The organism is Pirellulaceae bacterium, from assembly GCA_029243025.1.
Lineage (GTDB): Bacteria > Planctomycetota > Planctomycetia > Pirellulales > Pirellulaceae.
Window position 1 is genome coordinate 173,014 of sequence record JAQWSU010000006.1, and the last position, 230,686, is coordinate 403,699.

164 protein-coding genes and 1 tRNA gene (1 of these 165 cut by a window edge) are annotated in these 230,686 nt (G+C 52.9%); 89 read left to right on the forward strand and 76 right to left on the reverse strand.

The features are described from left to right. From rplN to P8N76_02840, 19 genes are all read left to right on the forward strand, one after another. Window positions 1-300, forward strand: partial view of a 50S ribosomal protein L14 gene (gene rplN / locus P8N76_02750; protein MDG2380566.1) — the 3' portion only. Its footprint begins 69 nt before the window's first position; the window shows 300 of its 369 coding nt (coding positions 70-369); the start codon falls outside the window, past its left edge; it ends in the stop codon at window positions 298-300. Continuing rightward, a complete protein-coding gene (rplX, locus tag P8N76_02755; GenBank protein MDG2380567.1) occupies window positions 300-644 on the forward strand; it encodes a 50S ribosomal protein L24 in 345 nt (114 codons plus the stop codon). The genes rplN and rplX overlap by 1 nt, the downstream gene beginning before the upstream one ends. Before the next feature lie 119 nt (window positions 645-763). Further along, window positions 764-1,336, forward strand: coding sequence for a 50S ribosomal protein L5 (gene rplE, locus P8N76_02760; protein ID MDG2380568.1), 573 nt, complete (start codon window positions 764-766; stop codon window positions 1,334-1,336). A gap of 49 nt (window positions 1,337-1,385) precedes the next feature. Then, a complete protein-coding gene (locus P8N76_02765; protein ID MDG2380569.1) occupies window positions 1,386-1,571 on the forward strand; it encodes a type Z 30S ribosomal protein S14 in 186 nt (61 codons plus the stop codon). A gap of 16 nt (window positions 1,572-1,587) precedes the next feature. Continuing rightward, the gene (gene rpsH, locus P8N76_02770) at window positions 1,588-1,983 is read left to right on the forward strand and encodes a 30S ribosomal protein S8 (GenBank protein MDG2380570.1); all 396 of its coding nucleotides are present in this window, start codon (window positions 1,588-1,590) and stop codon (window positions 1,981-1,983) included. Between the two features lie 73 nt (window positions 1,984-2,056). After that, window positions 2,057-2,599 (forward strand): 50S ribosomal protein L6, encoded by a 543-nt coding sequence (gene rplF, locus P8N76_02775; GenBank protein ID MDG2380571.1) that lies wholly within the window; start codon window positions 2,057-2,059, stop codon window positions 2,597-2,599. 28 nt (window positions 2,600-2,627) lie between these two features. Then, window positions 2,628-2,996 carry a 50S ribosomal protein L18 gene (rplR, locus tag P8N76_02780; GenBank protein ID MDG2380572.1) on the forward strand — a complete coding sequence of 123 codons (369 nt, stop codon included), beginning with the start codon at window positions 2,628-2,630 and terminating at the stop codon, window positions 2,994-2,996. 64 nt (window positions 2,997-3,060) lie between these two features. Continuing rightward, window positions 3,061-3,579 carry a 30S ribosomal protein S5 gene (gene rpsE, locus P8N76_02785; GenBank protein ID MDG2380573.1) on the forward strand — a complete coding sequence of 173 codons (519 nt, stop codon included), beginning with the start codon at window positions 3,061-3,063 and terminating at the stop codon, window positions 3,577-3,579. Continuing rightward, the gene (gene rplO / locus P8N76_02790; GenBank protein MDG2380574.1) at window positions 3,576-4,076 is read left to right on the forward strand and encodes a 50S ribosomal protein L15; all 501 of its coding nucleotides are present in this window, start codon (window positions 3,576-3,578) and stop codon (window positions 4,074-4,076) included. The genes rpsE and rplO overlap by 4 nt, the downstream gene beginning before the upstream one ends. A gap of 27 nt (window positions 4,077-4,103) precedes the next feature. Next, the gene (gene secY, locus P8N76_02795; GenBank protein MDG2380575.1) at window positions 4,104-5,474 is read left to right on the forward strand and encodes a preprotein translocase subunit SecY; all 1,371 of its coding nucleotides are present in this window, start codon (window positions 4,104-4,106) and stop codon (window positions 5,472-5,474) included. A 41-nt stretch (window positions 5,475-5,515) separates the two neighbouring features. Next, on the forward strand, window positions 5,516-6,082 hold the full coding sequence (locus tag P8N76_02800) for an adenylate kinase (protein MDG2380576.1): 567 nt from the start codon (window positions 5,516-5,518) through the stop codon (window positions 6,080-6,082). Between the two features lie 54 nt (window positions 6,083-6,136). Further along, complete coding sequence (gene map, locus P8N76_02805; protein MDG2380577.1) at window positions 6,137-6,931, forward strand: type I methionyl aminopeptidase; 795 nt, start codon at window positions 6,137-6,139, stop codon at window positions 6,929-6,931. A gap of 211 nt (window positions 6,932-7,142) precedes the next feature. Next, window positions 7,143-7,256 (forward strand): 50S ribosomal protein L36, encoded by a 114-nt coding sequence (rpmJ, locus tag P8N76_02810; protein ID MDG2380578.1) that lies wholly within the window; start codon window positions 7,143-7,145, stop codon window positions 7,254-7,256. 110 nt (window positions 7,257-7,366) lie between these two features. After that, on the forward strand, window positions 7,367-7,750 hold the full coding sequence (gene rpsM, locus P8N76_02815; protein ID MDG2380579.1) for a 30S ribosomal protein S13: 384 nt from the start codon (window positions 7,367-7,369) through the stop codon (window positions 7,748-7,750). A gap of 73 nt (window positions 7,751-7,823) precedes the next feature. Continuing rightward, window positions 7,824-8,204, forward strand: a complete 381-nt coding sequence (gene rpsK, locus P8N76_02820; protein ID MDG2380580.1) for a 30S ribosomal protein S11 — start codon at window positions 7,824-7,826, stop codon at window positions 8,202-8,204. A gap of 112 nt (window positions 8,205-8,316) precedes the next feature. Beyond that, on the forward strand, window positions 8,317-9,297 hold the full coding sequence (locus P8N76_02825; protein ID MDG2380581.1) for a DNA-directed RNA polymerase subunit alpha: 981 nt from the start codon (window positions 8,317-8,319) through the stop codon (window positions 9,295-9,297). Window positions 9,298-9,332: 35 nt separating this feature from the next. Then, window positions 9,333-9,983 carry a L17 family ribosomal protein gene (locus P8N76_02830; GenBank protein MDG2380582.1) on the forward strand — a complete coding sequence of 217 codons (651 nt, stop codon included), beginning with the start codon at window positions 9,333-9,335 and terminating at the stop codon, window positions 9,981-9,983. 68 nt (window positions 9,984-10,051) lie between these two features. Next, window positions 10,052-10,630 carry a putative metallopeptidase gene (locus P8N76_02835; protein ID MDG2380583.1) on the forward strand — a complete coding sequence of 193 codons (579 nt, stop codon included), beginning with the start codon at window positions 10,052-10,054 and terminating at the stop codon, window positions 10,628-10,630. Window positions 10,631-10,956: 326 nt separating this feature from the next. Continuing rightward, the gene (locus P8N76_02840; GenBank protein ID MDG2380584.1) at window positions 10,957-12,153 is read left to right on the forward strand and encodes a dockerin type I domain-containing protein; all 1,197 of its coding nucleotides are present in this window, start codon (window positions 10,957-10,959) and stop codon (window positions 12,151-12,153) included. Between the two features lie 49 nt (window positions 12,154-12,202). On the opposite strand, the gene P8N76_02845 is transcribed toward P8N76_02840, so the two are convergent. Together P8N76_02845 and P8N76_02850 are read right to left on the reverse strand one after the other, a co-directional pair. After that, a complete protein-coding gene (locus P8N76_02845; protein ID MDG2380585.1) occupies window positions 12,203-13,210 on the reverse strand; it encodes an aldose 1-epimerase in 1,008 nt (335 codons plus the stop codon). A gap of 4 nt (window positions 13,211-13,214) precedes the next feature. Next, window positions 13,215-14,648, reverse strand: coding sequence for a sulfatase-like hydrolase/transferase (locus P8N76_02850; GenBank protein MDG2380586.1), 1,434 nt, complete (start codon window positions 14,646-14,648; stop codon window positions 13,215-13,217). Between the two features lie 169 nt (window positions 14,649-14,817). Here P8N76_02850 and P8N76_02855 point away from each other — a divergent pair, with 169 nt between their 5' ends. After that, window positions 14,818-15,636 (forward strand): NAD(P)-dependent oxidoreductase, encoded by an 819-nt coding sequence (locus tag P8N76_02855; GenBank protein MDG2380587.1) that lies wholly within the window; start codon window positions 14,818-14,820, stop codon window positions 15,634-15,636. A gap of 175 nt (window positions 15,637-15,811) precedes the next feature. Further along, window positions 15,812-16,804, forward strand: a complete 993-nt coding sequence (locus P8N76_02860; GenBank protein ID MDG2380588.1) for an NADPH:quinone reductase — start codon at window positions 15,812-15,814, stop codon at window positions 16,802-16,804. Here the strand turns inward: P8N76_02860 and P8N76_02865 are convergent. Continuing rightward, on the reverse strand, window positions 16,801-17,598 hold the full coding sequence (locus P8N76_02865; protein MDG2380589.1) for a methyltransferase domain-containing protein: 798 nt from the start codon (window positions 17,596-17,598) through the stop codon (window positions 16,801-16,803). The two genes, P8N76_02860 and P8N76_02865, sit on opposite strands and share 4 nt — an antisense overlap. A gap of 228 nt (window positions 17,599-17,826) precedes the next feature. On the opposite strand from P8N76_02865, the gene gap reads away from it, so the two are divergent. Continuing rightward, window positions 17,827-18,846 carry a type I glyceraldehyde-3-phosphate dehydrogenase gene (gap, locus tag P8N76_02870; protein ID MDG2380590.1) on the forward strand — a complete coding sequence of 340 codons (1,020 nt, stop codon included), beginning with the start codon at window positions 17,827-17,829 and terminating at the stop codon, window positions 18,844-18,846. A gap of 202 nt (window positions 18,847-19,048) precedes the next feature. On the opposite strand, the gene uvrA is transcribed toward gap, so the two are convergent. Continuing rightward, window positions 19,049-21,901 (reverse strand): excinuclease ABC subunit UvrA, encoded by a 2,853-nt coding sequence (gene uvrA / locus P8N76_02875; protein MDG2380591.1) that lies wholly within the window; start codon window positions 21,899-21,901, stop codon window positions 19,049-19,051. A gap of 95 nt (window positions 21,902-21,996) precedes the next feature. Between uvrA and dgt the strand changes: the two genes are divergently transcribed. Both dgt and P8N76_02885 read left to right on the forward strand, forming a co-directional pair. Beyond that, the gene (gene dgt, locus P8N76_02880) at window positions 21,997-23,121 is read left to right on the forward strand and encodes a dNTP triphosphohydrolase (protein MDG2380592.1); all 1,125 of its coding nucleotides are present in this window, start codon (window positions 21,997-21,999) and stop codon (window positions 23,119-23,121) included. A 418-nt stretch (window positions 23,122-23,539) separates the two neighbouring features. Beyond that, window positions 23,540-24,589 carry a PIN domain-containing protein gene (locus tag P8N76_02885; GenBank protein ID MDG2380593.1) on the forward strand — a complete coding sequence of 350 codons (1,050 nt, stop codon included), beginning with the start codon at window positions 23,540-23,542 and terminating at the stop codon, window positions 24,587-24,589. Window positions 24,590-24,598: 9 nt separating this feature from the next. Here the strand turns inward: P8N76_02885 and P8N76_02890 are convergent, their stop codons facing one another. From P8N76_02890 to P8N76_02900, 3 genes are all read right to left on the reverse strand, one after another. Beyond that, a complete protein-coding gene (locus P8N76_02890; GenBank protein ID MDG2380594.1) occupies window positions 24,599-27,202 on the reverse strand; it encodes a TlpA disulfide reductase family protein in 2,604 nt (867 codons plus the stop codon). Between the two features lie 192 nt (window positions 27,203-27,394). Further along, a complete protein-coding gene (locus tag P8N76_02895; protein ID MDG2380595.1) occupies window positions 27,395-28,195 on the reverse strand; it encodes an SDR family oxidoreductase in 801 nt (266 codons plus the stop codon). 15 nt (window positions 28,196-28,210) lie between these two features. Further along, complete coding sequence (locus P8N76_02900) at window positions 28,211-29,143, reverse strand: prepilin peptidase (GenBank protein MDG2380596.1); 933 nt, start codon at window positions 29,141-29,143, stop codon at window positions 28,211-28,213. Window positions 29,144-29,304: 161 nt separating this feature from the next. Between P8N76_02900 and P8N76_02905 the strand changes: the two genes are divergently transcribed. Beyond that, window positions 29,305-30,756 (forward strand): leucyl aminopeptidase, encoded by a 1,452-nt coding sequence (locus P8N76_02905; protein ID MDG2380597.1) that lies wholly within the window; start codon window positions 29,305-29,307, stop codon window positions 30,754-30,756. Window positions 30,757-30,901: 145 nt separating this feature from the next. Here the strand turns inward: P8N76_02905 and P8N76_02910 are convergent, their stop codons facing one another. Genes P8N76_02910 through P8N76_02920 form a run of 3 tightly spaced genes read right to left on the reverse strand, consistent with a single transcriptional unit; the run spans window position 30,902 to window position 33,526 of the window. Beyond that, complete coding sequence (locus tag P8N76_02910; protein ID MDG2380598.1) at window positions 30,902-31,048, reverse strand: hypothetical protein; 147 nt, start codon at window positions 31,046-31,048, stop codon at window positions 30,902-30,904. A 28-nt stretch (window positions 31,049-31,076) separates the two neighbouring features. Further along, on the reverse strand, window positions 31,077-31,775 hold the full coding sequence (locus P8N76_02915) for a glycosyltransferase family 2 protein (GenBank protein MDG2380599.1): 699 nt from the start codon (window positions 31,773-31,775) through the stop codon (window positions 31,077-31,079). Next, a complete protein-coding gene (locus tag P8N76_02920) occupies window positions 31,772-33,526 on the reverse strand; it encodes a glycosyltransferase (protein ID MDG2380600.1) in 1,755 nt (584 codons plus the stop codon). Before P8N76_02920 ends, P8N76_02915 begins: the two co-directional genes overlap by 4 nt. Window positions 33,527-33,831: 305 nt before the next feature. Between P8N76_02920 and P8N76_02925 the strand changes: the two genes are divergently transcribed. Next, window positions 33,832-34,428, forward strand: coding sequence for a hypothetical protein (locus tag P8N76_02925; protein ID MDG2380601.1), 597 nt, complete (start codon window positions 33,832-33,834; stop codon window positions 34,426-34,428). 68 nt (window positions 34,429-34,496) lie between these two features. Next, window positions 34,497-36,146 carry an SPFH domain-containing protein gene (locus P8N76_02930; GenBank protein ID MDG2380602.1) on the forward strand — a complete coding sequence of 550 codons (1,650 nt, stop codon included), beginning with the start codon at window positions 34,497-34,499 and terminating at the stop codon, window positions 36,144-36,146. A 466-nt stretch (window positions 36,147-36,612) separates the two neighbouring features. On the opposite strand, the gene P8N76_02935 is transcribed toward P8N76_02930, so the two are convergent. The 17 genes from P8N76_02935 to ilvN form a co-directional block, all read right to left on the reverse strand. Then, window positions 36,613-37,599, reverse strand: a complete 987-nt coding sequence (locus tag P8N76_02935; protein ID MDG2380603.1) for a hypothetical protein — start codon at window positions 37,597-37,599, stop codon at window positions 36,613-36,615. An 8-nt stretch (window positions 37,600-37,607) separates the two neighbouring features. Beyond that, window positions 37,608-41,384: a secretin N-terminal domain-containing protein gene (locus tag P8N76_02940; protein MDG2380604.1), complete on the reverse strand. Its 3,777-nt coding sequence runs from the start codon at window positions 41,382-41,384 to the stop codon at window positions 37,608-37,610. Between the two features lie 263 nt (window positions 41,385-41,647). Then, complete coding sequence (locus P8N76_02945) at window positions 41,648-42,499, reverse strand: hypothetical protein (GenBank protein ID MDG2380605.1); 852 nt, start codon at window positions 42,497-42,499, stop codon at window positions 41,648-41,650. Window positions 42,500-42,588: 89 nt separating this feature from the next. Beyond that, window positions 42,589-44,040, reverse strand: a complete 1,452-nt coding sequence (locus tag P8N76_02950) for a hypothetical protein (protein MDG2380606.1) — start codon at window positions 44,038-44,040, stop codon at window positions 42,589-42,591. Beyond that, complete coding sequence (locus tag P8N76_02955; GenBank protein MDG2380607.1) at window positions 44,037-45,770, reverse strand: type II secretion system protein GspK; 1,734 nt, start codon at window positions 45,768-45,770, stop codon at window positions 44,037-44,039. Before P8N76_02955 ends, P8N76_02950 begins: the two co-directional genes overlap by 4 nt. Continuing rightward, window positions 45,767-46,966 carry a prepilin-type N-terminal cleavage/methylation domain-containing protein gene (locus P8N76_02960; GenBank protein MDG2380608.1) on the reverse strand — a complete coding sequence of 400 codons (1,200 nt, stop codon included), beginning with the start codon at window positions 46,964-46,966 and terminating at the stop codon, window positions 45,767-45,769. The genes P8N76_02955 and P8N76_02960 overlap by 4 nt, the downstream gene beginning before the upstream one ends. Next, window positions 46,950-47,423, reverse strand: coding sequence for a prepilin-type N-terminal cleavage/methylation domain-containing protein (locus P8N76_02965; protein MDG2380609.1), 474 nt, complete (start codon window positions 47,421-47,423; stop codon window positions 46,950-46,952). Before P8N76_02965 ends, P8N76_02960 begins: the two co-directional genes overlap by 17 nt. Beyond that, complete coding sequence (locus P8N76_02970; GenBank protein ID MDG2380610.1) at window positions 47,420-48,286, reverse strand: type II secretion system protein; 867 nt, start codon at window positions 48,284-48,286, stop codon at window positions 47,420-47,422. The genes P8N76_02965 and P8N76_02970 overlap by 4 nt, the downstream gene beginning before the upstream one ends. A 197-nt stretch (window positions 48,287-48,483) precedes the next feature. Then, window positions 48,484-48,969, reverse strand: coding sequence for a type II secretion system major pseudopilin GspG (gene gspG / locus P8N76_02975; GenBank protein MDG2380611.1), 486 nt, complete (start codon window positions 48,967-48,969; stop codon window positions 48,484-48,486). 35 nt (window positions 48,970-49,004) lie between these two features. Beyond that, on the reverse strand, window positions 49,005-50,228 hold the full coding sequence (locus P8N76_02980; GenBank protein MDG2380612.1) for a type II secretion system F family protein: 1,224 nt from the start codon (window positions 50,226-50,228) through the stop codon (window positions 49,005-49,007). 16 nt (window positions 50,229-50,244) lie between these two features. Next, window positions 50,245-51,942 (reverse strand): ATPase, T2SS/T4P/T4SS family, encoded by a 1,698-nt coding sequence (locus tag P8N76_02985; GenBank protein MDG2380613.1) that lies wholly within the window; start codon window positions 51,940-51,942, stop codon window positions 50,245-50,247. Window positions 51,943-52,320: 378 nt separating this feature from the next. Continuing rightward, entirely contained in the window at window positions 52,321-58,533 is a 6,213-nt protein-coding gene (locus tag P8N76_02990) for a secretin N-terminal domain-containing protein (protein ID MDG2380614.1), read from the reverse strand. Window positions 58,534-58,799: 266 nt separating this feature from the next. Beyond that, entirely contained in the window at window positions 58,800-60,467 is a 1,668-nt protein-coding gene (locus P8N76_02995) for a thiamine pyrophosphate-binding protein (protein MDG2380615.1), read from the reverse strand. A gap of 500 nt (window positions 60,468-60,967) precedes the next feature. After that, a complete protein-coding gene (locus P8N76_03000) occupies window positions 60,968-61,501 on the reverse strand; it encodes a hypothetical protein (GenBank protein ID MDG2380616.1) in 534 nt (177 codons plus the stop codon). Between the two features lie 54 nt (window positions 61,502-61,555). After that, the gene (locus P8N76_03005) at window positions 61,556-61,870 is read right to left on the reverse strand and encodes a hypothetical protein (protein MDG2380617.1); all 315 of its coding nucleotides are present in this window, start codon (window positions 61,868-61,870) and stop codon (window positions 61,556-61,558) included. Between the two features lie 21 nt (window positions 61,871-61,891). Beyond that, window positions 61,892-62,899 (reverse strand): ketol-acid reductoisomerase, encoded by a 1,008-nt coding sequence (ilvC, locus tag P8N76_03010; protein ID MDG2380618.1) that lies wholly within the window; start codon window positions 62,897-62,899, stop codon window positions 61,892-61,894. A 55-nt stretch (window positions 62,900-62,954) separates the two neighbouring features. Further along, a complete protein-coding gene (gene ilvN / locus P8N76_03015) occupies window positions 62,955-63,509 on the reverse strand; it encodes an acetolactate synthase small subunit (protein ID MDG2380619.1) in 555 nt (184 codons plus the stop codon). Window positions 63,510-63,867: 358 nt separating this feature from the next. On the opposite strand from ilvN, the gene P8N76_03020 reads away from it, so the two are divergent. Further along, window positions 63,868-64,713 carry a segregation/condensation protein A gene (locus tag P8N76_03020; protein MDG2380620.1) on the forward strand — a complete coding sequence of 282 codons (846 nt, stop codon included), beginning with the start codon at window positions 63,868-63,870 and terminating at the stop codon, window positions 64,711-64,713. Between the two features lie 61 nt (window positions 64,714-64,774). On the opposite strand, the gene P8N76_03025 is transcribed toward P8N76_03020, so the two are convergent. Then, window positions 64,775-66,271, reverse strand: coding sequence for a rhamnulokinase (locus P8N76_03025; protein ID MDG2380621.1), 1,497 nt, complete (start codon window positions 66,269-66,271; stop codon window positions 64,775-64,777). On the opposite strand from P8N76_03025, the gene P8N76_03030 reads away from it, so the two are divergent. The 4 genes from P8N76_03030 to P8N76_03045 all read left to right on the forward strand — a co-directional run bounded on the left by P8N76_03030 (window position 66,270) and on the right by P8N76_03045 (window position 69,290). Beyond that, complete coding sequence (locus P8N76_03030; protein ID MDG2380622.1) at window positions 66,270-66,635, forward strand: hypothetical protein; 366 nt, start codon at window positions 66,270-66,272, stop codon at window positions 66,633-66,635. The genes P8N76_03025 and P8N76_03030 overlap by 2 nt on opposite strands. A gap of 63 nt (window positions 66,636-66,698) precedes the next feature. Further along, complete coding sequence (locus tag P8N76_03035) at window positions 66,699-67,439, forward strand: phosphoadenylyl-sulfate reductase (protein MDG2380623.1); 741 nt, start codon at window positions 66,699-66,701, stop codon at window positions 67,437-67,439. A gap of 16 nt (window positions 67,440-67,455) precedes the next feature. Beyond that, the gene (locus P8N76_03040) at window positions 67,456-67,884 is read left to right on the forward strand and encodes an Rrf2 family transcriptional regulator (protein ID MDG2380624.1); all 429 of its coding nucleotides are present in this window, start codon (window positions 67,456-67,458) and stop codon (window positions 67,882-67,884) included. Window positions 67,885-68,057: 173 nt separating this feature from the next. Further along, window positions 68,058-69,290 (forward strand): hypothetical protein, encoded by a 1,233-nt coding sequence (locus P8N76_03045; protein ID MDG2380625.1) that lies wholly within the window; start codon window positions 68,058-68,060, stop codon window positions 69,288-69,290. 142 nt (window positions 69,291-69,432) lie between these two features. Here P8N76_03045 and ilvB read toward each other — a convergent pair whose 3' ends face one another. The 4 genes from ilvB to P8N76_03065 form a co-directional block, all read right to left on the reverse strand. Beyond that, complete coding sequence (gene ilvB, locus P8N76_03050; GenBank protein MDG2380626.1) at window positions 69,433-71,199, reverse strand: biosynthetic-type acetolactate synthase large subunit; 1,767 nt, start codon at window positions 71,197-71,199, stop codon at window positions 69,433-69,435. Window positions 71,200-72,525: 1,326 nt separating this feature from the next. Further along, entirely contained in the window at window positions 72,526-73,797 is a 1,272-nt protein-coding gene (locus P8N76_03055) for a PEP-CTERM sorting domain-containing protein (protein ID MDG2380627.1), read from the reverse strand. A 762-nt stretch (window positions 73,798-74,559) separates the two neighbouring features. Beyond that, window positions 74,560-75,123, reverse strand: a complete 564-nt coding sequence (locus tag P8N76_03060; GenBank protein ID MDG2380628.1) for a hypothetical protein — start codon at window positions 75,121-75,123, stop codon at window positions 74,560-74,562. 588 nt (window positions 75,124-75,711) lie between these two features. Beyond that, a complete protein-coding gene (locus tag P8N76_03065) occupies window positions 75,712-76,833 on the reverse strand; it encodes an L-threonylcarbamoyladenylate synthase (GenBank protein ID MDG2380629.1) in 1,122 nt (373 codons plus the stop codon). Between the two features lie 326 nt (window positions 76,834-77,159). Here P8N76_03065 and P8N76_03070 point away from each other — a divergent pair, with 326 nt between their 5' ends. The 5 genes from P8N76_03070 (at window position 77,160) to P8N76_03090 (ending at window position 85,344) form a co-directional block, all read left to right on the forward strand. Beyond that, entirely contained in the window at window positions 77,160-78,110 is a 951-nt protein-coding gene (locus P8N76_03070) for an NHL repeat-containing protein (GenBank protein MDG2380630.1), read from the forward strand. A gap of 15 nt (window positions 78,111-78,125) precedes the next feature. Then, complete coding sequence (locus P8N76_03075; protein ID MDG2380631.1) at window positions 78,126-81,191, forward strand: VWA domain-containing protein; 3,066 nt, start codon at window positions 78,126-78,128, stop codon at window positions 81,189-81,191. A gap of 170 nt (window positions 81,192-81,361) precedes the next feature. After that, window positions 81,362-82,393, forward strand: coding sequence for a MoxR family ATPase (locus P8N76_03080; GenBank protein MDG2380632.1), 1,032 nt, complete (start codon window positions 81,362-81,364; stop codon window positions 82,391-82,393). Window positions 82,394-82,441: 48 nt separating this feature from the next. Continuing rightward, window positions 82,442-83,338, forward strand: a complete 897-nt coding sequence (locus P8N76_03085; GenBank protein ID MDG2380633.1) for a DUF58 domain-containing protein — start codon at window positions 82,442-82,444, stop codon at window positions 83,336-83,338. Then, window positions 83,335-85,344 carry a BatA and WFA domain-containing protein gene (locus P8N76_03090; GenBank protein ID MDG2380634.1) on the forward strand — a complete coding sequence of 670 codons (2,010 nt, stop codon included), beginning with the start codon at window positions 83,335-83,337 and terminating at the stop codon, window positions 85,342-85,344. Before P8N76_03085 ends, P8N76_03090 begins: the two co-directional genes overlap by 4 nt. 51 nt (window positions 85,345-85,395) lie before the next feature. Here the strand turns inward: P8N76_03090 and P8N76_03095 are convergent. The 6 genes from P8N76_03095 to P8N76_03120 all read right to left on the reverse strand — a co-directional run bounded on the left by P8N76_03095 (window position 85,396) and on the right by P8N76_03120 (window position 91,634). Next, a tRNA-Leu gene (locus P8N76_03095) sits at window positions 85,396-85,479 on the reverse strand. Window positions 85,480-85,593: 114 nt separating this feature from the next. Beyond that, entirely contained in the window at window positions 85,594-87,129 is a 1,536-nt protein-coding gene (locus P8N76_03100) for a SpoIIE family protein phosphatase (protein MDG2380635.1), read from the reverse strand. Between the two features lie 449 nt (window positions 87,130-87,578). Then, window positions 87,579-88,778: a DegT/DnrJ/EryC1/StrS family aminotransferase gene (locus tag P8N76_03105; GenBank protein ID MDG2380636.1), complete on the reverse strand. Its 1,200-nt coding sequence runs from the start codon at window positions 88,776-88,778 to the stop codon at window positions 87,579-87,581. A gap of 220 nt (window positions 88,779-88,998) precedes the next feature. Further along, window positions 88,999-90,180: an HlyD family efflux transporter periplasmic adaptor subunit gene (locus P8N76_03110; protein MDG2380637.1), complete on the reverse strand. Its 1,182-nt coding sequence runs from the start codon at window positions 90,178-90,180 to the stop codon at window positions 88,999-89,001. Between the two features lie 3 nt (window positions 90,181-90,183). Next, a complete protein-coding gene (locus P8N76_03115; GenBank protein ID MDG2380638.1) occupies window positions 90,184-90,858 on the reverse strand; it encodes a DUF4956 domain-containing protein in 675 nt (224 codons plus the stop codon). After that, complete coding sequence (locus P8N76_03120) at window positions 90,855-91,634, reverse strand: polyphosphate polymerase domain-containing protein (GenBank protein ID MDG2380639.1); 780 nt, start codon at window positions 91,632-91,634, stop codon at window positions 90,855-90,857. Before P8N76_03120 ends, P8N76_03115 begins: the two co-directional genes overlap by 4 nt. Window positions 91,635-92,063: 429 nt before the next feature. Between P8N76_03120 and P8N76_03125 the strand changes: the two genes are divergently transcribed. After that, entirely contained in the window at window positions 92,064-92,852 is a 789-nt protein-coding gene (locus P8N76_03125; GenBank protein ID MDG2380640.1) for a hypothetical protein, read from the forward strand. A gap of 530 nt (window positions 92,853-93,382) precedes the next feature. Here P8N76_03125 and P8N76_03130 read toward each other — a convergent pair. Next, window positions 93,383-97,588 carry an SdrD B-like domain-containing protein gene (locus tag P8N76_03130; protein MDG2380641.1) on the reverse strand — a complete coding sequence of 1,402 codons (4,206 nt, stop codon included), beginning with the start codon at window positions 97,586-97,588 and terminating at the stop codon, window positions 93,383-93,385. Window positions 97,589-97,951: 363 nt separating this feature from the next. Between P8N76_03130 and P8N76_03135 the strand changes: the two genes are divergently transcribed. Then, on the forward strand, window positions 97,952-103,291 hold the full coding sequence (locus P8N76_03135) for a tetratricopeptide repeat protein (GenBank protein ID MDG2380642.1): 5,340 nt from the start codon (window positions 97,952-97,954) through the stop codon (window positions 103,289-103,291). 101 nt (window positions 103,292-103,392) lie between these two features. Here P8N76_03135 and P8N76_03140 read toward each other — a convergent pair whose 3' ends face one another. The 4 genes from P8N76_03140 to P8N76_03155 form a co-directional block, all read right to left on the reverse strand. Then, a complete protein-coding gene (locus tag P8N76_03140; protein ID MDG2380643.1) occupies window positions 103,393-104,271 on the reverse strand; it encodes a DMT family transporter in 879 nt (292 codons plus the stop codon). 80 nt (window positions 104,272-104,351) lie between these two features. Continuing rightward, entirely contained in the window at window positions 104,352-105,812 is a 1,461-nt protein-coding gene (locus P8N76_03145) for a DUF1501 domain-containing protein (protein ID MDG2380644.1), read from the reverse strand. Between the two features lie 15 nt (window positions 105,813-105,827). Continuing rightward, window positions 105,828-108,914 carry a PSD1 and planctomycete cytochrome C domain-containing protein gene (locus tag P8N76_03150; GenBank protein ID MDG2380645.1) on the reverse strand — a complete coding sequence of 1,029 codons (3,087 nt, stop codon included), beginning with the start codon at window positions 108,912-108,914 and terminating at the stop codon, window positions 105,828-105,830. Between the two features lie 252 nt (window positions 108,915-109,166). Beyond that, complete coding sequence (locus tag P8N76_03155) at window positions 109,167-110,792, reverse strand: NAD(P)/FAD-dependent oxidoreductase (protein MDG2380646.1); 1,626 nt, start codon at window positions 110,790-110,792, stop codon at window positions 109,167-109,169. 571 nt (window positions 110,793-111,363) lie between these two features. On the opposite strand from P8N76_03155, the gene P8N76_03160 reads away from it, so the two are divergent. The 5 genes from P8N76_03160 (at window position 111,364) to P8N76_03180 (ending at window position 118,236) form a co-directional block, all read left to right on the forward strand. Next, window positions 111,364-111,936 (forward strand): EF-hand domain-containing protein, encoded by a 573-nt coding sequence (locus P8N76_03160; GenBank protein MDG2380647.1) that lies wholly within the window; start codon window positions 111,364-111,366, stop codon window positions 111,934-111,936. A gap of 56 nt (window positions 111,937-111,992) precedes the next feature. Continuing rightward, on the forward strand, window positions 111,993-112,526 hold the full coding sequence (locus P8N76_03165) for a sigma-70 family RNA polymerase sigma factor (protein ID MDG2380648.1): 534 nt from the start codon (window positions 111,993-111,995) through the stop codon (window positions 112,524-112,526). After that, the gene (locus P8N76_03170; GenBank protein MDG2380649.1) at window positions 112,523-114,169 is read left to right on the forward strand and encodes a FecR domain-containing protein; all 1,647 of its coding nucleotides are present in this window, start codon (window positions 112,523-112,525) and stop codon (window positions 114,167-114,169) included. Before P8N76_03165 ends, P8N76_03170 begins: the two co-directional genes overlap by 4 nt. A 76-nt stretch (window positions 114,170-114,245) precedes the next feature. Beyond that, the gene (locus P8N76_03175) at window positions 114,246-116,777 is read left to right on the forward strand and encodes a DUF1553 domain-containing protein (GenBank protein MDG2380650.1); all 2,532 of its coding nucleotides are present in this window, start codon (window positions 114,246-114,248) and stop codon (window positions 116,775-116,777) included. A gap of 82 nt (window positions 116,778-116,859) precedes the next feature. After that, complete coding sequence (locus tag P8N76_03180; protein ID MDG2380651.1) at window positions 116,860-118,236, forward strand: DUF1501 domain-containing protein; 1,377 nt, start codon at window positions 116,860-116,862, stop codon at window positions 118,234-118,236. 55 nt (window positions 118,237-118,291) lie between these two features. Here the strand turns inward: P8N76_03180 and P8N76_03185 are convergent, their stop codons facing one another. Further along, on the reverse strand, window positions 118,292-118,720 hold the full coding sequence (locus P8N76_03185) for a hypothetical protein (GenBank protein MDG2380652.1): 429 nt from the start codon (window positions 118,718-118,720) through the stop codon (window positions 118,292-118,294). A 314-nt stretch (window positions 118,721-119,034) separates the two neighbouring features. Here P8N76_03185 and P8N76_03190 point away from each other — a divergent pair, with 314 nt between their 5' ends. The 4 genes from P8N76_03190 to P8N76_03205 all read left to right on the forward strand — a co-directional run bounded on the left by P8N76_03190 (window position 119,035) and on the right by P8N76_03205 (window position 127,035). Next, window positions 119,035-120,384, forward strand: coding sequence for a sugar-binding protein (locus tag P8N76_03190; GenBank protein ID MDG2380653.1), 1,350 nt, complete (start codon window positions 119,035-119,037; stop codon window positions 120,382-120,384). 274 nt (window positions 120,385-120,658) lie between these two features. Next, window positions 120,659-124,909, forward strand: coding sequence for a CotH kinase family protein (locus P8N76_03195; GenBank protein ID MDG2380654.1), 4,251 nt, complete (start codon window positions 120,659-120,661; stop codon window positions 124,907-124,909). Window positions 124,910-125,108: 199 nt separating this feature from the next. Further along, window positions 125,109-125,843, forward strand: a complete 735-nt coding sequence (locus P8N76_03200; GenBank protein MDG2380655.1) for an ABC transporter ATP-binding protein — start codon at window positions 125,109-125,111, stop codon at window positions 125,841-125,843. A 241-nt stretch (window positions 125,844-126,084) separates the two neighbouring features. Continuing rightward, a complete protein-coding gene (locus tag P8N76_03205; GenBank protein ID MDG2380656.1) occupies window positions 126,085-127,035 on the forward strand; it encodes a DUF3179 domain-containing (seleno)protein in 951 nt (316 codons plus the stop codon). 3 nt (window positions 127,036-127,038) lie between these two features. On the opposite strand, the gene P8N76_03210 is transcribed toward P8N76_03205, so the two are convergent. The 3 genes from P8N76_03210 to P8N76_03220 all read right to left on the reverse strand — a co-directional run bounded on the left by P8N76_03210 (window position 127,039) and on the right by P8N76_03220 (window position 129,303). Further along, the gene (locus P8N76_03210) at window positions 127,039-127,275 is read right to left on the reverse strand and encodes a hypothetical protein (protein ID MDG2380657.1); all 237 of its coding nucleotides are present in this window, start codon (window positions 127,273-127,275) and stop codon (window positions 127,039-127,041) included. Window positions 127,276-127,475: 200 nt separating this feature from the next. Then, a complete protein-coding gene (gene hisS / locus P8N76_03215) occupies window positions 127,476-128,798 on the reverse strand; it encodes a histidine--tRNA ligase (protein ID MDG2380658.1) in 1,323 nt (440 codons plus the stop codon). Window positions 128,799-128,865: 67 nt separating this feature from the next. Beyond that, window positions 128,866-129,303 (reverse strand): YkgJ family cysteine cluster protein, encoded by a 438-nt coding sequence (locus tag P8N76_03220; GenBank protein MDG2380659.1) that lies wholly within the window; start codon window positions 129,301-129,303, stop codon window positions 128,866-128,868. Window positions 129,304-129,656: 353 nt separating this feature from the next. On the opposite strand from P8N76_03220, the gene phoU reads away from it, so the two are divergent. Further along, window positions 129,657-130,325, forward strand: a complete 669-nt coding sequence (gene phoU / locus P8N76_03225; protein ID MDG2380660.1) for a phosphate signaling complex protein PhoU — start codon at window positions 129,657-129,659, stop codon at window positions 130,323-130,325. 104 nt (window positions 130,326-130,429) lie between these two features. On the opposite strand, the gene P8N76_03230 is transcribed toward phoU, so the two are convergent. Beyond that, window positions 130,430-130,708: a hypothetical protein gene (locus P8N76_03230; protein ID MDG2380661.1), complete on the reverse strand. Its 279-nt coding sequence runs from the start codon at window positions 130,706-130,708 to the stop codon at window positions 130,430-130,432. Between the two features lie 128 nt (window positions 130,709-130,836). On the opposite strand from P8N76_03230, the gene P8N76_03235 reads away from it, so the two are divergent. The 3 genes from P8N76_03235 (at window position 130,837) to P8N76_03245 (ending at window position 135,629) form a co-directional block, all read left to right on the forward strand. After that, complete coding sequence (locus P8N76_03235) at window positions 130,837-131,760, forward strand: response regulator (GenBank protein MDG2380662.1); 924 nt, start codon at window positions 130,837-130,839, stop codon at window positions 131,758-131,760. Between the two features lie 384 nt (window positions 131,761-132,144). Continuing rightward, on the forward strand, window positions 132,145-134,175 hold the full coding sequence (locus P8N76_03240; protein MDG2380663.1) for an ATP-binding protein: 2,031 nt from the start codon (window positions 132,145-132,147) through the stop codon (window positions 134,173-134,175). 248 nt (window positions 134,176-134,423) lie between these two features. Continuing rightward, window positions 134,424-135,629, forward strand: coding sequence for a Tm-1-like ATP-binding domain-containing protein (locus P8N76_03245; GenBank protein MDG2380664.1), 1,206 nt, complete (start codon window positions 134,424-134,426; stop codon window positions 135,627-135,629). Between the two features lie 24 nt (window positions 135,630-135,653). Here the strand turns inward: P8N76_03245 and P8N76_03250 are convergent, their stop codons facing one another. Then, a complete protein-coding gene (locus tag P8N76_03250; protein ID MDG2380665.1) occupies window positions 135,654-136,295 on the reverse strand; it encodes a VTT domain-containing protein in 642 nt (213 codons plus the stop codon). A gap of 212 nt (window positions 136,296-136,507) precedes the next feature. On the opposite strand from P8N76_03250, the gene P8N76_03255 reads away from it, so the two are divergent. The 3 genes from P8N76_03255 to P8N76_03265 all read left to right on the forward strand — a co-directional run bounded on the left by P8N76_03255 (window position 136,508) and on the right by P8N76_03265 (window position 139,470). Further along, window positions 136,508-137,476, forward strand: a complete 969-nt coding sequence (locus P8N76_03255) for a transglutaminase-like domain-containing protein (protein ID MDG2380666.1) — start codon at window positions 136,508-136,510, stop codon at window positions 137,474-137,476. A gap of 64 nt (window positions 137,477-137,540) precedes the next feature. After that, window positions 137,541-138,659: a site-2 protease family protein gene (locus tag P8N76_03260; protein ID MDG2380667.1), complete on the forward strand. Its 1,119-nt coding sequence runs from the start codon at window positions 137,541-137,543 to the stop codon at window positions 138,657-138,659. A 67-nt stretch (window positions 138,660-138,726) separates the two neighbouring features. Continuing rightward, a complete protein-coding gene (locus P8N76_03265) occupies window positions 138,727-139,470 on the forward strand; it encodes a glycerophosphodiester phosphodiesterase family protein (protein ID MDG2380668.1) in 744 nt (247 codons plus the stop codon). Window positions 139,471-139,549: 79 nt separating this feature from the next. Here the strand turns inward: P8N76_03265 and P8N76_03270 are convergent, their stop codons facing one another. Together P8N76_03270 and P8N76_03275 are read right to left on the reverse strand one after the other, a co-directional pair. Next, the gene (locus P8N76_03270; protein MDG2380669.1) at window positions 139,550-142,993 is read right to left on the reverse strand and encodes an MMPL family transporter; all 3,444 of its coding nucleotides are present in this window, start codon (window positions 142,991-142,993) and stop codon (window positions 139,550-139,552) included. Window positions 142,994-143,367: 374 nt separating this feature from the next. Beyond that, window positions 143,368-144,855 (reverse strand): hypothetical protein, encoded by a 1,488-nt coding sequence (locus tag P8N76_03275; GenBank protein ID MDG2380670.1) that lies wholly within the window; start codon window positions 144,853-144,855, stop codon window positions 143,368-143,370. Window positions 144,856-145,152: 297 nt separating this feature from the next. Here P8N76_03275 and P8N76_03280 point away from each other — a divergent pair, with 297 nt between their 5' ends. From P8N76_03280 to ribD, 3 genes are all read left to right on the forward strand, one after another. Then, entirely contained in the window at window positions 145,153-146,205 is a 1,053-nt protein-coding gene (locus P8N76_03280; GenBank protein MDG2380671.1) for a transaldolase family protein, read from the forward strand. 376 nt (window positions 146,206-146,581) lie between these two features. After that, entirely contained in the window at window positions 146,582-148,753 is a 2,172-nt protein-coding gene (locus P8N76_03285) for a hypothetical protein (GenBank protein MDG2380672.1), read from the forward strand. A 43-nt stretch (window positions 148,754-148,796) separates the two neighbouring features. Next, window positions 148,797-149,924, forward strand: coding sequence for a bifunctional diaminohydroxyphosphoribosylaminopyrimidine deaminase/5-amino-6-(5-phosphoribosylamino)uracil reductase RibD (gene ribD, locus P8N76_03290; protein ID MDG2380673.1), 1,128 nt, complete (start codon window positions 148,797-148,799; stop codon window positions 149,922-149,924). A gap of 84 nt (window positions 149,925-150,008) precedes the next feature. Here the strand turns inward: ribD and P8N76_03295 are convergent, their stop codons facing one another. Together P8N76_03295 and P8N76_03300 are read right to left on the reverse strand one after the other, a co-directional pair. Continuing rightward, window positions 150,009-151,463: a DUF1501 domain-containing protein gene (locus P8N76_03295; protein MDG2380674.1), complete on the reverse strand. Its 1,455-nt coding sequence runs from the start codon at window positions 151,461-151,463 to the stop codon at window positions 150,009-150,011. A 31-nt stretch (window positions 151,464-151,494) separates the two neighbouring features. Continuing rightward, complete coding sequence (locus tag P8N76_03300) at window positions 151,495-154,638, reverse strand: DUF1553 domain-containing protein (protein ID MDG2380675.1); 3,144 nt, start codon at window positions 154,636-154,638, stop codon at window positions 151,495-151,497. On the opposite strand from P8N76_03300, the gene P8N76_03305 reads away from it, so the two are divergent. The 4 genes from P8N76_03305 to P8N76_03320 all read left to right on the forward strand — a co-directional run bounded on the left by P8N76_03305 (window position 154,637) and on the right by P8N76_03320 (window position 158,721). Continuing rightward, window positions 154,637-154,765, forward strand: a complete 129-nt coding sequence (locus P8N76_03305; GenBank protein MDG2380676.1) for a hypothetical protein — start codon at window positions 154,637-154,639, stop codon at window positions 154,763-154,765. The genes P8N76_03300 and P8N76_03305 overlap by 2 nt on opposite strands. A gap of 216 nt (window positions 154,766-154,981) precedes the next feature. Further along, window positions 154,982-155,137 (forward strand): hypothetical protein, encoded by a 156-nt coding sequence (locus tag P8N76_03310; protein MDG2380677.1) that lies wholly within the window; start codon window positions 154,982-154,984, stop codon window positions 155,135-155,137. A gap of 119 nt (window positions 155,138-155,256) precedes the next feature. Further along, a complete protein-coding gene (locus tag P8N76_03315; GenBank protein ID MDG2380678.1) occupies window positions 155,257-157,737 on the forward strand; it encodes a DEAD/DEAH box helicase in 2,481 nt (826 codons plus the stop codon). 54 nt (window positions 157,738-157,791) lie between these two features. Next, window positions 157,792-158,721 (forward strand): ribonuclease H-like domain-containing protein, encoded by a 930-nt coding sequence (locus P8N76_03320; GenBank protein MDG2380679.1) that lies wholly within the window; start codon window positions 157,792-157,794, stop codon window positions 158,719-158,721. A gap of 24 nt (window positions 158,722-158,745) precedes the next feature. Here the strand turns inward: P8N76_03320 and P8N76_03325 are convergent, their stop codons facing one another. Further along, window positions 158,746-159,369: a 5-formyltetrahydrofolate cyclo-ligase gene (locus P8N76_03325; GenBank protein ID MDG2380680.1), complete on the reverse strand. Its 624-nt coding sequence runs from the start codon at window positions 159,367-159,369 to the stop codon at window positions 158,746-158,748. 193 nt (window positions 159,370-159,562) lie between these two features. On the opposite strand from P8N76_03325, the gene P8N76_03330 reads away from it, so the two are divergent. After that, complete coding sequence (locus P8N76_03330; protein ID MDG2380681.1) at window positions 159,563-160,603, forward strand: glycosyltransferase family 9 protein; 1,041 nt, start codon at window positions 159,563-159,565, stop codon at window positions 160,601-160,603. Window positions 160,604-160,646: 43 nt separating this feature from the next. Here P8N76_03330 and P8N76_03335 read toward each other — a convergent pair whose 3' ends face one another. Continuing rightward, window positions 160,647-161,240 carry a DUF4254 domain-containing protein gene (locus tag P8N76_03335; GenBank protein MDG2380682.1) on the reverse strand — a complete coding sequence of 198 codons (594 nt, stop codon included), beginning with the start codon at window positions 161,238-161,240 and terminating at the stop codon, window positions 160,647-160,649. A 653-nt stretch (window positions 161,241-161,893) separates the two neighbouring features. Here P8N76_03335 and P8N76_03340 point away from each other — a divergent pair. The 5 genes from P8N76_03340 (at window position 161,894) to P8N76_03360 (ending at window position 176,885) form a co-directional block, all read left to right on the forward strand. Continuing rightward, on the forward strand, window positions 161,894-163,888 hold the full coding sequence (locus P8N76_03340) for a VCBS repeat-containing protein (GenBank protein MDG2380683.1): 1,995 nt from the start codon (window positions 161,894-161,896) through the stop codon (window positions 163,886-163,888). 60 nt (window positions 163,889-163,948) lie between these two features. Continuing rightward, window positions 163,949-165,958, forward strand: a complete 2,010-nt coding sequence (locus tag P8N76_03345) for a tetratricopeptide repeat protein (GenBank protein ID MDG2380684.1) — start codon at window positions 163,949-163,951, stop codon at window positions 165,956-165,958. A gap of 306 nt (window positions 165,959-166,264) precedes the next feature. Then, window positions 166,265-168,445, forward strand: a complete 2,181-nt coding sequence (locus P8N76_03350) for a PEP-CTERM sorting domain-containing protein (protein MDG2380685.1) — start codon at window positions 166,265-166,267, stop codon at window positions 168,443-168,445. Between the two features lie 346 nt (window positions 168,446-168,791). Beyond that, window positions 168,792-174,893, forward strand: coding sequence for a lamin tail domain-containing protein (locus P8N76_03355; protein MDG2380686.1), 6,102 nt, complete (start codon window positions 168,792-168,794; stop codon window positions 174,891-174,893). 675 nt (window positions 174,894-175,568) lie between these two features. Then, entirely contained in the window at window positions 175,569-176,885 is a 1,317-nt protein-coding gene (locus tag P8N76_03360) for a PEP-CTERM sorting domain-containing protein (protein ID MDG2380687.1), read from the forward strand. A 234-nt stretch (window positions 176,886-177,119) separates the two neighbouring features. On the opposite strand, the gene P8N76_03365 is transcribed toward P8N76_03360, so the two are convergent. Next, window positions 177,120-178,298, reverse strand: a complete 1,179-nt coding sequence (locus P8N76_03365) for a hypothetical protein (protein ID MDG2380688.1) — start codon at window positions 178,296-178,298, stop codon at window positions 177,120-177,122. Between the two features lie 135 nt (window positions 178,299-178,433). Here P8N76_03365 and P8N76_03370 point away from each other — a divergent pair, with 135 nt between their 5' ends. Then, window positions 178,434-179,108, forward strand: coding sequence for an SOS response-associated peptidase (locus tag P8N76_03370; protein ID MDG2380689.1), 675 nt, complete (start codon window positions 178,434-178,436; stop codon window positions 179,106-179,108). Window positions 179,109-179,130: 22 nt separating this feature from the next. On the opposite strand, the gene P8N76_03375 is transcribed toward P8N76_03370, so the two are convergent. Beyond that, complete coding sequence (locus P8N76_03375) at window positions 179,131-180,909, reverse strand: Hsp70 family protein (GenBank protein MDG2380690.1); 1,779 nt, start codon at window positions 180,907-180,909, stop codon at window positions 179,131-179,133. Window positions 180,910-180,965: 56 nt separating this feature from the next. Continuing rightward, window positions 180,966-181,502, reverse strand: coding sequence for a DUF2760 domain-containing protein (locus P8N76_03380; protein MDG2380691.1), 537 nt, complete (start codon window positions 181,500-181,502; stop codon window positions 180,966-180,968). Between the two features lie 314 nt (window positions 181,503-181,816). On the opposite strand from P8N76_03380, the gene P8N76_03385 reads away from it, so the two are divergent. Further along, window positions 181,817-183,622, forward strand: a complete 1,806-nt coding sequence (locus P8N76_03385; protein ID MDG2380692.1) for an Lpg1974 family pore-forming outer membrane protein — start codon at window positions 181,817-181,819, stop codon at window positions 183,620-183,622. Between the two features lie 30 nt (window positions 183,623-183,652). Here P8N76_03385 and P8N76_03390 read toward each other — a convergent pair whose 3' ends face one another. From P8N76_03390 to P8N76_03405, 4 genes are all read right to left on the reverse strand, one after another. Beyond that, complete coding sequence (locus tag P8N76_03390) at window positions 183,653-184,813, reverse strand: metallophosphoesterase (protein MDG2380693.1); 1,161 nt, start codon at window positions 184,811-184,813, stop codon at window positions 183,653-183,655. Between the two features lie 51 nt (window positions 184,814-184,864). Then, window positions 184,865-186,580: a response regulator gene (locus P8N76_03395; GenBank protein ID MDG2380694.1), complete on the reverse strand. Its 1,716-nt coding sequence runs from the start codon at window positions 186,578-186,580 to the stop codon at window positions 184,865-184,867. A gap of 353 nt (window positions 186,581-186,933) precedes the next feature. After that, window positions 186,934-187,263, reverse strand: a complete 330-nt coding sequence (locus tag P8N76_03400) for a hypothetical protein (GenBank protein ID MDG2380695.1) — start codon at window positions 187,261-187,263, stop codon at window positions 186,934-186,936. 105 nt (window positions 187,264-187,368) lie between these two features. Further along, a complete protein-coding gene (locus tag P8N76_03405) occupies window positions 187,369-188,925 on the reverse strand; it encodes a S1 RNA-binding domain-containing protein (protein MDG2380696.1) in 1,557 nt (518 codons plus the stop codon). A gap of 270 nt (window positions 188,926-189,195) precedes the next feature. Here P8N76_03405 and P8N76_03410 point away from each other — a divergent pair, with 270 nt between their 5' ends. Continuing rightward, complete coding sequence (locus tag P8N76_03410) at window positions 189,196-189,756, forward strand: hypothetical protein (GenBank protein ID MDG2380697.1); 561 nt, start codon at window positions 189,196-189,198, stop codon at window positions 189,754-189,756. Here the strand turns inward: P8N76_03410 and P8N76_03415 are convergent. Continuing rightward, window positions 189,753-191,885 carry a thioredoxin domain-containing protein gene (locus tag P8N76_03415; protein ID MDG2380698.1) on the reverse strand — a complete coding sequence of 711 codons (2,133 nt, stop codon included), beginning with the start codon at window positions 191,883-191,885 and terminating at the stop codon, window positions 189,753-189,755. The genes P8N76_03410 and P8N76_03415 overlap by 4 nt on opposite strands. A gap of 50 nt (window positions 191,886-191,935) precedes the next feature. Beyond that, on the reverse strand, window positions 191,936-192,751 hold the full coding sequence (panB, locus tag P8N76_03420; GenBank protein MDG2380699.1) for a 3-methyl-2-oxobutanoate hydroxymethyltransferase: 816 nt from the start codon (window positions 192,749-192,751) through the stop codon (window positions 191,936-191,938). 201 nt (window positions 192,752-192,952) lie between these two features. On the opposite strand from panB, the gene fhcD reads away from it, so the two are divergent. Together fhcD and P8N76_03430 are read left to right on the forward strand one after the other, a co-directional pair. After that, the gene (gene fhcD / locus P8N76_03425) at window positions 192,953-193,882 is read left to right on the forward strand and encodes a formylmethanofuran--tetrahydromethanopterin N-formyltransferase (GenBank protein ID MDG2380700.1); all 930 of its coding nucleotides are present in this window, start codon (window positions 192,953-192,955) and stop codon (window positions 193,880-193,882) included. A 462-nt stretch (window positions 193,883-194,344) separates the two neighbouring features. After that, window positions 194,345-196,537 (forward strand): PQQ-dependent sugar dehydrogenase, encoded by a 2,193-nt coding sequence (locus P8N76_03430; GenBank protein ID MDG2380701.1) that lies wholly within the window; start codon window positions 194,345-194,347, stop codon window positions 196,535-196,537. A gap of 10 nt (window positions 196,538-196,547) precedes the next feature. Here the strand turns inward: P8N76_03430 and P8N76_03435 are convergent, their stop codons facing one another. The 5 genes from P8N76_03435 to folK all read right to left on the reverse strand — a co-directional run bounded on the left by P8N76_03435 (window position 196,548) and on the right by folK (window position 202,156). Beyond that, the gene (locus tag P8N76_03435) at window positions 196,548-197,963 is read right to left on the reverse strand and encodes a zf-HC2 domain-containing protein (GenBank protein MDG2380702.1); all 1,416 of its coding nucleotides are present in this window, start codon (window positions 197,961-197,963) and stop codon (window positions 196,548-196,550) included. A 66-nt stretch (window positions 197,964-198,029) separates the two neighbouring features. Next, window positions 198,030-198,596, reverse strand: a complete 567-nt coding sequence (locus P8N76_03440; protein ID MDG2380703.1) for a sigma-70 family RNA polymerase sigma factor — start codon at window positions 198,594-198,596, stop codon at window positions 198,030-198,032. 362 nt (window positions 198,597-198,958) lie between these two features. Beyond that, complete coding sequence (locus P8N76_03445) at window positions 198,959-200,254, reverse strand: prolipoprotein diacylglyceryl transferase (GenBank protein MDG2380704.1); 1,296 nt, start codon at window positions 200,252-200,254, stop codon at window positions 198,959-198,961. A 31-nt stretch (window positions 200,255-200,285) separates the two neighbouring features. Further along, a complete protein-coding gene (gene panC / locus P8N76_03450; GenBank protein ID MDG2380705.1) occupies window positions 200,286-201,182 on the reverse strand; it encodes a pantoate--beta-alanine ligase in 897 nt (298 codons plus the stop codon). 17 nt (window positions 201,183-201,199) lie between these two features. After that, entirely contained in the window at window positions 201,200-202,156 is a 957-nt protein-coding gene (gene folK / locus P8N76_03455) for a 2-amino-4-hydroxy-6-hydroxymethyldihydropteridine diphosphokinase (protein ID MDG2380706.1), read from the reverse strand. A gap of 677 nt (window positions 202,157-202,833) precedes the next feature. Between folK and P8N76_03460 the strand changes: the two genes are divergently transcribed. Together P8N76_03460 and P8N76_03465 are read left to right on the forward strand one after the other, a co-directional pair. Continuing rightward, on the forward strand, window positions 202,834-203,706 hold the full coding sequence (locus tag P8N76_03460) for a glycosyltransferase family 2 protein (protein ID MDG2380707.1): 873 nt from the start codon (window positions 202,834-202,836) through the stop codon (window positions 203,704-203,706). A 356-nt stretch (window positions 203,707-204,062) separates the two neighbouring features. Beyond that, complete coding sequence (locus tag P8N76_03465) at window positions 204,063-204,482, forward strand: helix-turn-helix domain-containing protein (protein MDG2380708.1); 420 nt, start codon at window positions 204,063-204,065, stop codon at window positions 204,480-204,482. Between the two features lie 150 nt (window positions 204,483-204,632). Here P8N76_03465 and P8N76_03470 read toward each other — a convergent pair whose 3' ends face one another. Together P8N76_03470 and ptsP are read right to left on the reverse strand one after the other, a co-directional pair. Next, entirely contained in the window at window positions 204,633-205,487 is an 855-nt protein-coding gene (locus P8N76_03470) for a formyltransferase family protein (protein ID MDG2380709.1), read from the reverse strand. Window positions 205,488-205,589: 102 nt separating this feature from the next. Continuing rightward, complete coding sequence (ptsP, locus tag P8N76_03475; GenBank protein MDG2380710.1) at window positions 205,590-207,353, reverse strand: phosphoenolpyruvate--protein phosphotransferase; 1,764 nt, start codon at window positions 207,351-207,353, stop codon at window positions 205,590-205,592. 228 nt (window positions 207,354-207,581) lie between these two features. On the opposite strand from ptsP, the gene P8N76_03480 reads away from it, so the two are divergent. The 4 genes from P8N76_03480 (at window position 207,582) to P8N76_03495 (ending at window position 210,525) form a co-directional block, all read left to right on the forward strand. Then, entirely contained in the window at window positions 207,582-208,073 is a 492-nt protein-coding gene (locus P8N76_03480; protein MDG2380711.1) for a beta-hydroxyacyl-ACP dehydratase, read from the forward strand. 91 nt (window positions 208,074-208,164) lie between these two features. Beyond that, window positions 208,165-208,551 (forward strand): acyl carrier protein, encoded by a 387-nt coding sequence (locus tag P8N76_03485; protein ID MDG2380712.1) that lies wholly within the window; start codon window positions 208,165-208,167, stop codon window positions 208,549-208,551. Between the two features lie 77 nt (window positions 208,552-208,628). After that, complete coding sequence (locus tag P8N76_03490) at window positions 208,629-209,168, forward strand: beta-hydroxyacyl-ACP dehydratase (protein ID MDG2380713.1); 540 nt, start codon at window positions 208,629-208,631, stop codon at window positions 209,166-209,168. A gap of 76 nt (window positions 209,169-209,244) precedes the next feature. Continuing rightward, window positions 209,245-210,525, forward strand: a complete 1,281-nt coding sequence (locus P8N76_03495) for a beta-ketoacyl-[acyl-carrier-protein] synthase family protein (GenBank protein ID MDG2380714.1) — start codon at window positions 209,245-209,247, stop codon at window positions 210,523-210,525. A gap of 187 nt (window positions 210,526-210,712) precedes the next feature. On the opposite strand, the gene P8N76_03500 is transcribed toward P8N76_03495, so the two are convergent. Next, window positions 210,713-211,066 carry a hypothetical protein gene (locus tag P8N76_03500; GenBank protein ID MDG2380715.1) on the reverse strand — a complete coding sequence of 118 codons (354 nt, stop codon included), beginning with the start codon at window positions 211,064-211,066 and terminating at the stop codon, window positions 210,713-210,715. A gap of 180 nt (window positions 211,067-211,246) precedes the next feature. Between P8N76_03500 and P8N76_03505 the strand changes: the two genes are divergently transcribed. The 5 genes from P8N76_03505 to P8N76_03525 all read left to right on the forward strand — a co-directional run bounded on the left by P8N76_03505 (window position 211,247) and on the right by P8N76_03525 (window position 218,242). After that, on the forward strand, window positions 211,247-211,585 hold the full coding sequence (locus P8N76_03505; GenBank protein MDG2380716.1) for a hypothetical protein: 339 nt from the start codon (window positions 211,247-211,249) through the stop codon (window positions 211,583-211,585). Window positions 211,586-212,235: 650 nt separating this feature from the next. Next, window positions 212,236-213,972, forward strand: coding sequence for a DUF1549 domain-containing protein (locus P8N76_03510; GenBank protein ID MDG2380717.1), 1,737 nt, complete (start codon window positions 212,236-212,238; stop codon window positions 213,970-213,972). Window positions 213,973-214,026: 54 nt separating this feature from the next. Beyond that, window positions 214,027-215,271, forward strand: a complete 1,245-nt coding sequence (locus P8N76_03515; GenBank protein ID MDG2380718.1) for a DUF1501 domain-containing protein — start codon at window positions 214,027-214,029, stop codon at window positions 215,269-215,271. 386 nt (window positions 215,272-215,657) lie between these two features. Continuing rightward, window positions 215,658-216,182 (forward strand): sigma-70 family RNA polymerase sigma factor, encoded by a 525-nt coding sequence (locus P8N76_03520; protein ID MDG2380719.1) that lies wholly within the window; start codon window positions 215,658-215,660, stop codon window positions 216,180-216,182. Continuing rightward, entirely contained in the window at window positions 216,179-218,242 is a 2,064-nt protein-coding gene (locus P8N76_03525) for a DUF1549 domain-containing protein (protein ID MDG2380720.1), read from the forward strand. Before P8N76_03520 ends, P8N76_03525 begins: the two co-directional genes overlap by 4 nt. Window positions 218,243-218,293: 51 nt before the next feature. Here the strand turns inward: P8N76_03525 and der are convergent, their stop codons facing one another. Continuing rightward, the gene (gene der, locus P8N76_03530) at window positions 218,294-219,676 is read right to left on the reverse strand and encodes a ribosome biogenesis GTPase Der (GenBank protein ID MDG2380721.1); all 1,383 of its coding nucleotides are present in this window, start codon (window positions 219,674-219,676) and stop codon (window positions 218,294-218,296) included. Between the two features lie 331 nt (window positions 219,677-220,007). Here der and P8N76_03535 point away from each other — a divergent pair, with 331 nt between their 5' ends. Beyond that, window positions 220,008-220,805 carry a uracil-DNA glycosylase gene (locus P8N76_03535; protein MDG2380722.1) on the forward strand — a complete coding sequence of 266 codons (798 nt, stop codon included), beginning with the start codon at window positions 220,008-220,010 and terminating at the stop codon, window positions 220,803-220,805. Between the two features lie 6 nt (window positions 220,806-220,811). On the opposite strand, the gene P8N76_03540 is transcribed toward P8N76_03535, so the two are convergent. Both P8N76_03540 and P8N76_03545 read right to left on the reverse strand, forming a co-directional pair. Next, window positions 220,812-222,245: a protein kinase gene (locus tag P8N76_03540; protein ID MDG2380723.1), complete on the reverse strand. Its 1,434-nt coding sequence runs from the start codon at window positions 222,243-222,245 to the stop codon at window positions 220,812-220,814. A 145-nt stretch (window positions 222,246-222,390) separates the two neighbouring features. Continuing rightward, window positions 222,391-222,678 carry a transcriptional regulator gene (locus tag P8N76_03545; protein MDG2380724.1) on the reverse strand — a complete coding sequence of 96 codons (288 nt, stop codon included), beginning with the start codon at window positions 222,676-222,678 and terminating at the stop codon, window positions 222,391-222,393. Between the two features lie 379 nt (window positions 222,679-223,057). Between P8N76_03545 and P8N76_03550 the strand changes: the two genes are divergently transcribed. Genes P8N76_03550 through P8N76_03560 form a run of 3 tightly spaced genes read left to right on the forward strand, consistent with a single transcriptional unit; the run spans window position 223,058 to window position 227,693 of the window. Then, window positions 223,058-225,655: a hypothetical protein gene (locus P8N76_03550; GenBank protein ID MDG2380725.1), complete on the forward strand. Its 2,598-nt coding sequence runs from the start codon at window positions 223,058-223,060 to the stop codon at window positions 225,653-225,655. 59 nt (window positions 225,656-225,714) lie between these two features. Further along, complete coding sequence (locus P8N76_03555) at window positions 225,715-226,290, forward strand: hypothetical protein (protein ID MDG2380726.1); 576 nt, start codon at window positions 225,715-225,717, stop codon at window positions 226,288-226,290. A gap of 23 nt (window positions 226,291-226,313) precedes the next feature. Continuing rightward, window positions 226,314-227,693 carry a DUF4147 domain-containing protein gene (locus P8N76_03560; protein MDG2380727.1) on the forward strand — a complete coding sequence of 460 codons (1,380 nt, stop codon included), beginning with the start codon at window positions 226,314-226,316 and terminating at the stop codon, window positions 227,691-227,693. 24 nt (window positions 227,694-227,717) lie between these two features. Here P8N76_03560 and P8N76_03565 read toward each other — a convergent pair whose 3' ends face one another. Next, complete coding sequence (locus P8N76_03565; protein MDG2380728.1) at window positions 227,718-229,058, reverse strand: beta-ketoacyl-[acyl-carrier-protein] synthase family protein; 1,341 nt, start codon at window positions 229,056-229,058, stop codon at window positions 227,718-227,720. A gap of 417 nt (window positions 229,059-229,475) precedes the next feature. Here P8N76_03565 and P8N76_03570 point away from each other — a divergent pair, with 417 nt between their 5' ends. Continuing rightward, on the forward strand, window positions 229,476-230,615 hold the full coding sequence (locus P8N76_03570) for a fatty acid desaturase (GenBank protein ID MDG2380729.1): 1,140 nt from the start codon (window positions 229,476-229,478) through the stop codon (window positions 230,613-230,615). Window positions 230,616-230,686: the final 71 nt, after the last annotated feature.

Sequence of the window (230,686 nt, forward strand, 5' to 3'; positions counted from 1 at the left end):
GTGCTTGGCGGATCTCGTCGACGCTTCGCACATATCGGCGATATTATCGTCTGCAGTGTGAGAAGTGTGATTCCTGGTAGCGAAGTTAAAAAGAAGTCAGTCGTGCGTGCCGTCATCGTGCGGTGTAAGCAACCAACGCGACGTGCCGATGGTAGCTACATCCGATTCGATAGTAACGCAGTCGTACTGATCGATGGCGACAACAACCCACGCGGTACTCGCATCTTCGGTGCGGTTGCTCGTGAACTGCGAGAGCGAAATTTCATGAAGATTGTTAGCCTCGCCAATGAGGTGGTTTAATGCATATTCGAGTTAACGACACGGTCGAAATTTCTGTCGGTGATGATCGGGGAACACGAGGCAAGGTTCTCAGCGTTAATCATCAAAATGGCAAACTGATCGTTGAAGGTGTCAATCGCGTCTATAAGCACGTGAAACGCAGTCAACGCAATCCCCAAGGGGGCCGTTTGTCAAAAGAAATGCCCGTCCAGATGTCGAACGTCAAATTGGTCTGTGAGGCTTGCGGTAACGCCAGTCGCACCGGTGCTCGCTACTTGGACGATGGGAGTAAAGAACGCTTCTGCAAGAAATGCGGTAAAAGTCAGGGACAAATAGCCCCAGCGAAAGCCCATTATGCCAAGTAGGCCGTTTGAGATCCGACCAGCGACGAAGAGCCAATCGTAGAGATCAAAAGTACGAAAAATAGAAACTAGTAACCTCAACCTGAGTCGCTTTTGAAACGGCGGCTTCCCGTGAGTGAATCATGGCCCCACGATTGCAGGAAAAATTTGAATCGGAAGTGCTGACAAGCCTCAAGCAGGATCTGGGTCGCGACAACCGTTTGTCGCTGCCACAGTTGCAAAAGATCGTTGTGAATATGGGCGTTGGCAGTGCAATTACCGAAAAGAAACACATGGAGGATTCCGTAGCAGCCCTCACACAGATTACCGGTCAAAAGCCGGTGGTGACGATTGCTCGGAAAGCGATCGCCGGTTTCCGGCTCAGAGAAGGAATGCCCATTGGCTGTAAGGTCACGCTCCGTCGTAAACGAATGTGGGAGTTCCTCGACCGACTCGTGTCGTTGGCGATTCCTCGTGTTCGTGACTTTCGCGGACTGAATCCTGCAGCGTTTGACGGAAATGGCAACTACAGTTTGGGACTGGTCGAACAGCTCGTCTTTCCCGAACTCAATCCAGATAAATTCACCCGAGTGCAAGGGATGAACATCACTTTTGTGACCTCAACCTCGAGCAATGACGAGGCGTTTCTTTTACTGAAACACCTCGGCATGCCCTTCCAACGGGACGAATCCGAGACAGCGGCGGGCGCGGCCTGACGCACGACTAATCATCACCTGTCATTTCAATTTAAGAAGTGGGCTACCGGTGGCAAGTAAATCAAAAATAGCGAAAGCCAATCGCGAACCGAAGTTCTCGAGCCGTCAAGAACGACGGTGTGGGATGTGTGGACGGCCCCGAGCTGTCTACCGGAAGTTTGGGATCTGTCGGATCTGTTTCCGCAAACTAGCAGATCAAGGTGTCATTCCCGGTGTTCGCAAGGCGAGTTGGTAGAGGGAACCAGACTGATATGATGACTGACCCGATCGCCGATATGTTGACTCGTATCCGCAATGCGGTACGTGTCGAACGGCCAAATGTCATGATTCCGATGTCGAAAGTCAAACGCGGTTTGGCCGAAGTGCTAAAACGTGAGGGCTACATTTGGGATTGGAAAGAAGTTGAGAGCGAGCCGTTTGCACATTTGCAAATCGACTTGAAGTACGGCCCCAACGGTGAACGAGTAATTAGCACCGTGCGTCGCGTCAGTAAACCTGGCCGCCGAATTTACAGTCGTGCCAAAGACCTGCGACCGGTTCTCAATGGGCTCGGTATTTCAGTGCTGAGCACCAGTCGCGGAGTGGTCAGTGACCGCGAAGCACGCCAACGAAACCTGGGTGGAGAGGTCTTATGCGAAATTTGGTAGGATCCAAATTCGCCGACTCGTCAGCACCGAGACGTCAGACCAAGACTCAAGTTGAAGAAAGAATTTAGCCGACATGTCCCGAATCGGTAAAAAACCCGTCGTCATACCGAGCAACGTGAAAGTTGCCGTGAATGGTCAAAATGTTGCCGTTGAGGGCCCGAAGGGCAAGCTTGAACGTGACTTTCGACCTGAGGTAAACATTAAACTCGACGATGACAGCAAGCAAATAGTCGTCAGCGTTGACTCCTCCGAACGTGAAGTTCGTGCCTTCCACGGACTGACGCGATCCCTGTTGCAAAACATGGTGGTCGGCGTACTCGAGGGCTACGAAAAGAAACTCGAAGTCGTCGGCGTTGGCTACTTGGCGGCAATCGAGGGAGACGTGCTCACCCTCCGGGTTGGTTACGCGAATGAAATCAAAAAGAAGATCCCCGGCAGCCTGAATGTCACCTGCCCCGATCAAAATCACATCGTCGTCCAGGGTTGTGATAAGCAATTGGTTGGACAATTTGCTGCCGAAGTACGTGCCGCACGTAAACCAGAACCTTACAAAGGCAAGGGCGTGCGTTACGACGGTGAACAAGTCAAGATTAAACCGGGTAAAGCGGCGACCTAATCCCGCTCCGATAACAAGGATCCGAACCGTGAACCATCGAAAGTCCGTTGGACAACAGCGAGTTCGCCGACGCTTTCGCGTCCGTAAAAAGCTGCGTGGCAATCAAGAACGGCCGCGCTTAACGGTGAGCCGAACGCTGAAGCACATTTATTGTCAAGTTATCAACGACTTTGACGGAAAAACCATCGCCTCAGCCAGTACGCTGGATAAGGATTTGCGGGGCGAAATCAAGAATGGTGGAAACCAAGAAGCGGCCAAACTGATCGGCAAGGCAATTGCCGAGCGAGCACTCGCAGCAGGTGTGAAAGCTGTTTGCCTCGATCGAGGCAGTTGCAAGTACTTGGGTCGTGTTGCCGCATTGACCGACGCCGTGCGTGAAGCAGGCGTTTCGGTATAAAACCGTACGGCCGGATTCGGCCGGGAAGCATACAAAACGATTACTAGTATTCGGAGTTAATGCCGTGGCATCCAGCGGTGGCCGAAAGCCGAAAAGACAAGACGAAGATAAGACACGGGGCGCCTACGAAGAGCGCGTCGTGAAGATCAAAAGATGTGCGGCGGTTGTCAAAGGTGGTCGACGCTTTAGCTTCGCAGCCATGGTCGTCGTCGGCGATAAGGAAGGCCGAGTTGGCTGGGGCTACGGAAAAGCTAACGAAGTTCCGCCTAGCGTGGAAAAAGCCGTGAAACAGGCAACCCGCAATATGACCAAAGTCCCGATCGAAGAGGGAACAATTCCCCATAAGATCCAAGGACGTTGTGGGGCTGCAAAAGTACTACTAGTTCCCGCCGGTCCAGGTACGGGAGTTATTGCTGGCGATGCTGTGCGAGCCGTTTGCGAAGCAGCTGGTATCCATGACATTTTGACGAAGAGCATGGGGTCCAACAACTCAGTCTTGTTGGTGAAAGCCACCCTGAATGCCTTGCAAGAACTCAGGACGAAACAAGAAGTCGAAGTCCTGCGCGGAGTTTCGTTGACATGAGACTAGATGAAGTCCATCAGGGCGTTACAAAAAACAAAAAACGTCGACGCGTTGGTCGTGGACCGGGATCCGGTCACGGTAAAACCAGCGGTCGAGGTCACAAGGGGCAAGGATCTCGTGCCGGTTGGTCGCAACATCCGACCTTTCAGGGCGGAGCCATGCCACTGGTTCGACGAGTCCCCAAACGGGGCTTTAACAACAAGTGGGGCAAACGGGTCGTGATCGTCAACGTCGGAGATCTCGAAAATACCTTCCAGGCTGGCGATGAGGTGTCACCAGAGATTCTGGAAAACACTCCGCTGCTCGGACATACGTTCGATGAACTCAAGGTTCTGGGCAATGGCGAACTGACCAAGAAGCTCACTGTTTCCGCCCATCGCTTTAGCCAATCAGCGGCTGAAAAGATCGAAAAGGCGGGCGGTAAAGTTGTTCGATTGCTCGGGCCGACTCCTGTCGAAGAAAAGAAAAAACAGGCCAAGGCCAAGGCCAAGGATTAGGCTGCCTTCTCGTAAGGAAAAACAGGTATGTTTGAAAAGCTGAGAATCGTTTTCTCGATCCCCGAGTTGCGACAAAAGATTCTGCTGACCCTGTTCCTGCTCGCCATCTATCGTATTGGCTGGCAGATCACATTGCCGATGATTAATCAAGCCGCCATTAATCCAACTGGTGGCGAAGGCAGTGGCGGCGGTCTTGAGAGTATGATCGAGTATGCGGCTGTGTTCAGCGCTAGTAATCTCCAACAGGCCACCATCTTTGGCCTAGGCATCATGCCTTATATTTCCGCCTCGATTATCTTCCAATTGCTCGGCAGCGTTTGGAAACCGATCGAAGAGCTGCAAAAAGAAGGTGAATCCGGACGCAAGAAGATCAACGAGTACACGCGCTATGTGACCGTGATCCTTTGCCTGATTCAAAGTTGGTTTTACGTCAAGCTCTATGTCATGGGCGTGAACAGCGATGGCGTCGCCTCCTTAGTTCACCCTGACTTTATGAATGCTGCGGGAACCAATCTCTACTTCGGCTGGCAAATTTGCGCCGTGCTGACGATGACCTGCGGAACAATCTTCTTAATGTGGCTTGGCGAGCAAATCGACGAATATGGTATCGGTAACGGTATCAGCCTGCTCATCATGGCCGGTATTCTGGCTCAAATGCCAGGTGCTGCTTGGAGTCTCTACAGTGAATCGACGAAAGAATTGACCGGATTCGGTACCGGCCAACACGGCATCGAGACGCTCGTAGTCCTCGCCTTCCTGTTCGTCGCTGTCGTGTGTGGCGTCGTATTCATCACACTTGGACAACGTCGAATTCCCACGCAGAGCGCGAAGCACGTTCGCGGTCGTCGCGTCTACGGAGGCACTCGACAGTACCTGCCGCTTCGCATCAATCAGGCCGGTGTGATGCCGATCATCTTCGCCAGCAGTCTCTTGATGTTTCCACAAATCATCTTCGGCATGCTGTCGCGATTCGGCAGTGTGTTCGGTGACTTAGAGACGGCCTTTTCCAGCGGGCAGTTCCTCTACAGCTTGCTGTATGTGGCGATGATTTATTTCTTCTGCTACTTCTGGACGGCAATTACCTTCAACCCCAAGGATATGGCAGATAACCTGAAGAATTACGGCACGTTCATCCCAGGTTATCGACCGGGCAAACGAACGGCAGATTATTTGGAACGGGTCATGGTGCGAATCACCTACGTGGGAGCCGGCTTCCTTGCCTTGGTCGCCATCATTCCAACCATGATTTCCAGCTCCTTAAATGTTTCCTTCATGGTTGCTAGTTTCTACGGAGGCACCGGGTTGCTAATTGCCGTGAGCGTCGCATTTGACTTAGTCCAAAAAATCGACAGTCATTTGGTCATGCGAAACTATCCTGGCTTGCTCGAATCGTCCTAGAGGCAAGACTAGACGTTTCACCGCAGCAGACAAGCCTCGCCATGTTGGTCATCTTTGTGGGTCCGCCGGGAGCTGGAAAAGGGACTCAGTCGAAACGGCTCGTTCGACACCTGAACGCCGTGCATCTGTCTACCGGCGACCTGTTGCGAACGGCCATTGAGGAAGAGTCGGACCTGGGCCAAATAGCAAAAGAATTTATCCATCACGGCCAATTCGTACCGTGCGAAACAATGATCGGATTGATCGCCGATCAGCTTCAACAAACAGCTCGAGATCGAGACTTGTTGCTCGATGGCTTCCCCCGCACCCTGCATCAGGCGGAAGAATTAGATCGGTTGTTGGTCAAACTGGGTCACACCATCGGGCACGTTTTGGCGTTGGACACTGACCGAGAGGAATTACGACGACGATTACTCGAACGCTCCTTCATCGAGGGACGGTTCGATGACAATCCTGCCACGATTCGGAAACGACTTGAAATCTACGACGCAAGGACGGCACCGCTAATTGATTACTATCGAAAAAAATCGCTCCTGAGAGCCGTGAACGGTACGGGAAGTACCGACGAAGTCTTCTGCCGTATCCAACACGCCTTGCTGGAAAGGTGAACCCGCGGAAAAGAAATCTCTCCCATCCATCCGCTTCTTCCCCTGGCAAAAACCATGCTGAACCTCAGATCCAACCGTGAAATCAAGCAGATGCGGCAAGCCGGTTTAGTTGTCTGGCAAGCACATCAAGCCGTCGCAGAGCGAGTCGTCAACGGCGCGACCACCGCTGAATTGGACGCCGCCGTCGAAGCAGTCTTCGCACGGGTGAACGCCATTCCATTATTCAAGGGCGTTCCCGGAACAACGCCCTTTCCAGCGGCCACCTGCACCTCGGTCAACGAAGAAATCGTGCACGGAATCCCCGGAGATCGCATCCTCGTGTCGGGCGATATCGTGAGCGTTGACACGGGCTGCAAGGTCAATGGATGGTGTGGTGATTCGGCTCAGACTTACCCGGTCGGTCAAATCGACCCGACCAGCCAGCAGTTGCTGGAAGTCACCTCGGGCGTGCTGGACTTGGCCATCGAACTGTTGACCAAGGAACCCACCTGGAGCCGGATTGCCCGACAAATGCAAGACTATGTGGAATCAGCCGGCCTTTCAGTGGTCAAAGAGTTCGTGGGCCATGGAATCGGTCGAGAGCTGCACGAACCGCCTCAAGTGCCCAACTTTTGGAACAAAGACACCTCAAAAAGCGAGGACTTTCGGCTGACCACCGGCTTAGTCTTAGCTATTGAACCGATGGTCAATCTGGGCAGTGGAAAGAGCCACTGCTTGGCCGACCACTGGACGCAAGCGACCCTGGACGGCCAGCGGAGCGCCCACTTTGAGCACACAGTGGCGCTGACCTCGGATGGCCCCTTGCGACTCACCGGACCCCCCGTAGCCGGAGAAGAGCTTCCAGCCTAATTGGTGAACTGGCCGGGAAGTTCTCCTAATCGTCAAGAACCCGGCAACAACAGGCAAACCGGGTAACGAATCGCGATTTTTCGGGTTGCGAATTCGAGTTGTAAAAATGGTAAGGGCAATCGGGCCAAAGGGGGTTTTCGCTGATTCGAGAATTCTCTATACTGACGTGCTTCTAATCGACGGAAATCGAGATTCATAGCAGGACCTCGCCATGAAAGTTCGTGCCAGCGTAAAACGGATCTGCGAAAACTGCAAAGTCGTGCGGCGTCGCGGACGCGTGTACGTGATTTGCAACAATCCGCGCCATAAGCAGCGTCAAGGCTAGTGTTGCCCGATCGCTGGACGGCTGTTGTCCTGCGCGAAGGTTCACTTAGTAAACTTGATTACATAGATTCCTAAGATACCGAAACCCGACTGTATGGAGTCGTAAGACAGATGCCTCGTATCCTTGGTGTTGACATTCCTAACGACCGCGCTATCTCGGTATCGCTGACCTATTTGTACGGGGTTGGGCCGAAGACAGCTCGAGAACTTTGCCACAAGGCAGGGATCGGACCCAATAAGCCGGCTCGCGAAATCGCGGAAGATGAGCTGGGGCGGCTTGCTGCATTGCTGGAACGAGACTACGTAGTAGAAGGCCCACTGCGTCGTCAGTTAGCTCAAAACGTTTCGCGTCTGCGTGACATCGGTTGCTACCGAGGCATACGCCACCGACGCGGACTCCCCGTTCGTGGACAGCGAACTCGCACAAATGCTCGGACGCGCAAGGGCCCGAAAAAGACAGTCGCCGGCAAGAAGGGCGTGAAGGATCTTCGATAGTTCCCCGTCGGTTCCCCAATTAAACAAACAAGACACCCGTTACCTCGGCTAGGTCCTTGGAGGTCATTTCGCAGTGGCAAAGAGCAAGAAGCGTCGAGCGCGTCGCAACGTTACGGTCGCAGTCGCATTTATCAAATCAACGTTCAACAACACAACAGTGACGATCACCGATACCAAGGGCGATACACTGTGTTGGGCAAGTGCCGGTACATGTGGTTTCAAGGGAAGCCGCAAGAGCACTCCGTTTGCCGGACAGTGTGCTGCACAGCAAGCAGCGGAAAAAGCAATTAAGTTTGGCGTGAAGGACATTGATGTTCGAGTAAAGGGGCCCGGCTCTGGACGTGAAAGTGCCATTACCGCTCTCCAATCGGCTGGCCTCAACGTCAAGTCGATGGAAGATTGTACTCCCATCCCTCACAATGGCTGCCGCCCACCCAAGAAGCGTCGAGTCTAATTCGATCTGCCTTGGAGACGTGGTAGTCACAGGCAGACAAATTTAGCGACGTTTCTCAGCGTATTTAACAAAATTCAATCGCCCAGCTGATGCGATTTAAACGGAGGCTACAATGCATATTCGGTGGCGTGGTCTGGAATTGCCCAGTGTCGTAAATTGCGACAAAGAAACACTCACTCGCACCTACGGAAAATTTTGTGCCGAGCCATTCGAACGTGGCTTTGGTTCCACGATCGGAAACAGCCTGCGACGCATCTTGCTTTCCAGCTTGGAAGGCAGTGCCGTCACGCAAATCAAGATTCGTGGTGCTCAGCACGAATTCACCAATATTCCGGGCGTCCTCGAAGATGTCACGGATATCGTTCTCAACGTCAAATCGTTAGTGGTGAAAAAGTTCACGCCGGAAACACGTGTCATCACAATCGACAAATCAACAGCCGGTCCCATTACGGGCGCTGATGTGCAAGTAGATGCAGACATCGACGTGATCAGCCAAGATCTCGTGATCGCTACCCTCACCGACAACGTGCCATTCTTCATGGAAATGGTCGTGGAAAATGGTCGCGGCTATGTTCCCGCAAGCGAACACAGCACAACTGAGCATGAAATTGGCGTGATCCCAATCGATGCCGTCTACAGTCCGATCACTCGCGTGCGATATGAAGTCGAAGAAACACGTGTTGGACAGAAGACAAACTACGACCGGCTCACCATCGAGATCTGGAGCAACGGTTCGGTGACTCCCGACATGGCGATTGTCGAGGCATCTAAGATTCTCCGTAAGCACCTGAATCCCTTCATCCAATACTCGCAACTCGGCGACCGCGTTCACTCGCCTAATCGAGGCACGGGTGGGACGGATGTCGTGCTGGAATCGAAGCTGAATATGAGCTTGGCTGAATTAAAACTCTCCGTTCGAGCCAGTAATTGCTTGGAATCTGAGGGAATTAATTCGGTTCGTGACCTCGTACAACTGACTGAAGACCAGTTGCTGGAAGTTCGCAATTTTGGCGATACAACTCTCAACGAAGTGCGTGAACGACTGACCGAGATGGGTTTACATCTTGGCATGCGAGTTCCGGCTAATAGCTAACAACCAATCACCACGTTTTAGTAGCGGATAGATCGATGCGTCACCGAAGAAAAGGTCGTCGACTGGGAAGATCCTCGAGCCATCGGAAGGCGATGATGAAGAATCTGGCCAGCAGCCTGTTCCTAACAGAGCGAGATGCTGAGTTAGATGACAATGCCCCGAAGGTAAAAGGGCGAGTGATCACCACGGTCGAAAAGGCCAAGGAAGTTCGACCGCTGGTCGAACGGTGCATTACGATTGCTCGTCGCTCCTTGCAGCACACCGAAGCTGCCCAGGCGTTCGCGACCGATGCGGATCGCGGCACAGAACAGTGGAGAGCTTGGCGAGGCAGTGAACAGTGGCGCAAATGGAACGAGGCAATTGCCCCTGTGGTTGCCGCACGCCGACGTGCCATCCAATTGCTGGGAGACAAACAGGCAGTGGGCATCCTGTTCGATGACATTGCACCTCGTTTTTCCGACCGCGATGGCGGATACACTCGCATTCTTAAGATCGCTCAACCACGTCTGGGTGACGCAGGAAAGCAAGCTATTCTCGAATTTGTCGGCGTGAATGACCGCGTCGCACAAGTTAGCCAAAAGCCAGCCTTCGAAGATGGTAGTAACGACGAAGCTGCAAGCGAATCGACGGAATCAGCTCAAGCGACCAGCGAAGAAGCGGCTGATGAGAAGGCCAAAGACGAGTAATCTCGCTCAATCGGGGGACGCTCCGCTCGCTGGATCGCGTCCCCTTCCCTGAGCCAAGGTTCTCCAGCATGGATGCTCGCGGAATCAACTTCACGTCACAAATTCGTGTCGTTATCGACGACATGATTGCTCGCTTACCTGAACTTCAACACATCGATCTCAATCGAGTCGCAATCGCGTTCGCACAGGCGAGGAATCGCTCCCGCTATGGAACTCATGCGACCCTAACTCCCATGCGATTTCTCGATGGATCGCTCACCATGCAACAAGGCCGTCGCACCTATACCGTGCAACGAATCTACGATGATCGTGGTGCCGAACTGCTTTACATTCTGACGTTGTACCTGCCTCGCTTCATGGACGTTGACTTTCATGAAAAACTGGTAACTCTGCTACACGAACTCTGGCACATTAACCCCGAATTCAATGGCGATATTCGCCGCCATGCGGGTCGCTGTTATGCCCACACGCACTCCCAAAAAGAGTACGACGCTCGCATGGAAATACTCGCCAATCGCTGGCTCGCGACACAACCGCGCGACGAATTGCTGAACTTTTTAAAACTTAACTTTTCCGAGCTCAGCAAGGCTTACGGAAGCGTGTTCGGCACGCGCCTTCCAACCCCAAAATTGATTGCCGTCGCCTAGGCTGAGTTACTTGACCAAGCTTCAATTCGCAAGCAATTACCGCCAAACGACTTTTCCTCTTCGAAACTCGCGGTTAAATGTCACGAAAACCTGCGTCATCTGGCAGCGTATCGACTGCGTTTTGCTGAGCCACAACCAAGTCATTAAGAAAAATGAACACGAAAACCGATCGCCGACCGTGTTCTCCAGACATGATTAAAATAATATTTGTAGCACTTTCACTTAATCGCACAAAATCACCGGGTGCGCTGTGAATGACTTCCCTTTAAAATGCTAGCAATTGATATTTCAGCAAACCCATCAATGGCCAAAAGAAGACCTGTTCAATGATCGGCAACTCAGTTAAGCCATCGCTTTGGATCGCGGCAATTTGCGTTTACTTTCTTCTTAATCAAGTTTCCCACGCTGATACACTCGTCTATGGATTCGACGATGGAACCTTGGGAGATTGGCAATTGATAGGCGTGGATGGCGAAGCACTTCCGCAAGAGAGCGTGACCTGGATTCCGTCAAACGAGACAATCGAATTTAAGTTTCCGTTCAACGGATTCAATCTCTTGCCAGCAACTTCGGCTGATTACCGAATCATTCCTACCCCTTGGGAGAAGCGTGAATGTCTGATGGGCGTCGTCTGCCACACACACATTTTACGATCTCCTGAATTCTTGCTAGACAGCTCGGGCGATCTTTCGATTGACATGATGGGCGGTTGTGGGAACAGCAAAGATTCTTGCGTTTTCGACGTCGACGATCCACCCGGATCACCGGATGAATTGCCGATCCTCCAAACCTACTCAAATACCGATTTACAGGGCTATGCCCTGCTCGATGTCGAGACGAACCAATACGTTCTTCACGCATTTCCAAGTTTTTATAACGATGGCATACATCGCCCAGGAAATCCGTTCGACGCCGAAACGCGTGACGAATGGGAAACGGTTTCAATTTCGCAAGCAGACCTTGCATCGTACGCAAACAACGACAAGGCATATCGCATCGACATCTATGATTCGTACCGTGGTCCTAATAGCTGGATTGGCTTTGACACGGTCACAATCCCTGGTCATCCAGTGGAGGGTGGCGGCAGTATCCCGGGCGACGTGAACAGTGACGGCGCCGTCAATGACGTGGACATGGACGAGCTCAGCGCGGCATTCAAAGCAGGCGACTCGGAAACCCGCTTCGACGTCAACAACGACGGAGCAGTCAACAGTAATGATCGCGTTTTTTGGATCGAATCGATCAACAATAGCTACTTTGGCGATGCCAATCTTGACGGCGAGTTCAACAGCAGCGACCTCGTTACAGTATTCAGTGCCGGCAAATATGAGAGCGGTGAAATGGCTGGTTGGGCAGAAGGCGACTGGGATGGCGACATGACGTTCGGCAGCGGCGATCTGGTCATCGCATTCCGATCGGGCGGATACGAACAAGGCCCTCGTGCTGCTGTAGCTGCCGTTCCAGAACCCTCGAGCGTTGTCCTGCTCTTGATCGGCTTAGTCGCACTCCTGCGACGACGCTAATCCATCAGGGCGATGAAAGTCGTCAAACATAGTCAGAGGTGATGTCGCTTCAATTCGTCTCGACCACAAAGCGAACCCAACCCTTTCTCACTTGGCCGGGCGGACAAATCTGCAAGTGAGCCTCCCGGTTTTTTCCTGCACTAGCAAGATTGTGGGCGTCCGTAGAACAAGTTTGATTTTCAACACAAAAGAAGGGTTGATTCGGCGTGTAGACGACGAGGTGAGTAAATGCCTCATCACTTTCCAACACCAATCGACGTTTCATATCGCGGAACTCAACAACCACAGGCTTATCAGGTTGCATCCCAAAGAACACGTCATCCAGTTTCAGTTGGCCAAACGAAATCGGCTTTCGCAGATCGAACGGAGTTTGTCCGAGTGGAACCAACTCACCTAAAGGCAGTCGCTTTTCGGATTTCATCCAATGAGTCGCTGGCACCGTCAAAAATGTTTTAGCACGATCACCCTGATAGAGAAAATATGGATGCAGGGCAAAACCAAACGGCACGGGCGTCGTTCCTTCAGAATTGTCAACCGAATACACCCAACGAACCGAACCTGAGGCAACCGTGATCGACAAACCGATGCGATGGCGAAGTGGAAATTTGTCGAATCCTTTCATTTTTGCATCGAACACCAATTCAGCATTCAGTGTCGCCTGCTCGTCATTAACCGACGAGCCTGTGACGCGCCAAGGAACGCTGTGCACCAATCCATGAATGAAGTTTCCCGCCGAGTTGGGCGGAAAACGAAATCTTCGTCCCTGAAAACTGAATTGAGCACCGCGCACTCGGTTCGGAGTCGGATAAAGAATCGGAGTTCCAAATCCAACGCCTGGAACCCGACTCAATTCATCAGGTACACGCAAATATTCCACATCCTCCACGCAAAATGAAAACAGATTGCAGCCAGCTTCGGGAATCACTTTCGCGGTCGTCTTTGCCTGAGTCAGCGTATAAACCTGCCAATTGGTTTTCGGGTCTCGCTCAACTTCAACTGTCCCAGCACGAGCAACCGTAGCAGTCAGCAAACAAAAAAGAATCACATGAAGCTTCATCAGGTCACTCCCCAGCCGGATTCTGAACGGGTTCTGAGAACGAAGACGGTTCGAACTTCTGCCACGGAACGGCTCCACCACGTTGGATATGGGCTCGCAACACAGCAGACATCTTGCGAAAGACGGCTGATTCATCCACGGCTCGATCGCTGGCTTCAAGGGGATCCGTTTCTAAATCGTAGAGCTCCAGCGGAGAAAACGGACTATTTTGTAACAGCTTCCACTTGCCCTGTCGCAAGGCCTGAATCGTGAGACCGCCATATCGATCTCCCCCTTCTCGGCGATGAAAGAACAGATCTCGATTCCCAGTCACTTGCGGCTTACCCATCAGCGTAGGAACGAGCGATATCCCATCGATGGAATGCTTCAATTCCACACCCGCGATTTCGCAAAGAGTCGGCAACAGATCCATGGTGAGGCCAATGTTATCGGTGCGTGTTCCTGCTTGAATCTGCCCCGGCCAGACGACACAGGTTGGCACTTTCAGTCCACCCTCATACATACTCTGTTTGCCATCCCGATGATTACCATTTTGGGCACCAACATTCAGTTGCCCGCCATTGTCAGAAGTGAATACGATCAGCGTGTCATTAGACAACCCGCATTCTTCCAAACACCCTAATACCTTCCCGATTGATTGATCCATGTGTTCAATTAAGGCGACAAGCTTGGCTCGCTTGGGATCAATCCCTGCTTCTCGTGATTTCACACGTTGTAACCAATCAGCAGGAGGCTGGATCGGTGTATGCGGGGCGTTATAGGCGAGATAAAGACAGAAGGGTCGATCTTCACCCTCACGAGATCGCAAATAATCACAAGACCACTGCGTGAACAAATCCGTGGCGTGTCCCGAAGGATCGATCTCTTCTTCATTACATCGCATGTAATTAATTCCGTGTCGACGGTGCGTGTAATAATCGTCCATCATGTCCCCCAGGTATCCGTGGAACAGATCAAATCCACGATCCCGAGGACGATTGGGCGCTTCTAAACCCAAATGCCATTTGCCGATAATCGCCGTGTCGTAGCCAACCGACTTCAATAACTCTGGCAACAGTATCGCATTGGGGCTCATATATCCCCAGCTATTTGCGGCGCGCGTTCGAATGACACCCGGCACCCCTACAAGCTCCGGATAACATCCCGTCAACAGCGAGGCACGGGTCGGAGAGCAAACCGGACAGTTCGCATAAAAATTGTCAAATCTCAATCCACGCTTCATCAATCGGTCGATCTGGGGTGATTGAAGATCCTTGGCCCCGTAGGAACTCAAATCTCCATATCCCAAATCATCGACCAAAATCACGAGCATGTTTGGCCGTTCGGGTGCTGCCCCCACCGAAGATGCACAAGAGATGACGGTCAGCAACAGCGCAACCCGAGAAGACCATCGAAATAAGGGACGCTCGCATGCAACGCGATATGATTTTTTAATCATGGTTGACTTCAGATTCTTGATACTTAGCAGATGAAGCAAGTCGGCAAGCCAGGTTTTCCCCGAATGCCACGGCAGGCCGATTGTACTGCCTGGCGAATACCGAGACAATTAATTGCAATTCACAGACCGATTCCATTCAAATACGAATTCGAACCGACGAGGCCGATGAATGTCATTAGCGGGAAAAACATTGTTTATTACCGGAGCAAGCCGGGGCATTGGTAAGGCCATCGCATTACGAGCTGCCAGAGATGGTGCAAACGTCATCGTTGCCGCCAAGACAGATAAGCCACACCCTCGGCTACCTGGGACGGTCCATTCAGCCGTCGACGAAATCGACGCTGCAGGTGGAACGGGTATGGCCTGTGTTGTCGACATTCGTTTTGAAGAACAAGTCGAAGAGGCCGTCGGACGTACTGCGGAAAAATTTGGAGGCATCGACATCCTGGTTAATAATGCGAGTGCAATCTTCTTGGCCGGAACGCTCGATACGCCCATGAAACGCTTCGACCTCATGCATCAGGTCAATGTTCGCGGCACCTACCTTTGCTCTCAAAAGTGTTTGCCGCATCTCTTGTCGGCAAGCAATGCACATATCCTGAACATTTCGCCACCACTCACCATGGAACAACAATGGTTCGCTCCGCACGTTGCCTACACCATGGCAAAATACGGAATGAGTCAATGTGTGCTGGGCATGTCAGCCGAATTTAAATCGAAGCAAATCGCCGTGAATGCGCTCTGGCCTCGCACAGCAATCGCAACCGCAGCTGTACAAAATCTACTGGGAGGTGCTGAAGCGATGCGATGTTGCCGCAAACCAGAAATCATGGCCGACGCGGCTCATTGGATTCTGACGCAAGACAGCTCTTCATGTACGGGCAACTTCTTCGTCGATGATGACGTATTACAAACGGCCGGAATCACGAATTTGGATCAATATGCCATCGACCCAACTGCCGAGCTAATGCCAGATTTCTTTCTTTGATCGCGGTTGTGGGCTGGATGTCAGTGCATGACGAGAAATACTCAACCAAACGAAAACTCCAACAAGCCCGTTGGAGTTCAGTGCAAAAACCAACAAAGACCATCGCACCATGGTTGCTCGCAACGGTGCATTCTATAACAGCCGAAAACCACGACGATATCAAGGAGTACCCCTCGTGAAGGCCGCATATATTGAACAAACAGGTGCCCCCGATCAAATCAAATTTGGGGATCTACCCGACCCAGAACTTTCAGGAAACCAAGTTCTTATTGAAACTAAAGCAGTTGCGGTTAATCCGATCGACACCTACTTACGTAACGGCGCTGGTTACTGGGAAATGCCAATGCCATTTATTCTGGGCTGCGACGTTGCTGGCGAAGTGGTGAGTTGCGGTCCTGAAGCAACTCGCTTTCGAGAAGGCGATCGAGTGTGGGGTAGCAACCAGGGACTGTTAGGCAGACAAGGAACGTTCGCTGAATACTCCGCTATCGATGAGTGCTGGCTCTATCCTACCCAGGACGATGTCAGCGATGAAGATGCGGCTGCCTGTGCCTTAGTCGGTATTACGGCCCATCTAGGATTGTTTCGCGATGCAAAACTCCAATCCGCGGAAAAAATATTTGTGCAAGGCGGCTCTGGCGGAGTGGGATCGATGGTCGTGCAAATGGCCAAAGCAATCGGTGCTCGTGTGATCACAACTGCTGGAAGTGCTGAAAAAGTTGCCATCTGCCGAGAACTCGGAGCGGATGTGGTTATCAACTATCGGGAGCAGGACGTCGTTGCAGAAACGCTCGAATTTGCACCACAAGGAGTCAATGTTGTTTGGGAAACAAAACGAGAACCGGATTTTGATCAACTCACATCGCTATTGGCCGAGCGAGGCCGGCTGATTTTAATGGCCGGACGGGATGCGCGACCCGAGTTTCCGGTCGGACCCTTCTATGTTAAAGGCTGCTCCTTACATGGCTTCGTCATGTTCAAAGCCACTCCAGAAGAACAACAGCATTGTGCCAAAGATATCAACCACTGGCTTGATCAGGGAGCGATTCGATCCCGCATCGGACATCGATTTCAATTGTCAGAAACAGCAGCAGCTCACACTCTCCAAGAAGCAAATACACTTCATCAGGCTGAAACGCTGGCAGGAAAAATCGTCTTGCGTCCCTAATCTGCGTTTGGCTTGCGGCCCACGACAATCCAACCTCGGGCCCGCAAACTCGGCAACAGCCATGGCCGTCGTAGTCGGCCATGACTCGCCGCCCCTATCATGTTCCATTGTTCAACTTCAAAACCTGCTTTGTGCAAGAGCGTATTCAATTCGAATCGCGTGAAAACATGAAGAAAGAAATTACGGATACTCCGATAATCGTACTGGCGATCACCTCGGCCTCGCTGCACCTGACCTCGTGAGCGAATCAGATTTTGCAGCAGCCAACCCGGTCCTCGGGGATCAAAAAGATTGAACCACAGATTGTGGACATGAAGAATGAAGACTCCGCCGGGTCGCAAGATGCGATTCACATGATTGAGGCAAGCCTGTCGACAGCTATCATTGTCGATCATTCCAAGTGTGCTGAACAGACAGATTGCATCATCAACCGACTCATCGCAAAAGCAAGATAGATCAACCACATTAGCTCGGACACAATCGATCTTCAAATTGTCTTCCACTGCCTTTTGCTGCAAGACACGCAACATCTGTTCCGAAAGGTCAACCGCGATACCCGTTCGACCTTCACCAACCAGCGGCAGGAGGGCTCGACCCGTTCCACATCCTAGGTCGATCACGTGCCGATTCAAGCCGATGAATTGTCGCGCAATTTGCAGATCGAGCTGCATCAATTGGTGATCGGCAAAATAGCGATCATAATCAGTTGCGATGTGATCGGCTTGCGTATAGTCCCAAACGCCCCGAGAAACGCCGGGCGGGATCTGCCAGTCGGAACATTCAGATTGATTCATCTCGGTCACTCGTTTGAGTTTAGGTACCGGTTGCGGAGTCAACCGTACTCATCACCCTGGCCGCCTCAACCGGCAATGAAACGGACTAGGGCTCAGACTAGGGATCGGATCGAGCCAACTGAACGAATCCGGCGACTTCGGGCCATTGCTGGTCTGCAAGCCCACCAGTATAATTCGGGATTCGTTGGCGATCATATTGATGATTTGAGAGTGACAGGAGTAACAAAAGTGGCAGTTCGCGTAGCAATTAACGGTTTCGGACGCATCGGTCGACTCACATTTCGCAACATGATCGCTCGCGGAGACGAGTTTGAGATTGTTGGCATCAACGACCTTACCAACAACAAGACCCTTGCCACGCTCTTGAAGTACGACAGTACTCATGGCCGGTTTAGCGGCACTGTCGATTATGACGACGAAAACCTGATTGTCGACGGCAAGAAGATTCGAGTCTTCGAGGTCCGAAATCCGGCTGAACTCCCCTGGGGTGACTTGGGAGTCGACGTTGTTGTCGAAAGTACGGGTGTGTTCACGGCTCGTAAATCGGATAGCAAGCCTGGCTATGACTCGCATCTGGACGCCGGTGCCAAACGGGTTGTAATCAGTGCACCCGCCAAGGACGAACCTGACTTGACCGTCGTGTTGGGCGTCAACGACGACAAGCTGACCGCCGATATGAAATGTATTTCGAATGCAAGTTGCACAACCAACTGCTTGGCTCCAGTTGCGAAAGTGCTGCAGGATTCATTCGGCATTGAGCGGGGTCTGATGACGACCGTGCATGCTTATACGAATGACCAGCGCGTTCAAGACATGCCACACAGCGATCTCTATCGTGCTCGAGCAGCTGCCCAAAACATCATCCCCACGACCACCGGTGCTGCGAAAGCTGTCGGATTGGTCATTCCGGAGCTGCAAGGCAAACTAACCGGTATCGCCATGCGAGTTCCCGTTGTGACGGGCAGCGTCGTCGATCTCACTGCAGACCTGACGAAAAAAGCTTCGGCGGACGACATCAATGCGGCCGTCAAGGCAGCTGCTGAGGGCCCCTTGAAAGGCATTCTCTACTACACCGAGGATCCGATCGTCTCCAGCGACATCATTGGCGATCCGCACAGCTCCATTTTTGCCGCACCATTCACGCAAGCCCTGCACGATCAAATGATTAAGATCGTGAGCTGGTATGACAACGAATGGGGCTACAGCAGCCGAACGACCGACTTGGTCGCTCGATTTGGCAAAATGTAGTCCACTTCGCTTCTAACGAACAATACCATTCGCCCTTGGTTTTGCCCGCCGGCAACCAAGGGCGTTTTGCTGCCATCGCTCTCTGGCACAAAACAACTCCGAAATACCCTCTCGAATTCCCGGGGGCGACCCGGCTGAAATCGCATTTCAGTGATCTGATTTCACAGGAAGTCGGTCGGCAATCAAACTGCATTCCGGCAACTCAAACTGCGAACAACTCGCGAAGGGCCTTACCCGTCCAACTGGCTTCTACGTTCGCCAGCTGTTCGGGAGTCCCGGAGGCGACCACGGCGCCCCCCGCATCTCCCCCTTCAGGCCCCATGTCGATCACCCAGTCAGCCGCCTTAATCACATCCAAATTGTGCTCAATCACAACAACCGTATTCCCTTTTTCGACGAGGCGGTTCAGCACGCCCAACAATCTCTGGATATCGACAAAATGGAGTCCGGTGGTCGGTTCATCCAATAGATAGAGCGTTTTTCCCGTGTCGACACGCGCTAATTCGGTAGCCAGCTTGATTCGCTGAGCCTCGCCGCCAGATAGCGTTGTCGAAGGCTGTCCTAACGGCAGATAGCCGAGTCCAACGTCCAGCAGTGTTTGCAGCAACCGCGCTGTCGTGGAAAAATTCTCGAAGAACTCAACCGCATCGGCGATCCTCATATCAAGCACATCGGCGATCGAACGCCCTCGATAATGGACTCGAAGCGTTTGACGATTGAACCTTGCTCCCTGACATTCGTCGCAGGTAACGTACAAGTCAGGCAAAAAGTTCATTTCAATTTTCTGCACGCCCTGCCCTTGGCATGCCTCGCAGCGCCCGCCTTTGACGTTAAAACTAAATCGACCCACACCAAACCCACGCTGCTTGGCTTCGCGTGTGCCGGCGAAGATTTTGCGAATCTCGTCGAAGACGCCTGTGTAAGTGGCCGGATTACTGCGGGGTGTACGACCGATCGGAGATTGGTCGATGGGCACGACCTTGTCAATCTGACTTGCACCTCGCAAACTTTTGTGAGGTCCGGGCTTAGGAGCCATCCCCCCCAAGCGCCGAATCAGCGCGGGGGCGAATGTCTCGTTGATCAATGAACTCTTTCCGGAACCGCTTACCCCGCTGATACAGACGAGAGCTCCCAGGGGGATTCTCACACTGACTTCTTTAAGATTGTTGATCCGAGCCCCTTCGATCGTCAGCGATCGAGTCTTCGCCGTGCGTCGCCGTTTTTTTGGCACGGGTATCTCCTTCACACCGGACAAGTAGACACCCGTGGTTGAGTTGGGATCAGCACTCACATCGGCCGGCGTCCCTTGCGAAACAAGAAAACCACCTCGGTCTCCTGCGCCTGGCCCCATATCAATCAATTGATCGGCTTGCCGCATCATGGCCTCATCATGCTCAACCACTAATACGGTATTGCCGAGTGACTGCAATTCTCGCAGCGCTTCAATCAACCGCTGATTGTCACGATGATGCAGTCCGATCGACGGCTCATCCAAAATGTAACAGACACCGACAAGCCCCGATCCAATGCTTGTCGCTAGCCGCACCCGTTGCAGCTCACCTCCACTTAATGTTTCCGTGGGTCGATCGAGCGTTAGATAACCAACACCCACCTTGTCCAAAAACTTGAGCCGGTTGTTGATCTCGTTCAAAAGCGGCCGTGCAATATCCCATTCCTCATCTAAAAACGACAAACCCCCGAAAAAATCTCGACTTTTCTGAATCGACAAGGCAACAATTTCATTGATACCCTTTCCATTTAGAAGAACGCTGGTGGCCTCAGGACGCAAACGTGACCCGTTACAAGCTTGGCAACTAACAATGCCACGAAACGTTTCCAAATGCGTCAAACGTTTCTTGTTGGTTGCCGTGGAATACTCCTTTTCCAACAAGATCAATAAACCAACAAACTTCTTCTGATCGCCCGTCAAAAACTTTTCGAACAGCTTGGAGCTCCATTCCGAGACTGGCTGCGCGACGTCGACCCGATTGGCTTTAAAGAACGCTTCACATTGTTTGAGTTGTTTGGCCAGTGCGGAACGGCTCAAACTTCGCCAAGGTTCGATGGCGCCCGAATCGATCGATCGATCTGCATCGGGTATTACGAGTTCTGGATCAAACTCATCAATGACCCCCAACCCCTCACAAACCGGGCAGGCTCCATAGGGACTGTTAAAACTAAAAGTGCGTGGCTCCAACTCCTCGTAACTCAAATTACAGTCAGCGCACGCATAATCGGTACTGAACAATTCGTTTGTCCAGGGCATCGGATTCTTTCCCGAGGCTTCTTCCTCGGGAGTCAAGTAGCAGGCAACAACCAAACCTTCGCCATGATGAATCGCCAATCGTATTGACTCACCCACCCGCGCCGTGACACCTGGCCGAATGATCACACGATCAACGACCGCATCAATATGATGAACTTTACGAGGAGCCAATTCAGGAACATTCTCGAGATCCACCACCGCACTGTCGACGCGCGCTCGCACAAATCCAGCTTTTCGAATCCGAGCAAAAATATCTTTGTGAGCGCCTTTGCGACCGCGGACCATCGGAGCCATGATCATGACCTTCGTGCCCTCAGGCATTTGCATGAGGCGATCCTGAATCTGCTCAGCAGCCTGTTGCTTGATCTCTCGACCACAGCGGTAGCAGTGCGGACTCCCCAACCGGGCCATCAGCAGTCGCAGATAATCATAAATCTCGGTGACCGTCGCCACCGTACTGCGCCGATTCATTTGGCCGGAACGCTGATCGATACAAATTGTCGGCTGCAGCCCTTCGATCAAATCAACATCTGGCCGCTGCATTTGATCGAGAAACTGTCTTGCATAAACCGAGAGGCTTTCGACATATTGTCGCTGCCCTTCCGCATACAACGTGTCAAAGGCCAACGAACTCTTGCCTGACCCACTCGGCCCTGTGATCACGACAAAGCGATTTCGCGGAACAGTGAGGCTCAGATTCTTCAAATTATGAACGCGAGCCCCACGAATCTGCACATGCCCGTTCGTTGTGACCGAATCGCTGTTGGCTGGCACGACTTTCGACGCCATAGTTGCTCTGCCAATGTTGTTGCCGGAACGCTAAACTTGCTACCGTAACAAAGGCCAATCGGCGGGGCAAGTCTTAGCTAGCAATCAGGACGAACATGAAAAAAACCTTGCACACGCAGCCCGACTATGCGGCCCGCGAATCGGCCTACCTGGCCGACTATGCGATGCACAGCATTGACACTGGTGGTCGTGAGCAAGCCGAAACAGAACACCCCTATCGAGGCCCTTTTCAACGAGACCGAGACCGTATCCTGCATTCGGCCGCCTTTCGACGATTAAGCGGCAAGACACAGGTGTTTACCGGCAACATGGGCGATTACCATCGAACGCGACTCACCCACACGATGGAGGTCGCATCGATCGCCCGCACCATCGGACGCACCTTGCAACTGAATGAGGATTTGATCGAAGCGATGGCATTGCTTCACGATATTGGCCATCCCCCTTTCGGTCACGCAGGGGAGGACACATTGAACGATTGTCTTGAATCCGAAGGCGGATTTTCACACAATCGTTTTGCACTCACCTTAGTCACAGAACTCGAACGCCCCTACCCAACATTTCCTGGGTTAAATCTAACTCGCGAGGTCCTTAATGGCCAAGTGGGGCGCGCCATGAAGCAAGAAGTAAAACAATACCCTCTGCTGGAAGCTCAGGTCGTCGACATCGCAGACAGCATCACTTACGACGCCCACGATGTGGATGATGCCGTAAAGCTCAACCTGCTTTCTATTCAACAACTCGAGGACGTTCCATTAATTAGCAGTTGTCTGCAACGCATACGGGATCGATTCGGAGTGCTCAAAGGCAAGGCATTGCGACGAACGCTTGTCCATGAATTAATTGATTGCCAGGTGAGCAACGTGCTGGCTTTCAGTCGATCAGCGATTGCCCGTCATCAGTTCACCAGCGCGGTGGCTGCTCAGCAGGTGGAGCGGACGGTGACGACGGGCACGAAGATGACAGAAGAAAAACGGGCCTTGGAAACATTTCTTTATCATCGTGTCTATCGCCATGAACAAGTGGTGGCAGGCCGACATCAGGCACAACAACAATTGCTTGAAGCGTTTGATATTTTAACCACGTCTCCCGAGCGGTTGCCCATCAAGTTTCAAGATCGGATGCAAACAACAGGAATTCGACGTGCCGCGGCCGACTATCTCGCAGGCATGACCGATCAATTCTTCTCGCGACAGCACCAGGTGCTGAGCCAATCGTGAGTGACCTCTCGGACAGCCCTGCCTCAACACAACTCACGAATCACACGCCCCAACAGCTTCAATTCTCCTCGCCGGTAATATCGGCCTAAACCAGCCGATCACCCGTTGGACAGCAGCGAATAAAACGGATCTGTGTTGGGACCACAACAATCCTACAGCTCAAAAAAACCTGCGGGACTAGTCGCGAACAGGGTGCAGATGATAACTTGGAAGGATAAGATGATGTTTTTGCATGCCCCAAAAGCACTCTGAACTACCGAGAGACAGGGCACTCCACACCCCCACTCGTATCCGCGAAGCAGCACGATTGATACGATCGGAGTCATGACTTCGTATCGTACCGTTTCGCATCGGTTGGTTAAGTTTACTTGCCAAGTTAATTGGCTACCCCAGAGAACCAACAGGCGGTAAAATCGAAATGGCACTGTTCATCCTCCGCTGCGCATTCCTGCTGGTCGCGATTGGCCTTTCAGTCACATTCATTAATTCTGATTCACTCGTGCCGGCAGATCCCGAATGGTCGCCGTTCGCCGTCGTGTTAATCGTGGTGGGTCTGGCCTGTGCCGTCATCATTCTGGATCTCTTCATTCCACGCAAGCGAATTGAGACGATTACGGCGATCTATTTCGGCCTGCTGGTCGGACTCTTCATGACCTTCATTGCCAACATCGCGATGACGCCAATCGTTCCGGAAGATTATCGCACCGCCATTCAATTGCTACTTGCAATGATGCTCTGCTACACGTGCGTCAGCATTTTAATTCAGACCAAAGATGACTTTCGATTCATCATTCCCTACGTCGAATTCGCCAAGGAAGTAAAAGGAATCAAGCCGTACATTCTCGATACAAGCGTCGTGATCGATGGTCGCATCGCGGATGTGGTCGACGCGGGGGTCCTGGACAACCAATTGATTATGCCCAGGTTTGTCTTGGCCGAATTGCAAAACATTGCCGACAGCAACGACAAACTCCGACGGAGTCGTGGGCGTCGCGGCTTGGATATTTTGAATCGACTAAGGACGACCCCTGAGATCGACCTGAAGATCTACGATCGCGAACATCCCGAGATGGCTTCGCAACCGGTTGATATGAAACTTGTCTTGCTCGCACGCCGCCTCGAAGGCAAGTTGGTGACCGGTGATTACAACCTCAACAAGGTGGCGAGAATTCACAACGTGGAAGTGCTGAATCTCAACGATTTAGCCAATGCGTTGAAACCCATTTTCCTCCCCGGCGAGCATTTAGTCGTACGAGTCGTCAAAGAGGGCGAGGAGAGTGGTCAGGGAGTCGGCTACTTGGACGACGGTACGATGATCGTGATCGAGGGTGGTCGCCCTTACGTGAAAGAGACCGTCAAAGTTGACGTCACCAGTGTTTTGCAAACGAGTGCAGGACGGATGATCTTTGGCCGGTTCGAAGCCGCGATAGAGGAACCCCAGAAAAACAAAAACGCTCAAGAGAGTTAGGCTCAAACGCTACGTACCCACCTCGGCCTCGATACGCTGAGCGATTTCTGCCACTTTGTGAGATACAAAGCGGATTCGCCCCTTCCGATCGACGAGCATCAGTTTCGGAATAGATCGAACATCGTACTTCTTGGCAGTCTCTGTTGCCTCTTTACCGATCAGATTCGCCCACGGTAACTCTTCCTGGGAAAGAAACTCGGCCACCACCTTCAAGTCTTCATCCAGATTGACTCCTACGATCTGTAGCCCTTGCGTTTGATACTGTTTCGCCAGGGTTCGCAGTTCTGGCATGGCTTTCCGGCAAGGGCCGCACCACGTCGCCCAAAAATCGACAACGACCCAATTCCCACGATAGGTATCCCAATCAAAGCGACCTCCATCGGCCGTGACCCCAGTCAACACAAGAGGCTTGTTCAAGTAATCTTTCTGAGAGCCGGCAGACTGGGCAATTCGCTTCCCATAGGCCGCTAATTGCTTGTCGTCGCTTTTTACGAATTCCGTCCCCAAGCGTTGAAAATAAGTCTCTCGATCCGGCGCATCGAGTCGATTGACCACATGCACCGATTGGGAAGCTAAGCGAAGATGTCGCCCATTCAACGACTGTTGTTCGCAAAATTCGATCAAAGCGTTCAACAAACCGGGGAGTTCATCCTTCGCCGTATCGTCGGACGCCAATGCCTGTTGTTCCAGTTGGAGAAATCGCATTTCGTTGACAACCGCCGGCCGTGGATCATCCTTCCATTGATCAATGGTTCGGTTTAACGCCTCTTCCGATTTTGCACTGCCCCAGGACGCATCTCGGTGAAGGTATTTTGTCTTCGCCAGCAAAGCGATCGTCTTCCACCGTTCCTTCGCGTCCGAAGCAAGCAATCGGTCCGAAGCTTCGACAACGCCGAGCGAAAATCCTTTTCGACGCTGAATGCTGCGAGGCTTATCCTGCATTTCCAGAATGAAGTCGATCAAACCGATGGCGGTGGCATCGGCCGGAGGAGCGTAAGGATTTGTCTCCTGCAACTCTTTTGACAACCCGGTCACTGCCGAAGCCTCTTGGCTTTTCGCCGCTTCAACATCCGACTCAGGTGAAAGAACGGCGACGTAACGCAAGCCATTCCTGTCGCGCGCGATTTCGGCCGTATCAGAACTTCCGAGTCGCTCTTTTAAGAGGGATTGCAAGCGGTCCCCTTTCGAATGGATGTCAAGCACGACTCCCTGCGGACCAATGAGCAACGTGTAAGGCACTGACTCGACCCCAGCACGTAAGGCGTTTGGATTCTGATAGCCCGCCGCACTGGCATCCGGATTAACAATGATCGGCAACGAGAGTGGATTTTCCTGCAAATATCTTTCCAGACCATTTCGATCGTCATCCAAATTAATCGTGACGATTTTCACCCCTTGATCGCGATACGGCGCGATTGTTCGTCTTAAGCTGCGAACTTCCTGCACCCAGCCACTGTGCCAGCTTTGCCAAAAACAAACCACCACGTGGTGCCCTCGATAAGCTTCCCAATCAAACGGTTCGCCATCCAATAGGACTCCGTCTATCTGCATGGGCTTACCAATCGAATCCATCCGTTGCTCGGCCAACTGCACCGAACGATTCAGACTTGCCATCAGCTCTTCATCAGTGCTTTCGTAATGATCCTGCACGATTTGATACACTTGCCGTGCCGACTCAAAGCTGCCGCGTGATTCAAAGGTGAGGGCTGCTTGAAGCGCGTAGCCCAACACGTCATCTCGCGTGCGGCTATCCTTCAAGGCCTCGCTTACCGTTTCGCCGAGCGATGCCAGTCCAGTTGCGTCTCCCGTTAACGCTTCACTGACACGTTGGGTAATTCTGACTTGTGTCGCTTCGCCGATCAGCGCCCTGGCGCTGGCTGCCACTTCCGTATCGGCATCTTTCTGAAAACGCTCACCGACAGATTCGAGTATATCGGCCGATAAGGCAACGTGCCCCTGTTGAAAAACTAAACCGGCCGTACGACTCGCCGTGTTGAACGCCGTCGAATCAAGGTTGGGATGTTGCAGAAAACTCTCCAACTGGCTTCGCAGTGCCGAATCATCTTGCTCTTGCGAATTCAAGAACGTATTTACTTGGCCTTCAAATTCCGCGATTAAAACGAATCGCTCGAGATCCGCATTACCACTCGATTTTAGTTCGACAACAAACTTGTCATACGCAACTCGACCCTCTTCAGAGTTCAAAAGCGCAAGCGTCTGTAACGCTTGCAACTTCAATCGGCTTGCCAACAATCGAGTTCTGGCATCATTTTCTTGAGCCAGAATCTTGTTACATGCTTCGGCTCGAGCTTCCATCACACGGTTCAGAACGACAAGATGCTCGCTCTTCATTTGTCGCGACGAGAGATCCATGCCATTCAACTCACTGGCTTGAATTTCATCGATGAATTCAAGCAACTCTTCGGTCGTGCCATTTGGCACGTCAATGGGTTCGACAGACGCGCTAAGCGGATTCGCTCCCACCGCCTCCAACAAACTAACCTCCGATGATGATTCCTCGATCGAGGGGCGACAGCCGATCGACAGGAGAAGGGTTGAGGCGACCAACCAACAGAACATCCAACGACAACGAATGGATCTCAAATCGTTCATGAAAGCTCACTTAGCTTTTGATTGCAGAATAAAAGTGGGACACAGTAGGAATTCGGCTACTCCCAATTTAAAAAAGCTCTGCGAATCGAAGAAGCTCGATTCGACCTCATCGGCTAGAATTCTGCACAAATCGCTGCGTGCTAGCACCCCCAGCAGGCTCTCAAGCCGTTCCCCCCTCGTTCACGACGCGGCTTAACGCCAATGATCCGTGGGTGCATAAATCGAGCGGCCCCCATCGACTGGTAAGCAAACGCCCGTCAGGTACTCGTGCTCGAGCAAAAACAGGGTCGCGTCCACCACATGCTCGGGCTTACCCTCTCGTTTAAGTAAGGAGGAATCGATTGCAGCTTGGCGCGCGGCTGAAGGCAGGTCGTCGGGCAAGGTCACAGGACCCGGCAGAACCGCATTGACCCGAATGCGAGGATTTCGCCGAGCTAACTCGATCGCAAAGTCACGGGTAATCGTAGGGATCGCCCCCTTCGAGGCGAAATAGGCCGCATAGGCTTCGTACGGTCGTCGCGTCGCCCAATCTCCAAAGTTGACAATCACCCCGCCGGACGGTTGATCAACCATGATTTGTCCACCGATCTGGCAGCAGAGAAACGTGCCGAGTGTGTTCACCTCAAAATGGCGCCGGACGTCGTTGTCCGAAATTTCTGACAGTTCACGTCGCTCCCAAATTGATGCACAATTGGCGAGCGCATCTAAGCGTCCAAAAGCCCGTTGGCATTCCTCAAATATTTTTTCGACTTCGGTTTGCTTACTAAGATCGGCAACCTGCCAAATGGCGTCGGTCCCCTGAGAGCGCAGCTCCTCGACAAACTGCTCGGCCTCGGTAGCCGATCGATTCGCGTGGATCACAAGTCGATAACCATTTCGAGCCAGATCGCGAGCGATCGATTGACCAAGACGGTGCTTCGCCCCACTCCCAGTCACCAAGGCAACCGGTTGTTCCGTTCCGAATAGTGCGTGATGTTTGGTTTCATTTATCATCGTGGACTCTCACCTTCATCTCAGTAACCTTCGTCGAGCGTAGTCGATGCCGTAGCCGCACGCGTAGATCGCGAGTACTCCACCGAGGCATGTTAGCTGCGTGACACGTTCTGGCAGAACGTATTGAACAATATCCGACAGTTTTGCGACCCAGACAACCATTGCCACTGCAAAGGCAAGTAGCCAAATTGAACGGGCCTTGCTGGCAACAAGTGGGAACAGAACATTGCTGAGACTGGCAACCAAAGCGATCACTGCAACAGCCGTCGCCGACATCGTGATGCCCACCAAAGCAGCAACGCAAAGTCGATTTGTTCGTTGGAAACGGGTTGTCAGTTGGGGTTCGACCAACAAGCCAACCAAGCCGCCAAATGCTCCACCTAGTAGTGGATTGACCCACATTTGATCATCTTGAAGCAACCGCGTGGTGATCGGACTTGCCCAATTGCTGCAGACAAATCCGATCAGACAAGGAAGAAACAGTGCAGCGGTGACCGGATGCCCATCCAGATCCATCAAGGCAACACAAAAGATCGTAGAAAACAGCAAAGCATGAATCGCAAACAAGCTTAAACGCACGTCCACTGACGCAATACGATTTTGCAGCTGCCAAACATCGGCCCACCAAAATATCAGAAACGCCGCCGCCACAATACCCTCAACGATCGGATAGCGCCTCGAGATCGGCACCTGGCAATCTCGACAGCGGCCTTTCAGCAATAGCCAGCCAAGCACTGGGAGGTTATCGCGCGCGCGGATCGCATGCTGACAATTTGGGCAACAAGATCCAGGATGCATCAAACTCATACCGGCCGGTATTCGATAAACAACCACATTCATAAAACTGCCGATACATCCACCCAAGAAGCAAAACCAGATTGCTGCCAGCCAGGGTAATTGATCAATGGCAATCGTGAGTGATTCGAGGCTTGTTTGGGCGATGTTCACCGAGTTTCCTAACTGCTTGAGCAGCCTTTCTGGCTTCGGCGCGACGACGATGCCTTGCCTTGGTGTGAAGATTCTGCTGGAAGCACTAGAATGTGGCAAGTCACCTATCGGTGACATCCGCAACCCGAGTCCAAAACCATCTTGAATCTGGAATCATTCGCATGCAGTTTACCACCCGACAGGAATCTATCGAACAGGTCGAAGCTGATGCCGTTGTCGTCGGCGTCTATCAGGACCGTCTCAGTTCGGCCGCTCAGATCATTGATGAAGTGAGCAACGGATTGATCCAACGGCTGCTGGAATCAGAGGAATTTAAAGCCGAAATTGGCTCAATCAAGACCTTATATTATCTTAGCGGTGTCAAAAGTCCGATCGTGGTGTTGATCGGACTGGGCGATTCGAATGAGCTTCAACCAGGCAACGCCTATCGGGCGACTGCGACAGCAGCTCGAAGTTTGTCGAGCGGTCATCGCGATCGGCTAGCCTTTGCCGCAGATGAATCATGGTCGTCGGCCTGCATCGAAGCCGCCGTTGCTGGATCTCTGATTGGATTTCAGGGCCCCGGCCTCTATCAGACTGAGCAGAAGCGAACGCCACCGGCCGGATTAATCTGGCTGACCAAGGACGACGAAGCAGGTCAAAAAGGCATACTCATCGGGGAAAGTGTAAATCTGACGCGTCGCCTGGTCGACGAACCACCTCATGCGATGTATCCCGAATCATTTGCCAACGTCGCCCAAGAGGTTGCTACAGAAGCGGGGATGAATTGTGAGATTTGGGACGAACAGAAGCTCGAATCGGAAAACTGCGGCGCGTTGCTCGCTGTCGCTCGAGGCTCTTCCCGACCACCACGAATGGTGATCCTGAGACATCAAGGCGGCAACGCAGCAGATGATTGGCTGGCATTGGTAGGCAAAGGTGTTACGTTCGATTCAGGTGGCCTGTCACTGAAGCCCAGTGAATCGATGAAGACAATGAAGTGTGATATGGCAGGAGCCGCCACCGTATTAGGAGCAATGCGAGCAATTGCCAGATTAAAACTGCCGATCAACGTGATGGGACTGATGGGGCTAGTGGAAAACATGCCTGGCGCCGACGCGTACAAGCTGGGTGACGTCCTGACTGCAAAAAATGGTACGACTATCGAAGTCCACAATACGGACGCCGAAGGGCGACTCGTCTTGGCAGACGCTTTATCCGTGGCCGTCGAGAACAACGCAAAACATATCGTCGACTTGGCGACGCTTACTGGTGCTTGTGTCGTCGCACTCGGCTTGGATGTCGCAGGACTGATGACAAACGATCAAGCCTGGTGTGACGCGATCGCATCGGCCGCTGACAGCGCTGGCGAGCAAGTCTGGCAGTTGCCCATGTTCCCGGAATATGGGAAGCAAATTCTAGGGAGCGTAGCTGACATCAAAAACGTCGGCGAGGGCCGCTGGGGCGGTGCGATCACTGCGGCAAAGTTACTCGAAAGATTTGTCGATGAGACTCCTTGGACACACATCGACATCGCAGGACCTGCTTTTCTTGAAAAACCGAAGCCCTGGCTTGAGACTGGAGCCAGCGGCGCCCTTGTACGCACACTCATCGAGCTGGCTCGCCAATCCTGATGCTCTCGCATGAAGAGCACGCTTACACCCCGCGGCAGGCCGAAAACAGTGCGTGCCGCGCCGAGATCCCGCGCGGATCAAGGCGAACGATGTTTGTTCCGCGACGCTTCACGAAACCCCGTGTTTTCGCACCTAACCTTCGCACCTAACCGGTGAGACGCATCTGTCGCAAGTGGCCGACCGTGCCCATCTGTGTATCATCGGCAACAACACCGAATCGCTCCGCAAGCATCGAAGCATATCGACTTCGATTCGCAAGCTTTAGTTGATACGCATCACAACAAGAAATCACAGCCCCCTACCTTTTCCCGAGGAGCGGATCACACGGCACTATAAACATGACTGACGTAAATCATGCGCAAACGCAATCCCTGCACAAAAGATATCCACAACAGCATTTGATTGATAATGAATCGGATAAAACAGAATCTTAGGCGACGCATTAACGAGAGGTCTTTCCTGCGAAAATCGGGGACGAGGTAAATCGTGGCACTAACGGCCGTACTTAGCAACCCGATGTAAAAGATGGGCACCCAACCCATCAGGCTTGCACCAATCATCAAAAGAATACCTATATTCATCGAAAGCAATGACGAGAGAAAGATGATGATCGTCACCGGACATGGCCTTGCCACCCAGCACTGATGGTCGGTCGCTTCTGGATCACGAGCGCCCGTACTAGAAAAGATCTCAATACCCCCCTTCGAAATTTTTCGCATCAGTATCACCTGGTAACATGCAGTCAACCACCACTGTTGGATAATTTTTTTGAATGTGAAATTTGCAGTGTGTCGAACTTGCGCACTCGGGTAGGAGAACAGGCTACCCCGCTCGCTGAATCGAATGCCCATGTCAACATCTTCACATGCACGCATCTTGATATCGAAATCGCCAACTTCGGAAAAAACACTTCGGCGATAACCGACGTTGCCACCTTGGAAGAAGAGGCTGACGGCTTTCTGCTGTTCCATTGGCAGATAGCGAAAGGTGAAGTATTTCTGATTCCAACGAATAATCATCGGGCCACCTCAGCAGTTGCCACCTTATATTTTTGGCGATAGAAATCACCCCACGCCGTGCAGTCGTCATCACGAAATGAAATACCACCCCCGCAGGAAACTACCTGGGAGTCGTATTCGAACGGTAACATCATGTTTTGAACCCAATCTTTTGGTGCCAGACAATCATCGTCGATAAAAAGCACGACGTCCGAGGATGAATTTGCATTTTGAATCGCACAATTCCGCGCGGCAACAACCCCGGGCGTCCTTTCACAAACCCAGCGAAATTTCGAAAAGGAGGACACGTATTCCTCGAGCAAGGCTACTGTTTCATCGGATGAGCCATTGTCAATAACAAGAATTTCCTCAGGCTGCCGCGACTGGATCAACAACGAATCGATGGTTTGCCGCAGTGAAGCGGCACGATTAAATGTAGGAATCAGTACCGACACGCGAAGTTGCTTTCGCTCTGAACCGCGCAACAGTGATTGTGCTGCAAAACAAGCCTCCGCATTGTTACCATTCGCCTGTAGATCGGCAATTTGCTCGAGCCGCTCAGAATCCCTGGCCTGATCACGTTCAAGCCAATAAAGAATTTCACCGAGGGCAAAGAGCAGCGTTGTTGGACCGTTGAGAAACAAAAACGCAGTACCGTCCGCAAGCCTCTTTGCCTCGCGACGGTTCACCGTTGCCAAAGGAGTATTTCCATTTCCAGGAACTTCGTCATCGCAGATCGCTGCAAAAGTCAATGGATTTTGTTCCACCGTCAGAATGGAATAGTTATCCCCTGAAAGTAAGGGAAGAAGTACGCCTCCGACGTAGGCATAATGCGTGTTTTTTTTTCGCCGAAGCTCGTCGATCTCTGCCAATGAGGGAAAGTCCAACTGTCTGATCTCAAAAGATTGCGGGATCTCACTGAAGGCACGAATAATCGAGATGGGTACAGTTTCGCGAAACAAGCGGTTCGGAATCACCGCGTGCATATTTTGCATCGAACCACGAGTCTCGATAGTGGACAATAGCTCATTTCGAAAACAGGAAAACATCAACTCGGCATTGCCGCGCACATTCGTGGGAAGCGGAACCACCTCGTCGAGCCGCTCAGTAATCCGTTGTAAAACATAGCGAGCAAGTGTTTCATCAAAAGAAAGGTGCTCTAAATAAAGCAGAAACTTTCGCCACACGTCCGACATGATCGCAAGTCGGATCGCACCCGGTGACAACGAAGACGATAGGGTTGACAGGGTTTTTGAAATTAAAGGCAAATCTCCTCGTACAAATATCGGGCGGAGTTGATTTGCGATCGCCAATAGGTAGGGCTTGGTGATTTGAAGAGTGCTCTCGAATTCCTCGATCGTCAGGATCCCCACTTCATCTGAATTGGCCAGTGGCAGAAACAAACGGCGCAAGAATACGAGGGTGACCTCAATGTCATCACGAATCCTTTCAGACTCTTCAACGGATTTGATCAGAACAAAAAAATCAATATCACTGATTCCGTAACGCATCGTTCCCCGAGCAGCACTCCCCGAGAGCACCACCGCAATCACATGCGGATTGCGTCGCAAGAGAAACACCAGCGCTCGAACACTCAACCAATAATACAATCGGAAAAGAATGCGAACCGGTGTGTTCGATAATGCAAGACCGATTCTACGGCAACGTATCTGGCGAAGCGTTGGAATGAAAGTCATTATCTTGATGCAAAAAAGATCCTTCGTAACCGCATCAGCCAACAATAAACAACTTCGATAAAGATGCGGGAGCATGATTCTAATTCAGAAAGAAATGACGGTGCAAAGCAGATTCACCGCTAATCGAGTTTTTTCTCAAAAACCCGTTACCTTGGCAAAATTCGGGCCGCGAAAAACACCCCTCGGCGTCTTTCGAGCGATCCGTGGCCTACAAAAGGTCCAAATCGAGGCCGATTGCGCGAGATTTTGCCGGTTGCCAGCCAGCAACCAGGCCCAAAAGCTGAAAACAACAGGTATAATTCCGGCAATATTCCGAAATGGGAAACGAATTTATGGGCGAGTACTAAGTTCGAATTCCTGATCCAGCTGGGGTCTGCACGATGTTTAACGTCTTTCTTTTTGCCGCAGTTATCGGTGGAACCATCTTTGTGTTTCAATTCGTGCTGGCCCTTGTCGGCATGGGGACCGAAGACGTCGATTTTGGTGATGGGATTCCTGAAGATTTAGACCTGGCAGATGGCACAATCCCACTCGACCATGGGTCAACGTCACTGTTCGGCGTTATTTCCCTTCGAACAGTCGTAGCAGCCGTAACATTTTTTGGACTGGCCGGTATGGCAGCTCTAGAAGGCGGACTGCACGATGGCTTGGCTGCGTTGATCGCAATTGCCAGTGGTCTCGCTGCCATGTATGCCGTGCACTGGTTGATGAAGCAGCTCTACAACCTGCGACAGGATGGATCAGTCCGCATTCAACGTTCACTCGGAAAAACCGCCACGGTCTATATTCCCATTCCAGCCGGACGCAGCGGTAGCGGGAAAATCCAAATCCGCATGCAAGGGCGAATTATGGAGTACGCAGCCATCACCGGCGGACCTGAAAAACTTAGTACGGGTGCTAAAGTTGTCGTGATCGACGTGGTGACTCCTACCACTCTAGAGGTGGAGCCAATTCGAGAAACGGTCGCTTCGGCATAACAGTCAAAACGGTCACGATCGTCACTTGAACCGATTCCGTACATCCGTGAAGGAATGAAGCTACCATCATGCCTGACAACTCAAATGCCTGGGTGTTTTTAGCGATCATCACGATAGCGATCGTGATGCTGCTACTCTCGATGTTGATTTTGGTTGCTAGACAGTACAAACGCTGCCCTAGCAACCGCGTGTTAGTGATCTACGGCAAGGCAGGACGCAAGGGAGATGCAGCGAAGACGATTCATGGTGGAGCGGCTTTCGTTTGGCCACTCATTCAGGATTTCGCCTTTCTGACTCTCGACCCGATTCAAATCGAAATTCCACTCCGAGGAGCTTTGTCTTCCGAAAACATCCGCGTGAATGTGCCGAGTGTTTTCACGGTCGCAATCGGCACTGAACCGGAGGTCATGCAACAGGGTGCGATTCGCTTACTGGGACTTTCGACCGGTGAGATTCGCCAACAGGCTGAGGAGATCATCTTCGGTCAATTGCGTCAGGTGATTGCTTCGATGGGGATCGAAGAGATCAATCGTGATCGCGACACGTTTCTGGACCATGTGCAACAATCACTGGAACCTGAACTGAACAAGATCGGCCTCCAACTGATCAACGTCAACATCACAGACATCACGGACGAGGCAGGCTACATCGACGCGATAGGTCAAAAAGCCGCCTCCCAGGCAATTCAACAAGCTCGAGCCGATGTGGCCGAGGAAGAGCGCAAGGGTGAAACTCGAGTCGCTGAAGCCGAGCGAGATAAAGCTGTCCAGGTGGCCAGCGCTCGGCGCGATCAGTCGATTGGAACCCGCGAAGCCGAACGCGACAAATCAATCCGTGTCGCAGAGTTGCAAAAAGAACAGAATGTGGGAGAGGAAACAGCCGCCTTTCAAAAACAAGCACAGGTCAAGTCTGCCGAACGTGACATGCGTGTCAAAGTTGCCACCGCGGATGCGGCGGCAATCGATGGCGAAAACGATGCTCAAGCGACGGTCGCAGCATCGGAGGCTGAACTTGCGGTGAAACGAGCCGAGGCTTACGAAGTCGGTGAAAGTCGTAAACGAGAAGCCGAAGCCAAGGTACTCGAAGTTCAAAACCGAGCCATGGCTGACGCCGCCATTGCGGACGCTGCTCGTGTTGAAGCCGAACAACGAGCCGCATTGGAGGCTCCCGCTCGAGCTCAAAAAGCTCAGACGATCGTCGAAGCCGAAGCCGAAGCCGAAAAACGACGGATCGAAGCGCTTGCCGATGCCGATGCAATCTTCGCAAAACTCGACGCAGAGGCTCGTGGTCAGTTCGAAATCCTGGCCAAAAAAGGACAAGGTCTTCAACAGATTGTGGACGCCTGCGGCGGAGCCAAGGAAGCCTTTCAAATGCTGCTGTTAGAGCACCTTGATAACTTGGCCGAAGCATCCTCCAAAGCAATCTCGAACATCAAGTTTGATAAGGTGGTCGTTTGGGAAAATGGTGGCAACAATGAACGAAGTAACACCGCCAACTTCCTCAGCGGAATGGCCAATACCCTCCCGCCGATGATGCAAGTGATGAAAGATATCGGAGGCGTCGAATTACCCGAAGCGTTCGTTAAGTTGACAGGCGATGAGGAACAGGCCGATGGGGAACAGGCCGATGATTGCTCACCAAGCAAAGTTGATTCGCCCGTAGAACCCCATCTTGCCGAGGTAGACGATCTTGCCGATGAGGACGATGATCAAGGATAGATAACGAACGCGACCGCTGACAAAAAGCGAGAATGAATCATGCCGTTCAAAACAACATGGCTCGTACTAACATTGACCTGGGTGAGTCTGATCATCGTCGCCAAGCCGGCGAATGGTCAAATGTTCGGCAATCGATCCCTAGGCTCGCCCTTGAATCGGCAATCCAACCCCGGCATCGGCGCTGGGACGGGAACCCTTCGCAACCAACGATTCATTCGCGGCAATCGGCGGAAGCAAGATTTCGTCGGTATCGACCGAATCGACACCGTCGACTTTACAGGTCTGCAGCAATCTGGCCAGGGACAAGCCGTTCGATCTGCGGTGACAACCGCTCCTATTCAACCAAGCTTAGCCGCATCAATCAATCAACCTCTGCCACTACCAAGTCGAACCCAAATGTATTCGCCAAAGATTGAGGTCGACTTCAACTATGCCCCATCAAAAAACTCAATCCAAGCTCGTGAGCTTACGGAGCATCTGATTTCGATTGCGCCGACGATCGAGGCGTCGGTGGCAGGCCGGAAAGCCATCTTGCGCGGTACGGTTGCTTCCGAGGCAGACGCGAAACTGGCGACGATCCTGGCGAGTTTTCAACCGGGTATCTCCGTGGTTGAAAATGACCTGACAATCGTTGATGGTAGGGAAGTACCCCCGCCTCCACGACCGATTCCGGCAACTCCATCGCCTCCGGTGAATCTGGACGCACCATAGTGGCTTCAGTCTCGAAAGTCGCTGGCTTCGACCGATTTGCATCGAGCGGAGACTGCCGTTGTAATTCAGATGGGGAGGACCCATGAAACTTTTCGGCAAAACGTGGAGGAACTTGTATCGTAATCGCCTGCGGCGTCTCCATTTCGTAAGCAGCTTGTTGAACTGTTGCCTCTTGTGCCGACTGCGATCCGTCCGCGTCCGAAATCTCAGGCTCGCCGACCTCCGATGATAAACCGGGCAGCACCACCTTGGAAGGATCCGAAACAACCACTCCGCCCAACCGATGCTCAAAGCGGGTGATCAAACTGATATGGCGTGTTGTGCCGCCAAGCTCATCCCAAGGCAACCAAATGCTGTACGAGTGACCTACCTTGGTCTGGCTGTGATGACTCTTAAACTGATCAGCAGTAAAAATGAACTTCTTTTCTGGTGATGGCATACCGCGTGTCTTTTGTTCGGCATTGAACGCATACACGGTCAACGATCCATCGACTTCAATCGGCTTCTCATCGTCTTCCGGACCATAAAAGTAGACGCGAGCGCCAAAACCACGCACACCTGGCTTGCCGTCCTGATAGAGCACCGTATCCGTCCACATCGCCACAATACGACTGGGAACTTTCGGTGACTCTTCGACTTCGCCAAAAATGCTGCCCTTCAGATTAAATGGAGCACAGCCAGTCACCATCCATGACACACAGAGAAGGCTCGTTGCAAACCAGTATTTTCTGATCGTCGGCATTGATTTCATTACTTCTTGTCCGGGCGCAGACGGGCTGGAAACTTTTTAATTGCGTTCAAGAAACGGGCTGATTTTTTCTCGCGCTGCTGTTCGCCAGCGTCATTTTTCGCCGGTTGCGCCCGAGAAATATCAGTGACCAAAACGGGCTGGACAGACGAGTCCTTGACATTCCCGTTTGTCATTCCGTCCACGTGTGGTTCAGTGAGTAACGTAGGTTCCGGACTTTCAATCGCCTCTCCACGAGGATTAAGGTCGGGATAAATGACTTCGGTATCCCCATCAAGAATCAAATTGCTATCCAAGGGTGCACCAATGTCTCCTTGAATCTCATAAACATCAGCCGCACACCATGACATCCGTGACATCTCGATCTGCTTCAGTCGCTCGGCGTCCTGTTCATTTCGAATCACATGAGGAGTGAGGATGATCAAGAGTTCCGCTCGACGTTTATCGAGACCATCATAACGAAACACATCACCCAGCAAAGGCACTCGTGACAGATAAGGCACTCGTCGAGAAACCATCTCTTTACGCGTGGTAATCAGGCCACCCAAAATGATCGTTTCTCCGCTGCTCGCACTCACGGTTGCTTGTGCCGTTTGGACATCAATGCTCGGAGATCGAATGATCGTGCCATCCAACGAAACACTCACCGGAATACCATCCGCCACAGGTCCAACCTGCGATTTCTCTGCATCGACTTCCATCACCACCATTCCGTCAGGACTAATGCGTGGAGTCACGCCAAGAATCAGACCCACGTTCTCCAATTGGATCGTATTCGTCTGCAAACCGCCTTCAGTCAAATTCGAGGCAACAATACGCGGGACTCGTTGGCCTACCTGAATGAAAGCGGATTGATTGTCCAAGGTGCGAATTTGTGGACGGCCCAACATATCGAGTCGCCGTGTTTCCTGCAGTGCACGAATCAAAATACTTACGCTGTCACTGCTCGCGGAGAGTACAAGCCCTCCAAAACCCCTTTCTTTATTGGTCCGATCAACACCAAAATGAGTCAGCCCTTGCGTGCCGAGTTGGCCCTTCGTATCTAATGACTGCTTGCTACCGCTATTACCGAGTGGAAGGTTATTGAAATCGTAACCTGGCTCATTATCCGCCGCCTGAATAATTTCCTCCGTCACCGTTGTAATCCCCTGCACCGTCGATGTTTGCGTCGTCACGATGGTGGTCAACAGCTCGCTTAACAGGCTACGGTCAAACAATACAGAATCCTGAATCCCCAACTCGACACCTAATTCATCGGTATCGTTTAAGACAACTTCGGCAATGACAACTTGAATGAGAACCTGGGGAGGCTGCTCATCGAGTGAGAGGACCAGCTCCCGTATTTGATCAAAATAACGTGGCGTCGCACTGATAATCAACGCATTCCGTACAGGCTCAGGCACGACCACGACTTCTCGCTCAACTTGCTCGAAAAAATCGCCGGCTTGAGCAGCCTGTTGCACCAAGCGTTCACTGCGGAGAAATTCATTAATCGCGGCAGCCACATCCAATGCGGGCGCATTTCGCAACCGATAGACCTCATTCTTACGCTCGGCAAAATCTCGCTCGTCCAGACGCAACAATAACGCCTCGATAATCTGCAAGTCTCCCTCGGAGCCCGCAGCAATAATACTGTTCGTACGTGAATCCACTGCGAATCGTAATGGTGCGAGCGATGTGTCTCCGGCAGCACTTGCCAGTTGTGGGGCCATCGCATCGCCCGTCTGCGATGGCAGCAAAGAACGCAGCATCTGCACCAGGCTGGCTGCATCACCATTATTTACTCGAAAAACTTTAATTTGCGATACGGCACCGGCAGTGTCCATTTCACGAATCAATGCTTCGAGCAAAGGAAGCGTTTCGCTCGGCCCCGAAATAATGAGCGTATTATTGCGAACATTCGCTGTGATCCGGACCGCTGTTAGCATCCCCGATCGCACCATCTGCCGACCCCGCTGGTCCACCGTCAACAACTCGAGAATCGCTGACGGACCTCCATCTGAGTTATCCGCTTGGATCGCGGTGCGTAATGTTTCCGCCAAATCGCCGGCAAGCGCGTTTTTGATCTGAATCACTTTTGCCTGATTTACCGCTTCGCTACGATCCGTGTCCAATGATTCCACTAATCGTTTCACCTCGAGCATGTCGCGAGGAGCAGCATAGGCGATCACCGAATTGGATCGCAGATCGGCCAACGCAAACACTTTCGCACCGAGACCGTCTCGATTCGCAAAAAATTCATTGACTCCCGCCACCACCGTAACCGCTGGGGCATGTTGTAAACGAAACACCTCAAATTGTGTTTCTGGAGCCACAGCTTGATCGAGCTTACCAATCAATTCAACCATCGATTTGATGGCGTCGCCCCAACCGATCAATAACAGAGCATTAGGTTTAACCAAGGGTGTAACACTGACCTCCCCTTGGCGTCGACCTGTTAAATCTTCGTTCACCATTTCGATTACCCGCGCAATCGCTTCGCTTTGTGCATGCCGCAACATATACACTTCCACGTCAGGTTGTGTTTCTTTACTCAGCCTCTCCAATTCTCGAATGACTTGAGTCAAACGTCGCACATCCCGATCACGGCCACGCAAGATGATCACATCCAGGTCGGGCAAAGTCTGGACTTCTACATCCACGTCCAGGCCCGTGGGGAGCGGTTGCGACTCTTCCGGTTGGTCATCCGCTGGTTCCTTCTCGTCTTCTACCTGCATTATGAAGTTGACGAGCGCGAGACTTCCTTCGTGCTGCGTTCCTCTCAGGGAGGACGTCGGAGACCTAGCTGCGCCTTTGTAGGCGTCAATCGCGCGCCTGACCTTTCTCGAATCTGATCGCTCAATCGACATAATTGCCGTACGCCGCACACCGTTCACCTCTGCCGCTTCCAGCGCCGCCAAGAGTATTTCGCATTGAGCAATAATCTTTGGGTCAGCTGTCAACAATACTCCCCCGCGACGCGAATTGAATTCAAAATCCGCCACCTGCTTCCCAGCAGACATCAGCGTAAATAGCTGGCTAGAAGAGTTCTTATCCCGTTTCAGCCGCGGCCCAAGAATTGCCATGAATTGGGATTGGAGTTTCGTAACATCACCACGCAGAGCAATGAACCTCGTTTCCGCTGGCTTCGACGACTGATCCCCATTTTGAATCGGTGATGCGGGTGCTGGCCGCTCGCTTGCAATGCTTTGGGATGCTTGAAAACGCAACGCGGGTAACGGTTGGACGACCGACTCGTCTTCTGCCGCCTGCAAAACCTGAGGATCCACAGAATTATTGATCACGGAAAACTGATTCTGTATCAGTCGGTGTACCGACGGTGAGGCGATGACAAAAATTCTGTTCCGCTCCGGATCACCAGATATTCGAAACTCCGGTTGGCTGCCAAAACGTTGACGAAATTGATCAATTTGTTGCGACTGTTGAGCGCCGTCGCAACGATAGGTCATTAGAGTACCGCCCGACGAAGCTTTGTCCTCGACTCGTTGGTCTACCGCAGCCAGAAACTCAGCAGCGTAATTCAATAACTCCGGTGAAGCACCAGTTACCAGCAACTCATTCGCCTCAGAACGTAACGTTACCCGCACCTCTTCAGGCAGGATCTGTTGCAACATCGGTGCGACGGCACTCGCCCGTTTGTGTTGCAATTGAAATCGTTTTGGCACCGGTTTCTGTTGTGCCGACACAACGGATAACACCGTTAGACCAAAGAAGAGCATTCCCACGCAGAGCCTTGTATTGGCTAACAACGTGCCTCGGATTTTTGCGTATTGTTTCATCCGACGGATCATCGCGTGATTATAAGTCTTAAAAAGATAGAAAAGCCTTCCAGAGATTTCCGCGCGGATGCTAAGGAAAAGATCCGGCTCCGTCAATGCGTTTTGTCCATCGCGAAAGAATCGCCCTTTATTCTGCTAGCGGAAGCGCGCCACAACGGTCCCGTGACATCTGATTCCGCAGCTTAACGGGCAAACGGCTTACGACTTATCAAGCTTCAGATACCGCAGTCCGTGCTTGCTTTTCGTGAGATAGCAAACCAACGTCAGTTGGTAATTTTGACGGCGTCCGCCAAACTCTGCCCAATTTTGATGCGGGTTCGTTGCCCATCACTGATCACTTCGATGAACTGAAGTTCGACTCGATCCACGGTCAAACCGAAGCTTTCATGCTGCATGGACTCGCCCACAGCAAGAAACTGGATTTTCCCTGTGGGATCGGTTACCCAAGCCTGGCGCCTACCCGCCGAGTCAGAAGTGATTGCGGAAACGACAATTTTGTTTGCGACGGGATCCCCCGTGGCAAACAGATTCCTGCGGGCAATCAGCCCATATTGACCTGGGTCAAGCTGCGGCGCCGAATCGAGTTTGAATTCAGCCGCCGTGGCGGAGGGAATTGCCAAGGATTCAATCGTCATCGTAAGGCGAATTCGGCCATCACTTGCAGGATTGAGCGTCATGTTTTGTATTCGATGCAAGTATTCGGTTTGGTAAAAGGATTGCAACAACTTCGCAATTTGTTCGAGCGTTCCGTCACCACGAACCAGAAAAGCAATTCTCACGATCGCTGCTCGATTGGCGGTTGGCGTCGTTGAGTTTACGCTTGCACCCTCAATACCCACATTTTTAACGAGCTTCAACAACCAGCCGCGATACTGAGTCACAGCAATTTCAAGGTCACTTGGTAAGCTCTGCTGCTCAAGTGTCGGCAATTCTCGCAACTTGTTTTGTTCTCGACGAACATCGAGCTTTGCAGCCTGCAGTTGTTCCTTCATGGCCGCCGCGTCGTCGGTCACCTCCCGCAGTGGATCGGAATAGAATCGACGATAGGCAAGGTCCGCAACGTAAGCGGCCAGCATCAATGAGACGAGTATCAGCAGGAGTTTCTGTCGCGGCATGGTTAATTGTTGCTGTGAGTCAATGCAGATAATTGTGGATGTTTGCGATAATCCTTCGAGTGAGATCTTTGCTCACTAAACGTTTGCAACTATTCATTCGTGTTCGGACGAACGCTAATACTCGTTTCAAATTGACAAGGAAATGCTCGTTTGTCAGAGGCCTGTGAAATACGACGACTTGTAACTTGGTGAGCTTGATCTCGAAGAGTGGACTCCATCTGACCAATGATTGCCGGATCTTTCACGCGAACGCTCATTGAGACCACACCCAGCCCATTGTTGCTGGCGGTCATCGACATATTTTGCACCACCGCCTGATCTGCCGGAGGAAATTCGGCTGATAATTCCTGAAGTTCATTCAGCCAGTGAATTTCTTGAGTCCGCCAGCGAGCCACAGCGTCGACGGCAAATGTTCGCGAGCGCAGCTTCTCCAGTAATTTCGTTTGCTGCTCGAAATCCGCCGATACCTGATTGAAATCGGCGTTTGCAGCATCCAATTCCGTTTTGAATTGCCAACCCACAATGGCCAACACCACGGCCGCAACCGTGACATAAAAAGCGATTTTCCGACCATAGCGAGGAGGCTTCGGAGGGCGCTTTGGATTAGCGAAGTCGATGGGGGGCTGACCTTCGGCAAAATCGCGAACGATCCCAATTAACGCCGTGAAGCGGTAGACTTGCGGGGAATCGACGTTTGATCGCAATTGAATGCCAACCAAAGGGTCGAGTACCGACACTGGCATTTCCAGCAGATCGGCCATCCGCTCGATACGCGATCCGCCTTGATTGAAATCCCCAAACATGTAGATGTGCTGAACATTCGAATCGTCTCGTGATTCGATCGGGGCAACCGCAATCGTGCGACGAATTTCATCGACCACTTTTGCCAGTCGCTCGTCCTCCGAGGTTTCGGCCGCCAACCGCACGCTTCGACTGAACTGCACACGGCCGCGTTTCAGTATGGACATATCCGCACTATCGTCGACCAAATTCAACAAGAGTGAGGTGACGTGTTCCTCGCCTGTCAATCGATCGAACAACGAAGCCACCGCCAGTGGTCTCAGCACTATCTGGGCAGCGGCCCTTCCCACACCCACCCCGATTTCATTGAGAAACAGACTGGTCTCGGGTCGCAGCACCAAGGCCTCGATGCGTACCAGATCTGGCTCGATTTCAGGTAGTTCAACAAAGTCAATGACTGTGTCATCGGGGAGATCGGACAAACGGCGCATGACTTCGTTGCGCACCAGATCCGGCAACTCAGCTTTCGTTGCCATCGGCAATGACAATTGCACCTGCTCAACCTGGGAACGAGGAAGCCCCACCAACAGTTGGAATGACGAGACCCGAAGTTCTTTCAGTTTTGCAGCGAGCCGTTTACCGGTTTCTTCCGGAGTTTCATCGCGATCAAATTCGATCGTGATCACGTCAATTAGATCGATCGCGTTCCCGCGAATCGCAGCAACTAACGCTTGGAGTTGCCCCTGATCCCAGGACAAGGCCACCACATTGCGACGTGAACTTTTTGAAAATCGAATCATGGTCGTTGTTGACTGGGTGAGGATTGTGGGAGAGCAGAAGCACGGGAATCTGTCGCTTTGGCAGGCGGGCCACCCAAGGGTTGATCGGGATCATCGACGAGCGCCAGTTCATCGTACCGGTATCCGCGACCAGATCGACGTAAATCTCGATAAAACAAGGTGGTAATTTCCTCTGGGGTCCCATCCAGGACAAACTCATGCCGAGACCAGGGTGAATCGGCGTCGTAGTAGGCCACCACTTCCCCTTGAATTACATCGCCACCGACCGTGAGAAAGGGAAGCAACAGCCGCATGGTTTCAAGCTCGACAATTCCTTCAGCAAGTAGCCAACTGGCATGACGGCGTTCCGGTGTGAGTGACGTAGCGTCGTCGCGCGTCGCCACGACTTGCTCGACTGCCTCCGGGGGAAACTCTGGAATCGCTGCTAACACCTCTGCCGTCGCTCGATTTAAATCAACACGACCGACGATAATCGGATCCTCGCGCGTGGTCGTCGCATCACAGAATTCAATGACGGAGATTTCCGAGTTACCGTCCGTCGAAATAGGACTTTTGAACACCGGCTCGTCGTCTTGACTCTCGTCACTCTCTCCCTCGCCGACGATCACAAACGCATCCACAACATCCAGCGGCGAGAGGAACTCATATCCGGCCGACTCGGTCAGTGAGATGGTCGGCAACTGGTCAGCCGACCGTGCATCAGTGCGTTCTTCCGCAGGTCCCGACTGCCTCATCAACAGCACAAAATTCGCCAACTCTTCACTGAATCGACTGGACAACTGCTCGTGAAGAGAGACTAAATTCTCTTGATTCAAGTGGATGCGTGGGAAACCATCATAAGCTTCATTCCGCTCAGCGCTGTAAACCGTTAAGAAGTGCGACCAAGGTCTTGCGTCCAGCGTTGAATCATTCGTGACCGACAACCGTTGCGACGATGAAGCCGAACGATCGTTTGGATTTGACGTATCGATCGGCAAATCGTTCGACGGCAGTCCGTTCGAGTTCAAGCTGCCAGACCCCTCATCAGTGGCGTTGGTTTTACGGTCTGGGCCCAAGGTCGGCTGCGATCCATCAAGCAAACGCATACGGCTAACACCACGCACAGCTAACAACATCTCAAGATGGGCTGGAACTTGGTTGATCGGGGCACGCGGAGGATTCAATCCTGAGTAGAACTCCAACTCGGCTCCAAATTCACGGGGCTGATCATCCGGGTCGATCCAATCAAGGATTGAATCCGCCACCGTTTCCGTCATACCAGGCAATCGCATCAAGGCGAGTCGACCGCTGCCTGGCTCGATCTCGTCCCACTGCAATAAGGTGGGCAGCGATATTTTCGCCGAGGTGCATTCGACACCAAAAAAGAAATATTCGTCTGGATTCTCTTCGTCGTACTTTGAAGCAAGCACGCAAAATCGCCCATGTCGTTGACCAAAGTAATCGCGATCGACGACAACATCCTGAAACTGATTCGGATTGTCAAACCAACCACCGACTAAATCGCGATCGATTCGCGGCATGGCTAATAGGGTTTTGAGATACTCCCCGGCCGAGTCGCCGACCGCCTGAACTTGCATACGATCCGCGGACATATGAGCGGCGCGATTTTCCGCTTGCATCAGAATGACGAAACTGTAGGCCGTCAGGCTGACAAGAACAATCACAATGGTCACGACGAACAGAGCTGCGCCACGTCGTGGGCGAAGTCGATCCGGAAATGATGATCTCATGGGACGGCTCCATTGGTTCTTCCTGCCGCGGAACCGGACGAAAAGCTCGATGTAGCCGAAGAGAATTCTCCACTCGCCTCGGTCTGGTCAAAATCACGCAGGCCGGTCGGTGATCGCAAATAGATCAGTCGACGAAAGCCTTGGGGGGGCTCTAATTGTGAAGACCGTAAGCGTTCGTCGTCGATTTCCTCCTCCGGTGGCTCCTCTTCGGCCAACAACCTGGTCGCTTGTTCAGTTGGATCGTTGGTCTCCACTGGAGCCGGTTGCAACCAAAATGGATCTAGCAGCTCCATTTTAAGCTCGACGGCCACCGGCAAAGCCTTTTGTTGTTCGGCACTCCACGAATGGGTCCAACTCCGCCCGTCAAAATAACGTAAGCGAAACAATTTCAACTCCGGCACATAATCGACTCGCTGCTGAAAATCTGCAGCAATGGCCTGCTCGAGCGATTCATCAGGAACATCGGTTGGCATTTCTCGATCATCGTCAGCACGCATTTGCTGGAACGCGTTTTCGTCGAAAGGGATACCGGGCACCCGCAGCTTACGCAACATGTCGTACAAATTGGATTCAGCCAGCGACCTCATCGAGAGGGCCAACAGTTCTTCCGCCTTCCACTCACACCGCACGAGTCCTGGTGGATATCCTGCCCGCAGCGCGCTTCCTGGTGACTGAAATTGATAGACCACCCGCCGCACAAAATCCGACATCGGTGGTCGATTGAGATCCACACCGCGAAACGGACGATTTGACGCAGCGGGGACGGTTAAATCGAGTACCAGAGATGTCGCGGTACCCTCGAGTCCAACGACAGCACGCGACCAATCCGTTGAGACTTCCCCCAACTCGCCGAGCGAAGAAATCTCTTCTGATTGCCAATTGACGGCTTGACTAAAAGCCAATGCATCTTCACCCCCAAATTCGTCACCGCTACCCTCTTTGATCTCTGCGGCTGCTCGAGAATCAGATCGTACGTTACAAGATCGCAGATCGCGTGACAGTTGATCTGTCAGGGATCTGAGGAGTTGCCAGCGTTCGACGCGTACCTGATTACGCTCAAACTGATTGCGGTAAATGTCCAACAGGTTCCAAGTCACCACCATCAGGACCGACATCAACACGGTCGCGATGATCAGTTCCAACAGAGTGAAACCGCGGTGTCTCCAAGATTTGCGATCATCAACGTGGGAGATCATTTTGCCAATCACCTGTGTCGAAGGGAAATCCAGCCGCATCCTTGGATCGTTCTTCGCCAAGCGGACGTCGCACCCAACGCACAAGCCGATACTCCCGTGAATTCACCGAGGTCGGCGAACCGGTTTGCGGCGGCAACTGAAACAAATCTTGTTGCTCGGTCACAGTCACGGTCACTGCCACCAGATCCCCAATCTCTAACGGTTCGATCTGGACAGAGAAATCCCAGGGCACAAACGGATCCACAGCTTGCGGACGCGACTCCTCCCAGACACGGGTTCCGGCCAGTATTTCCACCATTAGATTTTGGCAAATTGCTTGAGCCTCTGAGATTTCAACCGCACGAGTCGCATGCCGCTGGCCCACATCAATCAATTGCGATAAGACAGCCGCGCTTCCAACGAGAATCGTCATTGCGATCATCACTTCGATTAACGAGAGCCCGTTCCTGTTGCTCATCGCGTCACCCGGCCTTGGCGGTCCGTCGATTCGCGACGAACTGGCGCCCCGTTAATTCCATCGGTCGGTTGCGAAACGGCAGAGGAGGAAGGCGCAAGAGACGACCCGTCACCTTCTGGGAGCAACCATTCAGCTTGACGCACACTACTAACTTGCACCGTCCCCGTCAGACCTCGCAACATGACATCGGCCAAGTACGCATCGGGGGAGCGCAAGGTCCAAGTCATCGTCGACGTGCGACCATCGGGAAAAAATGATATCGACTTAGACCAAGGCAAATGGTGATGGCCTGGCAGCGAGCGACCATGGGCTGCAACAGTTGCTGGCTGCAGTGAATCGCGGCGTTGGGCTGAATCCACCATCAGCCTCGACCTTTTTCCCCGATCTAAATCGACCACCCCTCTGGAAGCCGCGCTCGGATCGCGCCGGACGGAATCTTTCATCCCAGGAATTACATCCAAGGCAAAAACAACGTTATTCGCTAGTCGTTGGGCAACACGATAAGGACGACGCATCGGTGGGTCACGATCTTTGGGACGAAGACCCTTCTCTTGCGTCGATGCGGGCAGAGGCTTTTGAGTAGCCGAACGATATGGAGAAAGATTACTATTTTTCGACGCTTCGGTGCGACGACTCGCCCGGTCAACAACCTCTGTCAGTTCGTATTCACTCGTGCCAGGACGCCAACGCAAACGATGCTCGGTGCCGGTTTCCATGGACCGAATCCGTGCATTGAGCACCAAACGAGTTAGATCTTGGGCAGCTTGCTGGACGTCACTCTTTGCCAGCGGTCGCATCAACACGGGAAATGACAAGGTCGCCAGGGTTCCAATGATGGCCAGCACAATGACCAATTCGAGCATCGTGTAAGCCGCCCGCCCGCAACGGACCGAACAAGCCGGTTTCACCCCCGAGCAGGAACAGTAGTTGTGGCTCAGCATTGGGGGAACATTTATCATACGAAAGGCCGCGTTCGAAGTCGCTCTATAATGCAAATGACGGCACGAATGTCAAAACATCCATGCCGTCGCCATGATCACTTCGTGTGATAGGGTTCGCGTTACTTGCTGGCTGCAGGATCTTGATTATTCTTTTTTTCATCTCCGTTCGCCGACTTCGTCCAGCTCACAATGTCATCGGCCGTGTTATCTTTGGCGTCCGGTCCGATCGACCAAATATTCGGCTCACCGTCTCCACTGCGGCTACCAGGAAATTCATAGCGGTAGGCGTTACCCCAAGGATCTAAGGGGACTGATCTATCTTCCAGGTACGGCCCGGCCCAATTGCGGGATCGATTCTCATCAGCTGGCTTGCTGATCAACGCGGTTAGTCCCTCTTCTGTTGTCGGGTGGAAGCGGTGATCGACCTTGTAGAAATCGAGTGCCTGTCCCAACCCGTCGATCTGCGTTTGCGTAATTTTCGCATCGGCCTTTTCCTGGGTCTTCAAGAGACGAGGCCCAACCATCGCAACCAACAACACGAGGATTGCCAATACGATCATGATTTCCACAAGAGTAAAACCTACTCGATTTCTTCGACGATTCATTCCTTCTTCCTTTCAAACGAGTCACGCACGGCGCATCAAATCGACGTGCTCATATCGAATACAGGCAAGAGCAGAGCGACCAACACAAACAAGATCGCGCCCCCAATTATCACAAGCATGACCGGTTCGATGAAACGCACCATCATCGTTAACTGACGGGCGATGCGTTTATCGATGCCGTCTGCGACATTGATTAATACGGTATCAAGAGTGTTTGATTCCTCGGCAACTCGAATCATCGCCATCGTTTGGGCCGGTATCAAGCCACACTCGGAAAGCGGAGCCGACAAGGTTTGCCCCGACGAGATATTTTCAGCCGAATCACGTATGGCGTCGGCGAGCAATTGATTTCCCACCGATCCGCTGCTGATCTGCAACGACCTGAGGATCGGTACACCATTTCCCAGCAACGTACCGAGCACGCGACAAAATCGCGAAATAGCGCTATCGTGAAAAATCTTTCCAGCAATCGGCAACCGCAGCTTCCAGCGGTCAACCAGGTAACTACCTCGCTCGGTTTTGAGTAACCGTTGCAAACCCAAGACGGCAGCAACCAAAGGGATCAGCAACAGTAAACCGTAGGACATCAAAAATTCACTAAGGAACAACAAAACAATGGTCGGTGCCGGCAACCCTGAACCCTGTTGCTCAAGACGTTCAAACAATCCTTCAAATTTGGGTACAAAAAATACAATCAACACCAAGGTAACGACAATTCCACCGATCATCAAAAAGACCGGGTAAGCCATCGCGCCTTTCACTTGGCCCTTGAGTTCCTCTTGAAGCTCTAAGAAGCTCGCCACGCGATTCAGGGCTTCCTCAAGAAACGCTCCTTCGGATCCGGCACGAATCATGCTAATGGTCAGATCCGAAAAGATCTGAGGGTGTTGCGAGACGGCTTCTTCGAGCGATGTGCCGTCGGCGACTTGATCACGCACCTGAGTCATCACATCCTGCATGACAGGATGTGGCGATTGTTCGGCCAGCAAACTGAGTGCGGTCAACAACGGCACTCCGTTGTGTAACAGGTCCGACAACTGCGTCAGGCAGTTAGCCACTTGCTCCGCACTGACACGTCGGTGACGTTTCAGATCAAACCGTTTGGCAACAGAGGAACTAGCTTCCTGATCCTCGACGGTGAGCGGAAACAAAGAACGCTCGGACAGCAGGTTGAGCGCATCACGACGATTAGCTGCTTGCAGCAGTCCCGTTACGTCACTTCCATCTAGTCCACGAGCTGTATAGGCAAATTCGGGCATGACTGAATCACAAAAGTCAATCGGCCTTGGTAACGCGAATTACTTCATCAATCGAGGTAACGCCCGCAAGCATCTTCTGCCAACCGTCTCCACGCAACGAACGCATTCCGGCCGAAATAGCGGCGCGTTTGATCAGTGTCGATGGTTGACGATCACTGGCAAGTTGCCGAACCTCTTCGTTCGCTGTCAGCAACTCGTAGATTCCAAGACGCCCCGAATAGCCCGTACCCCGACATTGTCGGCAACCTACCGGCTGAAAGATGTCCTGACCCGACTCTTCGACCAGTTTCCAGGGAAAGTCGGTGGGTACTTCGTCACGAGTCGGAATCAACACCGACTTGCATTCACGGCAAAGAGTTCTTACCAGTCGCTGCGCTAGAACTCCTTCGACTGTGCTACTGACGAGAAATGGCTCCACGCCCATATCGCAAAGTCGCATAAAAGCGCCCGCTGAATCGTTGGTATGCAACGTGCTGAAAACCAAGTGCCCCGTCAACGATGCTTGGGTCGCGCTCTCACCGGTCTCAAGATCGCGGATTTCTCCGACGAGCACGACATCAGGATCGTGCCTCAAAATGCTGCGTAGGCTAGCTGCAAAAGTTAACCCAACCTTCGCATGAACCTGAATTTGATTGATCCCCTCAAGCTGATACTCAATCGGATCTTCGGTGGTGATAATCTTCGTGTCTTCACTCTTAATTTCATTTAATGCGCTGTAGAGCGTCGTCGTTTTACCGGAACCCGTGGGTCCTGTGACAAGCACGATACCGTGTGGCAATCGGATCAAGTCGCGAAATGATTGGTAGACATCTTGTGGCATGCCGATGTCTCGCAAAGAAAATTGCATGCGATCTTTATCTAAGACCCGCATTACAATACCTTCGCCGTGCAACATCGGAATGATCGACACCCGAATGTCCACCTCACGACCAGCGACACGTAGTTTTATCCGACCGTCTTGCGGTACCCGCTTCTCCGCAATATTCATTTGAGACATGATCTTCAACCGACTGACAATCGCCGAATGAAAACGATTCATCTCTGACGGCGTCGACTGTCGCTGCAACACACCATCGATGCGATAGCGAATCTTTATCCCAGACTCTTGGGCCTCAATATGAATGTCGCTCGCCTGAGTCAGCACCGCCTCCGACAAGATCTCATTCACCAGACGCACAACCGACGCCTGCTGAGCCATCTCCGAAGCTTCGCTGTCATCAAACTGAACTTCGTCGAGAACTTCGACCGAGTCGTCCGACTGGGACAACAGGTCGTCCACCGTTTCCGCACCCACACCCAAATGGGACTTGATCAGTTTTTCTAACTCATCAGGCAGAGCCAACACGGGTACGATGTGTTGGTCCAGGTGAGCACTGACCGCATCAATTGAATGCAGATCAAACGGATTACCCGTGGCCACCTTCAGAGAATCACCATCTTGGCAAATCGGAAATACGCCATGCCGATGAACCAACTTGGCCGGAAAACCTTGAACCACATCCGGGTCAATCGTGGTCTTCGTCAAGTCGATGACCGATAGCCCCAATGTCTCGGCGATAGCTGACAAAACGGTGTCGGCACTGTCTAAGCTAAGCTGATCGGCAATTTCGCCAAGCGACACGCCCTCTTCCAGCTGTTGGCGAATCCGTTGCAAATCGCGCAACGAAATTACGATTGAGACAGGCTGGCTCGGGGTCGCTAGCGCGGTACTCACGGACGATACAGTAGGCGATTCGGGGCTATGCACGGCTAAAATCAGTCCTGTCAAAGCACGATTTGAATCAAATGCTTGTGACGACCGGTGGGGCGGGCTCTTGCTCTGGGGGAGGGAAACGCAGGGAGTTCAGGCGGGTCAAGTCAGGAGGGATACTTATAACGATGAGTTCAATTGCTATGCAAGATAGAGTAGTGGTGTCGGATAATCAAGTCAAGGTAAAACAACACCGAATACAAAGGATAGATAAAGACGTTTAACAGCGGAAACAGACAACAAACAGCGGAAACAGATAACAAAAGCCCACTCACCATACCACTGGGGGGGGTAGAACAATCACTCGCAGATACACCGTCCATCCGCCCCAGATGGGAGCGATCAATCGGCGATCAGTTTTTCCAGCGTCTCTTCAAGCTGCTCCGCATTAATTTGCTCAAGCGAGATCACACCCACTTCGCGGCGGTCGTTTTCCATCGATTCTCGGTCCAGCTGATTGATCAACGTTTTGACTTCACCACTCAACTGCCGCGGCGCGAGAATCACGATCGAATTGGTGACTCGATCAACTTGCAATGTCAGCAGGGGTCCGGCGGTCGAGGCGTTGATTTGTTGCAGCACTGACGCGACCTCGGAGGAAATGCCTTCGGGAATCGCAATTTCGGGCCGACTCCCACCGGACTTGAGTTGGGTCTCGTAGACGCCCTCCAGGATTTCAATAACACGCTCTGCGTCAGAGTATTCGAGGGGGACAATCGACGGCCGGGCGTTGGCCAGCGCATCGGGAACACTTGAAGAATCAAGCACCTTTAGCAATTCGGTAACGACCACACGATCTGCAGGGCGACCGTGGATGACGAGCGCATTGAGTCGATCGTCAGCAACCATACTGACGCGTCCCAAAGTCGTTCGGGTCGTAATCGGCATTTTTTCAAAAAGGTCATCGAGGATTTTGGCAACCGTACGTGCTCCGGCATTTCGCAGGGTAACCACGGCAAAATTACCAGCAGCAGTGTCGATTCTGTTGCGCCGCGCCAGTGTACTGAAGAGCGCTGCAGCTTGATTGAGCGCTTCTTCATCGGAAGACATAATCGTCACACTCCCCTGCCCTGGCACGACAAGAATGGCAGGCAAATCGGACCCCGACTCTGTCTTGGTCGGAACGCCGGCTTGATCTTTCTCAGTGGCGACGGCACGTGTTTCAAATTCATACTGAGATTGGGTTTGATCGAGTTCAATCTGATCGATTCGTGGTTCATCTTGGGGAGCCTCATCAGCTGAGGGAGCCGTTTCAATCTGTTCAGCCCGTTGCCGCTCCATTACCTGAATTTTGTTCGGTCGCAGTTTGGGCCAGATGTCTTCGATTTGCCGGATCGCTTGTTCCAGGTTACCGCGAAAAGGAACGACGCGTAGACCATTTTGGCTCGTTAACTCGGTCGGCAGTTCCCCCATCTTGGTAAGCAACTTGCGAATTTCTTCGATTTGTTCCGCTGTCCCACGAACAAACAGTTGCTGTGTCTCCGTGTCACCGTTGGCGACCGGCCGATTCACTTCATCTTCGAACAGACGGTCAATCGCCAATTCGACCGAGAAAGGATCAACGGTCTGCAGGGGGAAGACTTCGACGACGGCCTCGGCACCTTTGAGCTGCTCCAAGGTCGTCTTAATCATTCCATGTTGACGTTCATTAGCTAGGGCAACGAGCCGTCGAGACCGATCATCCAAAATTAAATCCGTCGGTTCCGACGGTCGATCGACAAGCGTTTTCAAGGTCGCCAACAGGGAAGGATTTACCAGATTCAAAGGGTAAACGACTAGTTGTCGATTGCCATCGTTTTTGGCAACATTACCCATTTGAGAAACAATCTTGGCAATCGTCAGATGTTCTTGGACGGGTGCTTTGACGAATAAAGTTCGATTTGCTGCATCAAAAGACAGTGCCACGAGCGGATTACCGTCGTACATTTGCCTCAATGACTGAAAAACGGACTCCGAATTTGCCGGCCCTAATGAATAACTTTGCAAAGTCGGCTTGCGATCATTATCGACATCCATTTCCTTAACGGTAGCGGCGATCTTTGCATGTTCTTTCGCGGTTGCCGTTGCAACGAGGATTCGATTTGGCACATCGGCCGCAATCACGGCGTTAGGTAACAACGACTTGAGAACCTGCAATGCGGCAGCCACATCGGCGACTCGAAAAGGATAAGCACGTGCTTCCGTGGGATCATCCCGCTGTACGTCTAGCTGCTGTACTGTAGCCGCCATGCGAGTGTGGTCAGCCGTCGAAGCGGTAGCGACCAAGGCTCGGCTCGCCGCATCAGCGACAATAATGGCATCGGGCAGCAAAGACTGCAAAGCGATTTGAGCCGCAGCCACATCAGCGAATTGAAATGTGTAAACGCGTGTAATCCGATCATCGACCGGCGCCCGATCCAATTGCTTAACCACCTGCTCGACACGTTGATGCTCCGTTTCATCGCCCGTCACCAATAGGCTGCGATTAGCATCATCGATCGCCATCACCGCTCGTGGCAAAAGAGCTTGCAACACGTCACGAGCACTTTCCACATTACCATGTTCGAAGGGATAGACGCGAGTTTGTCGGGAATCAGTATCGCGCCCCATCTGGGCAACCGTCTGTTGAATTTGCGTGTGTTGTTCGGGGGTTGCAGTCACCACAAGCGTCTGATCAGATCCATCCACTGCCATCGTGGCCTCCGGTAGTAATGCCTTGAGCACATCTCGCGTCTGCGAGGCATTTCCCAAAGGAAAACGATAGACCTTGGCCTCCACGCCACTCACGTTTTCTCGGTCAAGCTGCTTGACCGCCTGTTCGATCAATTGATGTTCTGTCGGCAACGCTGTCGCGATGAGGCTTTGCGTTGCAGGATCCACGGCAAACGTGACTTGTGGCAACATGGCAGTCAATGACGTTTGCAACCCGGCGGGATCCGCATGCTGAAGCCGGTAGACGCGTGAACTCTTTTTCTCGACTTCCGGGAGCTTGTTCAAAATTTCATCCAGAGCAGCGGCAAGCAGTGCATGCTGGTCTGCTGACGTGCGAACGACCAGTGCCTTCCGATCCGCATCGGCAATGATCGAAGATCTTTGTTTCAGTTTTGGGTCAAGCAATTCAAGCAGTGTCGCAGGGTCATTATCACCAACCGGGTAGACCTTCAATTCCAACTCTCGCGATCGTCCCTTCGCCTTTTGCAAATCTTCAAGTGCTAATTTAATTTTTTCGTGATCCGCCTTTCGCGCACGAATTAACAGACGTTGTTCATCCTCACTGGGAAAATAAGTTGCTTGGGTTGCAATGGATGCAATCAACTCTCGAGCCTCGCTGTCAGAAATGGTCCCCAATGGGTAGCCCACCACTGACAACGGCTGCTGGCTGATTTGTTGTTCTAATTCGTCAATGACCTGCTGCAACCGCTGATGTCCGGCTGGCGTTGTCCAAACAGCCAGTTGAGCATCACCGGCTGCTGAAATCATCTGGAAGTCGGGACCCAACGTCGGAATCAGCTGCCTGACTTGCTGCAGCACGGCCGATTCGGAGTCGTAGATCTGCAAGGAGCCATTTTCTTGCAACGGTGTTTCAGATTCAATCTGTTCAACCACCGTGGCGACCCGGGCCAGATCTTTCTCATCGGCCCAGACAAGCAGTTGTCGATTATCGGTGGAAGCAGTCACTTGCGCGGCGGGCACAGTCGATCGCAGCAATGAAAGCAAGACGTCGGCATCGATCTTTTCGACGCGATAGACCCGTAAGCTTCCTTCCCGACCATCACGACCTTGTGTCATTTCGGTCATTGCCGTCTGCACCGCCTGATGCTCCTCTGGCGTCGCCCAGACAATAAGGCTTCGATTATTTCCATCCGCAACCAGGCGGGCACGAGGCACCAAATCCTCGATCAGCCTTCGCACGTCGTCCACATCACGAACTCCACAGGGATAACTCACTACTTTCTTTTGCTGACCCTCCGATTGTTGACGAAATTCCTCCACGGTTTTTGCGAGCAATTCGTGGTCGCGTTCATTACCCCAAGCAATGATCGAGTTAGAATCGCGATCGGCGGTCAGCGTCATCTTGGGTAACAATTCCCGAAACATTTCGATCACATCTCGGGCATCCACTTCGCCAATTTTGTAATAAGCCATCTTGCTCGTGCCGGCAGTTGAGGGCTTATCCAATTGTTCAACGGCTCGACCTATCTGCGGATGTTGATCGGCAGTCGTCCAGACCATGACACGGCGACTCTCTTCATCCACCACAATTTTGGTATCGGGATAGAGCTCTATCAGAATCGACTGAACGCTGGCAGGATCACCGGACGCGAGTGGGTAGCTGACTAATTCCATCGCAGCCGCCGCATCGGTCGACCGCAGTGATTCCAACAACGTCTGAAGTTGTTTGAGTTGATCGGAGTTCGCCCAGACAACGATCTGAGATGGTTGAGAGTCATCAATAATGCGGAGGCCCGAAAACTGATCCTTGAGCGACGGCAGCAGTTCAATCAGACGATTCTTTAGCCTCGGCGTGACGGGAAACGCTCGCAACATTGCCTCTTTCGACGGGATGGTGTCGCGCACCTCCTGCAGGACGGCAGCAAACTGCTCGTGTTCTTTTTCACTGGCGATCACCCCGAGACCACGTCCTAGCGGATCGTCCACGATTTCAATTTTGACCAATTCCGGGGCCAACTTGGAACGGAGCGAGTTAAGCCGTTGCCGCAATTGCCCGTTCGCCGGATAGAAACGCAACTGACGCTTTACCAGTGGAAATTGAGCTTTTAGTTCCTTCAATAGTTCAGCAACCCGCTGATGGGTCGGCTGATCCGTGACGATTCGTAGATCTTCGGGAGCCCCACCCTCGATCACTTCGATCATGCTCAAATTCGGATCTAACTTCCGATAAGTACTCAGAAATTGTTTTCGTTGTTCCGCGGTTACGTCATAAAGCCGCAGTTGCTTTCGCAGTCTTTGTCGATCCCCGCTCCCGAGTTGATCGAGAATGATGGCGACTTGTTCGTGATCGTCGTCGCTGGCGATCACAAGCCAGCGGTCGGCTGCCGTATCCTCCTGGATCTCTGCATCGGGTACTAAGGAGGCTAACACCTTCAAAGTGTTTGGCAAGGAATCACGTGGGCGTACGTAACTCTTTAAGATTCGTGATTCGTTGGAAGCAACATCCAGTTCCTTCACCAAAGTGGCAACAATTGCTTGCTCAGCTCCATCGGCCACGACAATTAAACGTCGGCCGTCGACCACAACAGAAATACGTGGGTAAAGTGACTGTAGCGCCTCGGCCACCGTGCTTGGCTCCGAATTTTCCAAGGTGTAGACATTGGCTCGTTGCGCTTTTCCATCGGCGACGGCTTCAAGTTTTTGCAAGGACTGCACGAGAATTTCATGATCCTTTGCGGGCGCAAATGCGATGAGTCGTAATGGGTCGGATTCGACCCTGAATGATGCTTGAGGCAACACCATCTGAAGCTGTTCAACCAATTCACTTGGACCGGCGTGTTCAAGCGGATAAGACTCCAAAATCATTTGCCCGCCCCCCAACGCCTCGTCTGACATTTGGTCGAGCAGTTCCTTGATCACCGCTTGTTGGCTCGGCGGGGCATACGCGTTAATTTGGCCCGCAAGCTCATCAATTGTCACGTTGACTTCGGGCATCAAGCTCTTGAGCATTTCCACGGCGGCTTGAGGATCAATTTTTGAGACGGGGTAAATCTGTAGTTCCGGTTTCGGCGCTGGTGGCTTGGGTGTCGGCGGTTTTGGCGTGCTGGGAACTGGAATCGATTCGATCACGGCGCTAACCGCTCGCATTTTCCCGGCGGTGGTCCAGACCAGTAGCTGATTCGTCTGAGGAAGTGCAATCGCTTCGCCGAAATTACCAATCAACGGCGTGATTTCTTCCGACACGGCCATCGCCGGTCGCCCCGCCAAGGGAAACATGACTTGAACTAATTCGAAGTTTCCATACTGATCGAGATCGGCCATCTTCACACGCGGCAGCATGCCCGCTGGAATTCCATCGGCCAGATTCAAACATATCAACATTCGTTCGCGTCGGACCAAAGTGTACGATCGTGTGATCAAAACACCATTCAACAAATCCAAGGCCTGTACGGGTGTGTAAGATTTTGAATCACTGTAAGTAAACGTCCCTGGCGGAACCGAGTTGGCGACCAAAGAAAGTCCCGCCTGACGTGCGAACCAGTCCAGCACGTCAAGCCACTTGGTCTGTCGAAAATTAAAGGTCAGCTTGGCGTTGCCTGGCAACGCGCGAAATTGTTTTTGCTGCTCCGCGGTTAGCAGCTGTTGAATCTGTGTCGCGAGGTCAGACAATTGCTGCGTACGATCCTCAACACTCTGAATCGTCAGCGCTTGGGCTTGTGCCTGCTGGAGCTCAGCTAATTTGATCCGTTGTTCATCACTCAAATTCAGCTGGTCTAAAATCTCGGATTGAGCGAGACGTCGGAGATCAAGCGACTCGGAATCGGCTTGTGCCCGGGCCGACTCAACCCATGCGAGACTCACGAGCAAGAAAACAATCTGATACAGAACGACACGGGCAATCATTCGTAGGCGACTCCGCAGGTGGGCAACGACGCGGGATGGACAGGTAGGCAGACGCCTATTAGACGACAGATACGCCTTGTCGTAAAGGAAGATCGTCAGGGTTTCGACCCTGCAATCGACAGTTTCCCATCAAGGGAGAGAGTCTTAGCACGGTTCTCAACCAACCCGACCACAATGCCGATGTTTCAAAGTACGAACATCGACCCGAGCGGGGGGGCAGGCCGACATGGGACTGAATCCAAGGTGACCAGCGGGTCGTGGTTCGATCAAACTCGGTCAGCCAATTTTTCAGCAAGCCGATGAAGTGCCGCACTATGATCATCGGTCTGCAGATGAACCTGCAACAGACTCGGTCCGGATCGATCGTTCCAGGCCGATTTCAAAGCCGAATCAAATTCGCCTTCTGTCCGCACCACATACCCCTGGCCTCCTCCATAAACTTCCGGCAATCGGTGATAGTCCCATGGTTGAATATCGTTGAATTTCCATGGCCCTTGGTGAATCCGCCGTTCGGTGCCGTAGCCCTTGTTGTCCAACACAATGATGAGTGGATCGAACTGATGTCGAATGAGTGTCGACAATTCTTGTCCCGTCATCTGAAAAGCTCCATCGCCACAAACCACCACCACGCGGGACCGTGGACGGGCGACTTGCGCACCGAGTGCTGCCGGGACGGCAAAACCCATAGACGTGTAATAGGCGGGACTGAGAAACTCCGTACGACCACGGATCACCAATTCACTTGCCGCAAAAAGTGAATCACCGATATCAGCAATCACAATGGTTTGTTCATCAATTTGTTGGTTGAGTCGATCGAACAGACGAGAGACAGTGATTTCAGCATCCGCAATCGACACAAATGGCTCGGGCAGATGATTGACAAGCAACGTCGGAATCTCACGGCGGGTCACGGTGGGCGGAACGTCTATTAATCGGCCGAGAAAGTCTTTTAGTTGAACCTGGTGATAGTGGTGATGATGAATTCTCAACTGTTCACTCGTCGCATAAATACAATTACCAGGATTGATATTAGCCGTAAAAATGCCCAGATTGATATCAGTCATGAAGGTACCCAACAACAACAAACAATCGCTCGACTCAACAAATTCGGTGACGCCTTGCCTACCCATCGCCCCCTCGTAGAGACCTACGTACAAGGGATGCGTTTCACGGATGACGCTCTTACCAAGAATGGTGGCAGCAATCGGAATTTGAGTCGCCTCAGCAAAGGCCAACAGTTCTTCCTGCAGGCCGAACCGATGCATCTCAACGCCCGCAAGAATCATCGGACGTTTGCTGGATTCTAGCAAACGGCGAGACTCTTCTATGGCTTCACCCAATGCGTCGGAATCACTTTCGATTTCTGGCTTGGAAAACGAATGGCTGATCTGCGGTACAACATCAACCATGTCGCGTGGCAATTCCAGGTAGACGGGTCTCTTGAATCGGGCACAGGCGTCGAGCACCCGATCAATCTCACGAAAAGCGGTCACGGGATCCGATAAGTCGGCACCTGCAACACAAAGCCGCTCGAAGACGTTCATCTGAGTGTCAAAATCGCGGACCATATGATGCAGGAGCGGGTTGCTGGAGCGCTCGTGGATGCCGGGAGAACCCGTAATCACAACCACTGGCGATTTTTCGGCGAAAGCGCCCGCGATCGAGTTACAGACGCTGAAACCACCCACACAATAGGTGATACACAACGCACCCATTCCATGAACTCGCGCATACGCATCTGCGGCAAATCCAGCGCAATCTTCTCGCGTACAACCCACAACGTTCAAATCACTGGTTTCCAACTGCGAATAGAAGGCTAACACGTAGTCGCCCGGGATGCCAAACACATCGCCGATGCCGTAGTCCTGCAGTCGTTGAATCAGGTATTGTCCAATCGAAAGTCCCACGCCGGTATGATTTGAATTCTGAATCATGGTCGATCTCCATTTCCCGAGACAAAATCAGAGCACGAGAGCAACTCGAGACGCCTGCGTGGATTGCTGAGAGCACTCCAATCAGATGCAGGCAGCGCACCAAACTGAAATCGCCTGCCAACGGCCTACCACCCACCGATCGCTTGCGGTTACTCGCCATCGCCAAGAGTGCAGATGTGCCCACACAAGATTTTGGTCGCGAGCCAAAAACAAAGAGGTTTCGCGGCGGGCAACCCGGTTCAGAAGTGCCACCCGCACAAGTCGGCGACCTGTTGTCGCTCAATTCGTCTAGCTTATTCTAAATCGATTTGACAGCTCGCCAAGTTACTGCGGCAATTCACCGTCTGCACATCACCGCTTCAGAACAGCAACCAAACGCCCACCCAAGAGCTCTTTTCACGGCCAAATTGCCGAAATCAAGCACGGAACTTATTGAGAAAATCTGCACGCGAATCACGAGGGCTGCAACGATTCAGTGACTTAAGACACCAAGTGTCAACCTACCGCGCCAGATAATGATTGACCTGCCATACGAAGAGCACGACCGACAGCAGCAGTAGCAGCATGGAAGCGAGCCCCAACATTTTTCCCCGCCGCGGCTTAGGATCACTCAATCCAATCAGCGCCAGGATCGCCGAACTTCCAAAGAAAACGACGCAACTCCATCCCAACAGCTTGGTCCAACGCTCACCCTGCCCCCCTTGCCAAACCGCGTGGGCCACCGCCCACATCACATACGAGGCCAGGGTCCCGCCCAAGCTCAGAATACTGGCCCAACTCGGTCCCGGATTGGAAACGGACGCATTGCCCGATTTGGAACGGAGCACGAGAACAACCACCCAAGTGCCGAGGAACAGCGCAGAACATGCCAAGACGATCGCGCTGCGACGTGCATCAAACAGTCCAACATCGGTCCATTGACCCGTTGCGCCGATCGCGAGGTAAATACCCCAGGCAGCGAGCGCAATGATCAGTCCGACGATTATGCGTCGCGGAGACTTCTCATCAGAATTGGGCTGGCCAGTTGCCGTCATAGAGCACAGATCGCCTGCAATCGACCCGCTCTCTTACGAGGGCGGATCTAAAAATCACTCATTCGATGTGCCAAGTTGGCGGTCAGCGGTTGGGCTAGATGCAAGCTTTCTCAAGACTGAGAATTCATCCAACGTGACGGTGGTCGTTTCACCGCCCGCCAATTGCAGAACAATGATGTCGCTAAACACCTTGTCGTCATTGTTACGGCGGTGGTGCAAACCGTGCCGTCGCCGCTCGGTTGCGACGACGGTGCCCGAAGTGACCGTCTCCCATTTCCGGAAGCCGACTTTGACCTCGTGCTGCAGTTCGACTTGATCGCCGGGCTGCAACTGTTCAAAAACATTCAACGTGTTTGGGGAACCCGTCATAGTCAACAACCGCGAATGAGTTTAAGACACTTCCTTTGCATCAATCCAAGTCATCAGACGGCGTAAATCTCGACCCACGGTCTCCAACTCAAGCGTTCGATCCCGGCGACGCACGGCCTTGAACGAAGCAGCACCCGCCTTGTTTTCCAGGATCCAGTCACGTGCGAACTTGCCTGTCTGAATTTCGTTGAGGATCTTTTTCATCTCGGCCCGGGTTTCTTCCGTCACGATGCGAGGACCCCGTGTGTAGTCACCGTACTCGGCAGTATTTGAGACACTATAGCGCATGTAGCTGAGTCCGCCTTGATAAAAAAGGTCGACAATCAGTTTCAATTCATGCAAGCACTCAAAATAAGCCATTTCAGGCTGATAACCGGCTTCGACCAGGGTTTCGAATCCAGCCTTTACGAGTTCGCTCACGCCACCACAAAGGACCACTTGCTCACCGAACAGATCCGTTTCGGTTTCTTCGGCGATAGTCGTTTCGATCACGCCCGCACGGGTTCCACCGATACCTTTCGCATAGGCGAGGCCAATTTGTCGCGTTTCATCACTCGCACCATCGCCGAGTGCGATCAAACAGGGCACCCCCCCGCCTTTTTCAAACTCGGATCGAACCAGATGGCCAGGACCTTTCGGAGCGACGAGCAGGGCGTCGACCCCCTTGGGAGGCACAATCTGCTCGAAATGAATGTTGAAGCCGTGTGAACACATCAGCACATTGCCGGGCTCCAAGTTGGCCTCGATTTGATCCTTGAAAACATCTCCCTGAACTTCATCAGGCAGCAGGACGTTGATAATGTCAGCTTGCTTGGATGCTTCAGCCGCCGACATCGGTTCAAAGCCATGACTGACAGCCAAGTCATAGTTCGGACCACCCGGACGCTGACCGATGATCACGGTGCAGCCGCTGTCACGCAGGTTTTGCGCTTGTGCGTGCCCTTGGGATCCGTATCCCAGAATGGCAATCGTCTTCCCTTTAAGGCGCGCCAAATCGGCGTCTTTTTCGTAATAAATTTTGGCCGGCATACGTGTTTTCCTCGCGGAATCTGATGGGTCAGAAGAAACAAAACGCCCGAGCAGCTCACTTCTGCTTGACGAACTTACGGACCGAGCTGTCCTGTAGCTGCGGGCCGGCATTTGTGTCGGTATGTCGCGGTGAAGCACTGCGAACCATAGCGATCCGTCCCGTGCGAACGAGTTCCGTGATTCCGTACGGTCGCATCCGATCGATGAAAGCTTCGATCTTCGTCTCGCGACCCGAAATCTCGATCGTCACTTCATCCGGTCCGACATCGACAATTCGTCCGCGAAAAATCTGAGTGAGCTCGCGGATCTCGCTCCGCTTACCACCGGGCAGGGCCTTGACCTTCAACAACATCAGATCACGTTCAACGTAGTCCTGCGCACTCACATCAACCACTTTGACCACGGTGACGATTTTCTCGAGTTGCTTGCGAATCTGCTCGAGCACTCGATCATCACCCACAACCACAAAGGTCATGCGTGATAGCTGAGAATCTTCGGTCTCACCAACGGCGAGTGAATCGATGTTGTAGCCGCGCGACGCTAGCATGCCCGAGATGTGTGCTAACACACCGGGAACATTTTGGACGACAGCCGAAAGGACATGACGCATCGGATCTAAAGGCCCCTTAACAATTTACGGCAAACGAGCATGATAATCGGCCAACCCCAGCTCCACAAGCCGTCAAGCATGCAGTCTCGACAGCAGCAGCCCTGGCCGGATAGTCCTCTTCGTCGATAGAATGAAAGGGTCAGCCCTTTTAAGTTCGTGGATTTAAGTTCACCCCCGTTTTAGGTCGAACATGAACAAGGTAACTCCCTCAGTTTCGAGCTCACCAACGTCGCCCGTTGCTGCGAAGCGCTCGGCTCGCGAGGTTGCCCAGGAAAGACAAGCCCGCATTCGTTCTTCACTTCGTGACTCCTCGGCTATCCTTCCGACGCTTCGTCCCTCGGACCCGCAGGCTGAATCCATGCCGTTTCGTGTCGACCTAGACATTTTCCGCGGTCCCGTTGACCTCCTGCTCTACCTGGTGCGCAAACACGAGGTCGACATCCAGAATATCCCCGTCGCCAAAATAACTGAACAATATCTTGATCATCTAGCGGTGCTAGAACAGCTTGATATCAACGCTGTTGGCGATTTTCTAGAAATGGCCAGCTTGCTCGTCGAGATCAAATCAAAACTCGTGCTTCCCGCCAGTGACGACGACGAGGAAGAAGAATTGGCGCTGGATGACCCGCGAGAAGAATTGGTCACGCAATTGCTCCAATACAAACAGTACAAAGATGCCGCTAGCATCTTGGAAGAGCGTGGACGGAATTGGTCGAATTGTTTCACTCGACTTGCCAATGACCTGCCGCCTCGCGACATTAATCCAGCCGAGCAGCCGATTCACGAAGTTGAACTTTGGGATCTTGTCAGCGCACTGGGCCGAGTGATCAAAGCCAATGAAGTCGCACAGCCCAAAAACATCGTCTACGACGATACCCCCATCCATATCTACATGGAGACGATTCACCAAAAACTCTGTGATGATGGGCAAGTGGCCTTTACCGACATGTTCCAAGTTGGCATGCACAAGTCGGCATTGATCGGTGTGTTCCTAGCCGTCTTAGAGTTGGTGCGTCATCACCAAGTTCACGCAGAGCAAGACGGGTTGCATGGTGAGATCTACCTGTTGTCTGGCGAAGCATTTGGTGAGCGAATCGACTTGTCGAATGTCGATCAGTACGAGGGCTCCGAGGCCGATGATCCGAATCGCGAAGAGGCCGATCCGGGTAGCGAAGAGGCCGAATCGACAAGTAAACCTCGTTGATCCCGCCAACGTGGCACTAATCCCGCCAACGTGGCACGGGCTTGGTTCCAGCAAGCTCGCTTCATTCGTCCAAAAGTGTCACGAATCGTTGGTAAGCATTGTCCCATTCGGCAGCGTTTTGCGGTTCGTACTGAGCGATAGGGAAGCTCTGAGAAATGACCTGTCGTGCTTGACTGATCGATTCGATGTCACCTGCCGCGATGGCTTGCACCATCACATTGCCAATTGCCGTCGCTTCCACGGGACCGGCCAAAACCAAGCGATTGCAGGCGTTGGCAGTCATTTGGCAAAGCTGCTGATTTTGCGTCCCTCCACCCACAATGTGAATCTTTTGGATCGCCCCTTTTGTCAGCTGTTCGAGTCGACCGAGCACCGAACGGTAGCAGAGGGCCAGACTTTCCAACGCACAACGAACAATGGCCCCTTCATCTTGGGGCACCGGCTGACCCCTGCGAGCACACGCTTCTTGAATCGTGACAGGCATGTCATCGGGTGCCGAAAAAACCGCATCGTCCGGGTTAATCAGACCTTGTAACGGTTGCGCCTCTTCGGCCATCTGAGTCAGCTGATTCCAATCGAATTTCCGTCCAGCACGCGCCCAGACTCGTTGACATTCCTGAACCAACCAGAGGCCGGTGATATTCTTGAGAAGTCGAATCGTTCCACCAACGCCACCCTCATTGGTGAAATTCAGTTCACGGCAGGTTTCACTGATGACCGGATCGGCGACTTCAACACCCATCAGAGACCAAGTGCCACTGCTGATGTAGCACCAATCTGGCTGGTTGGAAACCTCTCCCTTCGCCGGCACCGCCATTACGGCACTCGCCGTGTCATGGGTGCCCGGAACAATTACCGAAGCTGATTTCAAACCCGTAGCGTTGGCAATTTCAGGACGCAAAGCTCCCAGGTTGGTTCCCGGATGAATGATCGATTGCAGCATCGAGTCGGGCAAGTCAAAACGAGACAAGAGATCTCGAGACCAATCCTGGGAACTGGGATTGAGAAACTGAGTGGTAGTGGCATCCGTGAATTCGTTCGCCTTTTCACCCGTTAATAACCAATGAAAGAAGTCCGGAATCATCAAGAGCGATTCAGCAGCATCGAGCAGGGAAGACTGAGCTCGACGCATGGCCAACAATTGAAAAAGTGTGTTGATTTCCATGAATTGCAAACCGGTCGCGGCAAAAATCTCCTCGCGACTGACCGTTCGAAAAGCGTGGTCAAGAATGCCAGCCGTTTCCGGATCACGATAGTGATAGGGATTTCCCAACAATTCGTCGTTTCGACCGAGCAACGTGAAGTCAACGCCCCAGGTATCGACACCCACACTCACGATGTCATCACCAAACCGCTGCGACGCTGCAAGCATTGCCGCTTGGACGTCGGACCAAAGTCGCAATACGTCCCAGTACAGCCGCTTGTTGGATTGGACCGGGCCATTGGAAAATCGATGGATTTCCTCGAGCGAGAGCCGCTGACCGTTGAATTGCCCCGCGACACCCCGACCGCTGGAAGCGCCCAAATCGATCGCCAAATAGGTTCTCGAACTGCTCATGAATTTCCTTTTCGATAGCTTGTCGAAAGTTGAATTCGCAACCCACACGACTGGAGAATATCGCCCAAATCGTGACGGAAATCGTGACCCGGACATCCCCGAACGTCAAGTAGCAGTCCTGTTTGAGAGCCAACGCCTTGCAGAAGCGGAGCCGCTCAGCACTGTTGCCCCGCACCCCAGACAGACACAAGCAACCTTCCTGGATGCTGCGGCCGATCCGCCAATCGATCGCGATCTGTCGATGCGTTTCTCGGCAACAGCGACCCACCTGAGCCAGATCGAGGCCGATCAACAGCTTGCCCAATCACTTCCGAATGTAGTAACTAGTCAAGTTTTTCCCCCTCAGATCCGATACTTGACTTAGTTGATCAACATTCATATGATTGGACGCGTTGCACTGGACCCGATTAATAATCGACACGATCAGATGATGACCTCCACACCGACTCGCTCGAATGGCCCTCCTACTGCTGCGCAGCTAGCTGAGTTGGAGCAACAATCCAACGAATTCGAAACGGCTTCACCCGCAGAAATCATCGCCTGGACCACCAAACGTTTCGGCGCCGAATTGACGATGGGCACCGCGTTTGGGCCGGAGGGCATGGTCATCATCCATCTATTGGCGGAAGTCGCTCCCCAGATTCACATCTTCAATTTGGACACGGGTTATCAATTTGCGGAGACACTACAGTTGCGAGATTTGGTCGCCGAACGATATGGAATCGAAGTGGAAATGCTGCAACCGGAAATGACGGTTAAAGAGTACGAACGGCACCACGGCGGCCCTCTCTACAAGACAAATCCAAATCAATGCTGTTTTGATCGCAAGATCAGTCTGCTGAATCGGGCCACCGAAGGGAAAGCTGCGTGGATCAGCGCCATCCGGAGAGATCAAAGTGCAGATCGGGCGCGGACTCCGATCGTTGGTTGGGACAAGAAATTCAACCTCATCAAAGTGAATCCACTGGCAAATACCACGAAGTCCGACATCTGGAAACTGATCACGGACAACGACATCCCCTACAATCCGCTTCATGACAAGGGCTTCACGAGCATTGGCTGCCAACCCTGCACCCGAGCCGTAATTTTTGGCGAAGACGAGCGTGCCGGGCGTTGGAGTGGAACCGCAAAGACAGAGTGCGGGTTACATTCTCTCGAAGACGACTAGCATTCGAATCCTGATTATGCACGTGTCTGCCAAGACTGAGTATGCTTGTATTGCGATGCTGGAACTGGCCGCCAGTTTTACCGCTGGCGAACCCGTCCAGGTCCGTCGCATCGCCAAGTCACACGGCATTCCCTCGCGCTTTCTTGTTCAGATTCTTTTGCAATTAAAAAATGCGGGACTCGTATCCAGTACACGAGGTGCCGCTGGCGGTTATCGTCTTGCTCGGAATCCGTCCGACATCAGCATGCTGGATGTCATGGAGGCGATCGAAGGTGGAGACACAAGCTTGACCAGCAACACGTCGACCCCCTCGGCAGCAGCCAAAACCCTGATTGAAACTTGGTCCATTGCAGCGGATCGCCAGCGAGAAGTCTTGCGGGCTACGAATTTTGCCGAACTGGCCGAACGGGCCAGTGGTGAAACACAAGACATGTACTACATCTGAAACGTCGATCGCTCCGACGAACTCTTGCGGCACCCAGTCAAATAAAATTCTCCTTTTTCCAGGCGGCAATTTCAACAAACTGGTCGCAATAATAAGGTTGACGTGGTAGGCTGCGGCGCTGCATTGGCTCTGAAACCTAGCGCGCATTACTTATTTCTGAGGGGTTCCTATTGATGGCCAGACGACTGCAAGATTTTTTCGGACTCACGAATACGCGTCGGCTAGCAAGCGTTCAGAAAGGCCGCAAAGTTGCCTTTGAGTCTCTCGAACTACGCCGGGTCCTAGCCTCCTCAGTCGGAGAAATTGCTCATCTTACGGGAGATAGCAATCTCGATGGCGCCTTCGACCAAAGTGATTTGGTTGCAGTTTTTCAAAACGGCAAATACGAAACTGGGCAAGTCGCAAGTTGGAGTGAAGGCGACTGGAATGGCGACCAGCGGTTTGATTCCGCAGACTTGGTACTCGCCATGAACTCGGGCGGCTACGGCACCGTTATGCCGACCCGTTTCGATGCCGACGATGGAGACGCGGATCAGGATGATGAACCGGGCGAGCGACTCGGATGGGCAGAACGCATCGCCCAATGGAGAGAGGATCGACTAGCTGACGATGGGGAAGATGAAGGCGATGAAGGCGAGCGGCTCGGATGGGCAGAACGCATCGCCCAATGGAGAGAGGATCGACTGGCTGACGATGGGGAAGATGAGGGCGAAGAAGGGGAGCGGCTCGGATGGGCAGAACGCATCGCCCAATGGAGAGAGGATCGACTAGCTGGCGATGGGGAAGATGAAGGCGAAGAAGGCGAGCGACTTGGATGGGCAGAACGCATCGCCCAATGGAGAGAGAATCGACTAGCTGACGATGGGGAAGATGAAGGCGAAGAAGGCGATGAGGGCGAAGAAGGCGAGCGGCTTGGATGGGCAGAACGCATCGCCCAATGGAGAGAGAATCGACTAGCTGACGATGGGGAAGATGAAGGCGAGCGACTTGGATGGGCAGAACGCATCACCCAATGGAAAGAGAATCGACTAGCTGACGATGAGGAAGAAAAAGGCGACGAAGGCGATGAGGGCGAGCGGCTCGGATGGGCCGAACGCATTGCAGAATGGAAAGAGAATCGCAAACCTGATCAGCAACAACGAATCGATTCCATCCGCGAGAAGCTTGCAGACGGTTCGATCACAGGCCTTGATGAAGCCGGCCTAGCTGCCGTCAATGCGGCCTTGGAAAGTGGCGATGCTCGTGCCGCCATGAAAATCATTCGACAGGCACACGTCGACAAAATCATGCAGGAACAGGCAAACCGCCGCGAACAGCAAGAAGAAGGTGACCTAGCACAAGGGTTCCCAATGCAAGCGGTAAATGATTTCGTGAAAGGCCTTCGCGAACGGGCTGCCCGAGGCTAGAACCTGCATCGAATCGCCGCGGCGAGTTAAGCGAAAATAACTCGCCCGGCCATCTTCTTATCTTTCGATCGCTGGCCCATATGTGGATCTGCGCTCGATAGTATCTGCGCAGAAAAGCGATTCAAACTTGGCTCTCAGCTCATCATTCTTTGATGATGTCGTTGACGGTCATTCCAGACGGGATCATCGGCAACACTTGCGACTGATAGGGCACCTGTACGTCCAAAACGAAGGGACCGTCATAGTGAATCATTTCCTCGAGAGCGGCCTGCAAATCGGATTTCTCGGCGACTGTTGCAGCTCCGCAACCGTAACCCTTGGCGATCTGAACGAAGTCGGGATATCGGTCTTCGACAAACCCACCCGATCCTTGCCCCGTCGCTTCCGGATGATGGATCGGGCCCAAATAAGTATGTGCTCGGTTACCATCCATGAATCGGTCCTCCCATTGGACGACCATCCCGAGATGCTGGTTATTGAGCAGGAGCACTTTGACAGGTAGGTTTTCACAGTAGCAGGTAGCCAATTCTTGAATGTTCATCTGGAAACTGCCATCGCCGTCGATGTCAATCACCAAGGCATCTGGATGAGCGGCCTGGACCCCCATGGCCGCGGGCAAACCAAAGCCCATGGTTCCCAACCCAGAACTGGAATGCCAACGTCGAGGACGATTGAACTTGTAGAATTGGGCCGCCCACATTTGATGCTGCCCGACCCCCACTGTGATATAGGTGTCTAGATCACCCGTCAGATCCGAAAGCATGTCGATGGCATGCTGCTGCAGGATTCCATCAGAATTCTTGTCGTAGGTGAGCGGATCCGCTTGCTTCCATTGCTGGCACTGCCGCACCCAGGCGGAAATATCTTCGGGTGGCTCAACGATCTGGTTCAATTCGGTCAACACCTGCTTCACGTCCGCGACGATTGGCAGATGAGCTTCCTTATTTTTGTTGATTTCAGAAGCGTCGACGTCGACATGAATGATTTTGGCGTGTTCGGCGAACGCTTCTAACTTACCGGTCACGCGATCATCAAACCGAACGCCGAGCGCAATCAATAGATCCGCCTCGGAAACGGCCACGTTAGAATAAACGGTACCGTGCATCCCCAGCATGCCCAAGAAACGATCGTCCGTCGCGGGCAGCGCCCCCAGTCCCATCACCGTCAACGTTGTGGGGATGCCCGTTTTCTCGACTAGTTCTCGTAACTCATTACTCGCATCGGCCGATATTACGCCTCCCCCGGCATAGATGACCGGTCGTTTCGCCAATTTGATCGCTGCCGCCATTTGCTTGATCTGCTCGGGGCGTGCGCTTCGTTGCAGCACACGATAGCCAGGCAGATTCATTTCAGCATCCCAGTCAGGATCACATTGAGTAGTCTGAACATCCTTGGGAATATCGACCAACACAGGACCTGGACGTCCAGTTGTGGCGACGTGAAAAGCTTCCTTCATCACGCGTGGTAAATCATTGACGTCGGTGACCAAATAGTGGTGTTTCGTAATGCCGCGACAGACTTCGACCAGCGGCGTTTCTTGAAAAGCATCTTTCCCGATCACATGCGTGGGAACCTGCCCAGTGATAGCGACCATTGGGATGCTGTCCAGTTTTGCGTCGGCGATCGCGGTGACAAGATTGGTTGCTCCTGGACCACTGGTTGCCATCACCACACCCACGCGTCCAGTCGAGCGAGCGAAACCTTGTGCAGCAAATGCACCACCCTGTTCATGTCGAGGCAGGATTGTTCGCAGCCGATCCGCATATCGCGTCAGTGCCTGGTGCAGGGGCATACTTGCACCTCCAGGATAGGCGAACAGGGTATCAACGCCATTGTCGACGAGCGATTTCACAAGGATGTCGGCGCCGGTCAAAACTTGAGCGTTGGTTGACTTTCCAGTGGTGGCCACAGACGATTTCTCCCCAGGATTTGCAAAAATAGATCGACCAGCGACGGTGAGGCGCTCGGCAAGGCCAATTTCACGCCCTTATCGGGCAAAAACCGACCGTGGAGACCCTAGCACCATCCATTTGGAAGCATAGCCTCTGCTACAAGGTTCTGTCAAAGCTGTCAGCCACGGAACCCGGCTCACAGCGAGGATTAGCCCATTTGCAGACGAACAGCCTACCTAGCCGTCCTGATGAGACATCGGTCGACTTGATAAGGTTCACTCGATCGACATTATTCCCTCTGACTCACCCAAGCTGGAAAGGTGACGCGCGCCTTTCGACCGGATCCATACCGACGCGCACGTTGATTTTCGGCAACCCGCGTCCACTCGCACACGCCCGATTCCACGGTCGCCTCCCGTGCCCCACCTCCCTTTCGACCGCCACGCCACTCGTTACGAGATTTTATATCGGCTACTGCTGCTGAGCGCTGAGCAGCTTGTTAAGCAATCCTAACTGTAGGACTGCCAACGCTTCCGCGTGCCTTGTTTCAAAATGAATACAACTTCTTGGTGAGCAGAACGATGGTAATCAGCGTCCGGCAACGATAATCGGATCTTTTTCGCTTCACTTAAACTTCCCACCCGATGACATTTTGCGCTACAAACCTTTGCAAGCTGCCTCGCCATCATCAAGATTCCCAGAGCATGAAACAGTTGCTTTTCTGGTCGTTCTTCGACCTTCTGAACAGTCCATGACTCCTCACGCGACCGCCAATGATGTGGTCACCGGTTGGAACCAGATCGCCTCTGAGCTATTTCTAGCGGACACAAAAACAGAATCCGGGCATGGCTCCTTATTCGATGGCGATGATCAACTTGGCCATCTACGATGCTCTCAACAACATTTCCTCGCAATATCAGCCGTGCTATGCGCATCGGGCGGTGACCCCAAACACGTCGTAGGAAGCTGCTGCGATTCAATCGACCTTTCGTGTGCTGACTTCCATTTACCCCAGTCAACAATCACTGCTTGATGTGAAACGGGTTGCTTCGTTGGATTTTATGCCCAGCGGTGAAGCAAAGACCAATGGCATCTCATACGGAGATTTGGTTGGCAAATCAATCGTCAGTTTGCGTATCTCTGACGGATTTGACGAGATGGTGGCTTATTCACCTCACGACGGAATTGGGCAGCCATGTAGCCAACCAAATCACCGCGCACCACTTTCAGCCCATTCCAGAACCGTCCACTCAATTGACGATCCTGTTAGGAATACTCGGCCTCGTCCGTAACCGGCAAACTGCCTCGGCGAATACTCGCTGGTCTCGAATTTAGTGGAGCAATCATCGACGCCAGACGGTGATGACTAGGCAAGCAAGCATCAGTAGTCCGATCGAGGAAGGCTCTGGTATTGCCGCTGCCGGCCGCTTCCCCTGCTCAAAGCCGCCGCCTTGAAAAGCCGTTACAAAGTCACTGCTATCGAATTCACCATCGCCGTTCCAGTCCCCGGTAGACCACCCAGAATTATCGGCGATTTGATCCTCATATTCGCCCGCTTGAAAGACTCCAACAAAATCGGTGCTGTTGAATTCCAGGTCCAGATTCGCATCGCCAAAATAGCTATTCTTCAAGCTCTCGATCCAGACAATCCGATCCAATTGATCAACCAATTGATCATCATTCAGATCGAAGGGGAGCTGGTTTGAATTGGCGCGTACTTCGTCGGTGAGCAGATTCATATCGGTCGCCGTCAACGCTCCATCGTTGTCAAAATCGCCCCGGATGGTCGACTGCAGGTTTTCTAACCTCACTAATTCCAATTCGTCCACATCTAGCACTCGGTCGTAGATCCGCACGTCATCTTGAAACCCAACCGCCGAGAAATCGTTGCCGGGCGCCGCATCCGTGTAACCGATAGCCACCACCGCCTCGCCCTCGGTACTCTCCACTTGGCCCGCAAACACGGATTGCTCAAAGCCCAGTTGCTCAACGATTGAATCTTCATCGCCAACATAGAAGAAAAGGTTATCTTCGTCGGCCGATCCATCGTAGCTAACGGCTAAAAAGGTCCAGGCGTTGTCCGCAGACAGATCCTCAGAGGACTGTGCAAAACCAAAACCTTCTTCACCACCAATGAATAAACCCAGTTTGAAATTGTCGATTGAGCGATCACCTTCGTTCGGGTTATTCAAATTCCAGGAAATGCCATCGTAGTTTGCGTTTGCAGCCTGCTTGGCCAACAAACGTACATTTCCACTCCCACCATTTTCAGCATTCAAATCCTCGAGATACAACCAAGTTGTCAGGGTGAATTGAGTCAGAGTATCAACTTTTTCTGGCTCACCTCCGTTCACCCAACTTTCAAAACCCTCCGCGCTCAGATCAAGTGCAAAAGCGGAGAAACTACCAGGTGTGTTGGTCGTTCGCGCGGCCGTTGATTGCAGCACGCCATCTGCAGATATTCCTGTTCCAGAATCCAAGGCCGGCCCGTTCTCTTCATCAAAATCCCAACGCAAGACCGGACCCTGAGCTTGCAAGGGCGTAAGATTAGTAATCGCCAGTAACAGCCCGACAGCCACCAAAGGAAAAACTCTTGTTGCGTGCACATTCTTCATTGCTTGATCTCCCCGCATCAGGATCGACAGGCATCCACGACGAAAACTTGCCCCATCAGACAAACTTCTTTTCGCTCAACGTCGTCAAACTACCCCTCCCCCAAAGCCACAACACCCCCAAAAATCGAGGAAGCGATCAAAAACAGCAAAAAAGGTGAACGAGGAGCAAGGGAGCAAGCCCCTTCGTCGGCTCAACCGGCTGACAGCCAAGGCTCCCCAACGCCACCCGTGATTCCGTAGATGGCACTCCCTCCGTGAGCACAAACCGATCGGCGCATCCAAACTGCCTGCAAAATCAAAGATGCGGGCCGAACCAGATCGGTTCGAAGATTCCACCTTCGACAACCTCGCTAACTGTTGTGTTGTTACTCGGGCGTCCTCACCAGGGGCTAGATTGCGATTGAAAATCTCTCAACGAATCACATCCGGCCCACTTCCCTTGGGGTGGATGAAATCGCCCTCATCAACCCGGACAAGCTGGTTTTGAGAACTTCCATCCGCAGGAGACGCAGACTCGGTCAGAAACGCAGAAACGCAGAAACGCAGTGCATTCACGTTGCCTCGATTAGCGGGCAACATTCCCTGCTGGGTTGTAGAAGCAACTTGCCCTGACGGCGCTGTGAAACAAGAAGCTTGGTCGCCGAACCATCGAAGGCAAGATTTGAACACTGCCAAGCCAGTATCGCTGTGACAAGATCGATCTCAACAGCGATGGCGGAGAAACGCAGTAAAATGCAAACGCTCACAATACGCCCGACCTAACTACAGAGGCCGGCGAGGCATTCTTCTTGGAAAGGGAGTCGGTTCGGAGGAAGGCAACGGCACCTCTGTCTCCGCATGCCATTCGGCTCGCTCTTCCGCTGTCGCATAATAACGAAGCCAAATATCAGTGTCGGTGGCCACATCAAGACACTGCCAGTGTAGGAACGTATGACTTCGCTCAATTTTCTTTTCGAGTGAAGGGAGAATATCTCGTAAAATCAGACGGAACAAATCCCGATCCGAAAGATGATCGGTGTAATCCAAAGCAATCCTCTTTTGGTAAAGCTTTTCAATCACCTGCCAAAGCACTTGGTGAAGTTGATCATCTTTCAACGACTCGGGCGACGGCAACTGAAGCTCTGGCTGAAACCACCGACAAATTGGCACAACGGGAGCAAGCTCCCATTCCAACATGGATTGGAGATATTCATTTTCCAACCTGGTAGTCATGAGCCGCGTGTTCACCACCTCGACAGATTCATCGAGAAACGGCTCGAGCTCATCCCGGAGACGGGCGTTCAACAGCAATTGATCAACTTCTTCTTGTAGATCGCGTTGGGACACGTTCCAAACCTCTCTAAGTCACCACTCAAACCGGAGTCACTACGGAAAATTTCTTTGGTTCAACACAACATTGAGCGTCTCGCTCGTTTGCCTCATGATCTCACTCTAACAAGAATCAACAGCGCATCAAGATCGTGTTAAGCATGGAACTGAAGCTGTTTTGGACTACTTGCCCCTGCGCTAGATACGACTCGCATAACCCGAACTTCAACTGTAGGAGAATGGCAAATCTTGCAGATTAAGCTGTCCATTCCGCGATATCGGGAAAACGTCAACTCGGCTTGAAACAAGAATTCATTGTCGATCGCCGACCAGGCGACAGTGCATTCTCATTAGCACCCACAATCGGCGCCCCTCGGCGGAAAAAATCGCCGCTTTGCCCGCGCAAATCCAACCGCCTCACAACAAACGACCAGTCAAACTTTAACGATTCTTTCGACAAACCGGCCAAAACACCTTGCTCAAACCGATTGCTTTCCGCCCAGATCAAACGGCTGACTGCCAGATCGATCAAAATCAACCACAAATCGGCCTTAAAACCCAATCTGGCCCAATCCGACTCGCTCACAAGCCCGATCGATCGATGGCTTAGCCGTTTGGCAAATCGATCTCTTCAAGACGGTGCTTGATCGCTGCTTCAATTTGGTCAGCACATCTTTTGTAGAGTTCCCGAGGACCGCCGATTGGATCCGCCACGTCCTCATTTTCACCACCTAAAACGGAAGTCCGGGAGGCTGAACTTGGCCAATGGCCGACAATCGCATGACGATGTGCCTGCGTCATCGTCAAAATGATGTCCGCTTGCTGCACCAAACGATCGCTGAGAGGCTGACTGACGTGGCCAGAAAGATCTAGCCCTCGGTCACCAACAACCTGAACAGCCTCGGGCGTGGGGCTTCCACCAGCCATCGCAGCGATTCCGGCCGACATGACCATCACGCCACGATCTTCGAGCTGATCAAGGCTGCAACCCAGCTTTTCAGCTATCAGCTTGCGGCAGAGGATTTCTGCCATCGGACTACGACAAGTATTTCCTGTGCAAACAAACAGTATCAACATGCTCGCTAGCCGCTCCAGAGTTGCTTCAGTGACGACTCCCGCGCGCAGCACCTTCAATTCGGTGCCATCCACACGGACCACAGACGATGGTTGTGCAAACTGGCAACGGCCGTCATCCAGGATGAGTCCGATCCGATCACCAAGAGAGGAATCCACCACATCTTTGCCAGTTACGGCATCCGGTTCCCCCGAACGATTAGCGCTGGAAAGCACCAATGGTCCTGACATCAACCTCAAGACATCAAGAATCAAGCGATGGGCCGGTACCCGTAAACCAATCGTCCCCTCAGGTGCGATGACCTGCTGCACTTCGGCCGGCAATTGGTGCAATAGGCTGTCTGGATGATCCACAGATAGAACCAGAGTCACCGGCCCGGGCCAACATCGCCGGGCCAGCCGCTGCCCCAACCTATTCATTCCAGGCACATAGTCGAAGGCGTCATCCGCACTCTTTACCGCCAAGGCCAACGGATGCCCGGTTTGTCGCCCCTTGAGGTCGATCAACCGCTGCACGGCCGTCTCATTCAAAGCGCTGGCAGCCAATCCATAGACCGTTTCCGTTGGGAAAGCGACAACTTTACCCTCTGCCAACGCCTGAACAGCTCGATGCACCACATCTCTGGCATCCTCTGCCGAGCGAATATCAATCACTGCTGGCGCCATAAAATTCGCGTCTGCCAAAGGGTCATCGAGGGACAAAAGCCTTGGGCGACGCGATGAATTGCGACGCCATCCGGTCAAGGAAAGATCGCTAAAAACATTGCGACACTCCCTAATCCAGTAATCTAACTGGGCTTGCGCACCAGGGTCAAGTAGATCCGCCCGCCGCAATCGTCGTCGTTCTGCATTGGTTCCACTTATTTCAGACCCGGGAAAGAACTAAAATAAGTGGATTGGGACTCTCGGAGCTGAATTGACACAAGTATTAGCGGGGACCTTCATTGAACCCATCGTCGTCGCCTTCCAAGCATCGTCTTGTGATCGTATCGCTGGTTATCATCCTGGGCGGCTTCGGAAGCCTGCTGCCCTTGATCGGTCTAGCGCGAAGCGGATCATTCGGTTCCAATGGAGAAGCCCAATGCGAATCAACCTGGGGCTCGCATGGGGTCACCCAGGGCCGTTTTTTGAAACCGCGGGCGATGGCGATTGACGATCGAGACCGGTTATACGTCGTCGATACGTCAGCTCGCATTCAGGTTTTTGATCGCGATGGCAACTATCTTCGACACTGGAGAACCCCCGAATTCTACAACGGCAAGCCGACAGGCCTCTCCTTCAATCGGGAAGGTCTGCTGATGGTCGCCGATACGCACTATTTCCGCGTTCTCTTCTACCGGCCGGATGGAACACTGGTCGAGGAGCGAACCCTCGGCGGCGAATTTGGAAATGCGCCGGGTACGTTCGGGCTGGTAACCGACGTTGTGGAGGATTCAAACGGGAATTTGTATGTGGCCGAGTATGGGGAATATGACCGAATTCAAAAATTCGACGCTGAGGGCAACTTTCTGTTTCAATGGGGCGGTCATGGTTCGGAAGCCGGACAATTCATTCGCCCCCAAAACATGGCCGTTGATGAAAATGACCACATTTGGGTCGTGGATGCCTGTAACGATCGGATCCAGGTCTTTGACGCAACCGGTGATTCCGCTCAACTGATCCGCATCTGGGGCACGCAGGGCAAAGAAGTCGGTCAGTTGCGATACCCTTACGATCTCGTTTTGGATGGACGAGGACACATTTACATCTGCGAGTTTGGGAACCATCGCGTTCAAAAATTCACGCTCGACGGACGACCGGTGGCCGTTTGGGGTCAGCAAGGTCGAGGCGAAGGGCAACTCTTCAATCCTTGGGCAATCGTTCAAGACGCCCGAGATCGCATTCACATCCTTGATACGTACAACCATCGGGCTCACCGCATCCGTCTTTGACGCAAAAGATTCGCCATGTTTTCGATAACCGACATGTTCGATCAGCCGGGCTACCTGCTGCTGCTTCTATTGCTGCCACTAATCTGGGTGTTCAGTTATCACAGTTTGAGCGGCCTGGGGCCCATTCGCCGATGGATCGCAATCGGATTGCGATCGTTTGTATTTTCACTGATTGTGTTGGCACTCGCCGAAATGCAATTTTTGCGAGTCAATGACGGCATGACGGTCATCTATTTATTGGACCAATCGGCCAGTATTCCCCCAACACAGCGAAATGCGATGGTGGAATATGTGAAAGAGGCAGTTCGCGAGCAACGTGACGACTCGCAAAATGATCGTGCGGCGTTGATCGTCTTTGGTCGAAATGCCAACATCGAAGTACCTCCGCTGCAGGCTGATTTGCCAATTCTTGGCCAGCTAGAAAGTATCTTTGACCTTCGAACGGATGCCACCAACTTGGCATCGGCGATGAAGTTGGCCCAAGCAACTTTCCCAGAGGACTCGTCGCGGCGCATCGTGGTCGTCACCGACGGCAACGAAAACGTAGGTGACGCACAGGCGATGGCCCAATTATTGGCCCAAGACGGCGTCGGAATCGACGTCGTTCCAATCAGCCTGGGTGATCGACCCGAAGTTTTCGTAGAACGAGTTACCTTACCGACAGACATTCGAAAGGGCCAACCCTTTCAAGCGCGGGTAGTGGTCAACAACGTTTTTCAACCGACAGAAAATGATGCGGGTGAAGTGGCAGGCACCATGAAGCTGACTCGCCGGATGGGGCAGCGTGTTGAAACTTTAAGTGAGCAGCCCGTTGTGCTGCAGCCCGGCAAGAATGTCTACCGGTTCGACAATGAGATTGCGCAACCTGACTTCTACGAATACGAAGCGATCTTCGTCCCCGACGACCCTCAAAACGACGTGATGACGGAAAACAATCGCGCGACGGCATTCACCCACGTATTGGGACAGGGCCACGTGCTTTTGATTGAAGATTGGGAGCATCCCGGAGAGTTCGATTTCCTGGTCGATCGCCTGCGTAACGCGAACATTCAGGTCACAGTGATTGGCAGCAATGAATTGTTCACCAGCTTGGCCGAATTACAACGTTACGATTCCGTCATCCTCGCCAATGTACCTCGCAGCAGCGGCAATGAAATCAATATCACGAACTTTAGTGATGACCAAATCGAAATGTTAGTTCGAAATACCCACGACATGGGCTGTGGATTGATCATGCTTGGCGGACCCAATAGCTTCGGTGCGGGTGGTTGGTCAAACACGGAAATCGAAAAAGCGATGCCCGTTGATTTCCAAATACAAAACGCCAAAGTTGTGCCCGTTGGTGCGCTGGCAATGGTGATGCACGCTTCCGAGATGGCTCAGGGCAATTACTGGCAGAAAAAAATCGGGGAAGAAGCGCTGAAATCGCTCGGACCGCAAGACTTTTGCGGCGTAGTTCACTGGAACGGAAATGAAGAATGGCTGTGGGGCCACCCGCAAGGACTCATCAAAGTAGGTCCCAATAGGCGTCGTATGATCGCTCGCCTGAGTCGCATGACCCCCGGCGACATGCCCGATTTCGATCCCTCGCTAAAAATGGCAGCAGCTGCCTTCGGCAACTGCAAACAGGCGGCCATTAAACACATGATCGTAATCAGCGACGGCGACCCTGCACCGGCCAGCCGAGCGGTTTTGAACACGTTCAAGAAACTCGAGGTGAAAGTCACAACCGTCGCCGTCGGCACGCACGGTCCGGCCGGTCACCAGGAACTAAAACGCATCGCAACGACGACGGGCGGCAAATACTACGTGGTCCGTAATCCCCAGGCACTGCCTCGTATCTATCAACGCGAAGCGCGTCGTGTGGCTCGACCGCTCGTGAAAGAAAAGGTGGTGCAACCACGCATCAAACAAGACCATGAAATCCTCCAAGGGATCGACTCGCCACCGCCGTCCATTTCAGGATTCGTGTTGACCCGGCTGAAAGACAATAACCTGGTCGAAGTATCTCTCATCTCACCTGATCCCGTTCAAGAAAAGAACGCCACAATCTTGGCCAGTTGGACCTATGGGCTGGGACGCACCGCCGTGCTCACCACCGATGCGGGGAAACGTTGGGCTAACAACTGGACCGGCTGGGAGGGCTATGACCAACTGTTTAGTCAGTTGGTTCGCTGGTCGATGCGACCAACGGGCGATGCTGGGAACTTCACGGTCGCCACCAATGCGAAGGATGGCAAAGTACGAGTCATCGTGACAGCTTTGAACAAGAAGGATGAACTGCTCAATTTTCTCAATATGTCAGCATCTGTGGTTGACCCCGACATGAATTCGAAATCCATCGTCATTCGCCAAGAGGCGCCGGGGCGCTACGTGGGTGAATTCGAAGGCAATCAAGCAGGCAGCTATTTCCTCACCGTAACGCCCGGCGCTGGCAGAACGCCGATTCGAACGGGGATCAATGTGCCATATTCCTCCGAATTTCGCGACCGCGAAACCAACATGGCCTTGCTAGAACAGTTGGCAAATATGGTGCCCAGCGGCGGCAAAAAAGGACAACTTATTGACGGCAATGCCGACGGCGCCGACGCGCTGAATCGGTCGGATGCCAACAGTTTCCGGAGGGACTTGGCCAAGCAAATCAGCAGTTCGGACATTTGGCCGCTGCTCGTCTTGTTGTCGTCCTGTGTCTTCCTGGCTGACATCTTCGTCCGGCGCGTAAACGTGGGCGTTGACTGGCTGGAACCCATTTGGTCGAAAGGGAAAGATTGGTTGCTCAGACGCGAATCGGCTCCCGTCGCTGATGAACGAATGGCAAGGTTGCGAACCACAAAACAGGCAATCGACAGTCAGATCGACGAAAAGCGGGCAGGAATACGTTTCGAAGCCGACCCCGACAACGAGATCGATCCGGCTATCCTTACCGACGACACCAAAGTGGCAACCGACGGCAAGTCCGCCGAGCGAAACCGTCAATCGTCACTGACGCCCGAAGAGGCCGAAAAAGAGAGTTACACTTCCCGCCTGTTAAAGGCGAAACGACGTGCGTTGAAAGGTCGCGGTGACGATCAGAAAAAGTAGGTAGAATGTCGAAGCATCGTTTTGCCACCAAGGTTCGGCTGGCGATCGATCGCAGCAAGCGGCTCGAGCAGTCCTCCGTCGAAAGGCGTTGATTCACAACAGCCAAATGACCAATTGATATCAGCCAGGCAGTCCCTGGGGGGTTTTCGCGTACAGGAAAGGAACACGACATGGGCGTCGGTGAGAATATGCAGCAGCAAGCGGAAGACTTCCGTCAACGATACCAGACGGTCAAGGACGAAATTGGCCGCGTCATCGTCGGACACGATGAGATTGTGCACGGTGTGTTAACCTGCCTTTTCGTGGGGGGACACTGCTTGCTCGAAGGCGTGCCGGGACTCGGAAAAACCATGCTGGTTCGGACCCTCGCCCAAACACTCAACCTGGATTTTTCACGCATTCAATTCACACCCGACTTGATGCCCGCAGATATTCTCGGCACCAACATGGTTGTCGACTCACCGGATGGAAAACGGGTTTTCGAGTTTCAAAAAGGACCGCTGTTCACTCAAATCTGTCTCGCCGACGAAATCAATCGAGCGACCCCCAAGACACAATCCGCCATGCTCGAAACGATGCAGGAAGGCACAATCACCACAAGCGGAAATCGGTACGAACTGGACAAACCGTTCTTTGTCATGGCGACGCAAAACCCAATCGAACAGGAGGGAACTTACCCCTTACCAGAAGCTCAGTTAGATCGCTTCTTCTTCAAACTGGTTGTCGGCTATTCCAATCGAGAACAATTGAACGCAATTGTAAATCGCACAACCACTGGGACCAGTATCACCCCCCAAAAGGTGATGGACGGTGCAGAAATCGTCAAATGGCAATCGCTGATTCGCGAAGTAATTCTGGCGGAACACGTGCAGGATTACATCGTCCGACTCGTCCTGTCAACGCACCCGGAAGGCCCCTTTGCTTTACCAATTACAAATCAGTATCTCCGTTGGGGAGCCAGTCCACGCGGTGCTCAGACCATCGCCTTGGCAGCCAAAGTCCGAGCGTTACTGGAAGGTCGTTTCAACGTCAGCTTTGAGGACGTGCGGCGGGTATTCCTACCCGCCATGCGTCACCGCGTGATCTTGAATTTCGAGGCCCAAGCCGAAAGTGTCGACACGGATAGCGTGCTTTTAGAAATCTTGGAAAAGCTCCCTGAAAAATCAGAGGATACTCCGGCAACGGCAACTGTCGCTAACTAATCCGTTTCGGCTACGTCCCGTTCTGCAACCTGTCGAGAGAATTCTCCTGTGATCAATTCGCGTGCATCAAAGCCGCTCCTGAGTCCCGAATTACTAGCGCAACTGGAGCGTCTGGAGCTTGTTAGCCGCAAGATCTTTCGTGGACGTGTGAAAGGCGAGCGGCGGAGTCGTCGAAAGGGACAAAGTGTCGAATTCGCCGATTACCGAAATTATGTCTCCGGCGACGACCTGCGGTTTATCGACTGGAATCTCTACGCACGACTCGACCGCCTCTTCCTGAAAATGTTCTTAGAAGAGGAAGATCTGCATTTCTTCGGTTTGCTCGATGCAAGTTCGTCGATGGAGTTTGGCGATCCGACCAAACTGGAATACGCCAAACAACTGGCAGCCGCGTTGGGCTTTGTTGGCTTGTGTCGTACCGACCGAGTCAAATTGGATGTGTTATCCACCGATCTCGGCCCCCGTTCACCCGCACTGCGAGGTCGACACAGTCTCTGGCAGATGACGCAATACCTGGAATCGATCCAGCCGAATCAAAATGTGAGCCTTGAACTGGGCATCAAGAATTTCTGCCTACAAAACAGCGGCAATGGCATCCTCGTGTTAATCACCGACCTCATGGACAAGGCAGGTTATGAAACGGCGTTGCGTTATCTGCTTTCCCAAAATCTTGATATCTACCTGATCCATGTGCTGTCTCCCGAGGAACTGAATCCGGAAATCAACGGCGATCTCAAACTGGTGGATTGCGAGGATGCTGACGTTGCCGAAATCACCGCCAGCCGCCCGCTGCTCAAACGCTATCAAAAAACACTGGCATCCTTTGTCAATGGTGCCCGCGAATTCTGCAATCGACGCGGTATTACCTACATCATGGCGAACACCGAAATGCCGGTGGATCGGCTGGTCAGTAGTTATCTTCGACAACGGGGATTGGTGCGATGATCAGTCTTCTTACCAATTTCTTCACGCGATCCTTCGGTGCGTTAAATGGTTGGCAATGGCTGACACTGCTTTCGATACCGCCGTTAATCGTGCTGCTTTACTTCTTGAAGCTGAAACGTCAGCCGCTGGAAGTCCCCAGTACTTATCTTTGGCATCGAACGCTCGAAGACCTTCATGTGAACAGTCTTTGGCAACGACTGCGAAAGAATATCCTACTTTTCTTACAGCTCTTATTGCTGTTATTGGCGATCCTCACCTGTCTCCGCCCCAGCTGGGAGGGCAGCAAGCTCAGTGCTGACCGCTACATCTTTTTGATCGACTCCTCCGCGAGTATGGCGGGAACAGACCTCAAGCCAACCCGACTCGAATCCGCCAAGACCGAACTGATCGAACTCATCGACCAGGAACTCAAAACGGGCAGCGTCGCAATGATCATCAGCTTTTCAGATCGCGCCATTGTCGAACAACCGTTTACGGACAATCGACAGCTGCTACGACGACGAATCAGAAATATCAAGCAAACAAATCGAACCACGGAGATTGACGAAGCCTTACGCGTCGCTGCCGGACTCGCCAACCCGGGACGGAGCGGAACTGATGATTCAGACGTGGCGGCAGCAGAAGCAAAGCCCGCGACCATTGTGATTTTCAGCGACGGCCGCCTGAACCGCGAACCCAACTTTTCGATGGGTAATCTGACTCCCGTCTACCGCCCCATAGGCAGCACTAAGGCCGAGAACATTGGCATCGTTGCCTTTAGCACCGGGCAATCCGAGGAAAAACCAGACGAACTTCAGATCTTCGCTCAACTGCAAAACTTCGGCGAACAAGATCGGACGGTAACCGTTAATCTCACGCTGGATGGCTCGGACACACTCTTGGACGCAGCGCGAATCGAGGTACCTGCCGGGGGAATCGGCGGTGTTGAGTTTATCATTGATGCGATCGAAACGGGCGAACTCAAATTAGTGATCGAAGAGACCGATGATCTGATGGTCGACAACGAAGCCTATGCCGCTGTCAATCCACGGCGCCGGGCTCGAGTCCTCTACATTTCGCCCCGAAACGATGCTTTGGAAACCGTGCTCGAGACGACCTTTGCTCAGAAATTGGCAGTTGTCGATCGACTCCCAAGTGACCAACTCGACACGGATAATTACCTTCAAATGGCAAACAATGGGGCATATGACTTGATCATCTACGACCAATGTCGCCCGGAAGAAATGCCGCCGTGCAACACTTATTTCATCGGCGTGTTACCTCCCGACCCACGTTGGGCAAGTGAACCAACAGAAGCCGTTCCGCAAATCATCGATATTGATCAATCGCATCCGCTGATGAGATTCGTTGAAATGGGCAACGTCAAATACATCGTGGAAGGTACTCCGCTGACGTTACCGGCAGGGGGCAGCATGCTGATTGACACCCAATTGGGCGCAATCATGGGCATCGCACCACGGGAAGGGTTTGAAGACCTTGTCCAAGGGTTCGAAATCGTTGGTCAGAACGACGCAGGTGAAACCTATGCCAACACCGACTGGCCAATTCGAACAAGCTTTCCAATCTTCATCGGCAACGTCCTGACCTATTTGGGCGGTTCCAAGGTTGAAACCGCTCAGCTCAGCAGTCGACCGGGACAACCCATTGGACTGCGCACCCGTGCACCGGTTGAAGAAATCCGCGTAATCGATCCCAGCCAAAAGTCCACGACCATTCAGCGAGGCGGACAAAACACTTTTCTCTACGGCGGCACCGATCAGCTTGGCGTCTATCGAGTGCAAGAAGGTAACAACAGCCAGATCAGTCAGAGATTTAGCATCAATCTGTTCGACGTCGTTGAGAGCGATATTCCCCCCGACTCAGAGCTGAGAACGGGGCCGGTCGACATTCAAGGCCAGAAAAGCTGGGAAACAACCCGCCGTGAAGCTTGGAAATGGTTGCTGCTCGCCGGATTGGTTGTGCTGATGATTGAGTGGTACATCTACAACCAACGAGTCTACGTTTGACAATCGTAACAGGCACACTTTGTGTGCCTGTTACGATTTGCTTATCGAAAGTGCGCGAGAGAGGACTCGAACCTCCACGCCCTTGCGGGCATATGGCCCTCAACCATACGCGTCTGCCAGTTCCGCCACTCGCGCTTCGAAGGCCCCTGTTAAAGTTGGGCCTCTTCTTATGACCTACTCTAAAACGCTTTCGTCGGGTGGTCAACCCGATGTCTCGTCGGCCGGTATTGAGGACTACCAGCTCCGCACTTATTCCTGTCGCTTGACCACAACCACGGACCGATTCCGCTCGTCACTCACCTGCTCATTCATCAGCTCGATCGCCATCTGAGAAATCTCCGTTGGCGAAAGATGGATATGGCGCAACAACGTTTCAGCAATTCGTGTGGTATTCACCCCGATTTCATTCGCATCGAACTGTTGGTCACTCATGACGACCAAGACATCACCGGGTGCAATCTGGTGCCGCTGAGTGGCAAACTGCACTTCGGGTTCAGCTCCCAGAGGTGCTCCATCCCGAACAATCGGTTCCCAACCATGAGGTCTTAGAATGTAAGCATCCATCGCTCCGGCCGTACACGATTCGATCCAGCCATTTTTGGTATCAATTCGAGCCAAGAACATTGACGCCACCCCTTCACTGGGCGAACTGGACCAGGCAACCTGATTCAGATTCTGCAGAATCGAGCCAACTTGGTCGTTGTAGCCAAGCTGCCCTTGCAAGGCACCGCGAAGCAGCGTCCCAGTCATCACGCCCGCAGCCGCGCCCGGCAACCCTGCCAGCCCCACCATCAGGTCATCGTTTTCAAGGAGCCGCCAGTGGTGAAAGTTTCCTGAAGAGGCCGGAGACTGAGTCGCAGCACTGCACGCCGCCCACCCCTCAATCATCGGTGGAATCAGTCGACTGCGTTCATCTAACCATTGGGCAACTTGATCCGATTGTGTCTGCAAGGCTCGAGTTTGGTCAAACTCATTCAATAAGACTCGTCGCTCGATCTCCGTGGCGATCCGGCCAGCCATCAATTCCACCAGCTGGGTTTCGCGGGAGGAATAATCGCGAGACCGATCGCAGAACAGCCACAATGTACCGAGGATAGCATTGGCGCCGGTGACCGGAACGCAAATGGCTGATAAAAACGATTCCGGAATATTCCAATGGGCAAACAGCCGCGTGTCTTCCATCACGACGGCATGCCCCGTTAACGCCTCCAGGTCAGCCATCGATCCACGCAGCGGGCGGGCCGGCTCAACAAATCGAAGGCTAGGCAGCCCCCAGTGCGACCGAAGCTTGAGCTCTGAAGTCGAATCATCCAACAGATACAAGGCGGCAGCCGACATTTCGAGTCCCTCAACGGCACCTCGCAAAATCGACTGCAAACGCAAACCTAACTCGGATACGTCTTCCTGATGAGAAACCACGGGGACGGCAGTCGCCAATTCGGCTTCCCGTTGCCAGAGGGCCCGCCGTGTCGTCTGCAACTCTGCCAAAATGCGACTGAGACTCTGACCCAAGTCCCGACCCTCCTGAGGAATTTCACTCGGGTCCGTCGTCGCTTGAGGCGCTAAACATAGATATTCGAGTTCCCCCGCTTGCGTCATCGCCAGGCGTCCCAACGCACGTTCCGCCGGGCGAGGCTCCTCTTTCTGACAAGCAAGGGTCCAACCGGTGAGTTTTTCAAAGGCTGAGATGAACTTATTTATACCGGGCAAATCCAAGCGAGATTCTAAGTCCGCCGAAAGGTTGTCACCGACATGTAGCTTGAGATGATTTGTTATAGGTTTCAACACTTGATCCAACCGGCAACATTTTTCTATCGAACCGCCATCCATGCATAAGATGCCACTCCAACGTGGCGGGGGCGAGTACTTTGCGCACACCCCCTAACGAATAAAACCATTCATCGTCCGTAAAGTCCACTCACCTGAATTACTTTGCCACACCACGCATCAGGACCGATCAATCGACGACCCGTATTGTGTCAGTCGTATCAGTCAACCGGCTCCTACCGATCATCGGAGATCGAAGGGGGCTTAGAATTTGCTTGAGGTTCGAGCGAGACGAGAGAAAGCCGCTCGGAAGAAAGCCGCTCGAAACAGCGACTGGCAGAGCCATCCGTCCACCCGCCGCAGCAACCTACCAGCTCGTTGCGCGGGCAAGGCATTCGGATGATAAATCGTCACCCGCTTGGACGGACGCAACGAGCTTCGGCTTAGGTAACTGGAGGAATGAGTTCCTAAGCGTTGGTCATGATGCCCGGCGAAACGCCGGTAGGCAGATTCGGTATGCGACTCTGAAAAAATCGTGCAACCTGTGCAACGACCGCTTCGATTTCCGCCGGTTTGAGTTCGGGGAAAACGGGCAGGCTCAAAACTTCTTTTGCCGCGCGCTCGGTCACAGGTAGACTTCCGTCCGAGTAGCCAAGAGATTGAAAACAAGCTTGTTGATGAAGGGGAATTGGATAGTAAACTTCCGTACCAATTCCGGCTTGGTTCAAATAATCTCTCAGCTCATCTCGCAGGTTGTTATTCACCCGAACCGTATATTGATTCCAGACATGTATAAGATCATTCTGCACCACGGGAAGCGTCAGATAGCGTTCCAGTCGCTGCGCCTTGAACAGCTCACCGTAACGCGCAGCATGCTGCTGCCTTGAAGCCGTCCATTGCTCCAGTCGCGGCAGCTTGATGTTCAACACAGCGGCTTGGATGGAATCGAGCCGGCTATTGATACCGACCTCACTATGGAAGTAGCGAGGCTTCATCCCATGACTGCGCAACAGACTGAGTCGGCCCGCGAGTTCATCGTTGGAAGTAACCAACATGCCGCCGTCGCCGAATCCGCCAAGATTCTTGGTGGGATAAAAACTGATACAACCAACGTCACCCAAACTACCAACGGGCTGACCGTCGCAGGACGCTCCAATGGCTTGGGCCGCATCTTCGATCACCACAAGTTTTTTGGCGGTGGCAATTTCATTGATCGCCTTCATATCCGCCGGTTGGCCAAAGAGATGCACGGGAATCACCCCACGCGTGGCATGAGTAATGGCAGCCTCAAACGCCACTGGATCCAGGTTGAAGGTGACCGGATCGATATCGACGAAGACGGGTTTAGCACCCAAACGCCAGACTGCGCTGGCCGTCGCAAAGAAAGTGAAACTGGGCACGATCACTTCGTCACCTGGACCAATGTCGTACGCCATGAGCGACAACAGCAAAGCATCGCTTCCCGAAGCACAACCAATTCCATGCTTCGCACCACAAACGGCAGCTATTCGTTTTTCAAGTTCTTTGCATTCTGGACCCATAACAAAGCTTCCCGAGCGGCAAACATTGGCAATCGCAGCTTGAATCTCAGCATCCAGCGGACGGTTTTCCCGTCCAATGTCCAAAAATGGCACCGGATTCGATGGAGATGTTTGGTTCTTGATCATCACTTTTGATTCCGTGAGGGAATTCGAATTCGCACAAATATCAGAGAAGACGCGGAAGCTAAGGCCTATTCGCAGACGGGTCAATATCAATGACACCACTTCGAGAGCCAGCACGCAAAGCAGCCTATTTGTCACGACCATGGAGTGCGTCAAGAAATATCCACACAAAGCAACCGAAGGGCAAAAGCGAGTGCCCCACTGACCAGATAGCAGTCACGAGCTAGCGAGCTCGGTGAGAGGGTCCTTGCCGAATAATCACGTTTAACAACTGACCAGGCCGGATCTGTTCGTCCCGCAAGGGTTGCGGAATCCTGATTTTGATCGGGGTCGCCCACTCCGACATCGATTGATCACGGAGCTGATTTGTGGGCACCGGTTCGAGTCGCGGACCGACCTCTTCGATGTCGGTCACGAAATCTGGACTTCCCGCCTGTCGTAAACGTAAGTGGACTTCCATACCTGGATGGAGCTGAGTGTGATTGGTGTCGCGAACGTAGCTCAACACGTAGTTCGAGTGGGAACCCGAAATTGCCACAATTTGGTCACCGGCAACAACCCGTTGACCAGGTCGACGGTAAATCGCGGTGATCACGCCATCAATTGGAGCTGTGATCCGCAGCTGGTCAAGCTCAATTCGGGTCTCTTCGATCAACGACTCTTGCACAGCAATACCGGCTTCGATCGGCGCCAACATGGAAGCAATTTCCGGCATCTGAACTGTTTCAGAGACAGCATCAAGACGTTGCTTGGCGAGCTGCAATTGATTTTTCAACTCGTTCCGCAGTTTGTTGGCCTCAGTGCCAACAATTCGATCCTCCAGCACCTTGGCAGTACGTTGGAGTTCTAGCAGGTTGGCTGACGCTGAATTGAGCGAGACTCGTTCCAATGCCCGCGCATCCGCTTGGAGCGCCTGGAAATTTGCCTTGTCGTTTTCATCTTGAGCCAACATCTGGACATATTCGAGCCGCTTGCTCTCATAATCCAACTTCAAACGCAACAATTCCTGGGAATGCTGCTGCTCGATGTCAAGTTCCTTTAACCGCAAATCGCTGGCAGCAGCCTGCAAATCGGCGGAAAGTTTAGCCGATTGCAGCTGGACAGTTTGAAGACGAGCGAGCGTGGGGCGACTATCGAGTTGGGCAATCAGATCACCCGCCTTTACGGTATCAAACAGTTGCCAGTACTCGGGATCCGGAAAGGTCAATTCACCGCTCACATCAGCGATAACGTCCATCTGATCACTCTGGACTTCACCGACGAAAGATCCGTTGTAGGCCTGACGCTCCCATAGCGTGAGCACCACCGCGACACACAGCAAAAAGCTGATGACCGGTAACGCTCCCAAGCGAAAGCGGTACCAATGCTGTTTGATTGGCGTCGGAATACGAGAAGATTGGGGCACCCGTTAAACCTCCGACTCGTCTTCTCGCATGAAGAGAGAGACACGTTGTACTCCCTCAGTATTTTCCAATTCCGTCTGTAACTCATGGCTTCGAGACGGATCACGTAATTGCAACCGGTAGGACATGTCGATGCCTTCGCCGACCTTGCGGGAAGCTGCTAACTGCATTCTTCGACTGTGCCTCTTTAAAACAGTGTTCAGGTTGGCATCCGCTGCACACAACAGATTTAAGACAACATCGTATCGCTGTCGGCTACCAAATTGCGTGACTCGCAGGTAGATCGAGATAAAAATGACGACAAATACACCGACGAGAGCCGTTGACTCCTGCCTCGTGCCAACGGCCATTCCCTCGACAATTGACCACAATATGTAGTAGGTGTCACGCGTATCCTTTAACACGTTACGAAATCGAACCACCGCGAAAACCGCCAACAATCCAAACGCGATGAACATACTGCCAGCCATCAGCATCATCATCAATGCAACAAGGACCGGCAACACCACCAGTGATGCGGTAAACGTTTGCGAATACGATAGGACCCGGTGAGTCCACATATAAGTCCAGCCGATCATTTGTCCGATGACAAATGCCAGTAATAGCAAGAACAAAGCTTGCTCTGGACTACCGATGGAATCGTAGTCGCTGTAAAAGAGTAAATCGACCCAGTTGCTCATATTGTCGAAGGGCGATGCCCGGGACTTTTGAGAACTCGTTTGTCCCGAAGAGCATCCACACACTTAACGTATTTTGGAACGGATGTACGCTGAAGATTAAAATCTTCAGCCAAGATCTCCATCCAATTTGGGAACCGATCCGTAAATTTCAGTTCCAACACGACACCTTCCATTTTTGGCCGTGCACTATTTCTCGGGATGGCTAAGTCCGTGCCGGGGACGTAAACTCCCCCTTCCAACTGACGATCGAATGTAACCCTGATTTGATTACTGTCCGGTGAAACATATGCTTCGCGGTGGTAGTACACATAGGTACAACCATGTGCGGTAATCCGATCGCGTAAATAACAAAACTCATCTAACGCATCTGCCGCCCGCATCGAAACCTTTGAACCGTACAGGTAATCTGGCGATGGCGTATGGCCGGTGAGAACGAGCTTGGCTCCTTCTCGAGTAATCGCCGCACGTTTCTTCTTAATCACATCGGTTTCCCGACGTTTGATCTCTAAAAAAGCGGGGTTTTGATCGTTGTCGTCATAGAACCTGATTCGTAACTTGAACCGGTTCTTCTGTCCCTGAATTGTTTGATCGTAAAGTAATAACCCTGAACTATCGAGGTATAAACTGCAAACAGGGTAACCAATGCCTCCGAATTTCACCAAGAACTCGTCTGGCTCCAAATAACTCTTAACGAATTCGGCGATCGCTCTCGCACGCCCTTCGTCGACGTAATATTTGTATTCAAAGCGACTTGCTTGCAGACCTTTACCAGCCACGGCTCCATCACCCTTCCAGCGTTCCTGTTAGTGGTCACCAAGTCATCTAGTCTAGCCATTATTCTTGGGAAATTCACGAGCCTCATTATAGTTTGCAGTTAAGACAAATAAAATGCGCAATTGATACGGATCTGATTTTTGCTGCGTATTCTTTTAACTTAGTGACGAATTAGGCCAACAATCCGTCAAACCGGATTAACCTTGACCCACAGCGACTAATTTCGAACAATCTGGCCGAAAATGGCTTCCAATTAGGGCTATCGTAGTTCCAAGGGCAGCTTTCCTCGTACTTTTGACAGTGCCAAACGTCGGCAGAAGGGCAAACGGATGTGCCTTCACAGGTCTCGTGTGTTTCGGCTTTTGACCCCACTTCTTCTCGCTGCCACTGCGAATGTCGGCCCCACGCAGGCAAATGCCAGTGAACTTATTGTGTTTAAAAAGCAGCCAGCTGCAGCGGGCGATGTGTCGCGCCAGACGATCGAATGCGACTTGGCAATGGAAATGTCGATTCGCCAGGGAGGCCAGGTTGTCCAAGCCCAGAATCAAACAATCGAGCGGAAGCAGCTGCGTGAATTGACGATCCTGAACGTGGGCCAACAAGCTCCGACGCGAGCGAGAATCAAGTTTGAAGAATCCAGTGTCGGCCTGAAAACGGCCGATAATCCACCCCAATCCTCCCCTCAACCTGTCACAGGAAAAATTTATCTCGTGACGCGCAATGAGGATCAGTTGGCAATTACTTATCCCGATGGCAGCGCGCCGCCAGAAATCGAAACGGCGATCGTGGCACAGAACATGGAAAGCTTTGGCCTTCCGAATCCCATTGCAAACTTTTTCAACGAACGAAAGATACAGATTGGCGAAACCATCCAACTGCCCAACCAAATCGCTCGGGAACTACTGGGCTTCCCTGACACGGTACAAAACATCACCCAATTCCAACTACGTTTGACGGAAACAAAGAACGTGCGAGGAAAAAGATGTGCCGTTTTTCGCATCCGTCTGATCGCAGACAACGCTGAAGCGGCTTCGCTCAAAATGGATTTGGGGGGATCGCTTGTGCTCGAAATCGGCACCTGCCGAACGGTGGCGGTTCAACTCAATGGGCCAGTGGGCGCATCGGAAATGCATGGCCCACCTCAAGGACAGTTCGAAGTTGCCAGCAAAGGGAACATCCGTGTCGCCGTTGAATCCGACTATCAAGCCAAGATCCGCTAGTAAGTCATGCTTGTGCGGCTCGTGATCAGATTATCTGGCTTCGCGATCGGCATTCGCGAGGTCAGCTTCGAAGCAAGGCACTCTGCGATACGGTCGGCGCAGCTCAAATTTCGCCCCCGCAAACGGCCCGACGCTCCCTAGGCTAAGCTCGAAGGTGCACCCGCAGCAACTTACCATGGAGCACGGGTTTGAACGCCGCCGGCCTGAGACGGTCAGACGTTTCCTTATCAGAAGTTGGAATCGCTTGTATCCAACGGCGCGAAGTCTTGTGACTTAACAGGGACAAAGAGTCAACCGGGATGAAAGCGTCGCCGATCGTGTTGGTTGACGAAAACACACGCGCATCGCGTCTGTTCGTTGTAAGACCGTTGCAGCCGTCGGATCATTTGGTCGAACTCCTCAGAACTGCAGATCACACGGGAGCAACACGGAACCCAAAAGCGACAATCCGACGGATGCATGGATAAGCTCCGCCGAACTGTCGAAAAGAAAGTGCTACCAACGAGTCGAAAGCTGACCACCATTTGACGTTATTCGGCGAAGGCGGCGTCCACCACGTCATGGTCGTTGCCATATTCGCCCTTTTGGAAGACATAGACCAGATCTGCACTGTCGAAGTCGCCGTCACCGTTCCAATCACCCTCGGCCCACGACGCGTTATCTTGCACATCGTCCTGGTACTTACCGGCACGAAAGACTTCGACAAAGTCTCGCGAGTTGAAGAAGCCATCAAGATTCGCGTCACCAAATTCCGTGTCCAGCACATCTTGAATCATGAATTCAAAATCGTTTTGATCGACCCGACCATCGTCCGTCAAATCGTACATCTCGGCATTTCGATTCGATCGAATTGCAATCCCCATTAGATCGATATCCAGGGCATTGAGTCGGCCATCAAAATTAAAATCGGCCGGCTGGAAGCGACGGATCGGCTGATTCCCAAAATTCAGCGGCTTGAGTGTTTCGCCGGCTTTCAAGGTGACGTGATGGCTGGCTGCCTTCTCGATGGCCACCTCGCCCTTCAACTGGAATCCGGGCAACCAATCACGGCCTCCGTTCTCATTCAGGTAGGCTTGGATGGCGTAGGAGCCGGGACGATTTGTATCGACGCGAATCGTTTGTCGCTCTGGCTTGAGAGCCATCGTACAGATGTCTCCGATTTGTGTGCCGTACATATCGACCTGGATTCGATTACCCTGCACCGACGCCCTGGCTCGATCCTTAAGTAAAGTGCCACAACCGTTAGGCCAAACTACCTCGAATGTCAGGGCTAGACCAAACTCGCCGTTCGCGGTCGGATCGGCCCTCGCATCAATCAGTTCGTAGGATAAGGCACGACCCGGTCGCAAATCCTCACTCGATTGGTCACCTATTACGATTTCCGACGACGGGAATGTTACTTGGAACCCCCGCGGAACCACTTCACGAATCACATGTTCGCCAGGTCGCAAGCCTTCCAGCCGGTAATGCCCCATCTCATCGGAACGCGTGTTCGGATCATCAACCTGTGTCTCCGTCGCTGGCTCACCAGAATCGTGACGTCCGTTATCATTCAGGTCAGAGAAGACCACGACACCGGATAAGCCCGGCTCGTTGCGCTCGCGGATTCCGTTGCCGTTTCGGTCAACCCATTTCACGCCTTCCACAGCACTCTTACGGATGGGTTGGTTCCCGAAATCGATTCCCGCTACGATTGAGTGCGGGCCAACCTGGACGACATGCCCCAAATTAAGCGGGAACATGATGCGGCGATTGGGATTTGGGAACGTCTGTTCGAAACCATCCGGTACAACTTCCAACACCAAGTGCTCACCGGCCGGAACCTTCAGTCGGTACATACCACTCTCGTCGCGATCTGTATCAGGATTATCACGCATCGTCTCAGCAGAAGGTTCTCCTCGATCACGACGCCCATTGCGATTCACGTCCGAGTAGATGGTGACCCCTGCCAAACCCCGCTCGCCTCGGTCGCGCTGGCCATCCCCATCACGATCAAGCCATTTGACGCCGTGAATTCCAGCCGATTGCTTAACGGGCTGATTACCAAAGTCCAGCCCGCTAATGCCTTGTCCCGCTTCAATGTTGACGATGTGGCCGCGCCCCATGCAGAAAATCGCCTTGCAAGTCATCAATTCGGGATAAGTCTGCTCAAATCCTGGAGGAACGATCTCGCGGACAATGTAGAAGCCCGGATCTGCACCCTTGATTGAATACAATCCAGATTCATCGAAATTGGTGAGCGGATTGTCGCGCATCGAGCGACTCGCCAACTCGCCATCATCAAACTGGTTATTCAGATTCGCATCGAGGTAAATCGTTACACCCGACAAACCAGGCTCACCCCGATCGCGGATTCCGTTGCCGTTCAAATCACTCCATTTGAGTCCTTGAACACCACCCGATTCCTGTTTGATAGGATGGTTGCCGAAATTGATGCCAGTCAGTGCCTCACCAGCCAACAGATCGAAGTGGTAAGGTTCGTTGGCTGGCCAAGGTTCTAAGCTAGGCAATTGCGGCGGGAAAGTGCGTTCGAAGCCAGCGGGGAGAATTTCAGTAATGAAATGCTTCCCCGGATCGAGACCCTCGAGCCAATAATGACCCGTTTCGTCAATTCGCGTCGTGGGATCATCAGCCAAAGTCACGGCACGGGGTTCATCTTCATTCAACTGGCCGTTCCTATTGAGGTCGGAATAAATGGTGATTCCGGCAACCGCTGGCTCATTTCGCCCTCGAATCCCGTCACCATTCAAGTCAAGCCACTTTTGCCCGTGAATGGACGCCGTCTCGGCTTCCGAATGGTTGCCAAAGTCGACCCCATTGATCAGTTCCCCAGCGCCAACCATGACGGTGTGTTGACCAGCACCTCCCAGGGAAACCAACCCGACCGTTGCCAAGGTTGGCAGAGCACTGTCCTCGGGCAAATCCTCACGCAAAGTCACCACCACATCATAGCGCCCCGGCTTGATCGATGTGAATTCGACTGGAATCGTTTCTGTTGAAATCACCTCAGCACAAGCATCGCCAACCTGATGGCCACTCAATTCGATCAGTAAATGTTGACCCACAACCGCTTGCATCGTTTCGTCAACCTTGATCGTCCCGCACGAGTCGGGCCAAGTGACCGACACATCAACCGTTGCGTCGATCGTATCGTCGTCATTGAGTTGAGCTTCCGCATCAGTCAAGTTGAGATCCAGCGCCACGCCCGGATTCAGTCGACTGACAACCGAGCGACGGACCTCCGCTCCAATTCCGGGAAACGTCTGTTCAAATCCATTCGGCACCACCTCACGCACTTGGTATTCCCCCGGCGTCAAACGAGAGAAGCGGTATTGACCGGTCTCATCCGCCGGCGTCCGAGGATTATCACGTGCCGTAAGCGTCGAGGGTTCGCGTGGATCCAGTCGCCCATTGCCGTTGAGATCCAAGTAGATTTTGACACCCTCCAAACCGGGCTCGTCGTCGTCGCGAATACCATTCGGTATGGCATCCAACCACTTGGTTCCCTGAATCTCATTCGATGGCTTGGGCCGATTGCCAAAATCAAGATTGTCGATGGCAGCACCGGGCTCCAGTTCAACCACATGAGCTCCCGGCACCTGATTCGAATTGAGTCGCACGGGAATTGATCCGATCGTCTCCCCCGAAGCAACATTCACAAACTGGATCCGAAACCTGCGCGGCTCACCATTTGACAAGATGCCGATTTCGAAGTTGGAAACGTCACCCCCGCAGCCATTGACTTGAGTACCCGACAAATTCCGTAATTCTACCGTGGGATCGCTGGCAACCACGTCGATCTCAATCGGGACCAAACAGAACGGATGAACGCTAATGGCAACATCGCTTATTTCCACGTCACCCGCGGGAATGTTCAAATTCAAATTTCGAGGTTTGACCGAAGCGAATTCATCAGCTTCGCCACCTCCATCAATTTCAATCGCAGTTGCCGGAAAGGTTTGCTGGTAACCGTCTGGTACAACTTCGCGTAAGACATGTTCACCCGGTCGCAAGCCACTCAGAGTGTAAAAACCTGATTCGTTGAAGTCCGTCTCCGGATTGTCGCGCGAAGTTCGGGTAAAAGGCTCACCCCGATCTTGGCGACGGTTGCGATTGAGATCCGAATAAATAATGACGCCACCCAAACCCGTTTCGTTCGGATCGCGCACGCCATCGCCATTTTGATCCTCCCACTTGAAGCCTTGGGCGCTTGCCGGCTTGGCGTCTAAGCGATAATTACCAAAATCACGCCCAGAAACAGTTTCACCAGCCGGGACAAAAACCACATGCCCACCACCGATCTCCCCATCCGCCAAGTTGTCCGTCAACAAACGCGGAAAGGTTTGCCGAAAACCGCGAGGCACAACCTCACGGATCGAATACCGGCCTGATTCCAATCCGCGAAAACGATACGTGCCCGACTCGTCGACATCAGTAAGTGGATTATCACGCCGAGTACGCGTTGTGGGTTCACCCAGGTCAAATTCACCATTGAAGTCATCATCCAGATAAATTTGCACACCTGCCAATCCGGGCTCACCTGCATCCCGCTCACCATTCCTATCAAGATCCTCCCACTTGCTGCCCATGATCGCACCGGTGAACGGAGCCACATCGTCGATGGGTTCAAGACCATCTCCGGCGAGCAGCCGACGACATTCGAGTGTTTCGATCCGCAGAGCGTTTGTTGAGACAGATCTTTTTTTTTCATTTCGATTGGTGAATCGGCGTTTCATAATCAGACCCTTGTTACCGTGGATTGCCATCGCATTACCTGCCCAAACCCAAGAGTCGATTCAGCAGCGCTCTTCCGCCAAGGTTTCTGGAAAAAATCATTTTCGCTCCGGTCAGCCCGATTCGGTACGATTGAAAATCGCCCCAAGGCCCCAAAAAGCGTGTGACGGGCGACGTTACGACCGCTCATTCTGCTAAGCCGGAATGACAGATCTGGCCACATTTTACAAATTTTCCCAAAATAAATGTGATTTTGAGCGGTTCCAATTCATTCCTTCCCCATCGGAAGGTGAAATAATGGTAGCTGCAACGGGAAACGAATTCGTCTTCCGTTCAAATGGCTACACGACAACACTGAGGCATGAATGCACTCCTTACGAGTCAAGATCTTTAACACGACCCTCATCATCGCGTTGAATTGGGTCGTTTTTTTGCCCGCATCAATTGGGCAAGAGCACATCGATGCAGCCGACTTTCGTCAGCAGGCAAATCGGCTCGAGAAAATCGTGCTCCGCCGACCGAGACGAGGCAAGGCTTTCGACCTGTGGATTCAACATTATCAGGATGCCGATCGGCTCGAGGAACTCGTTCAACAGCTGAAGCAGCGGGCCGGGCAGGATCCAGACAACCCTTCTTTGCTTATGACTTGGGGAATGCTCAACCAGCGCACGCAGCAGCGCGAGACGGCTCTTGAACTGTTTCAGCAGGTCTGCCAACTCGAACCGAAAAACTACTATCCGCGCATGTTGCTTGCCGAAGAACTGTTACGACAGCGGAGAGCGAAACAAGCAGCGGATGTACTTTCAACCGCTTTAGAGCTGCGCGTGCCACGACAAGACTACTTACCAATGGCAAAACAATTGGCTTCGGCCTACCGCAGCAGTGGTGAACCGGAGCGAGCTCGCGAGGTTTGGTCACAACTCTCAGACCGATTTTCCAACGACCTTCCCGTCCTCACGGAAATTGCCAGTTACCTTCAGAACGAGGGCGATACCGACACCGCTCTACGTCTCCTAGAATCGATCGGAGAACGTTCTCAAGACCCCTTTCAAAAGTTTTCGACGGCGTTGCAGATTGCACAGTTACTGTTGCGAACAGATCAACCTGAACTCGCCACGCGACGTCTGAAGCCGCTATTAGATCAGGTCACTCTCGACAGCTGGCGCGGCGAAAACGTCCAAAGCCTGCTAGAGAAGGCTTTACTCGCACAAGGTGGAATCGAACAACTTGTCACGTTCTGGTCAAGTCGGTTGAAAGAACATCCGGATGAACTCACCACCATGGTGCGGTTAGCGACTGCGTTATCTCGCGCCGATCGCAACCAGGAGGCGGAAGCGATTTATCAGCAAGCCATCAAGCAAGCGCCTGAACGGCGTGAACTGCATCAAGGCTTGGTGGATTTGCACCTGAGCCAAGGTGCTTTTGCTGCGGCCATTGAACAAACCAAGAATCTGACTGCAGTCGCACCGAAAGACGCAGAAACTTGGTTGCAGTTGGGAAATTTGTATTTGCAGCAAACGAACCTTAGCGACGAAACCAACCCTCTTGCTATTGAAGCTTGGCATCAAATGGCCGCCATCCGTCCAACGGATGCGACGCTCGCCCTGCAGGCTTCCGAAGCCTGTTTGCAGGCGGCAACTCGTCGATCCTCGGATCGCACAGCATCGATGCCAATCCCGGCGACCGTTCGAGCGAAAGAAGCGTTGCTGCTGAACGCGGCCGAACAGTTTCTCCGAGAAGCAATTCGACGGGATCCAAAATCAGCCCGATACCTCGAATATCTATCCGAGTTGCTCTACCGGTTGGAGCGGCGAGAAGAAGCGATTGAAACATGTCTCCAGATGGCCGCTGGTGATGCGCCAGCATCCTGGCACGAAGTCGCCCGCTTAATGGAGCGATTCGGCTATCTCGATGAAGCCGTTAAAGCCTCTCAGCAAGCCGTCCAAGCCGATGATCAAAACCTAGCATTGCGACAACACGCCATCAAATTGCTCTCCCAAACAGGCGCCCATCAACAAGCGATCGACCAGTTGGATCGGTGGACTCAAAACGATTTACGCAGCAACTGGTTGGAGACGGCAATTCAGCTTCGTGTCGAAGTTGTAACCGCAGCCGAAATCATTGAGCAAGAACTGGAACGACTCAGTCAACACGTAAAAACCCATCCCCAGGACAGTTATGCTTTGTGGACGCATGCATTACTGTTATCAGCGACGGGTCAGCCGACGGAAGCCAGCCAATCGATGAGTCGCGCTGTCGAGCACAATCCCGACAATGCCCACTTGATTCGGCAGTATGCCAGCTTGCTGGAAATTGCCAATGACCCGGAGCTTGCCGTCAGACAATATCACCACTTGTTGAAACTGGATCCGTCACGAAAACGCGATGACTACCAGCGAATCGTCGACCTCGAACTTCGCCAGAATCATCTGCCGGCGGCCCAGGAGGCCGCAGCGATGCTCGTGCGAGCCGCTCCCAACGACCCTGAATCCCATCTACTCAAAGCGGCTGTCGCAATGCGACAAGGAGATCTGAAAACCCGATTGTCTGCCTTGAATCGGGCCGTTGAAGTGGCGCCTCGCGACTTGCAAATGAGGCGTCAGTACGCGACGGCACTGCGTGAAAATCGGCAACGAGAAGCCGCCTTGAACGAAGCGTTCTCATGCCTTGAGTTAGCGGAATCGATCACGGAACGCCGTTCCATTCTTTCCTGGATTTTGGATTGGGCGAGAGATCTTAAGGAGCGTAAATGGCTGCTGGACAAAGTTCGACAGACGCAACGAGAACAAGCCAACGACTACAACTCAACTTTGTGTCTGATCCATTTGCTTGACCGCATGAATCAACCCCAAGAGGCACTTCGAGAATTAATCGTCCTACAACGTCAATATCCCCTCGACGCTACGTTGCTACGGGATCTGGTTCGGTTGGCCGACGCGGCTAATCAATCGCAAGTGGCAGTAAAATATCAGGAACAACTCGTACGAGTCGACCAATCACCGATTGCGATGGAACAACTGGCCCGACTCTATCGGCAGAACAACCAACTGGATGCTGCGATTCGTATCTGGGATGACCTGATCACCAACACCACGTCTCCAAACCAAACGATCGCGGTGATCGACCGACTACTCGAACTCAAAGATGTTTTTCAAGCACAACGTTTCGCCGAAGCAGGGTTGGCCCAATTTCCAAATAATTGGCGACTCGCTTATCGGTCGGGACTCCTTCATATCGCCATGTCACAACCGACCGCGGCGCGCAAAAGCATGGCGATCGTCCTAGGAATGCCAGCAACACCAACCGCCACTTCGCAGCAAGCTGTCCGCGAATACCACCTGCTCACCACGGCTGTAAACGCTTTCGGATTATTCCAAACGATCGCCGATCGAATTGAGCAGCATGGCGCAAGACATCCGAAAACGATGCGCAACCTTTTTGCGGCAGAGATCATAAAACCCAACCACCGAGCGTCTCTAATCGACACGCAAATTTTCGCCGCTGTTGCCATGCTGGCGCTCAGCAACGCCGACGATGGACAGACAGACTGGATATCACAAGTAATCACCAACACAAATGCGACCGACCAACAGCTTCAGGTGGCAACGCTTGCAACTTGGGCCGGTTTTCGACCGAAGGCGTGTCGCCAAGCCATGGATCGATTACGACAGACCCTACCGGACAATGCGATACCGAGTTTGATCAACGTGCTCAATCCGCCAACTTGGGATCAAGCGAATGAGATACCAGCCAATGAATTGCAGCACGCTTTTCAGTGGTTGCAAGAAAACGAACGTCGAATGGCGCGGGACATCAAACCTCTGTACGTCGCCAGGCTGTTCTACCATCCAGACGGTGATTCGGTGCAACTGATTACGCGGCAAGCACTCGAAACTGCAAAAACATTCGCCGAAGTCACTGACCTAACCCCCTTAGTTCAAAGCGCGGACAACAAGGATCTGAACCGATTATTTTTCGAAAATGTCGATCGACATTTGCCCCGTGATGCCTCTCGAGTCAAGCAACAACAGGTGTGGGCTGCCATCACGTGCTGCATGACGATTACCGACTGGAATCAGTCAAGCCACGCCAACGTCACACTCGAACTGCTTGAACTGATGCTCTCCACTTCTCGACTGTCGTCGACTCCCCGTTCCCTGAAACCTTCTCCCTCTACAGTCGGTTCTTACTTAACACTCAAACGCCAGCTTTCGCAAGGAATCGACCGTCAACTCAAACAATCCCGCGGTCTAAATCGCTCAAAGGATAGGACCGAACCGCATCAGCACTACCGCATCGCCCAGCAGAAACAACAGCAGATCCTCGAATTGGAAACCTCTGGCGCGTTCCGCATTAACAGTGAGAATTTTTCGTTGTCACCACCGGTGATTGCCACCCAAAACCAACCAAAATGGTTTCCAACACCCACACCGCAACTCGGCCTCGTTCACCTTGGTTTGATTAAGAACATCGCCTTACAAATGCATGCTGCCGAACAACTCCCCCGCCTCATTAACCACCTCAAGCAATCTACTCTTTCCAGTGATATCCAAGATCGCCAAAGCTTTGATTTCGCTCAGATATGCGCGACTTGGTACGCTCAACAGGAGGAGGAGGCCGTCGCCCAACTCACCGAACTGGCCCAGAATCGAACCGACGAAAACGTTTGGCGGTTTTTGCTCGTTCGAGCACACCTCGAGCGTAACGATTTGCCAGTGGCGTTAGCAACTCTGAATTCGATTCCGGAACATGACAAGAGCTGGCAACTTCTGCGCACAGCGATCGCAGCAAACTGGAGTAAGCAAGCACTGCATCGCAACCTGGAGGGCCACACCGGCGCCATCTCTTCAATCGCCTATCATACGGACAATCGACGACTCGCCTCGGCCAGCATCGATCACACCGTCCGAATCTGGGATACGGTTACTGGAGAACTCCAGCACACCCTAACGGATCATGATGATATTGTCCTCGCTGTGGCCTTCTCGCCATCAGGCAATCTACTCGCTTCCGCCGGTTATGACCAACAAATCCGAATTTGGAATGCGAAGACGTTACAACGGTTGGCAACCATGACCGGTCACACGTCCACCATCCGTGCACTTGCGTTCGCTCCAGATGGAGAACAGTTGGCCAGTGCCGGTGATGACAGCCAGATACGCCTTTGGGATCTCAAGACTTTTCGGCAGACCAGCGAACTCACTGGAGATCTCACTTCGATTACGACAATCGCCTATTCGCCCACGGGGCGCAACATCGCTTCCGGTGACCTTGAAGGAAAGATTGTTATTTGGGATCGCCAAACAGCAACTGCTGGCCCAACTCTCAATTCCGATCAAGGCTCCGTCCGATCAATTGTATATACGATCGACGACGAACATTTCATCAGCGGTACGGATGACCGTATGGTCCAACTTTGGACTCGAAGTGCCGACCAATGGTTGGCTCAGGCGATCCCGACTAATGCGGGAGTCCGGGACGTCTCTTTTCATCTACCGACGAAACGGTTGGCGATTGGCTTGCACAACAACTCCGTGGTTGTTTGGAATCCAGAGTCCGCCACGGAACAATTTGTTTTCAAGGGACATGACCGACGAGTGTTAACGGTCTGTTTCGCACCGGACGGCCGCCGAGCAGCTTCGGCCGGCTTTGACGGGACGATCAAGATTTGGAATACCCTTCTGCCGAGCGCAACGTCAGAGTAAGCTCTGGGAACATCGGCGACTTCGCCCAGTGGACCAACAGCTCCCTGCCCCTCGTCGAGCAACTCGAGTCGAATGTTGCGAGCAACAGCGGACGAGATCAGCTACCCGGATTCAGGTGAGGCGTCTGGTTGGGAGCGTGAACGATCAAAACCGAAACGTGAAATCAATCCCACCAAAATCATGCTGCCGCCCAGAAACGTCCACCACGATGGACGCTCGTAGGAAGCATCATGCCGCCAGGCAAGCCAGACCCAAAACGGAACCAGTAACGGCTCCAGCAGAACAATAAAAGAAGCTTGATGACTCGGCATATGCCGCACTCCGCGTGCAAATAATACGTAGGGAAGCCCCATTTGAAAGGCGCCGAAGGCGACTAACCAGGAAGTCTGTCTAACGGACGGAAGCACCCCGACGTAAAGCACGTAAGGCAGTAATATGACGGCGGTAACGAGCAGATTCAGGGAGATTAACCAGGCTGAATCAAGATCTCGCAAAGCGCGAACAGACAACACGACCATTGCATAAAAGAAACCGGACACCAGACCTAACAGTACGCCTTGGAGACCAGAATCGCTCATGGTTGATTGATGACGCACTTCAAAGAAAACGATCAATCCCACACCGAAAAGCACTGCGGCCAACATCCGCCAATCGGCTCGTTGAATCGGCTCACGAAACAATGTTGCGCCGATCAGAAATACCCAGAACGGCGCCGTGTGCTGTAACCAAATCGCATTGGCCGCAGTCGTTTTGGTAATCGCATACATGTAGGTGATACTCATCACCGCGAACAGCAGCGTCGCTGGCACCAACCACCAAGTCCAGGAGGGTCGCCGAACAAAAGGCAGTAAGCACAATCCGGCAAACAACGTGCGCCAAAAAGCCAACAAAGCACCGCGAGTTTCCAAAGGCCATGCAGAAAAAATGGGGGCCTTGGCGAACAGCCCGCTGGTGCTCCACAAGATCGCAGCAGATGCCACCAACCAGCGACTCCGCCACACCAAATCATTTAGTTTTGGTGACTCACACTGATTCGATGGTTGGTTCACAATCGGCGGACTTAGCTCAACAGGTCCATGGCGACGTGTGCTTCTTCAACGCCTGTCAAGCGATGATCAAGTCCACGAAACTTGTACGTGAAGCGGCGGTGATCAATACCCAAACAGTGGAGTATCGTCGCATTAAGGTCACGAATATGAACGGGATTCTCGACAACATTGTAGGAAAATTCATCCGTTTTCCCATACTCGAAACCTGCTTTGATTCCGCCACCGGCCATCCAAATCGTGAAACAACGACCGTGATGGTCTCTGCCAGCTCCCGGGCTACCGATGGCACCTTGGCTGAAAACTGTGCGACCGAACTCACCGCCCCAAATGACCAAAGTTTCGTCCAACAAGCCGCGCTCTTTCAGGTCTGAAACCAGCGCAGCCGAAGCTTGATCGACATCCTGACATTGTTGTGGTAGCTGTCTTTTCAGCGATACATGCTGATCCCAACCACGGTGGAATAGTTGAACAAAACGTACTCCCCGTTCAGCCATTCGTCGCGCCAACAAGCAATTCGCGGCAAAACTTCCCGGTTTCCGCGCTTCCTCCCCGTATTGCTGAAACGTTCGCTCAGATTCATCGCTCAGATCCATCAAGCCCGGCACCGAGGTCTGCATGCGATAGGCCATTTCATAGGCATCAATCCGCGCGTGGATTTCCGGATCACCAACTTCTTCAGCCCGCATCCGATTCATGGCAGCTAAATCATCGAGCAAACGACGACGACTCGCCGGCGTCACGCCATCGGGATTCGCCAAATAAAGCACTGGACTTGCCCCGGGCCTCAATTTGACTCCCTGATGGCTGCTAGGGAGAAAGCCATTTCCCCACAAACGCGAGAACAAAGGTTGGCCCGGATTCTTGCCGGTCCCTTGTGACAACAAGACCATGTAGGCTGGAAAATTCTCATTCTCGTTTCCCAACCCATAGCTCAACCATGAACCTAAACTCGCATGACCAATCTGCTGAGATCCCGTGTTGATAAAGGTAATCGCCGGATCGTGATTGATCGCTTCGGTGTTGACGGATTTCACCATTGCGATCTGATCGGCAATGCGCTGTGTGTAAGGCAACAGATCGCTGATCCAAGTCCCATGCTGCCCGCAACGTTTCATGGATCGCATCGGAGCCACAATGGGATAACTGGACTGGCCGGCCGTCATACCAGTAACTCGTTGCGAGCCTTTCACACTTGCTGGTAACTCAGTACCGTGCAACTCGCTGATCTTTGGCGAATAATCGAACAGATCAACATGCGATGGCCCCCCCGACTGAAACAGATAAATCACGCGTTTCGCCTTGGCAGCGAAGTGAGGTATCTCGTCCTGAGGCACATTGGCCGCCATCGTTGGCGACGACAAGAGCTTTGGCAACAACATCGAACCTAGTGCGATACGGCCCAGCCCGTTGGCTTGGTTTCCCAAAAAAGCACGGCGCGTCACCGCGGCAAGCTGTTGATCAAGCATAGCCATTTTTCATTCCGCCAATTATCCCTTGGTAATCGTCTCGCTTAGGTTCAACAACAGCATCGCCACCGAAGACCAGGCAGCGTGTTCGGCCACCGGCAAATCACCGAAATCCGATTCGCCGATTTGTAAGTAAGCATGGGCAGCGGACGGATTCTCTTGAAACCGATGAAATTCACGTTGAAACGCCTGCTGCACAAGCTTGGCTTCGGCGGGTAATGGCTCACGCGCTACCACGGCCGCAAACGCGAAGCGAATCTTGGCCTCGAGGTCGGAGCCTCCCTGCAAGATAATCTTTTGTCCCAAGGCACGACTGGATTCAACAAATTGAGGATCATTCAGCAGCACCAAAGCTTGCAGCGGTGTGTTGGTCGTGAGTCGCCGCACGGTACAGATTTCACGATTGGGTGCATCAAAACTGATCATCGCGGGTGGCGGGACCGTCCGCTTCCAAAAAGTATACATGCTACGACGATAGAGATCATCGCCGTGATCCTGAACAAACACCTGAGCGGTTGCGGGCGTGCTACCGTAATGGCTGACCTCTTTCCAGAGACCATACGGCTGATATGGCTTCACACTGGGCCCACCGATGCGAGGCACGAGTAGACCACTCACCGCAAGCGCATTATCGCGAACAAACTCAGCCTGGAGCCGAAAGCGGGGCCCCCGAGCCAACCAGCGATTTTCAGGATCTGCGGCAAGCAACCGTTTGGTGACATTCGACGATTGCCGATAAGTCGCGGACATGACCAGCTGTTTCAACAGCGATTTGACGTCCCAACCACTCTCCACGAACTCGACCGCCAACCAGTCGAGCAATTGCGGATGGGTAGGCGGTTCTCCCTGAGACCCGAGATCGGCCGAGGTCTTTACGAGTCCCGTTCCAAACAACATTTGCCAAAGTCGATTCACGGCGACTCGCGACGTTAAGGGATGGTCTGGCTGTGTCAGCCACCGTGCTAAGCCGAGTCGATTTGCGGGCGCGTCGGCTGGCAAAGGCGGTAAACTCGCCGGCGTTCCGGGATCAACTTTTTCAGTCGGTTGATCATACTGCCCCCGATTCAACATAAACGTTTCGCGCGGCTGATTGGCGATATCCATCACCATCACTTCGTGCTCTTCTGTCAGATGCTGCCAACGTTCTTCAAGATTTTGAATTCGGTATCGCACGTTGCGGAAATCTTCACTGACTTCAGCATGATAAGCACGAACCAATTCAGCCATTTGCGGAGATCGTTTGCTCGGGGAAACTTGCAGCGCTTCCCGCACATCCTGCGGAACTTCCGAATCTTGATCGTTTCCGGTCACGGCAAACAGCCGATATTTGCCACCCGTCAATCCGGATCCGGCACCCCAAACCAGCATCACCGTCACGTAGGGAGACTCGGACGCGTGCAGCGGTTTTTCCAGCTGATAGGTGATGTGTTGCGATTCTTGATTGTTCGGGTGGGGCGACCAACCATTCGCATCACGTTCATCTAACGAATCCTCGGCCGGATAGTCGGGATGTGAATTGCTGGCGGTTGCCCGTTTGATTGCGAGCAAGCCATAGAGGTCAACCTGGTCCGCAGCCACTTTGGTCGCGGATGCGGAAAATGCCGTCAGCACCAGGCTGCCATCCATTCCGCGGCCTTTGCCATGCCCGATCCCCTGCTGCGGAAACTTCTCATCCGGGTAAAAAACAAGGCGTAAGCCGGTGATGTTATCCACGTTGATCTTGGCAGAAATCGACGGCGATCGACCTGCCCCATTCGGAAGGAAAACAGTCCCGTCTTCCGCAACATCGTAAGCCGCCGCGCGATTCGGTGAACTCACCTTCCGGACCTCGACCGGATGCAGCTGAAAATCTTGTCCCAGGGTGGCCAATCGGCTTCTTACCGATGATTCCCACTCAGGCTGAGACGTGGACGGCTGCAAAAGTCGTGATCGTAAGTGACTCAATTCCCGTTGCAGTTCTGCGATTTCCGTTTGATTGGCCCCCAAGACTGATTTGGCTTTCAACTTTGGCGTGGCGTTGATCCCACGATCGCCATCCAAGCCTCGATCGCTGAGCGTATTAAAATAGGCGAAAAACCGATAGTAATCACGTTGCGTAATCGGATCGTATTTGTGATCGTGACATTGGGCACAGGCCATCGTCAAACCGAGAAATGCTTCCGACGTCGTCTTCACCCGGTCAGCCACATAGTTGACGAGATTTTCCGCGGGAATCGTGCCGCCTTCATGGGTAATCATGTGATTTCGATTGAAAGCAGTCGCGACACGTTGATCCAACGTTGCTTCCGCCAATAAGTCACCCGCCAGTTGCTGAATGACAAATTGATCAAAGGGCAGATTCTGGTTGTAGGCATTAATCACCCAATCACGCCACAGCCACATCTGGCGTCCACCGTCAATGGAATAGCCGTTCGTGTCCGCGAAACGAGCTTGGTCCAACCACGCCACCGCCATCCGTTCGCCAAAATGAGCTGAATCCAATAATCGATCGACCAGTCGTTCGTAGGCATCAGCGCGGTCATCCCGAAGAAAAACTTCTACGTCGACTGGCTGGGGCGGTAGACCGGTCAAATCAAAATAAAGTCGTCGAATGAGTGTTCGCCGACCGGCCTCGGGGGAAGGTTGACGCCCGAGCGATTCGAGGCGAGACAAGACGAACTGATCGATCTTATTTTTCGACCAAACAGGAGTTGTCGTCGCGGGCGGTTTCGGTCGAATTGGCGATAGGAACGACCAGTGCTCTTGCCAGACGGCGCCCTGTTGAATCCAGCGTTGAATCAGTTCGACCTGTTGTTCAGTAAGCTGCTTGCCACTATCACGCGGTGGCATCTGCTGATCGGGATCACCCGTCGTGATCCGCACGAACAATGCACTCCCATCGACATCATGGGGGTGTACAATCGGCGGATCGCCGGCCAATACACCGTCCTTGACGTCCAACCGCAGATCGGCTTCACGATGATTCTCATCGGGACCATGGCACTGAAAACAATTGTCCGAAAGAATCGGACGAATGTCCCGGTTGAAATCAACATCGGCCTGTCCGACAGCGTTCGCCGTCGCCAACCCGACACACAGAAGCGTGGCACACGCGAGAAAATGATTCATGGCGGAAGGGGTACATAGCAGGGAGCAATTGGACCGGTCACGAGCTGAGCAGGGGCGATCCTCACCGTAGTCAGGAATCGATCCACCGGCTCGCATTGTAACAAGATTGAATAGTCGATGCGAAAAGAAGCGAAGGATTTGCTAATGAAATAGAGAGCGGATCGCAAAGCTTCCGACCGCGTAAATGCAAGCAGATGGAACATGCCTCGACGGTGATTCCACGTTGACAGGCGGACTTCGTCCGATCAGAAGCTAGACATCGCGTAGGACTTGTTCGGCCGCATTCTTTCCGCAGGCACCCATGACGCCTCCCCCCGGATGACTGGCGGCACCGCACAAGTAAAGTCCGCGTATCGGTGTACAGTGGTCGGCCCACCCGGGGATCGGACGGAAACAGAAAAGCTGATTCAGATTCATCGCACCTTGCATGATATTCCCACCCGTCAGTCCAAACGTACGTTCCAGGTCTAACGGACTGAGCACTTGTCGGTGCAAGATCGAATCCGGAACATTCGGCGCGTAGCGAGCCAGCAGATCAACACAACGATCGCCGAACGACTCTTTGATGTCATCCCAACTGCCGTCAGCAAGCTCGTAGGGAGCATACTGCACAAACATAGACATCACGTGTTGCCCATTGGGTGCGAGCGTGGAATCAACACTTGATGGCAACGTAATCTCCAAGATGGGCTCTTCACTCGGCTTGCCATACTTGGCGTCATCATAAGCCCGCTCGATAAACTCCAAGGTAGGCGATATATGAATCGTACCTCGGTGATGGCGTTCGATTGACTGACTCGGTGCACAAGTGAATTGCGGAGGTTCGGAGAGCGCCAAATTCACTTTCGCAGAGGCTGACGAATAGTCGATTCGCGAGATGGCCTCCCGAAATCCTTGCGGCAAATCATCCGGCTTCAAAAAACACTCGAATGTCAGATGAGCATCGACGCTCGATGCCACCACAGGAGCTTCAATGATGCCTCCTCCCTGCAGGGCAACCCCTTGCACCTGCCCCTTGCTGGTCAAGATCGATTCAACCGGCGACTCGCGTAAAATATCCACGCGTAAATCGAGACAGGCTTTTTCGAGCGAGTCGGCCAAGCCCCCCATACCACCCTGGATGTAGCCCCAAACGCCCCGCGCCCCACCCGCTTCACCCATCACATGGTGCAGCAACACGTAAGCCGTACCGGGCGAGGAAATCGAGGCAAACGCTCCAATCACTCCGTCAGTCGCTAAGGTCGATCGCAACACTTCGGCCTCAAACCATTTCTCCAAGAAGGGCCGTGCGGCACCCGTCATCAATTCGATGGCCAAGGGAATATCTTCGCCAAGCTCAACCATCGCGTTGTAGAGTTCCAACATCTTACGCGCATCACCCAGGCGTTTGGCGACTCCAATCTTGCGATACTCAGTCGGCAAAGGTAGTGGGTCGGGCGCCGATTGGCACAAGACAGGATCCAGTTGTTTCGCAACGCGTTCCAGAAAGCTGATGTAATCCGGATACCGTTCGGCGTCACGCGCACTGAACTTGGCAATTTCGCGTTGGCTATCAGCCATGTCAGGCCCCAACGTCAACGATCGGCCATCCAACATGGGAGTGAACGAAGAAGGATCACGGGGCAAGATTTTCAGCCCATATTGCTTCAGGCGAAGATCTCGCATGATCTCTGGTAGAAACAGACTGATCACATAGGCAGCCGTCGATACACGAAATCCGGGCCACAATTCTTCCGTCACGGCACAACCACCCAACACGTGCCGACGCTCCAACACGCAAACGGATTTTCCAGCTTTGGCCAAATAGGCTGCCGTCACGAGACCGTTGTGTCCGCCGCCAATAATCACGCAGTCGTAGGATGCTCGATTTGTGCCCATAGAATTCCGCTTCGATCCGTCTGTAATTAGCAACCGCCTTCATTTCTATCGGTTAAGCAACTCAAACAACTTGCGTAAAGCTGAAGGCAACAGATCTTAGCGGTTGGAGCAATGACAGCTAAAAAGCGTTTCGCCGCGATTCCACAAAAAGCATTGCTAACCCGCCCCTCAGACGCAACAGCTGGGACAGCTTAGGCGGAGCGGAAAATCAGCCGATAGCTTCCAGAACGGTCCGTTCCCGCAGTTAAGAACCGATGGATCGATAAGTTGGAACCACGTGGCCCGATCGTCGGCGTCAAGCTGCAACAGCCGTTCGGGCGGAGACCTTGCCGAACAGATTTCAGTCGCAAAAAACAAGCAATCAGGCTAGGCTGCAGTCGGTTCCGTGGTCCCGGATCCGCTCAAAGACACATTTCGCAAACAACTCATTTCAAACGACTTACGACAACAGACGTTTTTTTTAGCCGGAATTTCAAACATGGCGCGTCTGAATTCGCTCCCCCAAGGTACTTGGAAGCGTTCCGGCAGCAAACTGACTGCCCCTGCTTCACCAACGTCACGGAGAATTCCAATGCCCACCCTGTTTCGCCTAATCACCTCCAGCTTGATCGCCACTTCGATCATGATCGCTTCCGTCCAAGCCGACGACAGCCAACCGTCCGCGGTTGATTCCGGAAAAGCGGCTCAAGAAAAGCCTGCCGAGAAAAAGAAGCGAGCTCCGAAAAATAAAGTCGACGCGAAAAAACAAGCCGAGCGACGGGCTGTCCAAACCAAAAAACGATTCGCGCGTCTCGATCTGGATCAGAGCGGATTTCTCACGATCGAAGAGTTTGTCGTGCTTCCGAAAAAGCTGACCGACGAGGCAAAGATCGAGAAGCGCAAGACAGCGATGAATCGGCAATTCACCCGCCGCGATAAGGACCAGGACGGTAAACTGACCCTCGGTGAAATGAAAGCTGACTTGCCGAAGAAATCCAACAACAAAAAAGCGAAAAACCGCAAGCAAGCCAACAAGAAAGAGCAGGCGAAAAAGAAAGAGCGAGCCAACAAGAAAGAGCGAGCCAACAAGAATGATCAGGCGAAAAAGAAAGCTAAAAAGAAGCAACAAGCCGATGAGAAGGAAAAGGCTGCAGCCGCCAATTAGCGGTCGACTGCGAAAATTTCCCCGGCCCATTTCACCACGATCGGAAGCTGTCGACGATGCCAGAGACCCCGTTGATCAAACGCTTTTTGCAGCATCAAAACGACTTCATGTCGTATTTGATGGCGATCACTCGTGATCTCAGCGCAGCCGAAGAGATTTTCCAGAACGCAGCCATCGTGGTGATGGAACGGTCAGTCGATGACGAACCAATTCGCGATTTCCGAGCTTGGTCGAAGGAAATCGTGCGACGCCAAGCGCTGCGGCATCTGCGCGATGAGAGCAAGAATCAGTGGATGCGATCGTTGGAGCCCCTGTTACTTGATCAAATTACGCGAGTTTTCCTCGAAGACGACTCGAGTGAAATGCACGCCAAACAACAATCGCTGGCTCTGAGACAATGTGTCAGTGAAAGCTCGGAGGTCCATCGAAAGATGCTCGCACTTCGCTATGAGCAACGAGCATCTTTTGCGGACATTGGCCAAGCCATTGACCGATCTGAAATGGCGGTTCAGCGATCTTTATCACGCCTGCGGAAACGTTTGTATGACTGCGTCCAAAGCAAACTTCGATTGGCGGAGCATGGCGGATGACACACCAAGAACTCGAATCGTTAATCCTGGCCTATTTCGAGAAAGACCTCGATCCGCAGGGGCAAATGCGGCTCGCCGAGTTACTCGATGGATCATCGGAGGCACGGGCCATCTTCCAGTCCTACATGCAAATTGAGGGAATCGCATTTGGACTTGGACAGGCCGGTTGTTTGACGGACAACTCAACTCCCTTTCCTTCGGCAGCCAACTCTCCCGTCCCGGCGCTCCCTCCAACCAAACCGATCGAACCCACCCACAAGATCGCACCGAGCCAAAACGGTCGCCGAATGATGGGCCTTGGATTGGGTGGTCTCATCGCCCTGTCCCTGGTGGCTTGGATCGCCATCTACTTGGTGCCGGGTCAACAGTCGCACGAACAGTTAGCGAGTGTGGGTCACATTTCTCGGATTGTGGCCGCCGAATGGATCAGTTCCGCTCCCGACGTTGGCGATGAAGTGTCAATAGGAAGCTTTGAGATCCAAAGCGGACTCGTCGAGTTTGAATTCCACAACGGGGCGATCGTGATTTTAGAAGGGCCGGCCCGTTTTGATATCCACTCTGCCGAGCAGACGTTCCTCCATCATGGTCGTGTTCGCACGATGGTACCTCCTCAGGCTTACGGATTCACGATCGACTCGGCCAACGTCCAAGTGATCGATTTGGGCACTGAATTCGGCATGGAGGTCGATGACAACGGAACGGCCGAGGTGCACGTGTTCGATGGCGAAGTCGAAGTGTTCGATCGCCAAGATATTTCGACAAACTATCGGACGTTGCTCGTGGCAGGCGAAGCGATTCGCCGAGATACTAACGGCTTACAGAGTGAAATCGACGCTGATGTAGATGCCTTTGTCGATCAACTCACATTAGCAAGTCGCGCCGAAGCACACCTCGAAGAGATGAAGGATAAATTGAGTGAAGCCTTGAGCCAACAGAGTCACGTTGCCAAGCAGTTGCGGGAGGCGGAAACAACTGCAAAACGGTCTCCCCAATTACAACGTCTCAAAAAGTCATCTCAAAAGGCCAAACAGCGTTGGAACCTGAGGCAAGACACACCCGAGCTAAAGTCACGGCTTGCTGCAAGAGACGAAGCCAAAGCAAGAGTGGAACAATTGCGACGCAAGTTGATGTTGGACGATCCGACTGGAAAACAGTTGCTAGAAAAACTGAACCAATCAACGGCATCCCTGGCTGAGTCAAAGCAACGCCTAGCCGAAGCCAACAAGAACCGGGAACCGATTCGAAAAAAATTGCATCGAGAATTGCGACACCATCAACACGAACGAAAGCAAGCCCAGTCAGAATTCCGATCGTATCACTCAAAGTTACGAAGTAAGCATCCAGAAATTCGCGAGGTGACTCAAGAATTCAACCAGGCTCGGAAGCAACTTGATAACTATTTGGCACAGCCGACCTACAACGACCTACAAAAAAAGGCCGAACGGAAAAGAAAAGCCTTTTTGGCCAAACAACGACAAGTGCTGCAAGATGATAAGTCAATCAAGCGACTACGAGAGCAACTAAACAACAGACGCCGTCAAGCACGTAGACTGCGGCGTGATATTCAGCAGCTTCAACAAGCAATCGCAACACAACTTGCCATTCAAGTCGACAACGATCTCAATTCAAGCGATATTGAATAAAGCAGGATCGCGTTTTGTCCGTTTCACCAGCAATCCGTTTCACCAGTACTTTAGGATTTGATCAACGAGGATCGCCATGTATCGATACGCCGTCTTGCTGTTCAGCGTAACAAGTCTGGTATGGACCTCGACAAACCAACCGGTCAATGCCGACGAGTTTTCGTTCTTCGAAAAGCGAATTCGTCCGGTATTGGTCGAACATTGTTACAAATGTCACTCGGCAGAATCCAAGTCCGTCAAAGGAGGACTGCGACTTGACACGCGGGCTGGCATCCGCCAAGGGGGCGACTCGGGCCATGCTGTCGTACCTCGCGATGTGGACGAAAGTCTCCTGATTAGCTCACTGCGGCACGAATCCTACGAAATGCCCCCATCGGGCCAGCTGGATGATTCGATCATCGCCGACTTTGAAAAGTGGATACGCCGCGGAGCACCCGATCCGCGAGATGGCCCTACCAGCGATTCCGAAACCTCTTTGGATGTCGAGGCCGGTCGGAAGTTTTGGTCCTTTCAACCCATCACCAATCCGAATCCGCCCACGTCAAGTGATCCGACTTGGTCCGTCAACCCCATCGATGATTTCGTCCGAGCCCAATTAGATCGGGTTCAGCTGCGACCGAATCCTGACGCCAATCGCGAAACGCTGATCCGCAGGCTGTCATTCGACCTGCTTGGACTCCCCCCCACGCCACAACAGATTGACAAGTTTGTGGCTGATAGCTCTGACGATGCGTATGAGAATTTGGTTGATCGCATGTTACAGTCAAGCCATTTTGGTGAACGCTGGGGCCGTCACTGGCTGGATGTTGTTCGCTTTGCCGAATCCATGGGAAAGACACGAAACTATCCATTCCCATTCGCCTGGAGATACCGGGACTACGTCATCAATTCACTGAATGCCGATAAGCCGTATGACCAATTCATCACTGAACAATTGGCGGGAGATCTGCTCCCCGCCGAAAGTGACAAACAACAAGACGAACAACTGATTGCAACCGGCTTCCTCGCACTCGGCTCACACGATCTGAATCAAAATAATCGAGCAGTGTTCACGATGGATGTCGTCGGCGAACAAATCGATACAACAAGTCGTTCTTTGATGGGAATGACTGTTGCCTGTGCTCGATGTCATGATCACAAATTTGATCCCATCCCCACACAAGACTACTACGCGCTGGCGGGCGTATTTCGCAGCACGTCGATGCTGAATGGCTACGGAAACAAGCGTCCGAACAAACAAACCTACAACCAAGACGGTCTCTTCCATGAGCTGAACACGACGAAAACCGTCAAAAATTCACGCCCGCAAACCAACCGCAACGCAAAGCGGCGATCCCCGAAGCTATCCGCCGCCAACGCGCGACAATTGGCCAAAGCGAAACGAACCGTCAAAGAGTTGCGGCAACAAATCAAGCAAATTGGCTCAAACCAAAGCCTCGAACCAAAACAAATTCGGGCACAAACGGCTCCACTACGACGGCAGCTTCAACAGATCCAAAAACGCGTCCGCAATTTGAGTAAACGAGCCGAAGCCGCAAAAGCTCCCAAGCGGAAAAAGGTCAAAGACAAGGAACCAGCGGTGAGCGGATCACTGGCAATGGGTGTGACGGAGGCCAAACGGCCCCAAGACTGTCAAATCAACATTCGCGGCGATGTCAAACGACTCGGCCCGAGTGTGCCGCGTGGCTTCTTGCAAGTTGTCTCATTACCAACCACCATCCCGGAAGATGTCAGCGGCCGCCTTGAACTGGCCCAATGGCTCACGCACCCAGAACATCCATTAACGTCTCGTGTAATGGCCAATCGCGTCTGGCATCATTTGTTTGGTCGAGGACTGGTAAGGACAGTCGACAACTTTGGGACGACCGGATCAGCTCCTTCCCATCCAGAACTGCTAGACTTTCTTGCTCGTCATCTGATGCAGGAAAACTGGTCAATCAAACAGCTGGTAAAATTAATTGTGCTCAGCCGCACTTACCGTCTCAGCAGCGAGTTTGACCAGCACAACTACGAAGTTGATCCGGACAATCAATGGGTCTGGAGAATGAACCGACGACGCCTCGAAGCCGAATCAATTCGAGACGCCATGCTGGCGGCAAGCGGTTCGCTCCAGCTGCAACCACCCACGGGATCGGTTGTCCAAGATTTCGCGATTTCCGAACTGGGACGACGCCAAAACACTCCAACTACCTTCCTCGATGACGTCCATCGCACCATTTACTTACCGATTGTGCGATCGAAAGTACCCGCCTTTCTCACGACCTTTGATTTTCCCGAGCCAAGCGAAGTGAATGGTCGACGCGATGTGACCACGGTCCCGACTCAGGCCTTATTTATGATGAACAACCCGTTCGTCCTCAAACAAGCTCGACTGATGGCGCAAGACGCGCTCGCCGACCAAAGCATTGACAACGATGAGGACCGCCTGCAACTCGCTTATCAAAAGCTTCTGGGACGCCGGGCGACATCCGAACAGATCGAGCGCTCATTGAATTACATTAACGGTACAGTGGAAACCGAAAACTCCACAAAAGAAGCTCAGCTTGGAATCTGGACAGACGTGATGCAAGCACTGATCGCGAGTTCGGAATTTCGTTATCGCAGTTAACTGAGATGGAAGCCGGTATCAGAAGCCGACTCGCTGAAAGAGCTTGCGGCAAGCCGCTCACATTCCCCCCAGAGGTGACCCTATGTTAAATCAACTCGAAACCTGCTCGCGACGACAATTACTCAGACGCGGCAGCTTGGGGTTTGGCTATCTCGCCTTGGCCGGATTAGCGAATTCAAGCCGGGCCGAAGACGCATTTCAAGGTCCTCTTGCCGTTAAGCAACCGCATTTCGCTCCGCGTGCAAAACGCGTGATCATGATGTTTATGCAAGGTGGGCCATCACACGTCGATACGTTCGACTACAAGCCCGAGCTTCAAGCCGGCCAGGACAAAACCTATCAGGATCCGAACGGTCGCCGCCGCGGCAAGCTTTTGCCTTCCCCCTGGAAATTCTCCCAACACGGCGAAAGCGGCTTGGAAATATCAGAACTATTTCCGCACCTGGCAAAGCATGCGGACGAATTGTGTTTGTTGAATAGCATGCACACCGATAACCCGGCTCACCCACAAGCCACGATCATGATGCACACCGGATCGATTAACTTTGTTCGCCCCTCCGTCGGTAGCTGGTCCGTCTACGGATTGGGCACCAGCAACCAAAACTTACCAGGCTTTGTCACGATCAATCCGGTGGGAAATCTTGGCGGAACTCAAAACTACGGCTCCGCTTTTTTACCCGCGGCTTATCAAGGTACCCGTATCGATGTGGGAAACAATCCGATCGCGAATATCCACAGCCAACGAAGTCGCCGCGAACAGCGAAAATATTTGGATTTGTTGCAATCCATGAACCAAGACAATTTGGATATTGCCCGGGTTGATCCAGAACTTGAAGGTGTCATCGAAAGCTATGAGTTGGCCTTTCGCATGCAATCCGAGGTTCCCAACCTGCTGGACTTATCGAACGAATCCGAGGCGTCCAAAGACAACTACGGCATGAACGACCGAAAGACGGCTGCCTTTGGTACCCAATGTTTGATGGCTCGGCGACTTGCCGAAGCAGGTGTCCGATTTATCGAAATCACTCACCGAGGCTGGGATCAACACAATTCGTTGCGCACCAAACTCCCAAACAATTGCCAGGCCGTCGATCAACCTATTGCCGCGCTCATTTCAGATCTCAAACAGCGAAACCTACTCGAAGATACCTTGCTGATTTGGACGGGTGAATTTGGAAGAACACCGACAGACCAGAATAATGGCAATGGACGGCGACACAACAATCGCGGTTTCACCACTTGGCTCGCAGGCGGAGGCGTCCAAGGTGGAATGAGATACGGAGCCACCGATCCGGTGGGAATGGCGGCCGTCGAAAACAAAGTTCACGTCCATGATCTACACGCCACGATCCTCCACCTGCTTGGCATGGACCATGAACGATTAACCTATCGGTATTCAGGTCGCGATTTCCGTCTCACCGATGTGCACGGAAATGTCGTCCATGACATTCTGACCTAAGCATCACTCACAAGTCGAAAATGCTTTAGTTGACTTGCACTCACCTATCCACGGCCTAGGACAACTCAGCAAAGCGTCGAAATTCCATTTCGGTCATGAAGATGCCTTCGCGAGGAAGCTGTATCAACAGCTGCGCATCCGGCCACCCGACCGCTTGCAGCAATTGGTTCCAGGCCTGAGTTGAAACGGTTCCTTTTATCTCAACGCTGTTCAGACCCGTCGATCCGTCATTCAATTGCCCATCGAGTTGCCAGTTTGTCTTCGACTCCACGCCGACCCAAACAAACGAGCCATCCGGCTCAATAAACATTCTTGGAAAACTCTCCAAACACGACAGGACTTCCTCAAAAGATCGTGGCAATGGAGGTACGATCTTCGTCGACGGCAGGTCGATCACCTGACGGACAACGCCCTGGAGAGAAACCACCTGATAAACCAGGTCATCTTTGGGTGCAGCTTGCAAAATGACGTGCATCGGAATCATCACCGTCTCACATCGCCTCACGAATCAATGGAAAATTAAAATTGCATTAATGCCAGCACGAGCGGGCCATGAGAGATGACAATAACTCGTATCATTTTTAGCTTTAACAGGTTGAACCGCGAAATCAAATTGGCAATCACAGCTCTGATCGAAGAGAAACATCGCAATTTGCTTTATCGAACTCTTCGCCCTAGGTATATTGAAGGTTGAAGTCGGCAACACCGTTGACACGTTCATGCCTCCACGGCGTTTTCGGATTCAAACACGGGTTTCTCAATCCGTCCTTCTTCTCAAATTCACTACGATAGATTTACATGTTCAAGAGTCTCGCATACATCACACTTGGGGGGAACCTAGTCGTGAAACACACGTCGCTAGTTTTCATATTATTGATTGCGATTTCGGGCAGCATCCAAGCACAGGAGGACCGCTCCGTCGTGAAAGCCTTTTTGACCGATACGGCCCCTGAGCTTGACGGCGAAATCAGTCCGGGTGAATGGGATGCAGCAGGTCCACCGATCCAGGTGATCCCAGAAGATCCGGGGACCGCTTTTCCAGACGACCCCTTCGGAGGTCCGGACGATTTGAGTTTTCAATTTCGCGTGATGTGGGAACAGCCATGGACCGCTTACTTTCTGTTCGAAGTCACCGACGACATCGCGATGGACCAAGTACCCAGCAATGCTTGGGAGCAGGATCAAGTCGAGTTATTTATGGATGGCGATGACTTGGAAGGCAGCTCGGACATTGCCAGCTATCAATGGTGGGACAGTGCCGAGACATATGGCAAACTCGGAGCAAGCCGTTTTGCAGGCACCTTCGAGGGCAATACGGCCATCATGTCGGAGTTTATCGACGATTTCTACGAAGATGAATTCGGCGCGTTTGGCGTCGCGACCGCATCAGAAACGGACGAGGAAGCCAACTATGTCGTAGAATACGCCGTTTCATTAGAGCCGATGTTTGACGCAGGAGTCTTCGATGGTACCGCGGCAGGTGACGTCGAGCAAATTGTCGCCGAAAACACGGTTGTTAAATGGACCGCCTGTGTCTCCGACGATGACAATTTCGGTGATGGCACGGCAGGACGCTCACACACTGCCTGCTACTATCGAGCAACGGAAGACGCAGACTGGAGAGATTCAAGTGCGTTTGCCGACCTCACCTTTGTTGGCCCCTATACTGGCGAAACACTGCTCGGCGATTACAACGAAAATGGCCAACTGGATTCCGCCGACTTGGATTTGCAAGCGAAAGCAATCCAAGATCAGGATTTAAACTTTGATGAAAACCAAGACGGTGTGGTTGATGTCGCCGATCGCTTGGTCTGGCTCGACAATTATAAGAACACTTGGATGGGTGACGCCGACTTAAATGGCGAATTTGACAGCTCCGACTTCGTAATCGTTTTCGCCGAAGCAAAATACGAAAACGGCGAGCAGGCCAACTGGACGCAGGGCGATTGGAACGGAGACACACAATTCGATTCGGGTGACTTCGTAGCGGCCTTCAACAGCGCCGGCTATGAAGCCGGATTACGTCCTGACGGCCCAAATCCCATCGTGGCCGCAGTCCCAGAACCGGCCAGTTTGGTGCTCTTCGTTCTCGGACTCGGCTTGCTGTTGCAAACACGACGGCGAGTCGGAACCCGCTGGCTGAGCTGAAAAATCGCAACTTTTTCCGACAATCCAGTCGCATCTTCTGTTAGGATTTCGCGAAGAAAGTAGAGCAGCACCGAGATCCCATTCGGGGAAAATCGGCTGTGGCTGAGTCTCGGCTGCCAGGATTGATGCCTCTCGTCCATCGCCACCGTGTTAGCAGTCAGCCCACATCATGATCAACTTTCCCCGCTCGTTCCGACCGAGTCACGGATCGACTGACCCTATTTCCCGGCCAAGAAAACGTCGCTGTTCGTTTGAGCCACTTGAGGCTCGACAAGTGCTCGATGGCACCTCTTTGGTGATCAGCGAATTCATGGCCTCCAACAGCACGACTCTCAAAGATGAATTTCGGGAGTACAGCGATTGGATCGAAATCCACAATCCGACAGAAGAAACCATCTCAGTGAATGGTTGGCGATTGACGGACGATGCAGAAGATTTGGAAAAGTGGCAACTGCCGGATGTGACCGTACCAGCAGCTGGATTCCTGGTGGTGTTTGCATCGGGTGCAAACCAGAGCGATCCCGAATCGGAATTGCATTCAAACTTCAAGCTTTCTTCGGATGGCGAATACCTAGGGCTGATCCAGCCCGACGGAACGGTATCTCACGAGTACAAACCTGACTTTCCGAATCAATCAAACGATGTGTCATACGGCCTTGTGTTTGGTGACGCAGGTGCACAGCCAGACGTACTCAGTTTCTTTCCAAATTCGACCCCTGGCGAAATCAATCAGGTTGAAGCCATCACCCAATCTGCAGCCGAAGTTCACTTTAACGTTGAACGAGGATTCTTCACAGAACCTTTCGAAGTCACTTTGTCGGTTGATAATCCTAACGCGGCAATCCGCTACACGACCGACGGAACGGCGCCAACAGCCGAACATGGTCAACTCTACAGCGATGCGATCACAATTGACACCACCACGACACTTCGCGCGGCTTCGTCCGGTGATGGCTTTTTGACCAGCCAAGTGGGTACGCAAAGCTACATCTTTTTGGACCACGTGCTGACACAAGATGGTACGGGTTTACCCGCGGAATGGGGATACTTCGATGATCAAGGACCACGTCGACCCGCCCGCGCCAGCGCTAATTACGGCATGGATCCCGACATCGTTAATCACGAAGACTACCAAGAAACCATCAAGGACGACCTACGATCTTTACCCACGATTTCGCTCGTTGTTGATCCAGATGACCTTTGGGAATTCGAAAACGGACTCTATAGCAATCCCGAACGCAAAGGTGACGATTGGGAGCGACCCATCTCAGTGGAAATGATGGACGGCAATGGTGAAACGCTGTTGGAAGAAAACGCGGGCGTACGAATCCACGGCGGATGGGCACGACGACTCTCGCAAACCAAAAAGCTCTCGTTCAAGTTAATTTTCCGCAGCCAGTATGGTGAACCAACTTTGGACTACCCTTGGTTTGGTGAAGACGACCAAACCGAATTCCAGGCCATTGTGCTACGAGCCGGATTCAACGATTCCTATCGCGACAGTGGATCCGGCAATAACACCTACACACAGGACCAATGGACACGACAAGCTCAACGAGACATGGGCGGTTATACGTCCCGCGACGAATACGCCCATCTGTATCTCAACGGCCTCTATTGGGGAGTCTACAGTCCAACCGAACGCATGAATGCCGAATGGGCTGCGTCCACAATGGGTGGTGATCCGGAAGAATGGGACGTCATCAACACGGGCGGTAGCGTCATTGACGGCAATACGCGTTCCTTTACCAACTTGATGCGTGCCGTCGATCCGCGACGTGGGGATATCGACTACGAAAACGTCAAAAGCATGCTGGATGTCGAAGATTTCATCGACTACCTGATTGTCAATCAGTTTGTCGGTAACTGGGATTGGCCGCACAACAATTGGTACGCGTCACGGCGAAATGTCGAAGGTGAAAAGTGGAGGTTCCACAGTTGGGATGCGGAGGCCGCTTTTCAACGAGGGGTCGTCGAAAATCGAGTGGCGACGAGCGGCACCGAAACTGGCCCCGCGAAGGTTTATTCGGGTCTACGCAACATTCCGGAATTTCAAGAACTGTATGCGAATCGAATCACCAAACACTTTTCGCCGGGAGGCACACTTTCGACCGAAGCCAACATTGCCAGATTAAATTCGTTGGCGAGCGAAATTGATCGAGCCATGGTCGGCGAATCCGCCAGATGGGGTGACGGCCGGAATGATACAGGGCGAGCCATCACCCAAGAAGTTTGGAGAAAACGAATTCAATCGATCAATTCGAACTATTTTGCCAAACGATCTGAACGCGTGTTGCGTCAATTCCGTGATGCCAATTTCCTTCCGACTGTTGACGCACCTATCTTCAGCCAACCGGGGGGACAAGTCGATCCAGACAAAGAGATTTCACTCACAACCGATCTAGTCGATGGTGAAATCCATTACACACTCGATGGATCTGATCCGAAAGGCTCAGACAACCAACCCAGTGAATCCGCGATCTCGCTCAATTTCCAAGATCTCGTCTCGCAGGATTCACCCGCGAGATTACTCGCGCCCTCAGGCAACGCTCAGGAAACCGATTGGACATCAACCAACTTTGACGATTCCAGTTGGATCCGTGGGCGAACCAGCATCGGCTTCGATACGGGGGAAATTGAAGACCTGATTTCGGTTTCCAAGGAATTCGATGTTCGGGAGATTCAATCGGCCACAAAACTCAATACGGTGGAACTTGCGACTCAATTGCTAGAAGGCATCAACGTCGAAAGTGAACTCGAGCACGAACCGGTCCCCTACCTGAATTTCCTCCACGGCAGCCGGGGAGGAAATTTTGACGACAATTTGAACTTTGCTGTCAACAAAGACAATTTCGCGATGGACATCAACGGAACAATCCGCGTCAAAGAGAGTGGCGTGTATACGTTTCTGTTAACGAGCAACGACGCGGTGCGTTTAATCATCGATGGTAAAGTACTTTACGTCGACGAGGAGCGTCACGGAACTCGCGATAAATTCGTCACCACAGAGCTCAGCGCAGGAGACCATGCGGTTAACCTGTTCTGGTTTGATCGTACGGGGACGGCTGTGCTTGAGTTCGCCTACGCACCCGGCGAAAAAACATTGTTTGACGACACGTTCACCATTGTGGGCGACATCAAACATCGCCCCTACACCGAATTAATCCGTACGGATCTGCAAGCCGCACTCTTGAACCAAACCTCTTCTGCCTACATGCGTATACCGTTTCAAGTCGCAAATCGAGATGAGATCGACAACCTGGTACTCAAAATGCAATACGACGATGGTTTCGTAGCCCATTTGAACGGAACCGAAATTGCGCGTCGGTCGAGCCCGGATTCGATCGCTTTTGATTCTGCTGCAACGATCAATCGATTTGACGTCGCGGCGATTTCGCCCGAACTGATTGATCTTTCAGAGTTTATGGGCTTGCTGCAAGATGGCGACAACATGCTCACCATCCAAGCCCTTAATGTGGACAAGGACGATACTGACATGTTCTTGTCGCCACGTCTGATGGCTTTCGATAATGGCAAGCCTATTGACCTTGAAAACTCATCAACGGTGAAGGCTCGTGTATTCCGTGACGGAATCTGGTCAGGCATGACGGAAGCGGATTTCAGCGTCGGCGTACCCGCTACGATCGATGATCTACGCGTAAGCGAAATACATTATCATCCCCGCGCGGCGAACAAGTTCGAAGCCGAGGCTGGATTCGAAGACGCCGACGATTTTGAATTTATCGAAATTGTGAATATTGGTCCCAATACGATCGACCTCAGCGAAACGCGTTTCGTGACAACAACGATTGCAGACTCTCAGGAAGGTGTTGATTTTTCGTTCGCTGGCTCCGCAATCACAGAACTCGGTCCTGGACAACGGGCGGTGGTCGTCGAAGATCTCCGCGCTTTCGCTTTCCGATATGGAAACAAGCTTCCGGTCGCCGGACAATGGTCAGGCCAATTGAGCAATTCTTCAGAGCAAATTACTCTTCGCATCGGAGAAGCACTCGTCCAGTCCTTTGCCTATTCCGACACTTGGTATCCTGAGAGTGATGGGCCAGGAGCTTCGCTAGAAGTGATTTCGCCGGCAGAAACTCTCGCCAGCCGTTGGAATTCGGCCTCCAGTTGGCGAGTGAGCGGATTGGATGGATCACCTGGTTTTGCTCGCGCCAGCCAGCCTGGCGACGCAAATCGAGACGGCCTATTCGACACTTCAGACTTGATCCTCATATTTAGCGCGAACGAATTCGAGGACGACATCGCCAACAATTCAACCTGGGAAGAAGGCGATTGGGACCGAGATGGAGATTTCACCACCAGCGATCTGGTGGTTGCGTTCCGCTTCGGAAATTTCATGGATTCTGCGGCAGCTTCCACCGGCGTCAGTCCACAACTGTCGCCAACGAGCGTGTCACCGCCAAAATCGGCACTCCAACCCTCAGATGCCGAATTGTTTACGGCTTTGGACACTTCCGTCGACGCTCGTGACAAGCTGTTTCGTGACTGGATCGATCAAGTTTAGCCCAGCGGAACAGCTTGAGCTAGTAATTGGGACGGTGGCCCACTACAGTAGACGAACATTCGATCAACCGCCTCGTAGTCGTTGTGCAGCTGTAGATGCAGGGACTCGATTCACGTTAGTTGAGTCAGACGAATTGTCGCCACCACCCTGCCTCGTTCATCAATAATTGGTCCACCATTCATAAGGTTTCGTCGCATTAATGATTACGGGTCTTTCGGAAAATGATCAACATCCGTTCGCACTGCAAGTCAGCGAATTGCAAAAGGATTACGTGCTCAAGGGTGAAACCGTCCGTGCTTTGCGAGGCGTTAGCTTTCAGGTCGCCGTCGGTGATTACATGGCCGTGATGGGTCCGTCCGGATCCGGAAAAAGTACCCTCTTGAATTTGCTCGGCTGCCTGGATCGACCGACGGGTGGTCAATATTACCTGGGAACACAAAATGTGGCGGATCTGGATGACGATCAACTCTCAGAGGTTCGCGCCTCAAGCATCGGATTCGTCTTTCAATCCTATAATCTGATCCCGCAATTGACAGTGATCGAAAACATCGAAGTGCCACTTCAATATCAAGGAAAGCTGGGAGCTGAGACCCGCGACTTGTGCTGTGAATTGGCCGAAATGGTGGGGCTTGGCGATCGCTTGAACCACCGTCCCACCGAACTATCCGGCGGTCAGCAACAACGCGTTGCCATCGCACGCAGCTTGGTTAACGACCCCTATTTTATTTTGGCCGACGAAGCGACCGGTAACCTAGATTCGAAAACCACGAACGAGATCCTGCAGTTGTTCGGAAAGCTAAACCGTGAAGGTAAAACAATCATCATAATCACTCACGAAGATGAAGTCGCAGCTCGGACGAAGCGCGTGCTCCGACTTCGCGACGGTTTGATCGAAAGCGATCAAAGACGTGATCAGGCAGACACGGTCTCCTGAACACGGTCTCCTGAACACGGTCTCCTTGCCGCCAGACCCACAAAAAGCGTAGACGAGTACGCAAAAGTGTGGGATGAAATGCAAATCTACTTGCTTCTGACGTATCGCTTCGTGTAGGCTGCCCAACCTTGCTTGGCTCAAAAATCTCGTCGATTCAAGCAACTCCGAAGGTCGCAGGTTTTTGACAGAGGCAAACATGGAAACTGCAAATCCGTTTAAGTGGAATCCACAATGGGTCTTGATGCTCGTGCTGCTGATTCCAACGGCGGTCGAAGCTCAGAAACCAGTGGATCGGCAGTCGACCGAGACGAACTTTCGTCCTCGACGTTTGCTTAAAGAACAGCCCGCGATCACTCAATTCGACACCAAGTCGGCAGCGGAAGCGGCGGGTGTACTCGATCCTAACGAGCTCGTCTTAGGCGTCGTCATCGGTGATGAAGCACGGGCCTATCCGATCAACATGCTTACCGGACCCCGCCGGGAAATCATTAACGACGTTATCAATCAGCGCCCCATCGCTGCCACTTGGTGACATTTGTGCCACAACGGCATCGTGTATGCCCGAAATCCCGATCAACGCATCGTTACGCTCGGTGTTTCGGGAATGCTGTGGAATCGCAGTCTCGTCATGTACGACGTTGAAACACGCAGCTATTGGAGTCATCTTTTAGGTCGTGCCATGTCCGGACCGAGACGGAATACCGACTTGGAGCAAATCCCCTCGACGATGACAGACTGGGGCGCCTGGAAACGTCGATACCCGAACACCCGTGTGTTGTGGTTACCACGAAGCAGTCGGCAATACCGACGCGGGTTCTACCAAGCGCCCGAGCAGTTCGTACTGGGATTGGCTGGAGTCAACCCACCTCGAGCATGGGAATTCACCCAGTTATCTCGACATCCCGTCGTGAACGATCAAATCGACAGCAAGCGGGTGGTCGCCGTCTTTGACCCAGATACGGTCACTGCCCGACTCTACTCAAGCGAGCTACGAGGGAAAATCCTTGAATTTGAGCGGGATGCCAAAGGATTTCTCGATGTGCAAACGCGAAGCCTGTGGGATCGAATTACGGGCGAGTGTATCGCGGGTCAATACAAAGGTGCGAAACTCGTACCCATGCCAGCGATTGTCTCTTATCGTAACACCTGGCTGACGTTTCATCCGAAAACAGATTTCGGATCGCCCCGCTAAGACCTATGATTTTTTCACTCGGTCGTCACGCTTTCCCGGTCGACAAATCACGAACAACGCACCGGCGACAACGAGCATGATGATCAAGTATGACATGACATAGCTTTTTGGCTTCTCTTCTTTTTGCAGGCCTTGCGCCACACAAACACCCGTTTGCAGCAACCAGATCAGACCCACCACAAAAAACCAATGCCAACCATTACGGAGCTTGATGAAAGTACGGGTAGCGATAGATGACATCAAAATCACTCCGAAAACCAACAGCTTGAATCCCCCGTCGGGGGAAGAACGGATTTTACTCACCCAGACATCTCAGGGTGACGGGTCCACTCGGTACTGTCAAGTAAACCTCGACATGTCAAGAAATCGACACGCAGCATCGAACGAACTTATCTCACCATTGTACTTGAGGCTGATAATGGCGAAAGGTCTGGCACGGATTAGTGGGCCAATCGTGCTTTGATTTCTTCGATCCAATCCAATCCCACCGTCGACAGATCTTGAGTCGATCCGTCTCGTAAATCCTTGACTTGGCAAGTGCTCGCATTGAGCTCACGATCACCGGCGATGACGGCCAAACGGAAGCCACGACGGTCGGCGTATTTCAACTGCGGCCCCAGTTTTTTCGGCTCCGGAAAAAGCTCAACGCCCAGCCCAGCAGCGCGAAGCTGTGTTGCCAAGGCGAGGTACTCATGCAGCCGCTCCGAATCAAAAAACGGGATGAAGATCGGCGCTGGGGTTCGCGTTTTTTCGATCAGTTGTAATTCCTCCATCGCAGCCAAGAGGCGATCTAGTCCTAGCGACGCACCAATTCCTGGCAGCCGTTGCTTGGTGTACACCGAAGCCAGATCATCGTAACGCCCACCCGAACAGACACTGCCAATCTCCGGCAATTCGGTCAGGAACGTCTCCACGACGGTGCCGGTGTAGTAATCCAAACCCCGGGCGATCGAGACGTCCACCCGCAGCTTCTCGGCTGCGACACCCGCAGCCGAAGCACCTTCCACAACTTGCCGTAACGCGGCAACGCCCGACTCACCTTCTTCGTTTCCAGCAACTAAGGGCTCCAACTGTGACAGTATCTGTTCGTTCGATCCCTCGAGTTGTGCAAGTGAAAGAATTTCATTCGCCTGCTGCTCCGTGGTGCCCGCCACCGATCTCATTTCAGCGACAACCTTGTCGTGTCCAATTTTCGGCAACTTATCTAATGCACGTAAGACGGCCGTTGATTGATCGGATAAATCAAGTTTGGCCAGCAATCCAGACAAAACTTTTCTGTTGTTGAAGCGGATCTGGAAACCATCCATGCCGATCGCTTGGATCAGGTCATGAATCACAAGGACCGTTTCGATGTCTGCCGTCAGGGACTCCGTTCCAATCGTATCGAAATCACATTGCATAAATTCGCGATAGCGTCCACGATGCGTGTTCTCACCCCGCCAGACTTTGGCAATGTGATAGCGTTTAAAAGGCACGCCTAACTGGCCCACATGCTGAGCAACAAAGCGAGCCAACGGTACCGTCAAGTCAAATCGCATACCAACGGCACGACCACCGTGATCCTCAAAGCTATACATGAGTCGGTCCGATTCGTCGCCACCTTTACCTTGAAGAATCTCCAAGTACTCTAAGACGGGCGTATCGATTGGACTGTATCCGAACGACCGATAGACACGCTGAGCGGTTGCGATTAGCTGCTCACGTGGAATCATGGCCTCCGGGAGTGAATCTCGAAAGCCTTTCAGAGTGCGCGGGTTGATCATCTTTGCGGCCTAAGTAAGTAGAGAACGTTCACGGCGAATCGTGCCGCATCGATGGAAACTTCACAAGCTAGCCGATGACCGGTAACAGTGATGGCTTGGGACTGCGAATTCCCCGGCCACGCCGCGGCGGCAAAACGGTTTCCGCATATTCGTAGACCTGCTCAGGAGTTTCGAAGTATTGGTCGTAAGTCCAATCGTCTTCGTACTCGCAGTTGTCAGTCGTGTAGTCGCGGCAAATCTGCGGTCGTGTTTCGTAAATACCGCAACGATGGTCCGCCTGCAAATGCTTACAAGTCGTATGGACCATCAAATACCAATCACCGCTCTCGACAAATACCGTCGCTCGGTCGTGGAGCAAATACCAACGGATGTATTCAAAATCTCGCCATTCGGTCGGTATGTCGATCGGCAAAGCAAAATATCTACAACATTTTGCCGTGCAGTAATCGCACAGGACTTCGCCAGACGCCAAAGCGTCTCGGCTGACTTTTTCGACAGTCGCCATCGTCACCTCAAGCCTTAGGTAAAGCCTTTTATTTACCGCCATAGGCTATCAAACGACCGACGGTCGATCCAGCGGGCACCCCCATCTGCCAGTTCAGCACTGCCTGACAATTTCCCCGCTAAATTGAAGGAGAGATGAAGAATCAGTGAAAGTGTAAAATCAATCTCTTACTCGATCTCCTTCACGTCCGTATAGTTAGCTAGGTCGCTGCCAAGTAACCGCACGGGTCCATCGACCCCCCAGAATCATCGCGATCCCCCGTGCTAGCAAATGTGGCTTTGCTCTTGTTCGGCGAGTAAAACAGCCCTTTCGCTGCTTCGCAGATGACCGATCACCTCGACCGGGAGACCCTGATGGCAACGACTTCGACGGAAACCAATTCGATGGACGCATGTATTTCAGATTTGGAAACCCAGATATTGCACCTGGGCCGGATCGTCGAGGCCTCCATTTCCCGTGTTCTGACCGCCTTAACTCAACATGACCCGTTAATGGCGCAAGCCGTCATACGTGAAGGCGAGGAGATCGATCGGCTCGAACTCGAAGTTCATGAACATTGCTTAACGATTTTGGAGAACAAACGTCCAAGCGGGCCAGATTTACGATTTGTGGTGGCCGTTCTGAAGATCAACGACAGCTTGGAGCGAATTGGGGACTTGGCGGAAAATGTTGCTCAAATCGTGGTAGCAGTCGGCAATTGGGAACGTTTCCAGGGCGTTCCGGGCATCAAGAAGATGGCCGAAGAGGCTCAAAAAATGGTCGGTATGTCGCTTGAATCATTGGTTCAACGGAATACAGCTTTGGCCCACGAAGTGATTTATCTGGATGATCGAGTCGATGAATTGTATCGACAAATTCAGCAGCGCATCGAAGCGGAACTGGATCGGACGCCAGAAAACGCCAATCCGCTCCTAAAAGTCGAACATGTGACCCGACAATTCGAGCGAATGGGAGATGTGGCCACCAATATCGCAGAAGAGGTCATCTACCTAGTGGATGGCGAGATCGTTCGCCACCGCTAAACAGCCCGATTCTTGGGGTGCGACAAATTCCACGTCCGCCATCTCGGCAGTCGATTCGACATTCAGGCAGATTCTCTTGCCAATTCTTCTTGCTTCAAAGGGTGTTAATCGTTCGAATAGATGGAGTCGTTGGCATCCCACTCTCGTTTTCTGAGGTACGTGGGTAATCCGGCCACGTCTGATTCGCTTGAACGGTAGCGGCCATGGTGGCAACAGCGGATTCGATTGAGTCGCAAGGTGGCTTCTGTGAGGCATGCCATCAGCTGTTTTTGGAGCCTCCAAATTGCCAGACTTGACTGGCATACGATCACAGTCCAATCATATTCGGGGTACAAGCGGGAATCGGTGGAGAGATAAATGGAATCGTCGCAGCACTTATTCAACCATTCTATCCAACAAGATTGGTCTTCTGACACGAATCGATGATGCCATTGCAAATCGTCCCCCCGGTACGCAGCATCGCAACGAAGGCGGATGAGATTCTGCCGCAATACAGCGAGACAACAAGCAAGTGGCATATGTACTGATCGTCGACGACTCGGAAGTTGACCGTCTAATGGCTGGCAAATTTGTCGAGACGGGCAATCACGAGACAGAAGTAGCCGTTAATGGTCGCGACGCTCTCGAAAAGATGAGCAAGCGGCTGCCTGATCTTGTTCTGACCGACTTGGTAATGGATGAAATTGACGGCTTGGAATTGGTCAAACGAGTTCGTCGGCAATACCCGGAAGTTCCCGTCATTCTAATGACGGGATTCGGCACAGACGACGCGGCCGTGCGGGCGTTGCAAGAAGGTGCCGTTTCCTACATCCCCAAAGACAATTTAAAAGATCGTCTGGCCGAGACCATTCGAACCACACTGATTGCTTCGCAAACGGCGGCTCAAGAACGTCCGCATTGGATGTTTTTGACGGGGAGTGAATCGCAATATGTGCTGGGTTATGAAACGGATGGTCGACGAACTCTGATCGACCACTTCGAAGATGAATTGACCAAGATGGATTTCTGCGACGCAGCCGATCGCATTCGAGTTGGAACCGCGTTGGCCGAAGCACTCACAAATGCGGTTGAACATGGAAATCTTGAGCTGGATTCCGACTTACGTGAATCACCCGACCAAACATACTACGAATTGGGCCAAGACCGACGTGGAAAGAGTCCGTACAAAGAGCGACGCGTTTTCATCAACAAGACAGTCACTCCCGCCAAGATCACCTACGAGATTCAGGATCAAGGCCCGGGCTTCGACCACACGAATCTACCTGATCCAACCGACCCAGAAAATCTAACGAAGCTCAGCGGGCGGGGGCTGCTCTTGATTCGCACCTTCATGGACGAAGTCACCTTCAACAGCAACGGCAATCAAATTACGTTGGTTAAATATCGCTCGCTCAACAAGACTTCGGACAGCGACGGTGATCAGCCCGAAGGCTAGCCAGATACTATTCTTCTACCGACCCTCAGCCGATCAAACTAACAAACAGCGAATTCCCTGGTCGAAATTCTTCTCAAGTCGCCTCTTCTTCGGGCCGCCAACTCGATTCCTCGCAATTCCGCGCTTCATCGAACTCTCGCAAGCTGTCAAAATCGAGCTGGCGACACGGATCGCATTCGAGTCGAACCTACCAGAGACTCCCAATTTGACAGGCCTTTCGCATCGCACCGGTACCAAACAGAATCATGATCGTGATCCCTTCTCATGGTCGCTAACCCATTCAACCGAATATAATGGAGCACCATCGCTGTTCGACACAAGCGGCCACCGATTCGCACTGCATCCGTGGAGCGTCGTCCTGTTAGAAAGTTGGTTTTCGCCAGAATGGCCACATCAACGACTACTCAAGAATCACCATACACGACCAAGGCTGTAACCACTGCCGAAGCCAAGCGGATCGGCACCCAGCGCACACGGCTGCTGATCATGCTGACGGCTGTGCTCTTAACCAGCTCGCTTTGGATTCATGAACAAAGTTACCCGGGAACAGTCCAACTTCATACAGTGATGGAACTGCTGGCGACCTCGATCGCGGCATTTGCCGCCGTCCTCGCATACTTGCGTTACTACGCGCGTCGAAATTCGTCTTTTATGTTCCTCTGTTTGGCGACGGGACTGTTGGCGACAAGTTGTCTCGATACGTACCACATCGTATTTGCCCCTTCACTGTCGCCCAACAAGCTAATCGCCACTACCACGGCATACTGGAACTGGAACGCTTCGAGATTTCTGCTTTCCGTCGTCATGATCTTTTGTTGGCTTGCGAGTCGTACAGACCTAAAAAGACGAACGCCAATTTTTCCGGAATGGATCGTTTACCTGGGATTCTTCTTTTTTACACTCTTACTCGGTATTTCATTTTCCGTCGTCAATTTCCCCTCGGCCCTCTTCCCCGATGCGGTGATCAGCCGGCCGTTTGAACTAATCTCCGGGCTAATTTTCGCAGCTGCACTTGGCGGATTCATCTACCTGAAGACTTGGCGAACGGAATCATTTTCCTTTTGGCTTGTCTGCTCGCTATTAATTGGCACCACCTGTCAGTTGCTCGTGATGCCACGATCTTCAGATTTTTTGGATGCCGATTTCGAATGGGCTCATCTACTCAAGACCCTCAGCTACCTGGCGATCTTGATCGGATTGTTGATCGACATCTACCAAATGCACCGCGCAATCGATCAAGCGGCCGCTTCCCTGGATGATGCGAACCGTCGCTTACGAGAAAGTGAAGAACGATTCGCTTTGGCCAGCGAAGGCTCAGCAAACGGTTTATGGGATTGGGATGTCCAAAGTAATCAAGTCTGGTACGCACCGCGCTTTTGGCAAATGCTTGGTTATGAGAGCCCAGCCTATCCTTCCAGTGTCCTGGAGAGTTTCAATCGACATTTACACCCAGACGATATCGAGGCGACTTGGGCCGCGGTTGAGCGACATTTGAATAACAGGGAAGAGTTCGACGTCGTCTATCGCTTAAAGCATCTGTCTGAAGGTTACCGGTGGTTTCGTGCACGAGGAGTGGCCAATCACTCGGCCGACGGAAAACCGATTCGGATGTCCGGTTCGATCCAGGATATTACGGCTGCTCGACAAGCCGAACATCAACTCCAAGAGAACTCTCTAGAATTGCAACGCAGCAACGAAGAACTTCAGCAATACGCCTACGTTGCCTCTCATGATCTGCAAGAACCGCTCCGCGCAATCGCGGGGTATTGCAGTCTTCTGCAACGATTCCACGCGGATGATCTTTCCGATGAAGGTCGCGAATTCCTCGATTTCACAATTGATGGCGCTAAACGAATGCAGGCACTGATTAACTCCCTGCTGGATATTTCGCGTGTGAGAACCCATGGAAAAACGTTCCAACCACTTGACCTTAATGAGATTGTTCATACCGCATCGGACAATCTCGCGGCGCAAATCCGAGAAACGGAGGCGGCAGTCCACATCACGAGTCTTCCTGCCTTGAAGGGCGACTCGAGTCAGATGATTCAACTATTCCAAAATCTCATCAGCAATGCGATCAAGTTTCATCAACACGGAGGGAAACCTCGCATTGTGATACAAGCCGAAGAACAATCGGATGACTGGGTGATCTCGATCAGTGACAACGGAATCGGCATTGACCCGCAGTTTCACCAGCGCATATTTACCGTCTTCCAACGTTTGCACACCCGCGAAGAATACTCGGGCACAGGCATTGGCTTGGCGATTTGCAAGAAAGTCGTCGAGCGTCACCGCGGGCGGATTTGGTTGGAGTCCGAACACGGGATCGGATCGACCTTCTATTTTTCAATTTCCAAACATCTCCAGGATCACCCGCACCCGGACAGCGATACCAAGCCAAGCGATTTCGATTAACTCGCGGGTGGTGCCACCGCTGACTTCCTGTTTCAGATTCCCTGTCGTCGCTTAAGATCGACTAAGAATGCATCATTGCTCGCGATGTTGGCAGCCGAACGTCGCCTCAGGTGCAACGTTTATCACCGGCGGCCCGAGCCAGCTTTCTCTCGGCATTTGGCCTGGGCTGTCAAACACCCACCAACGCCCCCATAATGCTTTTGATTAAATCGTTGCGCGCCCTGATAGTTTTTTGTTGGAGTTTGAAGATGACTGTCTTTCTGATAGCCACATTGGACACCAAAGGCTTGGAAGCTCAATTCGTTCGTGATTTTCTTAAGACGGCCGGTGTGAAAGTAACCCTGGTGGACACCGGCTGTCTGGGACAACCTCAAGTGTCAGCTGACATCACACGCGAAGCGGTCTTCGCAGCGGCAGGGACATCACTCGAAGCAGTCAAAGCCCAATCCGATCGGGGCTTTGCTGTCACCACTGCCGCCCGCGGCGTTACAGCCATCGTGCAGAAAGTTCACCAAACTGGCGATCTCCAGGGAGTGTTTAGCTTGGGCGGATCGGCCGGAACGACAATCGGTACCGCCGCAATGCGTTGCTTGCCGATGGGTATCCCGAAACTGATGGTCAGCACTTTGGCATCGGGTGACGTGCGAGCTTTTGTCGGTGTTCGCGACATCTTGATGATGAATTCAATCGTAGATATTGCGGGCCTCAATCACATCAGCCGTACGGTGCTCCGAGAAGCGGCTGCCGCCATGGTCGGCATGGTTAACGCATCGTCTCTCGTCCCATCGAACGATGATAGACCGATCATAGCTGCAACGATGTTCGGCGTGACGACTCCGTGTGTTGAGCAAGCCAGACAAGTGCTCGAAACGGCCGGATACGAGGTGCTGGTTTTTCACGCGACTGGAACAGGCGGACAAGCAATGGAAGAGCTAATCAACGATGGCATGATCGCCGGCGTGCTCGACATCACCACCACCGAAATTGCCGACGAGGTTGTCGGTGGAATGCTTTCAGCTGGCCCTCTTCGCTTGACGGCGGCTGGGGCTCGCGGTATCCCGCAAGTTGTTTCGGTAGGTGCCACCGATATGGTTAACTTCTGGGCGATGAGTAGCGTTCCGGTTAGATTCCAGAACCGTCAACTGTACCAACACAACGAAAACGTCACACTCATGCGGACGACACCAGCAGAATGCCGCCAAATCGGAGAGCAGATCGCTAACAAATTGAACGCGGCAGTTGGCCCTGTACGCATCTTGCTACCACTTCAAGGTGTCTCTGCGATCGACCGGGAAGGTGAACCGTTTGACGATCGGACGGCTCGATCGGAACTGTTTAACGCGATCCGCCTTGGCATTGATGGCCCCACAATTGTCGAGCTCGATCAACACATCAATGACGAAAGATTTGCAGTTACCGCTGCGGAAACTTTGATCGAACTGATGACCAAATAACCACCACTTCGTTTCGGCTACAGCTTAAGATGACTTGGATAGTCGACGCCGGAGAAACAAGCTCAGTAAAAGCGGAAGCGATATCGACACACTCGCCGCCACCACCATCCATTCGTTTTCTGCTGCGAGGTAGCCCAACAAGGAATAAGCCAAGGCGATTCCCAGATTGCTCAATAGGACCGGCGGTAAGAACTCCCGCCAACTCATACGGTTGACGCCCATCAGCAAAACAGTCGCTTCCGCCAAGATGGGTAGTGCGCGCGTCAACACCAACACGACGGCGCCATACTGCCCACTCATCCGATCGATGTAATTCAAATCAGCCACACTCGATAGCCGCACAGCCAGCGGGCGTCCGAGTCGCCGACCGATGAGAAATCCAACGACAGCGCCAAGATTTAAGCCAACCCACGACGCGACTGTGGCCAACAGCGGGCCCAGTTGGCTGCCCGCCAAGGTGCTCACCAAACTGGAGGGTACCGGCAACAAGATATCCGTGCCCAGCAGGCCAATCACCACCACCACAACGATCCACGCTGCCGGTGGATGCTCAACAAATTGATTCACCCACTGTTCGATCGTCTGATGAAAAAGGACGAAAGGCACGATTGGCACCAGCAGAACCAGTGCAATCAACAAGATTGGACGAAAGCGGAAGCTCACCATGGTTACCTTCTTGAGTCTCGAAGCAGAACGAATCACCCCTTCCCATGGGGTTTCGACAGGTTCCAACCCGTACTCGCATGACCGGAAGACCGAACGCACCCACAACGTTCTGATGACTTTTCACGTCTAACGAAGCGACCAGAAGCTAAAATAGAAGCTGGCGGTGGTCCTGAACAGACCCGAAAATTCACATCCTTGGAGCGATATCAACCGTGAGAACGTTAGGATTTGTTAGTTGCTTGCTCATCCTCGTCGCAAAACCACTCGCGGCCGAAGAAACATTACCTGACAATGGAAAAGGGATTCGTCTCGGTCGAGAACAGGTCCAACGGCTCATGGTTGGCGTGAAAGTCAAAGCCGGTGGCCCTTGTCGCGGTGTGTTTGCAACCGTTCCCATGCCGATGGATTGGCCCGAACAACAAGCGAAAATCGTTGACGAGAATTTTTCTCCAGCCGTGAAAAACGTCGACTATCGAGTTTTGGATGGAGGTGTCAAACAGCTGCTGATTACCATTCCTCAACTCCAAGCTGGTGAGACGACCGAAGCGACACTGACTGTGGAAGTTCGCCGTAAGGCAATTGTCGAACCGGAAGATCCCAGCGTGTTCACTATCCCAACTCAGCCGGATCGATCGATCCGCAAATATCTTGCCGGAAGTCCCTTTATTGAAAGTCGCAACACGAAGATCCGGACCCTGGCTAGGAAATTGGTCGCCGATCAAGAAACCGCATGGGATAAGGTCCGCGCAATTTATGATCATGTGCGGGAGGAAATTAAATTTGAAGAAAGCGAACTGAAGGGGGCTGCCGCCACTCTTCGGGACGGCCAAGGCGACTGTGAAGCCATGACGTCACTCTTCATTGCACTCTGCCGGGCCGCCAAAATACCGGCCCGCATGGTCTGGGTCACCGATCATTCCTACCCAGAATTCTACCTCCTCGATGATGAAGGACAGGGACATTGGATCCCCTGTCAAATTGCCGGAGCCGAAGCCTTTGGAAGTATGCCCGAAACACGACCCATCCTGCAAAAAGGTGACAATTTCAAAGTCCCCGAGACCAAGGCTCGCCGTCGATATGTCGCGACGCAATTGAAGGCCGGGGCAGTGCGAGGTAAGAAGCCAACGGTCACGGTAATCACCGATTTTGTACCCATTGACGTACCCTTCAACGCACCTTAGCCGAATCGACACCGCTCCTCGAAAGGATGTCTGGGCAGATAGCGTAATCGGATGTCATTGTGCTATGCTGCGTGCTATGTCCAATCCTGACCGCCCCATTGATTCATCCGACCCTGACCAATCATCCCGAGCCAGCGCATCGGAAACGTCGGATGCGAGCGCGGACGAGCCAATCGTAGCTGAATTCGCAACAAACGATACGCAAACCTTCACCAATTCGCTCCAGCAACCACAACGGCCAGGAGGCCAATCGCCCTATCTCGCAGGGAGCCCCTCCGGTCCGCTCCTGCGCGAGTCTCACCTGCACTCACGCCGTCGACGTGTTCGACTACCCGTGACGCTATTTATCGTCACGTGCTTGTCAACATTTTGGGCCGGCGTCACGGGCTGGCAGCCCTTGTCACTGGGTGGATTGGAATTTCGACAGCTCATCCTCCGCGACTGGGACCAAGGTCTGATCTACATGGCATGCGTGGTAGGGATTCTGCTGACTCATGAAATGGGCCATTTTATCGCGACGTTGATCTATCGAATTCCTGCAAGTCTGCCTTTTTTTATTCCCCTACCCGTGATCACCCCAATTGGAACCATGGGTGCAGTAATCGGCATGGAAGGACAGCGGGCAAATCGAAAACAGATTTTTGATATCGGAATCGCCGGACCTTTGGCAGGGCTGGTGGTTGCTGCCCCCATCTTGTGGATCGGCGTCGCACAACTTGAACTCTCCAAACCGGCTTATGGCGCTTTTCTTTACGACTGTCCGTTGATCGTTCGCTGGATGATTAGCTGGATACAGCCTGAATATGCAAGTGTGAAGACAATCGGCACGAGCCAGCTCAACCCCTACTTTATGGCCGGCTGGGTTGGATTGTTGATTACGGGATTAAACATGATGCCCGTCAGTCAACTGGACGGCGGACATGTCATCTATGGTTTGTTTCTCAAACGAGCACATTTTATCGCTCGGGGATTTATTTTATCCGCCATGGCATATATTGTTTTCGGCGACGCGATGATCTGGTCATTGATGGTCATCTTGGTCGTCTTGATGGGCACCGATCATCCGCCTACCGCCAACGATCGCATGCCGTTGGGACGCTTTCGCTTCATCCTGGGAGTCGCCTCCCTATCAATTCCTGTGCTCTGCTTTCCAATCAAGGGTTTGATTCCAGTCGGCTTCTAGCCGTTAAAAACCCAAATCTAATCGAACCTTTTTCTATTTGCTGGCAGCAACTCTGAGGAGCCCACCGATGACGGGACGCCCCACATTGGTCGCGCATCGCGGCTACCCAACAAACTATCCAGAAAACACGATGATCGGCTACCGTGCTGCGGTCGAGGCCGGCGCCACTTGGATTGAAACCGATATTCAAGTCACCCGCGATCAAGTTGTCGTGTTATACCATGATGCAACTCTGACGCGGATCTCAGGCGTTGACAGCTCCATCCTGGAGAAAACCTTCTCCGACTTAAAAAACATTCCGGCCTCCCATGAAAGTCGCTTTGGGCAAGAATTTTCCAACGAACCCATCGCGACACTCACCCAGTTGGTCGATTTCATCGGCCAACATCCTCAAATCCAAGCGATGATCGAGATTAAACAGGAGAGCATTGACGCTCACGGACTCGATCTGGTCCTCGATCTGACCTATCACGAACTGGCTTCTGTTCAATCTCAAGCTGTCGTGATTTCTAAGAACGTCGAAGCATTATCCAGATCGCGTGACGAACAAGAGTATCGAATTGGGTGGGTGCTGCCGGCCTGGACCCGCGAGAATCACCAACTTGCGAATCAACTGGCTCCGGAGTTCATGATCTGCAAGGCGGCCAGATTCCCCGACCAGGACGACCAGATCTGGACGGGAACCTGGCAGTGGATGATTTACAGCATTGATGAACCCGAGACGGCAGTTTTACAACCGGATCGAGGTATCCAAGTGGTCGAGACGAATCGGATCGGCGAGCTGCTCAAGGATAACCGTCTCCAATCGTAAATCCGACAACGAACCGTCAAACGCAGATCCCGCAAGATTTCCCAGCAGCGATAACGATCGATTGGTTAGACCGTCGACATCACAGACCAGAATCACGAGACGCCTTGCCTCTGGACCATTTCGATCGCTCCTGAGCTTTCGATTGGATCGGCTGTGATTGATGGATCGTTCGATGCGAGATCGCCTCGTCCACCTGTTCCTGCGGTTGGTTTTCGGAGGAATCCGTTTTGCCCCGGCGGCCTCCGAACACGCTACCCAAGCGACTGGCCAACAGAGAGGGCAGAAAGACCAAGTCACCAATCAGAGCCATACCTAACAGAGCTAACATCAGGGTGCCGAAACGCTGAGTCGGAGTGAATGTACTGAAGGCGAACACGGCCAAGCCGAAGCCGCCAATCAAGGTGGTTTGAGTCATCGCCAAACCGACTCGACGATAGGCCAACAAAATCGATTCATTGCGAGATCGACCTTCATCGAGCCCCCTTCGAAACCACGTCAGGAAGTGGATCGTATCGTCCACTGCAACACCCATTGCTACGCTGGCCGTCATCATACTGCCAATGTCGACTGCAATACCCAACCAACCCATCGCTCCAAATACGACAATCACAGGATAGACGTTGGGCATCATCGAAAGCGTTCCGGCTCGCACGCTACGCACGACAAACATCATCACAACGGCGATCATGCCGAACGCCCAACCTGTGCTTTCGATCAGGCTGACCAGCAACGTACGCTGTGCCTTGTAAACGACTGGTACAAGACCTGTGTAGACGGCTGCAATCGACTGTTCTCGTTCGTTTGCCGTGCCGATTCCCGCCTCATAAATATGACCGCTGGCGTCCACGAACGAACTAGCATGCTCTTTGAGTAGCTCGACGTCATAATTATTGTCGGCGTCAATCAGGATCACACAGTCTTTATCCGCCAACTCGGCCTCCCAGTCATCAGGAAGCTCGTAGCGTGGGTCATGCCAGCTACGGATATCAAGTCCGGCGTTGCGAAGCAGTCGCCCCAGCACCGAGGCAAATACTTTCGTCTGACTCACGCCCGCATCGGTCTGGCGAGTCGTCTTTGACGCATCGGATCCGTCTTGATGAGAAGACGACACTTGTCGCAGTTTTTTGGGATCGCCCCCAAACGGTGCGCCGACCAAGTAGACGTGCGAATTCCGAATCCCACCCAGCTTATTCTGTTCGCTCAGGGTTCGCAGAATTTGCTCTCGGTATTTGTAGGCCGACAAGACAGGTTCGATCGATTGCTTGAGATCATTAACGAAAACACCATAATCGGTGTCGTTCAATGCCCCCAATCGCAAACTGATCCGCCACAACTCCGCATCGTCGTCATTATCTAAACGCAGAAAATCCGTCGACAGAAACTCATCCCGATTGGATTCTAGCTGTTTGTTAAATCCACCACGAAATGCGATGTTGCGGAAACCGCCCCCGGACTTTGGCAACTCGGGAGCAAAGGTCGCAGCCAACATGGCTTGGCCCACTGCATTGTCCCCATGCTTACCCAGTCGTCGATCGAGCACCTCTTGGATGTAGGTCGTGATTTCCATCCGTTCCAAAAACGTCAAGGGAACGATATCGTCAATCGTGACTTCGCCGTCCTGTGGATCGGACTCTAAGGCGCTCCGCATCGCGGTGGGCTCAACCCGTACCACAACTTCCATCGGTACCAACTTACCGAGGTTTTGTTCGAGCCACTTGTAATCGCCGATAATCGTGGCGCCGCTGTCGAACATCTTGAGCAGCTGGACGTCCGTCTTGATTCTCGTCAAACCATAACCGATCACGACCATGCTGATCAGACAGCCGATCGCCACCGGAAGGTTATAGCGCACCACCAATTTACCGAACCTTAGCCAAAAGGCTTCGACGATCCGTTGAGTTGGCGTCATATGAGATTCGGAGCCTTGCAAAAACCGCCGCGGCGGCCACGTCTGCAAGGCAGCGGGAAGATATGTAAACAACAAAAACAGCGTCGCCATGACGCCGATCGCAGAAAACAAGCCAAATTTCCGAATCGGCAGGATATTACTCGCGTACAACGAAAGCAGACCCAATGACGTCGTCAAGGCAGCCAAAGTGCACGGTTTCCAACCAAGTTGAATCGCTCGATCCGCCGCTCGACGCAAGCCGACTTCACCCACCGACTCTCCGTAGTAATTGATGATGTGAACGGCTCCAGAGAGTCCCAACACATACACCAGAGAGGGCATCGACATCAGCACCGCATCAACGCTCGTTCCGCCCCAATAGACGAAGGAAAGGCTCGCCATCGCGCTGATTCCGCCCACAAAAAACACCATGGTGGTGATGTAGACACTTCGAAAGCTGAGCCAAGACAGACTGACTCCCACAAACACGGAAAGACCGATCAAACGAAACAGCGTTATCTGCCCCTCTTCGTCTATCGCTACGTTGTCGATCGGCGGACCGCCTAACTTGATAGTTGGCGGTGTGGGTGCCGGCGGTGCGGCAACCACCCAACTAATAGGTGGCGGCAACAATTGTGGATCTTGGGAAGGACTGATGCCCGACTCCTCCGCGATATCAAAGACCGCACCACGTTGCTTTCCTAAGATTCCTCGACCGAGTGCCGATCTTAGATTCTGTTTCGCGGTCTCGGTAAGCGTCGCAATCAAACACGTTTGCTGTCCATCCGGACCAAACAACGAACCCGTAAGCCGCTGAAGCGCTGCTTCTGGATCATCGCTGAGCGAACCGCCAGGTTTCGTTAAGTCGTGCAGCGCGCCAGGACCGGTCATCAATGTTTTGAATAACCGTGCGTTGAGACGTCGAGGGTCGGCGTAATACCAAGGCCCGTCTAATTCACCGAGTGACGTAATGTATTCACCCTGCAAGGGATCGCCAACCATCTTGGCGAGCGCCGTCTTAAAGGGCTGAATGACGTTCGATCTGCCATTCCATTGATAAAGATCGCCGTTGGGTAACAGGTAGTACCAATGGTCGTTCTTGCCTCGGATCCATTTTTCTTGCTTTCCACCCCAATTGAAATAGTCCTCGGGTTGGTAACGTAACCCGAGTCGATTTCCGATGAACTCAGCTTCCGGGGGCAAATCGCCGACACGCAACTGGCGAATGTACATCCCCGTGCGTTTGTCGATGAAATCTTGACGACGCAATTCGAACGGCCACGCTTCCGCATTACCCAGCTCCTCAGGCAACGACTTGTTTTCAACCGTCGCGATTTCGCGAAGCTGCTGAATCGAAGGTGGTACCTCCGGAAAAAACTTATCGACGAAGGTCTTAAAGTTTTCGTCTTTCCCGCTGCATTGCTCCCAACTGATGACGACAAACTGTTCGCCGATGAAGTGCTCGCGAAACCAATCCAGTTCTTTCGTCTCGGTAAAGTCCGATGGCAACCAATCCTTGACGTCGTTCTTCATGTTTTGCACCGCCATGCGCGCACCGCGCAACGCAAACGGGGCCAAGAAAAACACGGCCATCAAGATGATCAATGAATAGCGCGAAAAGAACGGTCTCTTCATACGGAAACTGCTCACAACTCAATCAAACCAGCGATCGGTTCACATTAAGCTGATTACAGTGTTGATCCTTCGTGGTCGTTCTCGAGATTTAGCGGCACAACCGGATACAATACAACCGGACGGCAGCATTGATGACTAGTTAAGTGTTAAGATAGTGAAGTTCCTGGCCTGCGTCTATGGCGCACGAAATCCGCTAGCAGCAATCGATGCTAAATTCGTTGACAAAGGTAGCGACTGTCAACTCAGAATAATTGTTTCGTTTTAGATACGGCCACCAAGTAAGTCGCTACGATGAGACAACAACTCACCCCAACCAACAAGAACCGCCCAGGCACCCAAGCCAGCCTGTCCCATCCATACGCTACTGCCGTCGCCTACCAAAGCGTTTCGAAGCCAACCGATAACCCGTGATACAGCACATCGCCGGTGACCTCAAAATTGGGCCATTCGGGTGCGAGACCCATATTTTCGGGAGCTGTCGCAAGACCGGTGATGTAGAGCGCGTCGTACCTGATGCGTCCGATCAGGTTCTTCCTGATCTGGTAGCTGGCAGCGAAGCCAACGTCGACCGCAACTGCCAAGTTGTTCTTGGATATTTCCTGCTCTCTGGAACTCGGCACGGATTCGTTAATCACGCTGAGGAAACTGTGACGATCCGCAAAGTTGTAGAGCCCACCAAACTTCGCTCGAAAGCCCCAACCCCAAGTTGTGTAGGCTTCCTGAATGTCAAAGCCAGCATGCATGCCGAACATTTCATTGCCCGTTCGCACGTTGAGAAAACCGGCATTCGCTGCCGTATCAAGGAATTCACTGTAGTACTTAAAATCTTCGTTCGCCGAAATGTATCGAGCACCCAGAATGAATGATTTCAAACTGCTGGCTGTAGCGTGCCGAACCCAACTGCCGTTTGGCTGCAGTGCAATGCGATCTCGCAAGGGCCGACCCATGATACGGTAGTTCGCCTCCAGCACATCCAAATCAGTCTTGTACTTTGTGGCATGTTCAAGGGCACCAGAAAAACCAGGAACGCGGTTGTTTCCAATGATTCCAAATCCATAAGTGTCAGTCTTAAAGGCACCAAGCGCGGTATCCAGATAGCCCGGTAATTCAACCGATCGAATCGCAGCAGAACTCTCGAACTCAAACAAACCCAAGAAGGTAAATTCAATGGAGTGATCTCGATTGGCAACATCTTGGCCGAGAAATCGGCCAAGCGTTAAGCGAACACCCGGTTCGTAAGTGTGATCTGTCGTCTTCGATGTGATCACCGGACGATTTGTCGAGAACGATGGTGAATCAAAGACAATATCCGATTGGTCCGAAGAGATTGGTACGTCTTCACCTTCGGTCCGCAAGAGTGCGACGAATTCCTGCTGACTGTACCAGTAACCACGCCGGTAGGTGTTATTTGTACTGTAGAACTCGACAGCATCCTGTTCCACATAAGTGGGGTCGAAGGTTGCATCGATCATTTCGTCGACGGTCGCCTTCGGTGGCCGCGTGGCCCCTGCTGATGCTCCGGGACGGATCGGTTCGGGAGCGATCACTTCGCCACCTACCTTCGGATCGGCAGCGGGCGGAGCCACCCGCGTGTTAGGCTTCACCGCATTCGGTGCGGCTGCCTCGTTGACAGCATCCGGCACTTGGGGTGGCAATTCCTGGAACTGAGCTTGCTGAATGGAACGATCAGTGCGAAAAGGATTTGGCCTTCCCGCATCACTGACGTCCGTTATTTCAGACACCCGTTCATCACCAGAAAATCGCACCTGTCCCCAAAGAGTCGGTGACATGACTGACAGCACTCCAATTGCCATCAGCCAGAACAGTAAGCGAGTGCCGTTTCGATTGACCGTACCTAGCACAGCTATATCCCCTCAATCCTTGCTTCTGCCCGCTGATCGCCGGTGGCTATCAGTCGAAACAGGTGAGTCGTTTCCTTCTTCCCTCTGCGTAATCGACTAATTGGCGGCCCAACGATAGGATTAATCGTTAAAATCCGCAAAGAAGATACGACCGTTCAACCAAGCTCATCCTTACCACCTAACGCGAACTACCCAAACTTACTAATACTGTCTCCGCACAGCCGCCAATTCAACTCGAAGTGACTCTGCGCGTCGCCTATACTGGCCCGAATGTTTTAAATAAGGATTTATGAAAATATGAGTACACCGCTCGAATCGCTAATCCAATCGGGAACCAAATTGTGGCTGGATTCCATCGACCCTGATCTCGTCCAAACCAATCGAGCATTGGGTGCGACGGGTGCAACTTCCAATCCAGTCATTGTCGCCGGACTGCTTAAGACGGGTCGCTTTGACGATGCGATAAATGGATTAATTCAGGAAGGGCTGAGCGACGAGCAGATCGCTTGGGAAATGACTGATCGGCTCGTTCGGCAAGCGCAGGAAGTTTTCCATGATGTCTGGGAGCAGAGCCAAGGCAACGACGGCTATGTCAGCTTTGAACTCGACCCACTGTTAGAAGATCCCGATTCGGGACCAGCGCATGCAGAGCGCGTCGCACGCTACATCGATTTGGCGAGTCGGTGGTCAGCCGGCCACGAAAATCGCATGATCAAGGTGCCTGCAACGCCAGCAGGAATCGAGGCCGTTGAAGAGATGGTCGCAGCCGGAGTCACCGTAAATGTCACGTTGATCTTTACGTCGCGACAATACAATCTGGCACGCGAAGCTGTCTGGCGGGGAGCTCAACGACGTTCATCGCTGGACCAGTTCAAAAGCGTCTACAGCATCTTTGTTTCCCGCGTCGACGTGTACACCCAGCAGCACGTTTCGGACCTTTCGTCGGAGACCCAGGGACTCGTCGGTATCGTGAATGCCAAACGCATCTGGGCTGAGAATCACGAATTCTGGGCGCAACACGCCACACGGTTGCAACAAGAGATGATCTTTGCCAGCACAGGGACCAAAGATCCTCAGGACGATCCGTGGAAATATGTCGCAGCATTCGCCGGCAGCGATATTGAGACCAACCCACCGGCTACGAATGATGCGGTCCAACAGAGCGACGTCAGCTTTTGTCGCCGCGTTGATCAATTGCCGCCGCAGGCCGTATTGGACGAGATTGACCAAAAGGTCGACACGCAGGAGCTTGAACGCACATTGATGGAAGAAGGTATCCAAAAATTTGCTGACCCTCAAAAAGCTCTTTTGGCGTTGATCGGCGAAAAACGCGCGGCACTGGCAAGCTGATTGAAACCAGCTCACGATCCAACTCGTCACCGGCTGTGGCGGCCGATTGGCAGGCTCGGCTGCCAATCGGGGCTCTTTCGAGACTCTCAACATCGCACCACACTGAGATCCCGACTGCCAGTGATATCTCGTCCGCCCTGATGAATTGGGCTGAGATCGGTTTGCACCAGCAGACTTCTCGTCAAAGGGGTCGGATTTTGCTAGGATCGAACTCTCGGAAGTAGATGCCTGAGCTGGAATCAACCTCGTCTTTCTTTGCGGCAATTTGCTGACAGACGGGTAAGAACGTGACAAAATAAGACCGGACGAGATCGCGGATTGGCGGCGAGCGAACCCCTGTCTCCTCATACCAACAAATCGGAAACTCGGTGCATTCATGACGCTCGATCAATATCAAATGTGTCCCTGCGGTAGTGGCAAGAAGGTCAAGTTTTGCTGCTCTCGTGACATCGTCAACGACTTGGACCGTCTGGATCAAATGATTCAGGGCGAGCAACGATTGGCGGCGATTGAAAAAATTGAGTCTTTGTTGGCCAAGCACCCGGACCGCGCTTCGCTCTTGATGGTCAGAGCTGAAGTTGAATTGGGACTGAAGGAATATGAAAAAGCTCGTGAGACCTCCAATCAGCTCCTGAAAATTGCTCCAACGAATCCGAGCGTATTGGCTTTGCCGGCAATCCTGGATATCGTCGAGGGTCGCAGCGTACTCCAAGCCGTGGAAGACTTGCAGACCGCTTTTTCGGCCGTGGAAAATGTTGTGACGGCTCGGATGTACGAAGCCGTCATGCTGGTCGCCATGACCTTGCTCAAAAGCGGTCTGCCAGTGGCGGCCAAAGGACACTTGCAGTTGGCTTTGGCATTAAGCGATGCAAAAGACGAACGATGCACGTCAGCGCTAATGCAATTGAATCATTCGCGTTCCATCCCGCTCTTATTACGCGAGCCATTGGATCTCGACACACCGCCTGAGAACGTGACGTGGCACATCGAGTTCACGTCGGCCATGCAGGACGTATTTCGAGGTCGATGGCAACAGGGAGCCGAAAAGCTAACCGAAATGTCGTTACGCATCCTCGATGCTCCGGCAATTCTCAAAAACTTGGCAGTCCTCTCAGCGTGGCTGGGACGCAACGAAGTCGCCGAAAAGGCATTTCGGTCCTACGCTCAAATTCGCGATCTGCCACTCGATGAACGCGTGCATGCGGAAGCAATCGCCCAGTTACTCGACCCCAATCTCGAACGTCAGATGGTACCGGTGGTGGGTATTGAGGTGGAAATCAACGATGCCGATCGACTGATGGAACAGTTGCTTTCGCATGAGCAACTCCGACAACTGCAAGTTGATCCTGATCGACCGGAAACGGGTGAACCCCCACCCCGTGCGATCTTTGAGCTCCTGGATCGAAAGATGCCAGAAAGCGGAAAAGATTTAGAACTTGAAGCAATCCCTCGTTCATTGGCGACGCTCGCGTTATTTGGCAAGCAGACAAATCGCGACGCGCGACTCGAATTGAATTTTGCCAAAACGGAGGAAGAAGTTAACCCGGTCGATGTAATCAAGAAAATCGGCGGCGACACGGTTGGGAATGTGATCGGAGAGGAACGGGTCATTTCCCAACTGCCACGCATCAGTGCAGCCGTATTTGGTACTTGGCGCATTCCAGAAGATGCGGAAGTCGATCGGCGTCGACAAATGGTAAATCAACTGCGCCGAGAGGCCCTGACAGATCGCTGGCCGGAAATGGAGTCTCCACTCTATGACGGGCTGACACCGAAAGCGGCGGCTCAGGACTCGAAGTACAAAGCGTCCGTATTGGGAGAAATTCTGGTCCTGGATATGGCCGCTCAGGAAGGAACCTGGGAGCTCGACCTGAACGAACTCCGCTCGAAACTCGAACTGCCTACCCGCGACCCGATCGAGTCGGGAAGTTTCGATGTGGATCGTCTACCGGTGCACGATTTTTCGAGGCTGGATCCACCCAATCTCTCTGATGATGAATTGCTAACCACCTATCGTCGCTCCTATTCGGTGATGGCCGTTCAACCATTGCGGGAAATGGCGCGTGAGGTAATTCAACGTCCAAGCTTGGATGAAAAAATCGACAAAGTGGAAGCCTACGATATTCTCTCGGACGTCGCCACCAACACCGACGAGGCACTGCAGTATCTCGAGCAGGCGCGCAAGTTAGCAACCGCTGATGGCGAATCACCCGCCCAATGGCTGATTGACGAATTGGAAATTCGTTTGCTACGAGGGGAAGTCGATCATTTCACTCAGTTGATGAAAGAAATTCAAACTCGTTACATGAAAGAGCCTGGAGTCGGCCCGGCTCTCCTCCAGGTTCTTTCGCGATACGGATTAGTCACACCCGACGGGCGGGTTTCGGTCCCTGGCAAGCGAGAAGCCGCAGCCGCAGCGGATCAAAAAGATGCCGATGCGTCCTCCGCAACCGGTGTTTGGACTCCCGCTGCCGAAGCACCCGCTGCCGAAGCTCCAGCCGGCGAACCCAAGCAAGAATCCAAGTTGTGGGTTCCAGGAATGGACTGACCCTACCACCCGCAGCGCCTGAAAATTCGATTCGACTCAGCTGATGAATGCCAATCTGGTCGATGTCAACATGATGACCCGCGCGATCGAGCTTGCCGCGCGGGGACAAGGCAGAGTCGAGCCGAACCCGATGGTTGGCTGTGTGATTGCCAGGGCAGATCAAATCATCGGAGAAGGTTGGCACAACGATTTTGGTGGCCCGCACGCTGAAGTCGCCGCCATTCAAAGTGCCAAGCAAGATCTGCAACTTAGTACTATCTATGTCACACTCGAGCCGTGTTGCCACCACGGCAAGACTCCCCCCTGCTCCGAAGCCATTCGTAAAGCTGGCATTTCCCGAGTCGTCGTGGCACAACAAGATCCCTTTCCGCAGGTCGCGGGAAAAGGCATCGCGGAGTTGCGAAATGCAGGGCTTCAGGTCGACCTGGGAGTCTGTGAGTCCGAAGCCGAACTACTGATCGCTCCGTTTCGCAAACGAATCGTCACGGGACGTCCCTGGGTGATTGCCAAATGGGCAATGACACTCGACGGAAAAATCGCCACACATACTGGCAACAGCCAGTGGATCTCTTCCGAAGCTTCGCGTCAGATCGTGCATTGTTTACGAGCAAGAGTCGATGCCATCCTGGTCGGCAGCGGAACGGCCGCCAAGGATAACCCGCAACTGACCGCTCGACCGGCCGGCGTTCGCCAAGCCGCCCGCGTGGTGGTGGATTCAAACGCCACACTGGCTTTGAGTAGCCAACTGGTCAAAACCGCGCGCGAAACACCCGTGCTGGTGGCTGTCAAAACAGGCGGCGATCCGCAGCGCCAACAAGCTCTGGAAGCTGCTGGTTGCCAACTTGTCCAATGCGATGGTGACGATCACCTGCAACGACTGGACTCGTTGTTGCGACAACTTTCCGGGCGATCGATGACCAATCTTTTGGTCGAAGGTGGCGGTGGATTGCTGGGAAATCTGTTGCAGATCCACCAGATCGACGAAGTCCACGCTTTCATCGCACCCAAGCTTGCTGGTGGCCAGACAGCCATTTCACCGATTGGAGGTGCCGGATTCGACACGATGGACCAAGCGATTGAGCTCAAGTCGCCTCAAACCCAATTCGTGGGACCCGACCTTTACATCCACGGTCATCTGGCCGCTCCCAAGCCGAATCCCCTCGAAGACTGACCGCCGCCTCTCGTTCACGCAAAGTGCAAAAGTGAGCAGTGCGTTCAAACGATAACGTGAGTCACCGAGGATGTCAGTACGGCTTTAGACAAGCACATCATCGACGACCCGCCCGTGCACATCGGTAAGGCGAAAGTCGCGACCCTGAAATCGATAGGTCAGCCGTTCATGATCGATTCCGAGTGTGTGCAAGATGGTGGCATTGAGATCGTGAATGTGTACGGGATTCTCGACGATGTTGTAGCTAAAATCGTCGGTCAGGCCGTAACTGATCCCGGGCTTCACGCCGCCACCGGCCATCAACGTGGTGAAACAGCGAGGATGATGATCCCGACCATAGTTCGCACGAGTCAGTTTCCCTTGGCAATAAATCGTTCTGCCGAATTCGCCGCCCCAAACCACAAGCGTATCTTCCAACAAGCCTTTCATTTTCAGATCCTTGATCAGGGCTGCCGTGGGTTGATCAACGTCGCGACACTGTAGCGGCAGATCGCGGGGCAAATCTCCATGCTGGTCCCAGCCTCGGATGAAAACCTGAATAAACTTCACGTTTCGTTCTGCCAACCGGCGTGCAAGCAAACAGTTGGCTGCAAATGTGCCCGGTTGTAGGACCTCTTTGCCGTACATGTCCAACACATGTTGCGGTTCATCGGACAAATCAGTCAGGTCGGGAACCGACGTCTGCATCCGATAGGCCATTTCGTACTGCGCGATCCTTGTTTCAATCTCGGGATCACCGATGCGATCGTAAGTCTGACGGTTCAATTGTCGCAAGCCATCCAACATCTCGCGGCGCGTCGATGAGTCAATTCCCGCTGGATTGGAAAGGTACAAGACCGGGTCGCCTTCCGACCGTAAGCTGACTCCAGCATGCTTTGCCGGCAGAAATCCTGCCCCCCACAGTCGTTCGTACAATGCCTGCGCATCCCGCTTGGCATTCCAACTCGAATGGAGCACCATAAAACATGGTAGCTCTTGATTCTCCGATCCAAGACCATACGACAACCAGGCACCCATACTCGGACGACCGGGTATCTGGGCGCCGGTTTGGATGTAAGTGATTGCCGGATCATGATTGATCGCTTCCGTGTGCACAGACTTGATCACTGCCAATTCGTCCACCACGGACGACATATGCGGCAGCAGCTCACTCATCCACGTGCCCGCCTGACCGTGCTGAGCGAATTTATATTTGCTGGGTGCGATCGGAAATCGCTTCTGTCGCGAGGTCATCGTGGTCAGCCGTTGGCCATCAATGATCGAATCAGGAAGATCTTGATCGAACAGGTCGACCATCTTGGGTTTATGATCGAATAGATCCAGCTGAGAAGGCGCACCGGACATGAAGAGATAAATCACACGCTTTGCTTTGGGCAGATGATGTGGTTTTCCCAAGACGCCTGGATCGGCATTCGTTGGATTGGCAAACAGTTGGGGATTGAGCAACGATCCCAGCGCCGCAACGCCAATCCCGCCCGCTGTACGCCCGAAAAAATGGCGACGTGTCATTTTCAATGCGTGTTCGTCGTATCGATTCATCAACGGAACTCTCATACGGGCACTGGACAAACTACTTGGTGATCGTCTCGTCTAAATTCAACAAGGTGCTGGCAATCAGCGTCCAGGCGGCCAGCTCGTTGACCGCGATCGCCTTGTCATAGTTGGATGCTCCCACAGAGACTAGCTGCTTGGCGGCCTCCGGATCTTGTTCATACTTTTCACGATATCTCACGAGCATCTGCTGCAACACCTGCACCTCGTCCGCCGCGGGCGGCCTCGACGCCACGAGCAGCAGTCCATAACGTATCCGTTCCACGTCGGACCCCGCCACCGTGATCATCCGACCCGCGAGTTCACGCGCAGCTTCGACGTACTGCGGATCGTTCATCAACACGAGTGCGGCAGCAGGTGTATTCGTGCGAGGACGGCGTACCGTGCACACCTCGCGCGAAGGTGCATCGAAAATCTGCATACCGGGCGGCGGAGAAGTACGCTTCCAAAACGAATAGAGGCTGCGGCGATAGAGCGAAGCTCCTTCACTCGCTTTAAATTGAGCCGTATTACTCGAGGTATAACCCACTGCCTTCCAAAGTCCGAGAGGCTGATACGGTTTGACGCTCTTTCCACCGGTCTGCTCAACTAACAAACCGCTGATTGCCAGCGCGTTGTCGCGAATCATTTCTGCATCCATCCGAAATCGTGGGCCTCGAGCCAGCAGACGATTTTCTGGATCTCGCCGATAAGCGGCTGAGGAGGCGATCGATGCTTGTCGATACGTGGCGGAATTCACGATCTGGCGGTGCATGGCCTTGACGTCCCATCCCGAATCAACCAACTCCACGGCCAACCAGTCCAACAATTCAGGATGTGACGGCCATTGTCCTTGGGAGCCAAAATCCTCCGTCGTCTTCACCAAGCCGATGCCAAAATGTTGCTGCCAAATCCGGTTCACCGTAACCCGAGCGGTGAGCGGATGGGTGGGTGACGTCAGCCAGCGAGCCAACCCAAGTCGATTCGACCGCATGGCAGCCGACATCGCCGGCAAAATGGCTGGCACCCCCGGTCCAACAGATTCCCCTGGCTGATCATACTGCCCGCGAATCAACAGATGCGCCGCACGCGGCTTGCTCATCTCTTGCATCACAAGCGTGCTGGCAAATGAACTTTCGATCCGACGTATCTGATCGGCCTGTTGTCGTTCCCCATCAGCTAATTCGCGGTAATTTGCCTCGCGTCGCTTGAGGAAACGATCCAACAATTGCTGCCGCTCCGATGAACTCCAGTCGCTCTCGGTTTCAGCAAGAAGCTCCACCAGCGGATTTGCTCCGACTAAAGCCTCTATCTCCGAGTCCGTAAGCACTCGCGGATAAATCCGAACCTCGTCGACGATACCTTGAAAGGGAGCCGAGGGTGTTCGACGACCAATCTTCAAGGTCGCATCCGTCGAAATCGAACCTCGCAAGCGATCGTGGGTCACCTGCAATTCCTCTTCCTGACCATCCACATAAACGTGGACTCCGGCAGCCGTTCCCGAACCGTCGTAGGTCACGAACACATGCTGCCAGGACGAGAGCGTGAGTTTGCGCTTGGTGTTAACGCGAATCGCATCTTTTTCCCAATGATGGATCAAATGAACAAAGACTTGGTTGTTGCCAAGATAAATGTCGTAGCCTTGAAACGCCTTGTCATCCGCCATTCGAGAAAGTAGCGTCAACGCGCCCTTGCCAGTCGGATAGATCCATGCTCCGCCGGAAAACGCATCTCCCTTGTCAAAGGCGGCCACATCGCCCAGGTCAACATGTGTGTTGCCGTCAAATCGCAACCCCGAATTCTGCTTGCCAGCATCCCAGATTACCGTACCGACAATCTGGCCTGAACGGTCTTGACCAAGGTCGACGCGATCGCCCTCGTTTTCATCGAAAGTAGCCCGTACGATCGCACCCTCGGGGAGCGATGGCATCTCCGCAGATTTCCGGTATTCATCCGCCCAGGCCGCCAGATGTTTGTCTGACTCGTCCCGCAGCTTTTTAAGTTCCCCGCGCGTTTCGTTGCGGAGTTGCTCAAGTCGCTTCAACTTTACTCGTTGCGTAATCGATGCAGTCTTAACCGATGGCGGCGGTAAAAGAGCATTTCCATCCATCGCGCGCTCGGTCTGACTAAAGAAAAAAGCGAACAGCTGATAAAATTCTCGCTGAGTCAATGGATCGAATTTGTGATCGTGGCACGCCGCACACCCTGCGGTGAGCCCCATCCATACCGTGGCCGTCGTTTCCACACGATCGGTGGCGTAACGCACCAGGTATTCCTGATCAATCGATCCGCCCTCGCTGGTTGATACATTGCAACGGTTGAAACCGGTTGCCACGCGTTGAGCCAAAGTCGCATCCGGCAGCAAATCCCCCGCCAATTGTTCAACCGTGAATTGATCAAAACTCATGTTCTGGTTGAACGCATCAATCACCCAATCACGATAGGGCCAAATCGAACGTTCATTGTCGAGGTGCAATCCATGGGTATCCCCGTATCTCGCAGCATCCATCCAATATCGCGCCTGGTGTTCGCCATATCGGGGCGAGTCCAGCAAACGATCAACTAGTCTTTCGTAAGCATCAGGCGCCGAATTCTGCAGAAACGTGTTGACTTCACTTGGGGTCGGCGGGAGGCCCGTTAGGTCAAATGTCAGCCGCCGAATCAACGCCCGTTGATCCGCTTCCCTACTTGGCGACTCGCCAGCCGATTCGATTTGCGCCAGCACGTAGCTATCAATCGGGTTGCGAGTCCATTCCGAGCGACCGATATCTGGCAGTGGGGGTCGCACGGGGGCAACGAATGACCAATGCTCTTCCCAAGTTGCACCCGATTCGATCCAACGATGCAAAAGCTCAATTTGCGCCCTTGTCAAAACCTTGCCCGAATCGGGCGGGGGCATCTGCTGGTCGGTATCCCCGGTCGTGATTCGCGCCAGTAACTTACTCGCTGCCCTATCGCCCGCGACGATGCCTCGACCACCTCCTTCGAGTTCGCCAAAAGCCACCGCTTTCACGTCCAAACGATAATTCGCCTGCCGTTCACTCTCGTCCGGGCCATGACAGCGAAAACAGTTGTCAGAAAGAATTGGACGAATGTCTCGATTGAAGTCGATCTCACCGGCCGTCGCGGCCGCAACAGCCAACCCAAAAACAGGAAGTGAAAACGCGATGTAGAATGTCCGCATGACCATCGCCGCAAAGGGAGGAGTTAAAGATCGGGAACGTCACGGTGCTGACGATATCCAGGTACTCTCTATTCTAGTCGACAAGGCGAAGTTGAACGAACAGATGTTGCCTGGAAAGGGTCACTGAGAATAACTTTCCCTCCGATTGCAACCAAAATAACAGCCAGTCGTCGTGGCAGCCTCCGTCCAACCAACCACCAAGATTACCCCTGCTTCCAGCGCTTAACCGGCGCCTCCAGCCTGTTTTTCACGCCTCGGTGCGTTATTTCGCTACTGGCACGCCATCTGCATCAGTCAAATTGTCGAGCAACGATCCGGTCAACCGTCCCAAGGAGGATTCGCGATGAAACGGAGTAATTTTCGGCTGGCCATTACCCTGCTAGCAGGAATCACCTTAGCAATTTTGATTCTCGAAGAGGGACAAATGGGCCCGATTAGCGATCGATATGATGACACCCGGAATCAGCTGCTTTCGGCGATTGATCACTGGCTTCACTAATAAATCTTGAGCGACTTGGCCGATACCCTATACTAAACAAATGTTTAGTAGTCTGGGCGGAAGATTGCACGGCCGTGGCCAAGAATCGATGCCCGCCCTCCATTTTTCACGAGGCATACATGGACGTTGGCGCCTTCCTGCAATCGATCGAGCATCACCAGCAATACGCCGGTCAAATTAGTCATGTGCAACAAATCTCTGAACGCGGGGGTCAATTTGCTGAACCTCGCCAGCCGCTGCACCCAGCACTTGCCGATTTATTGCGCAAGCAGGGAGTGGGACAACTCTACGAGCATCAAGTATCGGCTCTGGAAACAGCCCGAGCAGGGCAGGATCTTGTGGTGGTGACGGGCACCGCCAGTGGAAAAACCCTTTGCTACAATCTGCCGATCCTGGAAGCGTGTCTGCACGATCCAAAATCTCGGGCCCTCTACCTGTTTCCGACCAAGGCTCTTGCGCAGGATCAGCTGAAAGGTCAACTTGAACTGCTCGCCGGCAACGAACAGGTCTCCAACGCGATCAAGCCGGGCGTCTTCGATGGTGATACCCCGACAGCTCAACGAAGACGCATCAAAGCCGAGTCGAACTTGGTCCTCTCAAACCCGGACATGCTGCACGCGTCGATCCTTCCCTACCACCCCAAGTGGAATCGTTTTTTCGGTCAACTCAAGTATGTAGTCCTTGATGAGGTGCACACCTATCGCGGCATTTTGGGTGCCCACGTTGCCTGCGTCCTGCGTCGTCTGATGCGTGTCTGCGAACATTACGGCAGCCGGCCAGTCGTTTTGGCTGCGAGTGCCACGATCGCTAATCCGGGTGAATTGACGTCACGATTAATTGGTCGTGACGTCCAAGTCATCGACAATGACGGATCCCCACGCGGTCGCAAATATTTCGTCCTGTGGAATCCGTCCCCCCTTGGACGTGATCAACTGGCAAGGCGCAGCGCGACCGACGACGCGGTGTGGCTCATGGTAGAAGCGATGCGAGCAGGCGGGCAAGCACTGACCTTTACCCGCACCCGACAGGCCGCCGAATTAGTCAATCGCTACGCTCAGGATTCGCTACGCGATCAGAAATCGGACTTGGCGAATCGGGTTCGAGCCTATCGCGGCGGTTACCTGCCCAAAGAACGTCGACAGATCGAGCAGGATCTTTTTCAAGGTGAATTGCGTGGTGTTTCGGCGACTAACGCATTGGAACTTGGTGTCGACATCGGATCGTTGGACGTGGCTTTGTTGGTCAATTACCCGGGCACGATTGCGAGCACATGGCAGCAAGCGGGACGTAGCGGGCGACGACACGATGAAAGTCTGGCAGTTTTGTTGGCAGGCAATGACCCGGTCGACCAATATTTATTGCGACACCCCACCTACTTTTTTGAGCAATCACCGGAGCACGCCGTGGTTGATCCGGAAAACAGTTATGTCTTGGCCAATCATCTGAAAGCTGCCGCCTTTGAACTACCACTGGAAGAAAGCTGCGCGCAGCGCTTCGGCGAAGCTGCGCCGGTCATTGCAGAAATACTTTGCCAATCACACGAACTGTCTCAGGTCGCCGGAAAGAGCTACTTCGCCGGTGGCCAAAATCCGGCCCATCAGATCAGCTTGCGTCATATGAGTGATGAAACATTCAGTATCATCCTCCGACGTCCCAAATCGAATCCGCGTCAAGTCGGACTGACCATGCACGACAGTCAACGTCAACTCGACGGACCTCGTGACTTAGGCCCCGGTCGTGACGAATTAGACCACGCTAACGAAGTGATCGCGAATGTTGACGCGATCAGTGCGCCAGAACTGATCTACCCTCAAGCTGTCTATCTTCACAATGGTGAAACCTATTTCATTCGCGAGCTCGATTTGGAAGGCAAAGTTGCCTATGCAGAGCGTCATGAAATGGACTACTACACACAAGCGGTGCTCGAAAGCAACGTATTGATCACCGAACAACGCACGATCAACGAGAGCTTACCGACCGCCACACTTGCTTATGGAAATGTTGATGTCAGTTGGAAAACGGTGGCGTTCAAAAAGATCAAGTTTTCAACTCGCGAAAATGTCGGCTTCGGATCGGTCGACATTCCAGCCCAGAATCTACCCACGACCGCATTATGGCTTGTTCCCGACGATCAGATTCGACTCCAACTCAAGTCAGAGCGTTTACGTACCAGCGAAGGATTATGCGGCATGCGCAATCTCGCCGTGGAAGCGCTGCCTATGATCGCCATGTGTGATAGTCGTGACATTAGCGGCGTAGTGGACAGCAAAAACCTCGGCAAGAGCAGTTTAATTCTCTATGACCGGTATCCAGGTGGACTGGGCTACAGCGAAAAAGGATTTCATCAGATTCACGCATTACTTGAACTTTGCCATGAAATGGTAGCCGAATGTGAGTGTGAAGAAGGCTGTCCAAGCTGTGTTGGCTTACCAAATCTGCGACCCGCGATTCACAGCGATCCCGATCTTGTGCGCGGATATCCAATGCCCAACAAACTGGCAACCACGCGCTTACTACAACTCATCCTGACACGCGAAGGCGGCTTGAACACGCAGCAACCCGTCGATCTTTCAACCGAAATGGCCGACTCGAAAACTTAAGCTGCAATCTGACAGACGACGGACTGCACTCGAATCACACCTCACCAGTGAATCATGCTCTCAGACGACGTACGAGCTCGACTCGAAAAACTGAACCGCACCAGCTTACCGGATCAAGCTCCGCACTCTGTCGAATCTGAGGTGCAGGGTGTCGAATCTGAACTGGGGTCGCCACCAAAGGGCCAACGGGTCAATACCCCGTGGGGCCCTCATTGGTTGATTCAACAACCGTTGCAACAACTTTGGCCCCAGGGTCCCGAGCTCATTGCGGGAACACTGGCGACTGAAACTCCATCGATTCAAGGAGAACACGACGAGCTCGACCGTTTGCAACACGCTTTTCCTCATCATACGATCCTGTTGGATCTCGAAACATGTGGCTTCGCCGGATCGATCATTTTCCTGGCCGGCGTGATGCACCCACAAAACGGTGAACTCGTGCTCTCTCAACTCTGGGCACGGGACTACTCTGAAGAAAAAGCGCTGTTGCACAGCCTTTGGACGCTTGTTCATCGCGCACAACTGTTGATCACATTCAACGGTAAAAGCTTCGATTGGCCGCAAGTCCAAGACCGCAGCACGTTACATCACTTAGGCCAAAAAATCGACGGCCTTGCCCCGAGCCATTCGCCACCTGGATATCCCGGCTCACCCCTCGAGCCAATCTACCTCAGCCCCAATTCGAATCGCCCGATCATCCCCCATTTTGATCTCCTCCATCACGCCCGCCGCCGGTGGAAATCGCAACTGCCAAATTGCAAATTGCAGACGCTTGAACGCTATATTTGTGGTCGCAAGCGGGTTGACGATATTCCAGGCCGAGACATACCGCAGGCCTACCACGATTATGTTCGAACGGGACGCGACCATCAGACCAAATCGATTCTGCATCACAATGCACTCGATCTCGTCACGTTGCTCCAATTGTCGCTTACTTTCATCGGCCAGCAACTCCAGGCTGTGTCTTCAAGAGCTGCGTCCTGAGAAGGGCTGCGTCACAGGGCTGCGTCACAGGGCTGTGCGACCACGGCCTTGATAAACCGCCTTTTCTGTCACGACTTTGTCCATGTAGACGTCATGCGGCCCCACAACAAGGTTTTCGAACAACTGGCTTTCGTAACAGAGTGCCACCAGAGGACAGTCATCGCGCACCTGCGTCAGCAGGCGATCGTAATATCCTTGCCCATTTCCCATGCGACCTCCATCACGACCGAAGCCCACACCGGGAACCATCACCAGATCAAGCCGCTTTGGATCGATCTCCTTGCCCTTTTCGCCCCATCGGTCTCGTGGAGGTTCGAGTATCTTCCACTTACCGACCACGAGTTCATCCATGCTCTCCAACAACCAGAGCCCCAACTTATTCGCACCTTGGTCGTCAACCGTACAATAGGGAACGACGACACGTTGGCTGCTTTCAAGGGCCGCTGGCAAAGCGTGCCGAGTGCGCAATTCGGAGCGACAGTCCAAATACCACATCACGGTATTTGCAGCATGATACTCCGCTAAATCGACGAACTGACGAATCGCCAATTCGCTGATCTGATCCTTATTTTCCTGTGCGTTACGTGCGTCATACGCCTGTCGGCGTAGCCGATTCTTCTGGTCGGTCAATTCTGAGATAGTAGTCATCACTTCAGAATGACGAATCGCCCGGCAAATCGTCAAGGAGGGGGAGCTCAACTGACCGGTTTCAACCACCTTTTTCACGATTCCTGAACTGATTTCAAAATCCAACGATGAATCGGTGACTTGATCTTGGGCGTTTGGCCTCTCGCGACTATGATTCGCCTCGCCGTTTTCTCCCACTGACGAGGTAATTCTGATGCAAATCTCGTACGCCGACCCCCATCACCCTCGATTCTTGATCACTCGATTAAGTGCTGTCGGTGACTGCATCCACTCTATGCCGATTATCGGCGCATTGCGGCGGCAGTTTCCCGGGGCGTTCATCGCCTGGGCGACACAAGGTTTGCCAGCAACCCTCCTCCGAGATTATCCCGACTTGGACCGCGTCATTACGGTCGACCGAAACTGGCTCAAATCATTCCATCAAATTAAAAACATGCGGCGAACGCTGCATGAGTTGCAATTTGATGTGTCAATCGATCCACAATCGCTTACGAAAAGTGCCATGCTCGGCTGGCTCAGCGGAGCCCGTTGTCGAATCGGCTTCGATCGCCCGCAGGGGCGTGAGCTGAGCCTGCTCTTGAACAACGTTCGGTTTGCCAGCACGTTGCCCCATGTTGTCGACAAATACCTGGAGTTATTGAGACCCTTGGGGATCGAGCAACCTTCATCCCCAAAATTCGAGATGGCTGAATGGCAGCACGAAAAGGTCGATCAGTTCCTGCACGACACCCATCTGAGCGGTGAGTTTGCAGTCATCAATCCTGGAGCAGGCTGGGACTCTAAACTGTGGCCCGCGAAGCGTTTTGGACTCGTCGCTAAGCATTTAGGACGCGTTCATCGTCTACCTTCGGTGATCGTGTGGGCAGGTGATCGAGAACAAATTTTGGCCCGAGAAATCGCTGAACACTCCGGCGGGCATGGGTTGATCGCTCCGTCCACAACGCTTCCCGAATTGACCACGCTGATGCGTTATTCAAAACTCTGCGTCGCCGCAGATACGGGGCCACTCCATCTGGCCGCAGCCGTCGACACGCGTTGTGTCGGACTCTACGGCCCAACGCTGCCAAGTGAATGTGGACCTTATGGACCTCAGCATGTAAGCGTGCAGACCTGCTACCAGGACGGAAATGGGCGCCAGCGCCGCGGAGCCGACAACGAAGCAATGTGCGCCATTCGTGTGTCACAAGTTACTGACGCCTGCGATCGGCTCCTGGTGAAATCTCAAGCCGCCTAGCTCGAACGGAATGCTTCCCGCTCGAGCTCACCAATCTGAAGAATCAACCGGCACGCTTGTACAACTGCGGGTTCAACGTGGGATCATTGTACATTTTGAATTGTCGATAAGTGTTGTGACGCTTCTTACCTGCTTGGATGTCGTTCAACAATTCCTGAAGGGAATTCGACAGGTCGTGATGCTGCAGCAAACACTTGGCAATCTTTTGTTCGACCGAATCGATGTGCGATTGATCGACATCCGTGCGCTCAAGTTGCTCACGTAAGTGATAAACGCGTAACGATTGAATCGATAAGCGATCAATGACGCTGCCTGGTGTCTCGGTATTCAGTGGAGCCGAAACGGCTGGGGCAATTCGTGATTCGGCCAAATAACCGGTCAACCAGTCGTCAATTTTTTCGATCCAGTCGTTGCGCTGCTGGTTGTAACCATCAATGGCACGCTTCACTTCCGCAATTCGCTTGTCGGATACATCCTGGCTTCTCGCGATATCTTCCTCGTGCCAAAGCAGGAAATTGAAACTGTGTTGCTTGCAGATGATCGACCAAACACCATCGTACGAGTTCTCAATCGACTCGTGATGCCATCGTTCGACCGTTTCGGCATGCAATTTGTTAACCCGTTTCACATCAAGCATATCTAAATCCACCTTTCACCGTGCACTGCAAACACAACCCGATCTGGGGCGACGATTGTAGAGACAAGCCTTCCTCGGAGACAAGTGAATCTGGGCAAGCCTGAGGCAGACATCTGACTCCGTTAGCTCCCTCTTTCCCCACGGCCACCATGACCCACCCGCACACCACGACCAAGATTCGTTTCCGTCCGAGGCTGGCTTTCGATGAACATTTCACGGTCAAAAAACAAACACTGGCAATGTTTTGCACGACAGGCTTACTGAATCGATAGTGCTAGCTTGACGCTTTGTCGCTCCTTCAATGGCCTTGAGCGATTCCTCTCCAACGCGCGACAGAGTTTGGTATTCCGGGAACAATCCCGCTGCGTCCGGAGCCAGTTGGATCGCGTGTCGTTAGCACTCCCACTGGAATTCCTCAGCAACAACCGATGACAATAACCAGCAACCGAGTATTTCCTCTTCGTCCCTCGATGCATCGGCCGAATGGGGAAGTCGACTGGCGATCAATCGGCGGTCGATTTCCCAGGTGTCGCCCAACACGGTCTGTCAACAAATGTCGGACGTCGATGGCAACAGTTTGCCGTTTACCCACGCGTTTTGCCGGGGGGCTATAATGGGGGCTCGGTCTCACTCACCCAACGTGACTTTTCCCCATGCCGAAGCATCCCCACGACCTCGATCAAGACAATATCGAGCAAAACTCGACGACTGGCGCGATTTCAGGTCGGATCGCCCTTTGCTGTTTCATTTTGCTCGCGCTGCCCTTGATCCTCTATTGCGTTTGGAGCATCCCGCATGACTCATCCGTCGCGGTTGGAATCGATGAGGCGGCTGAAGCAGTCGCTACCCCGGTGGTGAGCGCGTCTCCCACGGTTGATGAAGGTCGTCCCGTGGAGAAGACGCGAACTGACCCGGTCAGCGTTCGGGCGCCGGGATCCACCCAGGAATCTTACGTGGCGCCGCTAGCCGATGCCTATCGCCGACTTGACCCGACGGCCGATGGTTGGCAGACGGAGGCCTTGCATGAATCCGCTGGCAAGCAATTAAAACAATTGACTCGATTGTTTGAGCAGGACCTGGACAACTCAATTCTAAAACGACTCGTGGATGACAAATTCGTTTGCTCGGCATTACATAGCGACTCGCTGCGGGAAGTTTTCCAAGACAACACGCTGCGCGTACAGCGTGGGGACCCACTCGACAAGTTAAGTTCTGCGGCGGGCACATTTCGTGGGCGCGAGGGACTGCGTGAAGCAGTCGACGGACTCCGACAGTTATATACAGGCGGCAAGATTGAACGGATCAAGTTAAAACCGTTTCGGATTACATCGGACGGCAATCTGGCAACCACAACCGTTGATTTTCAATCCGTTGGCGCAACCGCCGAAGGCCGATTACAAATCAACGCCAAATGGAAACTTGATTGGTCAACGGAAGGCGATGATCTCCCAAGACTGCTCACGATCAGACTCGAAGAATACGAAACGGTCCTGCACCAGGGTCAGGGAAAACGGATGTTTTCGGATTGCACTGCCGCGGTACTCGGCGACACGGTCGCGTATGAGCAGCATTTCCTGAGATCGACCGACTACTGGCGGAGTCGACTTTCTCGAAATCTCGGACTCGACGTCGTCGCAAATCACGGCATCGCCATTGGCGACGTGAATGGTGATCAGCTAGAAGATCTATACGTTTGCCAACAAGGTGGTCTGCCGAACCGATTGTTTATTCAAAACAGCGACGGCACGCTGCGGGACGTAAGCGGCGAGAGCGGAACCGATTGGCTGGATTATTGTGCAAGTGCGTTGTTGGTCGACTTTGATAATGACGGAGACCGCGACCTGATCGTTGCCCAGGAATGGCGAATCCTGTTCATGTCAAACGACGGCAGCGGTCAGTTTCAACTAGAATTCGGCACCAGCAACGAAGCCCAATCGTTCTCACTTTCGGCAGCCGACTTCGATCTGGACGGTGACCTCGACATCTACATTTGCGGCTATAACCCCACCACATCGACACTGCGGCGTGGTGTAATGGGCGAACCCATGCCGTACCACGATGCAAACAACGGGGGCCAAAACATTCTGCTACGCAACGATGGCAACTGGTTTTTCACGGACGTGACCTCAGACGTTGGCCTCCACCAAAACAATACCCGATTCAGTTTCGCTGCTGCCTGGGAAGACTACGACAATGATGGTGATCCTGACCTTTACGTAGCGAACGATTACGGCCGAAACAACTTCTATCAAAACGACCAAGGCAAGTTCGTCGACGCAGCGTCCGATCTGGACGTGGAAGACATGTCCGCCGGCATGTCAGCGAGTTGGGCTGACGTCAATCGCGACGGTCGGATGGATCTCTATGTTTCCAACATGTTCTCCGCCGCCGGAAACCGCATTACCTATCAGCGGCAATTTAAAACCGGAGCGAACCCCAACGTACGCGAGCAATTCCAACGGCATGCGCGTGGCAATACCTTATTTCTCAACCAGCCGAATGGTTTCCAAGACGTGAGCGAACAGGCAGCGGTCACCATGGGGCGTTGGGCATGGGGATCGCGATTTGCGGACCTCAACGGAGACGGCTGGGAGGACTTGATCGTGGCGAACGGTTTTATTAGCACCGAAGACACGGGGGATTTGTGAAGTGTCTATTGGCGACAGGTCGTGTCGCAATCTCCGATCGATGATTTCTCGGAACGAGCGATGATGCGCTATCGTCAGGGTTGGAAAGCGTTGAATCGACTGCTCCATGAGAATCGTTCGTTCAGCGGTCATGAGCGAAATTGTGCTTTTCTGAATACCCGGGGTGAGAACGACGAACTCCGATTTGCCGATGTCTCGGCGGCCAGCGGTTTGGACTTTGCCGATGATGGTCGAGCACTGGCGCTTACCGACTGGGATTTTGACGGCGACCTTGACATCTGGGTCACCAATCGCACAGCACCCAGAATTCGACTGTTGAAAAATAACAGCTCCCGCGAAAACAACTTTCTTGCGATTAAACTGCAGGGCGATGGTCAGCAGACCAATCGTGACGCGGTTGGTGCACGAGTCGAGGTTGTGCTAACTGGCGACAACCCTCTACCCTTGATAAAGACTCTCTCGGCAGGTGACGGCTTCTTGTCGCAGTCCAGTAGCTGGCTGCATTTTGGACTTGGCGACGCAAGCAAGATTCGACATGTCATCGTTCGTTGGCCTGGCGGCACACACCAACAATACGACAACCTGGAAATCAATCAACGCTACATTCTAGATCAGAAAAATGGGCAAGCGACTCCTTGGCAGGCTCCCACGGATCGAAAACAACTCGTCGCTTCCGCCCAAGTACCCCTTCAATCAAATTCTGTAGCGAGAACCGTGCTGCCGGCGAGACGTCTACTACCCACGTTGCGAACTGCTGAAAATGAGGAACCACTCAACTCGACCATCTCTCGCCCCACGCTTATTTCGATTTGGTCGGCTACTTGCAGCTCATGTGTCGAGGAATTGGCAGAGTATACGCGGCACGCAGAGCGTTTGCGGCAAGCCGGCCTGGACGTGATCGCCGTCAATCTCGACAACCTGGAAGACGATTCAGAAGCTGCACAACGTATTTTGAAGACGATCGGTTTTCCTTTTACCACAACATCGGGAAGTATCGAATTAGTGCGCAGCCTTGACGTACTCAAACGCGCCATTTTTGATCGATGGCAACCGCTAACCGTGCCTGCCAGTTTTCTTGTTGACGAAAAGGGTTTCGTTGGTGTCTTGTATCAGGGACCCGTTCAAATCAATCAATTGCTTTCTGATTTGCAGTTGCTGGAAATTCCTGCCAATCGCCTGCGGGAATTCAGTTCGCCCTTTCCGGGTCGCTGGATTATGCCACCTCCCTCGGCCGATCCCCTCCAGGTAACGACACGCTTCATTGACGAAGCAATGGTGACGAATGGAATCGACTACCTGGAACGCCACACCAAAATCGCCGAGGAAGCGCAGGCCGCCTCAAGTGATCAAGCACCCGGGGATTTGTATTACGTGCTCGCGATCTTGCTGCGGGATCAGCGGCAAATCAAAGAATCTTTGCAGGCCTTTCGGAAGGCCATCGCTTTTCGACCCGATGATTTTCGTTTTCGTAGCGACTTTTCAACATTGCTGGCCAGAATTGGGCAACTCGATCAAGCCGCGGAACAAGCTTTGGAATGCTTGCGGATTAATTCGCAGGACATTTCCGCACAACGAAAATTAGCCTTTATTCGCATGGGCCAAGGTAATTCCTCGGCAGCCATCGAGCGATTCAGAAAAGTGATCGAAGCCCAACCGAATGATGTCGCCTGCTGGTATAACCTGGCAAACGCGTATCGTTCGAACGGACAATTCGAACAGGCAGTCCGCTCGTATCGACGCACCCTGAAAATCCAGCCTCAGATGACATTAGCAGCCAACAATTTGGCCTGGGTGCTGGCAACGCACCCCCAAAAAGAACTGCGGAACGGCTCAGAAGCGGTGACCTGGGCGGAGCGAGTTTGCGAACAAACCAATCACACGCGGCCCACCTTCCTCGACACGCTCGCCTGCGCCTACGCAGAAATTGGAGAATTTGAGCAGGCCGCTGCGACGGTGGCAGCGGCGATCCGCCTGCAAATGGCCAATGCTCCGGCGGGCAAAGCGGCAAATATGGAAGCTCGACTAAATCTCTTCCAACAAAATCAGCCCTTTCGGGACCGACTTCCCTGACGCCACATCGTCTCATGCAACTTGCGCGGTGAACCGCATGGCAACTGAAGAAACGCCGCCCGTCCCACCTGGCTGCGCTGCTCATTTGCTGCGCTAAGGATGCTTAGCGCAGCCTCAATCCTTTGCTTTTTCCTCAATCCGAACAGAAAAGCGTTCTTATTTAGGGGAACGTCACTTATCTTATAGCCCGATACATTTTGGTACAAATGTTCAGAGTTGTTGTCTTTTCCCTTATCTCGTCTCTGGCGTTGCTCCGTCTTATCTCGTTGGGCAAGTCACATGAAACATCGGAGGTCATTGTCCGTGATGGTTCGTTTCAATTTCAAAGGCGTTTGCGCATTAGCAATTTCCGCCACGCTTATGCTCGTCGCACCGGCAACTGCCGAGATCGCTGAGGGCCTTGTTTCCTATTGGCCACTGAACGGTGACTTCGTCGATGTGGTTGGCCAAAACGATGGCGAACTCATCGGTGAAGACGAAGCGTTCTTTGACGATGGACAGTTCGACCAGGGCATCGTTTTAGACGGAATTGACCAATTCATCGAAATCAGCGGAGATGAATCGGAGTTCGATTTTATCGACCAGGATTTTTCGATCTCAGCTTGGTTCCGAGTCGATGCATTTACCAAGAGTTGGCAAGCCTTGGTTGCTAAGGGTGAAGGAAACCGTTGGCGTGTTCACCGCCGAGGCGGCGAAGGCATCATGACCTGGAATGGCGGAAACGGTGACGTTCCCGCAGACATGAATCCCCCTATCGATGACGAAGAAATCCATCATTTCGTCGGTGTTTCGATAGCTGGCGAAGCCGTCCAGATGTATATCGATGGTGAACTCGTTTCCGAAGGCGGCGCACCCGTCACGGAAAACAACGACCAACCTGTGATGATCGGTGAAAACCCGGATGCACGTGGACGAACGTGGGAAGGCCTGATTGACGATGTTGCAATTTGGGGGCGCGCCCTCGATGAATCGGAAGTTGGCTTTCTCTGGAATGATGGTGCCGGCAAGAATCCTACCGATGTGGGGGTAATTCCTCCAATCTTCATTGGCGGTGAAAACACGATTGGTATGAGAAGTTACGACGGCGATCAATCCAATGAGCAATTTGGTCCTCAGCAAGAAGGAGTCCCTGGCTTTAGCGGTCGGATGGTCACCTTTGACCAGAGTGATGAAACAACGATCAGCGACCACACAACTGCGCAGGACGTTCTGGACGAATACGAAGGTACTCAAGGTATCGGCGCCTACCCGGTCGCGGATTTGGCCGGCGGTGGTGGAACCTTCGGGGAGAACCTTCCGTACCCCAACGGTGTCAACGACGCCAGCCAGAATGACTTCGTGGTCGAGCTAACGGCCGACGTCACGATTCCCGCTGGTACCTACACGATCGGATTCGGTTCCGACGACGGTGGTAGCCTTCAAATTCCAGGTGTTGAGTTTCTTGACTCGCAAAACAACGACAACTTCGAGGACGATGAAATCCGTTTCGAAGGAACTCGTGGCCATGGGTGGACTGCCGGTACATTTGAGCTGGACGAAGACTTGGAAACCACGCTTGTGGCTTCGTTTTTTGAACGAGGCGGCGGTGACAGTTTCGAAATCGCCCTCATCGACGATGAAATCATTGAAGATGCGAGTCCTGCCAACGGTTGGGAATTGTTGGGCGACGGTACCTTCGGCTGGAAAGTCACAACCACCACCGCTCCGCTGATCAGCGCTGACCTGAACGCGTCGGTCTCAGCAGTTCGGCCAATGGAATTTGACGTAAACGGCGACACGGGCGAAGCCGATCAGTTGGTTTTGCCAAACCCGGACCCAGAAGTCTTTACGACAACCCTGGATATTAGCGCTGACCTCACGTTCCAAATCAAGAGTGCGGGAACGGTTACGAGCGGCGAAGCGTTCACCATTATCGGTGCTGATCAAATCGTCGGCACACCCACGATCACGTCGGTAGATCCAACCCAAAACTGGGTCTTTGATGGCGAAACGGGTCGAGTTTGTTTGGACCTTTGCCCAACGACCGGACTCAAAGGGGACTACAACGGTAATGGCCTGCTTGACGCGGAAGATCTGGATTTGAATGCGACAGTCGGTATTGCCAGTCAGGATCTGGCTTACGACTTGAACGCAGATGGTCTGGTCAATTCAGCAGATCGTAAAATCTGGGTCAACGACCTGAAGAATACCTGGATGGGCGATGCTAACCTGAATGGCGTATTCGACAGTGGTGACTTGGTTACCGTGTTCGCTTCCGCGAAGTACGAAACAGGCCAAGCCGCGACCTGGGGTCAAGGCGACTGGAATGGTGACCAGAAGTTTGATTCTGGTGACTTGGTCGAAGCCTTCAGCAATGCGGGCTACGAAGCAGGTGAGCGACCCGGCGGTCCCAACCCTGTTACGGCAGCGGTTCCTGAACCGTCCAGCATGGTGCTTGCCCTGATCAGCCTCTTTGGACTGATGGGCATCGCGCGTCGAAATCGTTAGTTCGTTGTTTTGAGCAACGACTTATCGTCCAGCAAACCGCCTCGTAACCGAGGCGGTTTTTTTTGACTGCTTCCCTTTCTAATGATTGCAAGCGGCGACTTGCAATTTAACTCTCGAGTCAGCGATCCTCGTTTTTTAGTACAAACCCAAACGGTTGGGCTGGCCCCCATCTTCGGGCCCCCATCTTCGGGCCCCCATCTTTCGCCCAGCCCGGTTGATGTTCGATACACAACTTAGATTTCCTATCTTTCAGCAACCTTGTCTGTTAGGTTGTCAGACGGGTGCAGAATTCAAGCGGCAAAATCGACTTTCGTGTTACAAAACTGGTTCGAAAGAGATATCTAGCGTGCATCGTATCAAACCCAATTACAGTCGGCGTAAATCTTGTCGCACTTTCGCAACCGAACTGCTTGAACCACGAATGGTGTTAGCGTCGGCTCCAATCATCTCAGAGTTCCAAGCCGTCAACCGCTCCACCATGATTGATCAAGATGGAGATTCATCGGATTGGATCGAGCTCCAAAATCCTGGGTCCCAATCCATGAACGTCGGTGGTTGGTTTTTAACGGATGATGCTACCGATTTAACAAAATGGAAATTACCCGCGGTAGACATCGATCCGGGAGACCAGTTACTCATCTTTGCTTCAGCTAAGGATCGCATTGGGCCGTCCGAATTGCACACCAACTTTCGCTTATCCGGTAGCGGCGAATTTTTAGCGCTGGTTCAACCGGATGGTGTGACCATCGCGCAGGATTTCGGGGTTACCTTTCCACCGCAGCGAGAAGATCAATCGTATGGACTGGCACAAGTCCGCAAGCCTACGGTATTGGTGGATGGAAATTCAGCCGTGACATCAATCGTCCCCACTGACGATTCGCTGACCTCCGCATGGACGACTGACACCTTCAACGACGCGAATTGGCTGAAAGGATCCGGAGCTGTCGGTTTTGAGAACCTGCGTCCCGAAACAACGCAGGTGGAAGAATTTGCCACGTCACTCGACTCGGAATGGACGATTGACCTGCCTCAGGGAACCGAGGCAACCGTCGAAGTCTCTGCTGGAAGCCTCAACTTCTCAGTGCCCACTGATCAGAATACCTCGTTCGATGCACGCGGTCTCGCACCGATCGCTTACCGGGACCTCCCTGTTCCCGACGCGACCCAATGGGAATGGATTGCCAACATTGAGAAGGTTAAACCGGGCGACCGGAGCTCGGTCGGCATCATGATCTACGATGGCTCAACCGGCAAACCGGCCCTCATGCTGGAACAGTCGATCCGACGTAAGTTTAGCTTTCTAAGCGGCGGTACGGAATTTGGGTGGTCACAAAAACAGCAAGGAAACTTTTGGCTGCGATTGTCACGTGATGAGGCTGCAAAAACCTGGACCGCGTCCGCTAAGTTGACTGAGACAGATCCTTGGAATGTAATCGCCACGGTCACCGATGGAACCTTTGAAGGACCGGTGGTCTCCGAGCCGAAACTTGCGCTTTTCGCTCGAACACCCGTCGGCACAATCGACGCGAAGTTTCTCTCGGTCCAGTTCGTCGCCGCAGCCCAGCGGCCCACCTATGATGCACTTATCGGACTGGACATCGGCCCAAGCATGTCGAACACGAACCCTTCGGCTTACCTGCGATATGCCTTTCAACTCGATGGTGATCCAAATCGCTTTGATGTGCTCAGTCTTGGCGCACGCTATGACGATGGTTTCAAGGCCTACTTAAACGGTGACGAAGTCACGTCGGTCAATGCTCCTATCAGTTCTGACTGGAATTCCAGCGCAGCGAGTCAACATGGTGCTATCTTCAACAAGATCCCCTTAGAGCAATTTGACCTCACCGATTCATCAGGACTGCTGCGGAAAGGTGAGAATGTACTGGCGATCCATGGCATGAATGTTTCGGCCGACGATCCAGACTTTTTCTTTCAAGGAGGACTCGTTGCCAGCGAAGTTTTAAACTCCGAGAGCCGATTTTTCACTACACCAACACCCAACGATCCCAATCAGTTGCCGAGCGCGAGCGAACCTGATTCGGTAGACTCAGACGGTCTCTTTTTTGGATCGCAAACAGTGGAACTCAAGCTACCAGACGGTAGCCCGCCGACGCTCCAAATTCGATACACGCTGGATGGTAGCGATCCAACCGAGGATTCGACTTTGTACTGGGGGCCCTTCACATTCACCGATTCCACCTTGCTCCAGGCAAGAACGTTCGACACGCTACCCTCACCCAATTTCCGACCGAGTCGTGTCATGTCCAAGACATACATTGCGCTCGACGAAACGCTACGCGAACGCACTTCGAATCTCCCTTTGGTAGTGATTGATACGTTGAGTCAAGCAATCCCTGCGACCACGACAAATGATCTGCGTAGGGCCGGTGTTGTAATCCTAGACGTCAACGGCGCGACTGACGAGTCGTCACTGAAGGATGGAATCGTCGATTATTTAGGAAGAGGTGGTATTCGCCGACGTGGATCGAGCACGGGGGGGCAGCCTAAACCTCAGTTAGCTTTTGAATCATGGGGCCCAGGCGGTACGAACCGCGATGATGATTTCGATGCCAGTCTCTTGGGCATGTCGGCAGAAAGTGATTGGGTACTCCACGCACCGTTCGGTGGTGACCCGATTTTCATGCGCAATGCAATGGGATTTGCGTTTGGCAATCAGATGGGTCGTTGGGCCCCGCAGACGCGCCCCGTCGAAGTCTACCTCAACGACGATGGCGGCAGTGTATCAGACAGCCACTACGTGGGTGTTTACGTCTTGATGGAAAAAATCAAACCTGGACCAGGCCGACTCGATATCGAAGAGATTGGCCCGCTGGCCCATCAGACGCCCGACATTTCCGGCGGATACATTTGGAAAGTCGATCGCACCGATCCCGACGCGCCTGCCTTTGACGCCGGTGGCCAACCCCTGAACTGGGTGTATCCCGAAAGCCCGCTGTCACTCACGACAGACCCTGAACGCAAGGCTACCGAGCAACAGCAACAATGGGTCGTCGATCAATTCAACGCCCTTCAACAAACACTGCTGCGGCCTGACATCAATGATCCCGATGGCTATGCCAAGTTCATTGACGTTGATGCATGGATTGACTATCACTTGGCACAAGTGGTGATGTACAACGCAGACGCGTTGAGCTTAAGTATTTTCTACCACAAAGATCGCAATGACAAGATTGCTGCCGGACCGCTTTGGGATTTGAATCTGACTGCCGAATCGACCCGCACCGATGATGACGATCCCACGCGATGGCGTACCGGTGCCAATTTTTTCGAGGTCAGTTGGTGGAAAGACTTATTTCGCGATCCAGGATTCTGGCAACAGTATATCGACCGCTGGCAGATGTGGCGGCAGTCGGTTTTCTCCGACACCAACATCAGCAACGTGATCTCTGAATTGGCACAACAAATTGGCGATGCCTCCGACCGCAACGCGGTTCGCTGGCCAAACAACGCGTTTCGTGAAACCAGCGGGTACAACTCAGGGTTCCTGGATGGCAGCTTCCAAGGTGAAGTCGATCACATGCGCCATTGGATGTTTGCTCGTACGCGCTTCCTGGATGACCTTTTCTCGGCTGCTCCGAAAATCCAGATTGATGGCAGCGCGCTTGGCAAACTACCAGGCGTCCAACTGACCAGCGGTCAATCCGTTGAGATTTCCAGCGCACCGATCGTAGTGCCCGTCGATACCAAACTTGTTTCGGGTGTGCCGGGTGAAAGCGTCGCCAGCTATCTCGTCCCAACCAACGATGATCTGACTGATCAGTGGACTCTGCCAGATTTCGACGACGCTGACTGGCAACGAGGTCCAACAGGTCTTGGATTCGATGAAAACGGCGACCTGAGTGAATGGATTCGGACCGAAGTCGATCCCCGAGCCGTGCAGGACGGAGCCACAAATATTCTGGCTCGTATTCCTTTTGAGATTTCAAACCTGGCCGATCTGGAAGGAAAACGACTAATCTTGCGCATGAAATTCGACGACGCCTACGCCGCCTATTTGAATGGTGTACGGGTTAGCGCCGTTAAACTTAAAAACAACGAACTTACGTGGAACGCGCGAGGAACCAATCAGAAGGACGAGGAAGCGATGCAGTTTCAGGAGATCGATGTCACCAGACATCACGAGCTGCTCGTGCAAGGAACCAATCTACTCGCGCTCCGCGTTCTCAATTCATCGGCCAGTTCCAACGAAATGCTGCTCTTGCCAGAACTGGTCGCGCAGGAGCTGACCTTCGAGACAAATCCCACAGCCAAGGTGTATTACACCGTGGATGGAACCGATCCGCGCGGTGCTGACGGGCATCCAAGCGCTACGGCAATCGAATCGAAACCAGGGCAACCCTTGACAATCGAAGCAAATACACGCTTCATTGCGAGAACCTTGGATCCGTCTGATCGAGGCGAAGAGGCGACCATCGTCCTGTCGGATTGGAGCGAGACGGTGCAATATGACTTGGTGGTCACCTCGTCGCCGCTCGTAATTTCAGAAATCAACTACAACCCAACCGATCCGAGTGATTTCGAGTTAGTCAACAGTCCTGACAATGACGGTGACGGCGCGAAGGACTGGACGAGCGAAGATTTTGAATTTATCGAAATCTACAACCCTAGCACCAACCCAGCCGACCTGGTGGGCGTTGCCTTGACGGCAGGCGTCGACTTTGATTTCACAAGCTCGGCGACCGCCCTGGCAGCGGGCCACTATGGGCTAGTCGTGCGCAACCAACAAGCCTTTGAAACTCGATACGGTAGCGACCATAACATTCTTGGCCAGTACGAGGGTCGCTTGGATAACAATGGAGAACAACTGCAACTCGAAGATGGAGCGGGAACCTTATTGTTTGCGGTCGACTACAATGACAGTGACCCATGGCCAGTCGCAGCGGATGGCGTCGGAGCAACCCTGGAGTTCATTGATCCAAACGTCAGCCTGCCGCAGCAAAATAAATACTACGCTTGGCGTTCCAGCCGCGGCGCCAATGGGTCACCCGGCTCGCCCGGGCAGGCTGCGGCAAGCATCGTGATTAACGAAATCTTGGCGAACACCGGTGAGCAAGCCGATCTCACAGATGCCATCGAATTATTCAACCCCACCAATTCGGCGATCGACATCAGCCGATGGCAGCTCAGCGACTCAGTTCGTGATCTGCGAAAATTCAAGATACCCGACGCTACGATTCTTGAACCGGGCCAGTACATCGTTTTTGATGAGGCAGACTTTAACCCCACTCCAGCTACCCCAGATCCCAACCATTTCAGACTCAGTGGCATTCAGGGTGACGACGTTTGGCTAACGATCACTGACGATCAAGGTCAGATCACGATGTTTGTCGATGACGTTCACTTTCGCGCCACGTCGAGTGGCGACTCGCTCGCTCGCTTTCCAAATGGATCGGGACGTCTCGCACCAACGACAGGCAATACGTTGGGGACTGAGAACGCAGATCCACGTCCCGCAGCGGTGGTTGTCAGCGAATTCAACTACGCTCCACACTTACCTTCCGAAGCAGCACTAACAATTGACCCAACACTTTCCAGGAGTGACCTGGAGTTCATCGAAGTCGATAATCAGACAGATGTGACAGTCGACATGATGAACTGGCAGATTCAGGGTGGCGTTGACTTTAAATTCGATGACGGAACCATGCTCACCGTCAACCAACCGATGATTGTCGTCAAATTCGACCCCAACGACCCCAAAAATGCCAGACGACTCGCCGCATTTCGCACTCATTACCAACTCGATGACGACGCACCGATCGTCGGCGGGTATGCGGGTCAATTAAACAATAGCGGTGACCAGATCGTTTTATTGCGATCACAACCTCTTCAGATAGATCGGCCAGACTTGTCTACCCTGGTCCAGGAAGACGAAGTCCTCTTCGACGATCTGGCGCCTTGGCCCGAAAATGCAGCAGGTACTGGCAACTCACTACAACGACTCGGTTTGGAGTCGTATGGCAACGATAGCCGTTCATGGATATCCGACTCGCCGTCGCCCGCATCAAGAACCGAATTGCGCGGTGATTTTGACCATAATCGATTGATCGATGCGGCAGATATTGACCTTTTGTTCGCCGCAATTAACGCGGGTCTGCCGGATACGGATCTCGACCTCACAGGAGATAAGATCGTCAACGACGACGACCGCGATGTGATGGTAAAGGAAATCCTCGGCACCCACTACGGCGATGCAAATCTAGACGGACTCTTTAACTCAACCGATCTCGTCTCCGTTTTCCAGGCAAGTACCTATGAAGATCATCTCCCGCAAAACGCGACCTGGGAAAGCGGGGATTGGAATGCAGATGGTGAATTCGACTCATCCGATCTCGTCTTGGCGTTCCAGGACGGTGGCTATGTCAGAGGGGCCTTCCTACGAGACCTGAACAGGCCATCCGCTTTGGTCGAACCAAAGCAGCCGCGTTGAACGGGATTAAGTCGCATAAAAAGATTGTCCGTATCCACTGATTGGGTCCGTTCTCGGTTGGAATTCGAGAGGCCCCCAGATATGCCATAAATCTGCTGTGACTTCTATCGCTTCTACAAGCGTCGATTTATTCGCGAAAAAACGCCGATGGATGCTTGCGATTCCTAAGCTCGATCCGCTCGACTTGGTTAACAATTCTGATCGCAAAACAACTGCCTTTCTCTTTCTTGCCTCAGGTCGCTCTGCAAACAGTTCGTCAAGCGACGATCTGCAGTCGTGCTACCTCGCACGATGTGATGTGGAACAAACACCACTCGACCTAGAAAGTTGCAATCACAGTCGGCTTGTTTGATTCGACTCAGTTGACCTACTTAGGGGGGTACCCGCCAGTTGCCGAGATGGAGAGTGCATAAAAGTGAAAAATTGTGAATTCAATCCTTGCAATCGCGTCTGGCTCTGATACGCTCAATCCAGTTTACGCAAACTACGCAACCGACAGACTATTTTTGGTGGATCGCTAATTCAACCACAACCACGTACTTGCTGCATCATGAATCTTCTCCAGTACTCTAGAACGTCGTTCTTTCGGTCGCCTTCATTGGCGGCCTAAAGGACGACGTTTTTTTTGTTCGTAACACTTCGATGAATGCAACTTTTGAAGGGAGATGCAGCTAAATGAAGAAGCAAACCTTTTCCGTATTGACTCCTGCTTTCTTGGCACTTGTGTTTGGTTTTGGCCAAGCGAGTGTGCAAGCCGGCACAGAAATCATCATTGACTTCGATGATATTGGCAACGAATGGCTTGACGAGATCGAATTCTATGGAACGTCCGAGCTTCGCGAAGAAGGTGGTGTAGATGACAGCGGCTACCTGTCAGTCACTGACGCCAGCAACGGGCAAAAGGGGGCGATTGAGTTTCCGGATGTTTTAGAAGGTGGCTCTTATGACGGAGCGGTCAAGATCCAGGCAGACCTCCGCGTCGGTGGCGGCACCGAGAGACCCGCTGACGGGTTCAGCTTCAATCTGGTTCGTCCGGATGATGAGCTCTTAGGTACAGGCAACGGATACGCTGCCAGTCAAGCGGGCGAAGGTAACCTGCCTGAGGAAGGTTCCATGACGGGCCTTGCAATTGGGTTCGACGAATGGCAAAGCGGTGCAGCCGATCCCGATGCAACCGACGAAGACTGTGGTGATCCGGAATTATACGACTGCGTCGGAATCAGCATTCGCATTGATGACGAAGTGATTGCTCAAACACCGTTCCCATTCTTAAACGGTGAAGTCGAAGACTTGGATTCGCTCCAAACAGGTCCTGACGCTACCGATCCTGAAGATCTAGCATGGGCACCGTTCTTGATTGAGTTGTCCCCAGAGAACAACTTGCTGATTGAATACAAGGGACGAGAAGTCTTCAATGAGATCATTGATTACGATCGTGGCCCTGGTCAATTGTTCTTCGGCGGTCGAACAGGTGGCGCGAATTCGAACCATCACATCGACAACATCTACATTTCGGTTGGCGCTGAAGAAACCGTTCCCGGCGACTACAACGGCAACGGCCTCCGCGACGCCGGAGACCTCGATCTGAATGCAGCGGTTGGTATTGCAGAGCAGGATTTAGCATACGACCTAAATGAAGACGGCGTGGTCAATACGGCAGATCGAATCATCTGGGTAAATGACCTAAAAAACACCTGGATGGGTGATGCTGACCTCAATGGCCAATTTGACAGTGGTGACTTGGTCACGGTCTTTTCAGCAGCAAAGTACGAGACAGGCCAAGAAGCGTCATGGGTGCAAGGTGACTGGAACGGTGACCAGAAATTTGATTCGGGTGACTTGGTCACTGCCTTCAGCAATGCGGGTTACGAAGCGGGCGAAAAGCCTGGCGGTCCGAATGCCGCCGTTGTGGTACCTGAGCCCTCCAGCATCGCATTGGCTCTCATCAGCCTCTTTGGTTTGATGGGTGTTGCACGTCGTCGCAACAGCTGAAGCCAAGTTTTTTAATCACTGAAAAAAGCCTCCTTGAATTTAATTCAGGGGGGGTTTTTTTTGCCCCTTTGATGCTTTGAAATCAACGGTTTTTTCCATCTGCATCGGTTATCAAACGGCCGTCTCTGAACGCCATCCGCAGGAAGCCGTCACGCGATGACTGGATGACGGAAGCAGATGCGATCGTGACTCCCCGGCTTGGAACCGTCGAGGGGCGCCACGGGGCCATTTGCCTTACTCATCGAGATCGGCTTGGCTCGAAGACGTACTCCAAAAGACGTCGAGCTGTTGAGCATGGAAGGCGAGCCAATCGGATCGGGTGTAAACCGCATGCCCAAACAATTGCTCACTTAACCGATTAGGATCGTTCGGATATTCGACCAAGATCGTGGTACCCTCAGCGGGAACGCGTTGTCCGATGCGAAGACGATCGAGTGTGTCTCGACGTCGAATACCTTGCTCAAGGAGCGATCGAAATCGCCGCTCGGCCATCCAACTGCGCCAAGCTGGCAAATAGGGTGTGAGATTTGTCCCAGCAACACCAAGTTGTTGAATGTAATCACCATTACGTGCCTGAATCACATCCGTCAGTGTGGTTGGAAAAAGGGCCAGGTATTCAGGAACACCCTCCATCGATCGATGATGAATCACATTCATCAGTGACTGATAACCGCGTGTTTCCCAACCGTATCGGATCGGCGTACCAAATGTAACAATATCCAACTCGATTCGATTCAGGCAACTGGGATCAGCCAAGACTTGTCGGCGGACGCGTTTCCAAACAGGATAATCCAGGACACCCGAAGCGGATCTTTTGAGCAAGGAACGTCCCACCGCAAAAAATCGCCGCAAGCAAGCTCGATCACCACCCAGTAAGTTTGTCAGTAAGGCAAACACGTTACCGGCATGGCTGTGCCCCCAAAGCAAATACCTCGCCGGCTCGCTCTCAGTATCGCTCAACATTTCTTCGAGCAATCGAACGGCTGCATTGGCCCGGGCCAAATGCAGATTCTCACCTGTCCAATGAAACAATCTTACCGGCAACTCGATCTGGCCGTTGGCATTGATCATCTCAGAAAATCGCTCAGCATACGCTTGGGAAAAGTTACCCGCCTCGCCGGCAAACATGTCGACAAACTTCTTCTGATGTTCTCGTAAGATCTTCCCCATCGATGGAACCCATCGCTCAAGTTCTCGGATCACTCCTAGCACGTCGGTACCGGCAAAGGTTCCATGAACCAGATAGACTGACCGAATGGAGCGGTCACGCAACCGATCGGCGAAATTGCTCATGATCTGCCTGGAATGGAGCGAATGAATATCAAACGCGTTTTCCGGCTTCACAACGCGATAAGGCGCGAGGGGAGATTCGCAGCTGTATTTCTGGTGCTGAAAATTGTTGTCGAATGGCATGAAAACGATTCGGCGGAGCTCGATTGATATCTTCAGTCGTACAAATATCAGTCCTATCAAAACCCGGGCTGCAAAGCCAGCCGAGAGCCACGGAACACCTAGTTTCGACGACCAAGATATTAGATACTGATTGTCATGTGTGGTCGATTTAGTTTGCACTCCCGATTAAACCTGCTGCTCCAACAATTCGCGCTCGAAGCTGGGCCGGAACTGGCGCCGCGATACAACATTGCACCGACACAGTCGACACCGGTTGTGCGCGTAGCTACCGCCCAATCGCCACGTCAACTTGTTGCCTTGCGTTGGGGCTTGGTTCCCTTTTGGGCAAAGGAGGTCGGAATCGGGAGCCGAATGATTAATGCGCGTGCCGAGACGCTGGCAAGCAAGCCGTCATTTCGAAACGCGTTCAAAAAAAGACGATGCCTCGTGCCAACGGATGGTTATTTCGAATGGAAGAAAGCGGGAAAAACAAAACAACCATTTTACATTCGCAAGACCGACCAGACTCCATTTGCCATGGCAGGTTTGTGGGAGTCCTGGCACACGGGCAAAGAGGACGCCGTCGAAAGCTTTACGATCATCACCACTCAAGCGAATGACGCCATGGCAAGCATTCATGATCGGATGCCGGTCATCGTTGCGCCCGATAACTATGAGATGTGGATTGATCCGGAGTTTAAAGGCCAAGCATCACTGGAAGCAATCCTACAGCCGTATGAACCCGAGGATCTGACAGTCACCCCCGTCAGCACCATCGTGAACAGCCCTCGCAACGATGATCCGGAATGCGTCCGTGAGGTCGTTCGGTAAACGGCCTTCATTCGCCCGCTGGCTACTCTCGAACGCTGAATTCCAGTCTCCAACGATCGTCACTCTGGCTACTCACGCACCACAATTCAAAAACACCCAACTCGGTGACGCGCGATTGAAATCGCACCGGCACGTAATCGTCTTCACCACTCGTGGTCGCCGAGAGTTCGGTCTCCAAAGAATCCGTTTCCTGCAATTCGTTTTCCGACCAACGATCCAGCACCTCGCCCGGCTGATCCTGTTTTCGCGTTGATGAACTAAAGAATCGAAATTGCACCGATTCGCCCAACACCAAACCAATTTCTTCCGACGGCACGTCCAGCTGTGAGCCTTCCTCCATACCAAAGGGCACAACGCACAACGCCTTCAGAGGACGAGGTGCCCCTGGAATGGCCAGCCCCGAAGTCTCGATACCGATGTAATAGGAACGAGCTGTCCCACCTCGAATCCGTACGCCGCCCTGTTGCTTGGCCCACCCGTAGTAGGCAGCCCCGCGGGCCACAGCGGAGTCCAAATCCGGCTCACGATTCAGTTGCCGAATGTTCTGACTCGTAAACCACTCATCCATGACATGCAAAAAACGATCCCGTAAGTAATCCGTACGAAACACGCCCCCATTGAACAATACGTGGGTGGGCTGGACCGCTGAATCGTTCTGTCCATGAGCTGTCAGAAACTGTGCGATGTGACGCGTAATCCGCGTGTCGGCCTCAAAAGGCAGGCCAAGCTGCACGAATCCACTCTGCCTTTCTCGAGCAGGATGTTCATCAATTCGACACGGTGGGAAAAACCCTTCCGTGAGCAAATGGACCACCGCCTCACGCTGAAGATCGATCGAAACCGTACCACCAATTAGTTTGCTCCCACGGCCAAGCACTGCGATCGGGTGCGTGGCAGGCCCATCTGCCGACAGCAGTTTCTCTTTGGCGGCTCGACAAGCATGCCAGAGGGAAACCGACTGCCACGCATCAAGCGTAACACCCTTTTCCTTGAACTGCTCGGCCGCATGATGAGCAATCGCCAAATCCATGTTGTCACCGCCAACCAACAGATGGTTGCCGACAGCCACACGTTGCAGAGCTAATTCCCCGCTCTGGTCGGCTACGCCAATCAAACTTAAATCAGTCGTCCCACCTCCGATGTCGACGACGAGCAACTGATCATCGGGCTGCAATCGCTGCCGCCAATTCTCACCCTCCTCCGCTAACCAGGCGTAGACGGCAGCTTGCGGTTCTTCCAACAACACAAAATCAGCAGGAACCCCAGCAAACATCGCCGCTTCTCGCGTCAGTTCCCTCGCACTCGCATCAAAGGACGCAGGCACAGTGAGGACCACCTGCTGCTGATCAAACGGAGCATCCGGAAAGGCGCCATTCCAGGCGTGAATCAAGTGCTCTAAATAACGTTGTGACGCAATAACGGGCGATGTCTTGTTGATTTCCTGCGGTGCGTTCCAAGGCAAAATCGCATCGTGACGATCAACGCGGGAGTGCGTTAACCAACTCTTCGCCGCTCCGATCGAACGATCCGGAACCGCAGCCGATTGGTCACGCGCCATCTGACCCACAACCATTCCGCTGTCCGATTGCCACGGCAAATCAAACGAGCTACCTAACTCATGGTCCGGCGGCAGATAGATGAATGACGGCAAGGCTGACTTGGTCTCAACCGTACCGGGTGCCGTTAACTGAGGAATCTCCAGCTGTTCAATCGACGGATGCTCAGCACCTTGCAGCGATGCGTAAGCGACGACGCTGTTTGTTGTTCCTAGATCGACACCAATCACGTAGGCAGCAGTCATTGATAATCACACGCCTCCAACTACGTTTAGATCAGAATGACGAAAGTCATGCGACACTACAGTTCAAGCTCAGCCGGCGCAACAACTTTAGACGCCTCATCTCCGCCCGACCATTTCGGTAGCTCACATCGATTCGCCAACCAGCCATGGTGAACCAATCGCCCCCGAAAGGGTGGATCACCCGTCACATTTCCGCTCAACCGATAACAAGCCACATCAAATTCGGCCGGTGTCTCGATTTCCACATTCTGTTCTGCGTCCACCAAGGGCTGCAATTGAAACATGCGATTCAAGGTTGTTGCACATTCCGAAAGCACACCACGAGCAGCCGCACCAATTTGTTCATCGGTGAATTCGCCCAAAGGCTCTAGCACTAAATCGACGAAACGAGCCTCTCGCTGAAGCGTTGCGAGCAGAGTCAACGCCTCACTTCGCAACGCCGCTGGCGCCGGCTTAGGTACCGACTCGGACAGAGTTGCCGGCTCGGCTACAGGATCGGACGAGCCGGCCAACAATCGCTGACCGTCAGCGACGTCAAGCTTGCCGAACAGACCAGCAAAAAATAATCGAAACGCAAGACTCAAGCGTGCCATGAAACAACCTCAGTTCGATGAAACCGCGCAAAACAACCGTACCACGGAAGATCAGAATCCGGCCAGCAAACCCATTCGCAACTGGATCGAATTCCAAATGTGCCCGCTACGAGCGACCACCGTAATCGCCCGGCCCGGTTCGATTCAAGTCCCACTTGGGCGAGGAACTCGATGAGAGCCGCTGATTGCTAGCGACTGACTGCGAAAATAGGCGTATTACTGAATCACTGCGGGTTACGCTGATTTTTCCTTATTTTTGGATTACATCAGGCCGATGGAGTTGAACACAGATTAACAGTTAGGGGAACAGACCAATGCGTGAAACCCACCTGGGCCTTGCGGCGATTGTTTGTATCAGCCTGTTGAGCACCGCTTACGGCCAAACGACCACGACCACTCGCACTTCCAACGGTGGATATTTCGTGCAATTCGGGAAGGAGGGAGCGACCCCAATTCGCCCAAATCTCATTCCCGCACCGGCTGCGCCCACGCCCATTGCGTCCACGCCTGCCGCACCCATCCCCGTTCCAAACGGCAGATTACCTGCCGAGCCAGTGAGAATCGATCGAGCACCGAAAGCAGAAGGGATGGCGTGGAATGCGACCCAGCCCAAACGGCCTCTTCTGGCAATGCCTCCACTGCCAGCTTCGATCGAGTCTAGCCCCGAGACTGCTGTCCAACCATCGGCACCCACGCCTTTGGAACTGAGTCCGCCTGTGATTACTGCTGCCGAGCCAACGCTTGCCGAGCCAACGCCTGCTGAGCCAACGCCTGCTGAGCCAACGCCTGCCGAGCCAACGCCTGCTGAGCCAACGCCTGCCGAGCCAACGCCTGCTGAGCCAACGCCTGCTGAGCCAACGCCTGCCGAGCCAACGCCTGCCGAGCCAACGCCTGAAGAACGGCAGCTGGCACCCGCAGCATTGCCATCAGCCATATCTGCAACCGATGCCAGCGCTCCCTCGAAGGCGGCACACGATGCAACCCGATCGCCAGGAGACGAAGTACGTTTAGCAAAACAACAGCCCATTTCGAAGGCGACGATTGAACAACCGTTGCCTTCCCGCTTGCCGAATAAGCCTGATAAGATTGATCAAGACCACAACGAAACCGACAACCCACTGGAGACTCCGATACAAGCGCCGGCTACGTATTCAGTGTCCTCGCTGATCCATGGCTGCAAAGATTGCGACGTTGGATGTGAGCCTCTTTGTTGCGGGTCAACTTGGGAGCATTCCACCACGGTTTGGGCCGCGGCTCTTTACATGCGACCACGAAACGCCGACGTACCATTTGCCGTACCCATCGATGGACCGATTGGCTCAATCCTCGCCAATCCAATCCAGACTGGCGCCGTCGCGTTGCTCGACCCGGATTACGAAGTGGGCTATACCGTGGGTTTTGATTTAGCACTCAATGCACTGACGAGTATTTCGCTCGAATATCTGTCGTTGGATAGTTCGACGGCAAATCAAGTTAGCACCTCAGCGCCGAATGTGCTGAGATCCCTGGTATCGCACCCTTCGAGTACGAGTGCGGCCGCGGACTTCCTCAGTGCGGAAGCTACTCTCGGAATCGATTTACAAACGTTGGACCTGAGCCTGCGCCATCTGTTTGTTGGGGGTGATGTATTTGCAGTCAACTATTTCGCGGGCGTTCGATACGCTCGTTTAGAACAGAACTTTCATTCCACGTTCTTTGACAACGGCACGGAAACGGTTGATTCGCAGGTTGATTTTGATGGTGCCGGGTTACGATTAGGCTTGGAGACCGAGCGGCGAGCTTGTAATCATTGCATCCACTTGTACGGTCGCACCGCCGCTAGTTTTTTGGCGGGACGTTTTCAGACGAATTATTTCCAAGGCCAGACCTTCGATCCCACGGTGGTCAGCACAAGCTGGGAGGCCGGGAGAATCGTCCCCATCCTTGATCTTGAAGTCGGCGGTGGCTGGTCGAGCAAATGTGGTCGTTTCAAGCTATCCGCAGGTTACGTCTTCAGTGCTTGGTTCAACACGATCAAGACGGACGATTTCATTCAAGCAGTTCAGCAGAATGACTTCCATAGCTTGAGTAACACGCTCACTTTTGACGGGATCGTAGCGCGTGCAGAGTACTGCTTCTAGAGAGTGGCCACGCCGTTCATCCCAGCAAGGTCATGAGCGCAAGATCAACTTGGTAATCTCCGGCGTACAATTGAAGCGCAAGGGCCGAGTTCCTGACAAGCCCCGACTGACGTGCATCAACGTCGGATCTTCAAAGAACGTCCCGGCGGAGTACTTCACGCCGTAACGGCTCGGCGCGAAGATTGGACCGACCACCGGCAAGCGGATCTGGCCACCGTGCGTGTGGCCTGCCAACATCAAATCGAAGTCATAGTTCTGACACCAGTTAATCTGATCGGGGCTGTGGGACAGAGCAATTCGAAAAGGTCGGCCTTGCCGCGGATTGACGGGGCAGCTTTGCATATCGGCGGCGGGGACAAACCAAGGCAGCTCATTGCCGGCGAGTACGATCGGTTTTCGATTGATGGTTACCGGCTGCCAACGCCCTCCCAGGTCATGAAAGCCCAATCGAGTCAATTGGGCACGTAACCCTGGCTCATCATGAATTCTCAGATCGTGATTTCCCAAGATAAAAAAGACCCCATGTCGGCCACTCAGTTGCCCGAGAATTTCATCAAGCCAAGGGCGGCATAAGGGATTATCAATAATGTCGCCCGTAATGGCCACCAGATCCGCATCCATTTGGTTCGCCTGTTCGACAACAATCTCAAAGAACTCTCGCGTGATCCGCCCGGTAAAATGAAGGTCTGACAAATGGGCGATCGTCAATCCATCCAACTGTGGATCAAGCCTGGGAAGCTCTAAAACTTTTTCCGTTACTGACAGATTGAATACTTGATTGGTTGGAATCTTGGAAAGCAGATTTGTCGATATCGATCCGACCGGACGACGACCACAACGACGAATCACGTCGATGTGCTGCGTGTGATTCGAAACCAACCGATGAGTGGTTCCAGAATCGGTAGAATAACGCAACCAGACGGGAACCACAGCAAGAGCACTGAACCAACAAACGGCAACATAACTAAAGATGGCATACTGAATAATCAGGTGCCGCTCCATCCACCCAGGGAAACCCGCCCACAAATAGATGGCAACGAGCAGTGGGGCTCCACCCACAGCGAAATACCAGCATCCATCAATCACCTTGATCAACCAATAAGGCAAAGAGGTTGCATGGGCTCGGTTGATCAGAAAGATACTGATGGCACAATGGCCAATCAATGCTAAGAACGCCAGCAAATAATCCATAACAGTTGGCAGACCATATGGTTCAAGGAAAACAAGCAAGGCGAATCGCGATTACGCCTGCGGCACCTTTCGGGTGGCGATCATCGCCTCCACCGTTTCGAGCAACTGATCAAGCCGGAAGGGCTTGTATAGAATTGCATTCGCTGGCAGCCCCAACTGCCTCGCCTTGACGATGGTGTGTCCCGGATCGTAACCAAAGCCGGTCATCAAGATCATCGGTACACTTTCGACCTGCTCCTTCAATTTAATCAACAAATCGTAGCCGCTCATATCGGCCAGCTTGATATCGGAGATAACAACGTCGTAACCTATGTCCGTACCGACGTTTCGAAACATACTGATGGCCTCTTCGCCGTTGTGTGCCGTTTCCACCACACATCCAAAACGATCCAAGAGGTTGTGAGCCGCGCTACGAACCGTACCGTCGTCATCGACCACGAGAACACGGCGGAGCTGCAATCCGGGCCGCGATTCAATCTGAGCACAAGCGGGAACCGCCTCAGCTGGAGCCATTTCCTGTCCAACCTTGTGGATCAATTGCTTGATGTCACGCGCGTTTTTCAGGATTCGCTGCAATCGATCTACCACCGTCGAGTCATGGCCAATATAGGTCTCCATGACATTCACAGCGTCATTCAAGATTTCATCGACGGGCAAAGCAACTTCACGGTGAATCGCCTCAACGCTTGCTTGGGCGGTATTCGCCTGTTGTGCTACCAACAATTCCAGCGTGTTCAGCGCGTTTGCCACGTCACGTGAAAAAATCTCGAGGAACTGAAGATCGTTTTCAGTAAACGCACGTGGCTCTGGACTTTCGACGTTAAAGGTTCCAATGATTTCATCGTGCTGAATCAAGGGCACCGTCAGAGAACTCTTCGCACCAACACACCCTTCGATGTAGAGTGGATCTTCTGCCGTGTCTTCGCACAGATAACTCTTTCCAGTGGCCGCCACAAATCCCGTTACACCCTGCGCTGTGGGGCGTGCGTACAGTTTTCGCTTCGCCGCTGCGGAATCAATACCGGCCGAAAGAATAGGAACTAACTCGCCCGTTTCTTGCGCTAATAAACGAATCTCGACCACGTCAAAGCTGAGCAAATCCTTCGTGTAGTGGATGATGTTCGACTTCAACAAGTCGATCCTATCCTCCACTTGCATCTGGAAAACTTCCTCTGCCGTTAGATCGGCGAGGGCAATTCCAGCCTTGTGAATTGCCGCCATCTTTTGCTGCTGCAACGTCTCGAACGTTACGTCACGAATGGTGACGATCAAATTGTCCGGCGAATCGCTGCCGTCCTGGAAAGGCACACAGTGCACATGATAGTAGCGATTGTCGACACAGCGCAGCGTTGAACTGCTCGCTTCCTCCGTCGCCAAGGCCGTGTGGAAGGGGCAAAAGTCAGGCCCCAAAATCTCGGGGTTTCCGAATACCCGATAGAAGTCTTCCCCGATGAGGTCTTCGCGATCAATCCACTGCTTCAGGCAGTCGTTTGCCCAGCGAATCGAATTGTCACTACAGAGCAGAGCCACACCATCTGGCATGCCCTCCAAGATCCGCTCATTATTGAGCAGCCGTGCCAGCTCAAGACCTTTGGCCGCATTCTGCGACGAAATGTAAATGCCCACGACTCCGTCTTCCAACGTTGACCGTGCGCGAACCGGGTTGTCGATCACATCAACCTGATAACAGCCTTGAAGTTGACGGACGACTTCATCTTCCGCAGAAGACAGATCGCCGATGTACAGGATTTTAGGCTTGTTCGACAACCTCCCAAACTCCTACCTAGTTCGACGGGATAGTCCGAGGCGATTATAAATACGACCCAAGGCGTGACAAATGAGCCATGACACTGGGCAATCTTCGTATATTAGATCGGCTGCGAAGGCAGAGCAAGTTGATCGATCACGAAAACTAGACCGACATTTCTAAACTTGTCATCCCAACTCGCGGGCAGACCGTTATAAACAGGATACCCGCTATTTGGCGGTGGGCAACGGCGAATCCGATGGGGAGCCAAACCAGATCGGAACCGGTGAGCCTATTTTGTCACAGAAAGCTTCCCAATTTGCAGCTGAGAAAGCAGTGGCCCGCTGCCAAAAGAGCCGGGCCCCGGGCGAGATCATGCCGAGCTTTTCAGGGTGAGTGCGTAGAGACTCACAATGGTACCACCGGACAAAAGGCTCCAGGGAGCCCATTCAGGTGGTTTGATCATCTTGCCTCCAGCCGGGATACCGGCCGACAACGAGCGCGCATCATCAATAGCCGCCGGGGTGGCAACCATCGCACCATCAAAGATCAAGCACTCCACGCCAAGAATACCGAGCGTAATTCCGATGGCCAAAAAGAAAGCTCGCCACATAGCAGCCACCGGATCTTTGCGAGGAAAAGAAGAGACAAACCACGCCGCTTCGTAGGCGGCACGATCACCGAATGTCAAAAGTATCGGCATCCAGGGAGTGGTTGTTTGACTCTCCTGGCCCAAGACCGCTTCGCATCAGTTATGCCGGCTGGGTAGTACGGAGCGCCCCAGATCGACGTAAGGGACCGATGACGACTACCATTTCAATCCGAATTGTTCGCCACCCGAGTCGCGTTTCAGACCACCTTTTAGCTGCTCGTCACAGATTCTTCGTTTGACCGGGGTCGCTTCAACTTCATCCGAATCGGCCCCATCTTCAGCGGAAGCCACTTCGGCAGCAGCCCCGGTGACGGCCTTGATCGACAAACTTATTTTCTGAGCCTCCGGATCAACGGAGAGAACTTTGACTTGTACTGGATTGCCCTCTTGGACAACTGAACTGACGCGTTGGACACGATGATGGGCCAACTCGGAAATGTGAACGAGACCTTCGATGCCCGAGGCGATGCGAACAAACGCGCCGAATTGCATGATTTTCGAGACCGTACCGTCAACAATCGCGCCCACCGGATACTTTTCATCGACGTCTTGCCAGGGATGTTCCAACAGCTCCCGGTAAGAGAGACCGATTTTACCGGTGGCGGGATCTATCTTTTCAACCCGCACACGGATGTTTTGCCCCTCCTCCACCACCTCACTGGGATGATTAATCCGATCCCAACTGAGTTGACTGATATGCACAAGACCATCGACGCCACCGATGTCCACGAAGGCGCCAAAGTCTTGGATCCTCCGTACCACGCCTTCCCGAATCTGCCCTACTTCCAAAGCTTCCAGCAACTGCTCACGAGCTTCTTCTTTTTCGCGTTCTAGAATAGCCCGATGGCTCAGCACCAGGTTCCTCCGATCGGGATTCGCTTCATTGACAACACATTGCAGCGACTGTCCAACGTAGGGCTCGAGATCTTCGACGCGATACAGTGAAATTTGGCTAATCGGGATAAAGCCTCGGATTCGATTGACTTCACATTCGAGGCCGCCCTTGTTGTGTCCAGTAATCCTGGCCTCAACCACAACACCCTCGGCCAGATCGGACCAGTCCTGAACTGCCACGGAAGCACCGGGTACAACTAATTCATAGAGACTCTCTTCGCGCAGAAATTTGGTCGGAACCACGTCCATCTGCATCCCAATTTCTGGCCGCTGGTCACCAAATTGTCTCAGCGAGACAATTCCTTCGTTTTGCACACCCAAATTGAAGAAAGCCGAATCTCGATCGATTTTGATCACTGTGCCCCGACAACGTTGATCGAGTTCAAGTTGCTGAGTGTTCGAGCTATCCGACGAGGACTCGCCCATTAATTGATCAAGCGATAGACCGCCCAGGGCATCGTTGATTTCGTCAACGAGTTCGGTAGAGAGTCGACGAGCTCGCGTCGAACGCGCATTTCGTTCCGTATCAACATCATCTTGGAAAGTGGTTGAATCGCTGGCAGCGGCTGCATCGCCTGAACGGTTTTGCGTCTCTTCTGAAACGTTTCCATCGGCATCCGCCTTCGGAACCTCGGCAGGCGGCTGTGGAGGAGCAACTGGCTTGGTTAGCGGACTCTCGACTGACTTCGTCGTGGGTCCCGCTTCGCGCTGCGAGCCGATTTTGATCGAAACCGGTTTCGGTTCACCTTCATCGGTCGAAGCCTGATTAGTCGTTTCATTCGACGCTGATTCAGCAGCAGATTTTTGATCTTCGGTCATGAAATTAGCTTTGGAGTCAAGTGGGTCACGAAGGGTGTCTTTCCGATTGGCGAGAGTCAAATGACCGGCGTCGATCCGGGTTGAAAAGCATTTGCCTGCCGACCACCGCCCGAATCGCCCGGCGGCAGAAGCTCGTATTGTACAAAACGGCGGAGAAACATGGTATCTATCGGATTGACTCTTTCCGGGACGAATCGGATTACCTAATCTTAGCTTCTACAATCCCTTGCTGCGGCAAAAAGCGAAGCCATAAAACCACGGAATTCGAACATGTCATTTGTATTTCAACCGGACTCATACGGCAAAACGGTTCAAAGTTTGCTGACCGATCAGATCAACCCACTCGGCCCCGGCTCGCCCCAGCCTCGTGTGCGAGTTGAATTGGCAGGATTGCAGAAAGAGGATTTGTTTGGCAACCACCCAATTTCCGATCCGGCGGCTGCCGCCTGCTGTCTCTCAGGAGTTTGGTTGTGGCACGATTTCCTGGAGGAATCCCACCAAATCAGCCAACAGATTTCCAGTTCAAGCGGCAGCTATTGGCATGGACTCATGCATCGCCGAGAACCGGACTTTTCCAACGCGAAATATTGGTTTCGACGGGTCGGGCAACACCCCCTGTTCGACGCGCTCGCACCCGCAGCGGCCGAACTGGCTCAAACAGCCGGTGAACCGTCGCTCTTTTCGGAAAGCGAGTGGGATCCATTCGCTTTCGTGGACATCTGCCAAAACTGCATCGACAGCCATTCATCAACCGAAAAGATTTGCCGTGAAGTCGCCAAGCTGGAGTGGCAGCTTTTGTTCGACGACTGTTACCGCCAAGCTATCCGCTAAACGTTGTCGGCAAATCCTTTGTCGCGACCGATTGGGCCCTGCGATCCGTCCGTTTCTTCGCTCAGCGCGTTCCAGAGTGATTTAATCGGCTGTTCACCTTCGATGGGAGGTCGACAGGCAAAGTCTTGACAGAGAAAGACCGTGGGCGGCGAGAACGATTCCTTGCCGGCAAAGATAGGATCCAGGGCAGCTGTTCCCATCTTCGTAGAAGCTACCGGTCGACAAGCCAGCACGCTCCGAGGCAAGAAACGGCCGGACAGATCTCGCAAAGCCGAGGCGACAGTAGATTGTTGTGGATCACCGATCACCACCAGCTCATGAAATGGTCCCAAATACAGATCGAGAGCAAGCAACAATTGACCGACGGCTGGAGGTGAATCGTGCATCATTTGCCTGCCAGCAAGTAGGATGGATTCAGCCGTCTGCAAGAAATCGCCCCGCCCGGTCAACTTCCCCAATCGCAAGAACAAATAAGCCGCCATCGAATTGCCACTGGGAACCGAACCATCTTGCAGATCCTTGGTACGCGCGATCAGCGTCTCGTGATCATCAGCGGTGTAAAAGAGCGGGCCACCCGCGGAATCCGAGAAGTGCTTCAACACCCGTTCCGCCAATTCCACCGCCCAGTCAACCCAATGCTCTTGAAAACCGGCCTCATAAAGCGAGATCAATCCATTGGCCAAGGTCACATAATCATCGAGGTAGGCCATTAACTTTGCCTCGCCCGAGCGCCAGCAATGCAACAGTCTTCCATTGGATTCTCGCAATTGCTGGTGCATAAACTGTGCGGCTGCTTCGGCCGCCTTTAGGTATCGGGGCTCTGCCAACGTGCGCGCAGCTCGGGCAAACACATCGATCGCCAAACCGTTCCAACTGACGATCACCTTGTCGTCACGACCCGGACGCACCCTTTGTTCTCGCACCTTCCGAAGCGTGTTTCGCGCTGCTGCCAATTGTTCAGAAAGCTCGCTCAATTCCCAGTCGTGATCCGCCGCTACCTGGCTTATCGTTTTGGGCAGGTTTAAAATGTTCTGGCCTTCGAAGTTACCGGCCGCAGAAACGTCGTATACCGTACAAAATCTCGATCCAATTTCCGCACCAAGTATCTCTTCAATCTGATCCTTTGACCAAACGTAGTATTTACCCTCCACGCCTTCGCTGTCGGCGTCTTCGGTGCTGTAGAAACCACCCTCGGCATCGGTCATCTCACGCAAGAGATAATCGAGTGTTTCTCGAACCACTCTTGCATGCCCCTCATCTCCAGTGGCAAGGAAGCTGTCGAGGTAGGATCCAGCGAGCAACGCATTGTCGTACAGCATTTTTTCGAAATGGGGCACAAGCCAGCGTTGATCGACGGAATAACGAGCGAAACCTCCTCCAAGATGGTCATAGATACCACCGGCTGCCATCCGATCCAGGCTACGTTTCACCATCGCAGAAGCCGCATCATCGTCCTTGCGGTGCGAGACCCTCAACAACAATTGCAAATCCATTGCATGAGGAAATTTCGGAGCCGCACCAAAGCCGCCATATTCCGCATCGAACAACCGTTGTAATTGACGCGCTGCACCAACCAACAGCTTATCGTTCAAGGCAATTTGGTTGGCCTCACGAACGCCGGACGCTCCCATCCCCGCAATACGCTCTGTCAGTTGCTGCGCGTGTGCAATCGCATCGTCCCGACGTTCGTTCCACGCTTCCCATACGCCTCGCAAGACCTCATCAAAGCCCGGCATGCCCATTTTCCGACTGGGCGGCCAGTACGTACCCCCGTAGAACGGTTGGAGGTCAGGAGTGAGAAACACACTCATGGGCCATCCGCCCCGCCCACCGTTCATAATCATCACGGCGTGCATATAGATCTGATCTAGATCCGGACGTTCCTCTCGGTCGACTTTGACACAGAGGAAATGTTGATTAAGTTCGGCAGCAAGCTGCTGATTCTCGAAACTTTCATGCTCCATCACGTGGCACCAGTGGCAGGCCGAGTAACCAATCGACAAGAAAATTGGCTTTTGTTCGACGCGGGCTCGACGTAATACCTCGTCGCACCAAGGGTACCAATCAACCGGGTTATTGGCATGCTGGAGCAAGTAGGGACTGGACTCGTTTACCAAACGATTTGGCATGATATCTCCTGGTAAACCTCAGCCCTGCGATCCGAGTAGGATCGAGCTTCCTATCGAAACGTTTGTTCAAGCCCAGGAAACTGACCCTTGCGGACATCTTGCTGATACTCTCGTACGGCCGACTGGATCGATTCTCTCAAGCGCCCGTAAGCCTTGACGTGCTTGGGCACACGCCCACCGGTGATTCCCAACAAGTCATGAGTCACCAGGATTTGCCCGTCACACTCTGCCCCCGAGCCAATACCGATTGTGGGAATCTGTATCTCCGCCGTAATCTTGGCGGCAATTTCAGCCGTAATGCATTCCAACACCATGGCGAACGCACCCGCTTGTTCGGCTGCCTTGGCATCCGCCAATAACTCGTCCGTGTCTCGTTGAACCCGATAGGAACCGATTTGATGCACACTCTGCGGACGTAATCCAACATGAGCCATGACCGGAATACCCGCGGCGACAAGTCCGGCAATCACCTCAGCCTGATCCACACCCCCCTCAAGTTTTACCGCCTGGCATCGAGTCCGCTTAAGAATACTGCCCGCACTATCGATCGCCTTATAGACGCCCAAATGGTAACTGGGAAACGGCATGTCGACCACGATCAACGCTCGCTTGACGGCACGTCCGACCATTTCAGCATGATAAATCATCTCCTCGAGTGTCACCGGCAGGGTACTGTCATTTCCCTGCACAACCATCGAAAGACTGTCGCCAACCAAAATTCCCTCAACGCCACATTCATCCAACATCGCTGCAAATGGGTAATCGTAGGCGGTCAGCATACTGATCTTGTGACCTGATCCTTTCATACCCCGAAATTGAGGAACCGTAATGCGACGATCGGCAGCTGGTAACGAATGGCTGGACATAAATAGGCTGGCGCCCTTGGCACATCGAAAGAAAACAAAGGGTCAGAATCGGTGGGTCCTCGAAACCGCATTGTCGCGATCGATCCAGTCGGTGACAAGCGCCCGCATCAACCCGCTGGCCGAATTCAGGTTCAACATGATAAAATCCAATCGGCTCGCTTGGATCTGGTAGTCTCAATCACATGAAGGACCGCGTCACCAATGGCAGCAATTGTCGAAGATACCTATGCAGAGGCCTTTCGGAGCTTATACGTCGAATTCTTGATCACCGCCCGCGATCTGAAATGGGTCCAACATGCGGCTAACGCGGCCGTCGGAAACGCCTCCAGCACCATCATGTGCGATTGCGAAGCCGGCGTGGATCGCTTGATTGGGCCTGGAACAAACCATCCTGAATCCACACCCGACGGGCGACCCGGTGCGATTGTGCAGCTGCATATGCCCCGTTTCCGCAAAGATCGCGTCCCGGCGCTAGAGAAGTCTGCCCTGACACGAATCAGCCAAAATGTGCTGACGGCACCCACGGCCGCCTGTTTCAACCGCATCGATACTGACCAATTTTTCCAGATGGGCCGTAAAGTTGCCTACTTCGGTGACGGTTTTCAGCAACGCATCGAACGTCACGAGCGAAAAATGTGGTGGATCCCAACACTCGGTGGTGAGTTTATCCTCGATCGACGTCTCGGTTATCGTGACGGACTGATGGGTGGAAATCTATGGTTTTTTGGCAGCAGTCAAGATGCGGCCCTCGACGCCGCCGAACGTGGAGTCGCAGCCGTCAATGAAGTGCCTGGAGTCATCACAACCTTTCCGGGGGGTATCGCCGGCAGTGGATCCAAAGCAGGCAGTCGCTATTCGTTCTCCATCGCAAGCACCTATGAAAAATACTGCCCTCAACTGAGAGACAACCCACAAGCTGCCTGCGAATTACCCGCCGGAGTCGAATCCGTCATGGAAATCATCATCAACGGGCAGTCTCTTGAGAGTCTTGAGCGAGCAACTCAAGCGGCAATCGAAGCGGCCGTCGAAACGCCTGGTTTGTTGAGAATTTCAGCCGGAAACTACGGAGGCAAACTAGGCAAAAGCTTCATTTTCTTGAAGCCCGAATCGCGTGAACTCGTTGGCACTTAGTCGCCAATTTCAGGCGGCATTACACGAGCATAAAAAAATCTCGCACGTCATCCAGCATCTCATCGACACTGTCTGTTTTCAGGCCCGATTAATAACCGGCGATCGCCGCTTCGAAATTCCGCACGGCGGATGAAAAACCCGCCGTATGCCCTCGTCGCCCGCGAGAGCCGTACCGTGAATTTGGGTCATCGCTCCGAACAGTTTCGACACGCGAAATTGCAACATCTCTCAACTTCGCCTCCAAGACCAGAAGATCCTAATCGCCTTCAATCGAACGCAATCCGTCTTTTTTTCACTTTCTAAGCGGGATCGCAATGGCGCTACGACCCTCTGAAAATGGTGTAAAGAATTATGACACGAAAACAGAATGAGATTATTTCACTTGTAAAAAACGTGCCAACTGAAACATTAAGAATAGATCATTCATTGCAAGCAACGTTTGTCATCGCCAGGTAAACCAAAATGAGCAACTCTTTTTTTCTCTCGACCTTATCCGTTTTCGCGTTGGTTGCTTCCGGATCACTATTTGGGGGCGAAAAGGTAATCAGTGCCTCTCGGGTCGCAACGGACCTGTCGCGACCGATCTTTGCCACCGCTCCGGTTGAAGACTTCGAACGCTTGTTCATTGCGGAGCAACACACAGGCGAGATCCGCATCTTGGATTTAGCCAGCGGCGAAATGCTGGCCGAACCGTTCCTTGACATCGGACGCCCCTCGCGGGGGAATGAGCAAGGTTTGCTAGGGCTGGCATTCGATCCCAACTACGCCAACAACGGACAGCTATTCGTCAATTACACCGACTCTCGAGGGACGACGCACATTGAACGATATACGGTTTCTGAAAACCCGAATGTCGTCGATCAAGAGTCTGCGCTGCCGATTCTCCAGTACAACCAACCTCAATCCAACCACAATGGGGGTTGGATTGGTTTTGGCCCAGACAACTACTTGTATGTTGCTTCCGGGGATGGAGGCGCGGCAAACGATACGGGTTCTGGACACACCTCAGCGGTGGGTAACGGACAGGACATCACGAACAACTTGCTCGGCAAAATGCTTCGGCTGGACATCTCGTCAGACGCTTACCCTGACGATACCGATCGCAACTACGCAATCCCACCCACCAACCCGTTTCGTAACCAAGCGGGTGACGACGAAATTTGGGCCTATGGTTTGCGAAATCCTTGGCGCAATGGGTTCGATCGCATGACCGGCGAACTCTACATCGCCGACGTGGGTCAAAATCGCAAAGAAGAGATTAATGTACAGCCCGCCGATAGTGTGGGAGCTGAGAATTATGGCTGGCGGTTGCGCGAGGGAACGGTTGCCACGACCGGTGGCGTTGGGGGTCCCGCTCCGCCGGATGCGATTGAGCCCATTCACGAATACAACCATGTCAATTCGACCGATGGCGGCTTCTCTGTGACCGGCGGCTACGTCTATCGAGGTCCAATTGAAGATTTACAGGGACACTACTTCTTTGCAGACTTTGTAAGTAATCAGATTTGGTCTCTGAAATATGAAAATCAAGCCGTATCGAACTTCCAAAATCGAACGGACCAGATCACCACCGACACGGGCTTGATCGAATCGATCTCCTCCTTTGCCGAAGATGCAGCGGGCAATCTTTATGTGGTAAGTCTCAATGGAGATGTGTTCCGCTTCGAAGGTACAAGCGAGCAAATCGCAATTGTTGAACGTGGCTCAATTTGGAAATACCTGGACGATGGTTCTGATCAAGCTGCCGCTTGGCGAACAACGAATTTCAATGATGACCAATGGGCCGAAGGACCCGCCGAATTGGGTTATGGTGACGACCCGGCTACCGAGGTCAGTTTTGGTGGCGTTTCGAGCCAAAAACATCCCACGACCTATTTTCGCCATGATTTTGAAGTCGCAGATCCAACCCTCTATCAATCGCTAAGACTCGATTTATTCCGGGATGATGGTGCGGCCGTGTATCTGAATGGTGTCGAGGTGCTGAGAACCAACCTGGATGCGGACGCGACATTCGATTCCCTGGCCACCAGATCGGTGGGTGGCACCCAGGAAACCGAACCGGTTTCACAAACGCTCTCCGTCGATTCGTTGCTCGCCGGCCCGAATACACTGGCGGTCGAGGTGCATCAGTCTTCGTTGCGGAGTTCGGATCTTCGGTTCGACCTGCAGTTGAATGCAATTCTTGCTGCTTCCGAACCCACCGGTGATGTAAACGGTGATGGAATGGTCGATGTTCAGGACATCGATGCTTTGAACAGAGCAGTCCGCGAGGGTGAATTCGAAGCCCCATACGATCTCAATCAGGACGGCATCGTGAATGGGTTAGACCGGGACGTATGGGTGCGTGACTTGCGGCAAACCTGGTACGGTGACGCCAATCTCGACCAGGAATTTAACTCAGCTGATTTCGTGACCATCTTCGCGCAAGGTGAATATGAAGATCAAATCGAGCTGAACTCGGGCTGGGAAGATGGCGATTGGAATGGCGATGGTGACTTTACGAGTTCCGACTTGGTTGTCGCGTTGGCCGACGGTGGTTACCAAAAAGGAGAGCGAGCAGATTTGGCGGCCGTGCCAGAACCTACCACTGGCTGGTTGCTGGTGATCGGTCTGCTCAGTTCGCTTACTCTAAGGCAGCGGCAGGCTGCAACTTGAGTGGCTCGAGTTATTGCGATGGCAATTCGTTCTTCGGCACGACGAATAAAACTCGCAAATCACGGTTGGGCAACGACGGCTTTAATCGTCGCAGTTTTTCCGTCATCGACTCAAATCCCTCAGCTTCACCCCCCGACTGCTCATCAGCGTCGGCATGGGGAGCCTCCCGTACCCGTTGCTCGGGCAACCCACCGAAATGCAGATTTCCACGGCGCTCTGGACGGGTGAAGAAAACAATCGCCGGTCCATCCTGCAAAAGAGACCCACTGTCATCGTGTTGCGGGTCTTTTGCTGGAACCACCGTCGACGATTCGATTGGGGCTCCCGGTTGCAACGCGGTGGCAACCTTTCCTTCCTCTTCCGCACTGGCTTCTTCCGCACTGGCTTCTTCAATGTGATTTTTGAAAAGCAACGCAGACAATTGGGCATATTCTGGCGAGTTAGCATCGAAACGAGAGATGCTCGCCACATCGATCGATCGATCTTCCAAACCAGCCCTGCTATTCGACTTCGTCTTTCGATCCGCTGCCGGCTGATCCCGCAGTGCCGATTCGTGCAGCTGCGAAATAGGTTTGAGCTGTGCGAGGCTATTCGCAAGTTGTTCCGGTGATCCTTCTGCTGCAAACAGATCAACCTCATCGGGACGTAATCCCGTCGGGGCTTGGATTCCCAAGCGTTGCTGATTGTGCGACGGACTTCCGGATGGCTTGTTGGATTTCGTGACAAAGACAACAGCATCAAAGGGAATCGCAGAGGCGAAACGTGCCGATGAAACAACCGGATCAGCTTCCAATTTGGCTGCCGCACCAAAGATGGTATCCGCAGGCAATTGGTCCGCACGCGTGGTCGTTGAAGACCGGTTAGACTCAGCCGTCAGCCCACCTCCGAGTGGTGGAGCAGCCATTTTCGCTTCAGGGAGAGACTTGTCCATCGCCTCATCCGTTGCGAACGAGTCGGTTGCCAACGACTTCGCCTGAGGAAACTCGAGATCCGGCGATTGAGCGTTGGGTTGTGATCGGGCCGAATCAGCTTGATTAAAAGCCACATCGGTTCCAACTCCTTGATCACGAAACACGACCATGATCACCAGAGCGGCAGCAATCGCCATTCCCGCCCAAAAGAAGCGTCGCACAACACCCGGTGGTGGGTGGGAGGCTGGGGCTTGTGGGGTTATCGGATTTGCGTGCGCGTCGTTCACCTGATTCTGCGCCCGATCCAAAACTCGTTTATGAAATTGATGATCGAGTCGATAGTTGGGCAACGTTTCCAACTTGTCGCGCAGCGTTGTTAGCTCCTCAAGCATCTGACGATACCGAGGCTCTCGCGCCATCACCTCTTCAACGCTTTGGCGTTCTTCGACGGAGAGCTCCCCATCCAAGTAAGCGCTGATCATCTCGTCGGCGAATTGTGGACTTTGTTTTGACATGAGCTCCAGGCTTGTCGTGCGATTCGATTAACACTCTCCTCGGGATAGCACGACAGCACTTCCAGTCTAGGTTTCGGTCTTTTCCGACAAAACCGTCTTCAAACGCTGCTTCAAGTGAATTCTAGCCCGGTGCAGTCGACTACGTACTGTACCCACCGGTAAATCCAAGATCTCTGAAATGGTTTCGTAACAACAACCTTCCATTTCCCGTAAAACGAGTATTGAACGATGTTCGTCGCTCAGTTCGCTGATGGCCAGATGAATTTGGCGAGCTCGTTCTTCACGTTCCAGCCGTTCTAGTGGTTCCTCGGAATCGTCGGCAGGTTCGGCGCCGGCCGTTTCACGCGACTGCTCAACCGATAGTTCAGGGCGTTTGCGGCGAAGCCGGCTGATCCAAAGATTGAACGCGATCCGATACATCCACGTGTAAACACTCGCCCGGCGTTGAAACGTGTTGAGCTTCAAAAAAGCTTGAACAAACGTTTCCTGCGCGACATCTTCCGCCTCCTCGTGACAGCCGATCACATGTACCAGAGTGTTAAACAACCGATCCTGGTACTTCTGGATCAACTGGCCAAAGGCTGCGTTGTTGCCAGCAAGCGTCTCGTCAATTAACAGCGCATCTTCTTTCACATTTGCTCCGAAAACTGAGACGCCAAGAGGCGATCAAAAGTTCCCTACCGAAAAACAAATCCCACGACGAAGGTGGAACCGCTGACATTTTCTAACAGACCCGATCACCCAAGTCACTACGAGGGCGTAAGTTACCGGTCACAACGAGCCGATCGAATTTGGTCGCGATTCGCTCGCATTTCAGTCCTGACCCATTCTCTCGCGGAGCCAATTTGGCGATGCGATTCTGGCCACTCGGTCAGCAGCCACGCGCGGATTTGGTGCTGCTCCCCAACCGGTATCTTGCCTGAAAGTTGTTTTTTTTTCAAATTTCGGCAGCGGGCCGCTTTTAACGGGGATCGGTTCAGCCATGTTTAGCAGACTCAATCCGCCATACGTGCCGATGTAAATCGCGGCTGCCGCAGTACAAAAGCCCAGAGGACAATCGTACCAATCGTGATCGCGACACTCACATTTTGCGAGATTGTCATTTGAGCCATAAAGGTGTTTTCATCGGTACGCACCCATTCCAACAGAAAGCGAGTCACGGCATACAGACTCAACAACAATGCGATAACCTGACCATGTCGATTTCGAAATGGGAAGTAGGCTAACGTCAGGAGAAAGATCAGAAAGGCATTCAACGAACTGTAAAGCTGCGTTGGATGAACCGGCAAACTGCGTTCTGGCATTCGATCGATCGTCCAACTCACCTGCCGACCATCAGCCATTTGCAGTTCAAGTCGTGGTCCACTTCGCTCCAGCAGTGCCTGTGCATGGGGCAAATTCTGGATCGAATAACCGTTGACCGCGACAATTTGCTCACCCACGGCCAGATCCACATTGGCGACCGGTGACTCCAAATCCAATTCGCCAACAAGGACACGTTCATTCTGATCTTCTCGAATTCGGATACCGTGCAGATATCCAAGCGACTGCTGATAAACATACGGCGGGCTGCTAGCAGGAAAGGTAACTGACCACGCCACGTCATGCTGACAGGGACCGCCGAAACAACATCCGTTCAACAGACATCCTAAACGTCCAATGGCTAAACCGAGCGCGAGACTCGGCGCAATTAAATCGGCCAGTGCAAGCGGATGCAACTTATGCTTGTAGGTGAAGTAGAGAAATCCGATTGCTGCACCGATCAAAGATCCGTACACGACCAGGCCTCCATTGACGACGCTCAGCATGTTACCCAGCGTCTCAATCAGCGTCTCGCCTTTCATCAAATCCCAATACTGGATGATGAAAAATAGTCGAGCTCCAATGATCCCTGCGAGAATCACTGCGAATCCCAAGCCAAAAATCAGGTCGGGATGCAAACCGGCTTTTTGGCTTCGATAGACGCCGAGGGTTACCGCAGACACGACGGCAAGCAGCAACATAACTCCATAACCACGAATGGGCAGTCCTCGCGCGGCAGACACGGGGGGAAAGGTTGCAAAACCAACTGGGACATCTTGTTCAATACGGGGGATCAGAAATACGATCGCCAGTGCAACCAAGCCGATCATCGGCAACAATCCGATTGCTTCTGATTTTCCATCCGCGCGTCGGATAGCTCGCAGCACGAGCAGCCCACCCACAAACAACCAGATGATCAATAGCCAGCCCACCCCGAACACATCCAGCGGTCCCAATTGTTCGGGTATGTAAAAGAGTGTTTGCCGCACGCCTGGGATCCCTTCGGCTTATGCTCAGCAACTAAGTCAAACCCGACTCAGACTCGCGCCTGAGCTGACGATTGTCGATTAAGCGTGTCGAGCCAACATAGGCTGCAACGAGGACAACGGCGGAGGTTGCGACCTCCGTGAGAGGCCGAAGCGTTTTCGCACACCGCACAGCGACATAATCGACTCGGTCAATCGGGCCCTCGGCCAACGTTTGCCGCACCTCGTTTTCAAGAACCCTTGGGTCACGTTCGCCGGCTGCAAAACATTCAGCAGCGCGTTCCAGTCCCTTTGAGATCAGCAGCGCCGTTTTTCGTTCGCTTGCACTCAAGTATCGATTACGCGAACTCATCGCCAAACCGTCAGCTTCGCGAATAATCGGACATGACCGAACCTCCGTTGACACGTGCAGGTCACGCACCATATCCCGAATCACCAGACACTGCTGATAATCCTTGCAACCAAAGAAAGCCAGATCAGTGGGTAAGATCTGAAACAGCTGCAAGACAATCGTGGCAACTCCACGAAAATGTCCTGGGCGGGATTTCCCTTCGAGATCGTCGCCAACTTTCGGAGCCGTCACGAAGGTCGTGAAATCCGCTGGGTAGATTTCATTTTCCTGGGGATGAAAAACCAGGTCAACGTTGTAGTTCGACAATGCTTCAAGATCATCCGACAAGGTGCGCGGATATTGCGACAAATCTTCCGAGGGTCCGAATTGCGTCGGATTCACAAAAATGCTGACTACAACGTAGTCGCATACTTCGGTGGCCGCCCGCACCAAACTTAAGTGACCCTCGTGCAGGGCACCCATGGTCGGAACCAGTCCGACAACTTTGCCTGCGACACGTGCTTGATTCACGAGTTGCGTGGCCTCTCGACAAGAATCGATCACCTGCGGTCGCGCGGAAGTCAATGTTGCGGGCTTCACTTTTTTTGCTATTACTCTCATTGCATGCCGAGAAACGCTGCGGCAATCTCATCCTTAAATCGGTCCGCATCAGACGATGCGATCTCTAACCAAGGAAACCGATTGTCTCGACAAATTGCTTGCTGCCAGTCTGGCCAATCGGAAGAAGTATCCGCCTCCGGCGACGGGCGACAATAGATCAACAGTTTCGGTGGCGGCAGTTGCGATAAACGTAGTTGCCACTCTCGCAACCACGCCAACCGTTGTGCCATAGCGGATTGCCGATTCACGACGATCTCCGTTTCACCCAACCAAAAACCACAAATCACATTTGCATTTTCTTTGCACCAAGACGATTCCAGAACCAAGCTCTGTCTCCGCTGGGCCAATTCTATCGCTTGATCGTCAGCTGGAATAGTCAAGTGACAGTCTGGTCCAATTGGATCTTGGATAAACTCGCACGCCAAAGACGAACAGATTTGGGGTAAGCGATCGTCAAATCGACTGGAAGTAACGACGAATCGCTGTGCTTCCGACCCCAGATGCTGCCACATCCGCCCGACCGTCCAGCCGAGTTCGGGATGACGCATTTCCGCAGCAATTTCTTGGCACGGTTCGAGCACAAATCGGCGCACGGGCAACCAAGGGTGTGGCAGCGTGAGCTGTGAATCACGAACCGTTACACCCTCAAATATCAGCAAGTCGATGTCCAGTGGCCGTGCGTCCCAACGCTGAGAGGGAACTCGACCCGCGAGCCGTTCAATTTCCTGAGTAATCACCAATAAGCCGCCAGGCGATTCATCCGTTTCCACTAGCACGGCTGCATTCAGAAAGCCAGACTGACCGCCGGGACCACCAACTGGGGTTGTTTCGAGACGACGACTCTGCCGAAGTATCCGGATCGATGCCGCCGCACTGAGTTGCTCGATCGCTCTATCCAAGTTTTGCGATCGATCACCAAGGTTGGATCCCAGAGCCAGCAAGCAAATGGACATCTTAAACTGGACACCGCATCGGCAGAAAACTAGAGAAAAAAAACGCGGGAGGTCACTTCCGAGTGGCCAGAGATAGGACCGAAGCCATTACCCCATGGTGGTCGTCGCGTCCGTCGGTCGCCACCCCCCGCGTCATGTATCGTCAAATCTTACTTGGAGCGAGCCCAAGCAGGACGAGTGAACCTTGAAGTTCGCGGCAACACGCGTCAGAAGCCGCTCGTCCCGCATGCACTGTGCGGTAAAAATACCAACAGAACTGTTTATGGAAGGCCCACTATTGCCATGCGGGACTTAAACCCCACGAGGACTTGTTTCGCATGTCTGGACATTGTGCCGACCTTCAATCGATTGTCAACCAACCTCATCAAAACTTTTTAATTCACCAGGTGGCAAAGCCATGTATCAAAGCAAACTATCCCAGCGTAAATTATAGGAGTCGGTTCATCCACGGATGGCAACAGACGGTCAAATGATTCCGCATTTTCAAACACCTTACCGATAGGAGATGTCCTATCTCATCGGTTCAATCAGTCAACTAGGCTTGAACCATCAAACAAGAAACTCTTTCAGCATTTTTCTCACGGCCAAAACGAGGCGTAGAATCTTAGAATTGGCTATTGCACACTGAGCAAGCCGATCCGACGTTTCTGCACAAAACGCCAGCGAGCACGTTTTCCATGGAACCAACACGACCGAACGACGACTGTTCCAAGGTGCTTGATACGGCAATCAACCAGTTAGCTCGCGAGTCGGCTAGTCCCAACTCGGCCGATAGTGAGGTCGTACTGTCATCGTTGCGACGCTTGCTGAGCCCTGTCGTTTGTCGACGATTAGGAATCTACGATTGGCCCGAAGATTTCCTTCTTTCGGTCGTCATTCCCGTTTTCAACGAAGCCGCCACGGTAGCCACGTTGATTCAACAAGTTCGGGAGGTTGGAGTGCCTTGCGAATTAATCGTGGTTGACGATGCGAGTACGGATGAAACGGAGAAAATCCTGGCAGAGATTCCCGATCAAACGAAACTCACCATCCTTCGGCACGAGACAAACCAAGGTAAAGGTGCGGCAATTCGAACAGGGCTTGCAAAGATCCGTGGCACGGTAGCTGTCATCCAAGACGCAGATCTCGAATACAGCCCGATCGACTTTTTGTTTCTACTCCTCCCAATTCTCGAAGATCGTGCGGATGTGGTCTACGGCAGTCGATTTAGCTCCAACGATCGTCCGGTTGCCAGATACTGGCACCAAACGGGCAATCGAGTGGTGACTTGGCTGTCAAACATGTTCACAAATTTAAAACTGTCCGACGTGGAAACTTGCTACAAATTGATGCGTCGGGAACTGGTGGAACAGGTATTACCGTCGCTGCGCGAAAATGGGTTTGGCATAGAACTGGAAATAACCGCCAAACTTGCAAGAATCAAAGGGGTACGGTTTTACGAGCTACCCATTTCTTATTCTCCGCGTGGTTACGCGGAAGGGAAAAAAATCGGCTGGCGAGACGGATTTTGGGCACTCTGGTGCGTGTTTCGTTACTCGTTCCGCTACTGATGGGTAGGCAGTTGGCCGCACATTCGGCTCAACCGGAACGCGCAACAAGCAGTTACCCCCATTAGCAGGGGCGCCGCCCGACAAATCCGCAAAAACGCTTATCTTTCGCAAACTTAACGCCCGGACAAAGATATTCGCGCTTGTTCACATGGATTGTCCAATTAGTCTCGATGTTTAAGGACGTGACAGTCGCATTCGCAATTGTTCGTCCCCGGCCATTCGGCCAGATGAAGCGAAGTTTGTCGGGATATCGCCAGGATCGGCTTCCCATGCTCTTAACCCTTCCGTGACGCCTGCAAAGAGAGGGAGCAACTTTGATCGAGCAGCGTACAAACCAACTCACATTTGGTGACAACATGAAGCAAAAGTTCCTAGTAATCAATTGTAATGAAACCGACGTCGAAGAACTGCGAATGCGATTAGGCGAACGCCAATTCGTGACTTGCGAAACGATTGACGAAGTCACTCGCCATTTGCCCCTACCCTCCCGGGCCGTTGTGATGTCGCAACAGCCAGCTGAAACACCCGTCCTCCAGGTCAATGGCCATGAACCTAGCACCGGTAAGAGCGAACTCGAAGAGTTAGTTCAAGGTGTCTTGGAACAAAACAATGGTCATGCGAGAACGTTGGCAGCTCGAGTAGACATGCTTGAGCAGAAGATCATCGAGTACTCGTTAAATCGCAATGGCCAGCACCGCAAAGAAACTGCAGCGGAACTCGGTATCAGCCGCGTCACGCTCTACAACAAAATGAAGAAATTCGGTTTACTCGGCTGACACCAAGTCCGCATGGTTGACCAGCACTGAGGTCACCGAACTTGGCGTGAACCGAGATTTAAACCTTCGCTTCAGAAAAAGGCGTTGCACCTTAGTCGGGTGCCAACGCCTCTTTCTTTTTCTTTCACAAGGCTATTTGCGTGCCAAAGTCTAGCGCCTTGCGACAACTTTGTGAAAATGCAACTGCACTTCCCGATCAACGACGCGTCGGACACCCTCAACCAGACATTGAGGCTCGTTATCGGCTTCCCCAATATGTCGTACTTCGTCGAGCGTTGCGCCGGGAGACACCGCAAAGGTGGTTTGGCAAATGATCTGATTGCCGGCATCCAATTCGGGAACGATGAAATGGCAGGTCGCACCGAAGGAGAGCATGCGACATTCATAAGCATCATGGTAGGGTCGAATCCCGGGAAACCCTGGCAACAGACCATGATGCAGATTTATGATTCGTCCTCCCGCATATTTCCAACAGATGTTGGGCGGCAAAACACGCATGTAGCGAGCCAGAATAATGTAGTCCACATCGTATTTATCAAACGTGGTCACCATGCGATCGAGATCGGGTCGACCCCGTTCATCACCAATCATCTCCCAATCGCAACCAAATTGCTCGGCCAATCCACGACAATTGGGGCGATTGCCGACCATTACCGTCGCGTCAGCCCGAATCTGCCCATCTCGAATTCCGCGCAGTAGGGCCAGCGCCGGTTCGGGACGATAGGTGGTGCAAATGGCCAAACGCGGGCGTCGCACGGGATTATCTGGCGACCAGACACGAACCGATAAATTCGTCTGGTCAGCAATTTGACGCATCGCACCGCGCAAGTCTTCCAATTTAGCCTGATCCAGTTCGAGTCGCAGCAGCATGGCGAACAGCGCTTCATCGTCGTGGTCATACATCTGGATTTCAGCAAGATTTGCCCCCTCACCTGTCACATAGTGAATGATGGGGTCAGCAAGGCCAACATTATCCGGGCCGACAGCGGTTATAACGATCTGCATAAATCTGCCAACAAAAGGAATTGGATGAGTTCCGCGTCCCGGATCCTGGCCAACCGACGCCAGAAAGCGGGAAGAGTTTTCTGAAGCATACAACCAGGGACCCTAGACGCTGTCCAGCAAACCGAAATCGGGTGCGATTTTCTGAAGATTCCGCGTCATGAAGCGTTTAACTTCTGCGGTCGTCTTTAATTCCAACGCCCGTTGCAAGGTTTCCTCCGCTGCTGCGACCGAGATCACGCTGGCCAACTGTTTGATGCGAGGAACAAAAGCCGGACTCATACTAAAGTCCCGCAGGCCCATTCCCAGCAGCAAGACAAACGCCCTGGGCTGTCCGGCCATTTCGCCGCATAAGGTGACCGGTTTACCGGCCGCATTGCAAGTGCGAATAACACTCTGCAAAACTCGTAATACGGGCGGACTGAGTGGCTGACAAAGGTGATTGACCTTCGGGTTGTCACGGTCAGCGGCCATCAAGTACTGGATCAGGTCGTTTGATCCGATCGAGACAAAGTCGACCACATCCAAAATTAGCTCCAGCGAGACGGCGGCGGCGGGCACTTCCAACATCATACCGATCGGTACTCGACCAATCGGCTGACCCTCTCGCTGCAGTTGCCGTTTCGTGCGGCGGACCAAACTGTGCACTCGTCGCATCTCTTCGAGCGTAGTGATCATTGGAAACATCAAACGAACTTCGCAGCCCGCACCGCTGGAATCGGCGGCGGCTCGCAACACGGCTCGGATTTGCTTCGTGAAGAACTCCGGATGCTCAAACGACAAACGGATGCTGCGCCAGCCCAAAAACGGATTCGCTTCTTGATGCGCATGGCCCAGATAAGGAACCGTCTTATCACCGCCAATATCGAGCGTCCGAATCGTCACCCGACGATTCGGACTCTTTGCGACAATCTCTCGATAGTCACAAAGCTGCTCTTCTTCCCCGGGAACATCAGTGTGAGTCAAATAGAGAAACTCAGTCCGATAGAGCCCGACCCCATCGGCACCCATCGCCACCGCCGCTTCCGCATCAACCACGCTGTTAATATTGGCGAGCAATTGCAACTGAGTCCCGTCCGATGTGACGGCTGGCAAATCGCGATTTTCGGCCAAATGGTCTTGCAGCTCGAAAAACTCGCGCTCGAGCTTGATATAGGCCGAAAGCACTTCGGGATCCGGATTGACTTCCACATGGCCAGCTCGGCCATCGACAACGATTTTGTCTCCCGTTTTGACCTGACGCAGAATGCCTTTGACAGCTGCCACCGCCGGAATACCTCGGCTACGCGCGATAATCGCCGCGTGACTGGTCTGACTACCCTGTTGCGTCACAATCCCTTGGACTTCCACATCGCCCAGAGCAACCGCCTGAGATGGCAACAGCTCGTCCGCCACAATGATCAGCGGACCCTCGATACTGATAGTGTCAGGTTTCAAGACATCCGTCAGAACCTCACTCAGCCGGATCACCACGTCCCGCACATCACCTAACCGCTCCCTCAAATAGGTATCGCGCGTTCGAGAAAACAGCTTGGTGTATTCTTCGAGCAACTGTTGGAGAGCCGCCTGGGCATTCATCCGATCATCGACGATCCAGCCGCGAACCTTCTTGGTGAAAGCGGAGTCTCGCAAAATGGCTTCATGAACACTGAAGATGGCGGCCGCTTCGTGCCCCACTTGGGAAGCCACCTTTTGCTGGAGAGCCCGCAATTGCTGACTCACCTTGTCTCGTGCCGCTTCATACCTTGCTAGCTCGGCCGTGACCTCCTGGTCTTCCAACCGTTTTGTGTCGGGATTCACAAATATTTCGTGAATACAATAGGCCGTCCCAACGGCGACTCCCGGTGATACCGCAATTCCCTTTCTCATAGCTTCAATTTACCAAAGCAACGCCACCGGCACATGCCGGGAAAACGATCTTCTCACTCGCGCACGACGAAAGAACCGCCAGTAAAGTCCCGAGAATCAGCATATCTTCCGTAAGAATAGGGCATTTGCCTCGGTTGAGTTAAATTCGGGCGATCGTTATACTCACGCGTTTGAATTGAAGTTGGTGATACGGATATCCCGACCTTCCTAATTCGACTGCGAAGTATCATGCGGCTCACTCTGGTTGACCGAATCATTGAATTGGAACCTGGTCGCATGATCAAGGCGACCAAGAGCCTCACTCTGGCGGAGGAATACTTAGGGGATCATTTCCCCTTTTTCCCTGTGATGCCGGGTGTGATGATGCTGGAAGTGATGTACCAGGCTGGAGCGTGGCTCGTTCGTTCGACAGAAGATTTCGCCCAGAGCATGGTCACGTTGTCGGAGGCAAATAACGTTAAATACTCTGATTTCGTGGAGCCTGGTGAAACGCTGGTTGTCACCGCAGAGATCATAAAGCAGGAAAATCGTGTTTATAAACTGAAATGCCAAGGTGAAGTCGATGGTGCAATCGCCGTTCGAGGACGCTTGGTGTTAGAAAGCTATAACCTTTCTCAATCGGAATCTGCGGACCCTTCCGTCGATAACTTCGTTACAAGGAATCTACGGGCGAAGTTCGGGATATTGTATCCGGCAGGAAATTCCGAAACCAAGAAATAGTACCGGGATGGCAGGTTAGCTTCGCAAGTCAACTTCCTGCGAAGGCAGACCGGATCTGGAAGCAATTTGACTAGTTGGGAGACCGTTCGAAATGCCAACCGAACAAGAGGTGTTTGATAAGATCAGAGCGGCTTTGGTGGATGCTTTGGGTGTCGATGACGACGAGGTCACACCCGAAGCCACTTTGGTCGGCGATTTGGGTGCCGAATCAATCGACTTTCTCGATATCGTGTTTCGCCTCGAAAAGGCGTTCAACATCGAGATTCCTCGGGCTGAATTGTTCCCCGAAGACATTCTGACCAACGCGGAATACGTCCAGGATGGAAAAGTCACCGATAACGGCGTGGCGGAGCTGAAAAAGCGAATGCCATTTGCCGACCTTTCCTCCTTCGAAGCCAACCCGTTGGTTCAAGAGTTTGGAAATCTGTTGACGGTCAACGACATGACTCGTTACGTCAGTAGCAAGGTCAACAAATAAGCCGTCATTCACATCTGGGAATTAACCTCGTCGGGCCTGACCCCCCTTAGGCCCGACGGCAGTCCGTCGAAGTTGCCATGCGATGGTTTTGGATCGACAAATTTAAGTCCTTCGAACGTGGCCGCTCTGCCACGGCAGTGAAAGCCGTTTCCTTAACGGAAGAACATCTGCAAGGCTATTTCCCTGGCTACCCGGTCATGACACCCACCTTCGTGCTCGAAGGCTTTGCTCAAATGGGCGGGATTCTGATCAGTGAAATACAGGAATACAAAGAAAACGTCGTGCTGGCGAAGGTCAGTCGGTCCAAGATTCACCGCTATGCAAAAGCCGGCGAACTGATGGACTACTCCGTCAATCTGCTCAGCTTGCAAGAAGACGGAGGATTGATCGAAGCGACAAGTCACATCAATGGCGAATTGCAAGTCGAAGCCGAGTTGACCTTCGCACAAGTCAGTCGCACCGTCATTGATCGTAAGTTTTTCGAGCCCGTCGGCTTGTTACAGATGCTGCGGATCTACGGACTCTATGACGTGGCCGTGGATGCCGAAGGCAATCCATTGAAAATTCCCGCATATCTACTCGAAGCTGAAAAGGCCGCAACTGGCACCTATTTTTGACCGAGTCAGGCGTCGAGCACGATTCGCATACCTAGCCCCCCAATCGGGAACCCGGAAACCAAGGACCTTTTTTGACATGAGAAAGCGAGTGGTGATCACCGGTATCGGATGCATCAATCCGATGGGCAATGATGTCGAGACGATGTGGCAGGGACTCAAAGAAAGCCAGTCGGGCGTCGATTACACCACCGTGTTCGACGCTAGTCGGTTTCCCACCAAGATCTCAGCTGAAATACGCAACTGGGATTTAACCGATGTTGGGGAAGATGAAAAGAAATGGACCGAGCGAGCACGCCACACACGGTTTGCGGCCGGAGCCGCACGACAAGCCATTGACTCGTCAGGTTGCCTCGACGTCACCCCAGACCCAACACGCTTTGGAGTTTACCTCGGAAGTGGTGAAGGCAATCAAGATTTCCTCTCGTTCGCAAAGATGGTCACAGCCGGACTGACGGAAGAAGGAATTGATACCAGTCTCTTTATCAAGGCTGGACTCGAATCACTCGATCCGATGGCCGAACTCGAACAAGAGCCAAATATGCCTGCGGGCTATATGGCCAGCATGTTCAACGCGCAAGGCCCCAATGCAAATTGTCTCACCGCCTGCGCCGCAAGCAGTCAAGCGATCGGGGAAGCGACCGAAATTATCAGACGGGGTGACGCCGACCTGATGCTATCGGGCGGAACCCATAGCATGATTCATCCCTTTGGCGTCACCGGCTTTAACCTGCTCACCGCGCTCTCAACCAGCAACGAAGAACCTCAAAAAGCGTCCAGACCATTCGATCGACTACGAAATGGGTTTGTCCTAGGTGAAGGGGCCGCCATGGTCGTGCTGGAGGAATTCGAGCATGCCAAAAAACGAGGTGCCCAAATCTTCGGCGAAGTTCGTGGCTATGGGACAACCGCCGATGCTTATCGTATTACCGATATTCATCCCGAAGGACGCGGAGCCATTGCCTGCATGAAAATGGCGCTGAAAGATGCCGGTGTTTCACCCCAAGATGTTGACTATGTCAACGCTCACGGAACCAGTACCACCGTGAATGACAAAGTCGAATCGTTAGCCTGCCGTCAAGTGTTTGGCGAGTTTGCCGATCAAGTACCCATCTCAAGTACAAAGAGCATGATGGGGCATCTGATCGCCGCTGCAGGCGTCACTGAACTGATTGTCTGTCTGCTGGCCATGCGAGATAGCGTGCTGCCACCGACGATCAACTACGAGAATCCTGATCCACTCTGCGATCTCGATTACATCCCCAACACGGCTCGTGAAGCCAGCTGCAACATCGCGCTGAATAACAGCTTTGGCTTCGGTGGCCAAAACATCACGCTGGTCGTGGGACGGCCACTCTGAGCCTAACCGAGCAATCGGACTTTCTCCAGTTCGTTATCCTCTCGGCCGGGAATCATACAGCCGACCGAACCGCGGGGATGGACTCGGATACTCGTCCTTTCAACTCTTTCGCACATCCGATTTTCGCACATCCCAAACCGCCCCCAACGGCGGGCGACTCATCCAGATCCATCGGTCTTCCAGACCACTACCGACCAATGCTGGGAGGGTTCGGATTCAGGAAATCACGGGGCCCCCGAGTCGTGTAGTAAGGGTACGTAATGCCGGGTTGAGCTGGTCCCGTTGCTGGACCGGGCATGTTGCCGACGTGAGACTGCGGTCCTCGAAAATGCTTGTTGTGTTTTCCGGCCAGCGGACCACCCTGCCCACCATTAGGCAAGTAGTTCCTGCTCGCCCCGTAAGGTTCCACCACTGCACAAGCACCACCTCCAGCACAATCGCCACCGCAATCAGAACAACCTGATTTCTGTGGACCTAGGTGGCAACCTAGGGATAATGAAGCAGCAAGCAGTACAGCGGATGCGAGAATTCCTCGATTCATGATTGAGCTCGTTTTACGTTCATGAAGTTGATTTCGGTGCTCGCGCATTCGCGAACCTCCCCCCTGATCTAAAGTTTCCATCGACGACAAACTCGGAATAATTGAGGAATTCCGCAGGACCCCGCAAAGCAACCTAACCACTCCACCCTTCATTCGTCCCATCTACGAGCGTTCACGGCTATGGCAGCTAGCAAAAACAAATGGCAGCTTCGAAGTCCACTCTCTGAACCGAGTCGCAAGCCGGATCGTGAACCAACCGGTGAAAGTCCTTTTCAACCCAATCCGCGCAAGCCTCTCTGGCAACCACGCTTCGGACTCGGTTCGATGATGCTCATACTGCTCGTTGCCGCGATGACGGCAGCGATCGGCCGCCAACTAATCCAAGCGGTCGTTTCGGGAACCTCTTCACGCGTCATCTTTGTGATGTTCGTACTCGTGCTCCCCGTCATACTTCTGATTGTCATGAATCTGCTTCGGCTCGGCAGCAACTGGTTTCGGCGCCAGCCAAGACGAAAATAGTGGTTTTTTTTAAAGAACCAAGGTCGTTTGGCACACCTATTGCATTTAATGCTGTCGTTCAGAACGAAGACATGGGGCCGGTACTGAGAAGAGGCAAATTGTCGGGGTCGGTCCTGAAGAGGTCTCTGAACACACGCGGGAAGCTCGATTTCTGCTGTTTCGGAACAGAGAATGAGGTTGGAACAGCGGAGATGAGGCAAATCGAGCGATTAGCAATAGCTAATTCCGCGACAAATAGGCGAGTCAGGTGTCGGAAACCTGGCTCGCCTGTTTTATTTTGATCGCATCAAAATAATACACTTCTCTTCATTTCGATCAATTTTGCAACACTCAAAATGTCGGGTCGATTGTCGCTGGCGAGCAAAAACGGGCTCCAGAAAAAAAAAAATGGGAGTCCTAAGCGCGGTTTACAAACACGTCGAAATTGGGGCAGCCAACCTTCCTTGACGGTCGATCAACGCGCCTGAGAGACTGGCGGCAGTCGATCAACATCCGAAGTGTTTCGTGATTGAAACCCCTGTTTTTCTGTTTCGAAACGGCCTTGTGCTAAAAAGTCGGGAGCAGAAACTTGGCCTTTGAGTACATAATGGTCAAAGGGACGTTCTTTCACTGGAGATCACCACCTTTCCTTCACGAGCAAAATCGAGTCGATGGCTACGAGACAGAGACGAACAGTTTGTCGGGCGATCGGGATTTGGCAAATCCTTTTGCTGATTTCGCTGACGGTAAATTCTTCCGACTTGATCGGTAACGAGACATCACCAAAAGCTCTTCAAGGTCCATCGCGCGTCGCTCGAGATTTTGGGATTCCGCAAGTTGGTGTGATTAACACCCAAATCGGGCAGAGCTGGATCGATAACGAAGTAACACCTTCGGCAGCAGCAACGGACGGCGAATTTTGCCGCCGATTATTCCTCGATCTAATCGGGCGGATCCCTTCCACCACCGAGTTAGAAAGCTACTTGGCAGACCGTAGGCCGGGAAAGCAACGTCGATTGGTTGAACGACTTCTTTACGACGATGCATATCGGGTTGAATACACACGCCATTGGTCAACGGTGTGGAACAATACGCTCATCGGTCGAAGCGGTGGTGACGAGCGCAACAGTCCGATCGATCGCGACGGCATGTTGAAGTACTTGCGAGATAGTTTCGCACACAACAAGCCTTACAACACTCTGGTGAAAGAATTGGTATCGGCCACGGGTACCAATAAGCCCGGCACAGACAGCTTTAACGGAGCCGTCAACTTCCTAGCTGGGAAACTTGAGGAGGGCGCGGCTCAGGCGACCGCTCAAACATCAAAAATATTCTTGGGTTTGCAGGTGCAATGCACGCAATGCCACAACCATCCGTTCAATGAGTGGAAACAACAACAGTACTGGCAAATGAATGCCTTTTTTCGACAGACCAGAACGCTACGCCGCTATGAAGCAGGAACGCGTGACGTCCGATTTGTGGAACTCACAGACGAAGATTTTGCCGGTGAAGATCGACCCATCGAACCGGACATCGCCCGCGTCTATTACGAATTGCGAAACGGAAGACTGGAGGCGGCTCTTCCGACTTTTGTCGATGGGACATCGATCGACCCGAGCGGCTATCTTGAGGATGTGAATCGGCGCGAGCAACTCTCGCAATTGATTCTTCGATCTGATTACATGCCTCGAATTATGGTGAATCGAACCTGGGCGCAATTTTTGGGCTATGGCTTTACAAAACCGGTTGACGATATGGGCCCACACAACCCAGCCGTAAATCCGGAACTGCTCAACTATCTCGCGGATGAATTCAGCAAAAATAGCTACGACATCAAACAACTGATGACTTGGATCGTGTTGAGTCAGCCATATGGTCTCAGCAGCAAAACGACGAAGAACAATCGAGAGGACGATCCTCAGTTGGGCAACCCACCGCAATTCAGTCACTTTTACGTGCGGCAAATGACAGCTGAACAGCTCTACGAATCATTATTGCTAGCGAGTGGTGCAGCGGAGGCTCAGGGCAGTTACCAAAAGCAGCAAAAAGCCAAGGATGACTGGCTCCGTCAATTCACGATTGCTTTTGGCACCGACGAAGGGGATGAGACAACCACCTTTGACGGCACAATCACCCAAACCTTGATGATGTTCAACGGCGACCTGATCAAACAGGCAACGAAAGCTGAAAAAGGCAGTTTCTTGCATGACGTTGTCACCGATTCACGCAGTCGCTACACGAATCAAATTCAGCAGCTGTTTTTAGCAGCCCTGTCTCGACGAGCTAACAAAACAGAATCCAGAATGGCCCAACAGTTGTTGGCGGCTTACCCAGGTGACGGGAACGCCGCACTCAAGGATCTGTGGTGGGCCTTGTTAAATAGCAACGAGTTTATTTTGAATCATTGATTGCCAGCAAGGAGTAACATCGTGCGACATTCAAATCCTTGGATACCCTCGGGGATGTCCCGACGACATTTTCTGAAACATCTCGCCGGGGCATCGGCCATGACCATTCCCGCGATGTCACTCACGCGCAGTCTGGAGTTGCATGCCGACGAACTGAAGAAAAACCACAAGGCCGCCATCCTGCTGTGGATGGGAGGTGGACCTTCCACGATGGACATGTGGGATCTGAAACCAAACGCTCCGACGGGAGGTCCCTTCAAACCCATTAGCACCTCAGGGGACGTGCAAATCTGCGAGCACCTACCTTTGCTTGCAAAGAACATGCACCATTTGGCGATTGTCCGATCGATGAGCACCCAAGAGGCGGATCATGGTCGTGGACGCTATTACATGCACACCGGTTACGTGCCAAATCCCAACATCGAACATCCCAGTTACGGTTCCGTGATTTCCCATGAACTGATGCCTCAACGGAACGATCTGGAAATCCCGCCGTTCGTTTCGGTCGGCGGTAGCAGCGTAGGGCCCGGTTTCTTGGGAATGGCTTGGGCACCGTTCGTCGTCAACTCGAACGGCAATATCAAGAACCTAAAAATGGGAAAGGACGCGGATCGATTAGAGCGTCGCATGGCAGCATTGAAGCTAATCGAGACCGGATACATTGGTCAAAATCGCGGATCCGCTGGAATCGACCACGCCAAGGTGCTCGACAAGACGCTCAGCCTGATGACGAGTGAACAGATGAAGGCGTTCAAAGTTCGCGAGGAATCGGAAGCCACTCAAGAACGATATGGGACCGATAACTTCGGCCGCGGATGCTTGATGGCGCGACGACTCGTTGAAGCAGGCGTACCATTCGTCGAAGTCGATTTGGGAGGTTGGGACAATCACAGCAACATCTTCCCAACACTGCAAAACGACAAATTACCCAAAGTCGACCAAGCCATGAGCGCCCTCATCGAAGATCTGGAACAACGCGGTCGGCTGCAGGATACGGCCATCATTTGGATGGGCGAATTCAGCCGCACACCGCGGATCAATGGCAATACGGGCCGCGACCATTGGGCTCGAGCCTGGAGCGTCGTACTCGGTGGCGCGGGGATGAATGGCGGAATCGCGGTTGGCGCCACTAATGCCGACGGTACCCGAGTGGAAACTGAGCCCTACACGTCGCAAGACATCATGGCAACGGTCTGCAAATCACTCGGTATTTCGATGGAAAAAACGTTTGCTAGCCGCAGCGGTCGGCCGATGAAAATCGCCAATGGAGGCAAAATTGTGACCGAATTGTTCTCCTGAAGCTTGGGAAGCTACTCGCGCATAAAACACAGAGCGTGAACCCCATCCCTCGAACTACCCGCGGCAATCGGCTCGCCAAAGCCCAATTTCGACCGAGCAAATGCTCGGTCGCCTTCGTCTATGCCGCAGCTTGAGCAAACCCATCGACGGCGAAATTCCCCGGATTGTGCCACATTCAAGCGAATCGCAAGGTGATCTAACCCTTCAGATCGACTAAAATAGAGTCCATGTAACTGGCTTCTTATTCGGTACCATTGATCAAAACGCGAGACGTTGTCGCACCCCGGTAGGCGTTGCTCGGAAAACGAAAGCGCTAGCCAGGTGAAACACGGCAAAATCCTTGCTTCGTATTTTGAGTACTTTCGTCATCCAGAAACGCTTATCCTATGTCAACGGCCCGCGATGTATCGTCGTCTGAATCGATCGACGCGGCTCAGTTGATCGAGGATCATCAGGCTGGCATTTGGCGCTACCTTCGTGCGTTGGGCTGCGACTGCAACGAAGCGGATGATCTGACCCAAGAAACCTTCCTAGCAGTATTGCAGCGTCCGTTCAATCAATACAACGCTGCGGCAACCGCCGGTTACTTACGAAAAGTGGCCTACAACCGATTCATCAGTGCGAGACGACGATCTGGAAAGGTCGTCCTCATGGAACAGATTGAGGAAGTCGACCAAGCCTGGAGTCGCTTGGCCACCGAAGATCAAGGAGAAGCCCTCGTCGGAGCGCTGAAGGATTGCTTGAGTCAGCTCTCGGATCGAGCGAGGTGGTCTTTGGAAATGCGATTTCGAGAGCGGAAATCTCGAGTTGAAATTGCAGAGGCATTACAGATTACGGAACATGGCGCTAAGAACTTAATGCAACGTGCAAAGAAGCAACTACGTGACTGCATCGAAGGAAAAGTGACATGACGGCGAACGGCGCCGAAGACGAATCAAAAGATCCACTGCTCGAGTCTTGCTTGGAGGAAGTCCTCGGCGGCCGAACGCCCCCGGACCTCAAGCAACAGATACTCGCGCGGCATGCGGATCAAGCGAGGATCACACCGTCGGCGAATCCGGCTGCACCCCCGGTCCAATCGAAGGTGCGCAGCGTCAACGCGAACAACCGAAATCGTGTTCGAGCACTCAGTCGGTCTCAACGATTGGCGGTCATTCTGATGGTAACGACGGCCATTGGCTTGGTTGCGATCGTCGGATTCCTTAATTTCCCGACCTCTTCAACGACCGCACCACCCAACGTTGCGACTCGAAAGACCGATCCGGCTTTGACGCCACCCGAGCCAACCGATTTCATTTCTCCAATCGAACCGGCGCTTGTTGACGTATCGCCCAAGGTGTCGCCCGCACCGACAACTCCAATCGAACCCGCAGTCATCGCTTCCGCTGTCACACCACCGCAAGAAGTAGATTCCGAAACCAAAGCAGATCCCGTACGACTGGTGAGTGATGACATCGTCACTTTGATTAATGCACAAATCCAACAGGGTCAGCAAATTGCCAAGATCGAACCCGCAGCATTAATCACCGATGAGACATGGTGTCGCCGCGTCTATCAGCGTGTCTTGGGACGAACGGCCAGTGATGAAGAACTACGACGCTTCAACCGGATGACTGGCGACCGTCGACAAGCCTTGTTGCATGAATTGTTTAATGAAGAATGGTATCGCAAGGAATACGCCTCGCACTGGGCAAACATCTGGACCAATCAGTTGCTGAGCAATCCTGGCGACACCAAGAATGCCAATTCGCTCCGCGCGGGATTGCGTCGACACTTGCAAGCCACTTTCCAACAGGGACAACCCTACGATCAGTGGGCAGCGGATCTGATTAAGGCCGAAGGCAGCAATTCCGTTCAAGCGGACGACTTCAACGGCGCCACGAACTACCTGTTGGCATTTCGTGACGATCAAAAGCGTTCTCAAATTGCGGCCGAAGTCTGCCGAGTGCTTCTCGGCCAGCGGGTGGGATGTGCACAATGCCACAACAATGAACGAGACCAACAGAAGCAAGAAGATTTCTGGGAACTCGTTGCCTTTTTCCGACAACTCAATTTTGAAGTGTTGCGACCGGGAATTGCTCGGCTGGTCGATCGCGATTTCGCCGGTGATCCGGGTGCCGAAGCCGGCGCGGTTCGTTTTCAGCGGCAAACGGATGGAAAATGGCAAGACGTGTTCCCTCGCTTCTGGGATGAAAAGGTCCTCGCTTCCGACGGAAAGCTCGCCGACGGGAATCGACGAGAAGAATTTGCCAACGCGATGGTTTCTTCGCCAATGTTTTCGGCCGCTGCGGTGAACCATGTTTGGTCACAACTTTTGGCCTTTGGTTTTAGCTCACCGGTAGATGACATGGGACATCACAATCCGGTTGCTCACCCTGAACTGCTTACTTCGCTCGCCCAACAATTCGAGCTCCACGAGTTCGATACCTCGGAACTGATTCGTTGGATCGTCATGAGTGAACCATTCAATCGCTCACAAGTGATCACGGCAGCCAACGGCAAGGACGCGCCGCTGCTCGGTTCCACCGCCTACTTCAGCCGTTTTTATCATCGGCCCATCTTGTTCTCAGATACAATGAATGGACTCGCTGGGCTGCAAAATGGCAAAGCCCAACTGGCAATGGACCAAGTCCCCGGTATCGATGTGATGCTCAACGCGCAAATCCAGTCGCTGTTGGATAAAGAGAAACCGAGTAATCCCAAGCCCAAGAAACCGGACGCCGAGTCATTTGGCAAACAGCTCTCAACTAATCATCAACGCCTGGCAGTGAGCCTTGCCAAGAGTTCGATGTCGAGCAATCAAAAGGTAGATCATATCTTCTTGGCCGTTCTTGGTCGTAAACCCAAGGCGATCGAGCTTGAGCAATCCGTTGCAATTTACGAAGCGGCCAAACCGTCGGAACGTGCGAGTGCCGTCGAACAACTGATCTGGGCATTGACTCGCACCAAAGAATTCGTGAGCCTCCACTAGTCCTCGCCAAACGGCGATTCAGCAGCAATATCGCTTTGCTAAGCTGGCCCCTCAATCACTCGACTGCTGCTTCGCTTCTTCTCGCGACATCTTGCCAATCTCATTCTTCTTATCGCTGCTCGACCGTTTCTTCAAGTAGAGCTTGATTGGCACCTCGCCGAATGACAGTTGATCCCGCAAGACTCCCAAGAGATATCGTCGATAGGAGGCGGGAAACGCGGACGGATTGTTGCACATCAGGACGATCGTTGGAGGATGGCTACCAACTTGAGTCGCGTAATAAATTTTCGGACGTCGGTGCTGAAACAACGGCGGAGGATGATGGTCCAATGCATCTCGAATCAAACGATTCAATTTTCCCGTCGAAATACGCGACAGGGACTGCTTGTACAGCATCTGCGAGTGATTCAAAAGCGCTTTCACGTTCTTACCAGTTTCAGCCGTAACAAAAGCGATCGGAACGTGCCACATCGTTTGAAACGTATCGCGGAGATATGTAACCCATCTCTCAGTCGGCATTTGCGTGTGGTAGAGATCCCATTTGTTGACCACAAACACACAGGGCTTGTACTGCTCAGCGATGTAACCGGCTAACTGCTTGTCAACTTTTCCAATGCGCTGGCTCGCGTCAAAGAACAACAACACAACATCAGCCCGCCGAATGCTGCGTTTTGCGCGATGCGTCCCATAAAAATCAATGTTCGATTTAACGCTTTTGCTTTTCCGCAAACCGGGTGTATCAATCGCAATGAATTCTTTCCCATCTAATTCAAAGCGAACGTCAACACTATCGCGAGTCGTGCCAGCTACTTCGCTTACGATCATCCGGTCAGCTTTGGCCAAAGTGTTCACAAAGGTGCTTTTGCCAACGTTCCGCCGTCCAACGATCGCCGCCTTCATGATCGGCTCGACCACGTCCTCTTTTTCTTCCAACGCGGCTGGCAAGCGTTCAATGATCATGTCAATCAACTGTTGTCGGTTGCGATTGGCACGTGTACTGCCACTCAGCAATTTCCCCCGCCCGAGTCGATAAAACTCGTCAGCTTGCGGCTCATACCGCTCAGAATCGGCCTTATTGGCGAAACAAATAATCGGTTTATCGACGTAACGCAGTCGTCGTGCTACTTCCTGATCGAGTGGTAACAGGCCCGAATGCACATCGACCACAAACAGCACCACATCGGCCGCTTCGATACCCGCCGTGATCTGACCTTCCACCTGCTGCGTTAAATTATCGGAATCCTCGATCCCCATTCCACCCGTGTCGACAATCTCGAAGAATCGCCCCTGCTCCTCCATCAGAAAGGTCATGCGGTCCCGAGTCACACCCGCCATATCATCGACAATCGCTAAGCGGCGACGAGCCAACCAATTCAGCACGCTTGACTTGCCAACATTCGGTCGGCCCACGATAACGACTTGAGGAACCTTCATGACAAGATTTGTCACCAGCGAAGAGGAATTACGAAAATCAGAACGAGCTGGCAGATCCGAGCCGGCTAGACGTACCAAGCGGCCCGTTGCAAAGACCAATACGCGTACACGATCCATTGATCATAGAGCATCCGGCAAGGCAGGAAAAGACGCTCCCGACGCTTATCTGAGCGGATCGACCGCATTCGGACAGGCCCATCAGCACATACGAAGCTCATTCTGGCCAATTGCGTTCCTCGCGAAGTCGTCGTATCGTACAGACCTATAGCAGATCTGCAGGCGAGAGAATTCAACGAGACCGCTTTGGGATTTCAGCGACGGATGCACCCCCATGGACGAATCAGATCAACTGCGTTTACGTCGCATCGCCCGGCAACGGCTCGAAAGCTTGCAGCGCTCCGGGATTCAACACATTCTTCGCCATCCACTTTCTGAAACTGAACAAGCAGCCACAGCGACCAAGCCCCCCCAGGACACCGATCACCAACCCCAGTCGGTCCCCTCCATCGATTCCGGTTCAACGACCGAACCGCGAGAGTCCCCCGTGCTGACACTTTCAGAGCGCCAATCTCGACTACAAAAGATGGGTAAGAAGGTCTCCTCGTGCGAGCTCTGTCCCGAGTTAGTGGCGCACCGAACCCAAACGGTATTTGGTGTGGGTAACCCCAAAGCGCGTCTCTGTTTTTTTGGCGAGGCTCCCGGCGCCGATGAGGACCAACAAGGCGAACCTTTCGTTGGGCGTGCCGGTCAATTGCTGGACAAGATCATCGAAGCCTGCACGCTGCATCGCGATGACGTTTACATTTTGAATGTACTCAAATGTCGCCCACCAGGTAATCGAAATCCAAGCCCCGAGGAGACACAAAATTGCCGGCCGTTCTTCGAAAAGCAGCTGGAGATCATTCGACCAGAGTTCATCTGTTGTCTTGGATCGGTTGCCGCCACAACGCTGTTAGAGACAAAGCTTTCGATCGGAAAACTGCGTGGCGAGTTGCATGAGTGGCGTTGGGCCAAAGTATTGGCAACTTACCACCCGGCCTATCTGCTGCGAAATCCCAACGCCAAACGGGACGTCTGGAATGACATGCAGATCTTGCTCAAAGAGATGGGTATCAAGGTCAAGAAATAGACCTCACTAGCTCAATAGTTTCTTCAGCACGCCGCGAAATTGCTTCATCTTCAGCGGCATTTTTGCAACCACTCGATGATCATCGAGCAGGGCTTTTTGAGCGAGTGCTTTTTGATTTTCTGCCAGCAACAGAATGGCCGGTATCTCTTTCGTCTGGTTCATCTGGCTAAAACGATTAAAGATCTCGACCCCCGCCTTGCCCAGACTATGGCAGCCAAACACGATGCAATCTGCCACGTGTTCCTGGGTGTCACATCGTTCCAAAGCCCGATTCGGATCACTGATAACCAATACGCGATAACCCACCTTCTTCAGTCCCTGACGGAACACGTTTTGCATGTCACTGTTGGAATCGATGATCATCACGGTCTTGTCCCTGCCCTCATCGGTCACCGAAGTTCCCTGAGCATCATCCGTCGATTTGAGGCGTCGAGTCGTCATCCGCAGATCTGCCAACAATTCAGCCGGCGTCTGGTAACGACGAGTAACGTTCAGCTCCATCGCCTTCTTGACGACCATCGCCACGCGATGTGGCAACTCAGGCTCCAACTCCTCAATCGGCTTGATGGCTTCAAATCGACTCTTGCTCAATCGCTGACTACGATCCTTTGTTTCCACCAGCGGAGCTTGACCGGTCAGCATGTGATAGAACATGCAGCCCGTGAAGTAGATATCACTACGCAGATCATCTTTCCGCACCCCGGTCGAGCGCTCGAGACCCGCATAATCGATTGTGCGAGGGTTCACAGCGTCCGATGATTCATCATCCAAGCCACTAATGGCCGCCAAACCAAAGTCAACCAATTGGGCTCGGCCTGTACTCGACATCAGCACATTGGATAACTTCAAATCACGGTGACGAATCCCAAACTCCGCAGCGTAAGTCAGTCCCGCCGCAATGTCGGTTGTGAATTTCAAGCCCTCTTCCACACTCAGCTTTTTTCGGACTCGAACAAACTCTCGCAGATTGCGGCCCTCAATAAAGTCCATCACCATGAAATGGCTTTTCTTGCTGGAATGAACTTCATAGATCGGAACAATATTCGGATGGCGAAGCTTCGCTCCCATCTCGCCTTCCCGAATAAACTGCTCGCAGGTGACCGGGTCATCGCTGAAACGTTTTCGCAACACCTTGACGGCGACAACTTTCCCCGTATCCTTTTGCACCGCCCGATAAACGCGAGCGAAGGAGCCCGTCCCGACCAGATAGAGGACTTTATAATCACCGTGAAAGAAGCCGGCTTTCTCGCCTCGGGTCAGCCGATCAACTTGGTAGTTTGTGAGAAGCCCCCGGCGCACCAACACCCGTTGCATATCGGTCGCCGATACGTTTCGCGAACCTAGTTCCGCCCACACCGACTCAACCTGGCGCTGATCCAGCAGGTTTAAGTCATACGCGCGGCGAGCGAACTCTTCAGCCGATTTCTCGACCATCGACATGGGGCAACTTTCGTGGCGGAGCAAACGCCATTGGGAGGGAATCGTCTAACCTCTTCTGGAACCCTATCTTATGCGATTTCTAAGAGCGTGGCAACGAAGCTGTTCAACGGTTACCGAGCTCAATCCCGCTGATGCGTTCAGAAACTTAGATCTCGTTACCCCCATCAAGCGATTCGCGATAATGATTCCGCTCCTGACGAGTCGCCTCCAGGTCGAACAGCAAATACTTCATATCTAATCGCAGCTGGCTGATTGCCTCTTGAACGAGTGCCAGAATCCGCTGGCGGCGACGCGTGCTATCGACCACCCGCTGGTAAGCCGGCTCAATCACTTTTCGATGTTCAGGCGGAAGTGCTGCGATGACTGTCGCTAAATCCGAAACATCTTTGGGAAGCGGCTGGTTCTTGGTACGAGCAAGGCGGGAATGATTCATAGATGCCGATCTCCGAGTCACGATTGGTTTTGTCGGAGCGGATACAAAGCACGGACTGTGCCAACGCGAATTGGCCTTCGCAAAAATAGACGCAAGTTGTTTTCATGAAATGACTTAAGTTTTTTCAAACTCCCCCACCATTCGCTCCCAGCCGTCGCGAAAATACCTCATTTGGTCTGGAAGAAAATCGCAACTACATGTATACGCGAGAGTTACGCCAAGATGGCCATATCAAAACGTGTTGACAAGAAACCACGGTGGTTCAACAAGCGACCCAAACTCGGCGTTTTTCGATCACCTTTGACGCCCGGATAGCGCTGTCACAACCTGACGGCGAGCGATGATGTTGCGAATGTTAAACCATTGTCCAGGACAGTCGATGTCACGGACCCTTTCCCCGCACAGCGAATTTGTCTGCCGAGCATGGCTGGTCTGCAGCCTGATTGCTTATTTTGGACAGGCCGCAACCCTGGCATCCAGCCCGACAACCAACTGGACGATTACTCGCGCCGATTGCCAGTACACTGTTCAAGACCATGAACTGACCGAAGTGGCTGGTCGGAGCTCCGCACCAGCAGAATACTTCAGACTCAAAGCCGGCAACGGCACGCACATTTTTCTGGAACGTCCGGTAGACCGTTCGTTGGTGATTGACGATCTGGTGGCCGGCGTCTGGGTTCGTTCCAATCGCCAACAATTGCAGATTTTTGGCCAAGTCGTCTTACCCAAAACAGAAGACCCCTCCACCAACGCTGCCGCAAGAATTCGCTTGGCCGGGGAACTGTATGAATCACCGGGTGGCTGGCAACAACTCAACGTTTCCAATCTGCCTGCCTTGTTGGAACGGCAACTTCCAATTTTGCGTGCCAAATTAAAAACACCGGTCGACGCGCGAGGCGCTTATCTTGAGTCTTTGGTCATCAACGCCTTTGGAGGACCTGGAACAACACGACTTTGGCTTGATGAAATTGAAATGCGTGGCAGCGTGAATGTTCAATCGGACCTGCCGCGACTCAAGCCTCCTAAACCAAAGCGTAACGTAAGGCAAACGGGACCACGACTTCAAGTCTCGAAGCTTACAGTCAACGGGCGTCCTTTTTTTCCTCGGATCGTCGATCACCACGGTGAATCTTTCGAACTGTTGAAACAATTGGGATTTAATACCATCGCGTTGAAAGCTCTGCCGTCCCAACAGCAACAAAACGAAGCGCAACGGTTGAAGCTGAAGCTGATCTGCCCTCCTCCGGAACAGATCGATTCAAAGACGGACTTCCCCCCCGTGATTGCCTGGCATCTGGGTGACGATATTTCTGGAGCCATTGGGATTCGCAGCCGGGTCGATAGCATTCGGCAGCATGATCCTCGCGCGCGTCTGATTATTGCAGGTGCGGCGGAACGCCAATGGGCCACCAGCCGGCAGGTCGATGTATTGCTGCGTAATCGATATCCCATCGGGACCAGTTTCCAGTTGTCCGAATACGACGAATGGCTCCACCAAACAACTCGTCTAGCGCGACCGGGGACACCCTTTTGGAGTTCGATTCAAACGGAGTTACCTCAAATCGTCTTGGATCAAACTCGCTCGTTGGCAGCGCAGACCATGCAGTTATCGCGTCGCGTTGAGATGGAGCAAATGCGTCAGCTCTGTTTGTCTTCTATCTCAGCCGGATCACGAGGCCTTTGGTTTCGTACGTTTTCCCGGCTGGATTTGGATCGGGCCGATTCACAGCGAGCGCGTCAGATGCTGGAGCGTTTGAATATCGAATTATTATTACTGTCCCCTTGGGTCATGGGTGGAAAACGGGTGGGAACGGTGCCCTCTCAGAATCCATCCCGACAAATGGTCACGTTGGCGACGGAGCGTTCCAGGTTGCTGATCACAACCTCGGCGGTGAAGGACAGTCAGTTTGTAGGAATGGCACCTTATGGTGCCGATACGATTTTGGTGGCGGGTGCACCCGATTCCATCGACGTCTATCTGCTTACACCGATCGGATTGCGCCCGGTCCGCCATCGGCGGATAAGTGGTGGAGTTCAAATCGACCTGAGCGAAAGTTCCGCCGACTCGATGATTTTGATGACCGAGGATCCGCTCGTCGTATCCCACGTCAACGGACTGGTGAAGCAGAAGCGGAATCGAGCGGCAATCCTCGAATATCAAATCGCACGAGACCAATTACAGATGCTTCGCGATATCCTGAGCGACGACGAGCAACAAGAACACACGCGTGACTTCGCCGAAGCCAAGGCAAGCCTGCAGGTATGCCAGAGGCTGCTGGAGTCGGGTGACGTAACCGACGTCTACCGATTTGCCAGACAAGCAGCCCGTGCATCCGCTCAAGTGCGTTTCCGCGTGTGGCAACAGGCGACCGCCCACCAAGCCCATCCCTTGAGTCACCCTGCGGGTAGCGCCTTTCATTTGGTGACCCGTAAAACGAGCTCTGATTTCCACCTCGTGGAGCCCGAGGCGTGGCCGGGTGGCGATTGCGAAGATTTGGAACAGATGATCCAGCTTGGCTGGCGGCAGTTTCAAACCTCGCCTGACGACCTCAAAACCTACATCGCTCTGTCCCCCAACCAACCGCGCACGGGCGAACACAGTTTGCGACTGCGCGTTGACGCACTCTCGGAACAAGCGGCCTCCAGCATCGTGGAAGCACCACCCGTCTGGGTCAACTCAGCACCCATTACCGTTCACCCCGGCCAACGCCTTTTGATTTCTGGCTGGATTCGCATTGACGAACGAATTCGCGGGAGTGGCGATGGATTTGTGATTCGTGATTCCATTGGAGGACCTGCTCTGGCGCAGCGTTTTCAACGGACGAAGGGCTGGCAACGTTTCGAGATGATTCGAGCTGCTGATCAGCGGGATCATCTGACGCTCACCTTTGCCCTTTCGGGCTTGGGAGAGGTTTGGTTGGACGATCTCCAAATCACCCGATTGCTGGACAAGCGACGGTTAGTTTCTCAGAATTGAGCCAAGACGGTTTTCATTGGCCGATCTGAGAAAGATCAAATCTTCCGTGCGGAATGAATATGTTGGGCTATTACACAGTGATCCTTTTCGTAATTCTTGGGGCTGCCGCAATTTTGCTGCTGGTCGTTGGCATCCTGTTGCTGAAGCGCCCCAAACCGGTCCCCCCCAAAACAAGCCTGCCGACGCTGGACCTGAACACGCTTGAAACGGGGCCGATCCCGACCCAACCTCGCCTGGAGATCTATCACATTCCGATGCAACTGGCGGCAGTCATCGTCGCTCCCGCTGGACGGAGCAGCGAGTTGCCCGAAATGGATCAATTCTCAGAACTATTTGATAACCTGACACCTGGACTCGGAAACGTGTTTGAGCAGCATCATCCCCAGCTGCTACTCTGGCCATCTCAGCTCAGTTCCGAGGGGTTCGTGCGTTCGTTTTTTCGGCATGTGCCGCTGCCGGGCACGAAGGGACGTGGAACGGTCTGGTGTAGCCTAGCCGGACGAATTGAATTGGATAATGAGTCCGTGCTTGTCGGACTGCTCTGCCGCGCAAACTCCAACAACAGCCTGGCTCAGATCTTAATCGAGCGGCCTTCCAAATGGCTGGACATTGTGCGCGTGCGCGAATCGGATTAATCGCTAACGACCGGAGTGTTTTCATGACCGTTCAACTTCGCGAAGATGGGTTGCAAATCTGGAATCGCGGCGTGACTGCGGTTGATAGCGAACAACTCGTGCTTGATAACGTGAAGGTCGACCATCAGTCGCTGACGATTGGAGCACAGACTTGGCCACTCCATCAGATCCGACGAATCGTCGTAGTCGGAGCAGGAAAGGCGGGCGCCGGAATGGCGCGGGGACTCGAAGGAGCTTTGGGTGCACAGATCCTGGCGGAAAAACAGGTTTCAGGTTGGATCAACGTACCCGCGAATTGTGTTCAGCGTTTGCAACGGATTCATTTACATGCTGCACGTCCGGCCGGGCGTAACGAACCTACCATCGAAGGCATGCAAGGCACCCAACACATTCTCAATTTAGTCCACGGGCTGGGGTCGCAAGATCTATGTTTGTGCCTGATCTCTGGCGGCGGTTCGGCTCTGCTTCCGGCTCCGATCGATGGCCTATCGTTCGACGACAAACTGCGAGTCACTCGCCATTTGAGCGAGTCGGGGGCCAACATCCAGCAATTAAATGCCGTCCGAAGCTCCCTCAGTGCCGTCAAAGGTGGCGGACTAGCGCGCGCTTGCCAAGCTGGCTCACTGATCACTTTGATCATCTCGGACGTGATAGGGGATCCTTTGGAAACCATCGCCTCCGGACCAACGATCGTCAATTCCGATCCGGCACGACGTGCCGCGATCGCATTGCAAGTGTTGGAAGATTTTGACGTGGCGAGTTGCGGCACATCGGCAAATCTGGCCAACTCGATTCGTCGACAGGCAACGAATCAACCGACGACGGCCAGCACCAAGATCACGAACCTTGTGATTGGTAACAATCGAACAGCCACGCAAGCAGCCGAGCAGGAAGCAAATCGATTGGGTTATCGGGTAATTTTGTTACCCAGCGAATCCGCCAAGAGCTCAGCCGAACAAGTGGGCAGTTCACTCGTCGCCGCGATGCTGGAACGTCGTGAGCCGGGCATCAAGCGCTGCTGGGTCAGCGGCGGCGAACCGATTGTTAAGCTGGTGGATGCTTCCAGGAGGGGGTTGGGCGGTCGCAATCAACAACTGGTTTTGGCTGGCCTGCTTCAAATCATAAAGAGCAACTCCGAGACTCCTCTGCTGGCCGATCAACTGCTCTTGTCCGGTGGCACCGACGGGGAAGACGGCCCCACCGATGCGGCCGGCGGTTTTGTGGATGAGGCCGTTGCGCGACAAATGCTTGTTCAACAGCTTGATGCGGCTGACTACTTACGTCGAAACGACGCCTATTCATTTCTCAAACAAACAGGGGGACTGATACAAACCGGCCCCACGCATACGAACGTCTGCGATCTACGAGTTGCCTTGGTGAACGGCGCCGTTGACCGTTCTTGAAGGATCACGTTCCGCCCCAGCGATTTACTCGTTCACACCGATTACGAGCGCCACCGATTGTCCTGTTTGCGACTGATTTAGCTTCATGGCAAGTGGCTTGGTGACCGTTTGGGAAACCCCATGAATCACATTCACCGGGCAGCTGGAATCGGGAGTCTCATAATTGATCGTGGGCGGCACTTCCCTGTGTTGTAACGCCAGAACGCTGCCGATCAGCTCCACCGCGCCACCTCCAGCGCCCAGATTTCCAAACTGGCTTTTGAGCGCTGTGACGGACACATCACCTAACGCCTCGCGAATCGCATTGGCTTCCGCACGATCATTCTCGATGGTGCTCAACCCATGAGCATTGACGTGGCCCAGGTCGGAAGCATCGGCGCCGGCTGCCTTCAGAGCGTTTTGAATGGAGTTTTGAATGGCTCGCGACTTGAGCGACGGCTTCGTCGCAAACGAACTTCCAAATCCATGCACCACGGCCAAAATCTCCGCACAGCGCTGTTCCGCATGTTGGCGACTTTCTAGAATTAACGCCCCCGCGCCTTCCCCGTTGACCATGCCATCCCGATCCGCATCAAACGGTCGGCTCGCGGCAGCCGGTTGATCGTTTCGTTGCGAAAGATGCAAGGCGCCGCGATAAATCCAACCGGTAATTTCCAGACGTGTTCCCGTCCCACCGACAATCATCACGTCAGCCACATCACGTTGGATTGCACGTACCGCTTCATCCAAAGCAACCAGACTGCCAACTTCGCCCAGTACAATCGAATTGTTCGGTCCCCGCGCATCGTGCGCAATGGCAATATGACATGCAGCCATGTTGGGAAGATTCTTGAGCATCCAAAGGGGATACATCCGATTTGGAAAACTCTCGCCGAACTGCTCAAAGTTGAACTCGCCATCCGGGCTGCTACCCCGAAACAAATCCTCATAGTCGTTGATGTCGCCATACAACATCTGACTGCCAAACACGGCACCTTTCCGCTCGGGATCCGTATCGGATTGAGTCAATCCTGAGTCGGCGACGGCCAACGCCGCAGCCGAACAAGCGGTCTGAATTTCACGGCACATGACCTTCAAAGCTTTTCGCGGCTTAATGTATTGCTTGCCGTCAAAATCCTTCAACGAGGCACCAATATCGACCGGCGACTCGCTCGAAGCCAGAAACTCTAACCGCGTCACACCACTCTGCGATTCGCGCAGCGACGACCAGAACGGCTCACGCCCAACCCCAATTGGGCTGACGACGCCAATACCTGTTATCACAACTTGACGTGATTGGTCCATCAACGGATCAACGGGAACCCGGAAAAAGGCGAACAAACCTGCTTTAAATAGCAGAGACGGACTCATCGTAGCTAGGAGCATCCACAACCTCAAGGCATGGCGAAGCGCCGGAAACCCCAGCTGCCTGTGAAACGTTCACGCTCAACCGTCTCACGGCTCGAGCCAAGCCAATGTCAAGGTGTGAAAACACCATCTTGAACATCGAAATTCCGAGAGCTGGAATCTGAGTGAATCACAACGTTTACCGAAATTGCAGGGTTGGCAATCCTGGCAAACTTTGACAAGCCCGAGCATCGGCTGCCAGGCGACATTATCCACAAAACCCACCTCAACGGTCGATTCGTCCGGAAGAAGTATGTCGGTTACGACAGGCGTGAAAGCTTTTTTTTAGGAGCAGCAGGTCGTTGAACCGATGAGCCTTGTTATTGTTCGAAAGGGTTTGCCAGAACCTTTAGGGTGCGTTGGCGATCGCTGACTCAAAGTTTTGCAAGCACTAAAATGAATCAAGCCTCGGATCACTCCCAGTTCTCGCTAACGGGTGCGAGACAAATTGTCCAAGATTGTTTTAAACCCAACCCCTGGATCTACTGGGGCGATTTCCTGGTTAGTTATAGCCTGGGAATGTTCTGCTTCCAACAATCGCGGGGAGCCGGCATGCTAAGCCCACATCAAGGCTTCACCGGCGAGTTCTCACAGCTTTTTTTCTTTTTTGCATCCTGCTTGTTGTTTTATCGCTGTGCCTTGTTCATCCACGAGGTGGTCCACCACCGAAACGGTGCTCTGCCGGTATTCCGCTTGGCTTGGAACTTGATCTGCGGCATTCCATTTCTCATGCCGTCATTTGTCTACTACACGCACATTGATCACCACCGTCGCAGCCACTACGGAACCGATGCTGATGGTGAGTACATCGCCATGGCGCACCGACGGCCTTGGTACATCCTGTTCTATCTGAGTTGGTGCCTCGTCATCCCAGTGGCCGCTGTCGTCCGCTTCTTAATTTTGACACCCATCGCCTGGACAATTCCCGGTGCTCGTGCCTTTATTCATCGTCACGCTTCCTCCATGGTGATGGATCCAACCTATCTACGTCCGTTACCGACAAAACGAACGAAGCGGATCATCTACCTGCAAGAAGCCGCTTGTTTTGCCTGGTGCCTGGGAGTTGCGATCGTGCCACCTGTGTTCCTGGGTCGCTGGCCCCTTCCCTTCTTGATCCACGGCTACTTAATTGCGGTCGTCATCGTGTTGCTGAACTCCATACGAACTCTGGGATCCCACCGGTGGACCAATCAGGGTGGCGAGATGACCTTTGTTGATCAGTTGACCGATTCCGTCAACTTCCCCAATTCACCGCTGACTAGCGAGTTGTGGGCCCCCGTCGGCTGTCGCTTTCATGGCCTGCACCATCTTTTTCCGTCGATGCCGTACCATCACATGGCAAAAGCTCATCAGCGGTTGATGGAACAGTTACCTGCCGACTCACCTTATCGCAAGACCGTGGGTGAATCACTGCCGGCCGTGCTGTTCAAGTTGTGGCAACGAAGCCGTAACACGGAAGACCCGGCCTCGGAAACCATTCGCCGAATTCCGGGAAAATCACAGCGGCAGCGTGAACAATCTGTCAAGGAAACTTAATCTATTTCCAAGGTTTTCACGTCAAGGGAGAGCGCTCCCGACGGGTCGGTTTTCTGTCAAGCTTGCGCCGT

Bases quoted from the DNA above. Each gene is read 5' to 3' on its own strand.
- P8N76_03550 (MDG2380725.1), top strand. From the start codon at position 223,058: ATGTCACGGACCCTTTCCCCGCACAGCGAATTTGTCTGCCGAGCATGG.
- P8N76_03270 (MDG2380669.1), bottom strand. From the start codon at position 142,993: ATGAAGAGACCGTTCTTTTCGCGCTATTCATTGATCATCTTGATGGCC.
- P8N76_03155 (MDG2380646.1), bottom strand. From the start codon at position 110,792: ATGGGCACAAATCGAGCATCCTACGACTGCGTGATTATTGGCGGCGGA.
- P8N76_03020 (MDG2380620.1), top strand. From the start codon at position 63,868: ATGCCGTTTCGTGTCGACCTAGACATTTTCCGCGGTCCCGTTGACCTC.
- rplO (MDG2380574.1), top strand. From the start codon at position 3,576: ATGAGACTAGATGAAGTCCATCAGGGCGTTACAAAAAACAAAAAACGT.
- P8N76_03410 (MDG2380697.1), top strand. From the start codon at position 189,196: ATGTCATTTGTATTTCAACCGGACTCATACGGCAAAACGGTTCAAAGT.
- P8N76_03055 (MDG2380627.1), bottom strand. From the start codon at position 73,797: ATGAAGAATGTGCACGCAACAAGAGTTTTTCCTTTGGTGGCTGTCGGG.
- P8N76_02895 (MDG2380595.1), bottom strand. From the start codon at position 28,195: ATGATAAATGAAACCAAACATCACGCACTATTCGGAACGGAACAACCG.
- P8N76_03145 (MDG2380644.1), bottom strand. From the start codon at position 105,812: ATGGCTATGCTTGATCAACAGCTTGCCGCGGTGACGCGCCGTGCTTTT.
- folK (MDG2380706.1), bottom strand. From the start codon at position 202,156: ATGTCCATTTGCTTGCTGGCTCTGGGATCCAACCTTGGTGATCGATCG.
- P8N76_03180 (MDG2380651.1), top strand. From the start codon at position 116,860: ATGTTAAATCAACTCGAAACCTGCTCGCGACGACAATTACTCAGACGC.
- P8N76_03435 (MDG2380702.1), bottom strand. From the start codon at position 197,963: ATGTCAAAACAAAGTCCACAATTCGCCGACGAGATGATCAGCGCTTAC.
- P8N76_03380 (MDG2380691.1), bottom strand. From the start codon at position 181,502: ATGGCACGCTTGAGTCTTGCGTTTCGATTATTTTTTGCTGGTCTGTTC.
- P8N76_02905 (MDG2380597.1), top strand. From the start codon at position 29,305: ATGCAGTTTACCACCCGACAGGAATCTATCGAACAGGTCGAAGCTGAT.
- P8N76_02850 (MDG2380586.1), bottom strand. From the start codon at position 14,648: ATGATTAAAAAATCATATCGCGTTGCATGCGAGCGTCCCTTATTTCGA.
- P8N76_03285 (MDG2380672.1), top strand. From the start codon at position 146,582: ATGACGCTCGATCAATATCAAATGTGTCCCTGCGGTAGTGGCAAGAAG.
- P8N76_03115 (MDG2380638.1), bottom strand. From the start codon at position 90,858: ATGAGCAACTGGGTCGATTTACTCTTTTACAGCGACTACGATTCCATC.
- ptsP (MDG2380710.1), bottom strand. From the start codon at position 207,353: ATGAGAAAGGGAATTGCGGTATCACCGGGAGTCGCCGTTGGGACGGCC.
- P8N76_03525 (MDG2380720.1), top strand. From the start codon at position 216,179: ATGACGGCGAACGGCGCCGAAGACGAATCAAAAGATCCACTGCTCGAG.
- P8N76_02940 (MDG2380604.1), bottom strand. From the start codon at position 41,384: ATGAAACAATACGCAAAAATCCGAGGCACGTTGTTAGCCAATACAAGG.
- P8N76_02890 (MDG2380594.1), bottom strand. From the start codon at position 27,202: ATGAACGATTTGAGATCCATTCGTTGTCGTTGGATGTTCTGTTGGTTG.
- P8N76_03175 (MDG2380650.1), top strand. From the start codon at position 114,246: ATGTATCGATACGCCGTCTTGCTGTTCAGCGTAACAAGTCTGGTATGG.
- P8N76_03045 (MDG2380625.1), top strand. From the start codon at position 68,058: ATGGCCAGACGACTGCAAGATTTTTTCGGACTCACGAATACGCGTCGG.
- P8N76_03220 (MDG2380659.1), bottom strand. From the start codon at position 129,303: ATGGCGACTGTCGAAAAAGTCAGCCGAGACGCTTTGGCGTCTGGCGAA.
- P8N76_02825 (MDG2380581.1), top strand. From the start codon at position 8,317: ATGCATATTCGGTGGCGTGGTCTGGAATTGCCCAGTGTCGTAAATTGC.
- P8N76_03540 (MDG2380723.1), bottom strand. From the start codon at position 222,245: ATGTCGATGGTCGAGAAATCGGCTGAAGAGTTCGCTCGCCGCGCGTAT.
- P8N76_03545 (MDG2380724.1), bottom strand. From the start codon at position 222,678: ATGAATCATTCCCGCCTTGCTCGTACCAAGAACCAGCCGCTTCCCAAA.
- dgt (MDG2380592.1), top strand. From the start codon at position 21,997: ATGAAAAAAACCTTGCACACGCAGCCCGACTATGCGGCCCGCGAATCG.
- P8N76_03325 (MDG2380680.1), bottom strand. From the start codon at position 159,369: ATGACTACTATCTCAGAATTGACCGACCAGAAGAATCGGCTACGCCGA.
- P8N76_03320 (MDG2380679.1), top strand. From the start codon at position 157,792: ATGCTCTCAGACGACGTACGAGCTCGACTCGAAAAACTGAACCGCACC.
- fhcD (MDG2380700.1), top strand. From the start codon at position 192,953: ATGGCAGCAATTGTCGAAGATACCTATGCAGAGGCCTTTCGGAGCTTA.
- P8N76_03240 (MDG2380663.1), top strand. From the start codon at position 132,145: ATGGCCACATCAACGACTACTCAAGAATCACCATACACGACCAAGGCT.
- P8N76_03250 (MDG2380665.1), bottom strand. From the start codon at position 136,295: ATGGTGAGCTTCCGCTTTCGTCCAATCTTGTTGATTGCACTGGTTCTG.
- P8N76_03375 (MDG2380690.1), bottom strand. From the start codon at position 180,909: ATGACTGCTGCCTACGTGATTGGTGTCGATCTAGGAACAACAAACAGC.
- P8N76_02830 (MDG2380582.1), top strand. From the start codon at position 9,333: ATGCGTCACCGAAGAAAAGGTCGTCGACTGGGAAGATCCTCGAGCCAT.
- P8N76_03310 (MDG2380677.1), top strand. From the start codon at position 154,982: ATGAAACGGAGTAATTTTCGGCTGGCCATTACCCTGCTAGCAGGAATC.
- P8N76_02855 (MDG2380587.1), top strand. From the start codon at position 14,818: ATGTCATTAGCGGGAAAAACATTGTTTATTACCGGAGCAAGCCGGGGC.
- P8N76_03075 (MDG2380631.1), top strand. From the start codon at position 78,126: ATGTTTTCGATAACCGACATGTTCGATCAGCCGGGCTACCTGCTGCTG.
- P8N76_03340 (MDG2380683.1), top strand. From the start codon at position 161,894: ATGCCGAAGCATCCCCACGACCTCGATCAAGACAATATCGAGCAAAAC.
- P8N76_03160 (MDG2380647.1), top strand. From the start codon at position 111,364: ATGCCCACCCTGTTTCGCCTAATCACCTCCAGCTTGATCGCCACTTCG.
- P8N76_03470 (MDG2380709.1), bottom strand. From the start codon at position 205,487: ATGCAGATCGTTATAACCGCTGTCGGCCCGGATAATGTTGGCCTTGCT.
- P8N76_03170 (MDG2380649.1), top strand. From the start codon at position 112,523: ATGACACACCAAGAACTCGAATCGTTAATCCTGGCCTATTTCGAGAAA.
- P8N76_03505 (MDG2380716.1), top strand. From the start codon at position 211,247: ATGGCAGCTAGCAAAAACAAATGGCAGCTTCGAAGTCCACTCTCTGAA.
- P8N76_02920 (MDG2380600.1), bottom strand. From the start codon at position 33,526: ATGCTCCCGCATCTTTATCGAAGTTGTTTATTGTTGGCTGATGCGGTT.
- rplX (MDG2380567.1), top strand. From the start codon at position 300: ATGCATATTCGAGTTAACGACACGGTCGAAATTTCTGTCGGTGATGAT.
- P8N76_02955 (MDG2380607.1), bottom strand. From the start codon at position 45,770: ATGAGATCATCATTTCCGGATCGACTTCGCCCACGACGTGGCGCAGCT.
- hisS (MDG2380658.1), bottom strand. From the start codon at position 128,798: ATGATCAACCCGCGCACTCTGAAAGGCTTTCGAGATTCACTCCCGGAG.
- P8N76_03295 (MDG2380674.1), bottom strand. From the start codon at position 151,463: ATGAATCGATACGACGAACACGCATTGAAAATGACACGTCGCCATTTT.
- P8N76_03400 (MDG2380695.1), bottom strand. From the start codon at position 187,263: ATGCCGATACTTTTGACATTCGGTGATCGTGCCGCCTACGAAGCGGCG.
- P8N76_03390 (MDG2380693.1), bottom strand. From the start codon at position 184,813: ATGGATTATTTGCTGGCGTTCTTAGCATTGATTGGCCATTGTGCCATC.
- P8N76_03000 (MDG2380616.1), bottom strand. From the start codon at position 61,501: ATGACGGCAACTGGCCAGCCCAATTCTGATGAGAAGTCTCCGCGACGC.
- P8N76_03495 (MDG2380714.1), top strand. From the start codon at position 209,245: ATGAGAAAGCGAGTGGTGATCACCGGTATCGGATGCATCAATCCGATG.
- ribD (MDG2380673.1), top strand. From the start codon at position 148,797: ATGAATGCCAATCTGGTCGATGTCAACATGATGACCCGCGCGATCGAG.
- P8N76_03555 (MDG2380726.1), top strand. From the start codon at position 225,715: ATGTTGGGCTATTACACAGTGATCCTTTTCGTAATTCTTGGGGCTGCC.
- P8N76_02960 (MDG2380608.1), bottom strand. From the start codon at position 46,966: ATGATCTCCCACGTTGATGATCGCAAATCTTGGAGACACCGCGGTTTC.
- rplF (MDG2380571.1), top strand. From the start codon at position 2,057: ATGTCCCGAATCGGTAAAAAACCCGTCGTCATACCGAGCAACGTGAAA.
- P8N76_02965 (MDG2380609.1), bottom strand. From the start codon at position 47,423: ATGAGCAACAGGAACGGGCTCTCGTTAATCGAAGTGATGATCGCAATG.
- P8N76_03535 (MDG2380722.1), top strand. From the start codon at position 220,008: ATGGACGAATCAGATCAACTGCGTTTACGTCGCATCGCCCGGCAACGG.
- P8N76_03415 (MDG2380698.1), bottom strand. From the start codon at position 191,885: ATGCCAAATCGTTTGGTAAACGAGTCCAGTCCCTACTTGCTCCAGCAT.
- P8N76_03385 (MDG2380692.1), top strand. From the start codon at position 181,817: ATGCGTGAAACCCACCTGGGCCTTGCGGCGATTGTTTGTATCAGCCTG.
- panB (MDG2380699.1), bottom strand. From the start codon at position 192,751: ATGTCCAGCCATTCGTTACCAGCTGCCGATCGTCGCATTACGGTTCCT.
- P8N76_03135 (MDG2380642.1), top strand. From the start codon at position 97,952: ATGCACTCCTTACGAGTCAAGATCTTTAACACGACCCTCATCATCGCG.
- P8N76_03570 (MDG2380729.1), top strand. From the start codon at position 229,476: ATGAATCAAGCCTCGGATCACTCCCAGTTCTCGCTAACGGGTGCGAGA.
- P8N76_03510 (MDG2380717.1), top strand. From the start codon at position 212,236: ATGGCTACGAGACAGAGACGAACAGTTTGTCGGGCGATCGGGATTTGG.
- P8N76_02990 (MDG2380614.1), bottom strand. From the start codon at position 58,533: ATGATTGCCCGTGTCGTTCTGTATCAGATTGTTTTCTTGCTCGTGAGT.
- P8N76_03260 (MDG2380667.1), top strand. From the start codon at position 137,541: ATGCTGCGTGCTATGTCCAATCCTGACCGCCCCATTGATTCATCCGAC.
- P8N76_03480 (MDG2380711.1), top strand. From the start codon at position 207,582: ATGCGGCTCACTCTGGTTGACCGAATCATTGAATTGGAACCTGGTCGC.
- P8N76_03305 (MDG2380676.1), top strand. From the start codon at position 154,637: ATGACCATCGCCGCAAAGGGAGGAGTTAAAGATCGGGAACGTCACGGT.
- P8N76_03210 (MDG2380657.1), bottom strand. From the start codon at position 127,275: ATGTCATCTATCGCTACCCGTACTTTCATCAAGCTCCGTAATGGTTGG.
- P8N76_03150 (MDG2380645.1), bottom strand. From the start codon at position 108,914: ATGAATCATTTTCTCGCGTGTGCCACGCTTCTGTGTGTCGGGTTGGCG.
- P8N76_03025 (MDG2380621.1), bottom strand. From the start codon at position 66,271: ATGAGCAGTTCGAGAACCTATTTGGCGATCGATTTGGGCGCTTCCAGC.
- P8N76_02840 (MDG2380584.1), top strand. From the start codon at position 10,957: ATGATCGGCAACTCAGTTAAGCCATCGCTTTGGATCGCGGCAATTTGC.
- P8N76_02865 (MDG2380589.1), bottom strand. From the start codon at position 17,598: ATGAATCAATCTGAATGTTCCGACTGGCAGATCCCGCCCGGCGTTTCT.
- P8N76_03560 (MDG2380727.1), top strand. From the start codon at position 226,314: ATGACCGTTCAACTTCGCGAAGATGGGTTGCAAATCTGGAATCGCGGC.
- secY (MDG2380575.1), top strand. From the start codon at position 4,104: ATGTTTGAAAAGCTGAGAATCGTTTTCTCGATCCCCGAGTTGCGACAA.
- P8N76_03090 (MDG2380634.1), top strand. From the start codon at position 83,335: ATGATCAGTCTTCTTACCAATTTCTTCACGCGATCCTTCGGTGCGTTA.
- P8N76_02930 (MDG2380602.1), top strand. From the start codon at position 34,497: ATGCCTGACAACTCAAATGCCTGGGTGTTTTTAGCGATCATCACGATA.
- P8N76_03405 (MDG2380696.1), bottom strand. From the start codon at position 188,925: ATGACCGAAGATCAAAAATCTGCTGCTGAATCAGCGTCGAATGAAACG.
- P8N76_03165 (MDG2380648.1), top strand. From the start codon at position 111,993: ATGCCAGAGACCCCGTTGATCAAACGCTTTTTGCAGCATCAAAACGAC.
- P8N76_03185 (MDG2380652.1), bottom strand. From the start codon at position 118,720: ATGATTCCGATGCACGTCATTTTGCAAGCTGCACCCAAAGATGACCTG.
- P8N76_03035 (MDG2380623.1), top strand. From the start codon at position 66,699: ATGATGACCTCCACACCGACTCGCTCGAATGGCCCTCCTACTGCTGCG.
- P8N76_02945 (MDG2380605.1), bottom strand. From the start codon at position 42,499: ATGCCGCGACAGAAACTCCTGCTGATACTCGTCTCATTGATGCTGGCC.
- ilvC (MDG2380618.1), bottom strand. From the start codon at position 62,899: ATGCCGGCCAAAATTTATTACGAAAAAGACGCCGATTTGGCGCGCCTT.
- P8N76_03430 (MDG2380701.1), top strand. From the start codon at position 194,345: ATGAGCAACTCTTTTTTTCTCTCGACCTTATCCGTTTTCGCGTTGGTT.
- P8N76_02970 (MDG2380610.1), bottom strand. From the start codon at position 48,286: ATGCTCGAATTGGTCATTGTGCTGGCCATCATTGGAACCCTGGCGACC.
- P8N76_02980 (MDG2380612.1), bottom strand. From the start codon at position 50,228: ATGCCCGAATTTGCCTATACAGCTCGTGGACTAGATGGAAGTGACGTA.
- P8N76_03265 (MDG2380668.1), top strand. From the start codon at position 138,727: ATGACGGGACGCCCCACATTGGTCGCGCATCGCGGCTACCCAACAAAC.
- der (MDG2380721.1), bottom strand. From the start codon at position 219,676: ATGAAGGTTCCTCAAGTCGTTATCGTGGGCCGACCGAATGTTGGCAAG.
- P8N76_03005 (MDG2380617.1), bottom strand. From the start codon at position 61,870: ATGACGGGTTCCCCAAACACGTTGAATGTTTTTGAACAGTTGCAGCCC.
- map (MDG2380577.1), top strand. From the start codon at position 6,137: ATGCTGAACCTCAGATCCAACCGTGAAATCAAGCAGATGCGGCAAGCC.
- P8N76_03520 (MDG2380719.1), top strand. From the start codon at position 215,658: ATGTCAACGGCCCGCGATGTATCGTCGTCTGAATCGATCGACGCGGCT.
- P8N76_03105 (MDG2380636.1), bottom strand. From the start codon at position 88,778: ATGATCAAGAACCAAACATCTCCATCGAATCCGGTGCCATTTTTGGAC.
- P8N76_02925 (MDG2380601.1), top strand. From the start codon at position 33,832: ATGTTTAACGTCTTTCTTTTTGCCGCAGTTATCGGTGGAACCATCTTT.
- P8N76_03300 (MDG2380675.1), bottom strand. From the start codon at position 154,638: ATGCGGACATTCTACATCGCGTTTTCACTTCCTGTTTTTGGGTTGGCT.
- P8N76_02915 (MDG2380599.1), bottom strand. From the start codon at position 31,775: ATGATTATTCGTTGGAATCAGAAATACTTCACCTTTCGCTATCTGCCA.
- P8N76_03515 (MDG2380718.1), top strand. From the start codon at position 214,027: ATGTCCCGACGACATTTTCTGAAACATCTCGCCGGGGCATCGGCCATG.
- P8N76_03030 (MDG2380622.1), top strand. From the start codon at position 66,270: ATGAATTTCCTTTTCGATAGCTTGTCGAAAGTTGAATTCGCAACCCAC.
- rpmJ (MDG2380578.1), top strand. From the start codon at position 7,143: ATGAAAGTTCGTGCCAGCGTAAAACGGATCTGCGAAAACTGCAAAGTC.
- P8N76_03365 (MDG2380688.1), bottom strand. From the start codon at position 178,298: ATGCCATTCGACAACAATTTTCAGCACCAGAAATACAGCTGCGAATCT.
- P8N76_03190 (MDG2380653.1), top strand. From the start codon at position 119,035: ATGTTCAAGAGTCTCGCATACATCACACTTGGGGGGAACCTAGTCGTG.
- phoU (MDG2380660.1), top strand. From the start codon at position 129,657: ATGGCAACGACTTCGACGGAAACCAATTCGATGGACGCATGTATTTCA.
- rpsH (MDG2380570.1), top strand. From the start codon at position 1,588: ATGATGACTGACCCGATCGCCGATATGTTGACTCGTATCCGCAATGCG.
- rplE (MDG2380568.1), top strand. From the start codon at position 764: ATGGCCCCACGATTGCAGGAAAAATTTGAATCGGAAGTGCTGACAAGC.
- P8N76_03465 (MDG2380708.1), top strand. From the start codon at position 204,063: ATGAAGCAAAAGTTCCTAGTAATCAATTGTAATGAAACCGACGTCGAA.
- ilvN (MDG2380619.1), bottom strand. From the start codon at position 63,509: ATGCGTCATGTCCTTTCGGCTGTCGTCCAAAATGTTCCCGGTGTGTTA.
- P8N76_02885 (MDG2380593.1), top strand. From the start codon at position 23,540: ATGGCACTGTTCATCCTCCGCTGCGCATTCCTGCTGGTCGCGATTGGC.
- P8N76_03040 (MDG2380624.1), top strand. From the start codon at position 67,456: ATGCACGTGTCTGCCAAGACTGAGTATGCTTGTATTGCGATGCTGGAA.
- gspG (MDG2380611.1), bottom strand. From the start codon at position 48,969: ATGAATCGTCGAAGAAATCGAGTAGGTTTTACTCTTGTGGAAATCATG.
- P8N76_03130 (MDG2380641.1), bottom strand. From the start codon at position 97,588: ATGAAACGCCGATTCACCAATCGAAATGAAAAAAAAAGATCTGTCTCA.
- P8N76_03485 (MDG2380712.1), top strand. From the start codon at position 208,165: ATGCCAACCGAACAAGAGGTGTTTGATAAGATCAGAGCGGCTTTGGTG.
- P8N76_02995 (MDG2380615.1), bottom strand. From the start codon at position 60,467: ATGATTCAGAATTCAAATCATACCGGCGTGGGACTTTCGATTGGACAA.
- P8N76_03350 (MDG2380685.1), top strand. From the start codon at position 166,265: ATGGTTCGTTTCAATTTCAAAGGCGTTTGCGCATTAGCAATTTCCGCC.
- P8N76_03500 (MDG2380715.1), bottom strand. From the start codon at position 211,066: ATGAATCGAGGAATTCTCGCATCCGCTGTACTGCTTGCTGCTTCATTA.
- P8N76_02845 (MDG2380585.1), bottom strand. From the start codon at position 13,210: ATGAAGCTTCATGTGATTCTTTTTTGTTTGCTGACTGCTACGGTTGCT.
- P8N76_02935 (MDG2380603.1), bottom strand. From the start codon at position 37,599: ATGCCGACGATCAGAAAATACTGGTTTGCAACGAGCCTTCTCTGTGTG.
- P8N76_03080 (MDG2380632.1), top strand. From the start codon at position 81,362: ATGGGCGTCGGTGAGAATATGCAGCAGCAAGCGGAAGACTTCCGTCAA.
- P8N76_03345 (MDG2380684.1), top strand. From the start codon at position 163,949: ATGATGCGCTATCGTCAGGGTTGGAAAGCGTTGAATCGACTGCTCCAT.
- P8N76_03460 (MDG2380707.1), top strand. From the start codon at position 202,834: ATGGAACCAACACGACCGAACGACGACTGTTCCAAGGTGCTTGATACG.
- P8N76_02800 (MDG2380576.1), top strand. From the start codon at position 5,516: ATGTTGGTCATCTTTGTGGGTCCGCCGGGAGCTGGAAAAGGGACTCAG.
- P8N76_03280 (MDG2380671.1), top strand. From the start codon at position 145,153: ATGAGTACACCGCTCGAATCGCTAATCCAATCGGGAACCAAATTGTGG.
- P8N76_03245 (MDG2380664.1), top strand. From the start codon at position 134,424: ATGACTGTCTTTCTGATAGCCACATTGGACACCAAAGGCTTGGAAGCT.
- P8N76_03565 (MDG2380728.1), bottom strand. From the start codon at position 229,058: ATGCTCCTAGCTACGATGAGTCCGTCTCTGCTATTTAAAGCAGGTTTG.
- P8N76_03360 (MDG2380687.1), top strand. From the start codon at position 175,569: ATGAAGAAGCAAACCTTTTCCGTATTGACTCCTGCTTTCTTGGCACTT.
- P8N76_02835 (MDG2380583.1), top strand. From the start codon at position 10,052: ATGGATGCTCGCGGAATCAACTTCACGTCACAAATTCGTGTCGTTATC.
- P8N76_03200 (MDG2380655.1), top strand. From the start codon at position 125,109: ATGATTACGGGTCTTTCGGAAAATGATCAACATCCGTTCGCACTGCAA.
- P8N76_03335 (MDG2380682.1), bottom strand. From the start codon at position 161,240: ATGCTTGATGTGAAACGGGTTAACAAATTGCATGCCGAAACGGTCGAA.
- P8N76_02950 (MDG2380606.1), bottom strand. From the start codon at position 44,040: ATGATTCGATTTTCAAAAAGTTCACGTCGCAATGTGGTGGCCTTGTCC.
- P8N76_03370 (MDG2380689.1), top strand. From the start codon at position 178,434: ATGTGTGGTCGATTTAGTTTGCACTCCCGATTAAACCTGCTGCTCCAA.
- P8N76_03315 (MDG2380678.1), top strand. From the start codon at position 155,257: ATGGACGTTGGCGCCTTCCTGCAATCGATCGAGCATCACCAGCAATAC.
- rpsM (MDG2380579.1), top strand. From the start codon at position 7,367: ATGCCTCGTATCCTTGGTGTTGACATTCCTAACGACCGCGCTATCTCG.
- P8N76_03490 (MDG2380713.1), top strand. From the start codon at position 208,629: ATGCGATGGTTTTGGATCGACAAATTTAAGTCCTTCGAACGTGGCCGC.
- uvrA (MDG2380591.1), bottom strand. From the start codon at position 21,901: ATGGCGTCGAAAGTCGTGCCAGCCAACAGCGATTCGGTCACAACGAAC.
- P8N76_03330 (MDG2380681.1), top strand. From the start codon at position 159,563: ATGCAAATCTCGTACGCCGACCCCCATCACCCTCGATTCTTGATCACT.